Origin of the sequence: Chitinophaga polysaccharea (assembly GCF_007829335.1) — a bacterium.
GTDB lineage: Bacteria > Bacteroidota > Bacteroidia > Chitinophagales > Chitinophagaceae > Chitinophaga > Chitinophaga polysaccharea_B.
In genome coordinates, this window is record NZ_VIWO01000008.1 from 1 (window position 1) to 230,686 (window position 230,686).

Here is a 230,686-nt window from a genome sequence, read left to right on the forward strand (position 1 = left end):
ATCAATATATTTCTCCACCTGAAACGTGGATAAACGCCCGATAAATACCAAAAATAAAAAAAGGGCTGTACCATTTATTTATGATACAGCCTCTTGCTACTTTAACCCGTCACTGTTTATTAAATAATTTTAATTTTCATCTCCTGTATTAACCGGGTACATCCTGCGTATTTATCAATCACAAATAATACATAGCGGATATCCACCATGATATTACGACAGATAGAAGGATCGAAGTTGATATCACTCATGGTGCCTTCCCAGGTACGGTCGAAATTGAGTCCTACCAGTTGTCCATGTGCATCCAGGGCGGGACTGCCGGAGTTGCCGCCGGTGGTATGATTAGATGCAATGAAACACACCGGCATGCGGCCGTTTACGCCATAACGTCCGTAATCTTTTTTCTTATACAGTTCAATAAGGCGTGCTGGCACATCAAATTCATAGTCGCCCGGAATGTACTTTTCCATTACCCCATCGAGATAGGTATAAAAATCGTAGTGCACAGCATCGCGGGGATTATAGCCATCTACCTTGCCATAGGTAACACGCAGGGTACTGTTGGCATCGGGATAAAAATTCTTTTTGCTGCCCATCACGTCCATCTGCGCCTGCATATAAGTACGCTGCAGGTTATTGATGTTGGCCTGGATATCGGCCAGCGGTTTGCTCACATTGTCTACAAAACCTTTACGGGTAGCCATTACCAGGCGGGTAGCCGGGTCGGACCACATTTGGGCGATCACAGTGTTATAGGGCTGCTGTATAAAGGCTTTTAATTTTTCGGGAGAAGTGAGGCTGGTAGCTGCATACAGCTTATCCGCCAGTGCGCGGCCGTCTTTATTATTTTCCTGCCAGATACGGACAAAGTCATTGCCGGCGTATTGTGCCGGAACTCCTTTTGCATACAGGTCGATCAGGCTGGCACAAACATCATGGTCCACGCTGGCGTTGTAATTCTGGTAAAAAGACTGCATCGATTCCAGGAATTGCTGACGCATGCTTTCATACTGCCCTTCTCCTCTTTCGTGTACATCATTCAGGAAATTGATGAGGCGGTCGCCTACCGTAAATATCTCCACATTTTTCACCAGCTCGCTATAATAGTCGCGCGTTTGCGCATATGGCTGAATCTGGCGGTAGTATTCGTTCAGCGAGTCGAGTACGCCGCTGTAGGATTGCTTCCATTTTGGATTCGTTTCCATCATCCGGCGGTAGGTGTCCTCATACTGCAGCTTTTTTGCAATTCCCTTGGTTTGCTTTACGCCCTGCATTTCTCCCATCCATTTCTTCCAGTAGTTGGCGGTACCGGCATATTTGGCAGCATACTGGATTTTGATCTGTTCGTCTTTACGCATATATCCGTCCATGATTTTGAGGGCGGCATCGCGCATTTGCACTTTAGCGGCATCCAGTACTTCCACGGTTTGTTTAACGCCTTCCGAAGGGAGATATTCCGTAGTACGGCCGGGGAATCCCAGCACCATGGTAAAGTCATTTTGTTTTAGGCCTTTCAGGGAAATGGTGAGGGCATATTTCGGCTTTAAAGGCACATTATCCTTTGAATAAGGAGCCGGGCGACCATCTTTACCGGCATAAATGCGAAACATCGAAAAATCGCCTGTATGACGTGGCCATACCCAGTTGTCGGTATCGGAACCAAACTTTCCGATCGCAGAGGGAGGTGCCCCCACCAATCTTACATCGCGGTAGGTTTCGGTTACAAACAGGAAATACTGGTTGCCTTCGTAAAAGGGCTTTATCATTACCTCCTGCCAGCTTTCGCGGCGAGCGGATTGTTTAATTTCGTTTAAGCGTTTATCTATAGCTGACTGGCGGTCTCTTTCGCTCATTCCTGGCTTTACATCCTGGAGGGCAGCTTTGGTAACATCATCGATACGTACAATGAAGGTGGCAAACAAACCGGGATTAGGCAGTTCTTCTACCGCTGACTTAGCCCAGAAACCATTTTCCAGGAAATTATTCTGGAGGGAAGAGTGTTTTTGAATAGCGTCATAACCACAGTGGTGATTGGTGAGCAGGAGTCCCTGTTCTGAAATCACTTCTGCCGTACAAAATCCGCCAAAACTGACAATGGCATCTTTCAGGCTGCCTTTGTTGATATTATAAATATCTGCGGCCGTAATTTTCATTCCCATTCCTTTCATCTCCTTTTCATTGAGGCCAGAGAGCAGCTGCGGCAGCCACATCCCTTCTATAGCATAGGTGTATTTTGCGAGTACGAGGAGTACTAACAACAACACCGGTTTCACGATTCGTTGCAACATATCTGATATTCTTTTTATAAAAGAGGCAATTTACTATAATTCGGGGAGGCGGGAAAAGATAACCCGATGTTTCCCCGTATTCATCGATATAAACCTGCTGTTGACAGAGATACGGTTTCTTATCTCAGCAGATTGCCGCAATTTCATCAGATATCTATCTGTCGTAAATGTTCCGGTTAAAATTCTCGGTAGTAATAGCTCACATCACAGGGTGGCTTATATGTCTGAGTTTACCCCTGCTGTTTATCAGCGGGCAAACGGGCGACCGTAAGGCACTTTCTATCTTATTTTCGGCTGATTACCTGGTATTCCTGGTAACCTATGTAGCATTGTTTTATTTTCATACTACTTTCCTGTTTCCCCGCTTGTATTTCAGGAAGTTATATGTGCTATATTTCCTGGCGGTGGGATTGATGTTGATCATGGTTAATTACATGCAGCCGTTTGATCATCTGTTCCGCCGGTTTCCACATCCCTCCATGGAAGCAGGGTGGTATCCACCGGCTACGGCTCCTGTGGAGCGGGAAGGACATCCTCCTGTGCGGATTGATATGGTCAGCGACTTCCTGTTCCTGCTCACCATTGCCTTGAGCATCGCCATAGAAACCACGCAGCGATGGCGGCAAACAGAACAACGTGCCCTGTATGCGGAAACCCGTAAAACCCAGGCAGAACTATCTTTTCTTAAAGCCCAGATCAATCCCCATTTCCTGTTTAATACCCTCAATAATATTTATTCTCTGGCCATGACACGCAGCGATCATACCGCCACGAGTATCATGAAATTATCCAACATGCTGCGGTATGTAACTGAAGATACCCGGCACGAGTATGTACTGCTGGAAAATGAGATTGATTGTTTGCGGGACTATATCGATCTGCAAAAGCTTCGCCTGACCAGTAAAACAAAAGTCAACTTCGCCGTTACCGGCTCTCCGGGCATTAAGTGTATTGCGCCACTGGTATTGCTTCCATTCCTGGAAAACGCTTTCAAATACGGTGTAAGCAACCACGAAGCTTCAGAAATCAATATCCTGCTGAATACGTCAGAAAAACATATTCATTTTTTCTGCAGCAATAAATTGTTCAGGATAACCGATGATATGCAACGCACCGGTATAGGCATTGCCAATACCCGGCAGCGCCTCGACCACCTCTATCCCGACAGATATGAATTGGAGATCCGGGAAGACAACGGCGCTTACGCCATTTCCTTACAGTTACAGGTATAAAAAACGGATATCAAATTTGTTAGTGATAGATGATGAACCGCCTGCCACAACTGTCATTGAAACTTATGCCGGGGAGCTTCCAGGCATGAAGTTGTTACCTACATTTGAAGATGCTGTTGCTGCCTCGGAACACCTTCGTTACACCGCGGTGGATTTGCAGGCGGCTATCAGTACAGGTACAGATGTAGCGCTGATAAAAAGTTGTTTCAGAAATTTCTTCCGGGTGTTTTCCATCGCATAAGATTTGACCCGGTATAACGATTTTAATTGTGCGCGGGAACAACAAAAATGATAGGTAAACCGGCAGAATGTATCCGGAATATAGATATGCCGGTTCCGGTAAGCGGATATAGAAAGTAATTTCGAGAGATGCGTCCCTTGTTATACTTTCCTTATGCGCCATCGAGGAACCGGCATACCTGTTGACAGGTTAGCTCACGTATCAATGCGGTGCTTAGTGATACAGATAATTTAAGGCAATAACGTCATTGGCGTTGAAGGTACGGTTGCCGCCATTAGAGCAGGCGAGCATCCAGGAATTAGCATCTGGTCCGGTAGGTGTGCCAGGAATATTAATGGCACCTACGCCGCCATCGCCTTCATTTACAGCGCTACCACCACAGCTGTAGGAGCGGTCCATATAGTCGGTATGACGCATACCAATACAGTGGCCGATTTCGTGCTGGATTACAGAACCCACATACAGTACATTAGGATTGGATCCATAAGCGTACTGGTTGGTGTTCATCTTGATAGTGCCATAAGGATTTCCACTGCTGGTAGGGAAACCGGAAGATCCGAGGGTGATGTAACCACCGCTGGGGCCCTGGTTAAATCCTTTGATGGTGATAGTTGGCGTACCGCTGGTAATGCGTTGAAACTTAACGCGGAGGTTCAACCTGTTGTAGCGGGCAATAGCAGTATCTGTTCCGGCAACAAAGGCTGTTCCCAGGTTAACAACTTTTACCGTAATCACGCGGGGCAATGCGGTTACCAGGTAATTGGTGCGATACTGTTCGGTATTAGCTACCCTGAGAACAGGACTAATAACTTTTTCTTTCAGCTGATCGGCAGTGAGCAGGATGTCGCCTTCCACGAGGTAACCATCTTCTGTTTTCTGCACGTTATCAGTGCTGAAGCCATTTGCTTTAATTTGGGCCAACACTTCTGCAGACACGGGGTTTGGCTGCACCTCCTGCTTTGCGCCATTCTTCTGGCAGGACGCAAATACAAATGCTGCCGCCATGCAGCAAAGAGCAGGAATTGATTGTTTTCTCATAGATTCAGATTTTTGGATTTTTGGTTAAGAAAAAAGATATCCGTTTTGCCTGTTTTTGCAAACGGGCAATTACTACTCAACTAAATACCAGCAATCATCTACAGCGAGTTAACATCAGGGGTGCCAACTATTAAGAATAGCATACCCCTTGCTGCAAATGCAATTGCTCCAGCTATATTTATTTCTCCAAAAAAACTTCAGTAAGACTGTGCTCTCTTTTTGGATGCATACAATAGCTTAATGCCTTAAAGGGCATTACCCTAAATTTTAATGATTGGGTTATGATTCATTGTCACCGGGTGTTTCCGGTCATCCAGACTTGCTCAAATTTGCTCTACAGATTGATTAAAATATGAAATGGTTCTTACCAATCGTTGCTCAGATTTTGTTGAATTTATTACTTAGGATTTCCTCTTTCAATATTACAACTTTCGTTCAATTTAAAAAAAATATTTTGCAGGGAACTGTCTAAAAAATTGTGTTGCACAAGTAAAATACAGTAGCTTTAAGCAGCGACAATAAACCAAAATCAAGTACCTGTTGCCATCCTCCGCATGAAGTTAACAACCGTGAAAATATGGCCCTTACTGGCTTTGCTACTGTACGCCTGTTACCCCGTTGCTGCACAGCAAAAAACCAAGATGGATACAATACCCGCAAGATATGCAGCCGACACTGTTATCGTACCACATTCAAACGGCCCCTTTCTCGTAAAATTCAAACAGACGCCCAAAGCGGCTGCCCTGCAACAATATGGCCTAGTGCAATCGATTACGCGTCAACATTACATATTACAGCAGCTGCCGGCCGACAGCCTGATAGTATATAGCTACCGGGCCAGCCAGGCTTATAAGGCCAGTGCTGCGTTACTGGCACAAGTAGAAAAAGCGGGGCCGCAGGATAGTATGATGATGCAGGTACGCTGTACCATTCCAGGCGGTCATTTACCTTATGCCAGCGTGCAGCGGTATACTTCGCAGTACAACACGGCCGTGGTGAAAGTAAAGAAGCAAGATTGGACCGCATTTATCAGTCAACCTGCTATATCTTTTGCAGATATCATCAGGCGTCCTTCCACAGAAATTATCATTAATACCAGTAACCTTACCGCCAACCGCATTAACGTCGCACAACAACAATTTCCATTGATACGTGGAAAACGTGTAGTCGTTTCCGTTAAAGAAGAGCTTTTCGATACAACAGATATTGATTTGCTCGGCAGGTATCTTTCTTCATCCTATGCATCGTCACAAAATAGCTCGCACGCCTTGATTATGGCCACCCTGATAGGCGGCGCCGGCAACAGTGGTGATAAAGGCCTGGGCGTAGCGCCGGAAGTAAAACTCAGCAGCGCAGATTTCAACAGCAGCCTGCTGCCTGATGATAACAACTACTATACACAGGGAAATATCACTGTACAAAATCACTCTTACGGTACTGCCATTGAAAATTATTATGGAACAGAAGCGGTGGCGTATGATCAGCAGATCCACGAAGCAGATACCATTGTACACGTGTACTCTTCTGGCAATATAGGCACTCAGGCGTCTACTTCCGGCCAGTACCAGGGATTGGCGAATTATGCGAATCTGTCCGGTAATTTCAAGCAGGCCAAAAATGTGATCGTAGTGGGTGGCACGGACGACGCATTAAACATAATGTCACTCAGCTCCCGAGGCCCTGCCTACGATGGACGTATTAAGCCCGATATTACCGCCTATGGCCAGGATGGTACCTCCGGTGCTGCAGCCCTTACCTCGGGTGTGGTGGCGTTACTACAGGATGCCTGGCGTCAACAGTACCAAACTCCCCTATCATCGGCCCTGGTGAAAGCAGTGATCATTAATAGCGCCCAACGGGCCGCCGGGCTACTGCCAGCCTATGATCGCGGTTACGGCAACCTGCATGCGCTGGCGGCCTTACAAACGATCCACGATCATCGGGTACTCCAGGGGGAAGCTGGCAACCAAAAAGAAAGTACCTTCCAAATCACTATCCCTGAGGGCACACAGGAGCTGAAAGTAACCCTTTGCTGGAATGATCCACCCGCCGCCGTAAACGCGCCACAAGCGCTTATAAACGACCTGGATCTGACAGCCGTAACCGCCGACCGGCGAACCTGGCAACCATGGGTGCTCAGCAGTTATCCCCTGGCGGACTCACTGGCATTACCGGCGAAACGGGGTCGCGACAGTATTAATAACACTGAACAGATCAGCATTTTACAACCAGCCAGCGGCGTTATGCAGCTTACCGTAAAAGGCACACGGATACCTTCCGGTACACAACCCTTTTACCTGGCGTATGAATTTACGCCCGTAAAAACTTTCCAATGGCAAAACCCTGCTCCGGAGAGCATCTTGGGCGCCGGCCAAACCCTGCCACTGCAATGGCAAACTACGTATAGTGGTAAGAGTGATATTGCCTATAGTACCGACAGCGGCCGCACCTGGCTTCCTATTGTTCAACAGGTACCAGTGCAACAGGGATTATACAACTGGCCGGTACCGGAACTATTCAACAAGGTGTGGCTGAAACTAACGTTAACGGATACATCATTTGTCAGCGCACCCTTTTTTATATCTCCTACCCTCACTATGCATACCGGCTTCAATTGTACCGACAGTGTACTGCTATACTGGAATGCACAACCGAATGCAGCGGGCTACCAGTTATACACATTGGGCAATGAACAATTAATCCCGTATAGCCAAACACGTGATACCTTTGTATTCATCACCAAATCGGCGGTGAAGTCCTTATACTTTGCCGTAAGCCCTATTGCCACCGCCGGATGGACGGGCATGCGCAGCTATGCCCTTAATTATAGCCAGCAAGGTGTAGGCTGCTATATAGAAAACCTGCTGGCAGATAAAACTACCGATAACAAAGTGTTGTTGTCGCTCGCACTGGGTAGTGATTATCATCTCAAAAAAATTTACTGGGAACGGCTATCCGCCAGGGGCTGGCTCTTGCTGGGAGAACAATCCACGGGGACTGCCCTCAACTTCAATTACCTCGACAACAACGTCACGGAAGGATTACAGCGCTACCGCGTAAAGCTGGAAACCACCGATGGCCAATTTATTTACTCGGATCCTGTTGCTGTGGAAATGCTGATCAACAACAGCATTCTCCTGTTTCCCAATCCTGCTGCCGCCCAGCTATATATCCTCGATAAAGAAACCCGTAGTCGAAAAATGGTCATCACAGACATGAGCGGACGCATTGTGTTACAACGCAACTTGGAAGATACCCAGGAGATAGTACCTTTACAACAGTTAGCCAATGGCGTTTATAACTGCAGTATCTACCTGGACAATAAACGGATCTTTTCCAGGCAGTTTGTAAAACAACCCTAACAAACATCTTTAATATTCTTCATCGCCGGTAATGGGCCGTAGCAGCCTTATTTATGCCGTCACGCCTCTTGACGCAGCCCTGAACAGCCTTATCGCCGCGGGGTAAAATCCGTCAATAACAAGTTAAGATCAGAGCGAAAATAATTACACTGAAGTTTTAATTTTAATTGTCAACAAGACAGTTAAAATTATATAAACGTTATCACCAGGAAAGATCCGAAAACCCGATAGTCAAAGAATCGATAGCCCTGTAAATTACCCGCCAAAGACCCGTGTGACCGACACCCTTACTGTGGCAAGTATCCCTTTCTGTATCAACCAATTTTCTGAACTATAATTCCAAACCACACAAATCAATGTTGTATGAAAAAAGTGCTATCCTTTCTTGCCTGTTTATTCATGACCACGATGTTATCCGCTCAAAAAACGGTCTATATTCCACCAGAATTCAGCACTGACCCCTATCTATCCACCTGGTCCTGGTCGCGGAGTTACCAGTCGGCCAACTTTGTTGTATTCTGGGGCAATGTAGTAGGCACTAATCCTGCCACCTACAGTGATCCCACCCTGGCTTTCAATCCTGTAGCCGTTTGCGATACGCTGGAAAAAATTTACACTAAATACATTACGCAGATTGGCTTCTGCTCCGATACCGCTACCAAGAACCTGGGAAAATACAAACTCATCATCGTGATGAATGACACCTGGGGCAACGGAGGGCCTAGTGGCTGGGCATTTGGCGGTGCCTATGGCAATACAATCGGTGCTATGTGGGTGCATCCAAATGCCACCCGCGATGGCGGGGTTACCAGTCACGAACTCACTCACAGTTTGCAGGCTATGATTGCGATCCAGGAAAACCCCAACTGCGGTTTCAATGACTATGAGCCGGCCGGCTTCTTCTGGGAAACCCACGCCAACTTTATGCGCACACAAATGTATCCCCGTTTTGCGAACGATGACCTTCCCCGGTGGATGGCTACCAGCATGTTTCATTACAGCTCTACGCGCCATCATTACGATGCCTTTAAAATGCTGTGGTATATGCAACAGGTAGATGGTATTACCATGGTAAACCGGCTGTGGAAAGAATCTATCCGTACCAGTGCCTCTGCCGGCGAACATCCGCTGATGACTTACCGGCGGCTAAAAAGCTGGACACAGGCGCAGCTCAATGATTTTATGTTTGACTACGCCAAAAGAGAAGTGGCCTGCGACTACACCGTTAATAATTTCGGTGCTATCTATAAAGCGGAACGCGACCGTCTCAAAACCCAGGAACCGCATTATATCTGGCGCTTGTACACCATGCTGCAGCAAATCAGTGCCAGCACCGGGAGATATAAGATCGATAATGCCAGTGCTCCGCAAGACTACGGCTATAATATCATCCCCTTGTATACTACCTGCAGCGGCCGTAACGTAACCGTGAAGTTCAAAGGACATACGGAGGTCAACAGTACGGCAGGCTGGCGATACGGCTTTGTAGCCACCCTGGCCGACGGCACCATTTCCCGGTACGGCGCCACTGCTACGGCCAACGAAAGCGAAATCAGTTTCACGATGAATAGTAACGAGAGTCAGCTGTACCTGGTGGTGATGGGTGCGCCTACTACCCACACCAGTTATGTATGGGAACCCGGATGGCCTAAGATCAGGCGTTATCCTTATGAGCTCCGTATAGCCAATGCCGTACCTGAAGGCTATCAGAGCACTTTCCGTTCTGCCTATAAAACTAACGGCCACACGCATACGAATGGAGGTGGCTGGGTTGCCAACAGCGCCAGCGTGGCATCTACGGCTTATGTGGGTCCAAAAGCCATTGTGCTGGGCAACTCCAACGTCACGGGTACGGCCCAGATTACCGGCAATGCCTGGGTAGAAAATGCTACCGTAGGCAATACCGTTACCATTAGCGGTAATGCCAGCATTTATGGAGGCTCCTATACCGGCAGTGCCATAGTTACCGACAACGCCGTGCTCACCAACTGTACGGTTTCCGGTAATGTTAATGTGAAAGGTGATGCATTGGAATGGGGCGTTACCTTTGGCAATTCCATCATAGTAGGCGGCGACGCAGAAATCGGCAGTTGCGCCACCAACGGTACCTATCTGCAGGTGCCTCATCCGAATAATGGCCGCAACGATTGCGACGGTAAAGGCGCCGGCGATGCTTCCAATGTTGATATCAACAGTGCCTGGACCCAGTTTACCGATGCACAGATGGCCTGGAGCACCACGCCGTCCTGTAATGGCACCCTCAGCAGTATGAGTGCAGATAGCAGCACATTAACGCCGGCATTCACTAAAATAGGCAGCAGCACGGGCAATACCCGCATACGCGTTTCCCCCAACCCGGTGAGCAACCAGTTTACCGTTGCGCTGGAAGGATTTACTGCCAGCAGTAATGTGCAATTGATTATTTACAACAACCAGGGGGCGCCGGTGCATGTAAAAGACCTGCAGCGTAGCAGAACGGCTACCCTACGGGTGAAAGACTGGAGCAAGACCAGTGGCGTATATTATCTGCGGGCCACAGGAGACAATAAAACGGCGATAGAGAAGTTGGTCGTAGCTGAGTAACGGCCACCAGTCAAAGCAAAACAGCCGCTCTGACCAGGTCAGAACGGCTGTTGCTGTATTTACAATGTATTATTACAGGTGAATGGCTTCGCCGTAAGCTACTTCTATAGCGTCTTTTACAGATTCGCTCATAGTTGGATGCGGGTGGATAGAATCCAGCACTTCCTGGTAAGTAGTTTCCAGTTTGCGTGCTACTACTGTTTCAGCGATGATTTCAGTTACGTTAGCACCAATCATGTGGGTACCTAACCATTCGCCGTATTTAGCATCGAAGATAACTTTTACGAAGCCTTCAGTAGCGCCGGCAGCAGAAGCTTTACCGGAAGCGGAGAATGGGAATTTACCTACTTTCACTTCGTAACCAGCTTCTTTAGCCGCTTTTTCAGTGTAACCTACAGAAGCAATTTCAGGCGCGCAATAAGTACAGCCTGGGATGTTCATGTAGTCGATCGTTTCTGGTTTGTGCGCATATTTCTTTTCGTTGTATGCGATGGCTTCCACGCAAACGATACCTTCTTTAGAAGCTACGTGTGCCAGTGCCTGACCAGGAACCATGTCACCGATAGCGTAAACGCCAGGAACATTGGTTTGGTAGTATTTATCTACCAGTACACGGCCCTTATCGGTTTTGATACCCAGTCCTTCCAGACCAATATTTTCGATATTGGCAGCGATACCTACCGCGCTCAGTACCACGTCTGCTTCCAGGGTGATTTCGCCGGTCTGGGTTTTTACTTTTGCTTTTACACCGTTACCAGTGGCTTCCACCGCTTCAACAGAGGCGTTAGTCATGATTTCGATGCCTTTCTTTTTGTATATTTTTTCCAGTTCTTTGGAGATATCTTCATCTTCCACTGGTACAATGCGGGGGAGGAATTCAACGATGGTTACTTTAGTACCGAGGGTAGCATAGAAGTAAGCGAATTCAACGCCGATAGCGCCGGAGCCTACCACGATCATGGATTTAGGCTGCTGAGGCAGTACCATGGCTTCGCGGTAACCAATTACATTTTTACCGTCAATTTTCAGGTTTGGCAGTTCACGTGCACGTGCACCGGTAGCCAGAATAATGTGTTTAGCATCGTATACAGTAGCTTTACCGTCTTTATCGGTAACTTCTACCTGGCCTTTGGCTTTTAATTTACCATTGCCCATTAACACATCAATCTTATTCTTTTTCATCAGGAACTGAACGCCCCTGCTCATTTTATCGGCAACACCGCGACTACGTTTGATTACCGCATCAAATTCTACTTTTGCATCACTTACTGTGATACCATAGTCTTTTGAATGCTGGGTATATTCGAATACCTGTGCAGTTTTTAATAAAGCTTTGGTTGGAATACAGCCCCAGTTTAAACAGATACCACCCAGGTTCTCTCTTTCCACTACTGCAGTTTTAAATCCCAGCTGAGAAGCACGGATAGCAGCCACATATCCGCCGGGCCCACTACCAATTACGATTACGTCGTATGCCATATTGTTTAATTTTAAATTGAACTGGCCAAAGGTAAAGAAATAAGCAGAAAGCGCAAAGCATAAAGCATAAAGCTGTTAGAGCGAATGACCAGCACGGTAGTTACCCGGTTAAATCATTCGCTCTAACAGCTTTATGCTTTATGTCTATACTTTTTCCTATCGGAGATCTACTACTTCCACACCAGGATATTTTTTAGCATCGAAGCTAAACAATGCATCACTCAAATTGGTGTTAGGCGTGAAATTGGTGATTTCATAAGTGTAGTGGTTGCCATTCTTTTCAAAAACCTTCATTTTGGCAATGCTTTGGTTTTTCTTGTCGATAGACACAATCACTTTGAAAACGTTCTTGGATTTGTCGGTGGGCGTCAGCTCAATATTCTGCAACACTTTACCTTTTTCAGTGGTTTCACCGTCCAGTTTGTACAGGTAATCTTTGTCATAAAAGTTGGTAAACAGCTTGGCAGGCGTCATCGCGCTGCTGCTTTGGTCTACGTTGTTGACAGTTACCTCGTTTACATCTTTGGCGTAAGTCCAGGAAGTTTTGTTATCGCTGATAATTTCCTGTCCCGGTAAGGTTACTTTGTATTTAGCTCCTTTCAGGTATACGGTTCCTTTTTTAGAATCGGTTACGCTGTTATTGGCGCCTTCTACTTTTAATATAAAATTGGCTACTACTGTTTTTAATGACTTGAATTTATTACTAACACCATCTAAAACAGTCTTTGCCTTGGGGTCTGAGGCTCCTTTAGATTGTGCCATGCCGCTGAAAATGATACCACTCAACAACATTCCTGTTAATACAAATTTCTTCATCGTAATTTTTTTTAGTTTGTGCTACCCTGGCTAGGCAAATGCCATGCCGGTATAGCCTCGTTGGTTCTTTTACAGGGTGCAAAAGTCTATATATTTCCTGAAAATGGGTAATAAATTCCCAATGCCTTAATATATTATAACAAATTATTAAGGATTTCCTGTAACTCACTTTCGGTTCTTACCAGCACTTCCCTGGCCTTGCTTCCCATGTTGGGCCCTACAATATTGGCGGCTTCCAGCTGGTCCATGAGGCGGCCGGCCCGGTTGTAGCCCAGTTTCATGCGGCGCTGCAACAATGATGTAGATCCCTGCTGGGTGGTTACAATTACCTGGGCGGCCTCTTCAAACAGCGGATCACGGTCGGCGATGCTCAGCTCCTTACCGTCGGGATCTTTGTCATCCACATATTCCGGCAGCAGGAAGGCATCGGGGTAGCCCTTTTGGTTGCCGATAAATTCTGCTACGCTCTCTACCTCCGGCGTATCCACGAATGCACATTGCAGGCGCACCAGCTCTCCATTGAAGGACACCAGCATATCCCCCTGTCCTATCAGTTGCTCGGCGCCGCCGATATCCAGGATGGTACGGGAGTCGATTTTGGACGACACCTTGAACGCCACGCGGGCCGGGAAGTTGGCCTTGATGGTACCGGTAATAATGTTAACAGACGGGCGCTGGGTGGCAATAATCAGGTGAATACCCACCGCACGGGCCAGCTGGGCCAAACGGGCAATCGGCATTTCCACTTCTTTACCGGCCGTCATAATCAAGTCAGCGAACTCATCCACCACCAGTACGATAAAGGGCAGGTAACGATGTCCCTTCAGCGGGTTCAGGCGACGTTGGGTGAATTTACCGTTATACTCCCGGATATTACGGGTACCTGCTTCTTTCAGCAGGTCGTAGCGCAGGTCCATCTCAATACAAAGTGCATTGAGAGTATGGATCACTTTTTTGGTATCGGTAATGATCGCATCGTCCTCACCTGGCAGCTTTGCCAGGAAGTGTTTCTCGATAAGTTTATAAAGCGAAAGTTCTACCTTTTTCGGATCTACCAATACAAACTTCAGCTGGGAAGGATGCTTTTTATAGAGCAATGATACCAGCAATGTATTGATACCTACCGATTTACCCTGACCGGTGGCACCGGCCATCAGCAAGTGTGGCATTTTAGCCAGGTCGGCAATAAAGTTTTCGTTGTCGATTTTCTTACCAATGGCAATAGGCAGGTCCATGGTACTGGACTGGAATTTCTCTGAGGCCAGCATATTCTTCAGTGATACGATCGACTTCTTCACATTGGGCACCTCTATACCGATGGTACCTTTACCCGGGATGGGCGCAATGATACGGATACCCAATGCAGATAAGCTCAGCGCGATATCGTCTTCCAGGTTTTTAATCCGGGAAATACGTACACCGGCCGCTGGTACTATCTCATACAGGGTAACGGTAGGCCCTACGGTAGCACTGATTTTCTGTATGGAGATGTCGTAGTTTTTGAGCGTATCAATGATCTGGTTCTTGTTCTTCTCCAGTTCTGTAGTGTCCTGAACAATCACCTTATCGGCGTTATGGTTTTCCAGCAGGTCCAGCGTCGGGAATTTATAGTCTCTCAGGTCGAGCGAAGGATCAAAAGGATCTACCGGTTCCAGGGGGCGGGAAGGTACTACTTCCTCTACCTCATCTTCCTCATCCTGGTAAGTGGGCTTGATTTCGAAGGCTACTTCACCCGGCTCATTCTTTTTCTTCAACGGCGGAAGCGGCGGTTCTACTTTTTCTTCTATATACAGTAATGGTCCCGGATCTTCTTCCTCTTCTTCTTCCTCTTCGAGAGATAATTCATCGTCAAATGCTTCTTCCGGTTCGGGCATTGCCACAGGAGCCGCCACCGGCGGCATATACGGCGCATGGGAAGGGATAACGGTAATATCTTCTTTTTCTACCAGTTGCATGGGTGGCAGTCCCTCTTCGTCTTCCTCTTCCTCCAGGTGTGGCGGGATCACCATCACTCCATTATCTTTCAGTCCATTTTTCCGCGGATCTTCCTGGGCCGCTACCGGCGCAGCAGCAGTGGCTGCCTGTGGCACGGGGGCAGCAGGAGTAGCTGCTGGCACAGGTTTCGGCGGTTTGACTTTTTTCTCCGGCCATTTGAAACTGAAATTAAACTTCCAGATAAGCCAGGAAAAGCCTACCACAAGGAGTAGCAGGGCTGTACCGGTTTTGCCTACAAAGCCGGAAGTCCATTTATTCAGGGCATCACCCAAGGCGCCTCCCCAGGGGAAGTTGTTACCACCGGCAATAAACGCCATCGACATACTGATAAAGAGCAGGCCGAAGAGAATATACTTTACATTGCGCCAAACGCGGAATACACGCCGGCCTACGATAAAGTTGATGCCAATGATGAAGAAGAAATAGCAAAACAGGTAAGCTGCAATACCTACCCCATAAAAGAAAAAGTTGTGCGATACATAAGCCCCGAGGCGGCCCAGGAGGTTATCGACTTTTACATCTCCGAAAAATAATTCCCGAGTAGAATAATGAAATATTTTATCCTGGTCATCTTCCCAGGTAAACAGGTAAGAAGTGAATGCAATAAAGCAGTAAACAGACAGTAAGAGGAAGAATACCCCCATTACTTTGTGGGTACGTTCATCTTTTACGAGCTCTTTTACTTTTACCTCAGGCTCCTTGTCTTTCTTCAACACATCTGGACTAGGTGCGGCGCCTTTTGGTTTCTTGTTTTCCGGTTTTTCGGTTTTCAGTTTATTCCTGGACATAATTAGCTTTTAGCTGCTACTGCCAGCTGCGAGCCTTCAGTATGATGACTGATGCTAAACGGTGACAGCAGTGTAACTTCGATTTGGGATTACCTGGGTGGTTGATTACAACTGTAAGATCCAGTGTGTAATAAATGCCGGCACCAGGGGATCAATGGTTTGTTCCAGTTCTCCATATTCACTTTCTCTACAGGTTTTACAACGTTGGAACAGATGGTTTAGTCCATCAAATTTACGTATTGTCGTCAGCAGATTGCCATATTCATTTAAAGTGCGGCTGATAGCATTCAGATTAGCCGTGGCATCTACCTGTATGTCTTCCGTACCATTAATAGCCATAACCGGGCATTTGATCTGCCTCAGGTATTCGGCCGGTTTAAAGCGCAATATAGAAACAGCTTCCGGTGTTAGCGTCATGGCGGTAGATTGCACCATTTCGTCTTCCGTGAGCTGTTTTTTCTCTTCTTCACTGGAGCTCTGGTATAATTTCCGGAGCATGGCTTCAGCTTCCGGTTTCAGGGAAGCCAGGTCACGATCGCTGGCCAGCAGGTCCCAGTAGGGCTTCAGCCGTTTCTGACTGGCAATAATGGCACTGTCGCTATCCCCCGCCAGTTTGCTTTTTATGGCCAGCTGCCGGTCTACCAGCTCGCGTCCGGGCAGGCCCGGACCGGCCATAGATATCACAAAAGCCACCAGTGGGTTGTTGGCTGCCGCAATTTCTGCAATCATGGCGCCTTCGCTGTGTCCGAGCAGACCTATATTAGCAACATCCACATCCGTCCTTGTTTTCAGGTACCCCATTGCTGTAATGGCATCGTGAGCGAAGTCGTAGATGGATGAGGAGTCATACACACCGGTGGAATTCCCCACGCCCCTGTCGTCGTACCGCAGTGAAGCTATGCCATTACGGGCAAAATAATCGGCCAATACCAGGAAAAGTTTATGCCCGGCAATTTCTTCGTCCCGGTTTTGCGGTCCTGAGCCACTCAACATCACCACTACCGGGTATTTTCCGGGAGCTGCCGGACGGGTAAAGGTTCCTGATAAAGATACTTTATCCTTGATATTATTAAACCTGACTTCCTGTGTCAGGTAAGGAAACGGTGGTTTAGGCTCCTGTGGCCGGTTATAGAGGCCCGCTTTTGTTACTTCCTTCTTTCCCAGGTCCAGCGCACCTTTATCATTTCCAAAACTGGCGATGCCTTTAAATTGCTGGCTTGCCGCATCCCATACGCCGGAGTAAGCAAATCCCACTTCACTGATACGCAATAGTAGCGTGTCTTTCCGGTATACGACCGTTTCGATTTCCAGCGTTTCTGATTCGGGCAGGTCGGGCAACTGTAAATGCCCGGTATATCCCGCACCCTCGGGCTCGAGGTCTACTATCACCCTTTTCTTTTCACCATAGTACAGTTTAAAGACCCCATACCACTTGCCGGTCATTGCCGGGTTATCCTGCGCCATTGTCGTTGAACCTACCAGGCAACCCAGTATTAACACCCAAAAACCTTTAAACATACTAAGCTCCTGTTTATGCTTTTAATTTCAGAATGCCTGACAGCAGGCAAATCCAACCTGCTATAAAGAATACACCACCAATAGGGGTGAGAATACCAATGCCTTTTAATCCTACATTACCTGTCATTTTCAGTACGGTAAGCAGGTATAATGATCCGGAAAACAGGAGTATGCCGATGATAAAACATCTTCCTGCCCATTCCAGCTGGCCGCCGGGAAGTTGTGCAAAAAGAATTCCTGTTGCCAATAACGCAAAAACGTGATAAAACTGATAAGTAACGCCTGTCTGAAAAGTAGATACAGTTTCCGGGGGCACCAGCTCTTTCAGCTTATGTGCACCGAATGCACCTAAGATAACTGCCAATGCGCCTAATACTGCCGCCCAAACTAAAAAACTCTTATGCATACTAGAAATTTTGCGTAAAGGTATCCAATGAAATATTATCCGATGAAATGATGTGCTGTGATTGCTGGTAGAAGGGCAGCCGCTCTGCCAGTTTCTTTTCTACAAACCCTACCAGGTCTTCTCCTTCCAGGTCGGCAATCAGCGGGCGTTTGGATTTTTTGCGTTCCAGCCGTTCTACCATGGTTTCCAGGGAAGGATTGATCCAGACGGTAGTGCCATGTTCATTCATAAAATCCATATTTTCCTGGAAGCAGGGAGTACCACCTCCGCAGGAGATCAGGAAATTTTCCTGTTCAGACAATTCCCGGAGCAGTGTACTTTCGCGCTCCCGGAAATAATCTTCCCCTTTAGTGGCAAAGATGTCTGCAATGGCCATTTCTTCTGCTTCTACAATTACTTCATCCAAATCATAGTAGGGAAGCTGCCAGTGATCTGCCAGCTGCTTTCCCCAGTAGGATTTGCCGGCGCCCATAAAACCTAGTAAATATATCTTCATAAATAACGCAACAGTGCTTAATAAATCCTTTCCTCACGCAGGATGAGTCCATGCCAGGCATAGGTCATTTTCCATAATATATTGCAAATATAACCGGGTATTTGTATCCTCTTTGTTAAAATCGGCCGTAATAAAACCAGCCTGTTGATAAACAAAGGGATGCAACCGCATATTTTCTTTAAAATCAACACTTCCCAGGCCATACCATTTAAACATGGCTTCTTTGGCGCTCCAGCAGATGGTTTTATGGACCAGCTCATGTGCCGGGTCTATAAACGATCTTTCGGCCGGGCCAAGGAATTTATGTGATACCCTTTCAATTTTGGGCTTCACCTCTTCAATATCTATGCCTACTGCCGCTTTGGTACTCACAACAGCCGCGGCATAGTCGCCACAGTGGGAAATGGAAAAATGATAGCTATTACAGGCCAGTACTGGCTTCCGGCTATTGGTGACCATAATACCGTGCACCGGAAATTCCGGAAAAAGCGTTACCAGCAAGTATCTTCCCGCAAAATGCTGTAACCGTTTGTGCGGATGATGGATAGCGGGGCTGATATTTACCTGTTGCCGGAAAAAGTCTTCTGTTTCTGTGATCTTCCATACTCCCAGCCTGGTTTCCGGTTCAATTTGTATCGTTCGTATTAATGGCATATCTTGCCAAATTAAAGCAAAAAAGCAGAAAAAACAGTTTTTGGCGCTTCGTCTTTAACGAAACCCTAACAGCTGAAAATCAAAAGCTAACACTACAGCTCACTAAAACCAAACGACTAAGATGATTTTGTCAGACAAACGGATCCTGGAGGAAATTGAAAAAGGCACTATCGTTATTGCTCCTTATGACCGGAAATACCTGGGTACCAATTCCTATGATGTACACCTGGGCAAGCACCTGGCTACCTATAAAGACCGGGTACTGGATGCGCGGAAACACAATGAAATAGAGCATTTCGAAATACCTGAAGAAGGCTATGTTTTACACCCAGGTACCCTGTACCTGGGTGTAACCGAAGAATATACCGAAACACATGCCCATGTTCCCTTCCTGGAAGGTAAGTCCAGCACAGGCCGTTTAGGTATCGATATCCACGCTACTGCCGGTAAAGGCGATGTGGGTTTCTGCAATACCTGGACCCTGGAAATTTCCTGTGCCCAACCCGTGCGCATATACGCCGGTATGCCCATTGGTCAGCTGATTTACTTTGTGGTAGAAGGAGAAGTGGAAACACTCTACAACAGGAAAGGCAACGCCAAATATAATGGCCGCACGGTAAAGCCGGTAGAAAGCATGATGTGGCGCAACGAATTTTAGTCTTTTCACGCAGAGGCGCAAAGAAAAAAGCAGCAAAGGATATTGATATTATCCTTTGCTGCTTTTTTTTGTGCCTCTGCGTGGGTCACTCCCCAGCTATGATTTTCACGTTGTGCGCTTCTACAACAGACGGCACTTCCAGCTTACTGATCAAACGTTCCATGGCCGCCAGCGGCACTACTGCCTCCCGCTGTTTATTTTGCTGTAACAGCTTTGCTGCCGGCACCTCCACATATACAATCGTTACTTCCGCCTGATAAGTACTGAACAATCCTATTAACTGTTCCCTCATTTGCCGGGTAATGTTGGTTGCATTCCATACAAAGGGCTGTTTGTTACGGAGATATACCCTGGCTTTTTCCTTCGCTGCCTGGATTACGGTACCATTGCCACTTTTATCGGTGGGCTTTATTTTCATCTCTTGCCGGATATCATCCAGGGAGATGACCGGCAGTTGCGGGAAATGTTGCCGCACATAAGTATCCTTTCCGGCGCCCGGGAGGCCACTCATCATAATCACCGATGTTTGCGGCTGTTCAAACGGCACATAGTCCGGCGAGCTACCTGTTTTATGCAGGTAGTGCATTTTCGCCTGGGTGGTAGTAAAGGCACGGGGGCGGCCCCAGCAATCGTTTTCCCGGCACAGCTCTTCAAAGCAATCCACTTTATACAAGAGTGCCTCCTGATCGGCGCAATAACGTCCGAGGGCATCGGCCCTGGCCAACAAGGCCAGCAGGGCGGTATCTACTTCCAGGCTGGCGCTGATCACCGCTTTCTGCGGATCCGGCTTTTCGAATACCCACAGCGGCAGGCCGTGATAGCGCACCAACTTGGCGATCTGTTCGCGTATAACAAATGGTCCCGGCACTTCCCGGTAAAGGATTTGCCGGGTACGTGCTTCTCCCTTGCGAGCATGCCCTGCCGAGGTGATGCTGCCATCTGGTTCCACTACCGTGGTGCTGTATTTTTCTACATCGTGCAATAGCGCCGCGGCCCACATGATTTCCTGCGTTGCCGGTGGTAATTCCTGGTAACGCGGTAGTTGCGCCAGGGCAGCCAACACCATCTGCGTATGTACGGCCACGTTACCCTCCGCATGATGCCGGGCATCCTGAGGCACCTCCTGCATCACCCTTACCCAGTCGAACTCCTGCTCCAGCCGGGTCCAATCTTTATGTTTACTTAGTTGCCACATAGTCACCTCCTTCCTGATTTAATTTAGCACGGCGCCAATGCCTGGTCCAGTGCTGGTCTGTTTTAACATGTCCTTTCCGGACATATTTAAACACGTTGTTCGCAAAATCGCTCACCGCGTATCCATCGGCATTGCGCGATACAATCCCTTCTATAGTAGTGGGCTGCCCGGTGTGCACGTCACAGGGTTCGAAAGTGCCCCGGCTGTTCACCAGCGCCAGGATATCCTGTTCGAAATCTTTTCGTGCAGCCGGCGGGGTTACCCGCTTTATTTCCGGTACCACCGGTAGGTCCAGCATTGCAGCATAAAACCGGGTTTCTTCCCAGCTCAGCCAGCGCTGGCCCTCGCGGATACCAAATACATAGAAATGATGTTCCAGGTGGCGATATTCGATAGAATGTACCGCGTACAGGTTCTCCAGGAAAATTTCCAGGTCGCCCAGGTCATTCTTAATGCTTTGCCAATAGCGGCGTATGCTTTCTGTCCATGCCGACGTAGTGGGCGCCGCATGTGAGCGCGCAAATACGCCGTAGCGGGAAAGACAATTATTTTCACCGTCCAGTTTTTCCGTGTGAATCAGCACCGGGATTTGCTGTAGCAGTGGCCAGTAGTCATGTTGAATACGGTCATCGCTGGTAGTGCCGGGCGAAAACGGATAATGCCAGGTACGGCCATATTTTTGAGAAATTGCCATGTTATCGGGGTTTAAATTAAACAATCGTATCACAGGCCAGTTCCGGAATGGAACGGCTAAAGGAATAAGTTAATATGCCTGTGACATTACATGGCTCAAGTGTTAATCGTGTTTAATCAATGAGCGGCAAAAATAAAGAAAATAATTAAATAGTATATTACGTCAGCTTTGAAACAACCAGGCACCCACAACAACCAGCTAACACCATGAGAAAACTCCTTCTTTGCGCTACTGCAGCAGCAGCAGCCCTGGCGGCTTGCAACAACGGCAGTGGCGGCGGCCAGAAAAATGGTACAGATAGTACCGCCAACATCGCCTTCAATAGTTATGAACAACGGTTTATTGACACCTTGTGGAAACATAATCCCGATTGGGCTACCAGCGTAGGCTTTCACAAGTATGACTCCGTGTTGATCGTTCCTGACAGCGCCGCTACACAGGTACAACTGGCCTTTGCACAGCAACAACTGGATTCCCTGAAATCCTTCGACCTGGCCACTTTGAACGATGCCAATAAAATCGATTATCAGCTCATTCAAAACTACCTGCAATCTGTTCAATGGTCGGTGAATGAATTGAAGAGCAGCGAATGGGATCCCGCCGGCTACAATGTAAGCAGCACCTTCGCATTTATACTGAACGAAAATTACGCACCACTGGAATCGCGCCTGCGCAGCTTTGCTGCCAGGTTACAACAGGTACCAGCCTATTACGAAGCTGCTAAGAAAAGAGTGAAAGATCCGGTACCTGAACTTACCGCATTGGCCATCGATCAAAACAATGGCGGAGCATCTGTATTTGAGAACGACTTCGCCGATTCTCTGAAGAAAACCAGCATCCCTTCCGCAGAACAGGCTACCATGCTGGCCAGCGCCCAAGCGGCTTCCAAAGCCATTCATGACTATGTTGGCTGGCTGAAAGCGCTGAAACCGGAACATCCCCGGAGCTTCCGGTTGGGCAAGGCTTTATACGAGCAGAAGTTTAAATTCGATATACAATCTTCTTCCAGCGCTACAGCCATCTATGAAGCAGCGCTACAGCGCAAAGCTTTTGTACATGGCGAAATGACAAAGATCAGCCGCCAGTTGTGGCCGAAATATTTTGGCCAGGCGCCCATGCCGGCAGATTCGCTCGAACTGGTAGGTCGAATGATAGATACCCTTTCCGTGCAACACGTGAAGCCGGAAGAATTTCAATCTGCCATTGAAAAGCAGATACCCGTGCTGATAAGCTTTATTAAGGAAAAAAATCTCTTGTACCTGGATTCAACCAAACCGCTGGTGGTACGCAAGGAACCTGCATATATGGCCGGTGTTGCCGGTGCTTCTATCAGTGCCCCCGGCCCTTATGACAAGGGTGGCAATACTTATTACAATGTAGGTAGCCTGGAAGGATGGCCTAAAGAAAAAGCAGAAAGTTACCTGCGCGAGTACAACAAATACATCCTGCAAATATTGGATATCCACGAAGCCATACCCGGGCATTATACCCAACTGGTGTATGCCAACCAATCGCCCAGTCTCATTAAATCATTGATGGGCAATGGCGCTATGATTGAAGGGTGGGCTGTGTACACCGAGCAAATGATGCTGGACAATGGCTATGGCCATGATGAGCCGGAAATGTGGCTGATGTGGTACAAATGGAACCTGCGCACGGTATGTAATACCATACTGGACTACAGCGTTCACGTGAAAGACATGAGTAAAGAAGACGCCATTCACCTGTTGACTAAAGAAGCTTTCCAACAGGCTGCCGAAGCCGAAGGGAAATGGAAAAGGGTGAGTGTTACCAGTGTACAGCTGACCAGCTATTTCACCGGGTACAAGGAAATCATGGACCTGCGGGATGCTTATAAAAAGCAACAGGGCAAGGATTACAACCTGAAAACATTTAATGAAAAATTCCTGGGCTACGGTAGCGCACCGGTTAAATATATTCGCCAGCTGATGCTGGGCAATCAATAATAATCAGTCATAAAAAAAGCCGGAAGCGTGCAGCTTCCGGCTTTTTTTATGACTACTCAGGTATCGCAGCTAACATCGTCCCACGCCTGGTTCCTGTAGGTGATCAACCAGTTCAGCGCATAATGTCTTTCATAAATCACGCCTGGTGGCAGCGGCGACGGCTCTTTTTTCACGCGGGCATTCACGCAGGCCCAGTCGGCGCGGTAATACAGATCATTGGCGTCAAGTATTTCAGTAGCCGAACGTAGCTCCGTAGCTGCATCCAAAAAGGCCGATGGATCAACGTCTGTTCCGCGAAACGGGAATACGTCCTGTGGCACCATATTGAGATCACAGAGTGCATCCATTTCTCCCAATGCCGGTATTTTTTTCAGTGCCCATAACAGCACCCAGATATCTTCACATTTCCAGGTTTCCCTTTTTCTCAATTCCTCCCGCGGATCCGCCAAGAAGGCTTTTTCGCCAGCCGTGGTGTGCTCCCAAAGGTGGTAGCGTTGCAGGTAACTGATAATTTCCGGCGCTTCTATATAACCAAAAGCCACCGTATTGATAGCCGCCAGTACGGCTGCGCGGGTAGCCACTTCGCGGGTACTGCGCAGCTGCACGGTCGATTCGTCTTCAATAGCGGGCAGCCATGCAATGGTCGGCACGTTCATAGCATTAAGTTGCGCGATATTACGTTCCCGCCGCGCCAATGCCTGCTCTGAGGTCGTGTGTTCTCCGTCAAAATATTTTGCATCGATGTTCACTGCGAGCGTTGTTGCAGAGGAGTGGCCATTTACATCGAGCAACAATGCCCCGGTTTTGTCCCAAAAGCCTTGTACCTCTGTTTTGAAAATGGTAGTATCCCCGCTAAAGAAAATGCCATCCAGTTTTTGGGCCAGCTCCAGGATCAGGGCTTTATTTTCTTCAGTGAAAGCCGGGTTAGCCACGATACCTATTTCAGTGTTCAGCGTAGCTACTTTCGCCAACAGTAATTCTTTCAATTTGGGATTATCGGCAGGCAGTCCCTGTATAAATCCGTACATACCGCGCAGGTTAGTGATAACCGGGTCATCGTTGTGTACCAGCTGGTAGCCTGGGATAGCCCGCTGACGATAAGTAAACGTGAGGCTATTGCCTTTACGGAAGAGCGTTTTCCCGGTGGTAACCATTAACTGTTCCCATTGATGGGCAGGACCGGTTATTTTCACTCCTTTTTCTCCGAAATGTGTTTGCAGGTGGGTTAACACTTGCTGCATGTTTGTTTCATGCGTGTAGAGGGTACAATTTTCCATGCTATTCTTTTCGAGGGCACAAAGTTAGTCATAAGCGGGCATAAATGGTACTGGATTTGCCTTTATTTGATGAAGGTAGATAGGAAAACAACGGCAGATTTTATTCTCTTCATCATAAACCAAGGCCATATGAAAAACAAAACCTTGCCAGTCGTGACTGTCTGTTTATTACTCCTGGCAGCAGCATGTGTACCACCCCGGCGTTCCAGACCGCCAAGACCACCAAGGCCTCGTCTTCAAATGGATATCGTTACTTTCCCTGCTTGGTCTTGTTACGGTTTTGCAGCTGGTGAAGTATTTTATTTAGTTTAACAGGATCGTTTACATACGGAGAAAGGTCGAAGAGTTCTACTTTCCTGAAAGCTACCGGGTGGCTTTCACTTTGCAGGGAGATAGATCCTTCTGTTAATAAACGACCTTCCTGCAGTAACTCGGGTTTCGCGTGTGACACAGCGCCACCGCCCACCTGGGGTTTATTATATACGATAACAGTATCTCCCTCCACGATATGTTTAATCACAGAATCGCGCAGCACCAGGGCTTCGATATGTACCCACTGATCACCGTGGTAGGTTTGGGAGGTAGAGCTGATGCAATGGTCTTTAATGAGTTTACCGTTCATTACCACGTTAGTTCCTGGTGTACAAAGGTTACAGGTAGAACGGGGATTGGTGCCATCGCCACCCAGCAGTTGCTCTTCGAGTGAGATGGGGAAGTCCTGGTCCTTCGTCATACTGGCGGCTGTTTGTCCGTGCAACATCACACCACTATTGCGGTAAGCCCATCCTGGCCCACCTTTCACCTGGTCGCCGGTAAATTTGTATTCAACTACCAACAGGTAGGCGGAGAAATTCTTTTTGTAGAAGATATGGCCAAATTGTCCGTTGAAATCATCGTAGTGATCGTAGCTTACTTTCAGCATGCCGCTGTCTACCCGGAAAGTATTGCCAAAGTTATCATTCAGGTCATGCCCCGTTATTTTGACATCCCAGTTTTTCAGGTCTTTGCCATTAAAGAGTTTCAGCCATTTATTGGGCGCTATTTCTTTCTGGGCGGCGCTTTGGAGACCAGCTAACAACAATAACGCGGTCAATGTTTTTTTCATATGTTCTTTTATTTAATGAGTCAAGATAAACGATCAGTTAGAAAAATACAAGGCGAATAAGGAATACCGGTTAAAATACCTGTTGGGAGTGTGTAAGAAAATACGCACCGTACCTGATGTGCCACAGGTCGAAATAGGTTGGCATATATTTATCTCCCTAACAGTCAATTATTTATCAGCAGTTAAACAAATGTGCAGGGTTTTCGCTGGTAGTTCCCCAAACTGTATATATGAATGCCTTAAAACAAGCACACAACATTGCACCACCTCAGGGGGGAACCCTATACGATGGTTCCAACATCATCAACGTAACGCCGGAAGGCAGAATTGTATCCATTTTTACGGGAGCCTGGCTGATAGGAAATGCTATTGCCGGGGTAGATAAAAAACCCGTGCAAAGTTTGCTAAAGCTGCTGGGCGCAGGTTACCTGCTTTACCGGGGCATCAGCGGCAACGACCTGATTAACGGGCTGCTGGGAAAGCGGAAGGCTGACAAACATATTGGCGCGGTGAATATCCGGACTACCATTACGATCGACAACCCTAAGGAAGAAGTATACTACTTCTGGCGACAGCTGAATAATTTGCCGGTATTTATGCGGCATTTGCAGTCGGTAGAAGAAAAAGATCCCTTCCATTCACACTGGATCGTAAAAGGCCCTGGTGGCATTGGTACGCTGGAATGGGATGCAGAAATAGTGAAAGAAGTGCCAGGGCAACTGCTGGGCTGGCGTTCCTTACCCGGGTCATCCATTGCCACAGCCGGCAGGGTTACTTTCCGTGAAACTTATAATGGTGGCACTGAAGTAGACGTGATGATCAGTTACCGGCCTCCTGCCGGATATGTAGGCTCCGGGCTGGCCTGGCTGCTAAATCCTGCGTTCGAAAATATGATTATTGGGGATATCAAACGATTCAAGAATTACATGGAAACCGGAGAAGTACTCTCCTGAGTTGATTCCTAAAAAACGCAGCGGAGATAAAAGGGCTTACCTGTTTATCTCCGCTTCATTTTTAACAGCTGCTGTTTATCGCAAAAATCTTTATGACAATGCTTCTTTCTTAAATCGGTTAAAAGCACCCTGGCTTTTATTAATCAGTTTTAGCACGCGTTGACGTACATCGTCCTGCAGTCCGGTAATTTCATGTTCAAAGACTTCTCTTAACTCAGATAAATCTTCTTTTTCCTGCCCGATTAAACCATTGATTTTATGACGCCAATCGTCTGCGGTAGACTTAATTTTCTTGCGGGTCTTATCGCCGCTATCGGGGGCGGTTAACATACCAATGACGATTCCGGTAGTTAATCCTGCTATAGCACCTGCCAAAAATTTTGTTGTAGACATAGTATTGGATTTTATGGTTAAACAAATGAAACGCGTGCATGGTTCATCCCGAACTGTGAGTCGAAATTTTCCAAATATCAGGCCATTAATGGTACACCTTGCGTGCGTTGTTCTTAAGAAAATGTTATAGTATGAGGAACATAAAGAGAAGAAACCACCTGCCGAAAGAAGTGTGAAATAAGTTTTTAATAACGTAAAACATCAGTGGAAACGCTATCCAGGACAATCTCAGAGTTGACATTGTCCCGGCAGGTGGATAAGATAAGCGTATTAGATAATGGAATTTATAAAAGTCAAACGGAGCAGTAAAATAATTACATTCTGGTATTTTTCAAACCTTTTTGAAAGAAATGAAATAATAAATTTTCTTAAAAAGTAAATCCTCTCCGGAGATCAAATACCAGAGAGGATTTACGCTTTTTGACGACTACATTATATTTTAGTCAAATATTTTCCGTTAGCCACTTTTACAGGGAAAATTGCCGTTATTCCCACTGCTTATTTTGCGTTGAGCATATCAGTAGTGAGCCGGTTGAAGTTGGCCTGAAACTGCTCATAGTGTTCGCCGGTACCCGGGCCGGAGAACCCGGTATGTACTTCCTGCACCTTACCTTTTTTGTTGATGAAGATGGTGGTCGGGAATCCTTTGATACCGGTGAGCTGGGGTAATGTTTTCTCTCCTTTTTCAGGATCTGCCGGCGTAACGCCGGTAACAAGCACCGGGTATTTTACATCGAAGCGTTTGAGGAAACCTTCCAGGCTTTTCTTTGATTTTTCAAAATCCGGGGTACGCTCATAGGCGAGGCCCAACACTTCCACGCCCCGGTCTTTATTTTTCTCATACCATTTGCTCAGGAACCCGGTTTCATCCATACAGTTGGGGCACCAGGAGCCCATGAGGGTAATGATCACCACCTTATCTTTGAAGCGATCGTCTTTCAGACTTATCTTATTGCCATTGAGGTCGGGGAAACTGAAATCCAGCTGTTCATGCCCTGGTTTCATGGTGGCAATCGTTTTTTCATCGGGCAAACGGGCAGTGTCATTCTTTACTGCCGACCAATATTCGAGGCCGTCGCCGATGCCGGCATAGAAGCGGCCACTGGAGATGCTGTCTTTTCCTACCTGTGCCGTGAACAGGTAGGCGTGTGAACCGTCGAAAGTAGAGAGGCGAAGGGTATCGCCGTCCACTACGCCTTCCAGGAAGCGATAGTCGCCGGTAGTTGTCAGGAAAGTACCCTGTACCAGGTTACCCACCTGTTTAAATTCGCCGATAGCGGTAGACGGCGCCTTATCCTTATCTTTTGGAGACACAAACTGCGTTGCCCAACGGCCGGTGACATTCGCTACAGCGGGCTTGTTGACAGGGAACCTGTCGGCGTTGCCTGCCGCCGCGGTAAACGGAATACTCACGTCTTTGTCGGCCAGGTGCCTGACCCATACTCCTTCCAATGCACTGTCGGAGTTGAGTTTTGCCTTAAACTCTGAATCAAAGAAAGGCATTTTAATAAACACAGAATCACCCTGTTGTTTTACATCATCTACCAGCAGTTTATCCGTGGCATTGAGCACGAACAATACCGGTTTACCGATGCTATCTCTTACATCAAAGTTGAATACGATATCTGCGCCGTCTTTACGGTGCAGTTTGGCCTGCCATACGCCATTGGACAGGTGTTTGGTGGTATTTCCATTGCAGGCGGCCAGTCCGATACCCGCCAGGTAGATCCATAATTTCTTCATACGTTTACTTTTGTGAATAGTTCCTTTCTCCAAAGAGCAGGCTGCCAATACGCACCATCGTGCTCCCTTCCTGCAGGGCGATGGGGTAATCGGCGCTCATGCCAATGGACAGTTCTTTAAAATACGTTTCGTGGTTAAAATAAGTGGTTTTAACTGATCCGAATAATTGGTGGAGCTGGTGGAACTCTTTATGGATCTGCGTTTCATTGGTAGTATTGGTGGCCATTCCCATCATACCGGCAATACGTACATGCGAAAAAGCTGCCGGGTTGGCCGCATAGGTTTGAAGCAGTTGCTGTAACTCCTGTTCATCCATACCAAATTTGGTTTCCTCTGCTGCGATATGCACCTGTAACAGGCAATGGATCACCCGCTGGTATTTAGCGGCCTGTTTGTTGATTTCCTGCAGCAGCTTCAAGCTGTCTACCGCATGGATAGTATGCACAAAAGGGGCGATATATTTCACTTTATTGGACTGCAGGTGACCAATGAAGTGCCATTCAATATCTGCCGGTAATACTGCCTGTTTTTCGGTTAATTCCTGTACATAATTTTCTCCGAAGATTCTTTGCCCTGCTGCGTAAAAAGCCTCCACATCACTTACTGGTTTTGTTTTGGATACGGCCACCAGTTTTGCCTGGTATGGTGATAGCTGGGAAAGAACCTCCTGATACGCTTTTAAGTTAATAGCCATTTTGCAAAAATACGCATAAACGGCTGAAAGCTGAAGGCGTAAAGTAAAAAGCTATTGGAGCGAATGACCTATAAGACTTTTTTAAAATCCATAAGATTATTCGCTCCAATAGCTTTTTACTTTACGCCTTCAGCTTTACGCTCTTCTACGCGAGTATACTGCGGCTAATAACAATGCGTTGTACCTCGGAGGTACCCTCATAAATCTGGGTAATTTTGGCGTCGCGCATAAGGCGTTCTACGTGGTATTCCTTCACATAGCCGTACCCACCGTGCACCTGTACTGCTTCTGTGGTTACCCACATCGCTGTTTCGGAAGAGAATACCTTGGCCATAGAGCTGCTCAGGGTATAGTCGAGGTGATGGTCTTTCTCCCAGGCAGCTTTCAGGCATAACAAGCGGGAAGCTTCAATGCGGGTGGCCATATCTGCCAGCTTAAACTGGATGGCCTGGTGTTGGGATATTTCTTTGCCAAATGCTTTTCTTTCCCTGGAGTATTTGAGCGCCAGTTCATAGGCGCCGCTGGCGATGCCCAGGGCCTGGGAAGCGATGCCTATACGGCCGCCGGCAAGGGTTTTCATGGCAAACTTAAATCCAAAGCCATCCTCCCCTATTCTATTCTCTTTAGGTACTTTTACATCCTGGAACATCACGCTGTGGGTATCGCTACCGCGGATACCCAATTTATTTTCCTTGGCGCCGATAGTAACACCGGGCATATTCTTTTCTACAATCAATGTGTTGATACCTTTGCTGCCTTTTTCCGGGTGGGTTTGGGCCATTACCAGGTATACGCTGGCGGAGTTGCCGTTGGTGATCCAGTTTTTGGTACCATTGAGCAGGTAATGATCGCCTCTATCTTCTGCGGTAGTGCGCTGGGAAGTGGCATCAGAACCGGCTTCCGGCTCGCTCAGCATAAAGGCGCCGATAATCTGACCAGTGGCTAGTGGTACCAGGTATTTTTGTTTTTGTTCTTCTGTACCGAAAGTTTCCAGTCCCCAGCAAACAAGCGAGTTATTTACACTCATGACTACAGAGGCCGAAGCATCGATTTTGGAAATTTCTTCCATGGCCAATACATAAGAGATCGCGTCCAGCCCTGCTCCCCCATATTTAGGGCTTACCATCATTCCCAGGAACCCCAGTTCTCCCAGTTTCTTTACCTGTTCGGCCGGGAATTTCTGGTGTTCATCTCTTTCTATTACACCGGGCAACAATTCGTTGATGGCAAAATCGCGAGCAGCCTTCTGTATCATCAGATGCTCTTCCGTCAATTGAAAATCCATGGTTATAATTTTATAGGTAATAGTGTCCAAATTATTTATAAATCAGCATCTAAAAAAATGGCGCGATTAAAATTCAACGTTATCAACCATATTCGCGAAAACATTGAACAAATCGCTACAATTCCTCTACTGTATTGGATTTGATTCAGATATTATATACAACTTTTTCACCATTGCACTGTCCCCTGCTTTGGGCGTTCACATAAAATCCTGTAGCTTGCCTATAATGATCTTTTTATGAAGAATATTAAAATAATAGAAGTAAAATCAGAAATCGGAGCAGGAACCAGGGGCGCCAGTTTAGGTGTAGATGCGATTAAGATTGCGGCGCTGGATTTCATGAGCAACTTTTTTGTGCACTTCCCCACCGAAGCAATTGAAACGGAGAATAAACTGTTATTTGAGCCTATTGAATCGCCTTATGCCAAGCGGATCAAAGGCACTTTCAATATGTATGAGCGTATCAGCAAAAGTGTGTGTGAAACGGTAAAAGCCAACTGGTTCCCGGTTTTGTTATCGGGCGACCATAGTACCGCAGGCGCCACTATTGCCGGTTTGAAGATGGCCCATCCCAAAGCCAAGCTGGGTGTGATCTGGATAGATGCCCATGCCGACCTCCATACGCCATATACCACTCCATCAGGCAATATGCATGGGATGCCCCTGGCCACCGCTATTGCAGAAGATAATATGGACTGTAAAGTACATGATATTGATGAGAATACCGCCAAAATGTGGAATGCGCTTAAAAACATTGGCAAAATAGCTCCCAAGGTACTGCCAGAAGATATTGTGTTCATCTCCCTCCGGGATTTTGAGAAGGAAGAAGACCACCTGATCAAACAATATGGCATGAAAGTGATTACCACCAGCGAAGTACGCCGCAAGGGGCCGGAAAACATTTCGCGATCGGTATTCCGTTACCTGAGCGACTGCGAATATATTTATGTATCGTTTGATGTGGATAGCCTGGATGCTTCCATTTCCAAAGGTACGGGCACGCCGGTAAGTAATGGATTAAGGGAGCGGGAGGCAGAAGACCTGATTGCGAAATTCATGCAGCACCGCAAGATCTGTTGTTTTGAAATTACTGAGGTAAACCCTACGCTGGACCGTGAGAACCTGATGGCGGAGATAGCCTTTAATATCCTGCAACGGAGCGTAAACGTACTGATGATGAACTAGGGTTTTATTTTAAAGTAGGCGATCAACCAACCTGTTACCTCACTATAACTGCGAATACCCTTGTCTTGTTTATTAGCTTTCAGATAGCGGTCATACGCTGCAGTAAAGAATTCATCGGTCTTGCCGGTATACGTTTCATAGAAACGGATGATGGCTTTATGGTCGGCTTTCACGCCAGGTACCGTCCGGCTCCAGATATTTTTAGCCAGGGTGGTATCATGATAGGCTAATTGCCGTACGCTGTACATAAACATATCGAAATGGGCGGCATAACGGAAATGGCTATCCGGAATACTGGTAGCTGCCAGGTATCCTACAAAATTGGCATCTTCTTCCGGTGCATATCCCAGCTGGTGGGCTATTTCATGGCAGGTAATAAAGGGCTGCAGTACGGCGGGCACCGTCGTATTTACCTGGGCCTCCCCTGTGAAAGGGTTCAGGTAACCGGTTACCCCGGTATAGTTCAGCCATTTGCCATACAAGGAAGGTTTAATGCTGGGCGCCTTGTATTGCAGGGCGGGCCAGGTATGGGCAGCTGCGGCATAAGCAGCTATTGCCCGCTGGAAAACCGGGATAGCGGCGATATCCGCCTTCATTACACCGATTGTATCGCCGGTATTGGCTTTTTCGAGGTTGACCAGTTGAAGCAGGGTATCTGAGAGCTGGTAAAGCTGTTGTGTATTGTAACGGGTGGTCACAACGCCGGTGTCGGCAGCGAGTGGGTTCCGTTCGTAGTTGCCGCCCCATAATACGAGGAAAAAAAGGTAGGCCTTTAACAGGAAATGAATGCCTTTCAGCATGAGCATACCGGTATCTTCCCAGGCAAGGCGAACGAGTTTATAACATAGTTTTAACAAATAAAATATTCCTCCAATAATCCAGGCAGTATATATTACATCGCCAATGCTAAAGGGAACTATACCTGTTACATGTCTGAAAGCCAAGCTACTCCACTTATACCACCTATGGAAGTAGAAATCGTTAAAATGATTACTCCAGGCAAATAATATTTTTAACAACAGTATAGCCGTAAGTGTTAGTACAATACGGATGATTTTCTTTTTAATCCGAATTTTTGTTTCCATATAATGTGGCGGAACATGATAGATGAAATTCTACAAATGCAGTTGAGTACGGCGCTTTCCGAGCAATTGAAGGTAAAAATACATATAAATGAAGCAAAAAGCGTTCATGGGGGCGATATTAATAAATCTTTTCGTATAGCCACCAACGAGGGCTATTTTTTTGTGAAGATGAATGATGGCGTGCGTTTCCCGGATATGTTTGCGCAGGAATACGCGGGTTTACTGGAGTTGCAGTCGGCTCAGGCGCTGGATACGCCCAAACCGTTGGGTTACGGGCGGGTAAATGGACAGGCTTACCTGTTGCTGGAGTTTTTAACAAAGGGACAGGCGCTTAGTGGGTTCTGGGATGATTTTGCGGTATCGCTGGCACGGCAGCACAAGGTAACGCAGCCTCATTTTGGTTATAACGGGCCTAATTATATTGGAAGTTTAAAGCAATACAATACGCCTTACAGCAGCTGGGCAGTGTTTTATGCGTTTAACCGGTTGTTGCCGCTGATCCGGATGGCGTATGACCAGCAGATTGTAGATAAGCAGATGGTACAACAGGTGGAGACTTTATGCCGGCAGTTGCCGCATATATTTCCGGCAGAAGTGCCTGCTTTACTGCATGGGGATTTATGGTCAGGCAATTTTATGGTAGGCAGCAAGGGGAAAGTTTGTGTATTTGACCCGGCGGTATATTACGGGCATAGGGAGATGGATTTGGCGATGACCCGGCTTTTCGGCGGATTTGATACCCGTTTTTATTATGCTTACCAGGCAGCCTATCCATTATCGCCGGGCTGGCAGCAACGGATAGGCATTTGCCAGTTATATCCTTTAATGGTGCATTTGTTATTGTTTGGCGGTAATTATTACAACAGTATCCGGGAGATTTTACAATCATATTGATGTTTCCCCGGGGAGTGTGTCGATAAAGTCGCGCATTTTATGATATTCCTCTTCCACCAGCGGGTAGTATTTATCCAGGTCTTCCTTGATTTCGGTAAATAGCTGGGTGATTTCGGTGCTGTATGTTTCCTGGTTGAAGCGAAGTTGATTTTCCAGCTCCTGCATTTTGGCGTTGATCCAGGTGAGGCCCACCATGGCGAAGTTGGGCTTCAGTTTGTGTACCTGGAATTTCATTTGTTCCCAGTCGCGGTGGTCGACTAGTACATCAATTTTTTTGATTTCATCGCGGATAGTTCTGATAAAGATTTCAAACAAGTCGGCGGCATAGGAAATGTTACCCTCATAGAGATCTGTGAGATACTTTACGTCCAAATCGCTGTTAAACTCAAACCCACTTAGGTGCTGCACTTCTTCCATTATAAGTTCTGTTTCGTCTTCGTTGAGATATTTATTAAAAATCTGTAATAGCTGGTCTGGCGTGTACGGTTTTGTGAGAATGTCGGTTATTCCTGCTTCTCTGGCCATTGTAGCGGTGCTTTCCATGGCTACGGCGGTGGTGGCGATAACGGGAGTAGCTACATTAGGTTGTTGTTCGTCCAGTCTGATTTTTTGCGCCAGTTCCAGCCCGTTCATCCCCGGGATACGGATGTCCATGAGGATAAGGTCGTATTGCCTGGAGTCCAGAAAATAGGTAGCGTCGGGCCCGTTGGTAGCGAGCTGATAGTTGATTTTATATTTTTCGAGCAGGCTCATGATATATCGGAGATTCATTTGATTATCCTCTACGACGAGTACCCGGGCGTGTTCGAAGGATCTTTGCAAGAGCTTTCTGCCTAGTTTTCCGGCGTTGTTAGTGAGGGGGCGCCGGCTATCCATAAAGGGGATATTGAAACTGAAGCAGGTATTAAAACCAGGCAGTTCTTCCACTGCGATGGTGCCCCCCTGGAATTCCACCAGTTGTTTGGCGATGGCAAGGCCCAGGCCGGTGCCGCCATATTTTTCGCGGATATCTCCTTCTGCCTGTTTATAGTTTTTAAAGATTAGTTCCAGTTTATCTTTCCGTATACCGATGCCGGTATCTGCCACGCGGAACCGTATCCAGAGTTTGTTATCCAGCCAGCTTTCCTGGGTGGCTTTGATAGCAATTTCACCTTCATTGGTAAACTTCTCTGCATTTCCTAACAAATTGAGTAGTATTTGGTTCAGTAGCACGTTGTCGCCGATGAGCCAGGTATTGAGGCTGGCATCCAGTTCGGCGGTGATTTTCACGGGTCGGCGGCCCAGTTTTAGTTCAAAAGTATGGCGGAGGGATTGAATCAGTTCACGGAGGTTGAATTCGCGTTGGTTGACTTGTATTTCCCCGGCTTCTATCCGTGAAATATCGAGAATATCACTGACAATGCCCAACAGTATGCCGGAAGAGTGTTTGAGTATGTTGACGTATTCTTTCTGTTGTGGATCCAGCTGGGTTTCTTCCAGGAGGTGGGCCATGCCGATGATGGCGTTGAGCGGGGTTCTGATTTCGTGGCTCATGCTGGCGAGGAAGTCTTTCTGTGCATGGCGGGCTTCGTCGGCCTGTTTGCGGGCTTCCTCGAGGTCGGTTTGCAGTTTCTTTTGCCGGGTGATGTCCATGTGGATGCCGGCGCCCCCGGTAATACGGCCATTGTGGTCGTAGATATTCGTGGAGCTGGCCAATATCCAGCGGTGGGAGCCGTCTTTCAGCTTTATTTCCATGTCGTATACCAGGGGAACATTTTCCTCCAGTCGTTTTCTGCGGAGGGCCCTGGCGAAGGCGCGGTTTTGTTCCGGCACGAAGATGTCCGTAATATTTTTTCCGATCAGTTCGTTCTCCTGGTAGCCGGAAAGGCGGCAGAAGCTTTCGTATACGCGGGTAATATTGCCTTTTACGTCGGTTTCGCACATGGCGGCGTTGAGGTTGTTGAGGATGACCCTGAATTTTTCCTCGTTGCGCCGGATGGCTTCCTGGGTATGATGGCGGCGGGTAACGTCGATGGCCTGCCAGATGCTGCCGCTGAAGCCCTTGCCGTTGAATACGGGGAGGTAGGTAATTTCCCATATCTGTCCGTTGCGGAAGGGCACTTCCCAGCCAAACCAGGGCTTTTTTTCCCGGCGGAGGGATTTCATCTTTGCTTCGAGGGTGACGTTTTCGGCGACCATGGGCTTAAAGAACCGGATAAGATCGGTGTAAGTCCGGTTGACGGGGGATTCTTTGCCCATATATTGTGCAAAGATGTCGTTTATCCAGATGCAGCGGAATTTTTCATTGGTTACCAGGATACCGGCATTGGTACTATTGAGCCAGGCGGTAATGGGCAGAGAAAAGACGTCCGGTGCGCCGTTTGTTGGCATGCCGGTGTGCTCAGAAGCAATTGTTTTCTTACTCTTTCTTCCAGTGGCCTTCATCTATTGATGGAATAGGGTACTACGGGTTTTCAATAATTGTTGAATTGCGAAAAACAGGTATAAGATAAAGGTGAATTCCGTACCTTTGCGCCTCACGCCCGATGTCACAACATCAATATGGCTGATATTTTATGATATAAATATATATATAAATAAGATATCGTTAGTGAACAAATTTATGAAATTTTTGCAATTGCAAATATTTAATTACCTTTGCATCCCTCTAAAAGTGAGGATATTGATATGAAACCACTCCGTGAATTTGATATTGCCTTTGTCGGATTAAATCCGGGGGTTCATTCATTTCAGTATGTTATCGGAGATAGTTTCTTTGATAATTTTGAAGAGCCGAAGGATTTTAGCAATTGTGCGGTGACTGTCAACCTCTTATTAGACAAAAAGAGCAATTTCTTTTTGTTGAAATTTGAGATTGGCGGAAAAGTAACTGTTACATGTGACCGTTGTGGCGAGCCCTTTGAAATGCAGCTTTGGGATGATTTTAACCAGGTAGTAAAGCTGGTAGAGCATCCAGAAGAGTTGGCAAACGATGAAGAGGATCCGGAAGTTTCGTATATATTGAAAACAGAAAGCCATTTAAATGTGGCGGAGTATATCTACGAATTCATCCATTTGAGCATTCCAATGCAGCGGATCCATCCCGACAATGCCGATGGCAAGAGTGGGTGTAATCCGAAGGTGATTGAAATGCTGGAGCAAATGAACCAGCAGGCAAAAGAAAACGATAACCCAATCTGGAAAGGGTTGGATAAATTTAAGGACAATTAAAAATTAAATAAAATGCCAAATCCTAAACGCAGACATTCTCAGCAAAGATCAGCAAAGAGAAGAACGCATTATAAGGCGGTAGCGGATACTTTAAGCACAGACAGCGCAACCGGTGAAGTGCACCTGAGACACCGTGCTCATTGGGTGGAAAACAAACTGTACTACAGAGGTAAAGTAGTGTTGGAAAAACAGAGCGCAGCTAAATAATTATTTTACTTATTTTTACCCGAGCTAACAAGAACAAACTTGAGTTACATGAGAATCGGGCTTGATATGATGGGAGGCGACTTCGCCCCCGCAGAAGCAGTAAAAGGAGTAAAAGTATATTTAGACAATGTTGCATCTGATGTGCATCTGGTATTGATAGGAGACGAGCAACAATTGGCTCCTTTATTAACAGCTGCACAGCTGGACCAATCAAAATATTCAGTTGTTCATTCATCCCAGGTAATTGGGATGGATGAACATCCTACTAAGGCGCTGAAAGAGAAGCCACATTCATCTATCTCAATCGGTTTTCATTTATTGAAGGAAGGAAAAGTAGATGCTTTCATCAGTGCCGGTAATACCGGCGCCATGATGGTGGGCACCTATTATTCTATTAAGGCCATAGAAGGAGTGCAACGTCCTACTATATCTACTCTGGTACCCCGTGAAAACGGTTCGTACGGTCTGTTACTCGATGTAGGTATCAATGCCGACTGTAAACCTGAAAACCTGGCGCAATTTGCCCTTCTTGGTTCCCTATACTCCAAGCATATCCTCAAGGTCAACAATCCTAAGGTAGGCTTGCTGAATATCGGTGAAGAAGAAGGCAAAGGCAATTTGCTCGCGCAAGCCACCTATCCCCTGTTAAAAGAAAACAAACAAATCAATTTCGTTGGTAACATTGAAGGTAGAGATATCTTCTCTGAAAAATCAGATGTAATTGTTTGTGAAGGTTTTACTGGTAACGTGGTGCTGAAAATGGCAGAATCATTCCATGAAATCGCGGTAAAACGCAATATTCATGATGAATACATTAACAAACTGGATTTTGAATCATACGGCGGTACTCCTGTTTTAGGCGTTTCCAAACCTGTAATTATCGGTCACGGTATTTCCAAAGGGATGGCCTTCAAAAACATGATACAACTGGCACAACAAATTATCGACAGCAAACTGTTGGAGAAAATTAAAGAGAGCTTTGTAGCAAAAGAAGTACAATAATCCTTGCCGAAGAAGTTATTTAAAAAAACCGTTTCGAACGATCGAAACGGTTTTTTTATGGTATTTATGCAAGATGTTATTCCTGGATGAGTGGCAGTTTTACGTAAAAGGTAGTGCCTTCATTGAGAATGGTTTCAAACCATATTTCGCCGCGGGCCTGTTCCGCGATGTTTTTACACATGGCCAGCCCCAGGCCGGTGCCGGAAGATTTGGTCGTAAAATTAGGCACAAAGATGCGGGACTGCACCTCTGTTGAAATGCCTTGTCCGTTATCCGCTACACTAACGATCACGTACTGGTCGGCAGTTTTCTGTAACCGCACCCTGATCTGCCCTTTCCTGTCGTCGGGAATGGCCTGTATGGCATTGAGCAGCAGGTTGGTAAAGAGCCTGTTCATCTGCGTTTTATCGGCAAATACATAAAAGTCCTGCTCCGGCATGAGGTAAATAACTTCACAATCTTCGTGGCCCTGATACAAGGATGTGAGTGAGTGTACCACTTCATTCAGCAGCACTGTTTCGTTATTCGGTTCGCCGATGCGGGCAAAGGCCGAAAAGTCGGATGCTATATTGGACAGGTGCTCGATCTGCTCTACCAGCGTGCCTGCTACGTTGCGCGACAGCTCCTTTACATTGGGAGAATCGCCCGCAATAGCGCGCTGCAGGTACTGGATACTCAGCTTCATGGGGGTAAGCGGATTCTTGATTTCGTGGGCTACCTGGCGGGCCATTTCTCTCCAGGCCCCCTCCCGTTCGCTCTTGGCCAGCCTTGCCGCACTCACTTCCAGTTTACGCACCATTTTGTTATACTCTTTTACCAGCGCGCCGATTTCATCATCCTTATCCCATTCTATTTCATCGTTACGCTGCCCCAGGTTCACGTGACGCAGCTTTTCCGTTACCAGGGAGAAGGAACGGGTAATAGAGTTGGTGATCAGCAAGGCCAGCATACCGGCAATGAGGAAGATAAAGGCATTGAAATTAATCAGCGCTACGAGGAAGTTGGATATCTGTTGATTCAACTCTGTTTGCGTGGCAAAATACGGTACGTTCAGGTAAGCGATCACCTCGTGGGTATCATGATTGCGCAGGGGCATATAACCCGACAGGAAAGGCATGATGCCAATATATTCCGTATGGATAAACTGGATCTGCTCCTGGCGGAACAGCCGGAAATAGGCCTGCGGATCCATTTTGGAGGAAATCAGCCCTTTGTCGGTCATCAGCGGCTGTGTGGTGAGTTGCAGGTTGCCATCCCGGTCGTAGATGTTGATGTCGAGCGCCCTTTCATCGGCGATATCAGAAAGGGAGGTCGACAATTTCTTCATCAGTTCAGAATCGTATATATCCCCCACCTGGTCGAGATCGCGCTGATTTTCGAATACTTTTTCCACATCCTTTGCTACCTCTCTCATGGTTTTACTCAGGCGCTCGCGGTTTTGCGCTTCCGAGCGGTAGATGAAGAATTTGATGGTAGTGATACCGAGGATGAGGAAGGAAAATATGATAACGAAAATAATGGTACCGTGTACTTTCTTGCGGATGTTTACATTGATAAGACTCCGCAGGTTAGCCAGGCGCATCCTGGCTTTGATGAGCAGGTCGAAAGCCTTATAGATGACAATGATGAGCAGGAACAGGCAGAACATGTAAGCAAAGAGCGTAATGAACTCTATAAACATCCTGTTTTCCTTTACCACCATCACCACTTTTTCGGCCGACGCCCTATAGATCAGCTCTGAATAGCCCTTAACAGCTCTTATCTCTACATCTGCGGTGGGAAGATCGTTCGGATAGAGGCGTATAGGGAAAGGAAAGTCGTTGTTGTTGCTTACGAGTATGCCTTTATCATATACTGCAAAGGAATAGGTGCCGGCGTATTCACGGCCCGGATCAGAGAGGTCGCCTTCCACCAGCAGTTCGGGGTAAAGGCGGTCGCTGCTCACGGGTTTGGGCGATAGCGTATACACCAGCCAACCGGCAATGTCGTTATTGGCTTTACGAAATTCCTTTTTGGCGATATAGCTATAGTCGTTGAAACTACGTTCGTAATAATAAAGATCGTTGCCGGGAACCAATGAAGACGCGGCTTCCGGGTTGGTAAACATCAACCGGTTAAAAGTCATCAGGCTCACAGTATCCGAGGAAAACAGGGAGGCGCCGTTTTCATCGTAGGCATAGATATTTACCTTAAACCGGCTCAGGTATCCCTGGAAATATTTCTGTAGAAGCTCATCGAAAGCCCCCTTGCGATGGTCCCTGGCGCCGTGGTCCTGGAAGAAAAACTGGATGGCTTCATCCTGCTCTATCTTTTTCCCGATATCGTTCAGCAGCATTTCCAGGTAAGGGTCTTTCTGTTTAGACAGATCTTCCGCCAGCTTTTCCCGGGCATATAACTCTTTGTGATTGTTGTAATGCACCAGTGCGCCAGAGGTGGTGATGGTCAACAGGAAAAGCCAGAAAAGGAAAGGAACGGTAGCCAAGCTGCTTTCGAAACGGTCGGCAATAAAGTCGAGCAATACAATATATAGCAACAGCCAGATGACCATGGATATGGAGAACGGCAATTCGGGGTTATGTATGCGGAACAGCAGCCAGATAATACCTACGGCTCCCAGCCAGATGTACTTGGTACGGTACTGGAAATTGGTGAGTTCATTGAGCAGGTAGTTAATAATCTGGGAGAAGAATAAAAAGCTGAACGAGATGAATCCCAGGACCACAAAGCCGATAACACTGTACATAATACTGTATTCCGGCAGGCTGATAAAGTTGGTGACATCAAACGATATCTTGGAATCTATTACCAGGCTTTGGATCAGGTCGGCCATGAATTGCTCTACGATATAGAGAATGAGGCTGGCGACGATGATCACCCCGCTTTGCAGCCAGCGGTTACGGATCACCGGTGGGTTGATGGTTTTTACATGTTCCCGGAAAAAGAGCACCATCCAGAATGCGAGCAGCACGTTGACGAGCAGGTCGCCGAGGGAATAAAACACCTCATCTTTCGCATAGATCCTGGGGTCGAAGATATTGAGCTCTTTCAGGTCGAACGGAAAGGGATACATATAGCTAAGCACCCGGAGTCCGAATACGATGAGAAACAGGAACAGGAAGCCATACAGCGGATTCGTGGTTTTCGCCAGTAAGGTAGCAAAGAGGTTCAGGAATATCAGGACACAGATACAGCCCAGTATCCGCAGCAGTACGCTCAGGTTGTTGGGGGGATGTACGTGCATACCCGCGTTATAGTCGAGATAAAAGAGCGTTTGTCCGCTTCCGTTATTCACCGGCAGGATAATATGTTCCGGCAGCAGCAGGGCCGGCATTTCCCGCAGGATGCTATATTCATCGCCCAGTTCTTCCTTATGATAAAAGTGGCTGACGAGGTAGCTGTTTTTGATGGCATATTCCATGCGCACCGGTATTACGCCTACCAGGAATTGCTGGTGTTCGGCGGTAGATTTCATCCGGCGGGTAAGCACTTCATAATAGCCGTTTTTCAGCTTCATGAACCGGTTGCCCGGTTGCAGGGTCGTTTGCAGCTCATCTGGTTGTACCTGGCTGGTATTCCAGAATGTAAGCCATACGCCGGAGTTGGAAGAGTCGTAGGCGAAGAGATAGTATTCCGGCTGGTTGGTAAGCTGGTCCAGCGTTTTCTGACTATAATTGCGTTGCAGCAGGGCGTTGGTCAGCGAGGTATCTGTTGCCAGGCGTTGAAAATCTTTTTCGCGCTGGTGGATACTTTTCTCCATGCTACGTTTCACGCCTTGCGGCGAGGAGTAGTACGACCAGTAGTTGCTGAACAGGAAGGCAAAAGTAAAGAGCCAGGCAGCCACGATCAACAGGTATCCGTGCCGGAGGAAAAAGAGTCTTATTTCTTTAGCGTCGATCAATGCGTTTATAATTTTTCGGTGGCTTTCACCTGGTTCCAGAGTGTATCCATTTCCGTTAAGTTCATATCATTGAGGGTACGGCCTTGTTGCAGGGCCATGGCTTCCATTGCCTGGAAGCGGCGCTGGAATTTTTTGTTGGTACGTTCCAGGGCGTTTTCTGCATCGATATCGAGGAAGCGGGAGTAGTTGACGAGGGAGAACATCACGTCGCCAAATTCATCTTCTATCTGTTCCTTATTCCCGGTTTGGACCACTTCTTCCAGTTCAGTCACTTCTTCCTTTACTTTGTCCCATACCTGGCTGGTGGTATCCCATTCGAAGCCGGTTTGTTTGGCTTTTTCCTGGAGGCGCATGGCTTTCACCAGGGCGGGCAGTGATTGTGGCACGCCGCTGAGCACTGATTTTTTGCCTTCTTTGAGCTTTAGTTTTTCCCAGTTTTGCTTCACCTGGTCTTCCGTTTCGGCTTTAACATCGCCGTAGATATGTGGGTGGCGGTGGATGAGTTTATCGCATACGCCGTTGATGACATCGTTGATATCAAATTGTTGTTGTTCCGAGCCTATTTTGGCATAAAACACGATATGCAGGAGGATATCGCCCAGTTCTTCCCTGATAGCCTTCCAGTTTTCTTCAGTAATGGCGTCGGCCAGCTCATAAGTTTCCTCGATGGTGAGCTGCCGGAGCGTTTGGATGGTTTGCTTGCGGTCCCAGGGGCATTTTTCCCTTAAATCGTCCATGATCTGCAGGAGGCGATCAAAAGTAGCTGTCTTTTCCATATTTTGTAAAAATAGGGATCATTTCGGGGATTTTGATATTTAGGCTCCGGGCGGGGGGAAACCTGTAAAAATGGGGATTTCTTTTTCTTGGTTAAAAGCCCATTTTACTTACATTTGCGAGCTATAAAATTGTAGTGATTTCATGGTTGGGAGATGGCTGTATTTTGTTGCTGCAAAGGATTTTTTGTCGTAATGGAATTAAAAGATCTGACAATCAAAAATCCCAAAAAAGTATTGAGTTATGAATCCGAAACACATTGCGCTTATTTCATCGGAGTTAGGTATTTCCGGCAAGCAGGCAGAAAATACTATGACCCTGTTATCTGAAGGCTCTACAGTGCCTTTCATCAGTCGTTACCGTAAAGAGGTAACGGGCAGCCTGGATGAAGTACAGATAGGCCGTATAGAGGACCTGCAGAAGCGTTACAAAGAAGTGGATGATCGTCGTGAGTTTATTATCAAAACGATTACGGAACAAGAGAAAATGACCCCTGAGCTGCTGGCCAAACTGGAAGAAACCTGGGTATTGGCGGAGCTGGAAGACATTTATCTGCCTTATAAACCCAAGCGCAAAACGCGTGCAACGGTGGCTATTGAAAAGGGATTGGAGCCGCTGGCCAAGCTGTTGTTTGAGCAGCAGGACACCGATACTGCCGCTGCGGAAACCTTTATCAACGAGCAGGTAGCTACGTCTGAAGAAGCCTTGAAAGGCGCCCGGGATATAATTGCGGAATGGATCAATGAAAATGCCGAGTGCCGCGATAAGCTGCGTAAACTGTTTACCAATACCGCCAAACTTACCTCTAAAGTAGTAGAAGGTAAAGAAGCGGAAGGTGATAAATATAAAGACTATTTCGAGTTTTCAGAGGATTTGCGGGAGATGCCTTCTCACCGGGTACTGGCTATATTACGGGCAGAAAACGAGGGTATCCTGTTTAGCTCTATAGCGCCGGTAGAAGAAGATGCGAATGCGCTGATCAACAAACAATTTGTAACCGGTAAAGGCGCTGCTGCAGAGCAGGTTACCAAAGCTGCTGCCGATGCGTACAAACGCCTGTTGCGTCCTTCCCTGGAAAATGAGTTCAGGGCGGTGGCCAAAGAAAAAGCTGATGCCGAGGCGATAGAAGTATTTGCTGAAAACCTGCGCCAGTTACTGCTCGCAGCACCGCTGGGTCCTAAGGGCGTTATTGCCATCGACCCCGGTTACAGAACCGGTTGTAAGATAGTAGCGCTGGACAACCAGGGTAATATGCAGGCGCACGATGTTATTTTCCCGCTGGAAAAGAATTATAAACGTGATGACGCCGAAGCCCTGTTGAAAAAATGGGCTGATAAATATGATACCGCCGCCATCGCTGTAGGTAATGGCACCGCGGGCCGTGAAACAGAGGAATTTGTGAAGAAGATCGACTTTGGTAAGAAGATCAATGTGTTTATGGTGAACGAGAGCGGCGCTTCTGTGTATTCTGCATCAGAGGTAGCGCGGGAAGAGTTCCCCGACTACGATGTAACGGTGAGAGGAGCTGTTTCCATTGGCCGTCGTTTGATAGATCCGCTGGCCGAGCTGGTGAAGATAGATCCTAAAGCTATTGGCGTAGGGCAATACCAGCATGATGTGAGCCAGTCGTCGCTGAAACAGAGCCTGGATCGCGTGGTAGTGAGCTGTGTAAATAATGTGGGAGTAAACCTGAATACCGCTTCCAAGCATTTGCTGGCGTATATTTCCGGCCTGGGTCCTTCCCTGGCGGAAAACATCGTAAAATACCGTAAAGAAAACGGCGCTTTCAGCAACCGTATGCAGTTGAAGAAAGTACATCGTTTGGGAGATAAAGCATTTGAGCAATGCGCGGGCTTCCTTCGTATTGAAAATGGGGATAATCCGTTGGATAATTCAGCGGTGCATCCTGAGCGTTACGATCTCATTAAGCATATGGCGGAGAAGCAGCATTGCACTGTACCGGACCTGATGGGCAAAGAAGACCTGCGTAAGCAAATTAATCCGAAAGATTATGTGAGCGAAGAAGTAGGCTTGCTGACATTGGAAGATATCCTGAAGGAGCTGGCTAAGCCTAGCCGCGACCCAAGGGATGAGATCTCTATTTTTGAATATGCAGAAGGCATTCATAAGATGGAAGATGTAAAACCCGGTATGGTATTGCCTGGTGTGGTAACGAACATTACCGCGTTTGGGGCCTTCGTGGATATAGGTGTGAAGCAGGATGGGCTGGTGCATATTTCCCATCTCTCCAATAAATTTATCAGCAATCCTAACGAGGCGGTGAAGCTGAATCAGAAGGTGCAGGTAACGGTATTGGAAATAGATGTAGCACGCAAGCGTATTTCTTTGTCGATGAAAGACAGCAATGCCGGCGGAGCGCCAGGGCAGCGTAAAAACCAGGATTCCCGCAATAGCGATACCCGTCGCGAGCCGCGCAGGGATAAACCAGCCGCGAAGGAAGCGCCGTTAAACGATTTCCAGGCTAAGCTGGCAGCGTTAAAGAATAAGTTTGATCACTAATTAGCGTAACAGCATATTAAGAAAGATAAGGGCCCCCTGCTTGTTGCGGGGGGCTTTTTTTTATCAACGTTCAAATTTCTGCATCCATTGCAGGAATTTCTCCGGATAGTCAGTATCTCCTTTTTCACTGAAAAGGAGAAGGCTGCGGTTGACCGTGATACCTACGTAGATGATATCCCGATCGATGTCTATTGCCAATGCAGCCTCATCATAGCCTGATTTTCCCGGCATATATCCTTCGTTGAAGAGGATCTGGCTTTCTACTTCGATGGGAGGTGTTACTTTAAACCGTTCGAAGAAAGTTTTCCGGGCTTTGCTGATCAGGGTTTCGAAGCGGCGTTTCAGCGGTTCTTTTTCGAATACGCCACATTCCATGGCATATTTGCCGTCGTAGAACAGGAAAGAGTTCCAGGAAGCTACCTGGTCGGTCTGGATAGTATCGCCGGCGGCGATCATAGTATCTGTGGCGGGTAAGGTGGTTTCATCGGCCAGTACAACAGCTCTTACCTGTTGACCGGGACCACTACAGGCTACAATACAAAGTGTAAATGATATCAGTGACGCCACCGGAATCCGTTTCGCACTCATGGTTAAATTTTTAATTTTTGACGGGGTTACAAGACACTGACAGGCACCACTTTCCCGCAATGTATATACGATCATTTGTCAGTGGAAGGTTAACAAGTCAAATTATAGAAATGTTTAATGGTTTTCAATAAACTAGTGCTATTTTCCTTTGAATTCGGGTGATCTTTTTTCTACAAATGCCTGCATGCCTTCCTGCTGATCTTCGGATGCAAAGAGAAGATAAAAATTTTTACGTTCAAAATGTAATCCTTCTTCCAGGCTGGTATCAAACGCTTTCAGCACCGCTTCTTTGGCCATTTTAAGCGCTACAGGGCTCATTGTAGCGGTTTCGGCGGCTAGTTTAATGGCTTCCTGTAAAAATAGTTCTACGGGTACTACGCGATTTATCAAGCCCGCTTGCAGGGCTTCTGTTGCCGTAATAAACCGCCCGGTGAGCACCATTTCCATGGCGAGGGCTTTTCCTACGGCCCGGGTGAGCCGTTGGGTACCGCCGGCGCCTGGCATGATGCCCAGTTTTATTTCCGGCTGGCCGAACCGGGCTGTTTCGCTGGCCACGATCATATCGCAGAGCATTGTGAGTTCGCAGCCACCGCCCAGGGCGAAGCCGCTCACCGCCGCTATGATGGGTTTCTTTATTTTTTTAATGGTATCCCAGGTACTGAACTGGTCGATATTATACATATCGATGGCTGATTTGTTGGCCATTTGTTTAATGTCGGCGCCGGCGGCGAAGGCTTTTTCGTTGCCACTGAGTACAATCGCCCTTACCTGGTCGTCGGCGTCCAGCATTTTGAGCGCATCTCTCAATTCACTCATCAGCTGGAGGTTGAGTGCGTTCAGCTCTTTAGGGCGATTCAGTTGGATATGGGCCACAAAGGGCGCTACTTGTTGGTGTATGATGATATATTCTGGTTGCATTTCTAAATTTAAAGAAATATTCCAAATATAAGCACCAGGAAGCCAAGGAATACAATACCGGCGGACAACAGGTAAATGCCCAGCAGGAAAATGCCTTTAAACAAAGACTTTACCAATGACTGGTGATAATTATTCCGGAGGGCCAGCACCAGGTAAATAAAAATAGACCAGTAGCAGACGGTGAGGAATATGCCCTTATGAAAAATGGCCGTGAGTATAGATGCCAGCAGACCGATGATAAAAGCGAAAGTATGCAGGTGGATAGCGAAAATGGCATGATCTGCATAGAGCCACTTCTTCCGGTGGTACATCCATTTCATGAATAGTGCAAAAAGCGGGAGCAGTATAAACATCAGCTTAGGCAGGTTATGCTGGAACATTTCTACGATGACCGCCTGGGTATCCTTTCCGTATTTATGTTGTACCTCTACCATCCTGCGCATTAGTTTTCTGGCCACGCCATTCAGGCGCTGGGAGTCGGGCAATGCCTGTTGCAGGGAGTCGAACTCGCGGGCAGACTTTACCTCATTCATGGAAGTAGCCAGTTCCTCTATTCTACGGCCGGTAGCGGAGCTATCGTTTTCAAATGCTTTTTTGAGTCCGGCAGTGCCAGCAGCCAGCCGGATGGTATCTTTACCGATACCGGTATTGAGTAGTGTTTCCTCTGCAATTTCGTCTTCCCCATTTTCCTCTTTATGGCTGGAATTTAGGGCTAATACGCCAAAGAAGAAGACGAAAGAAACGAATACATATAGTTTAATCGGGTTTACATAGCGTACTCTCCTACCCGCCATATACTCCCTGGTAAGGAATCCCGGTTTGATGATCAGGGCTTTGAGCGTAGTCAGGAACTGGGAATCGTAATGAAAGATATCTGCTACAAAATGGCCTACCAGGTGTCCAAAAGTTTCATGTTGTACCGTATTTTCCTGTCCGCAGTGGGTGCAGTAGCGTTCCGGCACTTCCGTACCGCAGTTAAGACAGTTCTTTTCCTTACGTAGTGGTTGCGTTTTCAAGCGGTTAGATCTGTTATTGGTTGAAAATGCCACAAGATATCAAAAATTACGGGGTGTCCCGTTCCGGTTAAAAAATTTTAATATGAATTTTGCGTTTTACTTTTGTCACAATTAAAAATCAGCGATTTTTACGTTCATGAAGAAAATGATACTACTGGCATTGGGAATGCTGGCCATTGCAGGCAGGGGGTTTAGTCAATATTACTTCCAGGATATTTACAATACAGATCAAACAACAGCCACCATGGCCTTATTGAAGGCCAATAAGGTAAAAGTGCAGAAGGTGCAGACCCTGGATGCCAATATGGAGATGGACAAAGACTTCCGCTGCGAGCGTAGTTTGAGTCCTACCTATCACCAGATGCGGTCCCAGACGCAGTCGATTTCTACCGGTTATTCTGCCACCGTATCTTCGTTTACCGCCAAGGGACAGCTGACGAAAACAGTAGACAGTTCAGCCGCCAGCATCACTATTACGCTGTATCGTTACACCGGCGACGGGCGTTTACAGTATATCAGCAGCACCTCCACTGCCCGGGACAGCAAGATGCGTTTTGATGAAACCCGCAGCTATAGTTACGACAGCCTGGGGCATTTACAGCAGATGATACAGAAAAAGGGCAATGGTGGGGATTCTGCGCTGATATCTTTCAAAACAGACAGCAGCGGTCATGTGATAGAAGAACTGGAGCAGCGCCGTGGTACGCCGGCCAAGCGTACGTTTTATAATTACGATAAAGTGGGGCGGTTAACGGATGTATACCGCTATCAGCCTTCCAAAAAGCGAATGCTTCCAGACTACATTTTCGAGTATAATGACCAGGGACAGTTGTTAAAGATGACTACCGTGAACGCCCAAACGTCGACTTATACGATCTGGCAATACGAATATCAGCCAAATGGATTACCTTTGAAGGAAACGTGCTATGGCAAAGGAAAGGAGCTGCTTGGGATGGTGAAATATGACTATGATCTTAATCCATAAACACAGTTAAAAAAAACGGAATTCATAAAATATTTTAATTCAGCGAGGAAAAAATTTTGCAACTTCGAAAAGATTCCTATCTTTGCAATCCCAACGAAAAAAAGCCACTGCAATAATCGTTGGAAAGTTCTTTAGAAAAGCGGAAGTAGCTCATTTGGTAGAGCACGACCTTGCCAAGGTCGGGGTGGCCGGTTCGAGCCCGGTCTTCCGCTCTGAATTCAATTCAACACGGACCCTGGTGGTGGAATTGGTAGACACGCGGGACTTAAAATCCCGTTCGCAGCAATGCGAGTGTGGGTTCAACTCCCATCTGGGGTACTTTTAGAGCGGACGCTCTTAAGTTTTAAAAAGGCATCGCGAGAGCGGTGCCTTTTTTGTTTGTAGGAGAATCCGTATATTTCTACTTGCACCTTACCATTCATTCTTTGCATCATGAGTACTTATCAGCTTCAAATAGTAAGCAGCGGCCTATTGCAGCAATTCAAAGATAAAGTTGATGCAAAGGTTCTTGCCACCACGTTCTCTGCACTTGAAGATGCCGAGTTGTCCAATGAGCATTTCAGTTTTTATACCTCGGTAGCATCGGTCTATTCCAGTAAAATTGAAGGAGAACCTATTGAACTGGATTCTTACATAAAGCATAAAAGGTTCGGAATTGAATTCCAACCAGACTATACAAAAAAAATTGATGATTTATATCTTGCCTATCAATTTGCTAAGGACCATAGATCAACCAGGAAAAATATTTCAAAAGTACATACCATATTGGCTAAACACATAGTCTCCAAAAACTGGCAAGGCCGTTTTAGAAATCAGCATATGTATGTAACCACAGATGATGGTAGAATTGAGTATGTAGCTGCTTCTCCATTAATTGTAAATACTGAAATGGAAAAGCTGTATAACGATATCGAAATGCTTCTCGAACAACAATTGGACATACCCGAAGTATTTTATTTTGCCAGCATGATCCATCTTGTATTTGTAAAAATTCATCCCTGGAATGATGGCAATGGCAGAAGTGGCAGGTTGCTTGAAAAATGGTTTCTGGCACAACACCTGGGCCCTAAGGTTTGGTTCCTTCAATCTGAGAAGTACTATTATATGCACCATCAAGAGTATTACCGGAATATCAGGCTCCTGGGGCTTGAATATGATGAATTAGACTACAGCAAAGCATTGCCTTTTGTTGAAATGTTGAGCAAAGCAGTAACAGATAAGGATTAATTTATAACCAGCAGGACACTATCACTTTGCAGCAAAGACCGTTCACCGCAAAGTTTGCTGAACCACTTTTTGTAGGTGGAGTTCTCAATAATACCGTTGATTGGTTTTTCTTCCAGATCATTGATCTTTTTATTCACCTCCATCAGCGCCTTATCCTTATTCTTAATAAGGTCTGCTCTATTCTTCAGCTGTTCATCAACTTATTAAATCCTTATGAGTTTGCAACAAATAGGAATAGCCCAATATAGGCTTTGGTAGAGGTTTATCCCCCTCTGCAAACCCTATCGCCGGCAACGGTACTCCTACCGGCTGCTTCCTTTTCGGGCCAAAATAACATCAAAACTGGTTAAATTAACTGTTGATCAATGATTGTAGAATATAGACTTTTGTGAATATCCTGTATATCAAGATATATAAAAAATACCTACTATAAAAATGGTGAAAATAGAAATCCCTGCCCGGAAAACGTTCTTTCACACATTCATTTTCTTTGTTTGTATGTCTGGTACGATGGTGTCGAATGGTCAGATAAATCCTGCATCGCCTGTAGATGAAGTCAACTCAATGATAGGAACAACCGGAACTAACAGCACAGAATATGGAGGGCTAATACCTACTGTGGCTCCACCGTTTGCCATGACGCAATGGTGTGCACAGACCCGGGAAAGTAGTATATCGAGAACGTCCTATCATTACAATGATAAAACAATTATGGGATTTACTGCTACACACCAACCTGCCGTTTGGATGGGTGACTACGGTATGGTAACAATATCTCCCCAATCCGGTACTTTATTTGCCAACAGGGAAAGAGCCATGACGTTTTCCCATCAGGAGGAAAAATCTACGCCCTACGGATATTCAGTAACATTAAATACTGCCAATGGTGGAAAAATAAAGGCCCGTCTTTCGGCTACATCGCGTGCAGGGCTAATGGAATTTACCTTCCCTGCATCTGACAGTTCTTATATCTTTATTGAGGCATCACGACAGGAAAAATTTATCGGGTGGATCAAATATGATGACAAGCGAAACGAACTTATTGGTTACAATCCCGACCGTCAATCAGCGCTTCTGGGACCACCATTAAAAAACTTCAAAGGTTACTTTGTAGTACAGTTTAATAAACGTCCGGCCTCTTTTGGAACAACCTACAGAGATGATATATTCGTTGGGCAGACCGAACAGTCTGGTGACCGTTGTGGTGCGTTTCTGAGATTTATTACGGCCCAGGGAGACAGGATTGCAACCAGGGTTGGCACCTCATTTATCAGTATTGATCAGGCCCGCAATAATCTCAATACTGAGATTCCCGGTTGGGATGTGCAGACAGTGATGGATAAAACCAAAAAAGAGTGGAATAAATATCTGGGACTTATTTCCATTCGTGGAGGAGAAAAGAATGAACGTACCGTCTTTTACACGGCGCTTTACCGTACCATGCAATATCCCAGGGAGTTTTCAGAATATGGACGCTATTATAGTGCCTTTGATGATATTGTTCATGATGGTGTAAGCTACAATGATTTCTCTCTGTGGGATACGTTCAGAGCGGAACATCCTTTATTAAATCTGCTTATGCCGGATCGTTCAGGAGCCATGATACAATCATTGCTACAGATGTATAAGGAAGGCGGCTGGTTACCCAAATGGCCCAATCCAACCTACACCAATATCATGATTGCAACGCACGCAGATGCCGTTATTGCAGATGCTATGGTGAAAGGAATAAAAGGTTTTGACAGGTCACTCGCCTGGGAGGCAGTCAAAAAAGATGCTTTCGTAGCGCCTGCTGGTGACAGCACTAATAAATGGGCCGACCGCGCTCCCTGGACTGCTTATGAAGCCAGAGGCGGTCTTACATGGTATAATCAATACGGATATATTCCTTCCGGATGTACGAATGAAAATGTTTCAGAAACCATTGAATATTCCTATGATGATTGGTGTGTTGCGCAAATTGCCCGGCTAACCGGCCATCTATCCGAGTTTGACTTCCTTATGAAAAGAAGTAAGAACTACCAGCACTTATACGATCGGAGTTCTGGTTTCTTTATTAGCAGATATGCCAATGGCACATTTGTTTCGAAGGAAAAATCTAACGAAGGAATGACCGAAGGATCAAAATGGACCTATCTCTTTGGCGCCATGCATGACATACCTGCGCTTGTTCAGCTGATGGGCGGAGCGACAGCATTTGAAAAATTACTCAATGAAAACTTTGACTCCAGTCATTATCACCATGATAATGAGCCCGGGCACCATTATATTTACCTTTACAATTATATCAATAAACCCGATAGCACCAGGCAGAAGATCTACAAGTATACCCCTGTAAATTACAGGAATACGCCCGATGGTCTTTCTGGTAATGATGACTGTGGTCAAATGTCAGCCTGGCTGGTATTTACCTCCATGGGGTTCTACCCAGTATGTCCGGGCAGCACAGACTATGCCGTTGGAGTCCCTTTATTTGATGAATTAAAAGTAACGATTGCTAGTGCAGATTTGAAATCTCACACGCTCGTGATCAGGAGAAAAAATTTCTCGCCTACACATACAAAAGTTAAAAAGGTACTTATAGACGGCAGCGCTCATCAGGGACTATTCTTCAAACATTCGGAACTATTAAAAGCCAGGAAAATCACTTTCTGGATGATGTGAGTATATATGGCTCTTTAAATGTAAAAAAAATTCAATCCAATTGGACCGATCAGCTTATTGGTAGATTTTAGGCCGCCACTAATGCGAAATGACAGCTGCCTAGTGACGTATGCGGTATTGTTTCAAAAAATTACTGGGCGATAATCCCTCAACTTCTTTAAAGTGCTTGTTAAAATTAGAAAGATTATTATACCCGCTTTCATAGCAGGCGGTAGATATACTATGGGTACCTGCCAGCAATAATTTAGCAGCATGACCAATTCTAAGTTCTTTCAAAATTTCGATAAACGTTTTATTTGTTTTTTGTTTAAAATAACGGCAAAAACCGCTGGTAGACATATGAATGATCGCTGCTGCATCCCCCAGGGTTATATTTTCCTTGAAATTCTTATATACATAGTCAAATACCTGTGTGATCCGCTGCTCCTGAGTTGATGTTCTCAAAATGTTGAAATAAGGGGAAGACAACATCGTGCCGTCTTTTGAATGGGCGAGCAGATCTAACAATTCTATCATCCAGGCGATTTTCCGAAGGCCCTTCGCGCCCAGCATCTGCTCTAAAATAAACCGTGCCTGGATAATCGTATCTCCTGAAAATAAAACGCCTCTGGCTGCTCTTCCAAACAAAATATTCAATTCTTTCGCCTCAGGATTTCCCATGATTACGCTGTCCATAAAATTCGGAAAAAAGTGTACTACGTAAGCCCTGGGAGGCTGCGTATAATCCTGTAAGCCTTGATACTGCCAACAGTGTGGCAGATAGCTACCTAAAAGCACCAGCTCCGGCCCGTCAAAATCAGCGATATGATCGCCGATAAACCTCTTCCCCTGGCAATTATCCAGTAGCGCAATTTCAAAATTAACATGACTTTTAAATGTGTTATACTCCTTCATTTCCAACACCTCTCTTCTGATCGTAAACGATTGATCAGCAGGGAATGTAAAATTCTCATATAAATATTTCATCGTTCAAGTCTTAGAGATTAACGAACATGGATATAGTAGTTACAGGGACATAAACAAGCAGGTCATAAATCGCCTCTGCAGACGGTGTAAGATATGGTCACCGTGTAATCCCCCATTTACATTAAGTATACCTCAGTAGAACAGTTGTTCCGTCCCCAGCGGATATAAATATTGCTCTACCGCCACATTAGTTGTTGCTGTCAAGGCAGCAGTAACACCATTATCCAGCTTTACCGAGTAATATCCGGGTTCAGCTATTTCCGTTGATTTTACCAGGGAGAGTAAAGCATTTTTATTTGCAGGTTTGATACTGAGATTTCCTTCATTCCCTCCGCAACCAATACCAGAAAGACGGTTCACAGAAAATCCGGAGATAGTTTTTTTAGCAAAATCGTACCCACTGTGGCTTCTGTGCACCATATCAGGGCATACCCTTGCCATACCGTAAGGTACACATGCGGCGGGATCTACCTGGCCATTGTCTCCACTGGTGTCTATAAAGAGGATTACTGGTGGCATCTTCTGCTGGCCCGAAGTATCCGGTTGAAGGGTCAGACAAACAGGGATTATCAATAGAATGCTGTATAAAGATTTAATCATATTTTGTAATTCATGTATAAAAGCTTTTGGGTCTATAGCTGCCTTCATCAGCTCTGCCATCATATAAGACTGTTGGTAAACCAAATTGGATACCACTGCCTTACTTTTCATCAAATATGCGCCCAGGAATGCAGGCACATTCCCGGGCGGCTTAGATTGGGTTACTTATATTGATATTTCTACTTAAAGATATTTCTATGATGTGCTGATATGGTTACTTTACATTTATTTGTCCGGTAGTCCATACTTTGCCTTCCATTTGCCATGCCGGATCCGGAATGATATTCAGCCAGGATAATACAAACAAAGGAATGTCTTTGCCGGCTGGTACCAGGGTCTGAATGTTGGCTGAAGATGGGGGAAGCAATACCGTAGAGAACGGATCCCAACTATAATTACCTGAGGATACGCCTTGCAATATGAAAGGATGGCCCTGAGCAGATTTATCCTTAAAAATGCCGCCTGTGCCATCAGTAGCTGGCCAGTATCCCAGCAGGAAATCAACGTAGGGATGATTATCATCTACTCTTATAGCCGCCGCATCCTTGGCTATCGTTGCATCATCTATGGCACATTTGAATATTCTTACCGCCGCCATGTATACATCGGCCGGTTGGTTAACGGAACCAGGCAGATAACCTATCCTCAGCGGCGCCGGGCTATTAATATTGCCCTGACCGGTTATCTCTTTTTCCTCACCAAACTTGCCATCAGTATAGGTTCTGGCATATCGCCTTCCATCCCTGGAAAGTATTACCGCTGCAATGTTATGCCACTTTCCATCCCCGATAACAGCGCCTCTGGCCTGGATATTCCCTTTCCCTGACTGGCCGAAATTTATCTGCCAGTAGTTCTGTTCCAGGAACATAACCCATCCCGGCACACCACGATCGAAAGAAGCACGTTTACCAAGTATGGAAGGCCAGGTGTAATTATAGCTTCCATCCGGACGCTGGTTTACTTTAATATTCAATTCCACCGTAAAGGAAGTGGTATCACCAAAATTATAGGCCTCAATGGCATCAGGTACCGTGGCAAAAACGGCGTTATCCTTGCCAAAGAGGCGAACGGTACTTCCGGAAAACCTGGTACCATTAAACGGGCGGTCAAGGAAAAATGGCTGGAAGGTGGGAGCATAAATAATGGTAAATGTATTTAACCGTGGGTTGCTGAATGCCGTATTATCATCCTCCTGGGGATCAATAGGGTATGGTCCTCCTATACTGGACGTAACCACTACCAGCCATTTTTCACCGGAGAAATTCTTCCGCTGCCGCAGTTTCCCCAACATTTCTCCCATATACTGATCCATGTTCGTGATAGCATCGCGGTATTGTGGAACACTGGCATCATAACCATATGCGGCGCCTGCCGCATCTACATTTCCGAAGTGCGCAATAATTAATCCGGCAGTGTCTTTCCCCAATGCATCCAATACAGCATTCTTAACTGCCTTGTCATCATTTTCAAAATACGCTGTTTTATCAGAACCGGAAGAAAGGTAATCCGCCAGCGATTTTTTCGCGCAGAAAAAATTAACAGGATAGTCAGGCAAACGGGATTTGATCCGTTTTGTAACCGACGGATAAGCAGACAGGTTATTACCTGAAAAGTCATTGGTGCTGACGCTATGCCGTTGCCGGCTAACGCCTGTCAGCATATCGGCCCAGGAAGTTGCCTGCACTGCGGAGGTATCCGTCAGCGAATGCCAGGAATAAATAGCGTTACTTGTCATTGACGTCAGAAATGGAGGGGCCACCTTATTAACAGACGCCCCCCTGGCCCCATCAATGATTACATACAAGACCTTCGGAAGCGGATCATTTGTAATAGTATCATTACCTCCCGGTGTCTGGCGCATTATTTTTGCGTCTTTGTTACATGCCACCATGACGGTGAACAGCACCGGTAAAAACAGCCTGCCTATTTTTTTATATTGACTCATGTATATAGCATATTAGCAATGAAACGATACGGTTATTTTAGCAGCAGGCGGGTAATATTTCCGATAGGTTGTGTGTTAAATGTAGTAATGTTACCCATCAGCGTTAGCTGTATATCACCGTTAGCTGTTTTTGTTTCCAGTATATTTGATATAGTGCCGTCAAATTTACCGGTAGAATTATAGCCTGGAACCAGTTTCCCCTTGTTATCTATTACCATAAAGCCGTTACGCAGTACATTATCATAGCGTCCAAAGTATCCGGCAGCAACGATCAACCCATTATTTAACTGAAAGCCATAATTGATATTACCATCCTCCAGCGCGCCGGTTGAAAAGCCATCGACCGGATTGAAAGATTCGTCGACCAACACTATCCCATTAAATTTCTTATTGTTATAATTGATGAATCCTCCGGTAACAACGTATTGCTTTGTTATAGTATTATAGGTGATGCGGGTAACTGCATTATCAGCTCCCACCGTAAAGGAAGGATCCAGGCTTCCGTCCACGTTAATACGGGCTATATTTAAAACAGGCATGCCATCATATTTGCTGAACCTGCCAAACAGAATGATCTTGCCATCCGGCTGCATTATTGCGCCGGCGATGTAGCCATTGGTGGCTGGTCGCCCCTTATGTGCGACAAGATCATAGTGATACGATGAATCGATAGCGCCATCCTGTTTGAACCGGATCAATTGACTTGCTTCAATGCTGTCAACAACCAGTGAGTCTCTCAGAAGATCTGATGTGGAAACGCCATATCTTTTCCTGAGATAGTACTTAAAATTGCCCACTGCAATGGTTCCTCCCTGCACATCCTGGAACAGCGCCTGAATATAGTCATCCGTGCCTCCGTTAAAAGCAGGCACCGTATCCTTTTTAGTGAACGACTGTACTGTGACGGTATCAGGAGATCCATTGGCGTTAAGGCGGCAAATATTAAACATCCTGTGTATGCCACTTCGTTGCTTGTCGAATGCCGAAAATCCACCGGCAATCATCATTTTACCGTCTGGTTGCATCACGATATCCGATATAGCTCCATTAACGCCCCAGCCAAAACGCATAGAACGATCCAATTCCCCGCTGCGGCTGATGACGATAATCCCGTTCAGGGGATTCACCACTCCTTTATTTTCATAATTAGTGAATGCGCCTACCATTAAAAACCGTCCATCCGGTAGCTCCTCCATTTTGTTTACAGGGCCGTTAGTTCCTGTGGTAACGTGGAAAGTAATATCCGGCTCAATTTTACCTGCTACATTAAAAACAGGCCCGTAAAAAATCTGGTCACCCACCACCACCTGCACATTACCGGTACTTGCCAGATCGGGTACCTTCACACTAATATGCTGGCTGTCGAGCTCCATTATCTGTGCCTGTTGCCCATTGAAGGAAAATACCGCCTGGTTCCTATAAGGCAGCAACCCGCTAACCTTAAAGCTCACAATCGCGCCTGGGGGCGCCGTCGTCACAGGGGGAGGTTCATTCGAAAATTTTATGCCCAAAGGCGCTTTGCCACCCTCATAAGGGTTCTGAAATGTATTCTCCTTCTGGCGGCAACCATATGCCAACAGCAGGAGCAGTATATAACAGAGATGTTTCTTCATATATTGTTGCTTCTAAGGGTCTGCTGATATTGTTATTGTTTGTAGTGCAGGTAATCGTTAAAAAAACTCCCCGGATCAAATGCAAAATACTTGTCATTATCTGCCAGCACATGAACGGCAGCATGATGGGGTTGAATATTACAGGAAGCCACCGGAACCCGCGTAAAATAATTCGCTACGCCTGAAGGATTCGGTGCGTACGACAGATTTAACTGGCGATAACCGACATACTTAACACCGCCGGAGGTAGCATAAGTAACGCCGATGTTCATGACGGTGTTATTAAGAGAAAGGTAATTCTGGCCCCCATACACCTGCAATAAATCAAAATCAATCTGCGGATAATCTTTCAGCAGGTTCACTCCCCTGAAAATATACATAGACATATATTTCTTCCAGACTGCCTGAGGCACGTCTGCAAGTGTTTTAATAGTGTCCTTACCCACCAGATAGAGACTTTTGTTAAAATTTCTAACCAGGTTAGAAACACTTCGGTTGGTTGGTGCAAAAAATGTCAAGGAGTCTTTGTTGAGTATTGAATCAAGTCCTGCAAGTTTGACAATTGTTTCGACGGAGTCAAAATAAAACGGTTTTGCATGCAAGTAGTCCATGACCGTTCCGTTAAACACCGGCGAAGTAATTCCTCCATCTTTATAATAATTATCCTTTTTACAAGATACATTCATCAATGCTATCAGCATTAATCCGCCAAAATATTTCAGGTAATTAGTCTTCTTCATGGAAAATCAGTTTGTCCAATAGTTATTCAGTGTCATCAAAGGGTTGTTGTCCATCACAGATGTGGCAAGTGGCCAGGTCCATCCGCCACGTGCGAACTGATCAACGGTCAGAGGGGTATAACACCATTTCTGGTCCATTACACGGCCTGTTCTAACTAGATCAAAATAGTACAGCCCTTCTCCCATGAGTTCTTTAGCTTGTTCCAGGTATACCGCTTGCCGTAGATCATCTCCGCCAGGGCCGGTATACCTTGGCGCGCCCGCTCTGTCCCGGATCATATTCAGCAGGCCCGTTGCTTCGTCTGCCCGTCCGGTTTCCACCATTGCTTCGGCAGTCATCAAAAGTGCGGTGGCATACCGAAAGATGATAATATTGTTGTCCGGGTTCACGTCTTCTCCATGCGAAAAAACGCTCGAAAATTTGATAAACTGAAATTGTCCGTTATCTGCAAACATCGACTGGTCAAACCAGGTATCACGCCTCCGATCTGCCTGCCCGTCAGGATAAAGCATGTGAAGAAAAGCCGCGCGGAAGTAGCCAAAACTATATTCATGTCCCGATAGCGGGAATTTATAAGGAAAGTGCTGTACCATATCCGAAAAAGGCGCATAGTTTGATAACGTTTCACCATAATTGAAATTCTGTGCAATTTCCACCAGTCCCTCTTCGCTTCTTCCTTTGAAGATAAGCTGGGAATTATCTATCGGCAGCAACTTGTAGGAAGCACTTTGAATGAGCTCTTTACCATATGCAACCGTTTTCCCGAAATGATCCTGTTTATTCACTTTATCAAATCCGGCATTCCACAAATGCATGTACATCAATAACGCTAGCGCTCCTCCTTTTGTAGCCCTGACAGCCTTTTTAGCCGGATCTTTGTAAGTCCATGGAAGGTCGTCTTTCACTTTGTCCAGTTCTGCAATACAATTATTGATGACCGTCACCATATCCGTTCGGGGTAATGGAGTACTTAAATAAGCTTCTGTATAATAGGGCACGTCTCCATATAGCCTTACCAGGAACAGATAGGTGAGGCATCTGATGAACACTGCCTCTGCTTCATACTGACGGAGATCATTGGTTGAAAGTCCCGGGATAGGGTTTCTGCCAAGTTCCTTTTCCAGGATGTTTGCCGATTGAATGACCCGGTAAAAATCTTTCCATTGGGTCATGTTGGCGAATTTGAACCCCGCATTCCACGGAGCATTGGCTGCGATCAGACCCAACAAGTTATTCTGCCCACACATATCTATATAGCCACGATAATTCTTATCTGTTTCGGGCGACATTTTCACCTGGCCTCCTCTCAGCTCCCCGGAAGCGGCGATAAAAGAGGTGCTTTGAAGCTTATCACGGAATTGTCCATAAATATCACTTATAAAAGATTCAATGTCCGAAGTTGACTTCCAATAAGCATTTCCGGATAGTTTATCTATCGGTTGAACAGTAAGGAACTTCTTGCATCCCGAAGAAAAAAGGGTGATGCTCAGGAATATAACAGCGGTTAATTTTAGTTTCATAATTAAAAAAATTGAAGGAACATATGATCAACGCTCTACTTAAAAATCCACGTTCAGGCCCAGGTTATAAGTATGTGGGACGGGATATCCATCTGAACGGTCACGCCCCAGATCCGTTACATTCTCCGGGTTAGGGCCGCGGTATTTCGACCATGAAAACAGGTTATTGACTGACCCATATACTCTAACAGAACTCAAGCCAATATGCTTTGTCAGTCCCCTGTCGAAAGTATAAGACAAAGACGCTGTATTCAGCTTGTAATAACTACCCGTTTCCTGGAAAAGGCTCTGATTAGACCTGTAAGGCTGGGTGAGTGGCGCGCGCTTCCAATCGTAAACATTCGCGAAGCCGGCGTTGTCGCCATTCTTTTGCCAGTAGGTGATATCCGGTGGGAGCACTGTAATAGCTTTTCCGTTAAACGGATCCTGTAAAAACTGCATTCGCTCCACAAGCGCACTATTAATAATGTCTCTGATGAGCGTGAATGAGCCATTTATATTCAATGAAACATTTTTATACTTGAAATAAGAACTAAAACCGCCAGTGATCAGTGGCATACTATTTCCCATAATAACACGGTCATTGTCTGAAATAACATAGTTACCATCCAGGTCGCGGAATTTGGCATCACCTGCGTGGAAGGGAACACCATCGGCGGTATGGAGATAAATACCTGTAGCAGGATCCAAAGGCACATCATCGTTGGTAGCGTAAACGCCCTGATTCTGATACAGGTAATTGCTGAAAGTATTACGTCCTACCCGGAGGTAGATATTATCGGCGGTAAGAAACTGACGCTCATTGCCTGGCAACCGTGTTAATACGTCTTTATTCAATGCTCCATTGATGGAAAAAGTCCACTGGAAAGCACTATTCTTTGGTAAAGGACGGAAGGTAAGACTCAGCTCATATCCATAATTGACCATCCCTACCTCATTAGTGATTACCTGATCGAATCCGGCTATATCCGGCAACGGTTTTCCGCGTGTGAGATAATCCACCTGCTTGTAATAGGTATCAAATATGAGTTCTATCCGGCTGTCGAAAAAACCAACCTCCACGCCTATATCATATTGGCTGGTGGTAGTTGGCTTCAGGGAAGGATTGGGTAAAGTGCCGAAATTGATCCCGATCCTTGGCGTATTATTATAGGTTTGTCTGAGATCATACTGACCCGAAGAGGAAAAAATATCACCATTAGGTACGATGTTCCTTCCCCAGCTAAAGCGAAGCGAACCAAAAGTGAGCCACGACAGGTCTTTTGCAAACTTCTCTTTGTTGAAGTTCCAACGCAATCCCATAGCCGGGTTGGCAGAATACCTGTTAGACACGCCACTGGAGGAAGATCCATCCATACGGTAACTAAAATCAAAAATGTACTTCTTCTTAAAGTCGTAACTGAAAATACCGGCAAAAGACGCCACATGATTTTTATTATACCCCAGCAAACCTCCCCTGGAGGTAAGACCATCAGCACCCAATGGACCCTGGAACTGATCGTTCGGTGTTTTTTTCTGTCGAATCACGGCCTGTTGGGAAGCGGAAGAATATATTTCGTTGGAAAAAGACAGAAAAAAATTATGCGTTGCGTGAACTGATTTGTAGTAAGACAAGGCATTCCTGTTGAAAAGCGTAAATGACCGGTCGTTATATCCATATGCTTCTGAAAAATCGTTGTTCGCAGCCGCGGGTGTAAAGTTATCTTCCGTATTAGTGCCATAATCGTAGCCCAGGCTGGACGAAAGTGATAGTCCTTTGTATAATTCGTAGTTCACATCCAGATTGATGTGATAGTTGCCACTTTTATTATCATTCTTTGTGTTAAGCGACGATAAAGCACTATTGGTACTAAGGAAGTAACTGGGCGGCGGTAGTAAAGACGAAGACTTACCATCTGTTGCCACCCCCTTTTGTAACAACCCCGATCCCGAACCTTTGTTTCTCAGCCCGAGAGAAGAGGATAACGCGGCAAAAACACGGAGCTTCTTTGTTGGTTTATATTCCATGTTCGTATTCAGAGAATATCTGCTAAAGCCGGTATTTCTGATCACCCCGGATTCATTATAATAACCAAGATTAACTTTGTAGTTGAACGTAGGATCCCCACCGCTGATTCCCACATTATGCGTCTGATTAAACGTATTCCGGTAAAAAACCCCTTGCCAGTCGGTACTGTTGTTATAATAGGGATTCAGACTATCTGCCAGGAGCGGCGTGTAGGCAATATTGTAAATATCTCCCAGCGTACCATAATTGAATATTTCAGCCAGGCGAAAATCCCGTTCCGATTTCCCTCCCATGGTTGGCCGCAGCTTAGGTACTGTGTTCAGGAAAAAATTCCCGGTATATCTTACAACAGGTATTGGTGAATTACCACGATGCGTATTAATAATGATCACACCGTATGCCCCGCGCGAACCATATAGTGAGGTGGCCTGTGCGTCTTTGAGCACCTCTATGCTTTCAATGTCCTCCGGGGGAATAAGGGATAGCGGACTTACACCTGGACCGGCTGTTTGAAATCCGTAATCAAAATTGGTATTTGCCTGGATAGGCACGCCGTCTACAATGTAAAGTGGAGAAGTAGGTGTAAGAAATGCATCATCGCCTTTTCCTGTTACATTGATGGTGGACAAGCCACGCAGCATTACAGAGCCACGCGCACCGGGGGCGCCCGTATTATTCTGGACATTAAGCCCCGCTACTTTACCCTGCAGTAGTTGTTCAACATTCGACACCGGTATATCCTGCAGGTCTTTACCACTTACTATAACTGCGGCGCCGGTTACAGATTCACGCGTCTTCTTCTGATAACCTACAATTACTGCTTCATTCAATTTATTTTCATTCACGCTCATTTGCACGGCTATCTCTCTCCGGGAACCAGGCTTTATTTTAAAATCGGAGTATCCTAAAAAGCGAAATACCAATGGCATACCGGGATCTACCAATACGGAGAATTCTCCACTGCTGCCGGTAACACCTACCGGCTTGAGAGGGGTGCCGCCCAAAATGCTAACCCCCACCATCCTCTCATTTGTAGTGGCTTCCCTGACTACTCCCTTGATGGCCACCTTATTCTGCGCGGCAAGCGTCTGCCAGAACATCAAAAGGCAACAAGCCACTATTAACCGGGTATAGATAAATTTCATCTGAGGAAATCATTTAAGTTTTAGAAAATATGATTTGATGCGGCCCGATGCTACTCATCCCTAAACCTGGGGGTATCGTTGTAAAAGTGAAAGGCTATTTCCCAATCCCCTTTTTCATAAATGTTAAAATTGAGCAACAAAGAAGACACAGACCTGATGCCGGCTATACCAAGCCGATCGTAGGTGAATGCTACTGCGGCCTGGGAACCGTCGTTATTCGTAAAACTTGTTTTCAATTTAACCAGCGGAATAGGATACGCCACATCGTACGTTACTCCCGTTGCCGTTTTCCTGGGATTAAAACCATGAACAAGGGAGTCCCACACCGTGCGGTTAAACTTCGCGGGATCTATCGCCAGAGAATCTTTGTCGAAAAACCGGAAAGTCAGGCTGCTACCCGCACCTTTCTTCGTAAAATAAACCCGCACCTGCGAGGAAGACAATGACTTTCCGCTAACATCCCCGGTAATATTAGTGACGGTAGGGTTTACATATAGTAAGTTACCGTTACCATCCTTTTTTACCTCGCCCGTAACAGGGTCCAACTGGTTAGGTTCGTATGCCCGTTGCCGGTAGGGGATCAGTCGCAGATCTTTATAAGTACGGTGGCCACCGGAATTGTTCACTTCTACATCGAAAATGTATCCTGAGTCAGGCAAATGTGCCAACAACTGGTCTGTTGCAGCCGCCCACAGTACAAATTCTCCTGAGTGCGGCCTCACTTCCCATAACCGATGCTTCTCCAGTCCTCTCTTCTGTTGAATCTCATCCAATGTCTTTTCCGATCCTGTATATCCTCTCTTCCATGCTAATACATCTACACTATCCTTAAATACATCGGTCAACTTTCCAGTGCTGGTGCGCACATTTGTAACGCTGAAATTCAACGGAAGAGATGATTGTCCCGGGTTAAAGATGTTCGCATAAAATGTGGTTCTACCCAGCACCGGGTTAAATGTGGTAGAAGTATAGATCGCTTTGTCGCTCAGATAATCAAGATCTTCCGGCAAATTTTTTTTACAGGACACCATCAACAGAAAAAGCGCTGCTGTCCTAAAAATGTATAAGTATTTATTTACTCCCATTTTATTATTTATTTAAGCGTAGAATGAATTCGTCAAATCCAAAAGCGTGATCCTCTCTGAGCACATGCACTATGCCGGTGGTAGTGACAAGGTTAACAGATTGAGTAGTAGTGGTTACCCAATCACGGTTATATTTTGAGTTCCTGGTATCACTATACTCAAGATAAGAAGGGCCTCCGCCTATCAGCCCTTCCGCGTTTGTGGTTCTCCGGCGCCCATTCATGGGATAGTTATACTTTACTGTATACATACTAATTCCGTCCGCATAGTTCATATCGTTTGTGTTGAAGACCTGCCGGAGGATATACTTTGTCATCATGGTATCCAGTTGTGCAACATCGGCCTGTAATAAGTAAACCGGCGGAAGTTGTCTGGATTTCCGGATAGCGTTGAGGTTCTCCAATACAAATCTGAAACTTGTATTAGTAGGTGCAAACAGTGTATACTTCCCTGTTTTCAGCGTATCTGACAAATGAAGCCTGTCCAGCACCAGCAGTAAAGAGTCAAACCGACCGGTATTGCTTTTCAGATATTCATAGGTGTTTCCCGGGAATGAGCGCTGGGTATTACTGTAGCTATAATCGCCACCGTCCTTTCTACAGGCAGTAGTCAGCAACACGATTGTCAATATCAGCACACATAGGTTTTTAACTGTCATCATAGATCCAAATAATTATTTCCAATATGGGTTTTGCTTAATGAGTGGATTCTGACGAAGGATATCAGCAGAAACCGGCCAATAAATCCCGCCTTCGCTGATCAGTTTCATAAAAGCAGAATTATTACGTTTAATCTTGTTATATCTTACCAGGTCAAACCATCGGTGTGCTTCCCCCATCATTTCCTTTCGTCTTTCCTGGAAAATTGCATCTATCAGATCCTCGTTGCCACCCGCTTTGAAACTATTTACATTTCGAATTCTTCTTATATTATTCAGGGCATCTATGGCCCCATCAGTATTGCCTGTTACAGCGAGTGATTCTGCATATAACAAGTCTATTTCTTCCAACCTGGTGTAAATAAGGCAACTGGAATACAAGCGAAAAGAAGGATCTGTTCCGCCTTTCTGTATCACTTTGATTTTACAGAAGATGGGAATGTCGCTATTGAAATTGGAAAACCACCTGTCTGTATAGTTAGGCTTGCCGGTAAGGGTATCAAGTGAAAAACGAAGATCTGAAGGCGCGGAAAAAACAGATAAAATAGAATCCCGTGGAACAAATATATCCGGCAACGCTTTTCTGACGAAAGGTTCTGCCAGCGTAAAATCTTCTATATGCCCTTCAAAGGTGGCGTCCTGGTTATCAAATTCAAAATTAAGACCAAAAAGCTGGTTGGTTTTGTGCCCCTGGAACATCCCATTGGCAGCGGAAATCCAATAGGTATCAGGCTCAAAATACATTCCACTTTTGTTGTAGTTGTCCAGCACAAATTTACTGTAAGTAACCGCCGATCTGTAATCTCCTCTCCAGGCAGCCACATGGGCCAATACGCCGTATACAGATAGTTTCCTGGCCAACACGCTCACCCATCTGGAACCTGGTTCATTATAGTAGTCGCCTAATTGCTGCGGATCGTCAGCGCTGTAATTGTATGGCAAATCTGCTGCGGCTGCCAACATTTCACTCTCTACGAAAGCAAGTATTTTCTCTTTATCTTCCCTGGGCCTGTTTTCAAACGACCCGTCATGCGACTGCCGAACAAAAGGAACATCGCCCCATACCGTAACGAGATAAAAATAGGCAAAGGCCCGTAAAAACCTTATCTGACCTATGTCTACACGCATATTTTGATCTGAGTATTTGGGATCGTTCTTTTTAACATCTCCTACTCTTTCCAGGAATATATTGGATGCATTAATGACAGCATAAAATCGTCTCCAATTGGTTAATGCATTGAAAAGAGGATAAGCAGCATTTAGTTTGCCCTGGATGATAGCATCGAGATCCGGTCGTTGTACAGAAACGAAATCTCCATTCCGCAGCTCTCCATACATCCAGAAACAGCCATTGTCAGACAACGCAGCTCTTAATAAGCCATAGGTCCCCATCAATGCGGCACGTGTATCTCTATAGGAAGTCCAAAAATTCTTGTCTCCAACAGCTTTAGTGGAGTCAATATTCAGTTCCTTTGTACAAGCACATTGCAGGGATATTATTAATAGTCCGGCAAACAGCGTCTTGTTACATATTTTCATCCGAATAATCATTTATCTGTATTAATCAGTTTTAATAAGACCGGCGTACGCTTTACAATTCGACTTTAAGCCCTAAAGTGTAAGTCCTGGGAATAGGCAGGCCATAGCCCGTATCATACCCGTTGAAGTTGATCAGTTCGGGATCCCGTCCGGAATAGCGGGTAATTGTAAGCAGATTTGCAACGTTACCATACACGTACAATTTTCTGACTCCAGTCAGCCATTTACGTCGTTTCCACCATCCGGTACCAGTGAGATCATATCCCAGCATCACATTTCGGAGCTTTACGAAGGAACCGTTTTCAAGAAACAGATCCTGATCTGTTCTGTAGGGCACCACACTGCTCCAGGGATTATAAAGCGGGTACTTCGAATAATTACCGGTTCTGGACCAGGAAGTAATTTCCTTCACGGCATTCATGTCGAGCGTACTTTCCCTATTAATAAAATCAAATCTGTCGGCCATACTCTTGTTCAGGATAGTCCTTCCGAATACCGCATACAGGGAGAAGCCGATGCTAAAGTTGCCGTAAGTAAAGTCGTTACTCCATCCACCGGTGAAGACTGGCAGGTAGTGGCCAGTAAGGGTTTTGTCTTTATCATCGATAGTAAAATCGTTGTTCCTGTCTTTCCATTTCGGATCCCCTTTGGTCAGTGGAATCCCCAGGTAATTCAACGGTTGATTTGTCTGGGGATCTACAGGTACTTCATTTTTGTCGTTATAAATACCCTCATTTTTCAGCACCCAGAACTGGTCAATCGCTTTTCCTATCTCCAGATGGCGCTCACCAATGGTTATTTGCCGCAATCCACCCGGCAGGGCCAGCAATTTATTGCGATTAAAGCCGGCGTTAAATGAACTATTCCATTGCAGCCTGCTGCCGGGTTTCAATGGCCGGTAAGTTACGGTGATGTCAGCGCCTGCATTTCTTACCACCATTCCATTTGTAAACTCACCGGTATATCCATAATCAGAAAAGGCCGGTACACTAATCAGCATATTTTTGTCGGTTCTGCTATATCCGCTGATATTAAGGGAGATTTTTCCGCCAGCAACGACAGCATCCAACCCGGCATTGAACTGGTCACTATAAGGCCAGGAAATGCTGTTACCGATATAACCATACGTATACGGACGCATCAACGCGGAAATGCCGCCGTAAGAACTAATAACGGGTTCATTTGTCCAGCCCATATCAACAGTATACTGTGCCCCCTGGGCGAATCTGTCGTAAGTAAGCAACCGGCCTATCCGGCCCCATCCTGCAGAAAGGGTAGCATGGTTTATCAACGGACAGCTACCAAACAATGCCGGTTTCATTTCCCATTTTACGCCGGCGGTAGGCGACATAAACCACCGGGAGGCTCCCTGCATATTGGACGATGCGTCTGAACGCAATAACAGCGACACTTCCAACTGTTCCATAAAGCTATAGCTCAGGCGGCCATACAATGACGCCAGTCTTTGTCGTTCCTTATCAAGGTATTTATAGACCAACTGATACAGGAATGATTTGGGCGTCAGGGACCCATCATCATTCTGAGTAAGCTGATTAATCTTAATCAGGTCATTAGGGCCTTTATAAGCATAGATATAGTTATACTTGTTTTGATCAAACTGCAGGGAATACCCGGCATCGAACTTTAGTGAGTGTTGCTTTTCGCTCGGAGCTACAAAATGAATCGCGTTGTCGAAGATAACGCGTTGTCCATAACCCGCGAAGTTGGATGCAAAGTTGTTGGTCTCCAGCAATGTTCCCGGATAGAAGACATCTCTCATATCTTCATTGTAGTCAAAGGATACCTGTGAAGTAATATTAAAGGTCTTGGTAACATCCGCTTTCAGCCTGAAGAATCCGGCAAATGCGTTTGCCTTGTTATTGTCATACGACTTGTTTACTTCTGCCAGATAGGTGCTATAATTCTCTTTATTAGGGGGTAATGGGTTTGTCAGATCGGGGAGGTACCTCATTTCTGTGAACCTGTCGCGCAGGTAAGTGTTCCTTTTGCGCTCCAGCATGGCGCCGTTCAGCATGGTTGACATCGTTAGCCACTTCAGCGGCATCATGTTAATAGAAAAATTAGCGGTATACCTGTCCATCCTGGTATTATCTGCCGGATTTGCGTTACGTACGTTGCCAATACTAAACCGGAAATTGGCACGGGGATAACCTCCGCTTATATTGGCATTAATACCACGGACTGCCGCATTATGATAATACAGGTCTGTCCAGTTTGCAGGACCATAATATGCAGGATTGGTAGAATCACGCAGGTAAGATGGATACTTCTTAAAATCTGCGGCGCTACCATATTTGTCATAAAACCTGCCACGGAAAATATTTTCTGTTGCTGCATTCATCGTGTTAATATGCGGCTTCTGTGCAAATCCGAACCAACTATTAACAGAAATGCTACTACGCTTTAAAGATGCCTGCCTGGTATTAATTTCTATTACACCGTTCACTGCTCTTGGCCCATATATGGATAGATCGGCGGCATCTTTAATAACCCTGACAGATGCTATATCGTTTACGTCTATACGATTAAGGATGTCTGTTGCTGTACCCAATCTTACGTAATTGTATTTCTGAATATCATAAACAAAAGGATGAGGCGATACTAATGGTATGCCATCCAATACCACCAGGGGCTGAGATTCATAAACATCCTTCGGGTTGGTAAAGGGTACAGCACTTCCCCGTATCAGCATATCAATAGCAGTTCCGGGCTCTCCGGAAGGCTCCCGTACATACAAGCCAGCAACATTCCCCTTCAGCAATTGTTGTATAGCCGGAAAAGGAAGAAAATTTAACCTGGAATTGGTGCTATCTAGCCGGATGACTATTGACGAAGATGTTTTTATAGCCGGGGACTCCGTTACCGTTGGTACATCTGCAGTATCTATTGAAGCAGATACAGCATCCCTGATGCCTGGTATCGTACGCGAACCGCCACTCCATCCATATAAGGTACTTTGCAGACATAGCGATAGCAGGCACGTAAAAGAAATACGTACAGGTAAAAGCATAAACAATATTTAATTAAAGTAATACAGGCATCGTAGCAATAGACGACAACCTGCATAAAACTATCTTCTTAAAAAAGGTTCCTGGAATTATAATAATGCTATAGCTAATGGCGCCACCAGGGAAGCCAACATCGGGAATCATTATTTATCAAAAAAACTGGTTGTTCATCGCGAAGATGAAAGTGGGTACGGTTTGTTTTCATAAGTTATTTTTCATTAATTCACACAAAACGGGCAACTGCCAGCACATCTAACAATGCGTGGTCTGCTATTCGCAATAAAATTTTCGCTTCAGTCACTTCACTTCACGTAAAAATGGATTTTACGGGGCTGCAATTGATTATATATGTAACTTTCTTTCTGACATTGGTTGACTGACCCAACACTCCAGGAGTGTCTATATCCGACAAAGCGTGCTATTTAAATATCCATCTTCTCATACACTAATAAGCATACCAAACGATAATAAGCATTGGTTTATCATAGTTAATAAATAAGGCAAAAACCATCACTTCCAGCAATAGTCAAACTGGAATTGACAAAACAAATCCCTTCGCATCAACGTCAGGCCCAATATACCTTTTCCAATCTTAAAAACTACTACAGTCGATACTACATGTATATAACGGGAATTACAACGACATAAAATTATGTTATTAAAACAATCTCTGCTCACAACATCTTAACATAAACACGTGCTTTTTTTGCATTAAAATGAAATTCTTTTCTTGATAAAATAATCTGTTACTTAACCATCTATTGTATGTTGATGATATCACGGAAACGTATGGCACATAAAAAACCGGAGCTAAAATCAGCTCCGGCATTTTGATCTAAATACATTCACGGCTGCTCCTTTAATTCGTCAATCCCAAACTGTTCCCTGGCTTTCACCGGGTTTAGCAATTCCTGCAGCTGGAAAATAAAATTTTCAACTGCCCATCAGGCCCCCTGAGATCAAGCAATTTTCCCTGACTTTGAGAAAACGACAAAGTAGAGAGCAGGCTAAACACCATACTTTTATTTATTTGCTGTATAAGAGCGAATTTCCATGGCTTTCAGGAACGCGCCACTTTGTGTTTGCCGCAGTCCCATCACCAATACATTTTTGCGGGCGGGCCCAAAATTCAGCCAGCAGCCAGGTAGATAGAATTCACGCTGCGGACCTGCTTCCCAATGTCTGCCAATATTATGACCATTAAGCCACATATACCCATTGCCGGAAGCGCTGATACGAGCCAGCCACGAACTTTCCACTGCAGCTATATCTGCTGGTAAAGCGAATTCAATTCTGTACCAGGTAAAGAGCCCATGCATTGGTTCCTTTGGTTGAATATAATTGCCTTTACGCGGGATCTCCGTAACGGTGTCCAGTGATACTGTTTCCCAACCGGCAGGGATGTAAGACGGCAACAGGTATCCCTGTGAAATACCTGCTACATCCGCTGCATATTCCCATTTTAACGGATGGGTGAGCGTGGTATCAGTGGAGGATAACCCGGCTTTACGGATGCCTGCCAGCTCCTCCATGGGCACATAACCATGCGCATGCCCAAGATCTTCATACACCACATTTATTTCATTGCTTCCTGGTTTCAGGAGAGCTGTTACATCAAATCGGTTGTCATACTCATCGGGCTTTATCCTGTCATAGCAGCCACGGGTGAGCCAGGTTTGCGCATCTGCTTTTTCAGGGAACAAACGCTTCGCTGGTTTGCCATTTACCGAAACGGTAACAATATCGCGGGTGAACATATTGAAGAGCAGGTATCGTTCATTTTTTACCTGCTGATCATCCAGCTTCACTTTACATCTGTAGAGACTATATCTGAAATCGTTGATGCCCAATTGTGTCAATGATACGCCTTCCTGCAATGCTTTCCACCTGGCCCTGTTAAGCGGATCATCCAATTTTTTCACAGTGGAAATTCTTACCGGCTCGGGGGAAGGCAGTTGGGAACCGTTGGCGGATAAAGTCTCGGGATACCATTTACCATTCTGAGGTGCAGCGCCGGGAGGAATTACTAATACCTTCGCGCCAAGCGGTTCCAGGTGGCAGGCGATGGATATGTTGTCGAGCCTCAGGCTGTCTGCTGCGGTATTGCCATCCGCTGTTTTCATACGGATATGTTGTCCATTCTGATCAATGTTATAAATAGGTTCGGTTGCTTTTGCAATGCTACCCGGCACAATGTCTGCCTGTCCGTTGTAGCCGGATTTGGCATCGCTGTTATTCAGGAAGATGAACTTTGTACCATCTGGTGCAATACGGATACCACCCGTAATATTTTTGGGAACCCCTTGTATGTTACAAGGGCCTCCTTTGGATCTGAGCAGTGGTTGTTCATACTGGCGAATGAAATTTCCGATGGATGTAGCTGCATAATATTTTGGACTGCAGATGCCGCTCTCCCCAATGGCAGCGTTATAATCATAGGTGGTGGTCATTCCTCTCGCTCCCCAGCCGGCAAAATGGGTACCGCCAACAAACATATAATAGTTGATACCCGTACCGCCACCTAATAATGTCATTAAGGAAATAGCATTAAAATGTCTTACATCGGAGAAGTGTTCTTCACTGAGTCTACCGGTAACCGTTGAAAACCATCCACCCTGCATCTCCGTTACAAAACCAGGAGCATCTGGTTGCCTGTTCCGGAGAGATACCATTCTATGTGCACACCCCATAGCGCCGTTCTGATCAGTATAATAATTATCACAATCAAATACCTGCGAAAGCTCAGGATCTTTACTGCCACGGCATTGGTGAGTAAGACAAGTAAATACCGGCACATCTATGCTATTACGTTTTGCAGAACGATACAAGGCCTTCAGAAAAACCTCCTTATCTTTGCTACCATCCGCATCATATTCATTCTCAATCTGTAGCATAATGATTCCCTTACTCCCTTTTGGCTTTCGGGTCAATTGCTCTTTGGCCAAAAATTTGCAGACTGCATCAAACCAATGAATGCACCATTTAATGTGCTCAGGGCTTGCACTTCTTAACCAAAAACCACCTTTACCGGGGCCATACATGGCCAGCCAGCGCGGATATGCACCGCCTGACCACTCCGCACAAATAAATGGCCCGGGCCTAACGATGGTATAAAATCCGAACTCTTCCTGTGCCATCTTCAACCAGGCGCTGAGATCTGAGAAATCAAACTTTGACTGATCGGCAGTAGAAGCCGGCGCTACCCGCTCATGCCAGTTCCAGGGAATATAGGTTTCTACGGTATTGAAGCCTGCCGCCTTAATTTTGCGGAACCGGTCACGCCATAATTCCTTGGGGGTTCTGAAATAATGGAAAGCGGCACTATAGATAAATACATCCTTATTCTCAATCGTCATACAATCCCCGTCATAACGGATTCTCTCCGGATGAGGGAAATACTTTACAGGAGGCAGGCTCTGAGTATTGCCTTGCAAAGGGGCCAATACATAGCCGCCCAAAAATAAGATTGCCACAAGAAGCGATGTATTAGTAATACGTAGCAGCAACGCGCTGCTATAAATAAAAATTGACATAAACATTATTTGAAACGATTTCAGGATCAAAAAAAAGCTTACCCAGTTATAATAACGTGGGTAAGCTGCCATCAAAAATTAACCGATCTAACAAAACTCTTATATTAACTTGTCCTGGTACGCCCTATAATTCTCTTCTGACCTAAAGAGCCATCTGTATTAACAACATACATCCACCAGATATTTTTATTTTTTTGCTCCAGGCAGTAGTTGTTTTACTGTAATTTCATTTCTTCTTTGAACCGTTCCGTGTTCTATACTATTAAGATTGCATCCCGGGCAACTGACTTGGCTTGTACATTCTTTACAATTGCGGATCAAAAGTACCGCCCCAGTTATTATTCTGTTGCAGTTTTGCATTTCTATCCAAACGGGATTTAGGAATGCCGTAGATATAGTATTGATCTTTAATAACAATATCCATTTTATCAGTGGCTATGGCGGTGATGATAAATTTCTTATATACCTTATTGATATCATCCATAGGCTGTACATCTTTTTCACCTGGTTTTAGCAGATACGCCAGTCCATGGCGTTGACGGAGATTGCGTAGATATCCGAACATTTTCCAGCGTCTGAGATCGTCCCATCTTCTGCCTTCAAAACAGAATTCAATGAACCTTTCATTTTGATACGCTGTTCTGATATCATTCTGCCCAACAGCTGTGATGCCATACCGGCTGCCGGCTCCCGCCAGGATGCCTGCCCGGGCGCGGATTTTGTATAATACGTCTAATGCTTCATTTGATTTATTCAGTTCATTGGCACATTCACCGTAGTTCATCAGCACCTCTGCAAATCTTATCTCCGGCCAGTCTACAGCTGCATTTTGAACATTATCCTTGTCAACTGTTTTGTCAATCGCCTTTACTCTGTAAAAACTGGAATTTGACCAAAGTGGATCCTGGGTTACCTGATTATGTGATCCTTCCAGGCCGGTATTGCCGGAGTAATTGCTGATACTTAAAAAATACATCCACAGATAGGTATTATGGTCCTTCATTCCCTTCGCATATTGATTAGGAGAACCATTATAGTAGATACTGGCATAAAATCTGTCGTCCCGGTTGCGAAATAAGGTATCGTATGACATGGTCGCCGGATTCCAGGCACTACCATCTTTCATAGGAAAGGCGTTTACCAGTTCCAGAGAAGGACGGTCCTGGCCAACATTTCCACCGGAAAAATCGAGCGGGATAAGGCCACCCTGATAATATACTGCTTCAGGATAGTGGAATCGTCTCACCATGATCGCTTCTTTGTTGAGTTCATCATCCCAGATCTTACTATAGTCGCTGTATAATCCCTTACCCTGCCCTTCCAGGTATTCTTTGGCTGCTTTAGTAGCGTCGTAGGCTTTTTGCCACTTTGCGGGATCATTGGAGGGATTAAACAGCGGGCTGGCGAAGAACAGCAGCACACGTCCTTTAAACGCCATTGCGGCCCCCTTATCGATCCTGCCAATATCTCCACTGGTCCATGCATCTGGCAGGAGCGTAATGGCATCGTCCAGGTCTTTAATAATCTGCGTAACACACTCAGATGTTTTACTTCTTGGCATGGCCAGCGCTGTGAGATCCTGCGTAGGCGCCTGCGCCGTCAGGATCAACGGTACTCCTCCGTAATTTTTCACCAGGCCATAATAAGCCCATGCTCTCCAAAAAAGCGACTGTGCTTTAATCTGGTTGCGGGAAGTCTGATCAAAAGTAGCCTTGTCAATATTATCCAGCAGCATATTGATGGTGCGGATCTTGTCGTACACGCCAAAGCCGTCGTTGGAATCAAAGGTAGCCATCCCGGTCAACCAATCATCTGTTTGCTTTCGATAAGGCACCCCTTCATCAGTTCCGTTAGCGCTGCCGCCAGGATTACCCGGCATTAAATTGGCGTAGATATCATCCAGGTATGCGCGGGCAATACTGGCGTTGGTCCATACATCGGAGGGAGAAACAGCGGTAAGGTTCTGTTTATCCAGAATTTTTGTACATCCGCTAAAGCAACCTGTAGCCGCTATTATGATAGGTAGTATGAATAATCTCTTCATCTTTGACTATTGTTAGAACTGAACATTAAATCCTAAAACAAAATTCTTCATGATAGGGTAGCTGGTAAAGCCTCCTATTTCAGGATCATAGAATTTAAATTTGGACAGATAGAAAAGGTTGGTACCAGAAGCATACACCTGGATATTACTGATACCCGTAATCCTCAATACCGATTTAGGAATATTATAACCCAGGTTCAGGTATTTCATTCGTACAAAATCAGCCCGGTAGGTATTATAGGTGGATACTTCCTTGTAACCATTGGCTCTCGCATCTCCCCCTGTATACAATTTCGGTGTACTACCTCCAGGGTTGGTGGATGACCAGGCATCTTCATGATAAATTGGAATTTTTCCGCCGCCTCCTAGGCTTCTGCCCCATGCATCGTTGTAAGTCAAATTAAATCCTGCCGTGCCAGCAAAAAGCATATCCAGCGTAAATCCTTTATAGTTGAAGTTCAGCAGGAGTCCAAAAGATACGGGCGCCTTATCGGGTCCCATGTAATTTCCGATCACCTTTTTATCATAGGAATCTATTTTCCCGTCAGGTTTTCCATCGGGCCCACTGATATCTTCAAAATTCATCATACCCAGCTCAGGTTTGGCGCCTAATATGGTGTAGTTTGCAGGCAGTTTATCAATATCTGCCTGAGACCGGAGAATGCCAGTGGCCTGGTAACCGGTACCGTAGGAAGAAGTTTTGCCTTCCGGATTATCATAAGGCTGCACATTGGTGGCATGGTCTTTAAGAATGGTTTTAGTGGTGGCTAAACCAAATGTTCCTTTGATGTTATAAGTAAATGCTTTTGATGGGTTACTAGTAAATCCCAATTCAAAGTCAATCCCTTTAGCATCCCCTATTCCATAATTGCTCGCAGGTAGTTTGCCGCCAAATTCTGAAGGCAGTACCAATGCCCGCTCCCCCAGAATTTCATAAGTATGCTTTTTCCATAGTTCAGTAGTGAAACTCAATTGATCCAGTATCCTCAGATCAACGCCAATATTCACCGATTTTGATTTTTCCCAGGTAAGGGAAGAGGTGGGAATACCGCCATAACTGAGCCGCGGCATAGCATTAGCAGGGTTACCTACGTAAAAAGTACTTGTCTGGATATTATATTGGTCCACCCATTTCCAGCCACCAATACCATCATCGCCCGTAATACCATAGGAACCACGGAGTTTGATCATATTAACGGTTTTGAAAAGGTTGGAAGACTTATACCAGCTTTCCTCTGAAGCCAGCCAACCGCCAGAAACGGATGGAAACCAACCCCAACGCTGGTCAGGAGCAAACTTAATAGAGCCATCTCTTCTAACTGAGCTGGAGAAAAAATATTTACCACCATACTCATAGATCAATCTTCCTATATAAGATAAACGGGCATCCTGTCCTTCTTTACCGGTTGTGCCCCAATCACTGTTATTCTTGCTGGCAGCAAAAAACTGATCAACAGGAAAAAGCGGGAAGTTATTTCTGGATGCACCAAAATAGTAGCTCTGATATTCATATTGCTCATAAACGGCTGTAGCCCCTATATAGTGCTTGCCAAAATGCCTGTCATAGTTGATCTGCGTATTAAACTGGTAAGCATCTGATTTCGTATATTCATTACTGATATACTCCAATACCGGGTTACCGCTTTTCACGGTGCCGATTATCTCATCCGTCACAATCCGACTGTTAGGCCCGGTACGTTTGAAATTATAAAGGGTCTGTTTTTGTCCAAATTCCTTCACAAAATTATTATCGATATTCCTGCTGTAGGAAGTGTGTAAGGAGAGTCCTTGTACAAAAGGTACGTTATAGTCCACCTTGATTAACGCATCCACATGCTGGTCATTATTTCTCATATAACCACTGTTCTTCATCATTTCAGGCAGATTCCCTACCCATCCCGGGTTAACGGGCTTTCCATCCACATAAGGAATAGAAAATACATCCCAATACAACAGTTTTCCCCATAGCCCGCTTAAATCAGCGCTATTGTCATCCAGGAAATTAAACCGGTTACTCGTTCCATAAGTATTGGCCAGATTCAGACTCACTGTAAGGTCTTTTGTTATTTTGGAGGAAATATTGGAACGGAGATTATATTTTTTATACCAGACATTAGGCAGGAATCCATTTTCATTGAAGAAAGACCCTCCGAAATAATAGGTAAACTTATCATTTCCGCCGGATAAGCTTACGGAGTGCTTCTGGCTATTGGGATTCTTGTATACGGCATTAAAATTGGCCATCCCACCGGGATTAGCCTTCAGTACCCAATCAATTTCTTCATCAGAAATACCTCCCTCAACTGACTGCGTAGTTTTCAACGCCGTTTTCATATCCATATACTTTGGATAACTAGATACTCTTTCCGTGCTGAAAATAGCATTGTACTCAACTCGCATTTTGCCCGACACACCTTTTTTGGTAGTTACGAGTATAACACCGTTTGCGGCTCTCGAGCCATATACGGCCGCGGAAGCAGCGTCTTTCAGTACACTGATCTGGTCTACCTCATTTGGATCTAATGCATCAAAACTGGTTTTATCTCTGACAATACCGTCGATAACATACAAGGGGTCACTGGCATTCCAGGAGGCAGAGGCGCGTACCCTGACACTAGATCCCGTACCAGGTGCGCCGGTGGAAGACCTCACATACATACCAGCAAGCCGTCCTGCCAATACGTTAGATAAGTTAGACGCAGGTATTTTGTCCATGTCCTTCGCCTGAATAGTGGATATAGCACCTGTCATTGAAATCTTCTTCTGCGTACCATATCCCACTGCTACTATTTCATTCATCCCTACCACATTTTCTTCCATGATAATATCCAGTGCCCGTTTACCCTCCAACTTCGCTTCCACCGTTTTCATACCAATGAAAGTAAAAGTGATCACGCTTTCAGGTGGTACACCTGATAAGGCATATTCGCCGTTTCCATTGGTCACCGTACCTTTGGAAGACCCTTTGACCTTTACCGTAACACCCGGTATTGGCGCACCTTTTCCACCGGTAACAACACCCCGCAACACCGGTAATGAATCTTTCGGAGTTGCTACTGACGGAGCTTCCTTCTTTTTGATCAGAATTGTTTTTTCCACCACCGAATAAGTGTAATTATTTGATGGAAAACAAAGGCTAAGCACTTTATCAATACTGCCTTTTTCTACATGAATCGATACAAGATCATCTTTGGATAGCAAATCCAGATCGCACAGAAAATAATAGCCGGTTTGTTGCTGCAATTGCAGGAATACTTTTTTGAGAGGTACCTTCTCAACAGACAAGGTTATTTCTTGCGAAAAGCCCTTTGCGCTTACCTGTAAACAGGCTGCCAACATAAAAACAGCTGTCCATTTCATTACTGAAAAGATTTTGGCTTGGCAAGGGCGCATACGGCTTACTTTACTTATTCCTCTCCAATTTTTCTTCATTCCCGTGGTCTTCTTAATCGTGGAACTTTCTCTTGTAAATTGATCGCCTGTATTACCTGTAAGAGTGAAGCATAGGGGACCCGTTCGCGTGCCCTTGCGAAAATCAATAAATAACATAAATTTGCATTGTTAGGTAATTGAAAACAATTGTTTAGAGCGATTGTAGAATATTACAAAACCAACCGGGAGCATTAGGCCGCTTCCCGGTTTTTTTGTTATTTGTACTCAGGTGCTTTTTACTTCATTATAAATTTTGATGTTGTTTAAAAGTGAGAACTGTGGTGGTTTTAAATTGGCGGAATACTATAATTTAATGAGATTTGGATGTCACAATCAGTTTTTTACCCTCCTGACGGAAATGAACGTCTGTTCCTTCCAATATTTTTAGTACGGTTGACAAAGCCTCCTGACGACTCAGCACTCCAATAAACTTCCGGGTGGGCATTTTGCCCTCAAATTGCACTTCCACATCATACCATCTGGCAATTTTCCTGGTAATGGTGACGATATCATCATTCTCAAACCGGAACAGTCCTTTTGTCCATGCGATAGCGATATCTGCATCAACTTCTTTTTTCGTGAACTCAGTTGCCCCCTCTTCATAGTTAGCTTCCTGACCCGGTTTGAGCATCACCGCTGCCTGATTGGATTGCAGTTTAACAGCACCGTCCACCAATGTAGTCAGGATCTGTTTTTCTTCCTTATAAGCACAAATGTTGAAACTGGTACCCAGAACATTTACTACGATCCCCCCTACCTTTACCTTGAAAGGATGAGCGGCCTGTTGTACCACCTCAAAATAAGCTTCTCCTGTCAGGACTACCTCTCTTTCTGCGCCAGTAAATGCCGTCGGATAATATAAAGAGGAAGCTGCATTCAGCCACACTTTGGTTCCGTCAGGCAGAATAACCTTATATTGTCCACCTTTGGGAGTAATCAGGGTATGATACGCCACTGTTGGCGGCGCCGACTGACCAGCTATATATTCTATCGTTCCACTGTCCTTGCCGATGATAGCGTTTTCTGTTTGTTTGCCAAACACATGACCTGTACTCTCATCTAAGGGGACCACCCTTCCATTGGAAAGTTTCAGTATTGCTTTATTGGAACCAGGCTGATTATCGGCTTTAGCAATCATCACAGTTTCTTGCTGTTTATTTGTCTTCCCTGCAAAATAATACCCCACCGCGAGCAGCAATAGAATAGCCGCTGCTGCTGAAGTCCAGCGTTTCCACCCGTGTAACCTTAAAAGCGGACGATCTGTTTCATCCAGCCTGCGTTCCATTCTTGCAGAAAATGCCTCGAGATCAGGAGCAGGTTCCATTTCTTCTACCCCACTTTCGTCCAATACCTTATGAAAGGTATCAGCATCTACTTCTTCCAGCCATCCCCTTAACAGGCCATTTTCTTCCGGAGTCAAAACACCGGCCGCATATTTTCTTAAAAGCGTTATTATTTTCCTTTGCTCCATCATAGTAAAGTAGAGAGTTGAAAAAAGGGGAAACGATACCTCCCAATGATGCTTTCAAAACGTTCTTACATTAGTAAGACTGTTCTCAGTTAAATCCGGATACCATTTCCTGAAAAAAATTTAAAAAAAGAGAGAAATTATAAGGAATATCAGCGGCCAGTCGGCATAAGACCGCAGGTAAGATTTAATAAAATGAACGGAAGAATAGAGGTTCTTCTTTACGGCAGCCCTTGACAAATCAGTTATTGCCGCTATTTCATCCAACGAGAGCCCCTTCTGTGTACTCAAAAGAAAAATTTCCCTTTTCCTGGGAGACAGTTGCTCAATGGCCTTTTGGCTTAATTGGTGGTACTGGTTAAAAATAACCTCCTTCTCTACCACATCATCTTCATTATGTATATTTAAAGACGCATGCTTAATTACTTTAAGGCGTCTCTCTTTCTGTTTGGCGATATCAAATAACCTGTTTTGGGCCATGCGGAACAGGTAGTTTTCAAAAGACCGGATATTCACTAAAGTCTCTCTCCTTTCCCATATTTTTAAAAAGCAATCCTGTATTATCTCCTCTGTATCTTCCTGGTTCTGGCAAAAAAACTGTACAAACCGGTTTAACCGGAAGAAATAATGTCGATACAAACTTGAGTACGCGGCCCTATTACCAGCTGCGACTTCTTTCAATATCAACTCCTCATTTTCAAGTACCTGCTCCATCTTAAAATTTTGAGTTCACTGATATCATAAAAATAGTTGAATGGGACTAAACACCGAATGTCCTATTTAAATAAAAAGGTTCCTTTAGGACTTTATAATACTATTTCTAAAATAAGCAGGATTAAAAAATAAGCTATATAAATAACCGGTAAGGATTAAGTGTGTAAATATCGAGCTGTTGGAAATGAAAAACTAAGTCAAATTTATCATCAAATGGTAGTATATTATCCAATGGCGCTCCCTATTGATATCGGGCGTGATATTTTTTAAAAACGGTCCCTTAGCCAAATGAGGTCCAATACCTATAAATGTCATTTCAATTTTTAAAGTTCATAATAAACAAAATTACCAAGATTAATTCTGGACTTATTCTGAATAACCCCTACTTCTTAGCTGATTATTAATTTGTTACGAATTTTTCGTTCAGATTTAAGATAGACGACATTTTTTATCACAATTCGGAAAAACTAATAAGCCATGGTAACATCCGGTGCTACCCGTTAATTTAGTGGATAGCACTTCGAAAGGAATTGGGCGATAGGCCAGTTTGTTTTTTAAAGAACTTGCAGAAATAAGAATTGTCTTCAAAGTTCAGGCTATAGGCAATTTCTGTAACAGTAACGTTCAGGTTAATTAACTTTCTCTTGGCCTCCAACACGATCCTGTTTCGGATAATGTCGCCGGCTGATGTTCCTAGTACATCATTACATACCGCATTTAAATAATTGGGGGTGACACATAAGATATCTGCATATTGCTTGGGTCGGCGCAATTCCAGGTAGTTATGTTCAATTAGTTTTTCAAAGCGCTTTAATAAGGTGCTTTTGGATGATTCTAAAGTCTGATATTTCTCCGAAGTGTTTATTTCCCCGATCAGCAAAAATAGTTGCAATAACATTACACGAATCGTGTCTACACGAAACCGCCGCTTGTTTTCTGATTCCAGCACTGCCCGATTCAACAGGTCGATTAGTACTGGCCTACTGTCAACAGGAATTTCGATAACAGAATGGTCTACTTGGGTACCTAAAAAGGGAAACTGATCCAAATAATCGGGATTCAACAAAAAGGATTTAAAAAAATCCGCTCTAAAATTAATAACAAACCCATCTATTTCCCCCTCGAAGCTCCAGCTGTGCACCTGGCCCGGCGCCATAAAATAAAACTGGAATGGTTGAACAAGAAAATTCTGAAAATCGATTGAATGGCTTCCACCACCTGCTGTAAACAGCACCAGGTGGTAGAAATCATGGCGATGTGGAAAATGGAGCTTTTGCAGTGCCGCTAAATACGGACCTAACTGGCTGATAATGACGTCTTGTTGCTGACTGACGGAGAATTTACAAATATCGTATACCGGGAATCCACTTTTCATATCATGATATAAATCTATAGCCTTACCGTAAGATAGCAATGATTAATTAATATGCAGCATGTTTCTGGTTTAATTCATATACATAACCCAGATTTTCGGCGCCACTGTTGGTTACTTTCATATCTTTGACCAGACCAGTGGCCAGGTCTATAACCCAGCCATGCACCTGTAAATCACTGCGCTCCTTCCACGCGTTTTGAAGGATAGTTGTTTTACAAACATTGTAAACCTGTTCTATTACGTTCAGCTCCACCAAACGATTTACTTTGGCCGTTTCATCGGTTATACGATCCAGCTCATGACTGTGCAGACGGTAAACATCCTTAATATTGCGCAACCAGTTATCGATCATGCCAAACTGATGCTTGCTGAGGGCGGCGGTTACCCCACCACAACCATAGTGGCCGGCTACAATAACATGCCTTACCTTAAGCACATTTACCGCGTAATCCAATACACTTAACATGTTCATGTCGGAATGAACGCAAACATTAGCAATATTGCGGTGGACAAAGACTTCACCGGCCCTTGTTCCGGTAACTTCATTGGCCGGCACACGGCTATCTGAGCAGCCTATCCACAGCACCTGCGGATGCTGGCCTTTGGCCAGTTCAATAAAAAACTCAGGATCTTCTTTCAGCCTTCCTGCAACCCAATCCTTATTGCCTTTCAATAAAGCATTATAACTATCTTCATCTAACATGTTTTTTGTTTCCATCTGCTAATATTTTTTAAATGGCAGGAATTTCCCTTCCATCGTGATTTTAACCCGATCGCCATTCTGATGTTCTACTCTGTCAATATCCATGGTAAAATCAATGGCACTCATAATACCATCACCAAACTTCTCATTAATAACCGCTTTTAGCGTTGATCCGTAAACGATTAGTAATTCATAGAACCGGTATTGGGTGGGGTCTGTGGGTGGGATCTGTTCCAGGGAGCCTCTTAACGGAATCTCTTTTAATAAATTTATGGCCTCCTGATCGAGCGATAGTATCTCACCTATTTTTGCTGCTTCAGCGTCATCCATAGTAGCCTGCCCATGCAGCGCCAGCGTAGTCCAGACCAAACTTTTGCCAATGGCATCCGCCAATGCCTGGTAAGTCACTTTTTTAGCTTTGATCGTTTGGATAATCAAAGCTGTACTTTGTTTTCTGTTCATAATGTCAAATAATACAGGTGATAGAATCCTAATGATACTAACGGAGATCATTAGGATTCAAAATTATTGGTTATATACCCGCGGGCCGGGTGCTAACCAGCTCAATTGCGGTACTTTTTACTGGCCTGCCATACGGTATTACCTGAGGCGGCGGTCAGTTTCATTGATCGCCACGTCGTTTATGCTGGCAAACCTTCGCTGCATAAGGCCATGCTCGTTAAAATCCCAGTTCTCATTACCGTAGGCGCGGAACCACTGACCGTCTACATTCTGGTATTCATATTCAAACCTAACCGCTATGCGGTTATCGGTAAATGCCCAAAGCTCTTTTTTAAGCTTATAGTTTAATTCTCTTTCCCATTTACCGGTTAGGAATTTTACGATTTCTGCCCGGCCGTTGACGAAAGTAGAGCGGTTGCGCCATTCGCTGTCAACTGTATAACCTAATGATACTCTTACCGGGTCCTGGCTATTCCAGGCATCTTCTGCCAATTGAACTTTCTGAAGGGCAGTTTCAAGCGTGAACGGGGGTAAAGGAAGTTTCTGTTCCATGATTAATTTTTTATTAGTATTGAATGAATAAAACGTTTTGCTGTATCTATCGGCCAATCGGTTCTAAAAAGCTGACTTTCCAGGATTGCACTTTCAAAAAGCTGGTAAACAACATCCGGATCAATAGGCTTTCCGGTAAGCATCTCGCCAAAAAAGGTTCGTAGTACTTCTTTGTGTTCCTTAATTATTTTCATAATCACCTCATTATCTGCTGGAATTTCAGCCAACATCTTTAAAAAGGCACAGCCTCTATAATTTTCTTCAGCATTGATGTAGCTGATAAAATCAAATGCCGCATTTAATTTTTCAGACAGCGTTTTTGCTGAACCGATGAAATCTTTCAGGCGATCAAACCAGTAAACATGTCGGCTTTTAAGATATTCTGCTCCCAATTCCTCCTTAGAACGGAAGTGCTGATAAATACTTGATTTTACGACGCCCGATTCTGCCGAGATCTGGTTGATTCCAGTAGATTGATACCCCTGACGATGGAATAGGGTGCTTGCTGTTTCCAATACCTTTTGACGTGCTTTATATGATTTCTCTCTCATTTGATTTATAAAACAGAATATTCTGTTTTTCTACGTCAAAGGTACCGGCAACCCCGACATTAAGATGGAGCTTTTCAGGGCGAATGCGGTACAATTTATATCCAGGGGTTAAAATCGTGCTGCTTTTGTTTATTATTGCTATAATAATCAATTAGTATGCATGAACAGCTGACTAAATTTATTACAGACAGGATTCAATTAAGTGAAGCTGATTTGCAGCAAGTACTTTCTTGTTTTCATCTCCTGATTACAAAAAAAAATGAGATCATTGGCAGAACAGGAGAACTATCAAGACGAATGTTTTTCGTCAACAAAGGATGTTTACGGGTATATTACATAAAACCAGACGGACGAGAAGCTACACGCCGGTTTGCTTTCGAAAATTCCTTTTCTACCTCCCTGGCATCTTTTATTGGTGGCACATTACTTAAAGAAGATACACAAGCCGTGGAACAATCGGAATTACTATATATTCATCGCGAGGATTTTTATTCCCTATTAAACACTGTTCCCAACTGGGAAAAATTCTATCGTGGCTTTCTTGAACATGCCTATATTATCAACACCAGCAGACTGGAAGATTTTATTACACTAAATCCACGAGAGCGCTATCAACTGTTGCTGAAAGAAAACCCTCAGATGGTGCTCCGTTTACCTAATAAGTTAGTGGCCAATTATCTCAATATTACCCAGGAAGCACTTAGCAGAATAAAATCCGGATCCTGATTATTTGATCCGGATCAATAATATAGCTATTGGATAGCTGGACTTTTGCAGCTCATCCAATTCAATCAGCTATGCGTATTATAACATTAGAAGAACACATTGCCTTACCCGAGTTTGCCAATGAGATACAGCAATGGCCTTTGCCTCCGCAAGCAGTGGAGAAACTGGCTGACATCAATGACGTCCGCCTAAAATCAATGGACGATAATGGTATTGATATGCAGGTATTGTCTGTAGTAGGAAGGGGCGCAGAAAGTTTACCACCCCGGAAAGCGCTGCAATTTGCCATGAGGTACAATGATATCCTTGCCGCAAGAATTGCCGCACATCCTACCCGGTTTAAGGCCTTCGCACATTTACCTATGTCATCTCCAACCGCAGCGGCAAACGAGCTGGAAAGGGCAAAAGAAGAACATCATTTCTGTGGCGCCCTGATTAATGGGCTCACCAATGGTAAATTCCTGGATCTTCCCGGATTCAGGCCATTACTGCAAAAAGCAGAACAATTACAAATGCCCCTTTACCTGCATCCCGGCCTGCCGCCTGAAGCTGTGGCCGAAGCCTATTACAACGATCTGCCTGGATCAATGGGCGTAATGCTGGCTTGTGGCGGCTGGGGATGGCATGCAGAAACAGCCCTGCACGTACTCCGTTTAATCATCACCGGAACATTAGACCGGTATCCCGGGTTAAAGATCATCATTGGGCATATGGGAGAAATGATACCTATGATGATGTCGCGGCTGGATGAAAAATTCCAGGTTTCCGGGACAGGGTATCATCGGCGGGAAGTTAGCCAAACCCTGCGCGATCAGGTTCACATTACCACCAGCGGGATTTTCACTTTACCTCCACTAATGGCTGCATTAGGAACTTTTGGTATCAATAATGTTATGTTTTCGGTAGATTATCCTTTCAGCACAAACGAAGCAGGGAAGCAACTGTTGGAAAGTATTCCGCTCTCTCCTGAAGACGTAGCGAAGATAGCTGGTGGGAATGCGGCGAGCTTATTGGGCCTGTAAAAGTATGATGAAGAGGCTGTGCTGGCACAGCCTCTTCATCATACTTTTTAAAATTTCTCTCAAAAACGCCGGGCATTCAAAGAGGCATACGAACCGGCATCCAACGGGCAACCAGTATATACCAAACGCTCAATTAATTTCCAGCAGGATACGTATAACTCAGCATCCACTTAATCCCAAACCGATCTTCGCACATGCCGAAATAAGCTCCCCAGAAAGTCTTATTCACCGGCATTTCAATCTTCCCACCAGCTGAAAGTGCTTTAAACAGGGTATCCACTTCCTCTTCTGAATCGGCATGGATTACCAGGTGTATGTTATTCCCCAACATCACTTTCTGTTCCATAGACTCAAGAAAGTCGGTCGCCATAAGAATCGCGCCGCTTTTTGTGGTCAGTATGATATTCATAATTTTATCCCGCTCGTGAGGGGGCATATTTTCGCTGCCGGGAGCGTCTTTAAAACGGGTAAACGAGGTAAACTCTCCTCCAAAAACAGATTTGTAGAAATTCATGGCCTCTTCGGTATTACCCAGGAAATTGAAATAGGTGGTGATTGCTTGCATGATGATGTGTTTAATGGGAACAAAGGTAAAGACAGAAAGCAGTTGGTATAAATGGTAAATACGGCAACTTATGGTGGGTATTTGCGTCACGCATTTGATCTATATTTGGTGATTATGATACAAATATTCATCCTCACCGTAAGAAATGCCGCGGTGGCTTCCATTGCCGACTGTCAGCATGTTTTTACCATGGTAAACACCTTTCTGACCGATCGTGGGAAAAAGCCGCTGTTTGACGTACGGCTGGCCGGTATTACCGAGGAGGTAAAGTACAATGGCGGTCTTTTTAAAGTAACCCCTGATATGCGGCTGGAAGACATACAAGCCGCCGACCTCATTATTATTCCCGCCCTGACGGGCGACATGAGCACTGCTGTAATGCTTAATACGCCCTACTCGCTGTGGGCAGCCGAACAATATAAAGAGGGTGTGGAAATCGCCTGTTTAAGTTCCGGTGTTTTTCTACTTGCCTTCTCCGGTCTCCTGAAAGGCAGGCAATGTACTACCCATTGGAGTTATGCCAATGAGCTGAAGTACTACTACCCTTCTATCGATGTGGCAGATGAACGCATGATCACCGATCAGCACGGCCTGTATTCCAGCGGAGGCGGAAATGCCTACTGGAATTTACTGCTACACCTGGTGGAAAAATATGCGGGCCGGGAAATCGCCATCTATGCGGCCAAATATTTCGTCATTGATCTCGATAAAAGTATACAGTCCCCTTTCATCGTGTTCCATGGCTTGAAAGATCATCACGACGAGAACATCAAAGAGGTACAGTTGTATATTGAAAAGCATTATAAAAACAAACTCACGGTTGATGAGCTAGCGAAACATTTCAACATGAGCCGGCGGTCTTTTGAACGTCGCTTTAAAAAAGCTACCCGGAATACCGTTGCCGAATATATACAGCGGGTTAAAATTGAGGGAGCTAAAAAACAACTGGAAATCGGCAGAAAGTCTATCCAGGAAGTAATGTTGAATGTTGGCTATACCGACACGCAGACTTTCCGGGATGTTTTCAGGCGTAACACAGGTATGACCCCGGTGGAATACAAAAACAAGTACTCGAGGAAGATGCTGGACTAAACCAATTATTTTACTACTCCCAGTTGCTTCATCATTGTCAGCTCATCGGTAACCCGCCAGTGCGCTGCTATTTTACCATCCACTATTTCTTCGACATTGATCTGGTTAACGCTCACCTGTTTACCAGTAGGCGGTATACCAAATAAAGTATCCGTTTGCGTACCAGTCATTGTCACCCGGGCCACCACCCTGTTGTTGGTAGCAATAACATCTTTGATAGTATAATGCAAATCCGGAAAAGCTTTCCGGATTGCATTTACAATGGGTTTCAAACCACCTGGCCCCTTTGGCGGATTGGGCACAGATGGCGTATGATTGATGTAATCCTGGCTCAATAATTCATCCAGTACTTCCACATGCCCCTTATTCCAAACTTCATTAAAATAGCGTTCCACCAACTGCTTATTTTTTTGCGCTACTGCCGGACCTGCCTGATCACAGGCCGTAAATAACAGGAGCAACGCGCCCGACACTGCCAGGGCGGATAGTGGTACTTTCACCGGCTTAATTATAATATTATCGACCGCATATTTGCCGCTGCCGTTTACCAGCAAGGCGAGCGACAGGCCTATTATCAGTAAATGATACTCATACCCCTCTCCTTTCTGTGTGCCGAACCAGTTCATAAAAAAGCCGTTGTCTACGTGCGCGGTGAAAATGATACCGATAAACAGGATGATCATAGCTACTGACCATATCTTCGAGGCAAAACCGATGATCAGGGAAATTGCGCCGAAGAACTCAATGGCGATCACAAGGAACGCAATCAGCCAGGGTAAATGCAGGGTATCTGTAAAAAAGGCCATTTCACTACTGAACCCCGGGCCGCCAAACCACCCGAGTACTTTCTGCGCGCCATGGGGAAATAATATCAGGCCGATTGTGAGACGCAAGATCAGGCCTGTCCAGTCATTGCGTGTGCCAAAAATTTGCTGTTTCATCTATTTGTGTGTATTTAGAATCCCAAATAAACGACGCAGGAAAATCTAAAAAATTAAACTGGTTGAAGAAATTATTGCCGGCTTAGCTTTTTCCGGAGCATACTGAGAAATACAGGTGTAAAGCCTAAATAAGCTGCCACCTGCTTTTGAGGGATACGCTGTTCCAGCTGGGGATATTTTTTTATGAAATCCAGGTAACGCTGTTCGGCTGTAAAGGAAAGGTTTTGATTAATACGGCGTTGCTGTGCTACAAAGGCGTTCTGCAACAGTATCCTGAAAAAGCGTTCAAACTTAGGCACCTGCTCATACAATCGTTCAAGATCCGGTTTCGAAATCTGTAACAGCTCGGTGTCTTCCAGCGCGTCTATATAATATTCTGAGGTGGTCTCGGTAAAGAAGCTAAAAAGATCACTTACCCACCAGCCTTCCACGCCAAACATAACGATGTGCTCAAAACCACCTTCATCGATGGAGTACATTCTCAGGCAACCTTTGGTAATAAAGTTCTCCGTTTTACAGATTTCGCCCTGCCGGAGCAGGAATGCTTTCTTTTTGAGAGAACGGGGTGTTAACAGGGAATATAACAGGTTGGCTTCTTCTTTTTCAAGATGAATATAACGTTCGATGTTTTCCAGGAGAAGTTCATCTTTCATATAGCCGTCAGCTTTAGTGCTATTATGTAACAATGTAGTGTTTTATGAAGAAATGATATCAGCTTTTTCAAAAACTTAGAATAAAATAAGGACAATGATATCATATGATGAGCTTGCTAAAATAAGCTCTTTTGCCGTCAATTACGACAAAAATGTCGTAATGTGCTGCGAAATGTATTTTTGCCGTAAAATGGCGAAATATTCACCCTGGGAAAGCTACTATCAAGCTTGCTATAAACGAAACAATATCGCTATATCAAGCGCTCTTATTTAATAAGCAAGGATGATTAAAACAACGACAGCGAAGAGATATCCCTTCGCTGTCGTTATTCATCACTCTAAAACTTACCTACTGCTGATTCGCTAACGTAATCATCGCAGAAACTTCTGCCACGGCGGCATCATCACCACCGCTGAAACCGGTGAAACGGAAACGAATATTACCCTTTCCATCGATCACAAACTTAGTAGGAATGCCCTGCACCTTATAGCTATCTACTACCTTGTTAACACCGGTAGCCGGATCTTTCAGGTCCATCAGCACTTCGAACGGATAGTTATTGCTGGTAACAAATTTCTTAGCGCTGGCAGGGGCGTCGGCTTCTTTTTCCCAGGTATGTACGAAGAGAAATTTTACATTTGGATCGTTCTTATACTTTTCCATGGCTTTTTTCATGGCTGGGAAAGAGGCCTTGCAAGGGCCGCACCAGGTAGCCCAGAAGTCGAGCACAATGGTTTTGCCTTTGTAGTCGGAAAGAGATACGGTGTTGCCGTCTACATCCTTTAAAGTAAAGCCGGGCGCCGGTTCCTGGATGATTTGTTTGGCAAATTCCTCCTGCATTTTCTTGTCCAGTCCACTTTTCAGGGAGTCGATGTAGCTTTCCAGCTTGTTGTCGTTACGCACTTTGGCGTAAGCGGCTGCCAATAGAGGCTTGTTGTTGCTGTTCAGTTTACCCTGGGCGGCGATGTCGCTCATGCGGGCAAACACTTCGGGATAGTCGCCTTTGGCCAGGAGTACTTTTGCATACATCTCGTTTACCTGTGGTCTGACAGGTGTTTCGGCCTGTTCTGCGCGTTTCAGGTATACCAGGGCGGAATCGTATTCTTTATCGTTGTATAATAGCTGGGCATAGCTGCTCAGGTAACCGGGATAGCCCAGGGCTGCGAATCTGGCGCCTTCTTCATTTTTACGGGTAGTTTTAAACTCCCATGCATCTTCGATCGCTTTTTTCAACAGCACTTTTGCTTCCGCGGTGTGTCCCTTTTTGGCAATGTGCTCCGCTGTACCCGCCCATCCCTGGCCTTTCCAGAAGGGCGATACGATGCTGTTGGCATACTCCAGCGCTTTAGGCAGGTTGTCGGCTATGGCATAAGCGGTGCCTACGGCGTTGCGGGCGTAGTCGTAAACGATCCGGTCATTGTCCAGCTTTCCTTCAGGAAATTTTTTCTCCCAGGCTTTATACAATGCTTCTTTCTTTGCGGGGTCGTTTTCGTTATAGATGGTTTCAACCGATTTATTCCTGACAACAATACCGACGGGAAATTTCTTTTCTGCCGCAGTGCGGATAGAGTCGCCTAAATTACCTTTCTTCAGCTGGTAAAAGTATTGGGCGGCGGTGAGCCAGTCCGTTTCTTTTTTGCTTTTGGTCAATGCATACATTTTATCCGACAGCAGGTCTTTCTCTGCGTCGCTGCCTTTGGCGAGGCGATTATAATACCGCATCAGCGAGTCCTGGCTGATTTTGGCCTGCCCGTTGGAGTTGGCGGCCACCGCCAGTAAGCTGCCGCTGAGCAGGATGGGGAGTACTTTTTTCATATCACAGATGGTGGTTTAAGATTAATTAGTATCCTTGATTTTGTGTTAAAACCGGGTTAGCTATACGCTGTGCATCCGGAATCGGGTACAGGATGTCGGTGCTGGCCCAGGTGGTGGGACGCATGCCTCCTATTACATCATCTGCACGTGTTTTACCACCGCCGCTGATGCTGGGTGTACGTTTCAGGTCGAACCAACGGTTGCCCCACTCGCCAAACAATTCTGCCTTCCTTTCCTGTTCTACCGCCAGCAACAGGTTAGGCTGCGTAAGACTGTTATCGAGCATTGGCAATCCTGCTCTTGAGCGGATGCTGTCTACATCGGCAATGGCGCCGGCGAGGTTACCTTGTTGCGCCCTCGCCTCTGCTCTTACGAGGTATTGCTCCGCGAGACGCAGCATTACGTTAAACTCGTTACCAGTAGAAGCTCCCGCGGGTAGCGAAGTAATTTTATACTTGGTGATTACCTTGTAATTTTTACCGCCGATATCGGTAGCCGCCACCCAGTTGGCTTTACGTAGATCGCCCGGTTCCAGTGAGTTGTACAGTGTATCCGTTAACGTTACTGCCGGCACAGAGCCAGGCGTAGCAGTATAACTTCCTCCGTTGGCATCCCGATTGTTCATGTAGATGGATATGCCGTTGAGCGTAGCCAGCTGCCATATCACTTCATTGCTGGAATTGCTGAAGGTGGTATTCAGGTTTTTATTTAAGCTATAGAGACCTGAATTTATTACCGCATTAGCCGCTGCTTCTGCGTTGGCCCATTGCTTTTGATAGAGGTAAACTCTCGCCAGCAAGGCATTAGCTGTTTGCCGGTTAATCCGTGTTCTCAGCGCTGCCGGGTAAGCATCTGTTAATACCCCTTGCGCTTCTGTGAGGTCTTTGAGGATCTGCGCCCACACTTCGGTGGCAGGCGTCCGCGCCAGGGTAGCGTTCTTTATCGGATCGTCAGTAACAGGCAATGGCACATCCCCGAACATGTTTACCAGGTAAAAAAGCGTAAAAGCTCTCCACACTTTTATTTCTCCCGTTAACTGATTTTTTACAGAAGATGACAGAGTAGTACTGCGGGAGATCCCATCCAGCATGGCATTGGCCTGGCTGAGTGTGGAATAGGGATAGGCCCAGAGCACGTATTGAATCACGCTGTTGGTAATGCTAATGCTATTAGTTTTAAACTCATCAAACGCGGGGCTGGAAACGTTGTTCTGCAGCTCATTGGCGGAAAGTCCCGGCATTTCACTGAGTGGAAACAAAGCATCGCGTGTAAATGATGCATTGTAAATCCCCAATACCGCGCTGGTAGCGGTGGCGTCGGAAGCAAAGGCCTGGTCGAGCCCCACCTGGGTGGTAGGCGGTCCTATTTCAACCAGTTTCCTGCAGGAAGAAAAGGTAGTACCAGCCAACAATACCAAGGCGATTACTTTTTTATTTATCGTGAAAGGAAACATGAATTCAGATTTTAGAATGAACAATTAACACCCAATACGATGGTTCTCAGCGGAGGCATGGCGATCATGCCGGTACCCAATCCCGGAGGGCCTCCTGGCACGCTGGTTTCAGGATCATAAATGTATTTGTTCTTTGTCCAGGTAAACAGGTTTTGTCCTTCTGCATATACTTTCAGGCCACTGATTTTAGCTTTCATCAGCCACCGCTGCGGGAAAGAATAGGATATCGCTGCCGATCTCAGTTTCAGGTAACTTGCATCTCCCCATAGGGCGGAGGAGCTGCTGTACTGTGTATAGCCGAGATAGATAGGTGTGCCTGAAGTAGAGGTCGCGGCCGGATAAGTAGCGTTATCTCCTGGTTGTCTCCACCTGTCGAGCACGGAGGTATTCTGGTTACTTCTGCTGCTACCGATAGGGGTGCTGAAATTATTCGTAGTACCTTTACGGTGATTAAATTGCAGGAAGAAGCTGAGATCCCAGTTCCTGTAACTAACGGTGTTATTCAATCCTCCAAAGAAAGGAAGTCCTGGTTTAATAATTTGGCGGTCGTTGTTAAAATCAATCGCACCATCTTTATTCACATCCTCGTACTGCGGAATACCGGTGTTAGGATCGTATCCGGTGTAGATAAACTTCCGCACCAGGTCGATCGGCTGCCCCACCAGGTAGCTGCTGGCATAAAAAGATTTTTCTATCCCAGGGAAGCTTACCAGTTTATTCCGGTAGAAAGTTACATTCAGTGATGATGTCCAGCCGAAATCATATCTTTTCACATTCAGACTTGTCAGTTCCAGTTCCACGCCGCTGTTTTGTACCAGTGCCGGCATGTTAACGGTATAACTGTTGTATCCCGACTGTAAAGCCAATGCCGCAGAAAGCAGCTGATCGGCAGAACGATTACGGTAGTAATTACCGGTAAATGAAATCCTGTCGTTCAGGAAACCCAGCTCCAGGCCAAATTCCAGCTTGCGGGTAGTTTCCCATTTGATACCTGGGTTGGGTAATGTTGACCGGATAAGGGAAGAAGCTCCCTGGTAACTTCCGGCAGAAGATAATAGTGGCAGGTAAATATAATTGCCGATCTGGTCATTACCTGTGGATCCATAGCTGGCTCTCAGCTTACCCAGGCTAAGCCAGGGCATAGTTTCCTGTGCAAAGTCTTCCTGGGAAAACAACCAGGCTGCACCTACAGCGCCAAAGTCGCCATAGATATTATCCGGGCCAAACCTGGAAGAGGCGTCGCGACGGAACGTGAGATTGAGCAGGTATTTTTGTTTGTAGTCATAATTCACCCGGCCAAACAAAGAGGCAAAGCGGTAATCGAAGTAGGAAGCCGAACCGGTAACAGTACCAGCCCCTACAATGGAGCTCATCAGCGCCTCGCTGCTGTAGTTCTGCGCATTTAAATTCTGGCCGGTAGAGAGGCTGCGCTGATAAGTACCCCCCACCATGAGACCCAGCCTATCCTGTTTTCTCTCTATGGTATAATTAAGGGTAGGTTCTACAATGTAGTTCTGTGATTTAGTATTGGCAAAAGTTGCATATGACTGAGGATTGTTAATCGGGTTCTGGGTAGACGCCGGCACCGGATTCGCCTGGTCCAGCGTGGTATTGGTAAAACCCATATTTATTTTAAAGTCCAGGTTTTTGATGATGGTATAGCGCAGGTTGGCGTTAGTCATCAGGTTGCCGGTGGAATTGGTATTACGGCGTTGCAACAGCGCCAACGGGTTGGTGAATCCGCTTACCCAGGCCAATTTCCCGGTACTGTCGTACAAGGGCATATTAGGCGGCAGGTTATACATCGAGATCACATCTGATCCTGGCAAAATGGTTTTATCGTTGGAATAGTTAGCTGTGAAGGCAGCGTAAAACTTGTTGTCGGAAGAAGTATGATCGGCAGAGAGACGGCCGGTGAAGCGCTGGCTGTTGAAATTACCGGGATATACGGTCGTTTCCTTATGATAGCCGCCGCTAAACATAAAATGTGTTTTAGTATCTCCACCGGAAATAGATGCCTGCGCATCTGTGGTCCTTGCTGTTCCGCCTACGAGCAGCTTTTGCCAGTTGGTATAGGCATTCTGGTCCCAAACGGTTAGCTCGGGCGCATTAGCGGTATTAGGGGTGAGCCCGTCATTCTTAAATGCTTCCCTTCTCAGGTCGAGATATTCCTTTGTATTCATCATCGGAATAAAGTGTCCTACCTTTCCTGATCCCGTATAGGCGTTTACGTTAACCCTTGTTTTACCAGACTTCCCTTTTTTTGTGGTGATGAGGATGACGCCGTTGGCGCCCCTGGCGCCGTAGATGGCGGTGGCATCGGCATCTTTCAGGATGTCCATCCGTTCAATATCATCGGGGTTAATCATGCTAAAAGGGCTGATACCGCCATTGGTAGCAGAGGTACCTAGTGCATTGAGGTTATCTGTGGGTGGATAAGAACCGTTGAAGTTGGTGAAGGGCACACCATCAACCACATACAGCGGTATATTGCCCGAGTTCATAGACCCTTGTCCTCGGATCTGTACAATAGCAGCGCTACCAGGCAAACCATTCTGCTGGGTGATTTGCACCCCGGGAACACGGCCGGGCAAAGCGGCCAGTGGGTTGGAAATAGGTTGCTTGCTGATTTCCTTTGCCGTAATGCTACTGACAGAACCGGTATTCATTCTTTTAGTGGTAGTACCATAACCGATGATCACCGATTCCTCCAATGCCCTCGTTTGTTGTTCCAGTACTACATTAATGGTAGTACGGCCATTGGCCATTATCCGCTGTGTTCCATAGGAGAGATAAGAGACGATCAGTACAGCATCGGAAGGCACATCCTTCAATACATAATCTCCATTATCGTTGGTCATAGCGCCAAAGGGTGTACCAGGGATCACCACCGACACTGCGGGAATAGGAGATCCCTGCGCATCGGTGATTCGTCCCTGGATAGTAATTGATACCCGTGTGGGGGCCAGGTTATTCCCCCCTGTGATTTTCAGCCGGATGGCAATAAACTTGCCCGACAGGTGGTAAGTAAATGGTTGGTTATTGAAAAGCAATTTTAACACGGCGTCGAGTTGTTCATTTTCTACGGAAATGTTGACCGGCACGGCCTGGCTCATTTGATTCTTCCCATAGATAAAGCTGTACCCTGTTTGTTTTTCTATTTCCTTGAATGCTTTTTCCAGCGAACCGGATTTAATATTCATAGATACTTTCTGTGCAAAGGTCTGACCGGCTATTAACAGGCAGCTCAGCAACAGTAAAGTCCCGAAGTAATTAGCGCCCCATTTTCTATTTTTCCTTTCCGGTAGGCATAGTGCACTCGTTAGCTTTCTTACAAGCATAGCTTCTGGTTGATTTTTGATGAATAAATACGTCAATCGGCATGGTGACAATCCTTCTCACGTCTGTAAAGTGGCCTTCCTTACAGATTTGGAAAACTGGCTGGTGTATGTTCTATTTTATCACGGTAATTTTCCGCCCTTCAATTTTGAAATGCACGAGATTGGTCATCTCCAACAGATTCAGTAATTGAGATACGGGGACGTCCCTCGGAATTTTAGCGACAAAAAAGTCTTTAACATCGGTTTGATACACGACGTCTATATTATAATATCGTTGTAACGTTGACATGATGGTGGTAATATCGGCGCCGTCGAAGTAGAGCAGTCCTTCTTTCCAGGCCGTTGCCTGTTGTATATCCACATTTTTCATCAGCTGCAATGAGCCGCCTGAAGTAGCCGCCGCTGCTTCGCCCGGGTGCAGCACCTGTGAGGCTCCGGGCGTATTCACTTTCACTGCGCCATTGACCAGGGTCACCTCCATTTTTCTTTCATCGCCGAAAGCCCGGAAATTGAAAGCGGTCCCCAGTACTTCGATGGTCGCCTTATGGCTGGCGGATGTAACCAGGAATGGCTGGTGAGCGTTTTGCTTTACCTCAAAATAGGCCTGGCCCGTAGCTGCCACTTCTCTTTGCTTGCCGTGGAAGGAGGCAGGATATGTGAGCGTAGAACCTGCATCTATCCATACTTTGGTGCCATCGCCCAACAGAATGGCCAATGGTTTACTGCCATTGGGTACCTGGATGGTATTCAGGCTGTTGGCAGTATCGGCGCCGGCATAAGTGATTTGCCCGTCGGCATTTTTCGATACGCTGACTTGTCCCTGTACCACGAGCGTACCGTTGCCGGCACTATCAAGCAGGATACGTTGGCCATTACCCAATGTAAGCACGGCATGATTGCCGGCTGGTGCAGGAATATCATTGCGGAAACGCACGGCTTGTGGCGCCAGCGGCGCCGGCTGGTGTTGGTAGAGATAATAACCGGTACCAAGTACCAGGGCTACCGCGGCAGCAGCCGCCCAACGGTTCCAATGGATGATCTTTCCGGAACGGCGACGCAATACTGGCTCCAGGCGCTCCCGGATAGCGGCTTCCAACTGCTGCTGATCACCCAGCAGCTGCCCGTTCCAATCGCCCTGCTGCTGAAAAGCATTGAACAATTGGTTGTACTGCAACAGCTCTGCATCAGTAGCTGTACCAGATACTACTTTTTCCGCCAATAGTATTACTTCCTCTTTTGTCATACGTAGCCGTTCTTATACATAGGCAGTTGTAAAAGGACATACCCTTAAAAGCATCTCAATTTTTTTTTGAGATGGCTGTTTTATTTGTATTGGGTTAGCACAGGCAGGAGTAACATAGCGAGCAGATAAGGATCTACCGCGGCCCGAATGCGTTTTAGCGCGATCGTTTTCTGCGCTTCAACAGTTTTGATAGATATATTCAATAAGTCTGCTATCTGTTGATTGGTCAGCTGACCATCCCTGCTCAGGAGAAATATTTCCCGGCATTTTTCAGGAAGATGATTAATCACCTGCTGGATAATCGCTTTCAGGTCGTTTAATTCCAGGTAGTCCTGGGGGCCAGGGGTTTGGGGGAAAGATAAGCCGGCCAGCTCTGTATAGAAATCTGCCCGCACTTTGCCGGAACGGATATAGTTGGCCACTTTAAACCGCACCGCGCTGCGCAGATAGGCCGGAACCGCCTGGATGTCGAGCTGCTCGCGCTTTTCCCATAGCCAGGCAAAAATGTCCTGGACAATGTCCATACATACATCCTGGTCCCGGAGCAAATGGAAGGCAGCCTGGTACATGCGTGACCAGTGGCGGGAATATAGCATATCAAATGCTACCACATCACCTCTCTTCAGCATGCTTATCAACTCCAGGTCACTATGGGAACTTTCCGGCATCAAATTATCTACATTTCTACCGCTAAAATAAAGAAAGACACCAAAATTCCCCATACATATAGCATAATCTACATGTAATTGCGCTGCGAATATTCCCCTGCCCTCCCCGGACATCTGTTTATTCCCGGCAGTTATTGATCTATGTAAGCGGATATTGGTTGTACCCCTAATTTTGAAAAGCAGTCATTCTATTTACCTGTAAGGGGATTTAAACAGAAATAATATATATTGAAACAATTTTTCGTTATCTAAAGCGCAATTAACTTACTGTGAGCACGATCTTCCGTCAGACCATCAAAGCCTTTGGGCTGTTTTACCTGTTTTGTTTTGTTACCTCCTGCCAGGTAAACGATCAGCAAAAAACGGCGCCCATTAGTCCGCAATACGGTAATGATTCGCTCTATATTGCCACAGTGCTATCTTTCGACACCTCCTCCCAGCAAAGGCGGGCGGAGAAAATAAACGAAATGCTGGCCAGTATCCCGCAAACGCCGCAGCGGGACAGCAATCCCTGGTATAACTACTTCAAAGCCTACCAGTACGACCTCCGTAAAAGTGCGGACAGCAGTGCGCAGTTCTATCATCTCATGAACCCCTCCCCCGGGCAAACAGATCTATCGGCACTGAAAGACTATGTACTGTTTAACAACGCCATCAGTAACTTCAATATCGCCAAAGCAGAGCTGGTAAGCCAAACGATAACTGCAGTAGAAAGGGCAGAGAAAAACAACAGCGTATTCGTATACCGGCTATACGACCTGCTGGCCAAAGCTTATTATAACAATGCCAATATCAACAAGTCGATCGAGTATACCCAAAAGTACTATGCGCATCACCCCTTCAAAGATCATCCGGCCATCCGGCAACGTTACTTTGATATCTGCTTTATGCTGGCAGCCCGGCAAGCGAATCCAGGGAAAATGCAGGCCTACCTCGACAGCGCCCGCGCCTTTGCCCGCCTGATCAACGACAGCCTGGCCCTGGCCCGCACGTATGACTACGAATCGCAGGTGTATTCCATAGAACAGGAGTCCGCTAAAGCCGTGGAAAGCCAGCGAAAATATTTTAATTACCTGGCGCAGCATGGGCAATTGAATAAAATAGCTTTTAATAACCTCGCTACTGCCTTTACCCGCAATAACCAACCCGATTCAGCGATTCACTACTACCAGCTGTGCATCGAATGGGCCAATCAACAAACGTCTAACGTAAACTTGCAACCTGTCTACGAAGGATTACATGAATCATACAAGAAAAAGGGAAACTATAAAGAGGCGCTGGCAGCCTTGCACCACGCTTTTAATATCTACGGCGCCAATAAAGAAAACATTGAAGCCGCCAAAATAGAAGAGCTGCATACACAATATCAGACCGAGAAAAAAGACCAGGCCATTGCCTCTCTCCAAACTACCAACAATCTCAATAGAAAAATTATTAACCAGCAACGCTGGATATTTGTAACTATCTGTTGCTTACTGATAGCAGTAGCCTCCTACGGCTATGTTGCCTATCGTCAGAAGTTGCTCAAAGAAAAGAACGAAAGACTGGCCACAGAAAACAAACGCCTGATCCTGGAACAAAAAACCAGGCAAATGCAGTTAAACCCACATTTTATTTACAATGCCATCGCCAACTTGCAGGGCCTGATCAGCGATGATAAAAAATATGAAGCCAATGCCTACCTGGTGGCATTCTCCAAACTTATGCGCGACATCCTGGAATTGAACCGGAATGACCTCGTTACCCTGGAAGACGAAGCACGTTCCCTCAAAAACTATATTGAACTCCAGCAAATGCGCTATGAAAATGCATTCGATTATGAAATTGAAGACGGCGACCTGGATAGCTCAGAGCTACTGATACCTCCCATGCTGATTCAACCTTTCGTGGAAAACTCCATTGAACACGGATTTAAAGCTATTGACTACAAAGGTAGGCTGGTAATCCGCTTCAAGGAAGAGCCTACCCGTTTGGTGATCACCATCGAAGATAATGGCAGCGGGGCAAACGCAGTGGTACAAAACCCTACCGGCAAAAAATCGCTTTCCCGTATCATTACACAGGAGCGACTGAACGTACTCTTTAACCAGCAGAGCCGCCAGGCATGGTTTGAATCGGCCCCCAAAACGGGAGGAACCGGCTTTTTCACCGTCATTTACCTTCCCATACAAATAGCATAAACGATATCAGATGACTATATATATCCTCGAAGACGAAAAGAATATTCTCAAACATATCATGGCTTTGGTAAGTGATATCCCTTACCTCCAGGTAGTGGGATATTCGGCCGATGTAGCGAAGGCGGTCACAGAAATTCCCCAGCTGCAACCCGAGCTGATATTGGCCGACATACAACTCAAAGATGGGAACAGCTTTAGTCTTTTCAACAAAATCAACGTGGAGTCGAGCCAGATTATTTTCATCACCGCATACGACCAATACGCCATACAGGCACTGAACCTGGGTGCATTTGCCTACCTGCTCAAACCTATTGAAACCAATATTTTCAACGAAACGGTCGACCGCTGCTTTAAAAAAACAGAAGAGCATAAATTTAACCGGCAACAGCTGGAACTTTCTTCCAACTATTACAAAGGAGACACCAGGCCCCGTAAAATTGCGCTGAAGAACTTCAAGTTCACCCAGATAGTGCCCATAGAAGATATCCTCTATTGCAAGAGTGACAAGGGTTACACCACCTTCCTGTTAAAGGACGGCTCTTCTGTATTAGTGTCTAAAATCCTGAAAGATTACGAGCCTTTATTGCCCACCGATACTTTTATCCGTTGCCATCAATCTTACCTGGTGAATGGCAATTACATCAGCAAGTACTTTAAAGACGGCTACCTGGAAATGCTGACCGGCGATAAAGTACCAGTGTCTGATCGTAAAAGGGATATTGTACAGGAGTTTATAGAGAGATTGTAGTCATGCAAAGCAACTAAACAACAAAGGCGCGAAGGTATGCACACCTGTTATGCCATTGCTATGCTGCATAAAAAATAACCTTTCGCCTTGCAAATCCCCGCTCTGCTGCTTATCTTACCGGTTGCCCTGATCATATTCAATGGGCGAGACATTGTATGGAAACAGGAACATTGACTAAAATCAGGATCCAACCTGATTTATTAAAAACCAGGCAGCACTACGAAGTGCTGGACGGACTGCGGGGAGTAGCCGCTTTGGTAGTAGTGATATTTCATTTCCTGGAATGGGTGTATAGCGACTACAGTAAAAACTTTGCGGGACATGGGTTCCTGGCAGTCGACTTCTTCTTTTGCCTGTCGGGCTTCGTGATCGCCTACGCTTATGACAGGCGCATTGACAAGATGGGGTTAAAGGAGTTTTTTAAATCCAGGCTTATCCGGCTGCATCCTCTTGTGATATTGGGGAGCGTCATGGGGCTACTCGCTTTTTTATTTGATCCGTTTGCCACACTTCCAAACACCTATAGTTTTGCGCACCTGGCTATTTTATTCCTCTGCTCTATCTTGTTGATTCCTTATCCCGTAATGACGGAGCGCAGCTTCAATTTATTTGGATTCAATGCTCCTGCCTGGTCTTTATTCTGGGAATATGTAGCCAATATCTGCTATGCCCTGGTACTGCGAAAAGCCAACCGCAGTTTACTGGTAGCGCTCATGATAGCAGCTGCCCTGGCACTGGGCTATGTAGGCCACAGCGCCGGCAACCTGATGGGCGGATGGGGAAAAGATAATTTCTGGCATGGTGGAGCACGTGTAACTTATTCCTTCCTTGCCGGGATGCTGGTGTTTCGTTTTAATCTTATTATTAAAAATAAACTGGGATTTGCGGGACTCACTGTACTGTTATTGTTTGCCTTACTGATGCCTTATTTCGCTCACAACTGGCTGGTGGAACTGGCCGTAGTATTGGTTTATTTCCCGCTACTGATCGCGTTGGGAGCAGGTGCGGTGGCTAACAATGGCTGGAAAAAAATCTGTGTATTTTCCGGCAATATTTCCTACCCGTTGTATATGACACATTACGCGGCGATCTGGATGTTTGCCAATTACTATACCGCGCATAAGCCGGATACGCTCACGCTTACGCTTATTGTAATGGGGGCTACTATGGTATTGACTGGAATTGCTTATGCCATCATGAAGTTATATGATATCCCGGTAAGAAAGTATTTGAGCAGTAAGAGAAAAATGAGTTAAATAAACTATTGAAAAAAGCAGCCGCCCTTATACCACATGGCGTAAGGGCGGCTGTTTTTTATCCTGCTTATTAGAACGAATACTTCATACCAAACTGCACCTGGAAATAGGACGCAGTTTTCTGACGGGTACCTGCATTGGTATTTACCTTATAGGTAAATGAATTGGTTGCCTGGTCGAAGCCTGTTACGGTATACAGGTTGGTGTTAATAATCTGCGTATAGCCGCCCCATTTATAGTTCAACAGGTTCAGCACATTGAAGATATCTCCGCGGAAAGATAATTTATGTGTTTTATACAGCTTTACATCTTTCATCACGCTTAGGTTCCATTGTGCGCGCCAGGGCTGTGCACCACCGTTATACGGCGCAAACTTACCAAAGTTGCTGGTCAGGAATTTACGATACTCAGGACTGGTTTTATCCAGTAAGGTTTGCATATCTGTGCGTATGTTGGCAGGTGTTTTAGCATCATTCGGATCAAAAATATATGCCAGGTCGGTGCCATCATTGCTTTCTCCGATCACATCTTTATTCACATACACAGAGTAGCGGGCGTTCTGATAAGCCTGGAAGGAAGAGCTCACGCTAAAGCCCCAGAAACTTGGACTGAGCAACAGCGCTACTATTTTGTGCGGCTGGTCGCCATCGCTGTACCAGTTCTTACCATAGCTGCTATAATCCCAATAGTTAGGACCTACTGCGAAGTTGGCGTTACGAGGATCACCATTATCATATGGAGGTGTACCTGTGGCTTTACCCCTTGCATAGGATAAGCTGAAATAGCCGTCTTTACGCAATTGTACCGCTGCTTCGATCATAGCGCCCAGGTATTTGGAGGCCCAGTTGGTATTGGTAAAATACCTTACCTGGTTAAAGTTGGACGATATCCTGGAATTGGCCAGTACCGGCAGATAGCTGGTAGAAGTGCTGTTGTTCAGCGTGCTGGCAGGTACGTATACCGCCCTTCCTTCGTTGGTGGTAAATTCAGGGTTACGTTTCAGGTTCAGGTCGTACAGGTAAAAGTTATTCCAGGTAGTATTGTAATAGAGGTTGGCGCCCATGCGGAACCAACTGTTGAAGTAGTGATAGTAGCTCAGGTTTGTTTTAAACGTAAGCGGTATTTTCAGGTGTTTGTCCAATACCAGTACGGTAGCAGGTTGTGTGGTGGGTAAAGAATGGTAATAATCTACTCCCGGCACTTTGCTGAAATCTTTCTGGTAAGCCTGCCAGTCGGGCACTGGTACATTGCTGCGGATATCTACCTGGCGGAAGTCTACCCCGTTATCGATGTGTGCGAAAGTTAACGGTTGGGTGGTGAGCTCAGAGGCAAACAATCCGGCGCCCCATTTCACCACATCCTGGCCGTTGTTGTTTACGTCCCAGATGAGGTTTACACGTGGTTGTATGTTTTTGGCGTCAAAGGGTACTACGTCTGTTCTTACGCCCAGGTCTTTGTACAACAGTTCATTGAAGGTAGGTTTACCAGCAATGATGTTACCATCCCAACGGAGACCAACCGTTAAATTAAGGTTGGGTCGCAGGTTGGTTTCCATTTGTGCAAATACGCCCAGCTGAATCAAGGGTACATTCACCGCGGGGTTGTTACCATTCAGTGGTATTTTCCGGTTAAAGCGATAAGGGCTGTTATTATCCATATCGTCGATGCTGGCGTAATAGAATTGTCCCTGCTGATCGTGGGAAAGGCGGTCGCCGATGAAGTTGATGTTATTATCGGTACCGAACAGGAAGTTCAGGTTACCTTTCTTATAATGGAAATAATCTAACAGTTGTACCACGTTGGAGGCATCTGTTTCCGGTACCCAGTTCTGGTTACCAAAGGCCACGGTGGTGGTACCGGTGGTGCCGTCACTGAAAGTAGAAGTAACGTTTACAAAGCCTTCCGGCACGCGGTTGTACAGGAAGTGGAGGAATTTCCGGTAGGTGCTGTAGTTTACTTTCAGTTCATTGTATGATTTTTCAGAGAACTCAGTGCGGAGGCCCAACATTACGCCATGATCTTCTTCCACGCCGGTATATTCTGTAGACAGTAGCCCATTTGACTTCAGTTTATTAGGGTCGGTGAAATGGAGATAGTTATACTTGAGGGTAAGCAGGTTGCGGCGATTGATGTTCCAGTCGATCTTTGCGAAGGCATTTTTGGTAGACTGGGTGATATTAATCGCTCCATACTCAGGTCCTACCGGGAATCCGAATTTCTTTTCCATGATAGACACGATCCTGTCGAGGTTGGCTTTGGTGATACCCAGATTCTTTTCAGCCTGGGCCTGGTTGGGAGCAGAAAAGCCAAAGTCGTAAGCCCGGAATGGGATCGTATTCTGGAATTGATCGTAAGATACGAGGAAGTGCAATTTATCTTTAATAATGGGGCCACTGAACAGGGCGCCCCCCTGGAAGATCTCATATTTGGTGGTGAGACGGTTGCCATTCACATCTTTTTTAGCGGCCAGGTCATTGGCGCCATAGTAGCTCCATACGGAACCTGAAAATTGGTTCGTTCCTGACTTGGTGATGGCTTTCACCACACCGCCGGAACCGCGGCCATTGGCCACATCATAGGAGTTAGTAGATACTTCAAACTCGCGGATGGTTTCAGAGGAGATAGAAAACGCAGCATCCGTAACGCCACCGAAAGTAGCGCGACGATTGCTTACTCCATCGAGCATATAGCCTGTACCACCTGCTTTGGCGCCTGCCAGGGAGGTACCGTTAGACAAAGGAGATAAGGTCATCAGATCCGTATAGTTACGGGAGGCCAGCGGAATTTTTTGTATCACTTTGCCGGTGATAGCGGTTCCGGTACCGAGGCGGTCCACACTATTATTAAAGCTGTTGGATTTCACAGACACTTCCTGCAGGGTTTTAGCGTTGCGGCTGAGCACTATGCTGTGTAATACCAGGCGGTCGCCCAGGTTAAGCACATTGCTTTTCAGCAGCGTGGTTTGCAATCCCAGGAAGGAAACAGTGATATCATAAGTACCCACGGGCAAGTCTCTAAATGAAAAATATCCTTTCCGGTCGGATGCCGTAGCGGTCATGAAACCGGTGCCGGTGTTTCTCACTTGTATGTTGGCCCCTTCAATAGGCGCTTTAGCATCATCATATACAAATCCGGTAATACCGGATCCGGTTGATTGGCCCATGGCCTGCATGGCGGATAAAAAAATGGATAGCAGGAGTAGTGTTGTGTAATTGAATAAGTGTGCATACTTCTTCATAAAGAATGGTAGTTTTACGGGTGCAAAAATAGATGGATAGATAAAGGTTGTTCCTGGCTCATGAAAAGTTCACAAATTGATAAAACTGGACTAAGTGAGTCCTGATGGCTGATAAGGGTGTTTTTAGGATATCTTTCCTTCACGGGGGGAAAATTATCCATAATAGGGTGTTTTAAGGGTGACCTAAAGACTGATTCATATATTTTTCTTACTTTTCCGGTAAACGGGGAATATCAACCATTAGTCGTCATGCAGCCAAAACAAATACAAGAGCGCAACTTTTGCTGAAATTACCTCAAATTTGCAACCTTTACCAGCACAACAACATTGGAACCAACAACCGAGAAAAAAACAGAACAGGGGCTTAAAAGAGGCCTGGAAAACAGACATATTCAGCTGATTGCCCTGGGCGGCGCCATAGGTACCGGTTTATTCCTGGGGATAGGCCCGGCAGCCGTACTGGCAGGCCCCTCCGTTATCCTGGGCTATGCCCTGGCAGGGATCATCGCTTTCTTTATTATGCGCCAGCTGGGCGAGATGGTCGTAGAAGAACCAGTTTCCGGAAGTTTTAGTCATTTTGCTTATAAATATTGGGGCACCTTCGCTGGCTTTGCCTCCGGGTGGAATTACTGGATGCTCTATATCCTGGTAAGCATGTCGGAGTTAACCGCCATTGGTGTATATGTACATTTCTGGTGGCCGGAAATTCCTTTGTGGACTTCCAGCCTGTTCTTTTTTGTGGCCATCAATGCCCTCAATCTCAGTTCTGTAAAGGTATACGGAGAAGCAGAGTTTTGGTTTTCCATTGTAAAGGTAGTAGCAATCATCGCTATGATCGGTTTCGGTACTTACCTGCTGATCAGCGGTAGCGGCGGCACCCAGGCCAGTATCAATAACCTCTGGAACGATGGCGGCTTCTTCCCGAAAGGGTTGTTGGAGCCTGACGGGAAAGGCGGTTTCCAGGGATTGTTTGCAGCCATTACGCTGATCATGTTCTCTTTCGGGGGATTGGAACTAATTGGTATTACCGCTGCTGAAGCCGACAAACCTGAAAAAACTATTCCCAAAGCTACCAACCAGGTTATTTACCGTATCCTGATTTTTTATGTAGGTGCCCTGATTATTTTATTTGCGTTATCGCCCTGGAAAAATATTACCACTAAAAGCAGTCCGTTTGTGATGGTATTTGAAAGCCTGAAAGGCTTCCAGTTCCAGCTTTTCGGGCATACTATCTACTTCACCAGCCTGATTGCCAATGTACTGAATCTGATTGTATTGACAGCGGCATTGTCGGTGTACAACAGTTGTGTATATAGTAACAGCAGGATGTTATATGGACTGGCAAAGCAAGGCAATGCGCCGGCTTTTCTCTCTAAACTCAATAAGAACCATGTACCTGTGGTGGCGATCATTGTATCGGGACTTTTTGCCGCCATCTGTATTGTGGTCAATAAACTGATTCCCGACCAGGCGCTGGAAGTGCTGATGTCGCTGGTAGTATCATCGCTGATGATCAACTGGCTGATGATTAGTGTGGTACACCTGAAATTCAAACAGCGGAAGAAAGCGGAGCAGGTTCGTACGAAATTCCCCTCTTTTATCTACCCCTTATCTAACTATATCTGCCTGTTGTTCCTCGTGGGTATTTTATGCCTCATGTGGCTTACCGGCATGAAACTGCCGGTAGAGCTGATTCCTGGCTGGCTGCTGTTTTTATACGGCTGCTACTGGCTGGTAAAAAAGCAGGCACAAAAAAAGGCAATGGCCAATTAACTATAGCGCCGGTGAGTGACGACCGGTGAAAATTTTCACCGCCAAAAACATTTCACTCACCGGCGATCCCTGTTACCTTACCTAACGGTTGTTGATCCGGGAATGCGGTACGGCTAGTTTTGCTGTACAAAATTCCATTACAATGACCAGCAATCATCCTCCTCACGTACTTATCATTGGCGGCGGTATCGGCGGACTTAGCCTTGCGCTGTTCCTTCACAAAGCCGGTATTGGCAGCACCGTTTATGAAGCTTATCCACCCCGGGAAGCGGCGGGCGGCGGTTTAAACATAGCGCCCAACGGCATGAATGTACTCGCAGCGCTGGGTCTTGCCCAGGACATTATTTCCCGCGGCGCTGTTACTATGCAGCACTGTTTTCGCGATGAACATGGAAAAGTATTAGCCTCTATTCCTTATGGCAATATCACTAAATATGGGCAGCCTGGCGTAAGCATGTCCAGGGCCGATCTGCACGAAGTGCTGGCACAGGCCGCCAAAGTCGCGGGCATTTCCATACAATACAATAAGCGACTTACCGGCATAGATCAGCACCCTACCGGTGTAAACGCGTGCTTTGAAGATGGCAGCAGCGACAGTGGTGATATATTGATTGGCGCAGATGGTATCCGGTCCCGTACCCGTAGTATTATTTTACCCGATGGCCCACAACCGGCATTTGTAAACGTAGTAGGCGTAGGCGGTTTTGCGAAGATCAGCGACCTGCCCGAAATCACCAGCCGGGAACTACGCAGCCTGAATTTTACCTTTGGCGCCAAAGGTTTTTTTGGCTATTGCGCAGCCGGCAACGAATATGCCATGTGGTGGTCTAACCTTTATGCTACCGAACCAATGAGCGAACAGGCTTTGAGGCAGTTGTCGCTGGATAGTATAAAAGCCGAAATGCTGGCCATCTACAAAGATTTTCATGCGCCCATCGCCACGCTTATTGAACACACAGAAAGACCTATCAAACAAAATATCAGCGATATACAATCATTGCCTACCTGGCATAAAAACAGGGTGTTGCTCATTGGCGACGCAGCACATGCGGTAAGTCCCAACTCTGGACAGGGTGCGTCTATGGCCCTGGAAGACAGCATGTACCTGGCTAAATTACTACGCGATGGCAACGGCGATTATGAGCAGGTATTTACCCAATTTGAACAAGATCGCAAACCCCGCGTAGAAAAAATTGTGGCAGAAGGAAGAAGGCGCGGCGCCGGCAAACAAGCAGTAAGCCCATTCCAGGCGAAAGTCCGCAACTTCATGATGAGCATTTTCCTTCGCTTGTTTGGCATAAAAGGCCAGGACTGGGTATACCAGTATCGCGTCGACTGGGAAACCCGGCAGCGCGCCTAGTACAGCGTAAGAAGGCAGGTACTTTTCCCCCAGGCATTTACTTTCCGGCCGACAGAATATCCAGGTAATGCGGATTAGACATCACACCGAGTATATTCCCAAACGGGTCTACCACTGAAGCCGTCACAAAGCCGTGGGAGCGGTCGGTGATCGGTTCATATTCCCTGGCGCCCATCGACAACAGGCGGTCAAAAGTACCTTTTACATCATCAACATGCCAGTAAACAATGGCTCTGCCGGGCGTTGTGGCGGCTCCTTCCGGCATATACCGGCTATCAATGATGCCGAGTTCGTGCTCATAATCTCCGATACGAAATTCAATATAACCAGGTACTTCAAAATAAGGGGCTATCCCCAGTAAATCAGTATACCATTGCTTTGCAGCGGTATGATCTGCTGCATAAAAACTGATGGTAGCCACGCCGCGTAATGTGTTGGAAAAAGCCATATAAATTTGTTTTTAGAAGATGATGATGTAAAAGTAGCAGCACGTTGTGACAGCCTTATGTCAGCAGTAAAAAACAAAAATCAAAATGTTATAAAAAAGAGAAGAGAATGCCTTTCAGGCATTCTCTTCTCTTTTTTATAACGCAAATTATTTCTCTGGTTCAGGGTCAATATGCACCCGGATAATATCGGGTACTTTTAGTTTCAGCGCCCGTTCCAGGTCATACATAATCGTATGGGTACTGGCGAGGGAGGTGTCTCCCGGCAGGGTCATAATCAGTGTCACTACCAGGCCCTCGTCTGTAAGCAGCACTTCGTCAATATCCACGTGCTGATATTCGGTAAGATCGGCCAGGGCCTGTCTTACCTTTTCCATGGACGGAATATGACGGATGGAAGAGCGGGGCGTTTCATTCCTGGGTTCAATATGCACCGCTACTTTTACCGGCAGGGCAAACTCCTGCTGCAACGCTGTTTCCAGGAGTTCGGATTTGGTATGAGCCTCCCGTAGCGTAAGGTTATCTGGCACTTCGAGGTCCAGTTCTATCCGCATTTCATTGGCCACGAGATAGAGGTTCAGGTTGTGAATACGTAGGTCGAGCCGGGCCGCTACCGAGCGAACGGTAATACTATAGGGCTCATCGGTGGTATGAATGGGTTCTGCGTGTACAATAATTTCTGCGGCACCATCCAGTTCTTCGCGTATAGCCTGTTCGATGGTTTCCGTAAGTTCGTGCGCTTTTTCGAAGGTGAGGCTCCTCAAGGTGCCTACGGTGGCTTCTACATACGCCTTGTTGCCCACAAAGCGGGTTTTGACGGTGACTGCTCCCGGCACTACACCTGGTATTTTTTCCACCGCTTCCTGCAGGCGGGGCAGCAGGTCTTCCGGTACGTCATCCATCAGTGATTTGATAGCTTCTGCGCCTATATGCCATACCGATTTAAACGCAATAGCTACCACGCCCAATGCTGCAAACGCATCGGCACGTTCTACCAGCCAAACGGGTAATGGCAGGTATTTCGCCAGATAGATAAACAATAAGCCCAGCAATACAGCCGCAGATCCCAGCATGTCGTTACTAAAGTGCTCTGCATCCGAAGCCAGGGCCTGACTCTGATAATGTTTAGCCGCACGCTTCAAAGTTTGTACCCGCATGAAGTCGACCACGATACTGATAACGATGATGGAAAACGACCAGATCGTTACTTTCGGTGCCCCCGGCTCCCATATAATTTTCACGATGGCATGATAGCCGATAATGATAGCCGTAGCGCCCAGCAGCGTCATACCGGCCAGGGCGCCCAGCGATTCTGCCCTTTCATGCCCGTAGGGATGGTTGGCATCCGGAGGTTTGGCCGCCACCCGAACGGCCACAAAGGTGACTAAGGTAGATAACAAGTCCAGCAACGAGTGCACCCCTTCCGCTATCAATCCCAAACTACCGGTAAGCAGGCCCACCACAAACTTGAGTGCTGCTAAACCGCCGCTGGCTATGATAGAAATAGTAGTGATTTTACTTTTGCTTTGAACAGGATTCTCTCGTGATACTACCTCATTAACCATACGGGTGATTTAAATGACAAATGTCTATATTTTATCCTCATTAACAAAAATGCGCAATTTCCTATTCTTCTTCATTATTCTTCATCTTCATCAACAGCGTGTACGCGTTACGGGTAACAATCTTCTTATCTGCCAGCGCTGTCTTAATCTCCGTATATCCGTCATTGCTGGTGCCGGTTTCCACAGGTGTCATCGTAAACTTGTCGGCCCCGGTGGCCACAAAAACATAGGTTTTGTTTTTCCACTTCACCACCGCATCGTTAGGCAAAGCGTTTACAGATGCGTTATTCAGCGCTATTTCTGCATTCATAAACATGCCCGGCAGTAAACGCTTATCAAATTTCTCAAAGTGACAATGTACTTCCCCTGCCCTGTTTTCATCAATATTGTGGGTGATCAGATGGATGGTGGCCGCATATTTCTCCCCGTTATTGTTGGCATAGCAAACCACTTTCTGTCCGGGCGCCAGGTTGGCCATGTCCTTCTCAAATACGGTGAGGTTGAGGTGCAGGTCGGCCGGGTTAATCAGTTCAAATAATACGTCGGTAGGGCCTACATATTTCCCCGGGTTGGCATTCACCTTAGATACATACCCGCTGATAGGCGCGTAAATGGCCACACTCCGGGTGATATTACCATCTGTTAACTTATCCGGATGAATATTGATCAGCTGTAACTTTTCTCTCAGGGCGCTCAGCAACACTTTCTGCGCTTCGTATTCGCTTCTTACCTGTTGAAACACCTTATCGCTATTGGCTTTGGACTCATTCAATTCTTTCTGCCGGATGAAGTCAGCCTCCAGGTAACGCAATTTACTTTTAGCGACGAGGTAGTCCTGTTGCAGCTGTATATATTGCGGATCTTCCAATACAGCCATCACCTGTCCTTTGTTTACCTGCATTCCCGGGAGCAGCTGCATGCTTTTCAGGTAACCTCCCATTGGCATACTTACAGATACAATATTTTGCGGAGGTACGTCTACCACACCATTTACCTTCAGCACGGTGTACATGTCGCGGGTAGTAACGGGTTGGATTTCCAGGCCGGCTGCTTTCAGCTGCTCTGGTGTGAGTTGCACCTCGTTACTTTCGGCTACCGCCGTGTTGGTGGGCTTATTGTTGACCGCTTGTTCCGGTGCTTTATTTTCCTTGCAGGACAACAATATGACTCCAAAACTATATGCTAATAACGTTATTTTTTTCATGACTCCGGATTAAAAAATTTTAATTAATACCGCTCAATTTTTCTACGGTGAATGCGGCGTTGTTCAACTGTTCTATCACAGCGAAATAGTTGCTGCGCATTTCGAGGGCCTGGTTAATGAGCATCACCCATTCGAGGTAGCCAATTTCCCCGCTGACCATGCGTTTCCCGGCGTTAACAATTACCAGGTTGGCATTATTCAATAAGGTGGTACGATACACGTCCAACAGTTGCAGGTTGCGCGTATATACTTGTATTGCGTTTTGTAGCTCCGTTCCCAGCTGCTGGCGGGTGGCCTGCAACTCCTGTTGCTGCTGCTGCATAAATACCCGGGAGGCCTTAACGCGGGAGCGCTGTCCGATGTTGAATATCGGGATACCCACGCCGGCACTTACCGATGAAAACCGGTCGCCGCCGCCGAAATATTTCTCCTCATTTCCTACCCGCTGGTAACCAATAATGCTCATGTTGTTATAGCCCAGATTAAGTGTAGGCAATAAACGGCTTTTCTCCAGTTTGTTTTCCTGGATGCTGCGCTCCAGCAGTTGCCGGCGCAGGGCGAGTGCGGGCGTATTGGCAATCACGCCGGTATCCGGCAATGCCGCCAGGTGATATATTAAGCTATCGCTAACGGGAATCACGGCATCGGGGGTGTTTAACAGCCACCGGAATTGGTTCATTGCCACGGCTTCATCTGTTTTCAGCGACAGTAGCTGGTTGGCAATCTGTATCCGCTGATTTTCTGCGGTCGATTTCTCCAGGATGTCCACATCGCCGGTTTTAAAACGCAGCGCTGTTTTTTGTAAAAAAACCTGGTAAATACTGTCTGCTTCCCGCAATAGCAGCTCTTTCTCATGCAGTAGCAAGAGGGCGTAAAAAGATTGTTTCACCTGGGCGGCGAGTTCATTTTCCTGTTGACGGGTATGTGTCTGGCTCAGGGCGATATTGGTATTGTTGATACTGCGCTGATGTTTATATACCGTAGGAAATTGTATGCCCTGTGACACCGTGAACCTGTTATCGTTGGCCACGCTGTTTATTTTGCCATACTCTATCCCCAGGTTGGTTTTGTCGAAGTCGAGGTTGCTTTTCTTCAGCGAGCGATAGTATTGCTCTCCTAACCTCGACGCCTGTACGTTCAGGTTATTTTTAGTGGCCAGCTGAATGGCTTCCGGCAGGGTTACTTTCTGCTGTGCCTGCACCAGGGCCGGCGAAGCCAGCAAACAAAGCAGGATAAGCGTTGCTGCCACTTTACCTGGTTTGAAATATTTAAATCCTTTCTCAAAAAGGATATAAAATACGGGCAACACAAATAATGTTAACATCGTAGATATTATTAATCCGCCAATTACCACGGTGGCCAATGGTTTCTGTACTTCGGCGCCTGCGCCTTTGCTCAATGCCATAGGAATAAAGCCCAGCGAAGGCACCAGCGCGGTCATCAACACAGCACGCAGTTTTGACTTAGTGCCGTGTATCACTATTTTCCGTACGTCTTCTTCTCCTTCTTTTCTCAGCCGGTTAAATTCCGATACCAGTAAGATACCATTCAACACGGCTACTCCGAAGAGTGCGATAAAACCTACCCCTGCAGAAATGCTAAAGGGCATGCCTCTCATCCACAGGGCCAGGATGCCTCCAATGGCCGACAGCGGGATGGCCGTGTAAATCAGTAATCCCTGTTTCACCGAGTTAAACGCAAAATATAAGAGCATAAATATCATTAGCAGCGCAATGGGTACTACCACGGACAAACGTTGCTTGGCTGCTGTGAGATTCTCAAAAGCGCCACCATACACAATATGATAGGCTGGTGGTAATTTCAGCTTTGCGGCCACTTTTTGCTGTAACTCCGTTACAATAGTTTGTACATCCCTGCCGGTGACGTTGAAGCCTACGATAATTCTCCGGCGGGTATTTTCGCGCTGTATCTGGTTGGGGCCTTCTATTTCTTCTACGGTGGCTACCTGTTCCAGCGGGATTTGTATCCCGTTCCGGGCGGGGATCAACAGCTGTTGAACATCCGATAAATGCTGACGTTCTTCATCTGCCAATCGCACCACCATATCAAAGCGTTTCTCGCCTTCATATACCAGTCCTGCGCTCTGGCCGGCGAAGGCGGTATTGACTACGCGGTTTACATCACTCACATTCAATCCATAGCGGGCCATAGCATCCCGGTTGTAGTGGATAACTACCTGCGGCATACCAGTTACCGTTTCTACGTATAGGTTGATGGCGCCATCTACCGTCCGTATCACGTCTCCCAGTTTGTTGGCATAAAGTGCCAGCGTATCCAGGTCTTCTCCGAAAATTTTACATACCACATCCTGGCGGGCGCCGGTCATGAGTTCATTGAAGCGCATTTGTACGGGGAACTGGAAACCTACGCTGAGACCGGGCAGTACGGCAAGTTCCTTGCTCATCTTTTCCGACAGCTCATCGAAGGAATGGGCAGAGGTCCATTTCTTCTTATCTTTCAATATCACCATCATATCGGCAGCTTCCAGCGGCATAGGATCGGTAGGGATTTCCGCGCTACCTATTTTGGTAACTACCTTCTCCACTTCCGGAAATTTGTTGAGTAAGATACTGGCTGCTTTCTGCGTTTCCTTCACCGTGGTATGCAGGTTACTACCTGTTAACAGGCGGGTGTCTACCGCGAAATCGCCTTCTTCCAGTTGTGGGATAAACTCCCCACCCATTCCTCCCAGGATCAGTACGGCAATGGCAAACAGCGCCAGGGTGCCGGCTATCAGTGTTTTGGGAAAGTTCATCACGCGGGTCAGCAAGGGCTGGTATCTTTTCTGGAGCCAGGTCATCATGCGATCTGCCAGCGTTTCTTTATGATTGATTTTTTTGTTGAGAAATAAAGCACTCATCATCGGCACATAGGTAACCGACAACAGGAAAGCGCCGAGGATGGCGAAAGCCACGGTAAAGGCCATGGGCTTAAACATCTTTCCTTCTATACCCTGCAAGGATAAAATAGGAATATATACGATGAGAATAATGATCTGGCTGAACACAGCTGATGTGATCATAGTACCGGTAGCTGCGTTTACTTCTGTATCCATCGTATCCTGGTTTACCACACCAATATCTTTAAATTGTTTGGAGTGGGTAAAACGGTGCAGGATAGCTTCTACCACGATTACCGTACCATCCACGATCAGCCCGAAGTCGATGGCTCCAAGGCTCATCAGGTTACCGCCCACACCAAATTTATTCATAAGGATAATGGCAAAAAGCATAGACAGCGGGATCACCGAAGATACTATCAAGCCAGCCCGGAGGTTGCCCAGGAAAAACACCAATACAAACACTACAATCAGCGCACCTTCCACCAGGTTAGTTTCCACGGTGCTGATGGCATGATTTACCATTTTGGTACGATCCAGGAAAGGTTCAATAACTACGCCTTCTGGCAGGGAATGTTGAATTTCGGATATCTTTTCCTTTACCCTTTTGATAACGGCAGAAGAGTTTTCTCCTTTCAGCATCATTACTACGGCGCCGGCAACTTCTCCTTTATCGTTGTAACACATGGCCCCATAGCGGGTGGCGGCGCCCAGTTGTACCGTGGCTACATCGCGTATCAGCACCGGAATGCCGTTGTCCAGCGTTTTCACCACAATTTTTTCAATATCTTCTATGCTTTGTGTAAGTCCTTCGCTTCGTATATACAATACGGTAGGACCTTTTTCGATATAGGCGCCACCAGTATTCTGGTTATTCTTTTCCAGGGCATCGAAAACATCTCCCACCGTAATGTTATTGGCTTTCAGCTGCCCGGGCTTTACGGCAATTTCATATTGCTTGAGTTGTCCACCGAAACTGCTTACATCTGCCACACCGGGGGTACCCAGCAGCTGCCGGCGCACTACCCAGTCCTGCAGGGTACGCAGTTCCATAGGTCCGTATTTGTCTTCGTAGCCCGGTTTTGGACGCACGACATATTGATATATTTCGCCCAGCCCGGTCGTTACCGGCGCCATTGCCGGAGCGCCTACACCGGCCGGGATCTCCTGCTGCACCTGTTGCAAACGCTCGCTGATCTGCTGCCGCGCCCAGTACACATCTGTTTCATCGTTGAATACAATTGTTACCAGCGATAGCCCAAAGCGGGAAAAACTCCGGATTTGTTTCAGTCCCGGAATATTACTACAAGCCTGTTCTATGGGAAACGTGATCAAACGCTCCACATCGGGCGCACCCAACGCAGGCGACACGGTTATTACCTGTACCTGGTTGTCTGTAATATCCGGTACGGCATCAATCGGTAAACGGGTCACCTCGTAGGTACCCCAACCAATTAAAGCCAATACAAATAGTCCTACAATCAGCTTATTCTTTACAGAAAAGCTAATGATTTTATTTAGCATGTCTTCTTCGTTAATTCAAAAGGAAATAAAAGCGTATATCCCTGTCTGTTATACAGTCAGAAAAATTATCTGCGAATCGGATAAAGCTTGTGCCCGTGGAGGCCTGAAAAGCGAAGATAGCGCTGGTTCCGGGAGGTGATAGTCCCTGAGTATGGGATAATTAATCGCAATAGGAGCCGGCTGTGGTTGCCTGTTTACAGTAGCCGACTTAGCCAGGGGAACAAAGGCATGCTGCAGCAGGTTGATGTCTATTGTTTTATAGGGTAGCTGCATATCCCTGTCGTCGTCGTTATCTCCATCATCTGGCAGCAGGTAATGAATACAGAGGAAGTCGGTGATGCTGAGCTGGTGATTACGCTGCTGGTGCTCCTTATAATGTACTACCAGCATAGGTATCTTCAACAACTGATCGAAACCGGTGTTGTGTAAAAAGAAGATAAATAATAATATGTATGCAGCTATTCTTTTCACAGGGCACAAAGATAAAGATTCTCGCCGGACTGATTGATTATTTTTGATAACTGTGTTTAAGGAGAGATATACCCGTTAAAAAACTATCGTTTTCCCATGCTGTGTGAAGCGGGTATCTTTAATGGCGCCGGTGCCGTTAAAGCGGTATTGGAGCCCTACAATACCGGTAGGCGCATGCGCCATGGTAAGGCTGGCAGCAGCCTTACCATTTACCCACACCTGCATTTTCCCATCCACAGCGCTTACTTTCAGCGTTGTCCACTCTTCGGGGGTGCAGCCTAATCCGGATAAGTCGGCCGATTGGCTGTTTAGCGTGGTACCTGCGGCGTAGAGCGACAACTCCCCTACGCAACCTTTGGCGCAGAGCGGGATAAAGATCAGGTCATTTTTACAGAGAATGAGCACCTGTATCCGTTGACAGGCGGCAGTCCCTTCTTTAAAATCGCTCTTCAGCGTGGTCTCAAACGTGAAGTTGTAGTTGTCGAGGTCGCCCATGTCCCGTACATTAAAAAAGCGCAGGGCCGGCGGCGTGGGCAGCGTCTGTATACCGGAGGCAGCCAACAGCGCTTTGTTCACCGCTACGCCACTATCCTTTTCGATGTCTGTTTTCTTAAAATAGTAAGGAGTTCCCGGCCCGGCTTCCAACAGGGCCAGCCAGCCATTGGAGGCGATCATGAGGTCGTGCTCTTTTACAATCTGTTTGTTCACCATCAGCTTGGCCCGGTAATAACCAGGTGCATAATAAATGGAAGACCGGGTATTTTCTTCGCGTGGCACGGCCACTTTGCGCGAGGTATCCCATGACTGGGAAATAAAAACCGAGTCGGCAGCGCCTGCCGCCAGGGCGTTATAATGAAAAATCACTGAATTGGGCACGCCGGTAGACATGATTTTATTGCTGCTGAACTCAAAGGCTGCCGGGTTAAGCGGTTTTCCAGGCTTCTTGTTGGACGACAGTAAAAGGTATCCAATGAGAAGCAGGGGTAAGATACCCATTACGCCCAGCATCCAGCGGCGCGACAACACTTTGCGGACTGGTGGTAATACAGTTACCTGCTCACTTTCCAGCGGTATATCCGCCACCGAGTGCAGCGGCACTTGTTGCTTAAACTCGCGCCAGCTGTTGTAACCGGCAAATTGGGCCAGGGTATTCAGCGTGGTTACTGCGGGGATATTGTTGTACTTAAGCTTTCCCCAAAGACGTTTCAGGGTGGTAATGCTAAGGGTTACCCCGGTAGTTTCCGCAATAATACCACTCAGCTTTTCGAAATCATAGGTCGTCCATTCACTGCTGGGTCCCCAGTTTAAGCGGACTTCCACCAGCTCCAGGCACTTTAATATGTATTTTATTTCAAAACTGTTGTTCATTTAATAATAGCTAATTATACACTTGCACAAACTTGCACCAACCTGCCAGGTGTTTGAACCGGGTTTAAATAACGGATTATTCAACTTGCCGGCCTAACCATTCAACACAAAAACGCAGGTCATGACAAAGACAAGTATTTCATTTTTATTGCTGTTACTGCCATTAGGTATGTTTGCGCAGCGTAACGGGAAAACAACTCATCCTACCACCATCCAGGTAGCGTTACAACCGGATCACTGGAATTTCCTGCCTGGCACCGTCGATTTTTCTACGTACAAATCGGTACCGGCTATGAAGATATTAAACAGTCCGGATACCGCCGTATTAAAAAACCTGGATTTCCGGGACGGGACCATCTCCTACGATATCGAACCGGTGGATCCAAACTTTACGTCCTTTTATTTCCGGCGGAGCAGCCAACAGGAAAACGAATGTTTTTATTTCCGCACCGCCTTATCAGGCAATGGCGAAGCGGTGCAATATGCACCGTTTATAGATGGGATAAACCTCTGGGATATGCTGCCCCAGTACCAAACTGCCGCCTGGTTCCAGCGGGATCAATGGAATCATGTAAAGCTGGTGATATCGGGTAAGCGTATGCAGGTATTTGTAAACGATACCACCCGGCCGGTGCTCGATATTCCCAAACTGGAAGGCAATGTATGGCATGGCGCGTTAGCTTTCAGTGGCAAGGCCATTATTTCCAACCTGGTAGTACAGCCCGGTCAAACAGGAGGGCTTTCCCCGGAGCCGCTGGCTGATATTACCGACAATGATCCCCGCTATATCCGCCGCTGGCTGGTAACTGCACCGGAGGTGGTAACTACGGCAACAGATTATAATTACACCAATGCACCTGGAAAAGATGCGGCCTGGAAACCAATATGGGCGGAGAGAAACGGGCTGATTAACCTGACCCGGCAGCTGGGTGGACAGCGGGACCGCAACCGCCGCATTACCTGGCTGAAAACCAATATTCATTCAGCCGTAGCACAAACCCGCAAGCTGAAACTGGGTTTCAGCGATAATGTATGGGTATTCCTGAATGGCAAATATGTGTATGTAGGCAAGAATACCTATGGTTCTCCTATCATGAAAGAGCCGGCTGGGCGTTGCTCGGTAGACAATACCTCATTTGACCTCCCACTCGCTGAAGGAGATAACGAAGTGATGATAGCCGTGTTCAATGATTTTTATGGTTGGGGAATTATAGCGCAGGTAGACCGGCTTGAGCGCCTGTTATTTGAGAAATAAGCTTCGTACAACAGCTCCATCAATGATGGAGCTGTTGTGGGATATATCTGCCGGAGGCCCGATAAAATGCTTATTTTAGAATAAAATAAGCCCATCATGCTATCCAACCGACACCTGGTATTTATGGAAGTAGCCCATCAGAAAAGCTTTTCGAAAGCCAGTCAGGCATTGTTTATTTCCCAACCTGCGGTGAGCACGCATATCAAAGGATTGGAGGAACAGTATAAAACCAAATTGTTTGAACGGAAAGGATTGCAGATAGAATTGACAGAAGCAGGGCAGCTGTTGTACAGCCGCTTACTGACTGTAAAACATATACAACAGGAAACAGAGTTTGATATTTCGGTGATACATGATCAGCAGCAGGCCACCGGTATGCTGAACCTGGGCGCCAGTACTACAGCCGCGCTATATATCCTGCCCAAGGTTATGTCGGCGTTTCACCGGGAATACCCGCTGGTAGATATTTCATTGCTGAACCGCAATAGTGAAATTGTTTTGCAGGCGTTACTGGATAAGGAAATTAATATCGGGGTTACCGAAGAAAAGGGGCAGTTGAGTAATATCACTTACCAGCCATTCCTTAAAGACCAGATCGTAGCCGTTTGCAGTCGCCAAAACCCGCTGGCAAAGAAAAAGACCTATGCGCTGAAAGATATATTGCAAATGCCGGTGGCCATACGTGAACGTGGCAGCGGCACGCTGGAAGCTATCAAAACAGGGCTGTGGAAAAGTCGTATCCGGCTTACTGACTTAAAAATCAAAGTGCGGCTGGGTGGCACCGAAGCGTTGAAAAATTTCCTGCTCGAGTCTGGTTGCGTAGGATTTCTATCTACCCGCTCCATTGCCAAGGAATTGCAGCATGGGGAACTGACCATTCTTTCATTTGAAGGCCTGCGGATAGAGCGCAGCTTTTACTTTATACAACGCAAAGGTGAAACCAGTGATCTGAACCGGCGTTTCATCAAACTCGCCAAATCCATTTATAATTATTAATTATAGGTCATAATATTTTCATATAGCTAAGATTATAACCATAACCCTACATTTGAGGAGTACAAAATATTCCTTTATATGAATATGCTTTTTTATTACGACGAGTTATACAAAGCGGCAGTCGAAAGGATTAATCAGCTGGTAGATATTTCTGTACAGCAAAAGAATACGCTGTTGCAGCGGCTGAAAAGCCAGGCTCCCTTTTTAGCCACCACCACAGAAGATATCGACCTGGTAGCGCAGCGTATGATGGCATCCCTGGGTTCTATTTTATGCCCGGATGCTGCGGCCGATTTTGCCGGTGGCAGCAAATTACTGGAAATGGAAATGTTAGCTAACGGTGAATAAAAGAAAGGAAGCCGTTAGCGGCTTCTTTCTTCCCTATCCTTTTCCTCCAAACATCCCCCGTAACCCCAATCAACAGTATATTACTGTAACGGCGGAAACGGCGTAGCCATGTCTCTTTCAAAATCAGTCAATGCCAACCCTTCCCGCACACGCGCAGGCCAATCAGGATTAGCCAGTGCTGCATGTCCCAGGGAAATAAAATCGGCATGCCCTTCTTCCAGTACCCTCCTTGCCACCTCCAGGTTGTGCAACCCTCCGTTGGCCACCACCGGGCGGTCCACCATTCGTTTAGCGATAGTGGTGAGTGACAACTGCTCATCGTACACCAGCTTTTCCCAGGTGCTTCCTTCCCCGGAAATATGCACATAGTCGACCGCCGCCTGTTTCACTTCTGCCAGCAAGCTGGCAGCCATTTCTACACCGCCGGGCCAGCGATAACTGCCGTTATTCACTTTGCCTTCCGACAACCGCAACCCGATAATAAAGCCGGCCGGCACTTTTGCCCGTATACCCGCAATAATGGCCGCAATGATCCGGAAACGATGCCGGATACTTCCACCATATTCATCCCCCCGGAGATTGGTATAATCTGTTAAAAACTGATCCAGCAGGTAGCCGTTGGCTGCATGTATTTCCACCCCGTGAAACCCCGCCGCCAGGGCATTTTCGGCCGATTGCACATAGCCTGTTATCGCTTCCCGGATATCGGCCGTGGTCATAGCGGCCGGCAGCGGGAACGGACCATCCCCCCCACCATAGGAGGCTAACTTTTTCCCCATAGGCTGTACTGCCGAAGGAGCCAGCGTATGCATCAAATGCTGGGACAATGCGCCGGCATGCATCAGTTGCGCAATAAATATACTGCCCTGTGCCTTTACCACCCCGGCAATAGCCCGCCAGCCGGCTATCTGCGCCGGTGTTACAATTCCTGGCTGGTGCGGATACGCCTGGCTGGCCAGTGTATCGGTATATAATCCTTCTGTGATAATGATCCCGAAACCGCCGACGGCAAATTTTTCGTAATAGGCTTGCATCGCACCAGTAGGCACTCCCTGTAAGGTAGCGCTGGCGCGACTCATAGGCGCTACCACCGCTCTGTTCTTTGCCTGTAACAAAGCATGATCGAATGCTGCTAAAATAGGATGTGTGGTCATATTTGCTTTTTTAAGCAAAATTGAGCGATGCCCGCTCCCTCCACAATGACAAATGATAATAAATTGGTGCTACCTGGAAGTTTTAGCTATTTTATTCCGTAAGCGGCTCAGCGATTCGCGGGTAATCCCCAGGTAGGCGGCCACCTGGTGCTGAGGCAGCCGGGTTTCAAAGAAAGGGTAAGCTGCTACAAATGCCTGGTACCTTTCCAGGGCGGGTTTCTGTAACCATAATATTCTCCGTTGCAGGGCCGCATAAGCCCGCTGGGAAATGATGCGGTAATAACGCTCTACCGCCGGTATCTCATTAAATAATAATTCCAGCTGCAACTTACTGATCTGCCACACCACGCCCGGCTCCAACATAGCTATATTAAACCGGGAAGGTGTTTCGGTCAACAGGCTATCCAGGTCTGTTATCCACCACCCTTCTACGCTGAATTGCAGTACATTTTCCTTACCCGTACTATCTGTTTCATATTGGCGGCAGCAGCCTTTCTCTATGAAAAATTCATACCGGCATATCTCTCCTTCCCGCAACAGGAACTGGTGGCGGCGAACGGGCAACGATTCAAAAAAGGCAGGAATACGTTGTTGTTCTTCCGCAGTTAATGATACATGTTGTGTAATAGTGCTGATCAGCAACTGGCTCATCAAAAATGATTAAATATTACTTTACCCGGAATTTTTTAGGATAACCTGCCGGTGACGTTACTTCAAAAAATTCATCTTCATTATCAGAAGGCGCTGCGGCATAATACTGGTTCAGCGCGGTGATCAGCGACACCAGGTCGGGCGCTATCACAGGGCGGTCGTTGTCGGCGTGCCAGAATTCCAGTAGCTGTCCGGCCTGCCCGGTAAATAATCCATACGCATCGTAGCAGATATAATCGCCGCCGCCATTGTGAAACAATGGCCACCAGTCGGCGTGCCACCAGTTCTCTATTTCAAAGTCGGATCCTATCATTCCCGTTAGTTCCGCCATGGTATCCAGGGCAGCTTCCAGCGGAACAAAAGTGGAATTATTTACAAATGCGTCGAAGCTTTTAAATGACTGCCCGTTTCTCCACTGGTATAAAGCGGCCACCGGCGCGGGTACTACGCGGCTGTATTTTTGTTCAAGCGCCTTGATATCTTCCGGTGTCAGGGCTGGGTTCAGATCAGCCAGCAGATCAGGACGTTGCGTGGCCAGGTGTTGCTCCAGTAATGCCAGTTGTTCCTGCATAAATGAAAATGGGTTTAATAGCGTCAAATATACACCGGAAAATGATTTTGAAAGATCACCCCACATACTATCCAGTTTTTTTTTGCAGCCTCCCCTTATTTACCAAACATTACCTTTCAAAGTAGATATAGCGCTGCTGCTATCAACCCTCCTGATAGCGTATTCAAAAAATTGACTGTATTATTTCCTATTACCTGTTTACGCTCCAACGTAGCGCCCAGCAAGGAATCCACTACATTACCCAGTATTCCGCCTATCAGCACCAGCAAAGCGCGACTATATCCTCCGAAAAAAAACCAGTATAACACGGCCAATAACAATGCGCCTGCAGCGCCCAACAGCGTGCCTTCCAGGCTAATCACCCCATCTAATCCCTTTGCCTCTTTTTTGAAGGTGAGTATATTACGAAAGTTGCGGCCATATACCGTTCCCAGTTCAGATGATACGGTATCCGCGGCGGCTGCAGCCAAACTTCCTGCTGCCATCAGTATAAATAAGCGTTCGTGGTCGGGGTATAAAAGTGCCAGCAGGGCTGCTATGCCAGCTACGCCTCCATTGGCAAATACTTGCCCGGCGGTTCGCTTTTCCGCATGTTGCTCTCCGGGCGCGGCCTTCAGCCCTTTCTTATGTCCGGTGGCGGCTACACCGGTGATAAAGAAAGCGCCTAACAGTAACAACCCTCCGTAGCCGATGCCGACGGCAACGCACATCCCCAGTATGGCAGCGGTAACGGCGGCGGAGCCGGTCAGTTTTCCTTTTTTCACACAAAGAAATGCGACGATAATAATGATTATCGCCGCAATAGCCAATTCTGGTAAAGAAGTGAGTTGCATCATGGGATGCAAAACTATACAAATGTTTCTTTTAAATATAGGGCGTTGCTTTTTCCTTTACCCAGTTGTGGTAAGGCGCCCAGCTATCCCATACCGCCCGGGCCCATTTTTGCATGGCAGCATATAGCTCCTCTGCACCCGGCGCTTTCAGTACATCCTGTACCGTTATACCTGCCGGCGTAGCGGGGGGCGTAGGCTGTTCCCAGGTTTGCTTCACAATAATGCTGTGTACATGTTGTACCTGTCGCCCGGTGAAACCGTGCTCCAATGCCAGGTACAGTCCTATCAGCGCGTAGGCGGTGGTAATCGGTTTACCCACGCCGCCTGCATGTTGCGCGCCATAGGCATCTACAGCCAGCTGGTGACGGAAATCCGGGTGCTTCATCGCAAAGGTGCGAATAGACAGTTCATTGAAAAGATCTTCGCATTCGCCGGAAGCATTGTACCTGTCGGATGGCGCCAGCTGGGCGTCTACGAGCTGCAGCCGGCAGCCGGGGCAAATGATTTTACTCATGCTAGATGGATTAGTGGTTTATTTCGCGTACCAGTCGCGCAACCGCACCTCGATATGCTTGTTGCCAGCATCAACGAGTTTTTTAAACTGGTTCACATCACTTAAACCATTCTTGCCGCGGTAGTGATACGGATATACGACTTTAGGTTTAAATGCCAATACCGCATCTGCGGCCTCGGGTACATCCATGGTATAGGGCAGGTTCATGCATACAAAGGCTACGTCGATATTTTTCAGGCTACGCATTTCAGGGATGCCTTGTGTATCTCCGGAGATATATACCTGTTTTTTACCAATGGTGAGAACGTACCCATTTCCCCTGCCTTTGGTATGCATGGCGGTGGCACTCTCAGGCAGGTTATACATGGGCAGCGCGGTAATAGCAAAACCGGCTTCGGTTTGCTGATCGCCATTTTTCATGATCACCACGCCCTTTTTATCGGCTTCCGGTAGTTTCTCTGCCACTACTGCCGGCACTACCAGGATGGTATTGGGAGTACGGATGGCGGTGAGGGTAGCCGGATCAAAATGGTCGCCATGTATATCTGTTACCAGGATCAGATCTGGAGCTGCCAGGCCCTGGTATTTTCCGGCGCCGCCTACCGGGTCTATATAAATCGTTTTGCCGTTAGCCTGTAATACCAGGCTGGCGTGTTCAATAGGCTGAATAGTTAACGATCCGGTTGCGGTGTTGACTACGTCCGGTTTAATGCGCTGGGCATATACGATTGCAGCAGCCAGTAAGAAACATAAAGAGAGGATAGTACGCTTCATAAAAAAAGATTGTGTCTATAAATTTAAGTAAAAAGCCGAAAGCTTTCAGCTTTCGGCTTTTTACTAATGCCTTCCTCCTACGCGGCTACCGCCGCCTACCCTATTCACGGGCAGTTGCTGCACATTCATCCGTTGTTCGGGTGGACGGGCGGTGGGCCAATTATCGTCGACCCGTACCGGCCTCGCAGCATTCTGTTGCACCTGTCTGAATTCCCGCGGCCGTGGCGCCGATACCCTGCCGGTACCTCCATCGCCCGGACGCTGTACCTGTGGACGGTACACATGTATTTCATTCCCCTCGTGTTTTACCAGGCTGGCGGCATTGACCGGCCTGATAGGCACGGGCGTTACTGTGCGATGGGTATATTGCGCCACTTCGTTGGCTGCGGGCCCCCTGGAATAATATTGATTATGCATGCTGGTGCTACCAAAGTTGTTGATGATAGTAACCCGGCCGGACACATTCGTTACCGATCCCGGCCGCCGGAGAACGCTGCCCAGGTTGTGATCGTAAATGTGTTCCCGTGGACAAACATTCCAGTAGAAGTCGTGCGGACGCCAGGCGCCAAATTGTGCCCCGGCATTTACATCGGGCATGAGGGGCGCCCAGCAATAACTGCCATCCAGCGATCCCCAGGTAACCCATGCGGGCGACCAAACATAACCGGGCACCCATAACCAGCCATAGGCATTGTCGTACAACCAGCGGCCATAGTGAAACGGCGCCCAGCCCCAGCTATAATCAGACATCCACGCCCAGCCTTCTTCGCTATAGTCCCAATACCCATTAGTAGCATAAGGCCTGAAATCATCATCTACATTCGGGCACCATACATTCCCGTAGGAAGGATAGTCCATCCAGGTACCATAAGGCGATAAATCGTCGTAAAAGGTCTGGTAAGTAATATTGCCGTTGGCCGGCCCCTGGAGCTGGTCCATACTATGCGTAGTAGCACAGCTATTTGCCAGGAAAGCAACTAACAGCAATATCCATATTGTTTTGTTGAACATGGTATAACCTTTCAAAATTTGATGTCATTCATATCTGCGAAAAAGTCTACATTCCCCTGCATATCTACCCTCAATACAACCGGTTGATTCTTTTTATCCTTTAGTTCTATGAAATAATTATCAGCGTCTTCAAACTGCATCCCATAAAGGATCATATCTGTTTCATTGGCTTCGTTATCATCAAAAAAGACGACCGGCGCCTGCTCGTAATTCGAATAATGCTTTGCGATATCTTTCTGCGCCGCTACCGGTAAATCAGTAAACTTTGCCGGGGCAGTGGTACCTACCAGCTTGGCATCGTAGTCGTAGTAAGCCGACATGGGCACGCCTTTCTCATTAAGAAAAGATACCTTATCGAAATACACGTCGTGGGTCCAAACCATATTGGTAGTATTGCTAAAGTCCCTGTCGAACGCTTGTTTCGACTGAAAACTGACCTCAGAGCCCTTCAGCTCTCTCAGGGTTATTTTGCGTTCGTGGCGTTCTTTACGGGCTTCCTTACGGGACCCTGACATGGCAAAGGTGTTAGACTGTGCACAAACGGAGCAGGTGACTGCTGTGAAGGCAAGGAGCATGATTACTTTTTTCATACCAGGATAATTTAAACATTCACAATAGGCAGTGCAGTCGCGGGTAAATGGTCTATATGGAGTAACAACAGCCAACGGCGTAGGTTCGAAATTATATGTTAAAAATAGGGGCGCTATTCTACAAAATGGCCGGGGTTGGCAGCCGCCATTTGGCAATTCCTCCCGGCTGCTTTAACTTCCCACAAAATTTTTAAGTACTGTATGAAAAAAGTAATCGCCATCCTTGTCCTGGTAACCTTGTACCAACATAGCTTTGCCCAGGAAGACTCCAATGACGCCTATGAAAAATACCGCCGGAAAATTACCCGGCCTCCTTACGGCCTGGAAAAAGTGCTGGCCCTTGTCAAAAATGTCACCTCAGACGAAAATGAAAACCTGCCTATTGCCCAAAAAGACTACCTGGCCTTGTCGCTGCGGGAAAAGTTTACCTACCACATGATCCATGCAGAAACCTATAGCCAGAACTGCGATGCGATCCCCCCCGATCCGGACATCCAGAAAAAGATTTTCGGACAGCTGCCGGATGCTTTCGACGATTTCAGCTGGAGCGAACGCCAAGGCAATTTCTTACAGGCCAACCGCGACTCTGTGATAGCCTTGATGACTGAATCGATCGGCAGGACCAACCGCATAGGTATTAACTATAAAAAAGCCATTGTAGATATCAATGCTCGTGAGATGATTCCTTTGCTGATCAGTGTTTACAACCGCGATCATAAAGATCATGATATACTGACCGTATTGATGTTACTGATGAAAAACAGTGAATACGGACCGTTTATGACCTCCCCCTCCTTTAAAAAATTATATGCCAGCACCGACTACGAAAGCAGCTACCGGGCGGCGCTCACTTTAAATACCGCCAACGAAGAGCTGATTATCCAGCGGGCAAAAAGCTTTTATGATACGCTTCCTAAGAAACATTAGCATAGCGCTGCTGTTGGTTAGCGGATATACCTGCGCCGCACAGTGGCGTTGCGGGTATATTCTGGTGCCCAAAGGCCGGTACTGGGTGGGGAAGCTACAACATGCCCTCAATCCACGGCGGCTGGCAAACGTTGATTCCTTTTACATTGCCGGCTGTGAAACCACCAATGAGGAGTTTACGGCCTTTGTGAAGGCTACCGGGTATGTTACCGATGCGGAGCAACGTCATGATGCGCTGGTGTTTGCACCGGGGCTGGCAGAATTTAAATGGCATAACGATAGCAGTGCCTGCTGGCGTTATCCGAATGGGGTAAGTGCCGGAGGTATCGACCACAAAATGAACCACCCGGTTACCTGCATCAGTTACCACGATGCACAGGCGTATTGTAAATGGGCTGGCGTGCGGCTTCCTACTTTGGAAGAGTGGGAAATAGCTTCCCGCGCGGGTGCGGCCACCGATTATTTTTTCGGGAGACAACAAACGGATATTGGCCGTTATGCCAATATCTGGCATGGCAAGGATCACCTACAGGCCGACAGCTCCGACGGATTCATGTATACCTCGCCGGTGGGCAGTTTCGAACCCAATGCCTGGGGGTTGTATGATGTATATGGAAATGTATTTGAGTTTTGCAGCGGGAAAGTACGCTCCGATGAAAAACCGTCGCTGGCGCATGCCCGTGGCGGCTCCTGGTGGTGCAGCGCGGCTTCCTGTTCTTTCTTTAACTCGGTAGATATAGGCCGTGTAAATAAACGGGCATCTTTCAGTAACCAGGGCTTCCGGGTGGCGAAAGATGCCCGCTAACTACGTAGTTACTTTACCGTTAGATCGGTATGCAATTCCTTACGCGACATTTGTTCCAGTTGTACTTCCGGCTTAAAAGGCAGGCTGGATTCATTGTTGCTGATCGTCACTTTTTCACAGGCGGTGAGCTTAAACGCGGCCCGCTCCGCTCCTGCCGGCAGGTAATCTTTCATCCAGGTAAGGCGGTTATTGCGGAAGATAAGATTAGCGGTACTCCTGGCGGTTAACACCGGGTAATCGTATAATTTAAAGGTATTGTCAGTGATGCGAATATTGCGGTGTACCATATATCCCCGTACCAGTTCATGATTTTCCGGCGCAATAGCAATTACGTAATTGTCCGGCGCCTGGTTATACCCCACCCCTTCAAAAGTATTCCCGGTAATGGTTACATCCTGTACTGGTCCCGATTCGTACCAGCTGCTGGCATCATCGGCGATAAGGATCGCGTGCATCCCCGTACGGTAAAATGTATTATCGGCGATTACTACTTTCTTGCGGGTAGTTACCAGCAAACCACGGGCATTGGTACCTTCAAAAATGCTATTGCTTATCGTCACCGAAGGCGCCCAGGTGATATTCTCAAGACAGTCGCCGGTACGGGCGGCAGCAGGAACATCACGATCGAGGGTGACTTCCATTTCCCGGGGCGATAACATTTTGGCGTTTACTACTTTTGCCATGCCATACCCCTGCAGGGCGGCGCTATGTACCAGCATTACGCTGTCGCCGGCAAAGTAGGCGGCGAAACCATAGGTTTGGTGGTGCATAAAACGCAGCTTCAATACCCGGGGCGATATTTTTTCGGTGATTTGCAGATGTGTCCCGTGTACGTTTACCGGATCATCATGCAGGCCCTTAAAATGGGCCGCAGTAATGGTGATATGCCCTTTACAACCGGAAAAGTGCATGCCGTCTGCCGATGATGCCATAGTCCTGCCACTACCAGGCTGGGGGATTATCTGAATACGCTGATAGCTGAGGTTTTCACAAAATTGCGCTACAATACCCAAGCCATGCATATAACGCATATTAATATTTTCCAGCTGTACATTGCGGCAGTGTTGCATAAACGCCCCTACCTGGTCGCGGATAACATCTCTCACCGTTAGTATATTTCCAGGAGCACCTTTAAACGTTGCAAAGTTACCGGTAAACCGTACCAAGCCGGGAGCTATTAATGCCGCTTTGCTTTTATAAAAAGGATCCCAGGAAGAATAAGTGTATATTCCTTTCACAGTATCGGCTATCACCACATGAAATCTCGCCGACTTCCACTTTTCACCATACCATTCCACATGATCATTTACAATGGCAAACCTGGAATCGGGATGAATGGCTGCTACCACTTCCTGGGGAGTAATTGTTTTCAAGGTCATTTCAGACATGGTTGGACGCTCCATATCTACGCTGATATTACGTAACGTAATATCTTCGCAATGATCGAACAACCAGCTGATCATCTTCCCGTGAAATACCAATGAGGCGCCATGCCCTTCGATGGTAAGCCCTTTAAAGTTCTCAAAAAACAGTCCGATGGTTTTTATTTTGTCGGGCACTTCCTCTTCATCGGAAGTATTGGAAATAAAGTACTCCTTCTTTACGGCACTGTCGGGATAAAAATCATAGCGGCCAGGTTGGAATTCCAGTACGGCGCCCGGGATATTTCTACAGGCGGCAATGGCCTCCTGTACTTTCACCGTAGCATCTTTAAAAGTATTGGGTGGCATATCCACGGATATGCGCTGCTGGCTGGCCACCGTAAGCGATAACAGCAAGGTTGGGACGATGATCAAAGCGGAAAAGCGATTCATGTATTTATCTTCATTGAACTGTTCTGCAATACTTTACTATATGGAGATACAATAAACAGCATAAAGTGAATCACTCCTAATCCTTTTCTCCCCAATACAAATACTATTTTCAACCATGCAGGCCAGTCATCCTCCTAAAAGAGAGAATAAATCAAAGCCGCGGCGGCAGCCGTCATCAGGATGAGTGTGAGCGCCCCCAGCAGGTTGGAAAACCAGGAGTTGGTATATTCCTTCATGATCTTTTTATTGTTGCCAATATGCATAATCATCGCAATCATCACAGGCGCCGTTAGGCCATATACAATGGCTGTATAGAGCAAAGCTTTTATAGGATTAACGCCCAGGAAATCGAGCGATAATCCCACCAGCAGGGAGATAATGATAGAGATATAAAATGATTTGGCCTCGGCGAATGTTTTATCCAGGCCTTCTTCCCAACCCAGGGTTTCGGCCAGCATATAAGATTGCGAACCGGTAAGTACGGGTATCGCCAATAACCCGGTACCCAGTACCCCCAGGGTAAACATCAGGGAAGCCAGTTTGCCAACCAGCGGTTCCAACGCTTTGGCCGCCTGGTCTACCGTTTCCACCTGGTTGATTCCTGCTGAAAATAATACACTGCCCGTAGTAAGGATAATGAAGAACATCACGATGTTGGAAAACAACATACCCGCATTTACATCTGTTCTCATATCCTTCAGCATCCGTTTATCGACCCAGATACCCTGTGCTCTTTTCTTCCCATTGCCGCTATGTTCCTGCTCTTCGGCTTCCATGGTAGTTTGCCAGAAAAACAGGTAAGGGGAAATGGTGGTGCCTAAAATGGCCACAATAATGGAGAGATAATCATTATTCCAATGTATATCGGGGATAAAGGTATGTTTTAAAATGTCCATCCAGTTGAGGTGCAGGAGAAAAGGCACTATCAGGTACAGGAACAGCGACACGCACAGCCATTTCAGGATCATGGCAATCTTCTGATAAGAATACCGGATGATTGTAAACATCATCAAGGCGGTAATAGCCACGCAAAACATCCATACCGGCACCGCAGGCACCATCATATGGCATACAGCGCCCATACCCTGTATATCAGCGCCTACATTGAGCGTAATAGCGGGAAAGCTCACTAAGAGCATCAGGTATAATACCGGGCGGGGATAATATTGTTTTAAGGTGACCGTCAGTCCCTGAGAAGTAACCAAGCCAATACGGGCGCACATGCCCTGTATCGCGGCCATGAGTGGAAAGCTAAGCAGCGCCGTCCACAGGGTAGCCAATCCAAATTGCGCACCTGCCTGCGAATAAGTGGCTATGCCGGAAGGGTCGTCATCACTGGCCCCGGTAATCACTCCGGGACCTAGTTTTTTAAGGAATCTGCCTATGCCTGTGTCAGCAAATTTTTTGCGCATGTACCAGTCAAATAAGGATTTCAAAAGTTGCCCAAATTTAAACATAAAACAGCGCATTCACGCAGCGTATAAAAAAACAAAGGCCGATCCATGTGGATCAGCCCCGTTTTAACAACCGTTCCCCTCAGAACGTGTGCATATATTCCTTGTACCGGTTGTACAAGTGTCCCGCCTGCAGGTAAGCCGACTGGGGACTCATAAAGTGTGAGAATTCAAAAGTGATCGCTTTATCATAACCGGCTTTCCTGGCAGCTTCCAGCTTAAGCCGCAGTTTTTCAAATTTGATGGGAAAAAATTTGATAGGCATATCCCGGTCAAAACTTTCAGCATTGGTCCAGCATTGCAACCCATAACGATCGGCCATCATTTTATTCACCCGGAAAAAGTCTTCCAGTTCATGGTAATCGATATGCCCGTCCTGGAAAGCAACTGCATCAACCGCACCACGGATACCATCGAAGATTTCGCTCCATTCTTTTTCGTGTTCCTGCAACGATACCGCATCTGCTTTGGTGAGACCGGCAGACGCCGCCATTACCGCTTTTTTCCCATCTATCCAGGGTGATATCAGTGTAGGCAGCCCGTTGCTCACTTCCTTACATTGCAGACCCAGCGTGCGGAAGGCGGTAGCCGCGCCTTTGGTCTTTCGGCTGATCTCCATACTGAGATACCAGCCTTTAAAACTTTTATGATGCCCATACGTTTTCCACACCTCATCTATCACAAAGCGGTTGCTGTCTATTTCATGATACATGTCGCCGGTGTCCCAATATTTACCACTATCGTACAGCCCGAAATAAAACTGCATTTCCATTTCATCAGCCAGTTCCAGGTACATCTTTACCAGGTCGACCGGTGGCTCATAGGCGCCGAATTCCTTTACCAGGTAGCGGGAGGGATAGGTCAGAAATTTACGATAACCGCTACGAATCAGGATAACAGTGTCGATTCCGATGGCTTTCATGTGCTCAAAATCTTTTCGCCATTCTGCCCTGCCCCAGTTCTGATGCGGGATATCGTGGCTGATCTCATCTAAGAAAGTGCCGGTAATTTTCATCTATAAATATTTTTTTTGTTGCAGTATACTTTTCCAGACAAGGTATCCGGCGCCTTTTAAATGCAGTCCATCGTTGGTATAATCGGTACTCAGCTTTCCTTCACTATCGCATAGGGCATCGTGCAAATTTACGTAGGTGTATCCCCGTTGTACCGCCATGCGCTCCAGCTGCTGGTTAATAGCGGCAATTCGCGCCTCCTTGTGCTGGTGCCGGGCAAATTCCGTAAACTGATCATTGGTAGGCAGGATGCTTTGCACATATAGTTTGGTTGCAGGCGACTCCCGGCGGATACGATCTACGATCTTCGCATAATTGCTGATAATCACACTGTCCGGCACGCCATTAGCCAGGTCGTTGATACCGATCATGAGGAAGATCCGGGAAGGCTTACGGCGGGTGACTTCCGACAGCCGGTTTAAAATACCTGCGGTCATGTCGCCACTGATACCCCGGTTTTTGATCTTACAGTTTTTAAACAGATCTGCCCATTCTGCGATATCTGTAATACTATCTCCCAGGAAAATAATTTCGCCAGACTCCGTATCAGGGATCCCGTTAAACTGCGTTACCTTTTGCCGGTAATAGGTGCTGCCATAGGTACTATCGTACTGGGCGGCAGCGCTCAGCGGCGCCAGCAGCACTGCTGCCAATATCATGCGTTTCATCATATTATTCCGTTTCAATAGCTATGGTGGCGGCTACCCGATGTTCCATATTCGTATTTTCTGCGGCGGTGATATGCAGGCGGTCGTACCAGGTAAACTTAAGTACCACCATACAAACCAACCATACACCCATGGCCAGGAAGCCTTTCTCAAAATAACCAAAAACAAAACAGATCGGCATAATCACCATACTCATTTGCCAGCAAATACCTACCAGTATATTGAGAAGATCCCATTTGAATTGCCGGTTAGGTACAAAGCTGGGATCTGCGGCCCTGGCCCAGCGGGCTACCGGCGTCCACCAGCCCCAGGGACGGGTGTTGGCGTAAAAACTGGTGAGCACCTGTTGACTGGGGGCAGGTGTGAGTAAACAACCCAGCACACTACCCGTCATAGAAAATGCCAGGATAATGAAGAAGGAAATCAAGGTGCCGATACCGCTGCCAAATAAATCGGCGTACTGCGGGAAATAGGCCGTGGCCAATAATCCCATGAGCTTAGGCACGAACGTGGCGGAGATAAGTCCGGTGAGCATGCCCGAAAAATAGCCATAGCCATTGAATCGCCACCATATCCATTTCAGCACATTGGCTGCGGCATAGCCGCCATAAAGAGCCGAAGAAATCCACAAGGTGAGAGAGCTGAGGGAATCGGCAAACAGGCCAAAAATGCAGCCCGTAAGGATTACCGCGATAGAAGTAACATAGCTCCACTTCACGTAATGGGAAGGCGCCTCGTTGGGTTTAAAGTATTTTTTATAGAAATCATTGACTAAATAAGCAGGGGCCGCATTCACGAAAGCGGAAAATGTACTCATAAAAGAAGCCAGCAAGCCAGCCAGCACAACGCCTCTTACACCGGCGGGCAGGTAACCGCCCACCACTTTACTCAGTATCACTTCAAAGTCGGGCTTTTGCTGCGCCTGCAATACGGGCATGAAATAGTTAATACCAATCAGCGTTAATGCGCTCACCATCATAAACAAGGGGATATACAATACCAGGTTGGTAAAACCGGTGAGCATAGCTGCTTCTTTGGGTTTCTTGGCACTGAGAATACGCTGCATATCAAAGCCGGGCACGGGGCCGGCGAGACTCGAAAATACGCCTTTGGCAATCATCATCATTACCAATGCACCAAACCAGGTAAATCCATCTTCCGCCACTTTTTGGTTGGCCTGTGGAAAAGAATTACTCCAGTTAACATCCAGCTTCCAGGATGGCCAGAAATTACTCCACCCTTCCGGCAAGCGATGATGCAACTCGGTGTAGTTCACATCATGTACGGCGTAAGTCACTACCAGCACGCAGCTCACCAACAAAATGCCATATTGCAGCACTTCAGTGGCCACTACGCTGTACATCCCTCCTTTTACAGTGTACAAAGTGGTCAGCGCCACAATGATCACGGCATAGGTTTGCTGACTGCTCAGCAAAGGATTCGACAGGTCCCAGGGTAAAATGGTAGCACTGAATTTACCGATGCCCACAAATACATATCCTATAAAACCGATGACACTTACGATAGCGAAAAGCACCACGATAATATGTGCCAGCCGGCCTCCCCGGTCATCGCCAAATCGTTTGATGATCCAATCGGCGCCAGTCATGGCATTACTTCGCCTGATCCAGATGGCCAAAAACACCATTACAAAAATCTGGTTCCAGATAGGCCATAGCCATGGCAGCCACGCCGCTTTGAAACCATACACAAAGAGCAGCGCCACATAAAAGGCGGTGCCGCTTACATCAAACATCCCGCTGCTATTGCTGAATCCCAGCCAGTACCATTTGATATTATTATCTCCCAAAAAATAAGATTGAATATTTTTGGAAGCTTTCTTTGATATCCAGAATCCAAGCCCCACAATGACGGCCAGATAAAGAAAGATGATCACAATGTCTATTGACGAGAGATTCATGTTCTGCTATTGATAAATGAATTAAATTAATCGTTGTTGTTTCAGCACCTGTACCCATTTCAGGTAGCCTTCCCCGGAAAGGTGCAGCCCATCGTACGTATAGCGGGCATCCATTTGCCCGGTATTATCGAGCAGTGCATCATACACATTTACAAAGGCTACCTGTAAACCAGCCGCCATCTCTTTGAGCCCGGCATTGAGCGCAATAATCTGTTCGTTGGTGCCGGTATAGTACTGGCGTCCTATCAGCTGATTATTGATAGGTAATACACTCTGTACAAAAATGCGGGTACCGGGAGAAGCCGTCTGCACGGCGCTGACAATGCGGCGATAAGTAGCCACGATGGCTGCTGCCGGCATATGCTTGTTGAGATCGTTGGTACCCACGAGAATAAACAACTTCGCTGGACAATGCCGGGTCACTTCATCTACCCGGGCCAGCAAGCCATTGGTATTATCGCCGGCAATCCCCCTGTTCAGGATGTTGGCCTTTCCCAGAAACTCGCACCAGTCGCCCCACTGCGTAATACTATCTCCAAAAAATATTACCGGTTTTTTAGCTACCGGCAATTGCCGGAAGTAAGCCGTACGGCTGTCGTACAAATAATTATGATAGCTGGAATCCTGCGCCAGCAGTGGCATTGAACCACCTATACATGCCAGTAGCAACAAAGGAATACTTTTTAATGTCATATCGTTTTATGTTTTCCAATACCATTGCCGGCGGGTAAACCAGGCGGCAAGGGCGGTAACCAAACCAGTAAACAAAAATCCCCTTAACACACCGGTAGCTGCCTGCTGCCCCATGGCGTCAAAAAAACGGATAACACCGGTGAGCTGCAACAGCGGTAATAGCAACAGGTTGCCCGCAACATAGGCCACCATTGGATTACGACCGGTAACAGACAGGTAATGGATGATGATTTGCCCTACCTTACTGTATTGCAAGGCGTACAGGATAATTAATACCAGGAAGGCAAGGCCGGTAGTAACAAAGTAATAGCTAAACGTGGCGGGATCTTTCTTTATGCCGCCCTCAAATGATTCAAAGCACAGTCCCAGTACAACAAGATAAGCACCCGTTTGCAAAAAAAGATATAATAACTGAAAATGTTCCCGGCGGAGACTTGCTACCGCCAGATAGCAGAGCAGCAATCCTCCCAGTGTAGCCACCATGTTAGTGGTAGTATACCGGCCAAACAACAGGCATACATTACATAGCAGTACTGCCGCTGCAAAATTACCTGCCAGCCGTATCCGGACTATCTCGCCAGCATCAGGCACTTTGGTGGCTGCACCGTATTGCAGCATCCAGTCACCAGCCAGTGTGCCGGGCAATAGGATAAACAGGTATTTCAGAAAGCCTGCCTGGTACATCCAGGGCAGCGGCGACGAGTGCAGCCAGGTATAACACCAGTTGCCCGGTTGCGCTCCACCCAGGTAAATACCCGCCAGCAAAGGCAATAATGCCAGTCGCCACAGCGGATGATTCCTCGTAATATACCACCAGCAAATACCCGCAAAAGATACATTGGCCAGTATCAGGATAATGATATCACTGTTGTATAGGGAAAATCCCTTGTTGTCTTCAAAAGGCAACACATATAACAACACCGCTGTTACCACGATGGCTGTCCCCTTGAGGATACGCCATAAACGGCTGCCAGCCGGCGGCTGAAAAAATAAAACAAACAGCAGCCCGAAAGCCAGGATGGCAACCGCATACCCCGTGGTACCCGGCGCTGCATGGGCCATTTGCCGGGAAAAGAGGGCAAAGAATACCAACAGCAGGTAACGTTTTACTGCAAGCCCCACTATAGCCGGAAAGCCTGCTTTTTCCTGTATTCTTTTTTTGAGAGATAAGGGAATGGCAGCACCCATGCTGAACAGGAAGAATGGAAATACGAGGTCTACCCAACTGATACCGGGCAACTGCGGATTGAACTGATGTGCAGGAGGTGGCTCCTGCGCATGATACATCCAGGCAGGCAGTATCCCGAAGGCAATACTACCTGCCAGTACCATTCCGAAAATGGCCAACCCTCTTAAAGCGTCCAGGCTCTGATTACGTTGCTTCATAGATCTATGGCTGTAATCCGGCCTTTACTTCATCCCACAATGGCACGCCCATATGATTGTACTGCGGCGCATATAAGTGTACCAGGTCAAAGATCATGACACCGGAAGTTTTAGACAGGATCAGTTTAATTGCTTTACGGATATCAGATTTATTGTTCCACACGGTATTACCGGCGTCGATACTACCTACCAGCGGCACTTTGTTCTTGGTCACATAACGGCCCCCATTCAGGGAACCTTCCAGGCTCCACCAGTTGTAGGTCAACCCCGCTGTAGCAGGGTTGTCTGCCAGCATGATCTGTGCATAATAGTTACCTGTCATCAGCAGCCCCAGCTCATCGGCATAACCGTAATCTTTGGTTTGCGGATAGGCCCAGTCCATACGAAGTACGGGGTCGTTAAACGGATCATATTTCTGACTGGCCCAGTTAACACCTACCGGGTAATAATCGCCGTACCAGCCGCCCACATAGGCGCCAAACAGGGCATCTGCACGGGTAGCCTTGATAGCGGCATGTGCTTTCTTCACAAAGTTGTAGATCACGCTCATACGATAGGCCAGCCAGCGTTTGTAATATTTGCCGGTAGCAGCGGGTATGGTTTGCCCGTTTTCCTGCTTCCAGGAAGAAACGATGTCGGTTGGAAAGCTCATGAAATTGGCGTTCTGGTCGTTGAACACGTCTTTCAGGTATTGCACAAACTGTGTTTTGCTATAGTCAGAAAAATCTGCATCGATATTGGCGTAACGGGCATAGTCGAGGATAACCCCATCTACCGGGTATTTAGTCACTATCTCTTTCAGGATATTGATAATGCGGTCCTGCACTTCCGGATAGGCAGGGTTCACAAAGCCTGGGCGGCCCGTTTCCGTGATGGGTACCCGTTTACCACTGGCGTCGCATACGATGGCCTGGTATTTATTTTTGAACACATCATCTTCGAAAACGGCGCCGGTTTTGGTATCGTTATCTCCTTCTACGAAAGTCATCACGGAGGCATATACTTTCATCTTCCTTTCTTTGGCAGTTTTCACCATAAAGTCGAGGTAATCTACACCAGCGGGTAGCGATTTTCCGTTGTGACTGGCCACTTTGCTGGTATAGGCGCTGGGGAAAACGGTATGCCCGGATGATTCTTTTACATCTACCACCAATGCGGTGATACCAATTTGTTGTAATGTATCCAGTGTTTTACGGATAGCCGGCGTATCATTAAACCGGCCATAGGTGCCAAATACGTTGGCGTTTAAATCTATCCACACAATCGCTTCCTTTTTACCCCCGGGCGTTACCAGGGTATCGGTGCCCTCATCGGGCTCTACGACTGGCGTGGTGTTATTATTTTTCTTACATCCGGCTATGGCCAGCAACAGCAGCAACAGCGCAGGAATGATATGTATTTTTTTCATGAGGCAGTGCTTTTTAAAAACCGGGGCATAGGATGCGCTATGCTCCGGAAAGGGTGATTAATAGGTGGTCAGTTCATATCCGATGATTCCCACGTTGGTCAGCAACATATAAATGTAGGCGCTGGACCTGTCGGGCGCAAAAGACACGCACACATCACCGGTACCGTTGCCATTGTCGGCCGCGCCGCCAATAGACTCGGAGTTGAATACGTTGAATGCACCATAGGCCGGGTTGGCGGGCGACATGCTCACCGCCGCCGGATCGGTGACATCAAACAGGGCGATATTGCCATTGTTGAGACTCCAGGAGTTGTACTTCAAAAAGGCCAGGTAGTTGGCGCCGTTGAAGTTGAAATATACAGATGGCGCATGGAAAATATAGCCGGCAGCGTCGGTATTGAAAGCGGCGATACGGGCGTTGCTGCCTCCATTTACCATCGCTATTTCACTGCCGTAGTTCATGAAATAAGTACTGGAGAAAGAAGCCGCTGTAGGTAACGCATCGGCCAGGTAACCCACATTATCGGTGCCTTTGTAGGTAGCCACCACCGGCGCTGCATTTACATCCGGCGTGTTAGCGGCATTCACAATTTTACCATTGTGGATACGCCATTTGTAGATGTCGGCGGTTTGAGAGGCGGTAGCATAGATGACCGCATCTTTATACAGATCTCCGTAGATACGTACCCGTCGGCCTACACCTGCCCAGGCGGTGTTATTGCTCCACTCCAGGATTTTTTCCGGCGCCGGGTCAGTAGCGCTTTTCCAGCGGTACAGCGTAAATTTATCATTCAGTGCTGCAAAGCTGGCGCCTACCAATGCTCCCATGGAATCGTTCTGCATCTGGAAGGAATAGAAATTGCTGACCGGCAACGGCATATCCTGTACGTAGTTACCGGTAGTGCGGTTAAACAGGCGCAATTTCGACGGGTTGGTATTGCTCACCACCACCAGGTAGTCGCCGCTCACCGCCATACTGGTTTCGGTGTAGTTGGTGCTGATACCGCCACCACCGGAGGCAGCCCCCAGCTTCACAAACAGCTTGCGGGTAATACCAATACCATAAGGTTTCTTCACCGGCGGCATTACTTTCAGCGTGTATTGTTTTACGATGCCATCTATACTTTTTACCGTAAAGGGTACGGGGTTGGAAAGATTCACCGTAGCGCCATCGGCAATAGAGGCGGTAGAGTGACTGTTGACCGTTACGCTCACCTGTGCCTTCGATACATCTACACCAGGCAGCACGTAAAAGATCACGTCATTATCTTTTATCACGGCTTCCACTTCTGTGTCGGCGCCATCGAGCAGGTAGTGCATGGTAGCTTTTTTCACACTCACATCCCCTACTTTTTTCGCTACTACCACCAGCTTGCTTTTCTGGCCGGTGCCACCGGTAATTTCCAGGTTAATGGGTTTAGACATATCCATCAGTGTACCGATCGCAGGGCGCATTACGGCGTCAAGCGGCAGGTTGGCACGTAATATCAATTTGTGGATATCCGTTTCGTTATCTGATTCTACCGGGTAGAAATAAGGCACTTCAATAAATGCGCTGTCTTTGGCTGTATTGTATACCGGTTCAAAGGTAGCGTCTTTTACACCGGGCAATTCCAGCCAGATCGACTGCGGCTTGCTGTCTTCTTTCGGAAAGATGGGTTCCGGCTTGTGGCAGGCGGCGAGCGCCATGCCTAACCCCATGATGATTGCAGGTACTTGATATATATTTCGCATGTACAAATCATTTATTGTTACACATAGCTGTTACCAGCCCTGAATTTGTTTCATTGCCGGGTTGTTCACAATTTCGGTTTGTGTGATCGGCATGTAGTAGAAAGAGGTTGGGAAATAACGGTTTTCCTTGTCGCAGTCTACTTCCGTATAATCGAAACCGCTACCATTGGCTGTTACTTTATGCCCGTGGAAACGCACATTGTTTAATACGATATGCGCTTTACGCCAGCGGCGCAGGTCCCAGTAACGGTGGCCTTCAAAGGCCAGTTCCACTTTACGTTCATGCTCAATGGCAGCCATCATGGCTTCCGGCGTAGCGGCAGGCGTACCGGGCAGGCCTACCCTGGATCTTACCTTATTCAGGGAGGTTTTGGCTTCTGTTATTTTGCCCAGTTTGGTCAGTGCCTCTGCATGTATCAGTAGTATTTCTGCATAGCGCATTTCTACCCAGGGCTGGTTGCTGTTGAGCACCAGGATATCGGTGTTGGTTTCGTCCAGCATTTTACGCTGGTAATAGCCGGTCACCGTTTTACGTGGATCGCTGTTTACTTTAAAATCGATGTAGCCTTCCTTATCATCATCGGGCGTAGTGTTAACATGTCTGCCTTTCCAGGAAGCGCCGTTATAAATAACGGAGGCATAGAACCGCGGCTCTCTGCCGGCATATGGATCTGCTTTCATATCGGCTTCTGACCAGGAAAACCTGCGGCCATCGGCCATTTCATATTCATTCACCAGCTCGGCAGTTGGTACGCCGGTAGCGCCGCCACCAGCTACATCTGCCGGGGGTGAGAAGAAGAAGTCCAGCTGATGCGTAACGCCCGGGCGTTGATAATACACGGCAAAGATGGATTCTTTACTGTTGTTGTTCAGAAATGCTTTGGCATAATCTGTTTCCAGGTCGTAGATACCCAGTCCGATTACCGCTGCAGCAGCATCTGCCGCGTGTTGATAGTACTCCGTTTTCTTAGAAGAAGGAACACCGGTGAGCGGATCTTTATTAAATTGTTTGTTGTCGTACTCCGCTACCGACGCAGCGTATAACCATGCCCGTGAGAGCAGTCCATAGGCAGCGCCCTGGGTAACTCTTCCCTTCTGTGCCGCAGGCCATTCTTTCGGTAAATGCTGGGCAGCGAAACTGAGGTCTGCGGCGATGAAGTTCCATACCTCCTCTTCGCTGGAGCGGGCGCGATTTTTATCGGCAGGGAGTTTATCCATGATGATCACGCTTCCGTTGATACGCGCCAGCCAGAAGTAGTTGTAGGCACGCAGGTAGCGGGCTTCTGCTTCGAACTGTACTTTTTGCTGATCGGTGAGTTTGCTATACAGCTGCATACCATTCAGAAACTCGTTGATACGACGAATATTGCCGTAGGCGTCGTCCCAGACAGAGATGCTGGGGGAAGCCGCATTCACCTGTCCGGGATTATAAGCCAGCCTGTTCACTGTTCCATTTCCCATGGAATTGGATGTATATTTTTCGATATCAGTAAATGCATCGGTAGCGTTGCTGTAGCCAATGGGAAACTGACCGAAAGCATAAGTTTTAAACTGATCGTACAAACCGTACATGTACAGGTCTACGTTGGCGGCATCTTTCCAGATAGCCGCGTCGGAGTAACGGTCGCCGGGCATACCATCCAGCTTGCAGGACTGTACACTGCCTGCCAGCGCCAGCAGCAGTAAGGCCGTTTTTATATGAGTGCGTAGTGTAGTCATAAGTAATAGCTTTTCCGTTTATAAAGTAAGGTTAGCACCGAAAGACATCATCTGTTGCTGAGGATAGAAGCCGTTGTTGGCATTAGGCATTTCAGGATCCATGTACTTCAGGTGATCGAAGGTGAGGAGGTTGAAGCCTGCCAGGTAAAAGCGGCATTTTTCCACGTTCAGGGCCCTCAACACAGCAGCGGGTAAGGTTACACCCAACTGGGCTGATTTGAGCCGCACATAAGCGCCATTTCTTACCCACTGTGAGTTAGCCCAGCCGTTGTGGTTCGGGAAACCTGCCCTATCGGCCGTTAAGCGGGGATAACGGGCATTCGGATTATCGGGGGTCCATGCCTGTTCTACCAGGTAGTAAGGACTGTTGCCTCCGCCATAAAACGGACGGGTAAATGGTGTGTTATCATTCACGCCCCAGGTGCCGGATGAACCTTCATATTCACCACCCAGTGATACATCTCTCAAACCAGCACCCTGGATGAGGGCAGAGAAATCAAAGATGCCATAACGCAGTTCCAGGTTTAAACCATACATGAGTTGCGGTATATTACTGCGGCCCATATACGTAATATCATCGGTGGTAATTTTACCATCGCCATTGATATCGCGGTATTTGATGAATCCCGGCGCAGCGCCACCACTGGGAGAAGAGGCCCAGTTGTTTACTTCATCCCAGCTCTGGAACAGCCCTTCGGAAATAAAGCCTTTCTTTTCACCGATGCTTCTGCCCGGACTTCTCTGCCAGGCGGGCAATCCATCGGGGTCGTTCTTCACCAGTATTTTATTGCGCGACCAGTTGAGGCTACCGGTAATGGCGTAATCAAACTTGTTATTTACTTTATGACGATGCGTCAATTGCAGGTCGAATCCTCTTACATCGGCCATACCGCGGTTTACCACGGTCGGATAATAACCTCCCATGGACGGCGGGAATAAGTTGCCTTGTAAATCGAGAATGTCTTTGGTGAGTTTGTAAAAATAATCGGCCGACACGCTCAATCCGCCGTGGAAGAGCGTAGCATCTACACCTACGTTGGTGTTGTAGGCTTTTTCCCAGGTAAGGCTGGTGCTGGGGATAGCGCCGGAGTAGATAGCGGAAACAGATTTATCACCTATAACGGATACCGGGTTGGCAGACAAGGAAAATGTCTGGAGATATTGATAATCGCTGTATCCCTGGTCATTTCCCAGTTTACCATAAGAGGCTCTCAGTTTCAGGAAGTCTACTTTATCTTTCAGCTGGCTGAAGAAATTTTCTTCACTGAGTACCCAGGCGGCAGACGCAGCGGGGAAGAAACCCCAACGGTTATACGTGGGGAAATAAAGTGATCCGTCGTAGCGGGACACCAGTTCCAGCAGGTATTTATTTTTATAGGCGTAGTTGATTCTTGTTACCAGGCCGGCGCGGGCATTGGTGCCGCTGTTGCCCGTAGGTTGTACAATGTATTTATTATCCTTGTCGCGGAAATCAATTTCTTTCAGCTCCGTGAGTGGCAGGTTGGCGCCACCGGCGGAGAAGCCATTTCTATCTGTCTGCGAATATTCGTATAGCGCCAGCGCTTTGATGCTATGGCTGCCTATTTCTGTGCTGTAGTTAATACTTGGCTGGAAAGTTTGCCGGGAGTTGTTGGCCTGCGATTGACGAATGGTGTTGATATTGATACCCGGAGGCGTAGATGGATTCCAGTACCAGCCGGAGCTGCCTTGTTCCCTTACCATGAGGTTATAGGGTTCTGTCCACCCCCGGAATTCCTGGAAGGATTTATCGTAGGCGGTCATCAGCTTCAGGTCCAGTCCTTTTACATAAGGTATGTGCGCAGTAAAGGTCATAGCGCCCTGGAAGGTGCTGGTGATATACCGTTGCCAGCCGGAGTTGTCGATGGCGGCGATGGGATTCACAATACCGGAGTTGGAGCGGGTGGCGGTGGGCACACCGTTGTACGTAGCTGGTATGTTGGGCAGCGTTCTTACCGCCTGGTAAAAGGGGTTCATGTATTCGCCATCATCGGCTGGGATACCGGTGCTGTTGCGGGTTTCCTGGCGGGCGCCCAGATCCAGCGCTATGGAAAACACCTTGCTGATATTTGCATCGAGGTTGGTGCGTACGTTGTATCGTTTGTAGTCAGATCCTTTTACCACCCCTTCCTGGTTCAGGTAACTGGCGTTGGAAAAATATCTCACCTTATCGGTACCGCCTCTCACGCTAACGCTATGGTGTTGTGCCATTGTTTTACGTCCGGTGAGCATGCCGGTCCAGTCGGTGTTGCCGAGGAAAGGATCTTTATTGGTACCATTGCGCAGCGCGGCTATCTGTGCATCGGAATAAGTATAGGGAATAGGATCGCCGCCGGTAGCGGTGAGGTAATCGTTATCCATTTGCTCTCCTTTTTTGAACCAGTACATATAATCTGGTCCGTCGAGGAATTTGGGGAAGCGGGTGAAGGCAGTGCGGGTCACTTCTCCATCGTAAGATACAATGGGCTTGCCGGAGTTACCTCTTTTGGTGGTGACCAGTATTACGCCGTTGGCGCCTTGTACCCCGTAGGTAGCTGCTGCCGCTGCATCTTTAAGGATGGAAATACTTTCCACCTCAGACGGGTCCAGGTTGGCGAAAGAGCGCTGTACCCCATCTACAATTACTACCGGGCTGTTGTTGTTGTAGGTACCTTGTCCGCGGATAAGGAGGGAAGCATCATCAAATCCCGGGCGGCCGGAAGTTTGGGTAGCTACCAATCCGGGCAGGCGGCCTGCCAGCATGTTGGTGAGGTTCATGGCGGGTGTTTTTTTCAGCTCGGCAGAAGAAATCTGCGCCACACTACCGGTGAGGGATGATTTCTTCTGAGTGCCGTAACCTACCACCATTACTTCATTCAGTTCTTTTGCGTTCTCTTTCAACACCGCATTAAAGGCAATTCCTGGTGTAGCCGTTACCGTGAGCGGGGAAAAGCCGGTCATTGAAATTACTACCGCCACCGGGGTATCGCCGGCGTTGAGACTAAAAGTACCATCGATGCCGGACACGATCCCTTTCTTGGTGCCTTTTACCAGGATGGTAGCGCCCGGGAGGGCGTTGCCTTTTTCGTCTCTGACGGTGCCTGTTACATTTTTGTTTTGTGCTATCGCCAGTGTATGCTGCATGATAAAGGCTATCATCAGCATTAATGTGCGCCACATAAGCACATTTAGATTTGGTTTACTCATAACTTTTAATTTACAGGAAGGATAAAAGCATTATTGTCTGTTATTGTTTTTCGAAGGTGGAATACACCTGGTAGAGGGCGCGTGGAACGTGGAAAGCGCCTTTCCATTTGCCGCCTTTCAGCGGAAGTAATACTTGTCCCTGGCGATCCAGGTAACCGAACCATTCACCATATGCCGCGTCGCGGAAATGTTGCCAGGTATAATCGTGTACTTTAAGGAACCATTCGGCGCAGCGTTTGTCGCCGGTAAATACATATCCTTTGGCCAGCGCGATGAGTGCTTCTACATGTACCCACCACAGTTTCTGGTCCCATTCCAGTTGCTGGGGCGGGTGGCCGAGGATGTCCTTAAAATAGAGGATGCCACCATATTGCTGATCCCATCCATATTCCAGGGTATCGAGCATGATATCACATGCTTTGCGCAGGAGTGTAGGGTCCTGCAGGCGGCGGGCCAGGTCCATGATAAACCACATGGCTTCAATACCGTGACCGGGATTGACGAGGCGGCCATCGAAGCTATCGGAGAAGTGGCCGTTGGCGAATACATTTTCTACGATGAGTTTTTTATCCGGTTGATAAAATACGTCCATTACTTCGTGGAGTACGGTAGGGATAAAAGCGGATACTTTGTCGGCGCCGAGGAGGTGCTCCATTTCGAGCGACAGGTTACACAGGATCATGGGTAAGCTGAAGCTCTTGAGGGGCCTGGTTCCGGGGTAGGCCTTATTATAGCTGCCTTTGGAATTTTCCTGGCGGAGGAGGATGTTGTTAAAAGTAGTGAGGGCTATTTCCTTGAAGCGGTCGCTGGGCGCAGCTTTGTCGAGCGAGGCAAATCCCATGGCAGCGAAGCAGTCGCTGAAGATATTATAAGCCTGTACCAGGGGTTTGCCTTGTTGGTTGAGGGAGAAGTACCAGTTGCCATTTTCATCGCGGCCATATTTTTCCATAAACGTGGCGCCGTGGAGGGCCATGTCGAGCCATTCCTGGCGGGGTGCTATTTTATTGAACATATGGCTGAAGCACCATACTTCGCGGCCCTGCAGCCACATAAATTTATCGGTGTCGAATACGCTGCCATCGCGATTCAGACAGGTGAAGTAGCCGCCATATTTTTCATCTTTGCTATGCTGCACCCAAAACGGTAAAATATTGTCGAGTAATTCATCTTTATACAGTGCGGCATAATAGGCTTTATCTAACGCGGCTGGTGTTTGTTCTCCTGGTTGTGGCTGATCGGCTACTTTTGGTTGCATTCTTTTTAAATTATTTTATTTACAGAGGACAATTTATAATTAATTTAATTACCAAACAATCAATACTAAATATTTTTATTAATTAATGACGTTTCAAGACAACTTTGTTAACTTTATTAATTAAATAGTACTTTTAAAGAAAAATATCACACTTATTGCATGACAACCCAGGAAAGCATATTTGAAATTTTTTCAGAAGAAACCCTGGCCGGAGTGGCCTACAAGAACAAATCCCTTAAGAGAGCCATCATCGACCATCTGGACCAGGCAGGCAACAGCACCATTACTGACTTAACCCTTGCCTTAAACATCAGTGTACCCAAAACCACCAGTCTCATTAATGAACTGATCAGCGATGGCATTGTAAAAGATTACGGGAAAGACGATTCCAAAGGTGGGCGCAGGGCCAGCATGTATGGCCTGGTAGCGGAATCCGGTTTTTTTATCGGCGTAGATATTAAGAACTTCTACGTAAACATCGGGTTGCTCGACTTTAAAAAGGAGCTGATAACGTCGGAAATGCGGGTACCATTTACCCTGGCCAATACCCCCGAATCGTTTCATGACCTGATCCAGATTATCCTGCAGTTCATTAATAATGTAACCGTAGATAAGAAGAAGATCTTTGCGGCCTGCCTCAATCTTTCCGGGCGTATCAACAGTGAAAAAGGTTATAGCTACAGCTATTTCCACTTCAATGAAGAGCCCCTGAGCCAGATCGTAGAAAACGCCATCGGCATCAAAACCTTTGTGGAAAACGATTCCAGGGCCATGGCCTATGGAGAGTTTTACAATGGTACCGTACACGACGAAAAGAATGTATTGTTTCTCAACCTGGACTATGGCATCGGGCTGGGTATTATGATAGACGGGAAGATATACCGGGGTAAATCCGGCTTCAGCGGCGAGTTTGGCCATATCCCCATTTTCTCCAACGAACTGATTTGCCATTGTGGTAAAAAGGGTTGCCTGGAAACGGAAGCCTCCGGGCAGGCGCTGATCCGGATGTTCAAGGAAAGGATAGAACAAGGTCATACCTCCAGCTTGTTGCAGCAAAAGAAAATGCCGGAAAACCTGCGCGTATCCGACATCATACAGGCTACCATGAGCGAAGATGTACTCTGTATAGAGCTGATTGCCGAACTGGGAGAAAAAATAGGTCGCGGTATTTCCGTGCTGATCAATCTCTTTAACCCGGAACTGGTGATCATTGGGGGTACCCTGGCCGAAACGGGCGACTATATCCGCCTGCCCATCCGCAGCGCCCTCAATAAATATTCGCTTAGCCTGGTGAATAACGATACCCAACTGCGTATGTCTAAACTGCACGAAAAAGCCGGTATTATTGGTGGTTGCCTGATTGCACGACACAATCTCCTGTCTTTTAATAAATAATTACATCAACGGTCGTTATTTTTTAAATTATTTTATTAAGTTTGTTTCGATTAATAATAATATTAACTATTCATCGCAACAAATTCCCGCATGTTAAAGACGAGTATATCAACCACCGGAAAAAAAGCTTTATTATTTAGTTGTGCCCTGGCAACCAGCTACCTGGCACACGCACAGCAGATGACTGCCGCATTGAACAATGTGATTAAAAATACGCCGCAGGGGCATACCATGCAGGTACCCGGCTTACTCAGTGAACAGATACCGGCGCTCCCCTACCAAAAAATTGTATTACCTGGTCCCCAGTTCCTCATTTCAGATGACCCGGAATATATCCGTGTACCCGAAGGCGTGGCCCTGAGAGAGCCCGTGCAACCCGGATCGGTAAGACTATACCTGTACAACGTAAATGGCGTGCAGGAACCGGAAAAAATGGACCGTAAAATAGCTGCCGTGATTAAGAATACCGGCAGCCAGCCTATGCATATCCGCATGCTGAAATACTCTTCCCAGCAACCTACCACGAATTACTTCTTTGCAGGCAAACAGGGACTGGCCGACTTCTTTCAATCGCAGCCGGAAACCACAGCCCGTGAAGTAAAGCCCGGCGCCTCCATCTGCCTGGACCCTAAACAGGATAAGGCAGTGGTAAAGTATGATGAACTGGTGCACGGCTTCTATGAATTTGTGATTGACCAACCCGGCGAAATCAGCATCGTACAAACCGACCTGAAAACCCCGGCTACCGTAGCTGCTGCACGTGTAAAAAACGCCCTGGCCACCAAACAATATGCAGGCGCCGGCCGCGGTACCTATGGCATCAGCAACTACCGCATCATCGTAAAAGATACGCTCGATACCCAAAATGGTTTGACACAGGTACTGGTAGCCGATGGCGAAAAAGATCCCTGGGTAATCGGAAAAGAGGCGACTACCGGCGAACTGAAAAGCCTGGACGGTAACTATGGGATCTTATATAATATAGAGCTGTCGTGGAAAAGCACCGACGGTAAAGCACTGGCGCTCATGACCTGGAACCCGCGGGGCGACAACGGCCAATGGTGCGGCGGTATGGCCAACACCATGGTGGTAAGTGGCGGCAAATTCAGAGAAGGCGTGATACAACTACCCAGCAACCAGCTGGTAACCACCAAAGCCCCGGAAGCTATCCTCATCCAGGTATTTACGCCTCCTGCCGGCGGCGGCGTTCAGAAAGTACATTTCACCTACTCTCCTCCGGGAGCTTCCTGTTTACCGACACCGCTGGTATTGGTGCCGGTAGATCTACGGTAAAGAGTGGAAAGCAAAAAGCTATTATGGAGAATGATCTTAGCGAATATTTAAAAACTGCATTGGTCATCCTCCATAATAGCTTTTTGCTTTACAATTTCTGTTTTCCGCTCAACAATACATCCGGGTAAGGCACCGGCTTGCCGGTAGCCTTATACAGTGGCATTTGCGCCTGGCGCTGTTTCAGCTGTTGGGTTAGCAGCACAGCCAGTTCCCGGGTTTTCTGAGGATATGCTGCAGCTACATTATGCGCTTCACGGATATCTTCTTCCAGGTTATATAACTCCAAACGCTGTTGTTTTTCACAATACACCAGTTTCCATTTACCCTGCCGGATGGCAGTTAACCAGGCATTATCATCGCCCAGCGAACCGCCTGTCCAGTCGTTGGGGAAGTTCCATACCATTGCACGGGTGGTATCACGCAGCGCAGGATTTTTGAGGAATGGCACCATACTGCGCCCATCGACAGTTTGCACCGTTTTGTACGATTTAATGCCGGCCCATTCCAGGATAGTGGGATAGAAATCTTCCATGATCATGTACTGGCTATTTACAGAACCGGGTACAGTAACGCCATTCCAGCGCACGATCATCGGTTCCCTTACACCGCCTTCGTACAGGGAGCCTTTACCGCCCCGCAGCGGGTAGTTCTGCGTATTAGGAGCGCCCTGGCGGGGTGGATGGGAAAAGCCCCCGTTGTCTGACATGAATACGATAATGGTATTATTGGTAAGATGATGTTGTTCCAGGTAATCCATCAGCTCTCCCAAACTCTGGTCCATGCCCTCTACCAGGGCTGCATAGGCGGCTTCTGGTTTGGGCAATCCCATGTCGAGGTAGCGTTGGATAAAGCGATCATCCACGTTGTAGGGTAGGTGTACGGCGTAATGCGCCATATACAGGAAGAAAGGTTGCTGCTTCATCTGCGCCGTATCCATGGCCAGCATGGCTTCCTGGGTCAGGTCTTCCGTGAGGAAGGAATGATGCTTACGGTATTTGTCGAGCCCCGGCATCTCGGCCTGGAGAATGAATTTACCCGGCACCCGGCCAAAGTCATCTTCTGCCAGATAAGAAGCAGGATGCCCGGCGGCGCTGCCGCCTACGTTTTTCACAAATCCCAGATTGAGCGGATCGGCACCCACCGTCTGGTATGCGCCAAAGTGCGCTTTGCCGCATTGAATGGTATAGTATCCGTGTTGCTTCAGCAGCTCGGGTAACGGGGTGGCATATACGCTTCTTTCCTGCCCCGGTATGGGTGATATACCATTTACATTCCAATTGGGAATAGTGAGCAGGCTATCGGCCCCATCTACTGCTTTATTTTTTAAGGAGGTCCAGTTACTGACCTTATGCCGCGCCACATTCATGCCGGTCATCAGGCTTACCCGGGAAGGCGTGCAAACCGAGTGCGCGTAGGCATTGGTAAACTTAGTGCCCTCCCGGCACAGCCGTTCCATATTAGGCGTATGAAATTTACGATTGGCGGGGGTAATACTGTCCCAGAAAGGGACGGAAGTGTCTTGCCACCCCATATCATCTACGAGGAAAAAGATGATGTTAGGTGTTTTTTTCAGCTGGGCCCGGGCTTTAAGGAAATAGCCGCCCAATAGCCATGCTGTTAGTAGATAAACTTTCTTCATAACGTCTTTTTTGAATTAGTTCACTGTTGGCGTGATAAACGCTGATTTTCTTGATCGGCCTCCTCCTCTTGTTATTGAATATGGGTGGTGTACCCGAAAAGCAATTTATATTTGCATGAAGAGACTACTCCAAAGATAATATCCACTTTTCAAATTTACGCACATGATAATTACGCACCTGGATCACCTGGTCATCACGGTAAAGAATTTATCGGTTACCTGTGATTTCTATGCAAAAATACTAGGCATGGAAATAATCACTTTTGGCAACGACCGTAAAGCGTTACGCTTTGGACAGCAAAAAATAAATCTTCATGAGAAGGGCCGGGAGATTGCGCCCATGGCCAACTTCCCTACTATGGGCTCCGCCGACCTTTGTTTCATCTCGGCTACACCAGTGGAAAATGTATTACAGGAGCTACAAGATAATAATATACCGGTGCTCGAAGGAGGAATTGTAGAACGTACGGGCGCTACCGGAAAAATCCGTTCTGTTTATTTCCGCGATCCAGATGGAAACCTGTTGGAAGTGAGTAATTATATACTGTAATAAAACAAACGTCAGAAAATTTTTTTTATTAAAAAAACAACATATTTTTAACGCGCTAATGAGATCAATCCTTGCATTGTTATTGAATGGAAACCTTTAACAAAGTTGGGAGAACCTATAATGTACTGTTAATTAGTTTTTGCTTAGAGAATAAATATCCGAAATCTGAATTCTGAAATCTTAAAAAAGGAAATGGCATAACAACATCTATTACTACCAGCTGTAGTGTGTTTTTACTATTGTTTACAACCGGCCCAGCCCGCAACAGGAAAGCCTATGCATATAATGTAATGTAGCAGCATTATTATTCATATTTGTCACCCTGGTGACTGCGTCTTTCTCCTACGTTTTCGCGCCGGCATTCACATTAAATATTTGCTTTATAATTATGACTTTATCATATTGTAAGGATTCCTATTCTTACAATTGATAATCTGGAAATATTTTTACTCAATCATATAAACCCAATCTAAACCGTATGAAAAAAGGTTTACTACTATGGCTCTTACTGGCCATTGGTATGGTGCATGCTTTTGCCCAGACCCGAACGATTACAGGCAGGATAACCGATGCCGCAGATGGACAGGTGCTTCCCGGCGTATCTGTATTAATCAAAGGATCTAAAACGGGTGTAGTATCTGGCTCTGATGGCAAGTTTTCTATCCAGGCAGATGGCGCCGGCAGCCTGGTATTCTCCTTTGTAGGCTATGAAACAAAGGAGGAAAAAATTGGCAGCCGCTCCACGGTGAATGTAACGTTGGCCGGCAGCAACAAAATATTGAATGAAGTACTGGTAACCGGTTACGGTGAACAAAAAAGAAAAGATGTTACTTCTTCTGTAACTGCCGTATCGGGCGCGCTCATTAACGAACGTCCTGCCACCAGCTTCGACCAGGCTTTAACCGGCCGTGCTGCGGGAGTTAGCATCAGCACCGGTTCCGGCGTACTGGGCGATGTAGTTAACATCCGCATCCGCGGCGTGAGTTCCATCAGCAACAGCAGCCAGCCATTGATCGTAGTGGATGGTATCCCCATGAACATCAATACTAACTTAAACACCTTCAACAGTGGTAATGGTACCCGTTACAACCCGCTGGCCGACATCAACCCGAACGACATTGCATCGGTAGATGTACTGAAAGACGCCGCCGCTACCGCTTTATATGGTTCCAGGGCAGCTGCCGGTGTGATCATCATCACCACCAAAAGAGGAAAAGCAGGCGTTGTTTCTGTGAACTACAACGGTTATGTAGGCTGGAGCAAAGCAGGTAAGCTACCTAAATTGCTGAATGGCGACGACTTCAACATAATACAAAATGAGAAAGCGGCCAACGCCACACCTGCCGGACAAACCGCCCCTATCATTGCCAAAGATATTGATGTAAATGGCGATGGTAAGCCAGATCGCACTGACTGGTTGAAAGAAGTATTTCGCACTGGTATTATACACAGCCACCAGTTATCCCTGAGCGGTGGTACAGAGAAAGCGAAATTTTACGCCTCCGGTGAATATGCTGATCAGCAGGGTATCATCGTTAGCAACCGCCTCCGCAGGGGTGGTATGCGTGTAAACCTCGACGTTACACCTAAAACATGGCTGAAATCAGGCGTATCCCTCTATGCTTCCAAAGCACTGAATAACGGGGTGCTGTCCGATACTTACCTGGCAGGAGCTACGGTTTCTGCTTATGGCGCTATGCCTAACGTACCGGTGTATGATAAAAACGGTGACCTGTATATCAAAACGGCTGTTAACGGCGACCTTGGCGATGGTAATAACGTGATCAGCGCCGCTACCCGCGCCAGCCGCTTCTTCCACCCACTCGCCGGATTAACGATGGGTAGAAATGACAATACTTCTACCCGTGTTTTATCTTCCGCGTATGTAGAAGTTGAACCCATTGCCGGCTTAAAAATAACTTCCCGCTTTGGTGTTGACTTCATCCAGAACTTTGAAGATCAATACAGCGGCCCATTGCTTTCCGGCAACGGTTTTAACCTGAATGGACTGGTACAGGAAAACCTGCTCCGGCAAAACCAGTGGAGCTGGACTAACTACGCCACCTACACGAAGAGCTTTAATAACGTGCACTTCATCAATGCTACCGTAGGTATAGAATCACAATATGCACAAACCCGGCAATTATATACGGGGCAGGCTAACCTGGCAGATTCTTACTTCAAAGAAATATATGATGGCTTGTATGCCGGTACAGATAACAGCTACACCGGTGGTGACAATAAATCAAATGCATTCGATTCTTACTTCGGTAAAATCGGCTACAACTACGGTTCCAAATACTACGTTGATGCAACCCTGAGAGCAGATGCTTATTCAGATTTCGGTATCAACAACCGCCGGGGTTATTTCCCGGGCGTATCGGCCGGATGGAGAATATCTGAAGAAAACTTCTTCAAGGGCAATATCAGCTTTATAAACGACCTGAAGATCCGCGCCAGCTATGGCATGGTAGGTAACTCCAACATCAAGGCTTATGCTTACAGAACCCTGTATGGCGGCGGTAACTACGCCGATGCCAACGGTTTCTCCCTGTACCAGGTAGGCGACCCCAACCTGAAATGGGAAACTTCTAAAAACCTGGACTTGGGATTGGATGCCAGCTTCCTGAAAAACAGGATCACCGTTACTTTTGATTACTTCCGGAATAATATTGATAACCTGATCCTGGATGCGCCTATCCTGGCTACCGTTGGTACACCATGGGATCACATTAACAATACACCAGGATCTATCCTGACCACCAACATTGGTTCGATGCGGAACACAGGTCAGGAGTTAACTATCAACACCAGTAACATCCACACCAAAGATTTCAGCTGGAATAGCAGCTTCAACATTACGTTTATCAAGAACGTTGTTACGCACACCGCAGATGGAACTGACATTACCCGGGGTAATAACAGGGCCAGCGTGGGCAAACCATTAGGCGTATTCCGCCTGATTAAATGGGGTGGTGTAAATCCTGAAAACGGATTCCCGATGTACTACAATGCCAACAACGAACTGGTGATGTACAATCCTGGTCCTGGCGTAGCTAACAGGTGGACTACCCCTGATGGCAGCAAACCAATGAACCCCATCACGTCCAATGATGCCCAGTACATGGACAAATCCGGTTATCCTACTTTCTACGGAGGTTTGAACAATACCTTTACCTATAAAGGTATAGACCTGAGCATCTTCCTGCAATACAGCGGTGGCAACTACCTGTACAACGCTGCCAGAGCGAGTGGTATGAGCAACCTCTTTACCAACAACATGGAAGAGATCAAAAACAGGTGGACGCCCGACAACAAAAACACAGATGTACCTAAACTGTTCCTGGGCAACACCGTTATCACACAGGCATCTACCCGGTGGCTGGAAAAAGGCGACTTCCTGAGAGCCCGCGAAATCAGCCTGGGATATACTTTCCCTGGTATCAAGCAAAAACTGGGCGTCAACAGTCTCCGTGTATATGGACTGGTACAGAATGCGTTCGTGATCACAAAATATAAAGGAACCGATCCGGAAGTAAATACCAACCGCGACAGCAATATCAACTATGGCGTGGATGCAAGAGCGGTACCATTGCCCAGGATATTTACCCTTGGTTTAAATGTTGGCTTCTAATTGTTAGTGATTAAAAAAAATGTTATGACTCATAAGAATAAATCAAACTTTACCAAAAAGCTGTCTATCGGAGCCGTAGCACTGGCTTCTACAATAGCTTTTTCCTGTTCCAAAGTAAATGACCAGTCGCCTTATGCCAAACTGGATCCGAATGCAGCTTTCAGCACGCCGGAAAGAATTGGCAAATCGGCTGTTGGGATGTATGATGCCCTGCAAAACCTGGAGTTTTTCGGGGGACGTGTATTGATCTATGTAGATCAACGCGGGCTGGATGCTAACAAGGCTGCCTATTTCCCTAATGTGGCTACCTTCGACATGCTGTCTAATAGCACCACTGCTTTCAACTGCTGGTCCGGTGGTTACAGAACCATCAACGAAACCAATTTCTTCTCACAGAAATTAAAAGAAAATGAAAGCAAAGTAAGCCCGGAAAGCGCAGCACAATACTATGCAGAATCCAAGTTTATCCGTTCACTGGCTTACTTCTACCTGGTAAATATCTATGCACAAACCTACACCTTCTCCAGCGATGCTTCTCAACCGGGTGTACCGTTGATACTCACTGCTCCGAAGGATGGTGCAGAAGCATTGGATCCTAAAAACAAGGTGCCACGTAATTCCGTGAAGGAAATATATGATAACATGATCAAGGAGCTGACAGAAGCCGCTAATGTACTTCCTGTCAAAACCGGCGATGGATTCTATGATCATGCCAGGGCCACCAAAGGTGCTGCACAAGCCCTGCTGGCCCGTATCTATTTATACCAGGGTAACTGGACCAAAGCGAGAGACCTGGCAGACAGCGTACTGCTATCATCTGCCGGTTACGCATTGGAAAACCCGGTAACTGTATTTGCTTCCGCCAACTACCAGACTTCCAAAGAAAGGATCTTCTCTGTGGCGATGAACAGCGCCGACAATCCTAACACCAACAACGCCCTGGGACAACACTACGGCGCCAAGGGAAGAGCGGATATTTCTATCAGCAGAGACTATCTCAGCCTGCCTAATTTCGATGTAAAGACCGACCTGAGAGGTAAATCGCTTTACAATATCGTGCTGAGCTCAGATAAAAAGGATACTACCTTCTATACAGCAAAGTTCTTCGGCACCTCCGCGTTCGATGCATGGGTACCGGTACTACGCCTGGCGGAAGTGATGCTGATCAAAGCAGAAGCATTAGCGCGTTTGAACACTGCAGCGGCCGATCCGGAAGCGATCAAGCTGCTGAACCAGGTGAGAGTAAGAGCGTCTGCCGCCCCCCTGGCGCCAGCTACCGCTGCTGACCTGATCACCAACATCCTCACAGAACGCCGTATCGAACTGGCTTTTGAAGGACAGGGAGTATTCGACTTCCAGAGAACGCACCGCGACATTCCTGCACACGCAGGTTTAGCTGCCCAGGCCTGGAATGGTAAGTATACCATCTTCCCGCTGCCTTTTGCGGAAGTAGATCGTAATCCTAATATGAAACAAAACGAAGGATACTAGTAGTTTTCCTTAACATCCTCATAAAAAGACAATGGCAGACGTTTCTACGTCTGCCATTCTTCATTTTTACAGTGCGTTGAGGTGTTGAACAAATACGCGGCAAACAATCTATTTAACTTAATATTATTTTTTTTGCTGACCACGTCCATACGATTGCCGCCAGCGCTAATAATGCCATGCTGGCCCATATTACATTACGCACCGATGCCCCCGCAATAACGGCGCCTCCCATCGTTGCACCTATCGTTACCGCCAGGTTGCCCGCCGATGTAAAAATAGCATTGGCCAGCTCCGGCGACTCCTTCGCCACAGACGTAACGTTGATATTACTGATCAGGAACCCTCCCGTGTGAATAAATCCCCAGATGATAATCACGACTATCATGAGCCCATAGCTGGCGCCAGCCAGGTAAATACCTATATGTACCAACGCTAACATTACAATAAAGCTAATAGTAGTAAGATGAATACTTTTACTCAGCAGCTTACCTGCCAGCCAATTCCCCCCTACTCCCGCCACACCAAACAACAACAGCATGATGCTAATATCACGTCCATCCATACCCGTCACCTTATCCAGGTATGCCGCCAGATAGCCATAGCTGGCATACATGGCCGCAATCATCAACACCGCCAGTGATAGTTGTCGCCATAACGCCGGCTTCCTTATAATATCCCAACTATAGCTAACCCCTTCCCGCGCCGGGATCTCCGGCAGCCATAACCACAGTCCCAGCAGCGATACCGCGTTCACTCCCCCCGACAATATAAACGCCGCCTGCCAGCCATACCTGTCCGCCACCCATGTACACAATGGCACCCCCAGCACACTCGCTATCGTAAATCCCCCGAATACAATCCCCACCGCCTTAGGTGCCTCTTCCTGCCTCACCGACGTAGCGGCCACCGACAACGCCACCGACCAAAACACCGGATGTCCCAACGCCGGCAGCACACGTGCCACCAACAACATTGGAAAATTAACCGCCACCGCAGACAAACCATTCCCCACCATAAACAACGCCAGCACCGCCATCAACGCCTGCCGCCTACTCCGCCCCGCAAATGCTACCGTAATAAACGGCGCTCCCACTGCAATCACCCCGGCAAAAGCGCTTAACAACCACCCCGCCTGGTTGATCGTAACCCCAAATTGCACCGCTATCTGCGGCAAAATCCCTACCACCCCAAACTCTGTAGTACCTATACCAAACACCCCCAACGCCAATAAATACAATGTTCTTTTCATCCTGCTGATTTTTTACGCAAATTTGCAGGAGCAATATTTTTTTTGAGATAGTTTACCTTTTAGTGAGCTACTCACCTTTTTGAAAGTAATACCTCCTTAGTCATGCCTGAATTTTTTCACGACAGCAAATTATACTACACCCCCATTGAGTTTGCCCTCAAACATATTGGTGGCACCTGGAAGATGCCCATCCTCTGGCGCCTCCACCTACGCGTAATGCGCTATGGCGAACTAAAAAAAGATATCCCCCACATCACCGATAAAATGCTCTCCTCCCAACTACGGGAACTGGAAGAAATCGGCCTGATCACCCGCATCGTATACGCCGCCGTTCCCCCCAAAGTAGAATACCAACTTACCGAAAAAGGCTCCCAAGCCATCCCCGTCATAGAAATAATCATGAAATATGGCGTAGCAATGATGCAGGAAGCAGGCATTCCATACCCGCCGCATTCCTGATGCAGCCCCCTGGCTTAACTTCAGCCTATGAGAAAAGCCTGTGTTTTACTTGCAATAACCGGCCTGGCGGCGATAGCAGCAGCCGCCTTCCGGCCGGTATACTTCTACAAGCCGGCGTATGAGGGAGGGGCCTGTACGGTGGCTACGATTCTCTACTATAGTGTGGTTCCGGATACGGGGTGTTTACCGGGAGAAAAGGTGAAGTTGGCGAAAGAGCCAGGGGAGTGCGAAGACTATATCATATTAGGGCGATAAAATTTGTTTTTATGAAACAGGCAAGGATAGCGTTGGGGGGTATTTTGGTGGCGGGGATATTAGCGGTGTTGTTGAGTTGACCGGAGATAATACCAAATGGAAATATAGCAAAGATGATTCGGCCCTACAGAAGGCTCTGGAATCTTTAACGGAGAAACGTGCTGGTATTGGCTTTGGCAATCTATATAAACCTACTATATTTACTATTTCCAATTTACTTCTTTGTATCTATTCAAGAGAGTCTAGTTTCTTTCTTGCCCTAGATATCCCATCCACGCGGGAGCAGGTAATCCTTTTAAATAGTGATCAAAAAACTGTCTTAATCGAATACTAAAATCTACTGCTGATTTCCCATCTATATGATGGCTCCCATCTGTATACTCCAACAACCAAACTCTCTTGCCCAGCCTTCGTAATGCCATGAATAATTCTAGTGCTTGTGAGAAGGAACATATTTCATCATTTGTCGTATGCATCAACAATAATGGTGTGATTGCTTTGTCAGCGTTGAAAATCGCAGAGTTTCTAATATACATGTCTGGCGCCTGCCACAAAGTTCCTCCCATCCGTCCTTGTCCTCCAGGTTCAAAATATGCCTGCAGACTTTTCCCTCCTCGTGTTATACTTCCATATGCACTCACAAAATCAGACATACTACTTGATGAGTATGCCGCTGAAAAAATACCTGTATGAGTAACCAAATAATTGGTTTGAATTCCTCCAAAACTACACCCTCCAATACCCATTCTACTTTTATTAACATAAGGAAGTCTTTCGACATATTTGGCAGCGGAAGTAAGTGCACTCAATGTACTTGTCATTGGATCTCCGACAACATAATTAATATCAGGTAAAAAAACCAAATATCCATTACTGACATATGTAGGAATGTCTATATTACAGCCGTTACTAAGATTGGATGGAATAAGGTAATCGTTTAATTCAAATGATTTCTTCTCATAATAATGAAATATAACTGGATACTTTTTCTTGGGATCAAAATCATCAGGTTTATATAACACCCCCTGCAAATCTTCCCCCTTTTCTGTCTTCCATGAATGAAGCTCAGTCGTATACCAGTTAAACGACTTTTCTGGTTGAAGAGTACTAATCGGATAAAAATTTATGAAATCCCTGGTATAGAAAAAATTTGGGTATTCCGTTGCATTCATCCTTACCACAATAAAAGCATCCTTATCTCTCGCTTTTAATGGGTATATTCCATTTCGCATGACATATGGATTATCGATCAACTGATATATATAATTTCCCATTGTTAATTTCCTCGGCACTACATCCTTTCCTAATGTCTTTTCATAATAACCGTTTTCCTTAGTGTCTATGCTCACTGCATTCAATAAAAGCGGCTGACTCCTCAATATTTCTCGATTCGAATACTCAGCTAATCCAAGATAAAATATGATATTATTCTGTTTACCGAATCCACTAGTAATGTTCACTGGATTCTCTATTCCCTTGGGATCGATCATCCAAATATCAAAACGATCATATATTAACACACTCTCATCATCTTTAGTCCATGTAGCTATTCCTCTAGGCTTATCCCCAATATCTTTGAAATAATATCCATACCAAGAAGTCTTTATTCCCTCAGTAATATTCCGGTATTTACCTGAAGCAATCTCATAGCTCACATACTCCGCGTTTTCGTTATCAAAATAAACAATATATTTCCCATTAGGAGAAATAGCTGCAATATGTGGCCCTTTAAATTTCAACAACACGTTAATTCGGCCGTCAGCGGATCGAGTATAAAACCTTGAAAAAAACCTTTCGTTCCTAATACTCTCCTCCAAATCCGCCTCCTCAGGTATACTCTCCACTAGATGCATAGCGTCATCTGCACTACTCCCTAATATAAATTCATTATCTTTCCTAAGGCAAGTAACTCGCCGGCTATCAACATCCACAACCATAGTACCAAATCGATCCTTATGCAAATCGGACACCTGCTGCGTTAATTGTAATTTTGGATCTTGATAGCTCCAGATTTTCACTATTGATGATTCACTCTTCCCTTCATCAACCATTCCCTCCTTTGTCACCGTAAAGAATACATACTTTCCATTTGCACTTATCTTCAAAATATTATCGAGCACAAACTCTCGGTTACTGCTAAAAATATTCTGATCAACAAGCAAAACTGGCATATTAGACCTCTCTTTATAAAGCCAAATTTTCTTACTGCCACTTTCTTCATCAGTAGTTATAAATACAGCTGCTGATGGAAAGCTATTAATAAGTATACTTTCTACTCTCCGACCACACCACATTATTATCTCCTTTCTTTTTTCAAGGTTATGCCATACTATTTTTTGTTCACCAAGGCAATTAGGGTCACCTATAACATATAGCAAAATTCTCCCATCATCACTAAAACAAAAATTACTCACCAAAGAGTAAATCACTTCTCTCCTCGTAATAAAGTTCACTAACACCATATCTTCCTTTCCTACGTGCTTAAATGCCAACCACTCTCCATTTCCATTAGTTGGAATTTTAAAATAATGGACACCGAGTGTCCTATCAAAATACGCACTGCCTAATAAGATAGTATACAACGTATTTGCAGTATCAATTAAAACCGCCCTCCGGCTATCTGACGTAAATTGTGAATAATATATATTAGCAAATTTCACTTCCCAGCTTCCTTTTCTCTTTTTTAGCACAACTGTATCCGACTTCTTTGATGCATTATAAAAAGCATAAGTTATGTACTTCCCATCAGGCGCTATAGCGGGATCTTTCAAATACGGCCATCTATCGTAAGCGGTATCATTGATAGCCGGCTTTGCGGTCTTCTGAGAATAGCAATCTATAAAAAAAATTGCAAAAAAAATCGTAAAAATTATAGTCTTTACTAGAGTCATTGGCACGATAATTTATATCCAATTTAAATTTTCCTATTGCAACTGAATGTCAGTAGAAATCCTGACTTAAGAAGATGTGTGTCAAATAAGTACTTAGAAATAAAATAAACACTGCGAGCTATCAATAGCATTCGTATTGCAGTAGATAAACATACATTTGGCTCAGCAAACGATAGTACATAAGGAAAACTCCAAGGGATATTCTCAACTGACCAATCTACCATCAAGAGATAATACTCGATAGCTATATTACATATTCCAGGGTCTCTTCGCTACTCACAAACATTTAACATTAAAAATTAGGCATTCTTCAAAAACTATGCAAAGGATTTTACTAAATTTAACCGACTAAATCTACTTAAAAAACATATTACCAAATATACTAGCTATCCAAACTACAGTCCTCTTTAACTAAAAAACTACAACTATGAAAAAAGCAAAATTCGCACTAGCAACTGTGATTTCTGTAGCCATCGCTGGGTCAGCGATAGCATTCAAGGCACACAAAACAATATCCACCTTCTATACCCCTGGAACAACCAATACAACTATTTTAATCGTATGCAACTCTCCAGTATCCTTATCGTATACTATAGATCCATTCGGTCCATTCACAATACAAGCTTCAACATCGGTGGATAACACCCACCCATGCGGCGTAGTACGGGTAAGGATGATTGCTGAATAGAAGCAAAGTCTCTTGTCAAGGTCTGAAGCATATAGGAAACTGTCCTTTTGGGGAAAGACAGTTTCCCTATTCTAACTAGCCCCAAAATAGGTATTATCAATTCAAAGAATTTGAGATGAAGGTTGCCAATTTATTACCTACCTCTTCCCTAAAAAGTAAGAAAACCTCAACATAAAGAACTGCTCTAGTATACTAGACCTTGCATCTTCAATATAGTTAACACCTATATTTCTACTTACACTTGTATTCTGTCGTAGAAGATCATGTCCTTCCGCTTTCAAAAGAAACTGCCTACGCAAACCCCAAAACCTAGAAAGTGAAACATTGAGCATAAAAACGCTAATATTCTGATCCGTCATTCCCCCTGTTACAAAACGATAGTTAAAATCGCTACCAAATGCAATACCTAGCGGAAGATTTAGCTCACCATTAAAAGATAATCCCGCAACAAAGTATCTACTATTTATCCCTAATTGACCTTGATATTTCACATTGTCATAGTTTAAAACAGCTGAGGCCATACAATCAAAAAATTTCCCATACGTATAGCTATACCTGGTTGTCTGAGTAAACGAAATGCTACGAGTATTTCGTTCTATTCCATCAACATATCCCGGAGTATTTCGGAGCCTATAAACCAAACCAAAATTCAACATATTCTTCTTGTTATTTACCGGAATTCCTTTGTCAATAATAATACTAAAACTGTATGCTTTGTCAACATTCTCCGGTTGTATTATCTGCCGTCCAACTGAATCAGTTAAAACATTATTCACGAACTGATTCTTCGTAATAATTCCAGTGAAATTAACCGAAAGAGAATGCATCGAAACAGGGTCAAACATTTTGTAATTTAAAAATAAATTATTCGTCTCTGCGGGTTGCAGTTGAACATTACCTCGTCTAACATACAATGGATTACTATTGTCAATAACAGGCTGTAACTGATCCAAACCAGGCAATTGGATTCCCTTTTGATAATACAATCGAATCTCTTCTTTACCGCTAAACATATAACCCATCTTCGCCTCTGGCAACAGCACGTTCTTTTTCAACAGTGTATTACTCCCAAATGTATTATTTGCGTTATCTAATTTAAATAGAAAAGTGGCGACGGAAACTTCGTAGTCAAACCTATTCCTTTTCACCCCCCATCCAATTTTTCCCAAGTAATGCTGATTTATACTTCGAAAGCTATTACTCAGGCTGTCATTAAAATGATCATACTTCCCTGTGTAGAAATCATAGTCAAACATCATACGATTCGACCTACCTTCCGTTTTATCCTCTGCCAATGTGAATAAAAAAAATCCGTTCTTCGCTATTGGTTCCCTATAACTAGCCATAAAAAAAATTTGTCTATTGCCCCCCTCATAATCACCTGTCTGATTGATAGAGTCAACCGAAATATGGCCGTTCCCCCGTCGATACACACTATTTGAAACGTTATAAGGCCCTTGGCCATCCTTCCCATAACTATAGCTTACCGAAACATCGAGTGAGCGTCCTTCTTTCCTAAATTTTCTGCTATAACTAATCATATTAGCCGCAGCGAACAGATTTCTTCTATTTAAATTCATAAGATACCCGCTATTAAGCTCTCGTTGTAATGAACCTTCCGACCTAAAATCACTTCTTATATCTTGGAAGCTTTTTGAGAAGCTTATCTGGTTAACAAATGATATCTTTTGCAAAGAATCAATTCTAAATTCCAATTGTCCACTAATCCCATGGTCAATGTTATTGTTCAGAGAACGCGATTGTTCAGTATAAAAAAAAGAGGAATCTCCCACAAAATTCTTCTTGACAATACTTTTTCGATCATTATTTTTACTGCTATTCATTAAATAGCTAATATTCATACTTATTCTTCCACTAAAATCATTGTTATAGTTAACTCCAGACATCCATCTTCGCTCAATACCATCGGAGCTAACGTGCCCGTCATTTATATTATCACCATTTCCCAACAACATAAACTGCTGCCGACTATCAAATCGGCTTAAGTTATTCTTTATAAAGAAGCGACCTTCTGTTCCATACCCACCAGTAAACTCTCCATTCAAAGTTCTCTTTTTTCTTTCTTTTATGGTAAGATTAATTACTTTCTCTCTACCTCCTGCCGACACACCATCCGTTACTGAGTGCTCCTTATCCCTATCAATCACCTGTATCTTCTCAATCAAATCTGCTTGCAAATTCTTTCCAATTACTCCAGATCCGTTAATACCAAACAACGACCTTCCATTAACAGTAACAGCCTTCACAACCTCCCCATTGACCTTTATATCACCGTTTTCGTCTACCTGCACACCCGGCAATCGTTTGAGCAAGTCTTCAAGAGAAGCATTCTCACGGGTAGAAAAAGATCCCGCATTAAACTCCAATGTATCTCTAGATAGACGAAAAGATTCCTTTTTCTTAACAATTTCAATCTGAGAAAGCGTCACACCAGTCTTTGCTAGTACTATATTTCCTACGTCCACGACTTCGCCACCCACTATTTCCCTCACCGAACTCAATGAACTTTGGTAACCAACAAATGTTACCAGTAAACTGTACTTTCCTGCGGGTAAACTATCAAAAAAGAAAGCACCATTATTATCTGTAAAACAAATCGCAGCTTTTGATGAGTCTTTTGAACGCAAACAGTTTACCGTGGCGGAAGGAAGCCACTCTTTCAGTTCATTATCATAAACCCGCCCTTTAATCTTTATGTTTTTAAAAGACTGAGACCAAGCATGATTAATAAACAAAAAAATAAACAAGGTCAGCACAACTAATTTTCTCATAGATAATATTACCGTTCTCTAAGTTGAACATTATAAATGAAACCAGATAGCAGTACATATGAGACGACTCAGAAATGAATAAAAAAATAGAACTGTGTGCATAATGCAGTGACAGCATATACTTTTGTAGTAATAGACGAACAGCTATACTAAAGAGATAGGAAGAGTAAAATTAGCCAGAATTTCCTACCCATTACATAAAGTCATTCTGTTATTTACCCCGAATAGATCTTTAACAAAACCCTCAAATACCAAAAACCATGTCAATTGGCAATATTAACCGCAAAGAACATCACCTTAATGGTAAGTGGTGCATCTCCAAAGCAATTCATATAACAATAAATCATATAATGAATGGCTATCCAAAATTTCCAAATCACGAGAGCTAGAAAACTATCAACTATTATACATTCCAAGCTATTATAATAGCGCCATTGGGATAGTAAACAAGATATCAACGACAATTCCTAGGCAATGAAGCATTTCTTCTATAGATCTAGCTAAAACCTAAATACCTTAGAGTATATTGGTCCATTGAAAATAAACCAGATGCAGTTAGTAAAAATACCGCGTTCCGATCATCCAACAAGTAACACCATGGCTTCAACAGACAATATGCATACAGAAGTATCAAACAGAGAAGAGATACGTTCTACTAACATACATCAAGGTCACACGGACAAAGAAGAATCAGGAAATGACCTAAAAAAAAATATTAAAGCAGTCGCTTTTGACTCATTAAATTTTAAAGAATATCTATTCAATTCTACATTTAATAAATGGTTAGTTGGAATAGGAATATTCGCTATAATAGTTCAATTCTCAATCTTCAAATTCTTTTATCCATATGCAGGCTTCATAAATGGAGATTCATATGTATATATCGAAACTGCCTACCATAACTTCCCGGTAAATACGTATCCCATTGGATACTCAAAATTCCTCAGATTAATAAGTGTTTTCACTCGCTCGGATACAGCTGTCGTAGCAATACAGTATTTACTATTGCAGCTTAGCACGCTATCTTTAGTGTTTACAACATTTTATTTCTATGCTCCTCTCAAAACGACTAAAATAGTCTTATACGGATTCATGTTACTCAATCCAGCATACCTGTATCTATCGAATTACATTTCCAGCGATGCTTTCTTTCTTTCACTCAGTTTGATATGGTTTACACTCTTACTTTGGATTATCAACAAACCAAGCGCGCTTCTGATTTACTCAAGTGCCTTAATTCTGTTCATGGCATTTACCGTACGATACAATGCTCTATTCTATCCAATTATTGGGATAGTTGCTTTATTACTTGGGAAGCGAAAAATACTAGCAAACATAATAGGATTTGGAATGAGTATTTTGTTAATCGGCTTATTTATGCAAGCGACAAGCATTAAATATAAAGATATTACTGGCTATAAACAATTCACGCCGTTCTCAGGCTGGCAAATGGCAAACAACGCATTATATGCCTATAGATATGTAGATAGTGTACATGTAAAACCAGTTACACCCAAGCTCAAACAATTAGATAAAATGGTCCGAAACTATTTCGATAGTAGTAGAAATATCGCACTACATCCACAGGAAGCTTTGGTAGCGAATACGTTTTATATGTGGGCACCAAACTCACCTCTATCCTTATACATGGAAGAACAATTCAAAAATGACTCCACAGCATCAGCACTAAAAAAATGGGCCACAGTTGGTCCAATAATGAGTGACTACGGATCTTTTCTAATTAAAACATATCCAACGGAATTTATAAAATTTTATCTAATCCCCAACGCAATAAAATATTATGTTCCGCCAGTAGAATTTCTTGACCATTACAGCACAGGTATTGACAGTGTAACTGAAATTGCAAAAGTATGGTTTGATTATAAAAGCCTGAAGCTAAAAACCCGTGTAAAGGATTACAATGTAAGTGTATTAAACTATTACCCAATCCTAACCGGAAGCATGAATGTTCTGTTTATCTTGAGCCTATTAAGCTTTATATTCTTAAAGGGTTACAAAAAATACAAATTATTAAAAAGAGGATTGATGCTAGTTGTAGCATTATGGACAGTTAACTTTGCATTCAGTGTTTTTGCTTCACCTATCGCATTAAGATTTCAACTATTTCCAATTATAATTTCATTAACGTTTACATCTCTATTGATGGAGTACCTCATAATTACTGCATTCAACAAAGAAATTGACGGATCGAGCGCAATTTAACAGACTTACTCCTTTCAAATAACATACAAAAATAGAATATTTAATATCAAAACATCATGTCCAGAAAAGATATCTTGCCAACTACTATTATCATTCTTACTGGTATTCTCCTATATATTGGAGCTTGCAAAATATTGGGATATTCAATCTTATCTGGTGACGCTCAAAAACTAATCCCCTATAACAAACCAATACATACAGGGCATGAGGGGGAAATAATGCCAGCCATTGACATTCAATTATCTGATAGCATAACTTACTTGAATACTTCAAGCATATTGAAGGGCAGACCAATCGTACTATTCTACTTTAGTCCATACTGCCCATTTTGTCAATCACAAATGCATGAAATAACGGAAAATATAAGGCAATTAAAAACCATTGATTTCTTCCTAATAACGCCTTATTCATACCCTGAAATGAAAACGTTCTATGAGACAAATGAGTTAAAAAAGTTCTCAAACATTACTGTAGGAATAGATTATAGACAAAAATTCTCAGAATATTTCAAGGCGCAGGGTATTCCCTACTTGGCGATATACAATTCAGAAAAAAGGCTTAACAACGCGTTTCTGGGAGAAGTTAAACATCAACAATTAAAAATTGAATGTAAAAAATAAAAATATTGCGCAATAAGAGTTGGTGGAATACTTGCAAGTGAACCAACTCAAGATGGGGAAGCCGAAAACCATTATAATCGAGTAGGCAATTTTACCAAACAAAGTTTAGCTTTTTGAATCAAAAAAGCATCTATCATTATGAAACAAGCAAAATTCGCATTAACAGCTGTTGCTGTTCTGGCAGTTATCGGTGGTGCTCTGGCTTTTAAAGCAAATAGATCTCTGCACGACTTCTTCACCCCAGGACAAACTGCAACTACAACCAAATTAGTTTGTAACTCTCCAGCTCAGCTGTCTTATATTACAAACGCTCTGGGAGCAACAGTTATTACTGCTTCTGTTGCAGTTGACAACGTTAACGCTTGTCCTACTATCAGGGTACAGAAGGTTGACTAATTCATCCAAATATCCAATTCATAAGAACTATTTATTATAAATTTGTTCTTAGAATATGACAACGGGGAAGCTACCTCTTAGGGGTAGTTTCCCTTCCCATTAATTAATATGAAATCTATCTCGCTCTAGCGTTTTATATGTTAATTCCCGAGCATCTTACATCATTCTATTCTTAATTTGCAAATACATTCTATTCTCACCCCACAAAATTACTATATGCTTGCGATAGGCAAAATCTATGGGCAATGCGATAAAACTTTATCTTCCACTACTAATATTTGCCCACTATCTGTCAACTTTCGACAGCTATTCTGTCTCTATAACCACTGGAGTTTTAATGCGATTATCTAACTCTAAACCATTATCAATACCCTTCATCTCCGCCGGTACACCACGCGTCATCCACCTAGGCGCAGGCAAATCTCTTAAATAATGATCAAAAAACTGTTTTAAACGAATATTGAAATCTCTAGCAGACCTGCCCCTTATGCCATGATTTCCATCCGTATATTCCAATAACCATACTCTTTTACCCAATCTTCTCAGCGCCGTGAAAAACTCTGTCGCCTGTAAAAATGAACTCATAGCATCCTTCGTCGTGTGCATCAGCAAAAGTGGCGTAACTACCTTATCCGCATTGAAAATCGCGGAATTTCTAATATACTGCTCTGGTGCCTGCCATAATGTCCCCCCCATTCTACCTTGTCCTCCATATTCAAAAAAAGACTGATTACTCCTTCCGCCAACGATTATGCCGTAAGCGCTAACCAAATCTGACATTCCACTCGATGAATAAGCTGCCGTAAAGATATTCGTATGGGTGATCAAATAGTTTGTTTGTATTCCGCCAAAGCTACACCCTCCTATCCCTAGTTTCCTTTTGTTTACATAAGGCAAATACTTTACGTACCTTGCAGCCGAGGTAAGAGCACTAAGTGTACCAGCCATCGGGTCACCAATAACGTATGCAATATCTGGTGAAAAAACAATATATCCATTGCTGACATATGTTGGTATGTTTAAATCGCAGCCACCAGCCAAATCGGATGGAGTCAGATACTCATTCAACCCAAATGATTTCCTTTCATAATACTGAAAAATAACCGGATAAACTTTATTAGAATCAAAATCTTCGGGTTTATATAATATCCCTTGCAATATTCTACCATCATCTGTTTTCCACGAGTGCAACTCCGTGGTATACCAATTGTATGACTTTTCTGGATTCAAAGAACTGATTGGTCTAAAATCAATAAAATTAGTAGTATAAAAATAATTGGGATATTCCGTTGCACTCATTCTACTGACTATATATGCATCCCGGTGAGCCGCTTTAACCGGATATATACCTGATTGATCGATATATGGATTACCAACCAACTTATAAATATAACTCCCCATAGTGAGTTTCTCAGGCATGCCTGGTCTGCCTATTACTGTCTTATAGTATCCATTTTTCTTAGTAGTTATATCTAAAGCGTTTAACAAAATTGTCTTACCTCTTGATACACCCTTGCTATCCTCCAACATTGCGAGAAAGAAAATAATATTATGTTGCTTACCATATCCCTCAGTAATATTAATAGGCTTCCTATTCCCGGTTGGATCAATCATCCAAATATCAAATCTATCATACAATAGAACTGCATAGTCATTATCGACCCATGCTGCAATTCCTCTAGGCACCTCTCCTGCATCATCTCTATAGCAGTCAATCCAAGATGTATTTATATCGCCTGTAATCTTACGGTAAATGCCAGAGGGAACTTCAAAACTATAGTAATTCTTATTAATATTATTAAAATATATAACATATTTTCCATCTGGAGAAATACTAATAACGTGTACACCTTCTAATTTGAGTGGAATATCTATCTTTCCATCAGATGATTTAACAGCATAGGTTATAAGCGCCTTCTTATTCCAGCTACTCTCAGTTCTGTCTCCATCTCCTAAGACAGACTCCACCAAATGTACCTGATCAGCCGCACTACTTGCAATAACAAACTCGTTACTCTTAGATAAGTAGGTTATATGGTGGCTCGCTACGTCTACCGCTACCGAAGAAAAATGCTCAGGATCTCCATCTTGCAACTGTGCACTTTGTAATTTATTATCAAGATAACTCCATACATTTACAGTTGAATTTTCCTTTGCTTTAAAATCAGTCTTATGCAGTTTCACCAAAGTAAGAAACAAATATTTTCCATCAGCACTCATTTTGGATATTCTATCTAAAACAAAACCCTCCTGTCCGCTGAATGACTCATCACTAACTAATAATTCGGCTCGCCCTTTCTTCTTTTGGTAATACCAAATCTCTTTACAAGCATTCTTTCCCTCAACCATGACAGCGACGCGCGATGCATCGTGATTCAATATCATATCTTCGATACCTCTTCCTGACCAAAGTATTTCCTCAATACCGCTTGATAAATGCAGCCGTTTCAGTTGTTGGTTTGGTTGACGGTTCACACTGTCGATCACATATAATAACACCTTTCCATCTTTACTAAAGGAAAAACTACTAACAGAAGATAAAGATCGCTTTCTTTTTGTGCGTATATTCATTACTGTAATATCCTTACTCTTACTACATTTATACCCTATCCACTCTCCATCTCCGTTGGAGGGTAGATTAAAATAGCTGACATCGTCAATTTTATCAATAGTTCTCTCTCCCAGCTTAACAATACATAACCTGTTAGTAGTATCTATCAAAATTGCATCTTTGCTGTCAGCCGAAAAAACCACATATCGCACACCTATAAAACGTTCTTCCCAATCACCACTATTCTCTTTCAGCACTAGCGTAAAATTTCCTATGGGCTCATTCTGAATCTCGTAAGCAGTGTATTTCCCATCGTTAGAAATTATAGGACTCCCCAATGATGGCCATCTATCATACGCCGTAGAATCAATGAGGTGTTTTTTCTCCCTTTGGGCAAAACAACAAATAGCAAAAAATACAAAATAAAACGTCCAAAAAACTCTTTTCATTTGTTACGGCATTTAATCAAATAAATACATATTCGAAGTATCAATATTCTCATGATGGGTTCTTCTATCAATATACAATAAGCCACCGTTGTCATATAGCAGTAAGAACTAACGACACGAATAGACAATATTCACTATATTCTGCTACGACGCTTAGACAAAATATAAGTCAAAAATGGGCGGCGTGTATAACGCGATAGCCATATTACCCAAATAATGGGCATTGAGTACTAGCCGATACTAATAAACCTAGACAGCGGAAACTTTAACAAAAAAATAGTACTATCTCAAACATGAAGTGTAATATAAAGGGATAGCACCACTAGCTGAGTCTAGGAACGCTTCAATTAAATTATAATCAAATGACAAAAACAATATCACACCCCATACTGTTACGAATATTATATCTATCAATATTCTGCTTTTCTAACCCATATAGTCTAATAGCATCCTCCGCCAGGCAAGTTCCCAAAGTGACTATATCTGGTACAAATATACCCATCCGGGAGGTGTTCAAGAAAATATATCAACAAACCGGTTTAGAAGTAATAAACAACCTCTCAGACACTCAGCTGGATGAGGAGAATAAGATCACGGTGAATTTCATTAAAACAGGGATAAGTGAAGTAATGGTGTACCTACTAAATGATAAAAAGGAACTATCCTTCTTTCTAAATGAACACACAATTGATATATTCAAGAAGCCGGAATTAAAAAAATATAACGCTAGCCATATCCTAAAAAAGGATACAGCGGAAAACAGAGTGCGGATTTCGGGTAAAATTGTGGACAATTCAGGAAATCCAATTCCCGGAGCCACTATATTAGAGAAAAAAGACAAACGTGGTACAATTTCAGATGCCGCAGGCACTTTCTCACTTTCAAATATAAGCAAAGGGAGTACAATAGTTGTAAGCTCAATTGGCTTTGAATCTAAGGAAATAATTGCCGATGAAAAAAATTCAATCATCCAATTAAATACGCATACCAATGCACTAGACGAAAAACTAGTGATAGCATATGGCATCACCACTAAACGACTTAGTACGGGAAACATAAGCAGCGTAAAAGCAATTGATATAGAAAAACAACCCGTTGGCAATCCCCTACTGGCTGTCGAAGGTCGTGTACCTGGCATTTATATACAACAAGCCACTGGTTTACCCGGAACTGGTGTAATAGTTCGCATTCAAGGGATAAACAGTCTGCATAGCGGCAATGACCCCTTCTATGTTGTTGACGGTGTTCCATACATTTCTCAATTACTTCCAACAACAAATATGATAACCGGAAACTCAGGTGTTACAACTTCTTTCGGAAATCCGTTAAACTATCTCAACACCTCCGATATTGAAAGCATTGAAGTTCTGAAAGATGCAGATGCCACAGCTATCTATGGCTCAAGAGCTGCAAACGGCGCCGTGCTAATAACTACCAAAAAAGGGAAATCAGGGGAAATTAGAACAAATGTAAAATTTCAAAATGGTTGGGGAACAGTTGGGCACAAAGTAAATGTACTAAACACGAAAGAATATCTAGAAATGCGTCACGAAGCATTAAAAAATGATGGTATATCCACACCATCAGCGTTTGACTGGGACCTTAATGGCACCTGGGATACTACCAGAAACGTAGACTGGCAAAAGGAGCTTATTGGTCGCGCGTCAAAATTTACAGATATAGAAGCAAATATTTCTGGGGGTAGCAATACTATGCAGTTTTTACTCGGCGCAGCATATCGAAAAGAGGGAACGGTATTTCCAGGAGACTTCTCTGACACCAAGGGCTCTCTTCATTTTAATATGAATGGTAGTTCTAAAAACCAAAAATTCAGAGTGCAATTCTCAGGTTCATACCTTATAGATAATAACAAACTGCCAATGACCGACTTAACGTCTCTTGCACTTCAATTGGCCCCAGTTTCTCCACTCCCTTATAACAAAGATGGAAGCATCAACTGGATGCCAAGTAGCTCAGGATCAACAACTTTCTTGAATAACCCAATGGCACCATTAATACAAAAAAGTGTCAACAAAACGACAAACCTTCTTGCCAGTTCGATATTAAGTTACGAGATTTACCCAGGTCTATTTCTAAAAACATCTTTTGGATATACCAGCCTTAATGTAAATGAAATTGTAAAATCCCCTCTCTCCATGTATACTCCTGAAGATCGGGTATATTCGATAAGGATATCTCAATTTACAATGAACCGCAGCAACTCGTGGATCGTTGAGCCACAAGTTGAATTCAACCATAACATCTCAAAAGGTACATTAAATGCCGTAGTAGGCGGTACAATAACACAACAAAATAGCGACCAAACGACCATTGCTGCAGGTGGGTTCACCAACGATCTAGTCATGGAGGACCTGGCGGCCGCAACGCTAATGATCGGATCCACTATTAACTCCGTTTATAAATACAATGCGTTATTTGGGAGAATTACCTATAATTGGCAGAACAAATATATCCTCAACCTCAACACTAGAAGAGATGGCAGCTCCCGCTTCGGTCCACAAAAGCAGTTTCATAATTTCGGGTCTATTGCTGGTGCATGGGTTTTCTCAGAGGAACCCGGATGTCAACATGTCTTCTCTTTTTTAAATTTCGGGAAACTGCGCGCAAGCTATGGTACCACGGGCAACGATCAGATTGGCGATTATCAATTTATTGACTTATATCAAGCGGTTACCGTAACAGGAACTCCATATCAAAATACATTGGGCTTAGCCCCGCAAAGATTAACCAATCCGTACCTAGAATGGGAGGAAACCAAGAAATTACAATTCGGTCTGGATTTAGGATTTATAGACAACAGAATTTTGTTTGGTATTAACTACAATAAAAACACATCAGGAAACCAATTATCAACGTTCAGGTTGCCATTCATTACTGGGTTTAGTGAAATCACAAAAAATTTTCCAGCGATTATACGTAATACTGGATGGGAGTTCACATTACAAACCACGAATGTTAAAACAGCACATTTCAGCTGGACCAGCAATATTAACTTGACTATTCCGAAAAATCAATTATACTCATACTTTGGCATTGAAAAAAGCCTTGCATTCTTAATAGGAAAACCTCTCACGCTATCCACATTCTTTAGTTATGGAGACATTAATGATACCACAGGTAAATATCAATATAGAGATCTAAAAGGAAATATTACGCTAAACCCATCTGATCCGACTGACAGATACATTGCGGTTAGTCCAGACCCAAAGTTCTATGGCGGCTTTCAAAATAGCTTCAGCTACAAAGGTATTTCAATAGATATTTTCTTTCAGTTTACAAAAAAATATGGCGTTGATAACCTGACGTACGGTATCTCGAATACCTATCCCGGCCTATTTAACTTTGGGCGAGGTAATCAGACTACCGCTGTTTTGAAACGTTGGCAAAATCCCGGTGATAATGCGACCCGTCAACCTTTCAGTTCTGATGGTAGTAAAGATTTATCAACACTCTCTAATAGTAACGCTGTTTGGACCGACCAATCATTCATAAAGTTGCGAAATGTTTCCATTTCGTGGGAATTACCTTCTAATTGGAAAAAAACAATCCATCTTCAAAACGCGAAAATATTTGCAAATGCGCAAAATGTATTAACATTTACAAAATATAAAGGATTTGATCCTGAAAGCCCTGGCTTGTCACTACCTCCCTTAAGACTAATAACAATCGGAGCTCAAATTTCACTTTAATTCAAATTCCTAAGTCTAACATGTGAGTTATGATATCAGCTATCAAAATAAAAAGAAATATTTTCTACCTTATCATGGGCATGATCTTCATTACCATTCCGCTGTCTAGCTGCAAAAAATTAGTTGAAGTAAACAGCCCTACAACTAGTATCAATGGGAAAAATGTATATACAAACGATGAGACTGCGGTAGCTGTTCTAACGGGAATTTATAGCCAAATTAGCGCCGCCAGTATGACCGGATTAGATCTTATTTCTATTGGTCTTGTTGCAGGTCTTAGTGCCGATGAACTTGTCTTATACAGTGGATCCAACAATGCAACGTTGAAAACATACTACTTAAACAACCTTGCTGCACCCAATCCTTTCAACATTTGGAGTAATATTTACTCCAAAATCTACATAGTTAATTTAGCCATCGAAGGAATCACGAATTCTATACTTCTTAATCCTAGCGTGAAACAACAACTGCTGGGAGAGGCCAAATTTCTCAGAGCATTCTTTTTCTTTTACCTTGTTAATTTATACGGAGACGTACCGTTAGCTATAACCAGCGATTATAAAGTTAATAGTGTACTTGCTCGCTCATCTCAGGAAAAAGTATGGACACAAATAATTGCAGATTTAACAGAAGCGAAGACACTTTTATCTCCTGATTATCTTGATGCTTCCCTCTTAAAAAAGACGCCTGAACGAATAAGACCGACTAAATGGGCAGCTATCGCACTTTTGTCCAAAAGCTATTTATACATCGGTGATTGGAAAAACGCTGAAATCGAGTCCAGTGAATTAATTGACAACACATCTCTGTACCACCTCGAAGATTCTTTAAATAGCGTTTTCCTTATGAACAATGAAGAAGCCATTTGGCAGCTGCAACCAGTAACCTATGGCATGAATACATTAGATGCAAAAATATACATCATTCCGTCTACCGGCCCCTCTGCATATACCCCTGTATACCTAAACGATCACCTCTTGCAAAGCTTTGAATCAGGAGATCTCCGTAGGACTAAATGGGTAAATAGTGTAGCCGTTGATGATACTACCTACTACTACTTTCCTTTTAAATATCAATCAGCGACATATGGAGCCCCGGTAACAGAATACCATACAATATTTCGCCTTGCAGAACAATATCTTATCCGCGCCGAGTCGAGAGCACATCTCAACGATGTCGCCAACGCAACAAACGATTTAAATATCATTCGTAAAAGGGCAGGACTAGAAGAACACAAATACAGTACAAATTCGGCTTTACTCACTGCTATAGTTCATGAACGGCAAGTAGAACTCTTCACAGAATGGGGCAACAGATGGCTTGATCTGAAACGGACTAAAACTATCGATACTATAATGGGCGCAGTGACTCCACAAAAAGGAGGCATATGGAGCTCAAACTGGCAACTATATCCAATTCCTTCAACCGAGGTTATTGGCGATGGAAACATAAGACAAAATCCAGGTTATTAATCAACATCTTATTCTCTTCTTTATAGCTATATGTTATAGTGGGAAAGACTCTTGGAGACAATTCCGATAAACCATTACTAATGAATACACCATTTAAATTAAGTACATTATTTATTCTAATTACAGCAAACTGCTTTGCTCAGAATAATCCGGCGCCATCAACCACTAATAATTCTTCCTACAAAATACAAACAGTCCATATACAATCTCGATGGGCAGAAAATGTAGACACTACAAATGCATTAAATGAATACCCGCGCCCTCAACTACAGCGAGATAGCTGGCAAAACCTAAATGGCCTATGGGAATATGCAATTACTGATTCAACCGCGGCAATACCAAATTCATTCCAGGGCAAGATACTAGTACCATATCCTATTGAATCAGTGCTGTCAGGTGTAAAAAAAGCGCTCATGCCAGATCAGAGACTATGGTACAGAAAGATTATCCAGCGCCCGGCCTTACTCCAAAACGACCATATAATTCTTAATTTCGGTGCAGTTGACTGGCAGACTACTGTCTTTATTAATAAAAAGCAAGTGGGGCAACATACTGGTGGATATCAAAATTTTTCTTTTGATGTAACTAATTTCCTACAGCCAGGCAATAACGAAATTATTGTAAAAGTATATGATCCTACCGATCAAGGCCCTAATCCACATGGTAAACAGGTATTGTATCCAGAAACTATTTATTATACAGCTTCAAGTGGTATTTGGCAAACTGTATGGCTTGAAAAAGTTGAGTCAACACATATTAGCAGTCTTAAGACCACACCGGATATAGATAAAGGTACATTAGCTATAGTCATCGACATAGCTGGACATCCGGAGAATAACAGTAGCCTTGATATAATTGTGTCAACCAATGGTAAAGTAATTAACACTCTTCAAATACCTGCTTCCCAGCAACAGGTAAACTCTACTATCTATATCCCAAACGTTCAATTGTGGTCTCCAGATTCTCCTTTTTTGTATGATCTCTCTATCCGGTTGAAAAAAGGAAAAAAAATCACCGATGAGGTAAAAAGTTATTTCGGAATGCGGAAAATTGATATCCAAAAAGATCAGAAAGGTGCGGATCGCATCTTTCTTAATAACAAATATATGTTCAACTTAGGCACCTTGGACCAAGGTTTCTGGCCGGAGGGATTATACACAGCGCCCACGGATGAAGCTCTATCCTTTGATATAAAGGCCATTAAGTCTTTGGGATTCAATACTATTAGAAAACATATAAAAATTGAACCTGAAAGGTGGTATTACCATGCTGATAAAATCGGAATACTGGTCTGGCAAGATTTTGTCAATCCGCCCCAGGACCTTCCTCCAGGCTCAAGGGTAATATTTGAAAAGGAAGTACAGGAAACTATGGAACAACTCCATAATCATCCCAGTATTACTACTTGGGTATTATTTAATGAACGTTGGGGGGCCTATGACCAAGAACGACTTACTAAATGGATAAAAAAGAACGATCCTAGCAGACTGGTTAATGGACATTCGGGTGAATTGCTATATGTAAACGATGAATTACGGGCACCTGCAGACGATCCATGGATCAGCAGTGACTTAACAGATGTTCACTCATATCCAGAGCCAAGAAACGCGCCGCCACAACGTAATAAGGCAAGGGTTGTAGGCGAATTTGGAGGCATTGGAGTATCTGTTCCGGGCCATGAATGGGACGATATGCGAGGCTGGGGATATGTACAGGTAACCCCAGCTGAACTAAAGGCCCAATACATTAAAATGACGGAGCAACTCAAGCAGCTAGAAAAGGAAGGCCTTACCGCCTCTATTTATACTCAACCTTTTGATGTTGAAGGAGAAGAAAATGGCCTATTGACATATGATCGGAAAATAATTAAGATCCCAGTAGATGAAATCAGGTCACTTAATAAGGAGCTGGTTCCTCTGACGGACGGGTTTACGTTGGATCCTAATTTCATAATAGCAGCCAACATTGATACTGGGGACAATGACAACAGATATCAGGAATTACTGGTTGAATATAAAAATACCCTACATAACGACTCTACCTTCCTGAGAAGGCTTACATTGATGGCCATTCGAAAAAAAGATCAGGAAAATGCCACATTGGTTGGCAATAGTTATATAGACATTTTAAAACAACCTTTTTCAAAAGAAAACTTAGATTTTATCATAGCAATCACAAGAACCAGCAAGGACATCGGGTTTAATTTCTGTCTTAAAAAACCGGAAAAAGTAGATTCAGTTCTTGGAGAATTTTCAGCAATGCGCAAAGTCAAGAAAATAATTTACAATGAAGAGATCGCTCCATACTATAAAAATCATCCAAATTGGGAAACCATTCAGCAAAAAGTTACTACCCTATTTGGAAGTCTGGGCGAAGAATGCGTGCTAGGCTGGAGAATGATATACTACGGTTTTGAAGTGAAAGATTGGGAAAACTATGGAAAGTATTATGTGCTTTACTTTAAAAAATCTATGAATCACTATCCTGAATATCATATAAATAACCTTACTTGGATTCTTTTTGAACACTCCAAAAATATTGGCGAGCTGACGTTTGCTACTAATGTGATGAAACATATAATAGACAAAAATATTGATCGTTCCGCTGAAGGATATGACACTTATGCCAATCTACTACATAGAACGAACAATTCCAATGAAGCTATTCAATGGGAAGAAAAGGCACTAGCACTAAAGAAAGGTGCTCCTGACGAAAAACTCTTCGCCGAAACCCTTCAAAAAATGAAAGCCGGTCTTCCAACCTGGCCTCAAAATAATTGAGCTTTGGGTAAACAACGCGGTACAAGTGGGTGGTTGGTTTACACCCCTTGTCTTCTTATGAATCGTCACTAATATTCCTATTGGTGACCCATTTTTTCAAAAATCTCAAAAAAAATAAAATTTATGGTACGTTATGAATTTGACCGGTGTATTTATTATGTGAGTTTATTCAGAATGAGGATAGAAGCAGAAAAAAAGAGAGAAGAACTAGTACAACTCATTCTTAAGCAGTGTATAATATATATGTCCGATGCACCTCGAAAAAAGTTTCAAAGCAATAATACGCTCATTGGGTTTTAGGTGTACCATTAAAAGACACACTTTTTTGAAATTAAATAAATCATAAAATTCAAAAAAATGATGCTTACAGTTTGTTATTATCCTATGGCCCTTTCGTTAACTGTGGCTTCAAACACATTCGACCAATCATCTAATTACAAAATTTCAAACTTATGAAAATTCCTAACCACCTTAGATGGCCCGGAAAAGTACTCCGGATTGAGACAGATGATACCGACTATACCCCGATTGAAACAATTCCCGAAGAATATAGAAACTTAGTTATTCCCGCAGCCAGCGTGTTTTATACACATGATTACGACTTCGACATGCTCTGTCAGTCCATACGACTGGGACCTTTTTCCCTGTGGACACACGAAGTATTCGCCATGGAAAACATCACCCTCTTACCCGTTACCACCAAGCCGATCATCGCCCTCCACTTTATGGCCGGCAGCGATGTGATGGCGGAAATAACGGATAATGGCCCCTATAAATTAAGCGGCAAGGAAGTCAACCTCTTTAAACTGGATGCCGCCTTTCACGAAGCGCCCATGAAAAGAGGCGATACCCTGTTCAGCTTTCATATCAACGTGCTGCCGCATGTGTTTTCCAAGCTGTCCACTAAACACCCGGAACTGGCGCAGCTAACACAAAAAAAACTCAGGAAAGGTAGTGGACCACTACACGATCGCCCCTATAAAATCAACAAGGTTTGCTTTGAAATTATTCAGCAAATCTGTGGATGCCGGTATATTGAAATGCTGGCAGATAAATTCCTGTATCGCAACTGCCTCGATCTGTTCATTAACTTCGCCAACCAGGACAAGGTATCTCACTTACCCAGTCCAAAGTTTGACCCCGAAATAATGGACGCAGTGCCCCATGCGGTTCAATTCCTGAAGGAAAACGTAGGAGAAGAATTTAACAGCGCTAAAATGGCGTATATCCTGGATGTTAACGCCAGGGAGCTGAAAGCCGCCTTTGAAGCCACCTGTTTCATCTCCGCGGAACAATTCCACTTTCAATGTAAAATGTACCAGGCGTTCAAACTGATTGTCAACACCAAAGCTGAACCTAACATCATCGCTAAGGCCATCGGGATGAGAGATACCGGTGAATTCATAAAGAAATTCGAAACATATTTCGATTGCTCCTACATTGCGGTGCGTAATGCCCAATGAAGGACACCGACATAAGCTTCAGTACAGATATGGTTGTTTTGTGCGAAGCTAATCTTGGCTTCGCGGTTTTCGATCCCTCAAAATAACCCTTCGTCTGCGACCCGGAAAAGATCCCACCAGACCCCTTTTCCATCGCGGAATGTAAGGGTTATTTTTCCCCTTCTGTGTGTACCGTTTCCAAAAATCTTAATTATCCCCTACCCATAAGATAGTCCGATCCACTTGTATAGGAGGAAGCACCTCCATAGCTACAGTCTAAAAGGATCAAAGCGGAGCCATTCCTGGCTACGCAATTTTTAAACTAAACCCTTCTTTTGCGAACCGGAAGAGATTTCGTAAATTCCTTTTCTTTCCACCGCAAAATGTAAGGGTTATTTTATGTCTTTTCAACAACGTACTATCTTCATCACAGGCGCCAGCCGGGGCATCGGCAAAGCCATTGCATTACAACTGGCCAGCAAAGGAGCCAATATTGTCATCGCCGCCAAAAGCGTAGAAGAAGACCCGCGGCTCGGAGGTACCATCTACTCCGCCGCTGAAGAAGTGGAAGCCGCCGGCGGTAAAGCTCTCGCCGTACAGGTAGATATCCGCGAAGAAGCACAGATCGCCCAGGCCGTGGAAAAAGCCGTCGCCACCTTCGGAGGTATCGACGTGCTGATCAACAACGCCTCCGCTATCCAGCTCACCAACACCGAACAAACCCCCGCCAAAAGATTCGACCTGATGTATGATATCAATGTGCGAGGAACCTTCCTGGTAACGCAGCATTGTATCCCCCACCTGAAAAAAGGCAAACAACCACATATACTCACCCTCTCCCCTCCCATCAACCTCGACCCAAAATGGTTTGGCCCCCATGTTGCTTATACCATCAGCAAATACAACATGAGCATGCTGGCCATGGGCTGGGCTGCAGAACTAGCCCCCTACCAGATAGCCTCCAACGCCCTCTGGCCCGCCACCACCATCGCCACCGCCGCGGTAAAAAACCTGCTCGGCGGAGAAGCGCTGATCAACAGAAGCCGTACCCCCGACATCCTCGCCGACGCCGTGGAATACATCCTGCAACAACCCGCTACCTACAGCGGTCAAACGCTGATCGATGAAGCAGTACTGCAACAGGCAGGTATTACCAATTTTGATAAATATGCGGTAGTACCCGGAGGTAAACTGCAAAAAGACTTATTCCTGTAAACGACATTAATGAATGATCCCGGCATACGTTCCCGCCGATGAATTCGCCGGGGGCGTATCCACTACCTGGAACGTGTACTTACCGGAACCCGTTTCCATCACATAACGCCCGTCTTTATACCCACTAGCCACATTCACCACATTGCCATTTACGATAATATCGGAAGTAGAACTGGCAGGCAGGTAAATAGTCGCCCGCGTATTGGCCGGAATCTCCACTTCCAGCGAAAAACGATCGCTTTCTTTTGTCCAACTGCTGCCAATGGTACCATAGGGAGATGAATAACTGGCCTTTGCCATCGTAACATCGCCCACGGGTTCAGGACGGATCACGATATCATGAAACGCCACACTGCCCGGCGCCGGCCGTATTCCCGCCAGCCCGCTGTAAAACCACTCCATCAGGTGCCCCAGCATAAAATGATTATTGGACGCATCACGGTAGCCCTGCCACGACTCCGTTAATGCGGTAGCTCCCTTGGCCAGCTGCAAGCCATAACCCGGCACGTCCGACCGGCTGTTCATATCGTAAATAACATCCGAACGCCCCTCATCATCCAACACCCGCAACAAATACCGGTAACCGATATCGCCCGCAGTAATGCCGTTGTTATGCTGACGTACATCTGCCACTATATTTTCCACCACAGCCGCTTTATGCTCCGGCGGTACCAACTGCATGTATACCGACATGGCATTGGCGGTCTGGCTCCCGCTGGCATATTGATGCGTGCTATCGTTAAAAAACGCCTTGTTGTATGCCTGCTTCACCGCCTCTCCCAATGCCAGGTAATGCTGCCGGTCGTCCTGCTTACTCAAAATGCCCGCTACCCTGGCCAGGATACTCAGGTCGTAATAGTACATAGCCGTTGCCGTTACCCCCTTCGGCGTTAGCTGCGCCTCCCCCGGAAACTTCGGGCCGATATCGTACCAATCACCCAAACCGTGACTCAACAAATGATGATCCGACTTTTTCTCCAGGTAGGCAACGTAACGGGTCATCATCTCATAACTCTCCGTTAGCACCGACTGATCGCCGTACCACTGATAGATATAATAAGGCAAAATTACCGCGTTACTCCCCCATTCCGGCGAGTCGCGGAATCCCTCATCGAAATGCACGTACTCTGGCGCAATATCTGGTACCAGGCCCTCCGGCGTTTGCGCATGTATCATGTCCCGCACTACTTTGCGGCAAAGTGCGGCGATATCATAGTTGTAACGGATAGAACTGCCTACCAGGTGCGCCTCTTCCAGCCAACCCAGCTTCTCCCGGTGCGGACAATCGGTAAAAACGCTGGCCGTATTACTGCGAATGGCCCAGTCGATCAGCTTAAATGTTTTGTTGAACAAATCGTTAGAACAGGTGAACTGCCCGATCGTGGGCGCTGCATTACGGGTATGCAAGCCATGTACGGCGGTGAGTACAGGCAGGTCGGCGGCATTGGCTTTGCCCTCCGGCACTGCGCCTTCTATTTGCAGGTAGCGGAAGCCATAGTACATAAATTGCGGCTGCCACGACTCTGTGCCTTCTCCCTTCAACGTATAATTAAAGTACACCGGTCCACCTACCGCCCGTTGATCCACTAACCCTACCTCGCTAATCAGTTCTGCGGGGATAATCTTTATCACCGCCCCTTTTTTCCCTTTTACAGAGATAGCAGGAATGCCGGAAGCATTTTGGCCCAGGTCGTACAGCCAGGTCCCCGATGCCAGCCGGGTAACTTTCACTGGCTCAAAGCGATCGAATATCTTTAACGGAAACGCGCCCTGGGCATTCAATACCGGCGGACCATCCACTACTACTGCACGCCGCCACAACGCATCGCTGAATCCAGGTTGATCCCAGCCTGTTTGTTCGAGGGTAGCATTGTAATCTTCTCCTCCATAAATACTGGAAAAAGTAACCGGCCCCGGAGCCGTTTTCCACGAAGCGTCACTTACGATATCGTCTGTACTCCCATCCCTGTATTGCAATAACATCCGGCACCGCAGCTGGGGATAACCAAACGCACCGGTCAATTTGCGGTACCTTTCACCCGGCACATAAAAGAATCCATTCCCCAGCATTACGCCCAGTGCATTGGCGCCTGACTGTAGCTGCGAAGTAACATCGAAGGTAACATAGAGCGCATGCTGATCATATTTTGTCCAACCCGGATCCAAAAAATGATCCCCTACTTTTTTACCATTAATATGGAGATCAAACTGGCCCAGGCCACAAATAAATACTGTGGCTTTTTCCAGGGGCTTACGAAGGGTAAATTCCTTTCTGAGCAGGGGCAGTATATCTTTCCGATGGCGGTATTTAGGATCTCCGTCGTTGGTAATGGCCGGCACAATGCGCTCCTTCTCCGGCAGCTGTTCATAGCCTATCCATTGCGCATTTTTCCAGTCGCCCGCCTGCAACAGCCCGGTGTACCATTGCGCAGGCTCACTCCAGTTACACGCTTTTGCATGCTCATCCCATACCATTACTTTCCAGTAATAGGTGGTGGCGGCACGCAACGCTTTCCCTTCATACCGGATCTGCAGTGATTCATGGCTGCTTACCTTTTTCGAATCCCAGATATTCCCTTTATTCCTGCAGAGCAATTCTGGCTTATCCGCCACCAGCACACGGTAGGCGGTTTGACTGATATTGCTGCCATTACCCGCCAGCTGCCAGCTCAACGCCGGATGCAGGGCATCCACGCCGATAGGGTTATCCCGGTACTGGCATTGCAGGTGCTGTACCGTTACCTCCTGGGCCATAACAAGGGTGGTGATAAAAAACAAACACAGTGTGAAGCCGAATTTTAGCATCATAATAGGGTGATATTTGATAAAGGTTTAAGGTTCCATGTCCACTATAGCCTCGGTTACTTTATTAAAAGGTCTGCTCGGTTACCTTCTCCGTTAGATTAATTTATAAAAATTCCGGGGATATTTTACATGTGGCTGCCATACACAGGAAAAAACAGTCCTCAATGGGGATCCAACGGCACCAATGCAGTAATACGGCACCCGGATAACAAATGTGCTGTTAAAATATGCCTGTATCTCTATAAATTATAAATATAGTATCTACAATATCCTGTAAACATCAACATTATGTCCTAAAGACACTTAATTTATTCACTTGCATTTACCCATAATTTGGGTATTTTTACTTTCATGCACGATGAGATCTCCGAATGGCAACATGGAATACATACCGGTGATACACCTGCATTGAAAAAATTGTATGACCACTTTAGCCCATCCCTGTTCCACCTGGCCCTGGCTATCATACATACAAGAGAAATGGCTGAAGAAATCGTGGCAGATGTGTTCATCCAGGTATGGCAAAAACGGAAACACCTTGACCAGGTACAAAACCTGAAATGGTATCTCTATGCAACAACCCGTAATATTGCCCTCAATTATCTCCGCAAATATGCACCGCATAAAACATCGCAGCTGGATGATACAGTATTGCCAGCACCACCGGCAGGCAATACCCCGGAAGACCTGCTGATTGGCCATGAAGCTATGCAGCAGATATACCTGGCCATCAATGAGCTACCCCCACAGTGCCGCCTGATATTTAAACTGGTAAAAGAAGATGGTTTAAAATACCGCGAAGTGGCCGCCCTTTTGGATATATCCGTAAAAACAGTAGAAAACCAGGTAGGTATCGCCCTGAAAAAACTACTTAAGATAAAGGCACAACATATCAGCAATCCTCTCTAAAAAAAATCCCAGGTGCTTTTGGGGGTATACTGCTTTTTCTGTTGTCTTATACTCCGGCGCCAAATGCTGATAACAAGTTTTTAAAATGAGTGACGACATCATATGGATTTTACTGGGCAAACAGGCCAGCGGTGAAATCACCGCCGAAGAACTGACCGCGCTGGATGTCCTGCTCGCCGGGCATCCGGATGCAGCGGCACTGCAAAAACTCGTAACATCCATATGGGAATCGCCCACTAACGTAATGCCTGTTGATCAGGCAGCGCATCAACGTATATGGAATCGTGTCAACAACCAGGCACGTCATTCTTCCGCCTGGCGTATACCACGCAGGCTGGCTGCTGCTGCTGCCATCGTCGTGGTTATAGGCTGGACCGCCTGGAAAATCACGATGCCGCATGTATACTCCTCACGGCAACAAATCAGTGAAGCCGGCGCGGGTAAACTCAGCCTGACATTACCCGATGGCAGCAAGGTATGTCTTAACCATCACAGCCGGTTAGAATATGATGACCAACAGTTCGGGAAAAAAAACAGGGAAGTAATGCTCACCGGAGAGGCATTCTTTGAGGTGGCGGGACATGCGGCCCACCCATTTATCATTCATACCAGTCGTATGAATATTACAGTACTGGGTACATCCTTTAATGTAAAGGCCTATGCAACTGACAGCATTATTTCGACGACCCTTATCAGCGGGAAAATAGCAGTGTCTTTTCCACATCAGCCCGGGAAAGCGCTGGAATTACAACCAAATGAAAAAATCATTGTGCCCGCCACTACTACTGCCAGTATCAATGTAGTGCGTTCCCTCGCGCAAAAAGACAGCAGTGGAAAGGCAACCGACTTATTGTGGCTCAACAACAAGCTCGTATTTGACAACGAATCATTTGCAACCCTTGCAAAGCAGATGGAACAATGGTATGGCGTATCTATACATTTCGCCCATCCATCGCTTATGCAACTAAAGTTCTCTGGCATTATAGATACAGAACCAATAGAAGAAACATTGAAAGCCTTACAGTTATCCCGATCCTTTACCTTCCAGGTACATAACAGGGAAGTATGGATAGACCGATGACCAGTTTAAATAAACCTACAATGACCTAACATATTACAACGCCCTTTTATTACGTCAACCACTTATTAATTCCATGTTATGAAAACAACGCTATTACTAAAAATAGCCATCACCTTTCTTGTGCTGGCTTGTACCCAGGGCTATGCCACGGCATGGTCGCAGGAAAAAATAACGATCTCCCTGGAAAAAGCCAGCATCAAGACGGTATTGAAAACCATCCAGGAAAAAAGCCGCTGCCGCCTTATTTATAATGATGATCTGCTTCCGGATCAAACTTCGGTATCCTTACATGTCGAAAATGCTACAGTGCCTCAACTACTGTCAACAGCCCTCCAGGGTACCGACCTGGGTTATACCATGCTGAACAATAATGCCATCGTAATAAGGACGAACACAGTAAATGCCGACAAAATAACAGGTACGGTAAAGAATGAAAAAGGCGATCCACTGATCGGCGTATCCGTAAAAATAAAAGGAACCACCATCGGCACAGTCACCAACGAAAGCGGCCATTTTGAATTACCAGCCACTCCCGGTGCAGTCCTTATCTTCAGCTATGTTGGTTACGAGCAGCAGGAAGTGGGCAGCAGCCGTAGCGGGCCTCTCACCATTACCCTCAAAGAAAGCGCCAGCGGCCTGAATGAAGTGGTAGTGGTGGGTTACGGTACACAGAAAAAAACTTCTTCTACTGCCGCGGTAGCCGCTGTGCAAGGCAAAGAACTGGCTAAATCCCCGGTGGCCAATATATCCAATTCCCTGGCAGGAAACATTTCGGGCGTAAGCATGCGGCCCAATGGCGGACAGCCAGGCAGAGACAATCCGGATATCCATATCCGGGGCATAGCTACTACAGGAAATAACGCTCCTTTAATTGTGGTAGATGGCATTATTCGCAACAACATCAATGAAGTAGCTCCTACCTCCATTGCTTCTGTCACCGTGTTAAAAGATGCCGCAGCGGTAGCGCCTTATGGCCTCGGCGGCGCCAATGGCGTTATACTGATCACCACCAAAAGAGGACAAACCGGCGTACCCACGCTTTCCCTCAACAGCTATTATGGCTGGCAAACGCCTACCTATTACCCTAAAATGCTAAATGCACAAGACTATATGCGTCTGCGTAATGAGGCATACCTGAACGAAAACCCAAATGGCACCCAACAACCGTTCGCCCAGGATCTTATCAACAACTATGCAGACCTCCATGCAAAAGATCCCGATAAATATCCTGTCAGCAATACTAAAGACCTTGTTCATATGCAGGCGCCCGTACAAAACTATAACCTGCAGCTCAGCGGAGGCAGCAAGGTAATGCGATATTTTGCCAGCATGGGCTACCTGCAACAGGATGGTATGTTCGACCCGGTAAAATATAAACGCTATGACTATAACGTTAATATGGAAATCAACGCCACCGCTACCACCAATGTTACCCTGTCGCTCATAGGCGCCGTACAAAATACCAACAGCGTAGATGCCGCTACTACGCCAGGTCAGCTATTCCGCAGTGCTTACAAACTGATACCGATTACCAATCTTTACTATAGCAATGGCCTATGGGGTGAGTTTGCCGGCAATTCACCGGTTGGCATCCTAAAGGCTGGGTACTCCCATCGGAATGCTAATTCCCTGTTAACAACCATCGCAGTAGAGCAACAACTGCCTTTTATAAAAGGGCTTAGTATCAAAGGTACTTTCAGTTACGATCCCAATGAGTTCACTATTAAGGGATGGCATACGCCTTTTTACTTTTACGCCCAAAATACGGCTACTACCCCGTACACCTATACGAAACAGATTTCTACCTCTGAAGGAAATGCAGCCCCCTATACGTGGCTGAACCAGGAATATGCTAAAAATCAATACTTCACTTACCAGGGATACCTGAACTATCGTAATACTTTCGGCAAACATGAATTCAGCGGATTACTGGTAGCAGAAGCCCGCAGAAACGATTCTACCGGCTTCTCTGCCCGGCGTAACAATTTCGCCATCAACATCGATGAACTCAGCATGGGCAGTTCCAACAAAAATGATTTCGATAATAATGGCTCTTCTGTGAGCGGAAGCCAACTGGGTTTTGTTTACCGCGTTGGATATATCTACGATCATAAATATCTCTTTGAAGCATCCGGACGTTATGACGGCCATTACTTCTTTGCACCTGGCAAGCGATGGGGGTATTTTCCCGCTTTCTCTGCCGGATGGATCCTCTCGGAAGAAAATTTTCTTCGTGACCGTAGCACCATACTCAATTACCTGAAGTTACGCGGATCATGGGGTAAATCAGGTAACCTCGCCGGCGCCGCCTTTCAGTATTTAAATGGTTATAACTTATATGGCAACGCCTATGCCTTCGGCAACGGTACAATGGTGCAGGGCTCCCGGATTACCACCGAGGCTAATCCCAATATTACCTGGGAAATATCCACCAAAACAGATGTGGGATTAGATGCCAGCTTCTGGAAAGGATTGCTCACACTGGAGCTCGACTATTTTCACGAAAAAAGAACAGGCATGCTTTTGCCGCCTGCCGTTACGGTGCCCGTGGAATATGGATTGGGGCTCTCTGATGAAAACCAGGGCATCATGGAAAACCGCGGAATAGAAATATCTGCAGGTACCCAGCATCGCTTCGCCAATGGCCTGCAACTCAATCTGAACGGCAATTTCAGTTATGCCAAAAACAAGATGATCCAGGTGTTTGAAACAGCAGCTACCTTTAATAACCCCAACCGCAGAAGAACCGGCCGGCCCATGGGCACACAGTATGGCTACCATGCACTCGGATTGTTTACCACCTCCGATGATAAAAATAACGATGGTATCATCGACAGCCAGGACGGATACCATGTTACCCAATTTGGCGTACTGCATCCCGGCGATATCCGCTACGCTGATATCAGCGGCCCCGACGGCAAGCCGGATGGTAAAATAGATGCGTATGATGAAGTGGTAACCGGCAACCCGGTATATCCTTTTATCACGTACGGATTTACCGCCGGCGCCTCCTGGAAAGGATTTGACCTTAGCTTGTTCTTCCAGGGCTCGGCATTAGCCGGTTTAAATATCCGCGGCTTCCAAACGGTTCCGTTCAATAATAACAACAGCAATTCGTCCTACGAATACCTAAATAACCACTGGACACCGGCTACACAGGACGCCCGTTACCCGCGTGCCAATCAATCGCCCTATGCCAACAATACCCAGAATTCCAATTTCTGGATGATGAAAACAGGATACCTCCGTCTGAAGACAGCAGTACTCGGATACACACTACCCGCACGCATCGCGAATGCTGCAAAAATGCAGAGCGTTCGTTGCTATGTATCCGGGCAAAACCTGCTCACCTTCAGCAAACTGAAGTTCATGGACCCGGAAGTAGGGTATACCGACCTGGAAACCGCCTATCCCAATCAGAAGGTGTTTGTCTTTGGCCTGAACATTACATTCTAGTTTCATTCTCTTAAAAACAAAAATATTATGACCCGTATACTCCGGCTCCTGATCATTGGCATATTACTGCTCTCCTGTAATAAACAATTCCTGGAAAATACCGATAAAACCAAATTAACAGATGCCACCCAGTGGAGCACAGAAGGTAATGCCGACCTGTTTCTGAATGATATCTATAATACGCTGCCCAACTATTGGAATCAACCCGAAAACCTGGATAATTTTACCGACGACAATGATGCGGGATTTTATTATACTTCCTATAACTGGAAACAAGGAATAATATCTCCCGCGTCCAACGATTATACAGTATGGGGAGGTATCACCGGTTCTGGCGATCTTACCAACTGGCCGGCTATATTCATTAGCATCCGTAAGTGCAACACTTTTCTGGCCAACGTAAAAGCCAATGCCTCCAACTTCTCCCCTGCCTGGTTCAATAAAAGAATAGATGAAGCACGCTTTCTGCGCGCCTTTTTCTACAGTGAGCTGTGGATGCATATCGGCGGTCTGCCAATTATTACGGCGCCCGCCGACAGGCGAACCATGGATAGCGCAGGCTTATATACTCCGCGTAACACCTTTGCAGAAACGGTGACCTTTATCACTACGCAACTCGACTCCGTTGTAAAGGGAGGCTACCTGGCAGTAAAATATAACCACGGAGATGCCGATGCCGGCCGCGCCACACTGGGCGCCGCGCTCGCACTAAAAGGATGGGTAGAACTATATGCTGCCAGCCCCGCATTTAATGCTGGGCAACCTGCTGCCGGCGCGGATCCCCAACAGGTGGCCGGCTACAATAATTACGATGCCAAACGATGGGCCACCGCCGCTGCTACTTTTAAGCAATTTATTGACCAATACGGTAGTAACAAATCCTACGAATTATTCCCCAACACAGCTGCCATCTGGTATGAAGCCAATGAATACAATTCAGAAGTTGTGTGGGACCGGCAGGTAGTAGCCAATACAATGGGATCTTCATTTGAGCAGTATGGCGGCCCGGTATGGATTAATGGCAGTTATTATACCTGGGGGAACTATTGCCCTACCCAGGAATTGGTTGACCAGTTCTTTATGGCCAATGGAAAACCCATAACCGATCCTGCATCCGGCTACAACCCCCAACAGCCATATGTGGGTCGCGAAAAAAGATTCTATGACTGGATTGTTTATGATGGCGCTCCCTATAAAATGGATTGGATGGACAAAGCCGACACCATCTATACCCGGATCGATAAAGTTCATCCTTCCAAAAACCAAATAGATTTCGGTACCGATGACGTAGGCAATACCGCTTATTATTTCAAAAAACGGCTCAATCCCCTGGTACGACCGGGCGGCGGCGCCGTTAGCGGTGCTAATTTTATTTACTATCGTTATGCCGAAGTACTATTAGGCTATGCCGAAGCGCAAAACGAATCAGCAGGCCCTGACGCATCGGTATATAATGCCATAAACCAGGTACGCAAACGCTCAGGACTGCCAGACCTGGCGCCCGGCTTGTCAAAATCCGAAATGCAGGCGGCCATTTACCAGGAAAGAAGAGTAGAGCTTTGCTTTGAAAAAAAGCGCTTTTATGATATCATCCGCTTGAAAACAGCGAATACAGTCATGAATGCGGATAAACACGCCATGAAAATTACCAATACGTCGCCGGTCGATAATGCCGGGGTATGGAAATACGAAATAGTGCCGCTTAATCACCCTCACGTATTTACACAAAAAATGTATCTCAACCCGGTACCCCAGGATGTAATTGACCGGAATCCGAAAATAGTACAAAACCCGGGGTATTAGTAGCATGCTGACAGTAAAAGCTATTGTGGCGAATGAACGGCAAGGGCTTCATAAACCGGCCAGGTAGTTTCGCTGCAATAGCTTATCAGCTTATCACCACCCCCTATCCTGATCCAACGATGCATTTTGTATAAGTTTGATAAGTTCGTTTGCAGGTCCTTACGTCTTTCCCGGGTTGTGGCCCACCTGGGCTTTCAGGGGAAACATAACTGCTATGAGTAACAACAGGAGATAGCATTGCAGGAGGATAAACATATACACCAATTTACAAAGAAATATCCGGCGTTATGCAGGTCGCTATTACTTGATTAATTCACAAACCGCTTCAGCCCGGGCGTCATATACACCGCCAGCTTCCCGTTGGCATCGCGGTAAATCAGGCAGGCATCCAGGTCCTTCCGCCGGGCCAGGAACTGTTGTGTAGCCGCCAGGCCCATCACCATAAACGCAGTATCATAAGCATCGGCGGTAATAGCGTCATCGGCAAATACAGTGACACTCAATAAATCAGTAGGGGTAGAAAAACCGGTTTTAGGGTTCACAATATGCGCAAATGTTTTGCCCTGTTGCTGGTAGTAGTCGCGATAGTTGCCGGCAGTGGTGGCCGATTTGTTATACATGCTTACCCTGACAGGCCGGTCGTTGGTAGCGAGTGGGTAATCAATAGCAATGGTCCATGGAGCGCCGTTTTTCAGCCCTTTACAGCGCACTTCTCCCCCTATCTCCACCATATAATCAGTAACTCCCTGCTGCTCCAGCAGACGGGCTATTACATCTACGCTGTAGCCCTGTGCTATACCATCGAAATCCAGGCGTACCTGTGTTTTTAACTGGTGCACCTGTACTTCATCGAAAGCGATGTTGGTAAAGCCTACATATTGCAATAGCGAATCTGCTTTTTGCCACCAGGGTGCATGGGTGCGTTTTCCCTGGCGATAGGCTTCTGTGAGGGGCATCACCGTAGGGTCAAAAGCCCCGTTGGTAGCGGCATATACTTCGGCCGACTTTTGCAGCACGGGGTAAAAATAGGGCAGCTGGTACTGCCAGGACCCGGTTTTATTGAAGAGCGACAATTCGGAATCCGGGCGGTAATGCGATAAACACTGATCAATATCTTCCAGCGTATGCACAATTACCGCCTGGAAATTCCGCTGCCGGGCATCGGTATACATCACATGCCAGGTAGTACCCTGGGCGCTGCCTTCCAGCGTGATCACCTGCGATGGAATGCCGGCCATCCATATCCATAACAACCAACCGATGCCGGGCATAATTATTCGGTTAAAATGGTCATCAATTCTTTCAGGTGCTCCTGGTATACTCCCCGGGGACTGCTATGATATTTCTTCGCTATCGAAGCCGCGAAGCCTACCACTTCTCCCATCATACCACAGGTGCGCATTACACGGGTACTGCCAAAGGCTACGTGGGTAGTGCTGATATTACGCCCTGCCATAAACAGGTTGCTGATATTATGCGAATACAGGCAGCGGTAAGGAATGGTGTAAGGCGCTACTCTGATGTGTTTGGTACCGGCAAAAAATTCCTGTCCTTCAAAATATTTGCTGTTCTTGGGATCCGGGAAATGCAGGTCTATCGTCCAGGTGGCAGTCACCGCGCCATCGGGATACATTTTGCCTTCCTGTATATCCATCTGGTTTAAGATGTGATCGCCCAGGAGCCGCCTCGATTCCCGCTTTCCGCCTATATACGCCACCCAGGCCAGTTGCTGCTTCGCATATTTTTCCGGTTTGCTGTTTTTGAGATAAGACCAGTTACCATACACGGCGCGTAGGTTATGGTCACGTATTTTCTCTGCATCCCGGATGGTATTAAAATTACCGAAGCCGGTTTCCCATTCCCAGTCGGCCCGATAACTGTCGATATGATATTCATCGGAAAATTGCAATGCCCACGGCGTAGCAGGGAAGGTAGTAACACTGTCTACTGCCACAGAAGCCCAGAGGTTGGAGGTGCCCAGCGTGAAGCTGTCGGGCTTTTCTGCTGCCAGCGATTCTCCTGTCTCCGCCTTGCTTTCGCGCCCCATGCGGAACTCCGCTCCTGCCAGGTAGCCGATGGTGCCATCGCCGGTACAATCAGAAAAATAAGTACCGGTATAACGGCTTTCCTGGTTGGTGCTTATATCCCGCCCGATAACAGCGGTAATATGATCGCCTTCTTTTTCTACTTTATACACATAGGTATTCAGGAAAAGAGCGAGATTTTTTTCCGCTTTAACGATGGCTATTTTCCGGTCATCGCCATATTCGCTTCCGTCCGGGTTACCGTTACCCGGATCCCCGTTATCCATCTCTCTTACAATTCTCCCCAGTTTGGGGTAATAGTTCTTATCAATTTCTCCCCGCAGGTGTACCCTCACCTCAGAACTGTTGTTACCACCCAATACCGGCCGGTCTTGTATCAACGCTACTTTCAATCCCATGCGGGAAGCAGAAATAGCGGCGCAGGTACCGGCAATACCGCCACCTACCACCACCAGGTCGTAGTTACCCGCCTCTTTTGGCTTTTCAGTCAGGTGTAACAGCTGACGCCGGAACGCCGCCAGCGCGGCAGATTCATTGGGAGGAGTAAATTTAGCAGCGGTGGTAAACAACAGGGCATCGCAGCGCCCATTAAACCCGGTCAGGTCTTTCAGGGATATTTTCACCTGCTCGTTATTAACGGTTACTTCTCCCCCGTCATACCATTTCCAGGTATCATCGCCGCTTTCTCCAAATACAGGTTTCAGGGCTACATCATTGATCAGCACCTGGAACTTACCGGGTCCTTTGGGAAACGGCGCCCAGTCTTTAGTGCGTACCCATAAACGATACTTGCCTTTTGCCGGGAAGGTAACCGTGGTGGAGGCGTCCTTTACCGGGCGGCCCATACCGTGCGCCATCAGGTAGGAAGAGCCCATCACCGCAAAAGATTGCTGGTCCACGACCCAACCGCCCCTGTCGGTAAATGATTCGGTTTCTACAAACACCTGCTGCTGCGCCTTCAGAGATAAAACACAACAACAGAGCAACCATACGTGGAATATTCTTTTCATCTTATCTGTTATTTGATTGAGGTAAATAATCTTTCAGTATTGTTTTAATTTGCGGTGTTCCGGGTTGTTGCTGTAGCAAGGTAACAATGGCGGCAGCCTTATCGCCATCTGCCTTTCCAAGCGCATTGCCCAGCTGTTGTATAGCCGGTGCCGGTAAGGGAGATGTGCTCTGCAACAGGGACAATAGCAACCCGGTTTGCGCAGCGTTGGCATCGGCCAGGGTGCCGGCTATCCGGGTGGAAAGTGTTGGCCGGATTTTTACTGTTTTCAATTTACGCAGGATATCTAACTGAAATGGGTATACGCTATTGGTATACATACCCCATAGCCAGTCCTGCCGTTGTTGACTATTGAAAAACGCCGGGGCTATCTTCTGCAAGATATACCGGGAAATGAAAATATTTTTGCCGCCCATCACATCTTGTAAATCCTCCTCAAACCCCGGTGTGATCCCACCGTTTTTATCCATCACCTTATCGAGTGCCCAATATTGATATGCATAATTGCCAGACAATAAAAAGCGGTGCTGCAGGTCCTTGCTGTTGTAGCCTTCCGTAATGCGCTGCATTTCCGCTACCACGGGGCCATGCACAATATGCCACAGGGTGTAGCAGGTATATACGGCGCCGGGGATTACTTCCTGCTGAATCGTTTTCAACGTGGCGCCGGTGTGGGCATCCACCGAATCGGTCAGCTTTTCAGTACCGGGTACAATCAGGTCGGTGATCTGCAAATCGGCCAGCAGCGAATTGTCTTTTTCCAGGATTGCCTGCAACTTTTCATAGTCCGGCAAGCTAAATTCGCGGTGGTCCAGCTTGGTAAGTATTTGCGTAGCGGGCAAATCATATCGGATATAATTTCCCAGCAGGTCCCAGTAAAAATTGATATACACCGGCTTACATTCTCCAGTATAGCAAACCGGTGTAAATATGTTCCTCGAATAGTAAAGCGGCCTGCCGGCTCTATCCATCGCTAATTGCAGGGTATACGTCAGTGTGTCATTTTCGCGGATGGTAAACGATGCCCATTTCGCGGCTACGGGTAACAAGGCACGATTCTTCAGTATGTCCACATTGCCCGTATCAACAGAAACATCCGTGGCATACCCGGTATAACCCATTATTAGTAAAAGAAAAACAAACAGGTACTTCATATCTGGTAATTATTGATAGTCGAGCCAAGCGGTGGCTTTACACGCCTGGTTACTGCTGAAACGGATCCACCTGGCCTGGAATCCTTCCGGGAAATTGTACCGGGAGGTAGCACCGGGCGCTACGGTCAACGTTTTATAATTCATCCAGGTACCATTACCCACCGGGTCTATCTCGATGGTGAAAGTAACAGCGCTGCTGGCATCGTGCGATAATTGCAATTGGCGGTTGCGGTAAAATCCAATCAGGTAAGGATCTGAGGGTGCCCCGGCAGTAACCGCCGTCTGTTTCCACGGACCACCATGCCCGGTAGGGCGTCCCAGCTTCCACAGGTCATCGATAGCGCCAGCCCATACGGCCGCCTGCTGATCGTTTGATACAATGAGGTGTTCGCCTGCTTTTGCATGAGGATCTATACCTGTCATGATCAGCATGCCCCGATAGGCGGCATAGTCATGAATCCGGAAATGATGCGATGCCACGGGTCTTATTTTCGCATAGCCGTCAGCGTTCTCCGCCGGCAGTTCATAAAAGGTACCATGACAATTAAAGAGGTCCCTTTCGGTAGACACTTCCCGGCAAATACGCAACGTAGCCTGACGGGTCAGATCAGTATACGCTGCATCGCCCAGTGGCAACCGCCAGCGGCGGCCTTTATCATCTACCACCAACACGGAAGCGTCATCAATGATAACAGGTTTTTCGGGGATCACAAAGCGTTGCCGGATAAAATGTTCCATTTCTGCATCTTCTTTCTTCACCAGCTGCATGTTAGCATTGAGCTCGTAGTAGCCTGCCTGCGTCGCTTTTCCCTGCTGCCAGTTGACCGCAGCCACACCCAGTCCCCGGCGATCATCGCCCAGTCCATATAACAGGCCGCCGCGGGTATTAGCGGTATTCACGGTACTCAGCCCGTTGAACATTGGCGCCGCCATCGTATTCCTGTTATCATTTCCGGTGAAGAAAAAATGTGCCGTTGCCTGCACCGCTGCGGTAGCCGTTACACGTATCCATTCTCCCCGCAATTGCTCCGGGAACATCACTTCCGTGGCTTTCCCCGGAGCAGCGGTAATGGTTTGGGTCTTGCTCCATTTACCATCGCCCTTAACATCAGTTTCCAGTATAAACGTTACCGGCTGCGAACTATTATGTTGGAGATGCAAACTACGTTGTTTCCAGCCGGCAAACAGGAAAGGTTCCGACGGAACGCCCGCCTGCACAGCTTCCTGTTGCCATACCGCTCCTTCCGCGGTATTAGGGCCGAGCAAGTCGGGCTGCTGCAGGGAGGTAAACCACAGGTTAGAGTTCGATTGTCCGGGGCCTTCTATGTTTCCTTTGGCCGGCCGTTTATTCAGGAACTCGTTATGTGCAGCATCATCGCAACCAAATACCAGCTGGTTGTTCCAGCGGGCATAGTCGCCAATCACTTTCAGGTAGGCGCTACGGGGACGGATACCTGCGGTATGCCCGGAGGAAAACGCTCCCGGGAAATGCCAGAACATGCCATGCATGGTCATCAGATAATCCGGTTTTGCCGCCGTACCTATATCGCGGATGCGGGGCCATTCTGTATTCCAGCCATGCGCACCGTCGTAAGCGTGACTGGCTTTGGGCAGGCGAAAGAACTGCCATTTGCCCTGATCTCTTAATGCCAGCAACACGGATTTGTGATCCCAGCCGATGCTCCAGATAGGATCGGTATTGGGATGCGCATTGCCTTCAATACCGCCAGGACCGGTAATTTCGGTGAACTGGTTACGACGTACCACCGTCCATGTTTTGCCATTCCACTCAGCGAGCGAGCCGGCAGGAATATCAAATTGTACCAGTGCCTGTGGACCTGGTTCGCCGTTGTTGGCGTATACCAGCACGCCCTGGCCGGAATACATACCTTTTCCATGCGCTCCCGGCAGCAAGGCCATGGGTGCATTCGCTACGGTATCTGCTCCTTTTTTGTTTTTCACATTGCCATCTTCAAACAACATGGTAGGTTGCAGGGTATGTACATCCACCTCGTAAAAGCCTTCTTCCATGGTACCGTAATATATTTTACCGGCAGGATCAGTCAAATGGCGGGCGTTGGCCGTATGCCTGCCTGGCATTACGGTGTAGGGAATAACCCTTACCTGGCCCTGATCACCGATCGCATAGGGACCTATAAACAACTGTTTACTTTCCCGGTGTATCATGCGATTGGCAGGGGTACCGCCAATGCTTTCGCTGCGCACAATTTGTTGCAGGGCCGGCGTAACTTCATAGAGCTTATCTGAAGATCCAAACGGCATATGCGGTCCATAGGTGATCACCCATAGCTTGCCGGCCCAGGGCACTACCGCGCCGGTACCACACTCCCCTTCCTGGTTATACATGGCTAGCTGCGGATAAATACCACTGAATGAACGGGGCTTCACCGACTGTGCATGAGCCATTCCTATCCACATGCTGACGCCTGCACACAACGCCCAATATTTTCTTTTTCTCATAGCTGGAGATGATAACTTTAATAGTTAGGATTCTGTACCAAGTGACTGGTCAACACTTCGGTAGACGGAATAGGCCACAGGTATTGCCGGGTAGCATCAAACTTGCGTACAGCAATCCGTTTCACCAAACCGGCATTGTACATGGGGGTAAAGTCAGCCACACCATCGTCATCAATAGCAGGCGTTTGCGGGAAAAACCACAACCCGGGTTTCACCACTTTCTCGCGCAGGTCAGCCGGTTCCAGCAGGCCATAGTTGCCCTTGTTCAGCACCTTTTCCGCCAGGCGCCAACGAATAATATCCATGTAACGGATGCCTTCCAGTGCAAATTCCATCCTCCTTTCAATGCGAATTGTTTTGCGGAGCGCCGCCTGGTCTGTAGCCGTTACGGCCGGATACGCCGCCGTATTCGTATAGTCGGTCCCGTAAGCACGGGCTCTCACTTTATTGATGGCATCGCGCACCGACTGATCTGTTTCGCCCAGTTCTGTTTTAGCTTCTGCATACATCAGCAATACATCTGCAAAACGAACAATGATATTATCCGGTTCTACGTTAAAGGAATTCAGCAGCCAGTCGCCATCTACTCCCTTTTTCCAGATCAGCCCGTTGAAGGAAGCGTATTGTGCAATGGACCGGGTGTCTTTATTCTCTACATATTTATTCTCTGATACTTTCAATACGGTGACCGAATCGGGATGCGGCTGGAAAATATAGCCCAGGTGCGCCGTCTGGAAAGGCACGATGGTAGCGGCGCAACGGGGATCACGATTATCGAAAGGCTTGCGTGGATTAAATAAAGGCGATTGACTGATCGGTAGCCCATCGGTGCAAAGGAAAGCGCAAAACAAGTCCCACGAAGGATCTTTGGCTGCCCAACCTCCTGAATTACGGCTTACATAGTTCTGGCAATCACCCTGCGTCACCTTCAGCGTTACCGACCGGGGCATTCCAAATACCATCTCCGGCGAGTTCTTTGTTTTGGAAAGAAAAAGGTCGCCGAAATTAGCATGCAGCTGGTAGATGTTCAGATCCATACAGGCTTTGGCTGCATCACGGGCAATAGCCCAATCGCCCATGTACAGGGCAATGCGTGCTTTCATGGCCAGGGCTGCTCCTTTGGTAGCGCGTTTGAGGTCGTTGCTGCTATAATTGGTTTTCAGGTTATCGATAGCAAAGTCAAAGTCAGCATAAATCTTCTTCAATACTTCCGCTTTAGGCATTTGCTTCTGTTGCAAAGCCTGGTCAATATTCAGGCTGGAATCGGTATATACAATATTGCCATAATGTGCCAGCAATATGGAGAACTGTGCGGCTCTTACAAACTTAGCTTCCGCCGTATAGGCATTGATCTGGTCGGCCGACAATACCTTATTAGCGCGGGAAATACGCTGCAAAATATTATTGGCTCTGGCAATGGCCTTATAGCTATTGACCCACAGATCTTTTACAAAGCCGGATTCCCCATTGATGGTAGCCCCGGTAACATCGTTGGTAACATCGCGGTATATCCAGTCGTCGGTATTTTCATCGGCATCTTTTGTCCAAAAGACTATTTTATACAAACCGTTAAGCGACATTTCAATTTCTTCTGCATTGGAGTTCCAGGTTTCACTGGAGCCATCTGACAGCGGGTGCAGGTCCAGACTGCCACAAGACATGATCAGCAGGCAGGCGATAGCGAAAAAAATAAGTGACTTCATGATCGTGGCAATTTAAAATTTAACGGATGCACCAAATACATAACTGGTAGTAATAGGATAGGCAAACTGGCTCTGCTCCGGATCCCATCCACGTGGAAAATGATGAATAGCAAACAGGTCGCTTACGCTGGCGTATATACGAATGCCCTGTATATGTACCTTCTTCGCCCAGCTGCCTGGCATGGTATACCCTGCACTGATGTTCTTAAGGCGGAAATAAGCGCCATTGATCAGCCAGAAGTCAGACATGGTGTAGTTATTGCCTGCAGAAGTATTGCTGTAACGCGGATATTTAGCAATGCTATTTTGTTCAGGCGTATTGTACCTGCTCCAGGTATTTCCATCGAGGATGGCGGGAAAGTTGCCATAATTTTCAGGCAGCGGCCGTACAATATCCGGGTAAAGCCGGGCATTTTGTTTGCCTACGCCCTGCATCACAAGGCCCAGGTCCCAGTTCTTATATCCCACCTGTATAGAAGCGCCATACTGGTACCGGGGTAGAGAGCCCCCCAACAGCACGCGGTCGTACTCCGGTGATATCTTTCCATCAGGCACGCCATCCGGGCCACTGATATCTTTATAACGCACATCGCCAGGCTTTACGTTGGCATTCAGCTTGGGTGATTTATCCACGTCGTCCTGTGTCTGGTAAATACCATCGGATACATAACCGTACCATTCATCAAACTCACTCCCCTGTTTTTTGATCCGGTCGCCGAGGAACTGCGTTCCGCCCAGGTCGCCCATGCGGGTAACGAAGTCAGATACGTTAACTGATATGCCATAATTAAAATCACCGATCCGGTCGTTCCAGCTCAGCTGCGTTTCCCAACCTTTTGTATACATCTTACCGGTATTCTGGTAAGGATTGTCGTAGCCGATGTAGTTAGGGATCTGTAATTTCAGAAGTATGTCGCTCGTAGTTTTTTGATAATAATCGCCCGTAAAACGGAGTCGGTTTTGTAAGAAGTTGATGTCTGCGCCCAGGTCCCAGGAGCGGGTGGTTTCCCAGGAGATGTCGCGGATCACGTACTGCCATTGTGCGGCAGATTGTGCCGACGTAACGGTATTGCCTTTATAAAACAGGGAGTTGTTTTCGAAACTCAGCAACGCCTGGTAGGGGTAGTTACCAATTCTTTCGTTGCCCAGCGAGCCCCAGGAAGCGCGTACTTTCAGAAATGCCAGCCAAGGGGCCGCCTTTTTCAGAAAGGCTTCTTCCGATACTACCCAACCGGCAGAGAAGGAAGGGAAAGCTCCCCAGCGATATCCCGGCGCAAAGCGGGAAGAAGCATCGTAGCGAATATTTGCCTGGAGCAGGTATTTATCTTTATAACTATAAGTGGCCCTGCCAAACCAGGAACGGTAAGCATTTTCAAAAGCGCTGCCGCTGTTATCGCGGAAATCCAGCGGTCCCAGGTTCAGATAAGGATAGTTACTCAGCACATATTGTCCGCGGGAAGCACCGAGGTTTTCATTGAAAGCCTTATAAAATTCATATCCGCCCATTATACCAATGCTATGTGCTTTCAACTGCTTGTTATAGTTAACCAGGAACTGCGTAGTGTAGCGGTAGTTATCGTTGCGGGCCTCTTCCAGCTTGGTTTCCGTAGCCCCTTCGATATAACCGGAAATAGAACCGGGGTTATTCCAGGCAGTGTACGGAATCTTTTTGGTAAACTTTTTCTCTTTATCAAAATTCAGGAAAGGAGAAACGATACCGGATATTTTCAATCCTTCAACAGGCGTAAAATCCACGGCTACCTTTCCTCCCAGCTGGTTATACCAGATGTCGTCGAAGCCTCCGTATTTAGTGAGTGCGTAGATGTTGCTGCCATCCTTGCCGGCGCCGATACGGCCATCCGACCACATGGCTGCATAGATAGGCGGCATGATACCCATTTTATACATGTAGCCTGAATCGGGGGTGGGCGACTGCTGCACTGAAGACCGCCGGAAGTTAATATCTACGCTGGCAGCCAGGTATTTGTTGATGGTGATATCGTTGTTTATGCGTGCAGTGATGCGGTTATAGGAACGGTTGTCGTATAAACCGGTATTCTTATCATACCCCAATGAAACCCTGGAACGCAGGGCTTTTCCGGCGCCGGCAATACTGAGCAGGTGGCTTTCCCGGGGAGCGCTCCTATGCAGGATCAAAGACCGCCAGTCGGTGTTGGGATATTGGTCGGGGTTCTGGGCATGTAACTGGGCGTAGTTGTCTACAATATCTTTAGTATAGGTAGGATATTCGTTGGCGTTATTACCGTTATCATTCCACCGGAGTTCGTTGGTCAGCTGCATATAGCGCACGGCATCCACATATCCCGGAAGCTGGGTAGGTTTTTCCATGCCGTATTCATAGGAGTAGTTGAGGTCCAGCTGCCCGTTCCTGGCGCGCTTGGTCGTTACCAGGATCACACCGGCTGCGGCGCGGGAACCATAAATAGAAGCCGATGCGGCATCTTTCAACACCGAAATATTATCCACATCATTGGGGTTGATGGAGTTAATGTCATCTACCGGTACGCCATCCAGGATGATCAGCGGGGTAGCGCCTTCATTGGAAAAAGAGGTGATGCCGCGTACCCTGATCTGGGCAGAAGCTCCTGGCGCGCTGTTGCTACGGGTCACCATTACGCCGGGCATCGATCCCTGCAAAGCGGTGGATACCTGGGTGGTTTTGCGGGCGGCAATGGCATCGCCTTTTACGGTAGCTACTGCGCCGGTAAGATCGCTTTTCTTCACGGTGCCATAGCCGATCACCACCAGCTCATCCAGCGCGGTGTTGGCGGCTTTCACCAGGCGGATATCCAGTTTAGACAGGCCTCTTACCGTAACTTCCTGTTTCTCGAAACCAATATAGGAAAATATGATGACGCCTCCCTGGTTTACGCCGGAGAGTTTAAACTCCCCCACCTCGTTGGTAACGGTAGCATTGCTGGTACCTTTTTCCAGTACCGTAACACCAGGCAAAGGCGTGCCGGCATCATCGGTCACGCGACCGGTAACATTCACCTGAAAAGTGATTAATCTTAGTATAGGCGGCAACGTTAGGTCCGGTTGCTTCCGGATGGAAATTGTTTTGTCCAGGATGGTGAAAGTAAGCCCCTGCCCTTTCAGTGCGGCGCCCAGCAATACTTCCAGCGGTACTTTTTCCATAGAGATGGAAACAGGATGACTGTTTTGCAACAGGTAGTTGTCGTAAAATACCACGTACCCGGTTTGTTTCCGGATGGCAGTAAAGATAGATTTGAGTGATGCTTCTTTTCCGGAGAAACTGACAGTCTGGGAAAAGCCCGCTGCACTTACATTCAGTAAGGCAACGGTGAGCAACAGGAACGTTAACTTCATAGCTAACAGCATTTTGGTTGAGCATAACGTGCTGGTCCGACGGGGCACGCGTACAGGGCCCCGGCTGCAAAGAGCGTTACAATTAATTTGCATACATTTGCATTGTTTGGTTGAGTGAATAAGGAGTCTTCGCCGACTGTTTTGTTCTTCGTTATCCAAATACCGCCGGAAAATGTTACCAGCATTTCCGGCTTTTTTTTGCATAACAAGCTAATATGCACCACGCTGGTGGTGCAGTGGAATTTATCTCTTCAAATACGTGGTTTTTATTTCAGCACTGTGATGTTCTTACCTTCTATTTTAAATTTAACGTTGTTCTCTTCCAGGATGGTCAATACTTCCGATAGTGGCAACGACCGCTGTATGGCGCCACCAAAGCTGCGCTCAGGGATATCTCCTTCATAAATCACTTTTACATCATACCATTGTTCTATTTGTCGCATGACCGTGGGCATATCCGCATCGGTAAACTGGAAGAAACCATTTTTCCAGGCAATGATTTCATCGGTATCTACATGATTGATCAGTGATAGCTGGTCGTTGCCATGTACCTGTGCCTGCTGGCCGGGCTTGAGCACCATCCGGGTATTGCCGGCGCTCACACTTACCGCTCCTTCCACCAGGGTGGTGCGGGTACTGCTTTCGCCGGAGTAGGCATTTACATTAAATCGTGTACCCATTACCGTTATATCCGTAGCGCCGGCCTTCACTTTAAAAGGCTTATCGGGATTGGCAGCTACTTCAAAATATACTTCCCCCGTAATAGATACGCTGCGGTCTTCACCGGTAAAAGCAGCCGGGAAAGCAATAGACGAAGCTGCATTGAGCCACACGCCGGTGCCATCGGGCAGCAGGAGGTGGTATTGTCCGCCCCGGGGCGTGGTCATGGTATTATACAAAGGCTTACCGTTGCCATTTCCTTCATAGGTCAGTTCGCCGTTTGCCCGCTTGGTAATGATTACATTGCCCTGCTGGGCCAATACGCCGTTGGCGGCGCTGTCGAGCACAATCACGGCGCCATTTGCCAGCGTGAGCAATGCATGGTTGCCGCCCGGCGCCACCTCGTTTTTATAACGTTGCTCCTTTCCTGCCACCGGTGCAGGAGAAGCCACAGGCGGCCGTTGCTGCTGCCACCACCATCCTGCGGCCGCTACCAGCAACAGGCTGGCCGCAGCCCACCAGGCGTAACGGAACACCCGGTACCGGGGCCTGGCTTCGGTGGCAAATAACGACGATACAATGCGGTCTGACATATCATCCGGCATCTGCGTTAACGGCACATGCATTTCCCAGGACTCTCCCAGCGCAGTTTGCAGCGATTCGTCGTCGGCCCCGTCAATCCATTGGGCCAGCTCCACCCGCTCTGCCGGGGTAGCCGTATGATCGAAATATCGTTTTAACAGGTATTGTATTCTTGCCGGTAACATGTGATGTATTTATAGGATACCCTCCCTTTTTCCACCTTCCGCCTATAATAGACAAACGGGCGGAAAAAGATAACTAGTGGAAATGAAAATATTTTTTACGATGAGAAAGTATCGAGGATCAGCAACAGGCAGGACGCGCCGGTAACGGTATGCAGATGGGTGCCCAGCTGTTGACGGATAGTGCGCAGGGCGGCTATCATATGGTTATTAACAGTAGCGGGAGAGATATTCAGGCGCCGGGCTATTTCTTCATGCTTGAGGCCTTGTTCCCGGCTTAGGGTATATACCAGTTTTTGTTTGGGCGGCAGGGTGTCTACGGCCGTCTGTAATTTCTTCCTCACCTCACGCATGCTCAGTTGGTCTTCCACGTCCGACTGTACCTGGTCACCCGCCTTATTCAGCTCCGCCAGTATCAGCGTTTCTTTGGCCATCCGCCGGAACGCATTCAGGGCATGATGCTGGGCCATCCGGTAAATATACCCGCCAAACTGGTCAATATGCACCAGGTTGGTCCGGTCTTTCCATAGCTTCAGGAAAACGTCCTGGATCACATCCTCTGTCATCTCCGGCGAATCGGTGAGCCGCAGCAGGTAACTGTACAACTTATGTTTATACAGGAAAAAAAGCTGCGTAAAGGACTCCTCATGTCCCTGCGCCGCCTTGTACAGCAAATGTTTTTCAGCGTTTACATGCTCCATGAAACCGGATAAAGTGGAATAGTATTACATAACGTAGCCAGACTAAAAGTAAAGATTCAATTTGAATATTGGAATACTATCCTGTCAAATTTTCCCACTAATTTACCTATCTTGGTATACACATATTCCACGTTTTTCTGAACCCATATACGTAACTATCATGTCTTTACGTCATACCAGTTTTTTATTGCTGCTGTTTCCATTTCTTGCTGCCGGCGCCCAGGACTTCCGTCAGTCTAATACCGACGAATCGAAAGTGCCGCCCTATACCCTGCCTGATGTACTCAAAATACCCGATGGCAAAGAGGTACGTACCGCCGCACAGTGGCAGCATACGCAACGCCCCTACGTTTTCCGTCTTTTCGAAGAAAATGTATACGGTAAATTTCCCCGTGGCCCTGTGAATATGCGCTCAAAAGTGGTATCCACCGATGAGCATGCCTTGAATGGCACGGCTATCCGTAAACTGGTGGACATCTATTTTAATAATGATACTTCGGCAGTGATTCACCTGTTGATGTACCTGCCCCGTACACACCGTCCCGCGCCGGTATTCCTGGGCATGAACTTCTTTGGTAACCAATGTGTTTCCAATGATCCTGTGATACCAATTACGGAGAAGTATACCATCAACGGTCCCGGCGTAGTCAATAATCATGTTACCGAAGCCTCCCGCGGAAGCCAGGCAGAACGATGGCAGGCAGACACCCTGCTGGCGCATGGTTTTGGCCTGGTCACCTTCTTCTATGGCGATGTGGAAGAAGATTACCCGGAAGGATGGAAACAGGGATTCCGCGCTAAATTGCGCACCGCGCTGAAAACAGCACCGGAAGAATGGAGCGCTATCGGCGCCTGGGCCTGGGCACTATCCAGGGTGATGGACTATCTCCAAACAGATCCCCGTGTAAATGCCAAACAGGTGTGTTTGAATGGTCACTCCCGCCTCGGCAAAACCGCCCTCTGGGCCGGTGCAGCCGATCCCCGGTTTGCCATCGTGATCTCCAACGAATCGGGCGAAGGCGGAGCCGCACTGGCCCGGCGCTGGTACGGCGAAACCATGCCGATTATCAACGACCACTTTCCTCACTGGTTTAATAACCAATACAAACAATACAACACCCACATCAATGATATGCCGGTAGATCAGCATATGCTGCTGGCATTGATAGCGCCACGACCTTTATACGTGGCCAGCGCGGAAGACGACCAATGGTCTGATCCAAAAGGCGAATTCTTAAGCGCCTGGCATGCCGGTGTAGTGTACAAATTATTCGGAGAAAAGGCAATCGGCAGCGATCAGTATCCCGCAGTGCATCAACCAGTAGGAGACTGGGTAAGGTATCACGTGCGGGCAGGGAAACACGATGTGACAATATACGACTGGCAACAATATATTGCCTTTGCAGAGCGGTTCTTCCGGAAAGGCTAATCACTTATACTAATAAAACAGGTGGACGGATCACATCCGCCCACCTGTTCTCTATACTGAAATCTTATTATTATAATTCTCTTACCCAGATATTACGGAAGCTCAGCGGCTCGCTCTTATCACCATGTGCCTGCAGCTTAATCGGGCAGGCGCCATGTGCCTGGCGGTAAGCCGGAGCGCCAATGTATTGGGTAGGTCCTTTTACTTCTACATTGTTCTGTACCAGTACACCGTTGAATAAAACGGTTACCCGGGCAGGACTGGTCAGCGAACCATCTGCTGCAAAAACCGGGGCGGTCCAGATCACGTCATACACATTCCACTCTCCTGGCGCCAGGGTAGGATTAGCCAGGGGAACAAATTGTTTGTAGATACTACCGGCCTGACCATTCGTATAGGTTTTATTCTTATAAGAGTCGAGCACCTGCAATTCATAACCCGCATCGCCCTTACCCAGGGAAGCCAGGAATACGCCGCTGTTGCCGCGGGCCTGCCCGGATCCGGTAATATCAGAAGGTACTCTCCACTCAATATGTAACTGGTAGTTGGTAAAGCTCTTTTTGGTTTCGATATTCCCTACATGTTTATTAACCGTCAGGATACCGGAACCTACGGTCCATTCGGCCGGTTTGCTCCGGTCGTCGGCCATTACCCACTGTTCCAGGTTTTTACCGTCAAATAAAATTACCGCATCGGAAGGCGCGGCACCGCATTTACCGGGTTTTACTTCTGGTGGAACAGGTGTATATACTTCGGTATCTTCTGGCTTTGCTTTTTCCTGAGCCTGAGCCGCGCAAAAACCACCTGCCAGCAACATCGTAAATAAGAATTTTCTTTTCATAATCAATTTTTAACTGGAATGAATATCTGGGTCAAAATAATAACCGGTGTCACAATAATATATAAAATAGTATACTGACGCAAGCACTTTTATACCGGCGGCCATCGATTTGGTAACATACAGTTAACACAAAAAAACATTCTTTGCGGATTGTTGATGCTTATTTACCGTTAAAATGAAAAGGTGCCTTCCTTTCCTGATACTGTACTTACTCCTGCTTCCACTATTCACCCGTGCTACCGGCGAGCCTGGCGAGGGGCCCGTCACGCTGACCGCCAAACCGGCCCGGCAATCACCCGACTCGGCCTTTCTTGCACTGCGGAAAATGCAGGAAACAGCCATGGCCAACGGCGATGAACTCACCGCCGGCAAATGCCTGCAACAAATGGGAAAAATCTGCTTCACCCTTGGCCACTATGCCAAATCGCTCGAATACTATCAGCAAGCCGCTATCATCTTCGGTACACATCAGCACAAAAGCCAGGAAGCCGCCGTACTAAACAATATGGGGGAACTGTACTACCGGAATATCAATAAAAAAGCAGCCAAAGCCCACTACGACAAAGCCCTGCAGCTATACCGCCAAACCAATGATAAATCCGGCATGGCAGCTACCTATGGCTATATTGGTCACTACTACGAAAAGCAATCACAATACGACAGCGCCTGGTATTTCCAGCAACTGGCGCTTACCCAATATCAAAACGCCAAAGATACTCTCGGTATGGCAGGCATATACGAAAACCTGGGCACCATTCATGAAGATCTGGCTAAATATGATACCGCGCTCGCCTGCTTTCGTACGGCCCTGCAACTATATGATCTGCACCACGAACATTTGGCCGGCATAGCAGTGATCAACAATATCGGCGATATATTAAGAAAAACGGGGGCCTATAAACAAAGCATGCCCTACTCAAAAGAAGCCATGACCATTGCCCGGCATACCAACAACAAATACCAGGAAGCCGCCGCCTGTAAAGACATTGCCAAAGCGTTTAACCTGATAGGCCAGCACGACAGCGCCTATTATTATATGGAGTGGAGCCGGAAATGCCTGCTGGAAATTTATTCTGCCGAAAACAACCAACAAATGAACTTCCTCCAGATCATTTACGATACCAATAAAAAGAATGATGAAATTATGCAGCTGGAAAACAGCCATCATATCAACCGTATCATTTATATCTCCGTAGGCATCGTAGTCGTACTGCTCATTCTCCTTTGCCTGCTCACCATCTCGCGCCAAAAGCTGAAGATCAGCCAGGCCCAGGCCATGTCGGAAAGAAATGCGGAGCTGAACCGCATCCAGAAAGACCAGCTCGAACTAAAAAGTAAACAACTGGCCACCCACACCCTCGATGTCATTCAACGCAACCAGTTCCTCGATGAGTTACGCAACACCCTGTCGGGAATGGTGCAGGAAGATAAACGCGACCAGAAAAAACAACTGCAGCAGCTGGTGCTCAAAATCAACCAGAACGTGAACCACGAAAAACAATGGAAAGATTTTACCGGCATCTTCGAACAGGTACACCAGGTGTTCTTCGATAAACTCAATGCACTGTACAGCGACCTTACCAACAACGATATTAAATTACTCGCCCTCCATAAAATGAATATGGACTCTAAAGATATGGCAACTATTCTCGGTATTTCTCCTGATAGTTTGCGCGTGGCCAGGTATCGTCTCCGGAAAAAATTAAACATACCCGAAGGAGATACCCTCAGCACTTTTGTACAAACACTCTAAGGCTTAACCTTCCGGTAATATTCACGTAACATATTGGTAATGGCGGTTCTTGTTACAAATAAACAATTAACTATCAACTACTTACAATCCATTTGTATACGCTGGTTACACTTTGTTTACGGGCCTGTTAACGCTGTTTACGTTTTGCTTACGCTGCTTTCTTGCATTTTTTTCTGCAGCCCGGCACATTTGCGATACCATTCGTCACTAACTCGAATCGTATCAAATTCATCAAAAATGAAAACAATTTTACAAACGTTACTATGCCTGTTGCTGAGCATCACCGCTGCCAACGCAGCCAGTATCAAAGGACATGTATACGATCAGAAAACAGGAGAACCGCTGGTAGGCGTTACCGTTGTACTGGAGCAAACCACCCTTGCTACCGTAACCGGTCTTGACGGCTCTTTCGAATTTAAGAAAGTAAATCCCGGCCAGTTTGTCCTTGTCATTTCCCACCTTACCTACAAAACATTAAAACAATCAGTAACGGTAGCGGATAAAGATAATCCACACATCACCGTGTACCTCAGTGAACGCAATAGTAAAAGCCTGAGCGAAGTAGTAGTAGCCGCCAACAGCAAAGCTTCTTCCGAAAAAACCGCCCGCAAACGGGAACAGAAATCCATGCAGGTGATGAACGTGGTGTCTGGCGCGGCGATAGAAGTGTCGCCCGATCTCACCGTGGCCAACGTGATCCAACGGGTATCCGGCGTATCACTGGAACGCAGTAGCAACGGCGACGGGCAATATGCCATTCTCCGGGGTATGGATAAACGTTATAACTATACCCTGATCAATGGTATCAAGATCCCCAGCCCTGATAATAAATACCGCTACGTACCACTGGACCTTTTCCCTTCCGAACTGCTGGATCGCCTTGAAGTATACAAATCACTCACGCCCAATATGGAAGGTGATGCCGTAGGCGGCGTAGTAAATATGGTCATGAAAGATGCCCCCGGCAGGTTTTCGGTAAATGCCAACGTGGCTACCGGTTATAGCCAGATGGTATTGGATAAGGGCTTTACCAGCTTCGATGCCGGCGGCATGCGCAGCAAATCGCCTTATGAAGCACATGGCAAAAATTATAATGCCACCCCGGCCGATTTTGCTACCGGCACGCTCCACTACAAAAACAAAAACTTTGCGCCTAACCTGGTAGCCGGCTTATCTATTGGTCAGCGTTTCCTGAATAATAAACTGGGCGTTATCCTCGCAGGTAGCTACCAGAATACTTTCCGCGGCAGCACCAGCACTTTTTACCCAACCAGCCAGGTGGATACCCAGAAAGTAGCCGTGATCACCAGCATGCAGCAACGCCAATACAGCGAACAGCAGCAACGCAGCGGCTTCCATGGAAAGGTAGATTATGTATTCAATGAGCATCACAAAATATCGCTGTACAATGCCTATATGCACCTGCTCAACTTCCAGACCCGCGAAGGCATCAGCACTAATTTTTCTTCCGACTATAAACCAGCTACTGGCGACGCGCAGCTCAGCTACCAAAGCCGCTCCCGGAAGATCAACCAGCAAATCTATAACGCCACGCTGCATGGCGATCATAAATTCGGTAAATTAAAATTGCAATGGTCAGCTGTTTTTTCTTCTGCTAAAAATGAAGTGCCCGACAATACTACCATCAGCCTGAATGGTATCCGCAACAACAACCGCGATACCATGACTACCGCCACTGAAAGTAATCGCCGGTGGGAACGTAATACCGACAACGATATCGCCGGTTACCTGGATCTCACCTATACCACTAAAATTGCCGGCACCAAAGTAGATTTCTCTGCAGGTGGATTGTATCGCGATAAACAAAGAAGCAGTTTCTTTAACAACTACGTATTTTATCCCTCTACCCCCACTGCCCTATACAATAAAGACTTCTTCAGTTATACCGGCATTTCCTGGGATGTACAAAATCCCAAAGGCGCCGTGGCAAATGCGCTCACCTACGATGCATCTGAAAAAACCAGTGCCGGATACGGTATGTTCAAATTCAAAGCTGCTGACCTGGAAGTAACCGGTGGCGTACGCGTAGAACACACTGACCAGGGATATCGTATGCTGTTTCCATTGGGCGAAAAACGCCCGGCAGGTAACCAGGTATACACCGATGTGTTGCCCAGCCTGAACCTGAAATATGAATTAACCGAACATCAGCACCTCCGTGGGTCCTATTTCCGTTCCCTGAACCGTCCCGGCTTCTTTGAAATTGTGCCCGGCAGCGTTGTACAGGAAGATTACACAGAACGCGGTAATCCAGACCTGAAGCGTGCCACAGCCAATAACTTCGATCTGCGTTACGAATTATTCCCCAACCATTCCGACCAGCTGCTCGTAGGCATCTTCTATAAACAGATAAAAGATCCCATCGAAAATACTATTGTAGCAGATAGCACCCGGCCACAAGACCAGTACTACACTGCCGGTAACTTTGGTACCGCCCGTAACTACGGACTGGAAGTAGACTATATCAAATTCTTCAGTAACATAGGCATCAAGGCCAATTATACCTATACCCATTCCAGTATTACCACCAGCAAAAGCGCCCGGATCAGGGATGAAAAAGGCGACCTGAAAACAATTGCGGTAGATCAAACCAGGCCATTATACGGTCAGTCGGAGCACATCGCCAACCTCTCCCTGCTGTACAAAGACACGCAACATGGCTGGGATGCGCAGCTGGCCGGAGGATACACCGGTCCCCGCATCGTGACGGTTTCCCAGTTCGTAGACAATGACCTCTGGCAAAAAGGATTCATACAGATGGATATTTCTGTGGAAAAGAGATTCCGTAACCACTTCAGCATTTTCGCTAAAGCCGGCAACCTGCTGAATACACCAGCCGAAATATTTATCAAAGGCGTGAACCCGGAAAATGCCGAATTACCTGGCCAGGGAAAAGCCAACGAAACACTGATCAGGAAAGAGTATTACAAACAAACCTACCTGTTGGGCGTACGCTACAAATTATAACTCATTTAAAATATTCATCGTCATGAACTATAAACAAATCATTGGCAGCGCATTACTGATCGCCACACTTGGCGGCGCCTGCAAAAAAGCGAATAGCGATGTGGATCTTACCAAAGAAGTAGCCGGCGCGGGTACAGTGGCCGGGGAAGTATATGGCATCTGGGAAAAAGGCAGTACCAAACGTATTTCCGGCGATATTATTATCCCGGAAGGTAAGTCGCTGGTAATAGAAGAAGGCGTGCTCATCATCATGGATACCCTCGCCAAGCCTGAAATTATCGTAAAAGGCAACCTCTACGCAATGGGTACCAAAGAATTCCCCGTGAGGTTTACCATCGAAGAAAATTTACGTAGCGACAGCCGTAAATTCGGTAAGCAATGGGGCGGTATCCTGGCTGCCCAGAGCTGCAAAGAGCTCCTGCTCGACAATACCGTTGTAGAATATGGCGGCGCCACTACTACAGAATCCTCTACTTCTGTAAAACAAGGCCTGTATAAGGCGAAAAGCGGGGAAAACCTGCCTGCCCTCTGGTTCAGCAATGTAAACGGTAAACTGGTAGTCACCAATAGTACTTTCCGTCACTTCCAGGACGACTGTACCTATATCGAAGGTGGTAAGATCATCTTCGCTAGTAATAAATTTTACAGCACCGGCCTCGTAGGCGGAGAAGGTATCAATATCAAATCCGGCTGCCTGGCCGATGTAGGGTTCAACTTCTTTTATGCTACCAATACCAACGCCCTGAAACTGTCTAACTCCGGCAATCGCAGCCCGCAAGCACATGTGATCGCGTATAATAATACCATTCTTAATACCGGCTGGAGAAGACCTACTGTAAAAGGTGGTTCAGTATGGCTGGAAGCCACCGTGTATGCAGAGTTATACAATAACCTGTTTGCCAACGCACGTTTTGGTATAAAGAGAGATACCAAAGGCCCGGAAGATCAACGCTCCGCTTTCAGTAACAACCTTTACTATGGCTTTGATCAAACGGCTGTTACGCAGTTCCAGCCCAGCAAAGATGTAGTAGGCGGAAAAAATGACCTGATCAGCACTACCGTGGGCGACCATGATCCTAAGTTCGTGAACTACCCGCTCAACACAGCCATGAACAACCCGGATCTGAACGAAAGCTGGGACTTCCATGTACAACCCGGATCCCCTGCTATTGGCGCCGGCACTACCGCTTTTACCCGCAATTTCCCCGACGGACTCGTATTAAACGGTAAGCTGTATTTATCGCCCGCTCCGTCCTCTACTATCGGTGCCCTCGGTACCAAAAACTAACGATTCACCTTTTCAACATGCGTAAACATTTTATATTATTCAACACAGCAGTCTATGGACTGCTGTGTTTTTCTACCTGCGCTACTCCCGGCAGCACTCACGTAAACGAATACACGGACACCACCACTCTTCAACCGGCGATAATCACCGAACCCGTACAATTCGACTCCGACGACCCTGCCATCTGGGTAAATCCGGCCAATCCCGCGCAGAGCCTGGTGATAGGCACCGATAAATCAGCTGAAGGAGCCCTCTACGTATTTGATTTACAGGGAAAAATTAAAAAAATAGTACCGCATCTCCAGCGGCCCAACAACGTAGACATTGGCTATGGGTTACTCCTCAACGGGAAACGTATAGACTATGCCGTTACCACGGAAAGAATCACCCATAAACTCCGCTTCTTCTCACTCCCTGACATGGAACCCATCGACGATGGAGGCATTCCTATCTTTGAAGGCGAAACAGGTCATCAATACCGCGACGGTATGGGTATTGCCATTTACACGAGCAAAACCGGCGAGCAATACGCCATTGCGGGCCGTAAAACCGGTCCGCTGGACGGAGGCTATTTATGGCAATACCGCTTATCAGACAATGGTAACGGAAAATTAACGGCCACCCTGGTACGTAAGTTTGGCCGTTACAGCGGCAAGAAAGAAATTGAGGCCATTGCCGTAGATAATGAAGCCGGGTATGTTTACTATTCCGATGAACAGTACGGTGTAAGGCAATATTATGCCGACCCTGAAAAGGGAAATGAAGAGTTGTCGGTATTTGGCACCACCGGTTTTACGGAAGATCATGAAGGTATTGCTATCTACAAAACTTCCCCTACCAAAGGATATATCCTGGTATCGGACCAGGGAGCCAATAAATTCCATATCTTCAACCGCGAAGGGACCTCCCACCGGCTGTTGAAAGTAATAAAAGTGAGTGCCAGTCACAGCGACGGGTCGGATATAGTAAGCATTCCGCTGAATGAAACATTCCAACACGGAATGTTTGTCGTGATGAGCGATGACAGAACCTTTCATTACTACCGCTGGGAAGATATTGCCGGGAAACAACTGGAAGTAGTGCCAACAAAAAAATAGTCTCCTATTATATGAAGTCCATGATCATCACCAGCCTGTTGCTGGCTACCGGTTTTACCAGTATACAGGCACAGGAAACTCCTGTACAAAAAGTAAAAACCGTCATTGCGCCGGCATTGCTGCGCGGTCCCTATCTGCAAGCCGCTACCAGCAACAGTATCGTTATCCGCTGGCGTACCGATGCTTCCGCCCGCAGCCGGGTAAAGTATGGTACGTCTCCCGATAAACTGGATCGGCAGACAGACGACCTGGCTCTCACCACCGAACATAAAGTAAAGCTTACCAACCTGCAACCTGGCACCCGCTATTACTATAGCATTGGCAGCCTGAAAGAGGTGTTACAAGGCAATACCGACAATTCTTTTGTGACGCTGCCGGAACCCGGTAAAGCAGGGCTATACCGTATTGCCGCATTGGGCGACTGTGGCGATAATTCCATTAACCAACGCCAGGTAAAAGAACAGCTGGTGAAATACCTGGGCAACAACCACCTCGATGCCTGGATATTACTTGGCGACAACGCCTATCCCGATGGTACCGACGCAGAATACCAGACCAAATTCTTCAATGTGTATAAAGACGACCTGCTGAAGAAATACCCGCTATTTCCCGCTCCCGGCAATCATGATTATCATGATACGGACCTGAGTGCCAAATACGCGCAGGAAACCCACCAGACTACTTATTACCAAAACTTCACCATGCCTTCCGAAGGAGAATCCGGTGGCATACCTTCCCATAGCTCCTCGTTCTACTCCTTCGATATCGGCAATATCCACTTTCTGTCGCTCGACAGCTACGGTAAAGAAGATAGCGCCTACCGCCTGTATGATACCCTGGGACCACAGGTACGCTGGATAAAAGAAGACCTGGCCGCCAATAAAAACAAAGCCTGGGTGGTAGCCTACTGGCATCATCCACCGTATACCATGGGCTCACACAACTCCGATGAAGAAGATGAACTGATCCACATCCGTCAGAACTTCATCCAGGTGCTGGAACGCAATGGTGTAGACCTGGTACTGAATGGGCATAGCCACGACTATGAAAGATCCCGGCTCATACAAGGACACTACGGTATGGCCAACACCTTTGACCCTGCCAAACACAATATCAGCAACTCTTCCGGACGTTACGACGGCGGCAGCAATGCGGCGCCTTATGTGAAAGACAGCGCCCGTAATAACGGTACCGTATACGTGGTAAGTGGTTCTGCCGGGAAACTGGGAGGTAAACAAACTACCTTCCCGCATAAGGCCATGTATTTTTCAGACGCTGACCACGGCGGCGCCACCATGCTGGAAGTACAGGACAACCGCCTGGACCTGAAATGGATCTGCGCCGACGGCACGGTCCGCGACCAATTTACCATCATGAAAAATGTGAATAAACACAGCGATATCACCATTAAGAAAGGACAGTCGGCCGTACTCACCGCTTCGTTTATTGGCAACTATAAATGGAATAGTAGCAGCGAAACCGGCAGAAGTATTACCGTAACGCCTACCGCCGCTACCACCAAATACACGGTGACCGATGCGTTCAACGTAGTAAAAGATACGTTTACCGTTCATGTGTCTAAATAAAATGAAATGGATCATATGGCCGGTATTTACCTTACTGGCCATCTTTTCGGCATGGGGATTTAAGCAAACGCCTGCCGATACGGGCGTAGACAATACCATTACAATTTTCAGGGAGGACGCTGCCAGGTTTGCAGCTGCCTCCCGGGAAATGGAAACAGCCATGCAGGCAATCACTCCCGGCAAACCCGCCAGCATTGAACACGCCAAAGCTGCCCTGAAAAAATGCCGGCTGGCCTATAAACACATTGAATACTTCCTCGACTATTTCTTCTTCAGCTCTTCTATGGTGTATAACCGTCCCGCAAAAACGGAAATAGATGAGCCCTACATGGAATACCAATCTCCCGCCGGACTACAGCAAATGGCGGTATTACTGTTCGATAAAAATCCCTACGCCCACAAACAGGCATTACTGGATCAGGCCAACCTGGTCAGCTCTTCAGCCACAGATCTCCCTGCATTGTTGTACCAGTTTAAGGCTACCGATAAAGACATTATGGAAAGCCTGCGGATAGAACTGGTACGCCTATACGCCAGTGGCATTACCGGTTATGATGCTCCCGAACTCAAAAGCGGTATCGCCGAAACTGCACAATCGATGCGTACGATCCAGGCAGTGCTGCAGCCCTGGCTCAGTACCAGCTCTCCCGAAACACAAGCCGTAACCCGCTACCTCGGGCAGTGCATCAGTTACCTGGAGCTGCATACAGATTTCGACCACTTTAACCGCATGGAATTTCTTACTACCTGCGCTTTACCGCTACAGGAAAGTGTAGGTAACCTCATACACCACCTGCAACTGGATCAGCATACCCGGAGCGCGTTAAACTACGATGCAAAAAACTTATTCAGTAAAGATGCCCTGCGTGCATCGGCGTTTCCCGGTGGTACAGATACCGGCGCGTTGCTGGTAAAGTTAGGATGGCAACTCTTTTACGACAAAGCGCTTTCTGGCAACGGGCTACGCAACTGCGCTACCTGTCACCAACCCGATAAATATTTCAGCGATGGGCTGCGGACCAGTCTCGCCACCGACGAAAAAAATCACGTCCGCCGAAATGCGCCCAGCCTCTATTATGCAGCATTTCAATATGCCCAGTTCTGGGATGGCCGCGCCAATACATTATCCAAACAAATACAAACGGTCATTACCAACCCCGAAGAAATGAACGGGTATCCTGACGCCATCATCGTGCGACTGAACGACGACAGCGCTTACCGGCAGTCTTTTGCGGATGCCTTCCCCGGCGACAGTATTCCTGCGATCAGCATGACACACCTGTCGTCCGCCATTGCCGCTTATATCTTTACCTTATCGCCCCAAACCAGCGCATTCGATGCCTACCTGGCCGGTGATAAAAAAGCGATGACACCTGCCCAGGTAAACGGGTTTAACCTGTTTATGGGAAAGGGCCAGTGCGCTACCTGCCACTTTGCGCCTTTATTCAATGGCCTCACGCCGCCACTTTACCAGATGACAGAATTCGAAAACCTGGGCATGCCGGGCAATGGCAGTCTCCGTCGCCCGCAGCCCGACAAAGATGCCGGCCGGTTTGAATATTTCCCCATAGCATTTTATCAACGGGCGTTTAAAACGCCCACCGTCCGGAATGCTGCCATGACCACACCTTACATGCACAATGGCGCCTTTGGTTCCCTGGAAGAAGTGATGGACTTTTACAACGCCGGCGGCGGCAATGGGCTGGGAATGAAAGATCCTTATCAAACGTTAACCGCGACTAAACTGGGACTCAGTACCAGCGAAATGAAAGATATCATCGCCTTCCTGAAGGCTTTGTCCGATCAACCGGCGACTACGTACAACTACTGAATTTTACGAGCCCCGATTAATACTGATACCTGCACTCATTTATAGCGATAATTTTGCTCAACAGTTTTATCGGAAGAAAAACATGTTTTCCCCAAGCAAAATTATCGCGACATGAGAAAAATAATATTTGCGCTGTGCTGCTGCTGCCTCACCGCTCCGGCACTGCTGGCGCAATCTGCCCTGAAAATAAAATTACATCCTGTTATTGCGCCCCAGCTGGTAGAGCCGCCTGCCTCGCTGGAGGCAGCCTGGAAACTGGCGCACCGTGAGGGCGATCCGGTTACCACCGTTATCCCACTGCAGGACCTGTATGCCAAAGGGCACAACCAGTTGTCGGCCTTGGTAGCGAAGATAGATGCCACCGCTCCAAAAGGGGATGAGCCCAGGGATGTGGCGAAAGAAGCCGACATGGCCGTGGCGCTGATGAAGAATGGAAATGACGAAGTAAACAATAATCCCGATATGCAGGCGGCCATGAAAGAATTTTACATCAAACTAGAGGGTGATGAAAAATTTGCCGCTGAATTTGAAGCCAAAAGTGAAGCAGAACAAGCCGCATATATACAAAACCTGCTGAAAAGCCATAACGTTAAGGCCAGCGGTAAACCGGCCAATAACAACAAGGCTGCGCAAATGGGTAAAGAAATAGAAGATATCAACAACCTCGCCTCAGAAGTGGCTGCCTGGCAGCAAAGCCTGGAAACAAGGTATTACAAGCCTTTACACAACCAGGATGTAAGTGTGCACAAAGCCATCGATGTACGGGAAGATGCCGCCCTGAAGGCGCTTCCGGTGATTACCCGCGGAGAATATACCGGTCCCGATCCCTTGAAGGAGAAAGCGGCAAGCAACCAATACTTTAACGAACATATGAAAGCGGCCACCGCTATGCTGGAAAAGGACCGGCAACTATGGTTGCAGTTTAAAAAAGAATATCTCAGCGGCCTTGCCCGCTATGATGCCCGGCTGGAAGCTCTCGGATGGGGCGACAACATTAACAACCCACTACTGAAGCCGGGAGTGGCTAAGCTGCAGAAAGGATTACTGGAACTGGCCGATAAGCTACTGGAATGCGATCAGAAAATTACGCATACGGCAGCCTCCTGGTATGGTATCTATCTCGACCGGCCAGCCACCAAACAACAACAAAAAGAGATTACCATGGCGTATTTAAATGTTTCCTTTTAATAACTCAGATTTTCATCGTAAAAACACATGAAGTTGGCATAAGGCGGGTGTCTACCCGCCTTTCTTTAGTTGCCATATTTAAGCTGGCGCGCCTTCGCCATGTCTACCCATCTGTCAATGGCCGGGAGTTTTTCGCGGTTATGCCACAGGTCCATAAAAACATCCTGGGTTACTTCTTCTGCCGTATGCTGGGATTTGGCATACGCCAGGGCATGACCATATACCCTGGGCCAGTAACGGTCTACCAGTATACTAAAAGAAGCTTCTTCTCCTGCCGCTATCTGTAGCAGCAATTTTGCCTCATTATACAAATCGCTATGCTCCAACAAAATTTTTCAATGAGTTGTAAACATAAAATAAAATAACGAGATCGCGGAGCGCCAGTCTTAAATGCATAAAAGCTTTTACCGTAGATGATTTTTGGCGCCTGCAAAAATCATCTGCGGTAAAAGCCTTTTTTTATTCAATTACTATAAGCTAAAAGCCTTCGCCACGTAGCTTTTCATCGACTCCGGTTCCCGCCCCAATATATCCGCTAATGTATTGTCCGGTAAATCAAATTCTCCTGCTCCAATGGCCTCTGCAAAGGCAGTTACTAAGTGCACATATTCCACCGGCATACCTGCCTGCACTAATTGCGCCGTAAACGCTTCCGCTGTGGGCGATACATACTTCACTTCTTTCCCGGATAACTCCGTGAATATTGCCGCCAGTTCGTTAAACGAAGTAGCATTATTAGCCGCCAGCGTATAGGATTTATTTTCATGTCCGTTGCCAAGCAATAAACGCGCGCCTGCTATACCCAAATCCTCCCGCGTGGCGTAGGCCGCTTTTCCGGCGCCTGCCGGTAATGATATCATCCCATACTCCAGCACTTTATCACCCAGGAACATAGGTAATACATCCGCATACAGCGCATGCAGCAAAAGCGTATAGGTAATGCCGGCATCTTTGAGCAGCTTTTCCGTTTGCAGGTGGTCATTGCCGATAGCAGCTACCGGTGAACTACCATCCTCTGTTTTCCGATGATAACTGGTATAAAAAACATGGCCCACTTTCGCCTCCACGGCCGCATTCACTACCTGGGCATGTTGGGCTATCCTCCCAGTCATGCTATTGCTGGAAATAAAATATAGTTTATCCATGCCTTTAAAAGCCGCTACCAGGGAAGGATAGTTGTTGTAATCGCCCTGAAACACGGTAACGCCCTGCGCCTGCCAATGGGCGGCTTTAGCTGGATCTCTTACCAATACTGCAATGTCCGATGTGTTGCCGTTGCTGATTAGTTCATCTACCACTACTTTACCCAGCTGCCCAGTGGCGCCGGTCACGAGTATCTTTGCCATTTTTTTATCTTGTTTTAGTAAACCAAAACTACTTACCTTTGGTAACTAAATATTCAACCTAACCTGTAGGTTACTACTAACCTGCAGGTTAGCAAAACAGTATCAAGTGGATCAAAATAATTGTCCCAGCCCGGAACATTGCAAAGGCCAACTGAATGCCATAGGCGACGCGCTGTATGCCATCGGGGGTAAATGGAAGCTGCAGGTGATCGGCGCGCTCATGGACGGTAAAAAACGCTTCAACGAGCTGCAACGCCTGGTGATTGGCATTTCCGCCAAAGTATTATCGAACGAGCTGAAAGAAATGGAGCTGAATGGCTTTATTCGCCGGGTAGCACATGCCGATATCAAACACGTGGTAGAATATGAGTTAACGACCTATAGTTTTACCCTGGGAAACGTACTCAACGCCTTGTCGGAATGGGGTACGATGCACCGTAAAAAAATTACGGGACGACTGGTGGAAACCGCCGCCCCGTAAACAAATATCAGGGAAGTAAGGTAGCTTTTACGGGGCTTTGTAATTCATACCCCTTGCTGCCTTTATATACATACCGCTCTTCTGCGGTAAAGCGGATCTTCTTTTTTCCTTTCAGCAATGCCTTAACTTCTGCCGGCAACCGGTCTGTATCATCGGCCGTAGCGCTGCCTTTCAGCGTAATCACGATATCGCGGAAATACTTTTTATCACTGGCCGGTACTGTGTAGGTACTTGTCCAGGCAGACATATTTTCTTCAGCGCTTACCTCGGTACGTTCTACGCCATATGCAGCCATGATCTGCTGATAACCACCATTGATACCGCCGATGAGATAATAGTCGCCATCAAAAGGACCTCCTGCACCACCATTCAGATTTTTAAGGAGAAATGCATACTGATCATTGCCTATCAACAATGGCTTAGGTGTAGGACACTGGGAAAACGCGCCATAGGCGCCTATCACCGGCTGGTACATCCGCAGCTTCCAACCTCCGTCCGTTAATACAAATTTGGCCAGTCCCAATATGCCGCCGGTAAACCGGGATACCTGGAACCCTTCGGGATCAAACTCAGAGTGATTAAAGCTCATAACTTTATACTGCATCCCGGAAGAATCCTTAAAATCCATCACATTCATCAGCCGGGTAGCCACCCCGTCAGGAAAGGGAAATACATCGCTGCCTTCATCATAGATATTCAGGTAAGGCTTGCCCTTGCAGGTTTTACATTCCCAGTTGATCAGTTCTTCAGCCCTGCCACTGCTGGTAGTCCACTTGTAATGCATTCCGGGAAACAGCTGCAGTAAAGCTTTCTGGCCATCAAAGGCGCCTGGCAACACGAGGTTGCGGTTTTGTAAGATGGTATCACTTACATTTTTCTTTTTGAGGTCTTCATTGACCGATTGCCCCAGGCTGACACTCAGCATGCCCAGCTGGAGAAATACAATAACAAACAAACGTTTCATCATCAATAGAGATTATTTTCGGCGCCATTATTATTACGGCGGAGGCAAAGGTACTACTCCCACTGCCATACCAGCACCCTATCCGGAAAAAATTTTCCCGCAGGGCGCAGACCAACTGACATACGGTTGTCACCCCTGGCGGATAATTTCGGTATATGAACAGTCAGCAGATAGCATTACTCCGGTTGCAGCAGCAACAATTAATCCAGCCCACCTTTACCCAGGCTGCCGACCTGGTATGGTGGATGGGCTGTATGCAGGCCCAGGATTACGCCGGCGCCAAATGGGCCATTGGCATGCGCGTAAAAGGAAGCACCGACGCCTCCATAGAAGCAGCCCTACAGGAAGGTAAGATCCTGCGCACCCATATCCTGCGGCCCACCTGGCATTTTGTATCTCCGGAAGATATCCGCTGGATATTATCTCTGACAGCCCCGCGTATCAAAGCGTTCAACAAAAACCTGCATGCCCGCCTGGGCATCACGGATAAAGACCTGCATCGCAGCAGCCAGATACTGGGTAAAGCGCTGGCTGGTCGATCCCTGACCCGTACCGCACTGGTACCATTACTGCATAAAGCCCGCATCGATACGGATGATATCCGCCTGGGATTTCACCTCATGCATGCAGAGCTGGAAGGCATTATTTGCAGTGGTCCCCGCCAGGGCAAACAATTTACCTACGCCCTGCTCAACGACAGGGCCGCTCCTGTTGCTCCCATCTCCCGCGGGGAAGCCATTACCCGGCTCACCCTGCGGTACTTCCGTAGCCGGGGCCCCGCTACGGTCAACGACTTTCAATGGTGGAGCGGATTGCGCATGCCCGATATCAAAATGGGATTGCAGGAGAACAAAGACCTGCTCACCGCGTTCATCGCCAACGGGCAGGCTTACTGGTATGATGCCGCCATGCCCATGAAAACAATGGCCACCAGTCCTTTGCTGTTGCCGGCTTATGACGAGTATACCGTGGCGTATAAAGACCGCAGCGATGTATTGCCGGCCGCTCTTATTACTGCTACCGGTTATGGCATCTATAAACCTACCGTAGTGAACAAAGGGCAGATCGCCGGTACCTGGAGCCGTAAAATATCCCATCACCACCTGGAAATCGACACCCAGGTACCTGCCGGACCATTGCGGGCATTGCCCCGCGCCATTGCCGCTTACCGGTCGTTTATGGGCAAAGCGGACAAATTTGGTTAATTTGTCCGCGAATACGCTGATTTAAGTAACGACAACCCACATTAGATGATAGAAGATATACAACTTCAGCTAAGGACCGTTAATGTCACCCGCTATGTAACGCCCCTGCGTGAAGGTGGTTCCCTTCCGGCCATTGCCGAAGCGGATGACGGTTTCCTGTATGCGCTGAAATTCAGAGGCGCCGGCCAAGGCGTGAAAGCATTAATCGCAGAACTGATAGGTGGTGAAATAGCCCGGACCCTGGGACTGAAAGTACCTGAAATCGTATTTGCCAACCTCGATGCCGCTTTCGGGCGCACCGAACCGGATGAGGAAATCCAGGACCTGCTCAAAAAAAGCGTAGGCCTCAACCTGGCCCTGCACTACCTTTCCGGCGCTACTACCTACGATCCTACGGTGAACACCGTACCTGCCATGCTTGCTTCACAAATTGTGTGGCTCGACTGCCTGCTCACCAACGTAGACCGTACCCCACGCAACACTAATATGCTCATGTGGCGCAACGAACTATGGCTGATAGATCACGGCGCCTCCCTTTACTTTCACCACTCCTGGCAAAACTGGCAGGAACAGGCCCTACGGCCTTTTGTGCAGGTAAAGGACCATGTATTGCTACCGCAAGCCAACGAACTGGAAACTGTAGATGCTGCCTTCCGGCTGCTACTAACGCCCGAGCGTATACGTAGTATTGTCAACATCATCCCGGATGAATGGCTCATCAGCGATCAACATACGGAATCTCCCGAAGAACGCCGGGACGTATACTTTGAATTTTTAACGGCACGCATCCGCTACTCCGAAATTTTTGTAAAAGAAGCACAACATGCAAGAACAACACTTATATGAATATGCCGTGATACGCATTGTACCAAGCGTAGAGCGGGAAGAATTTTTGAATGTTGGCGTCATCCTTTATTCCAGGCCACAAAAATTTCTGGGGGCAATGTTCACCCTGAACGAAGAAAAATTGCGGGCACTTGCTCCTCACACAGACATCAACACCATTCGCCCGTACCTGGAGGCTTTTGTGGAAATCAGCAAGGGCAGCGAAGCCGGAGGCCCTATCGGCAAACTGGATATGCCCAGCCGCTTCCGCTGGCTCACTGCCATGCGCAGCAGCGTGGTACAAACATCCCGGGTACATCCCGGCTTTTGCAGCGGCAGCGCCGCCGATACGCTGCAACGCTTACATGAACAACTGGTATTGTAAAGCTATTTAACAAAACGGGGCTGACCAACAATGTTGATCAGCCCCGTTTTCAATATATAACAGCAAACTACGGTCTGGTAAAAGTATACGTTTTCCCTGCTTCCGTCATCAAATCATACTGCATCGTAGCGGGCAGTGCAGCGGTCGCTGTGGTATCCACTTTCCCATGAACAAGCGGCGGCGCAATGGCGTCCACCTGGTAGAAAGGATTCGTTTGTGTTCCGGTAGCGGGCTGCAACATCCCTTTTGTAGCCAACGCATTGGGTACGCGTAAACGGCAGTTTCCTCCCAGGGTCGAAAAGATAGTGACCTTTGTCAGCTTTCCATCTTCCCATACCATTTCCTTGATTTCAAAACCACCCCTTGCCCGTAAACCGGCTACACGTCCGCTTTTCCACTCATCGGGCAAAGCAGGTAACAAATGTACACAGCCATCCTGGCTTTGCAGCAGCATTTCGCAAATGCCGGCAGTACATCCAAAATTGCCATCGATCTGGAAAGGTGGATGGGCGTCAAATAGATTCGGATAAGTACCTCCTCCCCTGTTTTCGCCGGGAGGTGTGAGCTGGTCTTTAATCAGCTTCCAGGCATGGTTGCCATCCCGCAAACGCGCCCAGAGATTTACTTTCCAACCCATCGACCAACCGGTAGATATATCTCCACGTTGTATCAACGACGTGCGGGCCGCATTGAATAATGCCGGCGCACTTTCCGGGTCTACCTGGTTGGCAGGATACAATCCAAACAAATGAGATACATGCCGATGCTTATCTTCGGGATTGTCCAGGTCTTGCAGCCACTCCTGCAACTGGCCGTACTGCCCTACCTGCATAGGGGGCAGCCTTTTACGTACTGCTTTCATTTTTTCCACCAACGCTGCATCGGTATGCAAAGCCTCTGCTGCATGAATAGTGTTAGACAGGAGGTCAAATACCAGCTGATTATCCATTGTAGCCCCTGCCGTCATAGACACGCCCGGATAGGCTTTCGGGTTATTCTCCGGCGATATGGATGGTGCTACCACCAGCCAATGATGCGTGGGTTCTTCTACCAGGAAATCCAGGTAAAAAGCCGCCGCTCCTTTTAAGGCAGGATATACTGATTGCAGGTACTGCTTATCGCCGCTGAACATATATTTTTCCCACAGGTGGCGGCTTAACCAGGCGCCTCCCATAGGCCACATGCCAAAATAAATTGGATCTACCGGCCCCGTAATACGCCACAGGTCTGTATTGTGATGGGTTACCCATCCACTGGCGCCGTACATCACCTTAGCGGTTTCCCGGCCGGTAACAGACAGGTCTTTTACCATCTGCACCAGCGGTTCATGCATTTCAGTGAGGTTGGTGATTTCGGCAGGCCAATAGTTCATTTCCGTATTTATGTTGATGGTATACTTGCTGCCCCAGGGTGGATTCATCAACGGGTTCCAGATTCCCTGCAGGTTGGCGGGCTGCCCGCCAGGCTGCGAGGAGGCAATCAGCAAATACCTGCCAAACTGGAAATAGAGTGCCACCAGCTGCGGATCATAGCCCGCGGCAAAGTTCTTTAACCGTACATCTGTAGGATACCGCTCCGCATCGCTGTTGCCCAGGTATAATTGCACCCGGTTGAAATAATGCTGGTAAGCAGCAATGTGGTCTTTCAGCACTTCCTCATAGTCTTTCTTTCTCACTTTATCCAGGTAGGCCACTGCCCGCTTGCCTTCATCAGCGCTCAGATCAGCATAGTTGACGAAGTTGGTAGCAATGGAAATATAGATGGTAACATCATCGGCCCGGCTGATCTGTATAGAATCGCCCGCCGTGGACACCCTACCACCATTTACTTTGAATTTAACGAGCGACTGAAACTTCACTTTACCTCGTACACCATCCTTATCGCCGCTCACGCCCGACAACACCAGTTCGTCGCTACCGTTAACGGCTACACGCGATTGCTGTGAACTATGCAGCGCAGCCGAGAAGGAGATACTGCGGGGCTCTTCTGCGGTAAGCCGCACTACCATTACCTGGTCGGGGATAGACGCAAACACCCGCCGGGTATACCTCACGCCATTAAACGTATACGCAGTAGTAGCCACCGCCTTTTCCAGGTTCAGCTCCCGGTAATAACCCTGGTATTGTTCATGTCCCGGGAAATGCAGTTGCAGATCGCCTACCGGCTGGTAGCACATCCCATTGATCTGCTCCGATTGCATCGTCTTGGCCGCCAGTTCGGCGGCGGCTTTCATCTTCCCGGCAAATATCAGCTTCCTGACTTCCGGCAAAGCTGCCAGCGCATGATGATTTTCGTTGCGGTTAGGACTACCGCTCCATACGGTGTTTTCGTTCAGCCGTATCAGTTCTTCCGCCGGATTGCCATACACCATGGCTGCCAAACGACCATTGCCTACCGGTAAGGCCGCTTCCCATATGGTGCCGGCCGGCTGGCTGTACCATAACTTCAACGACTGCTCCTGCGCCCACGCAGGGGCAGCGGTCATCAACAGAATTACATAAATGGATATACTTTTCTTTACTTTTCTTAACATAGATATCATAGTTAAACAGTAACCTCCCGGGTTCCCGGTGGATAAGATACAATAAACAACAACTTATTTACAACTGCAAATAAAGGCATAGTAGTATAGTAAAGGGTTAATAAACCATTAATAAGTACAAAAGCCGGGAATAAATTTCCCGGCTTTTGTAGTATTGATAATATCTTGAGAAAGTTACTCTGCCCGCATACTCTTCACGGGGTCTGCCAGCGCTGCCTTGATGGCCTGGTAGCTGATGGTGGCAATGGCAATCACGAATGCAATGACACCGGATACCAAAAATACCCACCAGGCAATACTAATCCGGTAAGCAAATATCTCCAGCCATTTATGCATGCTATACCAGGCGAGCGGCGTGGCTATTAAAAACGATAAGAACACCAGTTTCAGAAAATCTTTCGACAACAGGTTTACGATATCCGTTACCGAGGCGCCCATTACTTTACGGATACCAATTTCACGGGTGCGTTGTAAAGCACTGTAGGAAGCCAGTCCCAATAATCCCAGGCAGGAAATGAGGATGGCCAGCAAGGCGAAATTGAAGAACAACTTGCCAAACCTTTCTTCGGTACGATATTGCCGGTCAAAAAATTTGTCCAGGAAATAGTAGCTGAAAGGCCGGTTGGGTATCAATGTCTTCCAATTACTTTCAATACCTGCCAACGTACCTTGCAGATTGCCGGGTGCTACTACGATAGAAAGCACTTCGCAGCCGCCTGGCTCGATACGCATAGTCAGTGGTTTGATGTTTTCCTGTAAAGAGCGGAAATGAAAATCCTTTACCACTCCTATAATGGTGCCTTCCCGGCCCCATTGCCGGAAAGACCGGCCTACTGCTTCCGCTGGTTTGGAGTAGCCCAGTAGCTTAACGGCCGTTTCATTCACCACCATCGCATGGGTAGTATCTGTTCCAAAATCCCTGGAGAATCCCCTGCCCGCTACCAGCTTAATCTTATACTGGGGAATGAAGTCATAATCTACAAAATATAAGTCCAGGTTAGCCACCTGCATTTCGCCCTGCTTATTTTGTATTTCTGTATAAGCACCTTCCGTATTGCCACCGGGAATTCCAGACGACATGGTTGTATGCGTTACCCCTGGCAGACCACTGATTGCATTCTTAAAAGCATCTCTTGCCGGGTCGCCATGGGTATCAATTACCAACACCTGCTCTTTACTGAAGCCCAGGTCTTTGTTATGCATATAATGCATTTGCAGGTACACAATGATAGTACCGATAATGAGGGTAATAGAAATCGCAAACTGTGTTACCACCAGCCCTTTGCGCAGTAAGGTGCCTTTAGAACTGGTAGAGAAACGACCTTTCAACACCATAATCGGCTTAAAGGAGGATAATACCAATGCGGGGTAAATACCGGCTAGCAGCCCAATCACGATAGCCGCCAGTAAAAGGATGACAATATAAACAGGTTCCGCGATGAGCCCATGGCTGATCGTTTTGCCAGCCAGCAAATTGAAGGCGGGCAGCAAGGCAGAAAACAGTACCAGTGTCAGCACAAACGCCATCAGGCATAACAGCAGGCATTCTCCGATAAATTGTCGTAGCAGCTCCTGTCGCGTAGCCCCTACTACTTTACGGATACCAATTTCTTTGGCCCGTTCTACCGACCTGGCAGTAGTAAGGTTAACGAAATTAATAGCAGCGATAAAGAGAATGAACAAAGCGATTACGGTAAAGATGTACACATTGTTCCTGCTGCCATTTACATAGGCGCCGTAGGTGGTATTCAGGTATACATCTGCCAATGGCTGCAGGGCCACCGTGTAAAACATCTTGCTTTTCCTTCGTTCGTTACCGTTATGTCGCTCTATAAAATCCGGGAACTTGGCAGTGAGCGCATCAGCGCTCACATTGGGTTGCAGCAGCAGGAAAGTAGTGGCGCCGAAATTTCCCCAGGATTTATCTAACCCGGGATTAAGTTTCGTTAGGGTCGACATCGACACCAGCATATTTGCCTTTAGCTGGGTATTTTCCGGCATATCGGCCATTACACCAGTCACGGTAGAGGGTATCAGGTCGCCGGTGAGTAATACGGTTTCCCCCATGGGATTGGCATTTCCAAAATATTTTTTGGCAGCGGTTTCACTTAAAACAATGCTGTTTACATCGCGGAGCGCGGTGGCGGGATCTCCCTTCAACAGCTTAAAATCAAATACGCGGAACAACGAAGAATCTGCAAACAATGTCTGATCTTCCTGGAAACTGACATTCCCTTTTTTCACCAACAGGTCAGCGGTACTAACCCTGGTAAATGCAGCTATCTCGGGGAAGTCGCGCTGCATATTGGGCGCGAATGGCCAGGGGGTAATACCTCCTTTGATGGTTTCGCTGGGCGTTTTCACATCACAGATCACCCGGTAAATACGATCTTTTTTTGCATGAAATTGATCGTAACTCAATTCAAAATGTACATACAGGAAAATAAAGAAGCAGGCGGTAAGTCCCACCGTTAAGCCCAGTACATTGATCAGGGAAAAGATTTTATTTCTCCAGAGATTGCGCCAGGCAATTTTCAGGTAGTTTTTCAGCATTGACAACAGAATAATTTAACAGTGAACCTTCACGCAAAACCCGTTATGCTGCACTAACGCAATGCCAGCACACAGGTATCTCAAGATCAACCACTATAAAATTACCCCAATTTACAATATGTCCGGTTTCGATACTATTCCTGTTCAGTTCCGGACAGCTTACTGCGCTACTTTTATATATCCCCAACCCTGCCTTTGCCGGGTAAGAATTTCATAAATGGCATCCGGCACCATCTCCACACCTGGTATCAGTTGAGATGCATCTTTATTATTTCTTTTCATGGTCATGCCACAAACTTTCACTGCTACTTTTTTATTGATCAGGTCTGTAATACCGGGTG

161 protein-coding genes and 2 tRNA genes (1 of these 163 cut by a window edge) are annotated in these 230,686 nt (G+C 46.4%); 62 read left to right on the forward strand and 101 right to left on the reverse strand.

The features are described 5' to 3' along the window. Positions 1–119 precede the first annotated feature (119 nt). The gene (locus tag FHW36_RS23650) at positions 120–2,288 is read right to left on the reverse strand and encodes a S46 family peptidase (protein WP_145672764.1); all 2,169 of its coding nucleotides are present in this window, start codon (positions 2,286–2,288) and stop codon (positions 120–122) included. Positions 2,289–2,455: 167 nt separating this feature from the next. Here FHW36_RS23650 and FHW36_RS23655 point away from each other — a divergent pair, with 167 nt between their 5' ends. Further along, positions 2,456–3,520, forward strand: coding sequence for a sensor histidine kinase (locus tag FHW36_RS23655; protein ID WP_145672766.1), 1,065 nt, complete (start codon positions 2,456–2,458; stop codon positions 3,518–3,520). Positions 3,521–3,536: 16 nt separating this feature from the next. Beyond that, entirely contained in the window at positions 3,537–3,761 is a 225-nt protein-coding gene (locus FHW36_RS23660; RefSeq protein WP_145672767.1) for a hypothetical protein, read from the forward strand. A gap of 213 nt (positions 3,762–3,974) precedes the next feature. Here the strand turns inward: FHW36_RS23660 and FHW36_RS23665 are convergent, their stop codons facing one another. Continuing rightward, a complete protein-coding gene (locus FHW36_RS23665) occupies positions 3,975–4,799 on the reverse strand; it encodes a M57 family metalloprotease (protein WP_145672769.1) in 825 nt (274 codons plus the stop codon). 641 nt (positions 4,800–5,440) lie between these two features. On the opposite strand from FHW36_RS23665, the gene FHW36_RS23670 reads away from it, so the two are divergent. Both FHW36_RS23670 and FHW36_RS23675 read left to right on the forward strand, forming a co-directional pair. Then, complete coding sequence (locus FHW36_RS23670) at positions 5,441–8,161, forward strand: S8 family serine peptidase (protein WP_186452575.1); 2,721 nt, start codon at positions 5,441–5,443, stop codon at positions 8,159–8,161. A gap of 363 nt (positions 8,162–8,524) precedes the next feature. Further along, positions 8,525–10,744, forward strand: a complete 2,220-nt coding sequence (locus FHW36_RS23675; RefSeq protein WP_145672773.1) for a DUF6055 domain-containing protein — start codon at positions 8,525–8,527, stop codon at positions 10,742–10,744. A gap of 72 nt (positions 10,745–10,816) precedes the next feature. On the opposite strand, the gene lpdA is transcribed toward FHW36_RS23675, so the two are convergent. The 7 genes from lpdA to FHW36_RS23710 form a co-directional block, all read right to left on the reverse strand. Beyond that, positions 10,817–12,223, reverse strand: coding sequence for a dihydrolipoyl dehydrogenase (gene lpdA / locus FHW36_RS23680; protein WP_145672775.1), 1,407 nt, complete (start codon positions 12,221–12,223; stop codon positions 10,817–10,819). A gap of 156 nt (positions 12,224–12,379) precedes the next feature. Continuing rightward, positions 12,380–13,039 carry a LolA family protein gene (locus tag FHW36_RS23685; protein ID WP_145672778.1) on the reverse strand — a complete coding sequence of 220 codons (660 nt, stop codon included), beginning with the start codon at positions 13,037–13,039 and terminating at the stop codon, positions 12,380–12,382. Between the two features lie 134 nt (positions 13,040–13,173). After that, positions 13,174–15,822, reverse strand: coding sequence for an FtsK/SpoIIIE family DNA translocase (locus FHW36_RS23690; protein ID WP_145672779.1), 2,649 nt, complete (start codon positions 15,820–15,822; stop codon positions 13,174–13,176). 105 nt (positions 15,823–15,927) lie between these two features. Then, positions 15,928–17,340: an alpha/beta hydrolase family protein gene (locus FHW36_RS23695; RefSeq protein WP_145672783.1), complete on the reverse strand. Its 1,413-nt coding sequence runs from the start codon at positions 17,338–17,340 to the stop codon at positions 15,928–15,930. A 13-nt stretch (positions 17,341–17,353) separates the two neighbouring features. After that, complete coding sequence (locus FHW36_RS23700) at positions 17,354–17,746, reverse strand: DUF423 domain-containing protein (RefSeq protein ID WP_145672785.1); 393 nt, start codon at positions 17,744–17,746, stop codon at positions 17,354–17,356. Position 17,747: 1 nt separating this feature from the next. Next, a complete protein-coding gene (locus FHW36_RS23705; protein WP_145672787.1) occupies positions 17,748–18,242 on the reverse strand; it encodes a shikimate kinase in 495 nt (164 codons plus the stop codon). Positions 18,243–18,275: 33 nt separating this feature from the next. Beyond that, on the reverse strand, positions 18,276–18,896 hold the full coding sequence (locus FHW36_RS23710; protein WP_145672789.1) for a 4'-phosphopantetheinyl transferase family protein: 621 nt from the start codon (positions 18,894–18,896) through the stop codon (positions 18,276–18,278). A gap of 121 nt (positions 18,897–19,017) precedes the next feature. Here FHW36_RS23710 and dcd point away from each other — a divergent pair, with 121 nt between their 5' ends. Continuing rightward, complete coding sequence (dcd, locus tag FHW36_RS23715; protein WP_145672791.1) at positions 19,018–19,554, forward strand: dCTP deaminase; 537 nt, start codon at positions 19,018–19,020, stop codon at positions 19,552–19,554. An 85-nt stretch (positions 19,555–19,639) separates the two neighbouring features. Here dcd and FHW36_RS23720 read toward each other — a convergent pair whose 3' ends face one another. After that, a complete protein-coding gene (locus tag FHW36_RS23720; protein ID WP_145672793.1) occupies positions 19,640–20,749 on the reverse strand; it encodes an ATP-binding protein in 1,110 nt (369 codons plus the stop codon). Beyond that, entirely contained in the window at positions 20,733–21,443 is a 711-nt protein-coding gene (locus FHW36_RS23725) for an RNA ligase family protein (protein ID WP_145672795.1), read from the reverse strand. The genes FHW36_RS23720 and FHW36_RS23725 overlap by 17 nt, the downstream gene beginning before the upstream one ends. A gap of 206 nt (positions 21,444–21,649) precedes the next feature. On the opposite strand from FHW36_RS23725, the gene FHW36_RS23730 reads away from it, so the two are divergent. Further along, on the forward strand, positions 21,650–23,410 hold the full coding sequence (locus tag FHW36_RS23730; protein WP_145672796.1) for a DUF885 domain-containing protein: 1,761 nt from the start codon (positions 21,650–21,652) through the stop codon (positions 23,408–23,410). Between the two features lie 56 nt (positions 23,411–23,466). On the opposite strand, the gene FHW36_RS23735 is transcribed toward FHW36_RS23730, so the two are convergent. Continuing rightward, positions 23,467–24,687 (reverse strand): DUF4272 domain-containing protein, encoded by a 1,221-nt coding sequence (locus FHW36_RS23735; protein ID WP_145672798.1) that lies wholly within the window; start codon positions 24,685–24,687, stop codon positions 23,467–23,469. A gap of 250 nt (positions 24,688–24,937) precedes the next feature. Further along, on the reverse strand, positions 24,938–25,792 hold the full coding sequence (locus FHW36_RS23740; RefSeq protein WP_145672800.1) for a 3-keto-disaccharide hydrolase: 855 nt from the start codon (positions 25,790–25,792) through the stop codon (positions 24,938–24,940). 230 nt (positions 25,793–26,022) lie between these two features. On the opposite strand from FHW36_RS23740, the gene FHW36_RS23745 reads away from it, so the two are divergent. After that, complete coding sequence (locus tag FHW36_RS23745; RefSeq protein WP_145672801.1) at positions 26,023–26,745, forward strand: SRPBCC family protein; 723 nt, start codon at positions 26,023–26,025, stop codon at positions 26,743–26,745. Between the two features lie 90 nt (positions 26,746–26,835). Here the strand turns inward: FHW36_RS23745 and FHW36_RS23750 are convergent, their stop codons facing one another. The 4 genes from FHW36_RS23750 to FHW36_RS23765 form a co-directional block, all read right to left on the reverse strand. After that, complete coding sequence (locus tag FHW36_RS23750) at positions 26,836–27,138, reverse strand: YtxH domain-containing protein (protein WP_145672803.1); 303 nt, start codon at positions 27,136–27,138, stop codon at positions 26,836–26,838. A gap of 498 nt (positions 27,139–27,636) precedes the next feature. Then, positions 27,637–28,881 carry a peroxiredoxin family protein gene (locus FHW36_RS23755; RefSeq protein ID WP_145672805.1) on the reverse strand — a complete coding sequence of 415 codons (1,245 nt, stop codon included), beginning with the start codon at positions 28,879–28,881 and terminating at the stop codon, positions 27,637–27,639. A 4-nt stretch (positions 28,882–28,885) separates the two neighbouring features. Next, complete coding sequence (locus FHW36_RS23760; RefSeq protein WP_145672807.1) at positions 28,886–29,575, reverse strand: YggS family pyridoxal phosphate-dependent enzyme; 690 nt, start codon at positions 29,573–29,575, stop codon at positions 28,886–28,888. 145 nt (positions 29,576–29,720) lie between these two features. Further along, positions 29,721–30,860, reverse strand: coding sequence for an acyl-CoA dehydrogenase (locus FHW36_RS23765; RefSeq protein WP_145672809.1), 1,140 nt, complete (start codon positions 30,858–30,860; stop codon positions 29,721–29,723). 237 nt (positions 30,861–31,097) lie between these two features. Between FHW36_RS23765 and FHW36_RS23770 the strand changes: the two genes are divergently transcribed. Next, positions 31,098–32,045, forward strand: a complete 948-nt coding sequence (locus tag FHW36_RS23770) for an arginase (protein ID WP_145672811.1) — start codon at positions 31,098–31,100, stop codon at positions 32,043–32,045. Here FHW36_RS23770 and FHW36_RS23775 read toward each other — a convergent pair. Beyond that, positions 32,042–33,130 (reverse strand): DUF3810 domain-containing protein, encoded by a 1,089-nt coding sequence (locus tag FHW36_RS23775; RefSeq protein WP_145672813.1) that lies wholly within the window; start codon positions 33,128–33,130, stop codon positions 32,042–32,044. The two genes, FHW36_RS23770 and FHW36_RS23775, sit on opposite strands and share 4 nt — an antisense overlap. Positions 33,131–33,145: 15 nt before the next feature. On the opposite strand from FHW36_RS23775, the gene FHW36_RS23780 reads away from it, so the two are divergent. Next, the gene (locus tag FHW36_RS23780; protein ID WP_186452576.1) at positions 33,146–34,024 is read left to right on the forward strand and encodes a fructosamine kinase family protein; all 879 of its coding nucleotides are present in this window, start codon (positions 33,146–33,148) and stop codon (positions 34,022–34,024) included. Here the strand turns inward: FHW36_RS23780 and FHW36_RS23785 are convergent. Continuing rightward, the gene (locus FHW36_RS23785; RefSeq protein WP_145672817.1) at positions 34,016–36,448 is read right to left on the reverse strand and encodes a PAS domain S-box protein; all 2,433 of its coding nucleotides are present in this window, start codon (positions 36,446–36,448) and stop codon (positions 34,016–34,018) included. The genes FHW36_RS23780 and FHW36_RS23785 overlap by 9 nt on opposite strands. A 243-nt stretch (positions 36,449–36,691) precedes the next feature. Here FHW36_RS23785 and FHW36_RS23790 point away from each other — a divergent pair, with 243 nt between their 5' ends. From FHW36_RS23790 to plsX, 3 genes are read left to right on the forward strand one after another with little or no spacing between them, the layout of a single operon-like run. Continuing rightward, positions 36,692–37,234, forward strand: a complete 543-nt coding sequence (locus tag FHW36_RS23790) for a YceD family protein (protein WP_145672819.1) — start codon at positions 36,692–36,694, stop codon at positions 37,232–37,234. A 12-nt stretch (positions 37,235–37,246) separates the two neighbouring features. Continuing rightward, positions 37,247–37,441: a 50S ribosomal protein L32 gene (rpmF, locus tag FHW36_RS23795; protein WP_079473289.1), complete on the forward strand. Its 195-nt coding sequence runs from the start codon at positions 37,247–37,249 to the stop codon at positions 37,439–37,441. A gap of 48 nt (positions 37,442–37,489) precedes the next feature. After that, positions 37,490–38,443, forward strand: coding sequence for a phosphate acyltransferase PlsX (gene plsX, locus FHW36_RS23800; RefSeq protein ID WP_145672821.1), 954 nt, complete (start codon positions 37,490–37,492; stop codon positions 38,441–38,443). Positions 38,444–38,519: 76 nt separating this feature from the next. Here plsX and FHW36_RS23805 read toward each other — a convergent pair whose 3' ends face one another. Then, positions 38,520–42,341: a sensor histidine kinase gene (locus FHW36_RS23805; protein ID WP_145672823.1), complete on the reverse strand. Its 3,822-nt coding sequence runs from the start codon at positions 42,339–42,341 to the stop codon at positions 38,520–38,522. A 5-nt stretch (positions 42,342–42,346) separates the two neighbouring features. Then, complete coding sequence (gene mazG / locus FHW36_RS23810) at positions 42,347–43,117, reverse strand: nucleoside triphosphate pyrophosphohydrolase (RefSeq protein WP_145672825.1); 771 nt, start codon at positions 43,115–43,117, stop codon at positions 42,347–42,349. Positions 43,118–43,358: 241 nt separating this feature from the next. Here mazG and FHW36_RS23815 point away from each other — a divergent pair, with 241 nt between their 5' ends. Continuing rightward, the gene (locus FHW36_RS23815) at positions 43,359–45,635 is read left to right on the forward strand and encodes a Tex family protein (RefSeq protein WP_145672826.1); all 2,277 of its coding nucleotides are present in this window, start codon (positions 43,359–43,361) and stop codon (positions 45,633–45,635) included. Between the two features lie 63 nt (positions 45,636–45,698). Here FHW36_RS23815 and FHW36_RS23820 read toward each other — a convergent pair whose 3' ends face one another. From FHW36_RS23820 to FHW36_RS23830, 3 genes are all read right to left on the reverse strand, one after another. Then, on the reverse strand, positions 45,699–46,223 hold the full coding sequence (locus FHW36_RS23820) for a hypothetical protein (RefSeq protein WP_145672828.1): 525 nt from the start codon (positions 46,221–46,223) through the stop codon (positions 45,699–45,701). Between the two features lie 138 nt (positions 46,224–46,361). Further along, on the reverse strand, positions 46,362–47,141 hold the full coding sequence (locus FHW36_RS23825; RefSeq protein ID WP_145672830.1) for an enoyl-CoA hydratase-related protein: 780 nt from the start codon (positions 47,139–47,141) through the stop codon (positions 46,362–46,364). 8 nt (positions 47,142–47,149) lie between these two features. Further along, positions 47,150–48,157: a DUF3667 domain-containing protein gene (locus FHW36_RS23830; protein ID WP_186452577.1), complete on the reverse strand. Its 1,008-nt coding sequence runs from the start codon at positions 48,155–48,157 to the stop codon at positions 47,150–47,152. A 136-nt stretch (positions 48,158–48,293) separates the two neighbouring features. On the opposite strand from FHW36_RS23830, the gene FHW36_RS23835 reads away from it, so the two are divergent. From FHW36_RS23835 to FHW36_RS23855, 5 genes are all read left to right on the forward strand, one after another. Then, positions 48,294–49,142, forward strand: coding sequence for a hypothetical protein (locus FHW36_RS23835; protein ID WP_145672833.1), 849 nt, complete (start codon positions 48,294–48,296; stop codon positions 49,140–49,142). A 139-nt stretch (positions 49,143–49,281) separates the two neighbouring features. Further along, positions 49,282–49,354: transfer RNA gene (locus FHW36_RS23840), tRNA-Gly, on the forward strand. Positions 49,355–49,374: 20 nt separating this feature from the next. Then, positions 49,375–49,460 (forward strand) — tRNA-Leu (locus tag FHW36_RS23845). Between the two features lie 114 nt (positions 49,461–49,574). Then, positions 49,575–50,369, forward strand: a complete 795-nt coding sequence (locus FHW36_RS23850) for a Fic family protein (protein ID WP_145672835.1) — start codon at positions 49,575–49,577, stop codon at positions 50,367–50,369. A 435-nt stretch (positions 50,370–50,804) separates the two neighbouring features. After that, positions 50,805–53,033 carry a GH92 family glycosyl hydrolase gene (locus FHW36_RS23855; RefSeq protein WP_145672836.1) on the forward strand — a complete coding sequence of 743 codons (2,229 nt, stop codon included), beginning with the start codon at positions 50,805–50,807 and terminating at the stop codon, positions 53,031–53,033. Between the two features lie 99 nt (positions 53,034–53,132). On the opposite strand, the gene FHW36_RS23860 is transcribed toward FHW36_RS23855, so the two are convergent. The 21 genes from FHW36_RS23860 to FHW36_RS23960 all read right to left on the reverse strand — a co-directional run bounded on the left by FHW36_RS23860 (position 53,133) and on the right by FHW36_RS23960 (position 84,716). Next, positions 53,133–53,999, reverse strand: a complete 867-nt coding sequence (locus FHW36_RS23860; RefSeq protein ID WP_145672838.1) for an AraC family transcriptional regulator — start codon at positions 53,997–53,999, stop codon at positions 53,133–53,135. A 132-nt stretch (positions 54,000–54,131) separates the two neighbouring features. Further along, the gene (locus tag FHW36_RS23865; protein WP_145672840.1) at positions 54,132–54,599 is read right to left on the reverse strand and encodes a hypothetical protein; all 468 of its coding nucleotides are present in this window, start codon (positions 54,597–54,599) and stop codon (positions 54,132–54,134) included. A gap of 214 nt (positions 54,600–54,813) precedes the next feature. Then, a complete protein-coding gene (locus tag FHW36_RS23870; protein WP_145672842.1) occupies positions 54,814–56,544 on the reverse strand; it encodes an alkaline phosphatase family protein in 1,731 nt (576 codons plus the stop codon). A 32-nt stretch (positions 56,545–56,576) separates the two neighbouring features. After that, on the reverse strand, positions 56,577–58,157 hold the full coding sequence (locus tag FHW36_RS23875) for a DUF5008 domain-containing protein (protein WP_145672844.1): 1,581 nt from the start codon (positions 58,155–58,157) through the stop codon (positions 56,577–56,579). Positions 58,158–58,189: 32 nt separating this feature from the next. Beyond that, a complete protein-coding gene (locus FHW36_RS23880) occupies positions 58,190–58,897 on the reverse strand; it encodes a fasciclin domain-containing protein (RefSeq protein ID WP_145672846.1) in 708 nt (235 codons plus the stop codon). Between the two features lie 6 nt (positions 58,898–58,903). Beyond that, positions 58,904–60,418 carry a RagB/SusD family nutrient uptake outer membrane protein gene (locus FHW36_RS23885; protein WP_145672848.1) on the reverse strand — a complete coding sequence of 505 codons (1,515 nt, stop codon included), beginning with the start codon at positions 60,416–60,418 and terminating at the stop codon, positions 58,904–58,906. Between the two features lie 39 nt (positions 60,419–60,457). After that, positions 60,458–63,571: a SusC/RagA family TonB-linked outer membrane protein gene (locus FHW36_RS23890; RefSeq protein WP_222429163.1), complete on the reverse strand. Its 3,114-nt coding sequence runs from the start codon at positions 63,569–63,571 to the stop codon at positions 60,458–60,460. A gap of 50 nt (positions 63,572–63,621) precedes the next feature. Beyond that, positions 63,622–64,581, reverse strand: coding sequence for a DUF5007 domain-containing protein (locus FHW36_RS23895; RefSeq protein ID WP_186452578.1), 960 nt, complete (start codon positions 64,579–64,581; stop codon positions 63,622–63,624). A gap of 79 nt (positions 64,582–64,660) precedes the next feature. Further along, entirely contained in the window at positions 64,661–65,317 is a 657-nt protein-coding gene (locus FHW36_RS23900; RefSeq protein WP_145672855.1) for a fasciclin domain-containing protein, read from the reverse strand. Positions 65,318–65,329: 12 nt separating this feature from the next. Further along, entirely contained in the window at positions 65,330–66,853 is a 1,524-nt protein-coding gene (locus FHW36_RS23905) for a RagB/SusD family nutrient uptake outer membrane protein (protein ID WP_145672857.1), read from the reverse strand. Between the two features lie 52 nt (positions 66,854–66,905). Beyond that, positions 66,906–69,884 (reverse strand): SusC/RagA family TonB-linked outer membrane protein, encoded by a 2,979-nt coding sequence (locus FHW36_RS23910; protein WP_145672859.1) that lies wholly within the window; start codon positions 69,882–69,884, stop codon positions 66,906–66,908. 1,020 nt (positions 69,885–70,904) lie between these two features. After that, entirely contained in the window at positions 70,905–73,355 is a 2,451-nt protein-coding gene (locus FHW36_RS23915) for a beta-galactosidase (protein WP_222429164.1), read from the reverse strand. Between the two features lie 364 nt (positions 73,356–73,719). Continuing rightward, positions 73,720–75,459 (reverse strand): RagB/SusD family nutrient uptake outer membrane protein, encoded by a 1,740-nt coding sequence (locus tag FHW36_RS23920; RefSeq protein WP_145672871.1) that lies wholly within the window; start codon positions 75,457–75,459, stop codon positions 73,720–73,722. A gap of 12 nt (positions 75,460–75,471) precedes the next feature. Continuing rightward, entirely contained in the window at positions 75,472–78,819 is a 3,348-nt protein-coding gene (locus FHW36_RS23925) for a SusC/RagA family TonB-linked outer membrane protein (RefSeq protein ID WP_186452579.1), read from the reverse strand. A 382-nt stretch (positions 78,820–79,201) separates the two neighbouring features. Continuing rightward, the gene (locus FHW36_RS23930) at positions 79,202–80,365 is read right to left on the reverse strand and encodes a FecR family protein (protein WP_145672875.1); all 1,164 of its coding nucleotides are present in this window, start codon (positions 80,363–80,365) and stop codon (positions 79,202–79,204) included. A 117-nt stretch (positions 80,366–80,482) separates the two neighbouring features. Then, positions 80,483–81,073, reverse strand: coding sequence for an RNA polymerase sigma factor (locus FHW36_RS23935; RefSeq protein ID WP_145672876.1), 591 nt, complete (start codon positions 81,071–81,073; stop codon positions 80,483–80,485). 505 nt (positions 81,074–81,578) lie between these two features. After that, positions 81,579–82,448, reverse strand: a complete 870-nt coding sequence (locus FHW36_RS23940) for a helix-turn-helix domain-containing protein (RefSeq protein ID WP_145672878.1) — start codon at positions 82,446–82,448, stop codon at positions 81,579–81,581. Between the two features lie 46 nt (positions 82,449–82,494). Then, complete coding sequence (locus FHW36_RS23945; RefSeq protein ID WP_145672880.1) at positions 82,495–83,166, reverse strand: carbonic anhydrase; 672 nt, start codon at positions 83,164–83,166, stop codon at positions 82,495–82,497. Positions 83,167–83,169: 3 nt separating this feature from the next. Continuing rightward, entirely contained in the window at positions 83,170–83,613 is a 444-nt protein-coding gene (gene cynS, locus FHW36_RS23950; RefSeq protein WP_145672882.1) for a cyanase, read from the reverse strand. Between the two features lie 138 nt (positions 83,614–83,751). After that, a complete protein-coding gene (locus FHW36_RS23955) occupies positions 83,752–84,165 on the reverse strand; it encodes a nuclear transport factor 2 family protein (RefSeq protein ID WP_145672884.1) in 414 nt (137 codons plus the stop codon). Positions 84,166–84,167: 2 nt separating this feature from the next. Further along, positions 84,168–84,716, reverse strand: a complete 549-nt coding sequence (locus tag FHW36_RS23960; protein WP_145672886.1) for a TetR/AcrR family transcriptional regulator — start codon at positions 84,714–84,716, stop codon at positions 84,168–84,170. A 156-nt stretch (positions 84,717–84,872) separates the two neighbouring features. On the opposite strand from FHW36_RS23960, the gene FHW36_RS23965 reads away from it, so the two are divergent. After that, positions 84,873–85,442: a Crp/Fnr family transcriptional regulator gene (locus tag FHW36_RS23965; RefSeq protein WP_145672888.1), complete on the forward strand. Its 570-nt coding sequence runs from the start codon at positions 84,873–84,875 to the stop codon at positions 85,440–85,442. A 71-nt stretch (positions 85,443–85,513) separates the two neighbouring features. Next, entirely contained in the window at positions 85,514–86,464 is a 951-nt protein-coding gene (locus tag FHW36_RS23970; RefSeq protein ID WP_145672890.1) for an amidohydrolase family protein, read from the forward strand. 133 nt (positions 86,465–86,597) lie between these two features. Here FHW36_RS23970 and FHW36_RS23975 read toward each other — a convergent pair whose 3' ends face one another. Then, a complete protein-coding gene (locus tag FHW36_RS23975; RefSeq protein ID WP_145672892.1) occupies positions 86,598–87,029 on the reverse strand; it encodes a VOC family protein in 432 nt (143 codons plus the stop codon). Between the two features lie 114 nt (positions 87,030–87,143). Between FHW36_RS23975 and FHW36_RS23980 the strand changes: the two genes are divergently transcribed. Further along, positions 87,144–88,121 carry a GlxA family transcriptional regulator gene (locus FHW36_RS23980; RefSeq protein WP_145672894.1) on the forward strand — a complete coding sequence of 326 codons (978 nt, stop codon included), beginning with the start codon at positions 87,144–87,146 and terminating at the stop codon, positions 88,119–88,121. Between the two features lie 5 nt (positions 88,122–88,126). On the opposite strand, the gene FHW36_RS23985 is transcribed toward FHW36_RS23980, so the two are convergent. The 7 genes from FHW36_RS23985 to FHW36_RS24015 all read right to left on the reverse strand — a co-directional run bounded on the left by FHW36_RS23985 (position 88,127) and on the right by FHW36_RS24015 (position 98,197). Further along, positions 88,127–89,062 (reverse strand): ester cyclase, encoded by a 936-nt coding sequence (locus FHW36_RS23985; protein WP_145672896.1) that lies wholly within the window; start codon positions 89,060–89,062, stop codon positions 88,127–88,129. A 71-nt stretch (positions 89,063–89,133) separates the two neighbouring features. Continuing rightward, positions 89,134–89,715, reverse strand: coding sequence for a Crp/Fnr family transcriptional regulator (locus FHW36_RS23990; protein WP_145672898.1), 582 nt, complete (start codon positions 89,713–89,715; stop codon positions 89,134–89,136). A gap of 349 nt (positions 89,716–90,064) precedes the next feature. Beyond that, on the reverse strand, positions 90,065–91,531 hold the full coding sequence (locus FHW36_RS23995) for a TlpA disulfide reductase family protein (protein ID WP_145672900.1): 1,467 nt from the start codon (positions 91,529–91,531) through the stop codon (positions 90,065–90,067). A gap of 25 nt (positions 91,532–91,556) precedes the next feature. Continuing rightward, the gene (locus FHW36_RS24000) at positions 91,557–92,984 is read right to left on the reverse strand and encodes a RagB/SusD family nutrient uptake outer membrane protein (protein WP_145672902.1); all 1,428 of its coding nucleotides are present in this window, start codon (positions 92,982–92,984) and stop codon (positions 91,557–91,559) included. Between the two features lie 11 nt (positions 92,985–92,995). Further along, positions 92,996–96,325, reverse strand: a complete 3,330-nt coding sequence (locus FHW36_RS24005; protein ID WP_145672904.1) for a SusC/RagA family TonB-linked outer membrane protein — start codon at positions 96,323–96,325, stop codon at positions 92,996–92,998. Positions 96,326–96,437: 112 nt separating this feature from the next. Beyond that, on the reverse strand, positions 96,438–97,568 hold the full coding sequence (locus tag FHW36_RS24010) for a FecR family protein (protein ID WP_145672907.1): 1,131 nt from the start codon (positions 97,566–97,568) through the stop codon (positions 96,438–96,440). An 80-nt stretch (positions 97,569–97,648) separates the two neighbouring features. Then, positions 97,649–98,197, reverse strand: coding sequence for an RNA polymerase sigma-70 factor (locus tag FHW36_RS24015; protein WP_186452580.1), 549 nt, complete (start codon positions 98,195–98,197; stop codon positions 97,649–97,651). A 308-nt stretch (positions 98,198–98,505) separates the two neighbouring features. On the opposite strand from FHW36_RS24015, the gene FHW36_RS24020 reads away from it, so the two are divergent. The 3 genes from FHW36_RS24020 to FHW36_RS24030 all read left to right on the forward strand — a co-directional run bounded on the left by FHW36_RS24020 (position 98,506) and on the right by FHW36_RS24030 (position 102,420). Further along, a complete protein-coding gene (locus FHW36_RS24020) occupies positions 98,506–100,416 on the forward strand; it encodes a tetratricopeptide repeat-containing sensor histidine kinase (protein WP_145672911.1) in 1,911 nt (636 codons plus the stop codon). 10 nt (positions 100,417–100,426) lie between these two features. Continuing rightward, complete coding sequence (locus tag FHW36_RS24025; protein ID WP_145672913.1) at positions 100,427–101,164, forward strand: LytR/AlgR family response regulator transcription factor; 738 nt, start codon at positions 100,427–100,429, stop codon at positions 101,162–101,164. A 155-nt stretch (positions 101,165–101,319) separates the two neighbouring features. Then, on the forward strand, positions 101,320–102,420 hold the full coding sequence (locus FHW36_RS24030; RefSeq protein WP_145672915.1) for an acyltransferase family protein: 1,101 nt from the start codon (positions 101,320–101,322) through the stop codon (positions 102,418–102,420). Between the two features lie 70 nt (positions 102,421–102,490). Here the strand turns inward: FHW36_RS24030 and FHW36_RS24035 are convergent, their stop codons facing one another. Beyond that, positions 102,491–105,658: a TonB-dependent receptor gene (locus FHW36_RS24035; RefSeq protein WP_145672920.1), complete on the reverse strand. Its 3,168-nt coding sequence runs from the start codon at positions 105,656–105,658 to the stop codon at positions 102,491–102,493. Between the two features lie 327 nt (positions 105,659–105,985). Here FHW36_RS24035 and FHW36_RS24040 point away from each other — a divergent pair, with 327 nt between their 5' ends. Next, a complete protein-coding gene (locus FHW36_RS24040) occupies positions 105,986–107,431 on the forward strand; it encodes an amino acid permease (protein WP_145672926.1) in 1,446 nt (481 codons plus the stop codon). A gap of 142 nt (positions 107,432–107,573) precedes the next feature. Beyond that, a complete protein-coding gene (locus tag FHW36_RS24045; RefSeq protein ID WP_145672930.1) occupies positions 107,574–108,791 on the forward strand; it encodes an FAD-dependent oxidoreductase in 1,218 nt (405 codons plus the stop codon). 37 nt (positions 108,792–108,828) lie between these two features. Here the strand turns inward: FHW36_RS24045 and FHW36_RS24050 are convergent, their stop codons facing one another. The 6 genes from FHW36_RS24050 to FHW36_RS24075 form a co-directional block, all read right to left on the reverse strand. After that, on the reverse strand, positions 108,829–109,239 hold the full coding sequence (locus FHW36_RS24050) for a VOC family protein (protein ID WP_145672935.1): 411 nt from the start codon (positions 109,237–109,239) through the stop codon (positions 108,829–108,831). Positions 109,240–109,386: 147 nt separating this feature from the next. Beyond that, complete coding sequence (locus FHW36_RS24055; protein WP_145672939.1) at positions 109,387–110,802, reverse strand: cation diffusion facilitator family transporter; 1,416 nt, start codon at positions 110,800–110,802, stop codon at positions 109,387–109,389. 61 nt (positions 110,803–110,863) lie between these two features. Next, positions 110,864–112,006, reverse strand: a complete 1,143-nt coding sequence (locus FHW36_RS24060; RefSeq protein ID WP_145672943.1) for an efflux RND transporter periplasmic adaptor subunit — start codon at positions 112,004–112,006, stop codon at positions 110,864–110,866. 19 nt (positions 112,007–112,025) lie between these two features. After that, positions 112,026–116,390 carry a CusA/CzcA family heavy metal efflux RND transporter gene (locus FHW36_RS24065; RefSeq protein ID WP_145672946.1) on the reverse strand — a complete coding sequence of 1,455 codons (4,365 nt, stop codon included), beginning with the start codon at positions 116,388–116,390 and terminating at the stop codon, positions 112,026–112,028. A gap of 48 nt (positions 116,391–116,438) precedes the next feature. After that, positions 116,439–116,861, reverse strand: coding sequence for a hypothetical protein (locus FHW36_RS24070; protein ID WP_145672950.1), 423 nt, complete (start codon positions 116,859–116,861; stop codon positions 116,439–116,441). Between the two features lie 75 nt (positions 116,862–116,936). Next, positions 116,937–118,229, reverse strand: coding sequence for a LamG domain-containing protein (locus FHW36_RS24075; RefSeq protein ID WP_145672954.1), 1,293 nt, complete (start codon positions 118,227–118,229; stop codon positions 116,937–116,939). A 121-nt stretch (positions 118,230–118,350) separates the two neighbouring features. On the opposite strand from FHW36_RS24075, the gene FHW36_RS24080 reads away from it, so the two are divergent. From FHW36_RS24080 to FHW36_RS24090, 3 genes are all read left to right on the forward strand, one after another. Further along, positions 118,351–119,484, forward strand: a complete 1,134-nt coding sequence (locus tag FHW36_RS24080) for a hypothetical protein (protein ID WP_145672958.1) — start codon at positions 118,351–118,353, stop codon at positions 119,482–119,484. A gap of 96 nt (positions 119,485–119,580) precedes the next feature. Then, on the forward strand, positions 119,581–120,480 hold the full coding sequence (locus FHW36_RS24085) for a LysR family transcriptional regulator (protein WP_145672960.1): 900 nt from the start codon (positions 119,581–119,583) through the stop codon (positions 120,478–120,480). Between the two features lie 78 nt (positions 120,481–120,558). After that, a complete protein-coding gene (locus FHW36_RS24090; RefSeq protein WP_145672962.1) occupies positions 120,559–120,828 on the forward strand; it encodes a hypothetical protein in 270 nt (89 codons plus the stop codon). Between the two features lie 80 nt (positions 120,829–120,908). On the opposite strand, the gene FHW36_RS24095 is transcribed toward FHW36_RS24090, so the two are convergent. The 8 genes from FHW36_RS24095 to FHW36_RS24130 form a co-directional block, all read right to left on the reverse strand. Further along, positions 120,909–121,982 carry an oxidoreductase gene (locus FHW36_RS24095; RefSeq protein ID WP_145672964.1) on the reverse strand — a complete coding sequence of 358 codons (1,074 nt, stop codon included), beginning with the start codon at positions 121,980–121,982 and terminating at the stop codon, positions 120,909–120,911. A gap of 69 nt (positions 121,983–122,051) precedes the next feature. Next, positions 122,052–122,633, reverse strand: a complete 582-nt coding sequence (locus FHW36_RS24100; protein WP_145672966.1) for a Crp/Fnr family transcriptional regulator — start codon at positions 122,631–122,633, stop codon at positions 122,052–122,054. Positions 122,634–122,649: 16 nt separating this feature from the next. Beyond that, positions 122,650–123,204: an SMI1/KNR4 family protein gene (locus FHW36_RS24105; RefSeq protein ID WP_145672970.1), complete on the reverse strand. Its 555-nt coding sequence runs from the start codon at positions 123,202–123,204 to the stop codon at positions 122,650–122,652. Between the two features lie 116 nt (positions 123,205–123,320). Beyond that, positions 123,321–124,040, reverse strand: a complete 720-nt coding sequence (locus FHW36_RS24110) for a DUF92 domain-containing protein (RefSeq protein WP_145672974.1) — start codon at positions 124,038–124,040, stop codon at positions 123,321–123,323. A gap of 28 nt (positions 124,041–124,068) precedes the next feature. Beyond that, positions 124,069–124,551 (reverse strand): DUF5946 family protein, encoded by a 483-nt coding sequence (locus FHW36_RS24115; RefSeq protein WP_145672975.1) that lies wholly within the window; start codon positions 124,549–124,551, stop codon positions 124,069–124,071. Positions 124,552–124,569: 18 nt separating this feature from the next. Beyond that, positions 124,570–125,325 carry an MBL fold metallo-hydrolase gene (locus FHW36_RS24120; protein WP_145672976.1) on the reverse strand — a complete coding sequence of 252 codons (756 nt, stop codon included), beginning with the start codon at positions 125,323–125,325 and terminating at the stop codon, positions 124,570–124,572. Positions 125,326–125,388: 63 nt separating this feature from the next. Next, a complete protein-coding gene (locus FHW36_RS24125) occupies positions 125,389–126,336 on the reverse strand; it encodes a DUF6600 domain-containing protein (protein WP_145672978.1) in 948 nt (315 codons plus the stop codon). 11 nt (positions 126,337–126,347) lie between these two features. Then, entirely contained in the window at positions 126,348–126,926 is a 579-nt protein-coding gene (locus FHW36_RS24130; protein ID WP_145672980.1) for a hypothetical protein, read from the reverse strand. 201 nt (positions 126,927–127,127) lie between these two features. Here FHW36_RS24130 and FHW36_RS24135 point away from each other — a divergent pair, with 201 nt between their 5' ends. Together FHW36_RS24135 and FHW36_RS24140 are read left to right on the forward strand one after the other, a co-directional pair. After that, positions 127,128–127,853 (forward strand): hypothetical protein, encoded by a 726-nt coding sequence (locus FHW36_RS24135; RefSeq protein WP_145672981.1) that lies wholly within the window; start codon positions 127,128–127,130, stop codon positions 127,851–127,853. Beyond that, positions 127,828–128,658: an SUMF1/EgtB/PvdO family nonheme iron enzyme gene (locus tag FHW36_RS24140; RefSeq protein WP_145672982.1), complete on the forward strand. Its 831-nt coding sequence runs from the start codon at positions 127,828–127,830 to the stop codon at positions 128,656–128,658. Before FHW36_RS24135 ends, FHW36_RS24140 begins: the two co-directional genes overlap by 26 nt. 8 nt (positions 128,659–128,666) lie before the next feature. Here FHW36_RS24140 and FHW36_RS24145 read toward each other — a convergent pair whose 3' ends face one another. The 12 genes from FHW36_RS24145 to FHW36_RS24200 form a co-directional block, all read right to left on the reverse strand. Beyond that, a complete protein-coding gene (locus tag FHW36_RS24145; protein WP_145672983.1) occupies positions 128,667–130,472 on the reverse strand; it encodes a right-handed parallel beta-helix repeat-containing protein in 1,806 nt (601 codons plus the stop codon). Positions 130,473–130,606: 134 nt separating this feature from the next. Further along, complete coding sequence (locus tag FHW36_RS24150; RefSeq protein WP_246121221.1) at positions 130,607–131,908, reverse strand: NRAMP family divalent metal transporter; 1,302 nt, start codon at positions 131,906–131,908, stop codon at positions 130,607–130,609. 100 nt (positions 131,909–132,008) lie between these two features. After that, on the reverse strand, positions 132,009–132,941 hold the full coding sequence (locus FHW36_RS24155) for a DUF4434 domain-containing protein (RefSeq protein ID WP_145672984.1): 933 nt from the start codon (positions 132,939–132,941) through the stop codon (positions 132,009–132,011). Next, positions 132,942–133,610, reverse strand: coding sequence for a GDSL-type esterase/lipase family protein (locus FHW36_RS24160; RefSeq protein WP_145672985.1), 669 nt, complete (start codon positions 133,608–133,610; stop codon positions 132,942–132,944). 1 nt (position 133,611) lies between these two features. Then, the gene (locus tag FHW36_RS24165; RefSeq protein WP_145672986.1) at positions 133,612–135,528 is read right to left on the reverse strand and encodes a sodium:solute symporter family protein; all 1,917 of its coding nucleotides are present in this window, start codon (positions 135,526–135,528) and stop codon (positions 133,612–133,614) included. Between the two features lie 21 nt (positions 135,529–135,549). Then, positions 135,550–136,221 (reverse strand): GDSL-type esterase/lipase family protein, encoded by a 672-nt coding sequence (locus FHW36_RS24170; protein WP_145672987.1) that lies wholly within the window; start codon positions 136,219–136,221, stop codon positions 135,550–135,552. 6 nt (positions 136,222–136,227) lie between these two features. Beyond that, positions 136,228–137,607 carry a DUF5009 domain-containing protein gene (locus FHW36_RS24175; RefSeq protein ID WP_145672988.1) on the reverse strand — a complete coding sequence of 460 codons (1,380 nt, stop codon included), beginning with the start codon at positions 137,605–137,607 and terminating at the stop codon, positions 136,228–136,230. A gap of 4 nt (positions 137,608–137,611) precedes the next feature. Continuing rightward, positions 137,612–139,015 (reverse strand): family 10 glycosylhydrolase, encoded by a 1,404-nt coding sequence (locus FHW36_RS24180; RefSeq protein WP_145672989.1) that lies wholly within the window; start codon positions 139,013–139,015, stop codon positions 137,612–137,614. Positions 139,016–139,072: 57 nt separating this feature from the next. Then, a complete protein-coding gene (locus FHW36_RS24185; RefSeq protein WP_145672990.1) occupies positions 139,073–140,749 on the reverse strand; it encodes a DUF5018 domain-containing protein in 1,677 nt (558 codons plus the stop codon). A 30-nt stretch (positions 140,750–140,779) separates the two neighbouring features. After that, a complete protein-coding gene (locus FHW36_RS24190; protein ID WP_145672991.1) occupies positions 140,780–142,468 on the reverse strand; it encodes a RagB/SusD family nutrient uptake outer membrane protein in 1,689 nt (562 codons plus the stop codon). An 18-nt stretch (positions 142,469–142,486) separates the two neighbouring features. Further along, positions 142,487–145,672 carry a SusC/RagA family TonB-linked outer membrane protein gene (locus FHW36_RS24195; protein WP_145672992.1) on the reverse strand — a complete coding sequence of 1,062 codons (3,186 nt, stop codon included), beginning with the start codon at positions 145,670–145,672 and terminating at the stop codon, positions 142,487–142,489. 40 nt (positions 145,673–145,712) lie between these two features. Beyond that, the gene (locus tag FHW36_RS24200; protein WP_145672993.1) at positions 145,713–146,927 is read right to left on the reverse strand and encodes an AGE family epimerase/isomerase; all 1,215 of its coding nucleotides are present in this window, start codon (positions 146,925–146,927) and stop codon (positions 145,713–145,715) included. A 159-nt stretch (positions 146,928–147,086) separates the two neighbouring features. Here FHW36_RS24200 and FHW36_RS24205 point away from each other — a divergent pair, with 159 nt between their 5' ends. Both FHW36_RS24205 and FHW36_RS24210 read left to right on the forward strand, forming a co-directional pair. Next, on the forward strand, positions 147,087–148,322 hold the full coding sequence (locus FHW36_RS24205) for an ROK family transcriptional regulator (RefSeq protein ID WP_145672994.1): 1,236 nt from the start codon (positions 147,087–147,089) through the stop codon (positions 148,320–148,322). Positions 148,323–148,412: 90 nt separating this feature from the next. Then, the gene (locus FHW36_RS24210; RefSeq protein ID WP_145672996.1) at positions 148,413–149,615 is read left to right on the forward strand and encodes a copper amine oxidase; all 1,203 of its coding nucleotides are present in this window, start codon (positions 148,413–148,415) and stop codon (positions 149,613–149,615) included. An 88-nt stretch (positions 149,616–149,703) separates the two neighbouring features. On the opposite strand, the gene FHW36_RS24215 is transcribed toward FHW36_RS24210, so the two are convergent. Further along, positions 149,704–151,254 carry a sulfatase gene (locus tag FHW36_RS24215; RefSeq protein WP_145672997.1) on the reverse strand — a complete coding sequence of 517 codons (1,551 nt, stop codon included), beginning with the start codon at positions 151,252–151,254 and terminating at the stop codon, positions 149,704–149,706. 163 nt (positions 151,255–151,417) lie between these two features. On the opposite strand from FHW36_RS24215, the gene FHW36_RS24220 reads away from it, so the two are divergent. The 3 genes from FHW36_RS24220 to FHW36_RS24230 all read left to right on the forward strand — a co-directional run bounded on the left by FHW36_RS24220 (position 151,418) and on the right by FHW36_RS24230 (position 156,929). Further along, positions 151,418–151,804 carry a VOC family protein gene (locus FHW36_RS24220; protein ID WP_145672998.1) on the forward strand — a complete coding sequence of 129 codons (387 nt, stop codon included), beginning with the start codon at positions 151,418–151,420 and terminating at the stop codon, positions 151,802–151,804. Positions 151,805–152,282: 478 nt separating this feature from the next. Next, on the forward strand, positions 152,283–155,438 hold the full coding sequence (locus tag FHW36_RS24225) for a SusC/RagA family TonB-linked outer membrane protein (RefSeq protein ID WP_145672999.1): 3,156 nt from the start codon (positions 152,283–152,285) through the stop codon (positions 155,436–155,438). Between the two features lie 24 nt (positions 155,439–155,462). Continuing rightward, positions 155,463–156,929: a RagB/SusD family nutrient uptake outer membrane protein gene (locus FHW36_RS24230; protein WP_145673000.1), complete on the forward strand. Its 1,467-nt coding sequence runs from the start codon at positions 155,463–155,465 to the stop codon at positions 156,927–156,929. Between the two features lie 112 nt (positions 156,930–157,041). Here the strand turns inward: FHW36_RS24230 and FHW36_RS24235 are convergent, their stop codons facing one another. Beyond that, a complete protein-coding gene (locus FHW36_RS24235; protein ID WP_145673001.1) occupies positions 157,042–158,178 on the reverse strand; it encodes an MFS transporter in 1,137 nt (378 codons plus the stop codon). A 102-nt stretch (positions 158,179–158,280) separates the two neighbouring features. Here FHW36_RS24235 and FHW36_RS24240 point away from each other — a divergent pair, with 102 nt between their 5' ends. After that, positions 158,281–158,637, forward strand: a complete 357-nt coding sequence (locus tag FHW36_RS24240; RefSeq protein ID WP_145673002.1) for a winged helix-turn-helix transcriptional regulator — start codon at positions 158,281–158,283, stop codon at positions 158,635–158,637. A 27-nt stretch (positions 158,638–158,664) separates the two neighbouring features. After that, entirely contained in the window at positions 158,665–158,892 is a 228-nt protein-coding gene (locus FHW36_RS24245; protein WP_145673003.1) for a hypothetical protein, read from the forward strand. A gap of 242 nt (positions 158,893–159,134) precedes the next feature. Here the strand turns inward: FHW36_RS24245 and FHW36_RS24250 are convergent, their stop codons facing one another. Continuing rightward, positions 159,135–161,783 (reverse strand): alpha/beta hydrolase family protein, encoded by a 2,649-nt coding sequence (locus FHW36_RS24250; protein WP_145673005.1) that lies wholly within the window; start codon positions 161,781–161,783, stop codon positions 159,135–159,137. An 825-nt stretch (positions 161,784–162,608) separates the two neighbouring features. Then, positions 162,609–165,263, reverse strand: a complete 2,655-nt coding sequence (locus FHW36_RS24255; RefSeq protein WP_145673006.1) for an outer membrane beta-barrel protein — start codon at positions 165,261–165,263, stop codon at positions 162,609–162,611. Positions 165,264–165,812: 549 nt separating this feature from the next. Here FHW36_RS24255 and FHW36_RS24260 point away from each other — a divergent pair. From FHW36_RS24260 to FHW36_RS24270, 3 genes are all read left to right on the forward strand, one after another. Beyond that, the gene (locus FHW36_RS24260) at positions 165,813–167,486 is read left to right on the forward strand and encodes a hypothetical protein (RefSeq protein ID WP_145673007.1); all 1,674 of its coding nucleotides are present in this window, start codon (positions 165,813–165,815) and stop codon (positions 167,484–167,486) included. A 56-nt stretch (positions 167,487–167,542) separates the two neighbouring features. Continuing rightward, positions 167,543–168,106 carry a TlpA family protein disulfide reductase gene (locus tag FHW36_RS24265; protein WP_145673008.1) on the forward strand — a complete coding sequence of 188 codons (564 nt, stop codon included), beginning with the start codon at positions 167,543–167,545 and terminating at the stop codon, positions 168,104–168,106. 138 nt (positions 168,107–168,244) lie between these two features. Continuing rightward, a complete protein-coding gene (locus FHW36_RS24270) occupies positions 168,245–168,502 on the forward strand; it encodes a hypothetical protein (protein WP_145673009.1) in 258 nt (85 codons plus the stop codon). Between the two features lie 306 nt (positions 168,503–168,808). On the opposite strand, the gene FHW36_RS24275 is transcribed toward FHW36_RS24270, so the two are convergent. Then, complete coding sequence (locus FHW36_RS24275) at positions 168,809–171,502, reverse strand: alpha/beta hydrolase family protein (RefSeq protein ID WP_145673010.1); 2,694 nt, start codon at positions 171,500–171,502, stop codon at positions 168,809–168,811. A 509-nt stretch (positions 171,503–172,011) separates the two neighbouring features. On the opposite strand from FHW36_RS24275, the gene FHW36_RS24280 reads away from it, so the two are divergent. The 5 genes from FHW36_RS24280 to FHW36_RS24300 all read left to right on the forward strand — a co-directional run bounded on the left by FHW36_RS24280 (position 172,012) and on the right by FHW36_RS24300 (position 182,121). Then, the gene (locus tag FHW36_RS24280) at positions 172,012–175,212 is read left to right on the forward strand and encodes a SusC/RagA family TonB-linked outer membrane protein (protein WP_186452581.1); all 3,201 of its coding nucleotides are present in this window, start codon (positions 172,012–172,014) and stop codon (positions 175,210–175,212) included. A gap of 29 nt (positions 175,213–175,241) precedes the next feature. After that, positions 175,242–176,684: a RagB/SusD family nutrient uptake outer membrane protein gene (locus FHW36_RS24285; RefSeq protein WP_145673013.1), complete on the forward strand. Its 1,443-nt coding sequence runs from the start codon at positions 175,242–175,244 to the stop codon at positions 176,682–176,684. A gap of 80 nt (positions 176,685–176,764) precedes the next feature. After that, positions 176,765–179,464, forward strand: a complete 2,700-nt coding sequence (locus FHW36_RS24290) for a glycoside hydrolase family 2 protein (RefSeq protein ID WP_145673014.1) — start codon at positions 176,765–176,767, stop codon at positions 179,462–179,464. A gap of 452 nt (positions 179,465–179,916) precedes the next feature. Continuing rightward, a complete protein-coding gene (locus tag FHW36_RS24295) occupies positions 179,917–180,927 on the forward strand; it encodes a hypothetical protein (RefSeq protein WP_145673015.1) in 1,011 nt (336 codons plus the stop codon). Between the two features lie 378 nt (positions 180,928–181,305). Next, entirely contained in the window at positions 181,306–182,121 is an 816-nt protein-coding gene (locus FHW36_RS24300; RefSeq protein ID WP_145673016.1) for an SDR family oxidoreductase, read from the forward strand. Between the two features lie 6 nt (positions 182,122–182,127). On the opposite strand, the gene FHW36_RS24305 is transcribed toward FHW36_RS24300, so the two are convergent. Next, positions 182,128–184,929, reverse strand: a complete 2,802-nt coding sequence (locus tag FHW36_RS24305; RefSeq protein WP_246121222.1) for a family 78 glycoside hydrolase catalytic domain — start codon at positions 184,927–184,929, stop codon at positions 182,128–182,130. A gap of 348 nt (positions 184,930–185,277) precedes the next feature. Between FHW36_RS24305 and FHW36_RS24310 the strand changes: the two genes are divergently transcribed. From FHW36_RS24310 to FHW36_RS24325, 4 genes are all read left to right on the forward strand, one after another. Then, complete coding sequence (locus FHW36_RS24310) at positions 185,278–185,835, forward strand: RNA polymerase sigma factor (protein ID WP_145673017.1); 558 nt, start codon at positions 185,278–185,280, stop codon at positions 185,833–185,835. Between the two features lie 85 nt (positions 185,836–185,920). Next, complete coding sequence (locus tag FHW36_RS24315; protein ID WP_145673018.1) at positions 185,921–186,916, forward strand: FecR family protein; 996 nt, start codon at positions 185,921–185,923, stop codon at positions 186,914–186,916. Positions 186,917–186,994: 78 nt separating this feature from the next. Further along, on the forward strand, positions 186,995–190,372 hold the full coding sequence (locus tag FHW36_RS24320; RefSeq protein ID WP_145673020.1) for a SusC/RagA family TonB-linked outer membrane protein: 3,378 nt from the start codon (positions 186,995–186,997) through the stop codon (positions 190,370–190,372). A gap of 27 nt (positions 190,373–190,399) precedes the next feature. After that, on the forward strand, positions 190,400–192,175 hold the full coding sequence (locus FHW36_RS24325; RefSeq protein WP_145673021.1) for a RagB/SusD family nutrient uptake outer membrane protein: 1,776 nt from the start codon (positions 190,400–190,402) through the stop codon (positions 192,173–192,175). Positions 192,176–192,483: 308 nt separating this feature from the next. Here FHW36_RS24325 and FHW36_RS24330 read toward each other — a convergent pair whose 3' ends face one another. The 8 genes from FHW36_RS24330 to FHW36_RS24365 all read right to left on the reverse strand — a co-directional run bounded on the left by FHW36_RS24330 (position 192,484) and on the right by FHW36_RS24365 (position 206,043). After that, positions 192,484–193,446 (reverse strand): FAD:protein FMN transferase, encoded by a 963-nt coding sequence (locus FHW36_RS24330; RefSeq protein WP_145673022.1) that lies wholly within the window; start codon positions 193,444–193,446, stop codon positions 192,484–192,486. 2 nt (positions 193,447–193,448) lie between these two features. Next, positions 193,449–195,230, reverse strand: coding sequence for an FAD-dependent oxidoreductase (locus tag FHW36_RS24335; protein ID WP_145673023.1), 1,782 nt, complete (start codon positions 195,228–195,230; stop codon positions 193,449–193,451). 1 nt (position 195,231) lies between these two features. Then, positions 195,232–196,383: a hypothetical protein gene (locus FHW36_RS24340; protein WP_145673025.1), complete on the reverse strand. Its 1,152-nt coding sequence runs from the start codon at positions 196,381–196,383 to the stop codon at positions 195,232–195,234. Positions 196,384–196,392: 9 nt separating this feature from the next. Further along, positions 196,393–198,864, reverse strand: coding sequence for a hypothetical protein (locus FHW36_RS24345; protein ID WP_145673026.1), 2,472 nt, complete (start codon positions 198,862–198,864; stop codon positions 196,393–196,395). A gap of 17 nt (positions 198,865–198,881) precedes the next feature. After that, on the reverse strand, positions 198,882–200,567 hold the full coding sequence (locus FHW36_RS24350; RefSeq protein WP_145673027.1) for a RagB/SusD family nutrient uptake outer membrane protein: 1,686 nt from the start codon (positions 200,565–200,567) through the stop codon (positions 198,882–198,884). A gap of 12 nt (positions 200,568–200,579) precedes the next feature. After that, on the reverse strand, positions 200,580–203,918 hold the full coding sequence (locus FHW36_RS24355) for a TonB-dependent receptor (RefSeq protein ID WP_145673028.1): 3,339 nt from the start codon (positions 203,916–203,918) through the stop codon (positions 200,580–200,582). A 266-nt stretch (positions 203,919–204,184) separates the two neighbouring features. Further along, positions 204,185–205,345, reverse strand: a complete 1,161-nt coding sequence (locus FHW36_RS24360; protein WP_145673029.1) for a FecR family protein — start codon at positions 205,343–205,345, stop codon at positions 204,185–204,187. Positions 205,346–205,440: 95 nt separating this feature from the next. Next, positions 205,441–206,043, reverse strand: a complete 603-nt coding sequence (locus FHW36_RS24365) for an RNA polymerase sigma factor (RefSeq protein WP_145673030.1) — start codon at positions 206,041–206,043, stop codon at positions 205,441–205,443. Positions 206,044–206,203: 160 nt separating this feature from the next. Here FHW36_RS24365 and FHW36_RS24370 point away from each other — a divergent pair, with 160 nt between their 5' ends. Beyond that, positions 206,204–207,472 carry a glucuronyl esterase domain-containing protein gene (locus FHW36_RS24370; protein WP_145673032.1) on the forward strand — a complete coding sequence of 423 codons (1,269 nt, stop codon included), beginning with the start codon at positions 206,204–206,206 and terminating at the stop codon, positions 207,470–207,472. Positions 207,473–207,542: 70 nt separating this feature from the next. On the opposite strand, the gene FHW36_RS24375 is transcribed toward FHW36_RS24370, so the two are convergent. Continuing rightward, positions 207,543–208,313: a 3-keto-disaccharide hydrolase gene (locus FHW36_RS24375; protein ID WP_145673033.1), complete on the reverse strand. Its 771-nt coding sequence runs from the start codon at positions 208,311–208,313 to the stop codon at positions 207,543–207,545. A gap of 175 nt (positions 208,314–208,488) precedes the next feature. Between FHW36_RS24375 and FHW36_RS24380 the strand changes: the two genes are divergently transcribed. From FHW36_RS24380 to FHW36_RS24410, 7 genes are all read left to right on the forward strand, one after another. Further along, a complete protein-coding gene (locus FHW36_RS24380) occupies positions 208,489–210,066 on the forward strand; it encodes a tetratricopeptide repeat protein (protein ID WP_145673034.1) in 1,578 nt (525 codons plus the stop codon). Positions 210,067–210,303: 237 nt separating this feature from the next. After that, entirely contained in the window at positions 210,304–213,054 is a 2,751-nt protein-coding gene (locus FHW36_RS24385; RefSeq protein WP_145673035.1) for a TonB-dependent receptor, read from the forward strand. Positions 213,055–213,076: 22 nt separating this feature from the next. After that, complete coding sequence (locus tag FHW36_RS24390) at positions 213,077–214,342, forward strand: right-handed parallel beta-helix repeat-containing protein (protein ID WP_145673036.1); 1,266 nt, start codon at positions 213,077–213,079, stop codon at positions 214,340–214,342. 17 nt (positions 214,343–214,359) lie between these two features. Continuing rightward, positions 214,360–215,439, forward strand: a complete 1,080-nt coding sequence (locus tag FHW36_RS24395) for a phytase (protein WP_145673037.1) — start codon at positions 214,360–214,362, stop codon at positions 215,437–215,439. A gap of 11 nt (positions 215,440–215,450) precedes the next feature. Beyond that, positions 215,451–217,025, forward strand: coding sequence for a purple acid phosphatase family protein (locus FHW36_RS24400; protein WP_145673038.1), 1,575 nt, complete (start codon positions 215,451–215,453; stop codon positions 217,023–217,025). Position 217,026: 1 nt separating this feature from the next. Then, positions 217,027–218,856 (forward strand): cytochrome-c peroxidase, encoded by a 1,830-nt coding sequence (locus tag FHW36_RS24405; RefSeq protein ID WP_222429165.1) that lies wholly within the window; start codon positions 217,027–217,029, stop codon positions 218,854–218,856. 111 nt (positions 218,857–218,967) lie between these two features. After that, positions 218,968–220,044: a hypothetical protein gene (locus tag FHW36_RS24410; protein ID WP_145673039.1), complete on the forward strand. Its 1,077-nt coding sequence runs from the start codon at positions 218,968–218,970 to the stop codon at positions 220,042–220,044. A 65-nt stretch (positions 220,045–220,109) separates the two neighbouring features. Here the strand turns inward: FHW36_RS24410 and FHW36_RS24415 are convergent, their stop codons facing one another. Together FHW36_RS24415 and FHW36_RS24420 are read right to left on the reverse strand one after the other, a co-directional pair. Further along, positions 220,110–220,337: an RNA polymerase sigma factor gene (locus tag FHW36_RS24415; protein ID WP_186452582.1), complete on the reverse strand. Its 228-nt coding sequence runs from the start codon at positions 220,335–220,337 to the stop codon at positions 220,110–220,112. Positions 220,338–220,514: 177 nt separating this feature from the next. Beyond that, positions 220,515–221,390: an SDR family oxidoreductase gene (locus FHW36_RS24420; RefSeq protein ID WP_145673042.1), complete on the reverse strand. Its 876-nt coding sequence runs from the start codon at positions 221,388–221,390 to the stop codon at positions 220,515–220,517. Between the two features lie 106 nt (positions 221,391–221,496). Between FHW36_RS24420 and FHW36_RS24425 the strand changes: the two genes are divergently transcribed. Continuing rightward, positions 221,497–221,871 carry a winged helix-turn-helix transcriptional regulator gene (locus tag FHW36_RS24425; RefSeq protein ID WP_145673043.1) on the forward strand — a complete coding sequence of 125 codons (375 nt, stop codon included), beginning with the start codon at positions 221,497–221,499 and terminating at the stop codon, positions 221,869–221,871. 7 nt (positions 221,872–221,878) lie between these two features. Here FHW36_RS24425 and FHW36_RS24430 read toward each other — a convergent pair whose 3' ends face one another. Next, positions 221,879–222,838, reverse strand: a complete 960-nt coding sequence (locus FHW36_RS24430; protein WP_145673044.1) for a hypothetical protein — start codon at positions 222,836–222,838, stop codon at positions 221,879–221,881. Between the two features lie 152 nt (positions 222,839–222,990). Here FHW36_RS24430 and FHW36_RS24435 point away from each other — a divergent pair, with 152 nt between their 5' ends. The 3 genes from FHW36_RS24435 to FHW36_RS24445 are packed head-to-tail and all read left to right on the forward strand — an operon-like array spanning position 222,991 to position 225,250. Further along, entirely contained in the window at positions 222,991–224,040 is a 1,050-nt protein-coding gene (locus FHW36_RS24435; protein ID WP_145673045.1) for a winged helix DNA-binding domain-containing protein, read from the forward strand. A gap of 45 nt (positions 224,041–224,085) precedes the next feature. Continuing rightward, positions 224,086–224,886 (forward strand): HipA family kinase, encoded by an 801-nt coding sequence (locus FHW36_RS24440; RefSeq protein ID WP_145673049.1) that lies wholly within the window; start codon positions 224,086–224,088, stop codon positions 224,884–224,886. Continuing rightward, positions 224,864–225,250 carry a DUF3037 domain-containing protein gene (locus FHW36_RS24445; RefSeq protein WP_145673050.1) on the forward strand — a complete coding sequence of 129 codons (387 nt, stop codon included), beginning with the start codon at positions 224,864–224,866 and terminating at the stop codon, positions 225,248–225,250. Before FHW36_RS24440 ends, FHW36_RS24445 begins: the two co-directional genes overlap by 23 nt. Before the next feature lie 67 nt (positions 225,251–225,317). Here the strand turns inward: FHW36_RS24445 and FHW36_RS24450 are convergent, their stop codons facing one another. The 3 genes from FHW36_RS24450 to FHW36_RS24460 all read right to left on the reverse strand — a co-directional run. Next, the gene (locus FHW36_RS24450) at positions 225,318–227,783 is read right to left on the reverse strand and encodes a glycoside hydrolase family 95 protein (protein ID WP_145673051.1); all 2,466 of its coding nucleotides are present in this window, start codon (positions 227,781–227,783) and stop codon (positions 225,318–225,320) included. Positions 227,784–227,966: 183 nt separating this feature from the next. After that, complete coding sequence (locus tag FHW36_RS24455; protein WP_145673053.1) at positions 227,967–230,345, reverse strand: ABC transporter permease; 2,379 nt, start codon at positions 230,343–230,345, stop codon at positions 227,967–227,969. Between the two features lie 159 nt (positions 230,346–230,504). Beyond that, positions 230,505–230,686, reverse strand: the end of a protein-coding gene (locus FHW36_RS24460) for a DsrE family protein (RefSeq protein ID WP_145673054.1). The gene runs 226 nt beyond the window's last position; only the last 182 of its 408 coding nucleotides appear in the window; its start codon lies off the right edge, out of view; the stop codon is at positions 230,505–230,507.

Bases quoted from the DNA above. Each gene is read 5' to 3' on its own strand.
- FHW36_RS24055 (WP_145672939.1), bottom strand. From the start codon at position 110,802: ATGGTTAATGAGGTAGTATCACGAGAGAATCCTGTTCAAAGCAAAAGT.
- FHW36_RS23790 (WP_145672819.1), top strand. From the start codon at position 36,692: ATGAAACCACTCCGTGAATTTGATATTGCCTTTGTCGGATTAAATCCG.
- FHW36_RS24295 (WP_145673015.1), top strand. From the start codon at position 179,917: ATGAAAATTCCTAACCACCTTAGATGGCCCGGAAAAGTACTCCGGATT.
- FHW36_RS23900 (WP_145672855.1), bottom strand. From the start codon at position 65,317: ATGATGACAGTTAAAAACCTATGTGTGCTGATATTGACAATCGTGTTG.
- FHW36_RS24265 (WP_145673008.1), top strand. From the start codon at position 167,543: ATGTCCAGAAAAGATATCTTGCCAACTACTATTATCATTCTTACTGGT.
- FHW36_RS23760 (WP_145672807.1), bottom strand. From the start codon at position 29,575: ATGGCTATTAACTTAAAAGCGTATCAGGAGGTTCTTTCCCAGCTATCA.
- FHW36_RS23980 (WP_145672894.1), top strand. From the start codon at position 87,144: ATGATACAAATATTCATCCTCACCGTAAGAAATGCCGCGGTGGCTTCC.
- rpmF (WP_079473289.1), top strand. From the start codon at position 37,247: ATGCCAAATCCTAAACGCAGACATTCTCAGCAAAGATCAGCAAAGAGA.
- FHW36_RS23925 (WP_186452579.1), bottom strand. From the start codon at position 78,819: ATGAAATGGACAGCTGTTTTTATGTTGGCAGCCTGTTTACAGGTAAGC.
- FHW36_RS23750 (WP_145672803.1), bottom strand. From the start codon at position 27,138: ATGTCTACAACAAAATTTTTGGCAGGTGCTATAGCAGGATTAACTACC.
- FHW36_RS24025 (WP_145672913.1), top strand. From the start codon at position 100,427: ATGACTATATATATCCTCGAAGACGAAAAGAATATTCTCAAACATATC.
- FHW36_RS24440 (WP_145673049.1), top strand. From the start codon at position 224,086: ATGATAGAAGATATACAACTTCAGCTAAGGACCGTTAATGTCACCCGC.
- FHW36_RS23690 (WP_145672779.1), bottom strand. From the start codon at position 15,822: ATGTCCAGGAATAAACTGAAAACCGAAAAACCGGAAAACAAGAAACCA.
- FHW36_RS23880 (WP_145672846.1), bottom strand. From the start codon at position 58,897: ATGAAGAAGACTAATTACCTGAAATATTTTGGCGGATTAATGCTGATA.
- FHW36_RS23920 (WP_145672871.1), bottom strand. From the start codon at position 75,459: ATGAAGAGATTATTCATACTACCTATCATAATAGCGGCTACAGGTTGC.
- FHW36_RS23765 (WP_145672809.1), bottom strand. From the start codon at position 30,860: ATGGATTTTCAATTGACGGAAGAGCATCTGATGATACAGAAGGCTGCT.
- FHW36_RS24125 (WP_145672978.1), bottom strand. From the start codon at position 126,336: ATGTTCAACAAAACAATATGGATATTGCTGTTAGTTGCTTTCCTGGCA.
- FHW36_RS23775 (WP_145672813.1), bottom strand. From the start codon at position 33,130: ATGGAAACAAAAATTCGGATTAAAAAGAAAATCATCCGTATTGTACTA.
- FHW36_RS23685 (WP_145672778.1), bottom strand. From the start codon at position 13,039: ATGAAGAAATTTGTATTAACAGGAATGTTGTTGAGTGGTATCATTTTC.
- FHW36_RS24200 (WP_145672993.1), bottom strand. From the start codon at position 146,927: ATGCAACCAAAAGTAGCCGATCAGCCACAACCAGGAGAACAAACACCA.
- FHW36_RS24035 (WP_145672920.1), bottom strand. From the start codon at position 105,658: ATGAAGAAGTATGCACACTTATTCAATTACACAACACTACTCCTGCTA.
- FHW36_RS24375 (WP_145673033.1), bottom strand. From the start codon at position 208,313: ATGAAAAGAAAATTCTTATTTACGATGTTGCTGGCAGGTGGTTTTTGC.
- FHW36_RS23945 (WP_145672880.1), bottom strand. From the start codon at position 83,166: ATGGAAACAAAAAACATGTTAGATGAAGATAGTTATAATGCTTTATTG.
- FHW36_RS23710 (WP_145672789.1), bottom strand. From the start codon at position 18,896: ATGCCATTAATACGAACGATACAAATTGAACCGGAAACCAGGCTGGGA.
- FHW36_RS23955 (WP_145672884.1), bottom strand. From the start codon at position 84,165: ATGGAACAGAAACTTCCTTTACCCCCGTTCACGCTTGAAACTGCCCTT.
- FHW36_RS24105 (WP_145672970.1), bottom strand. From the start codon at position 123,204: ATGCAGGAACAACTGGCATTACTGGAGCAACACCTGGCCACGCAACGT.
- FHW36_RS24285 (WP_145673013.1), top strand. From the start codon at position 175,242: ATGATATCAGCTATCAAAATAAAAAGAAATATTTTCTACCTTATCATG.
- FHW36_RS24260 (WP_145673007.1), top strand. From the start codon at position 165,813: ATGCAGTTAGTAAAAATACCGCGTTCCGATCATCCAACAAGTAACACC.
- FHW36_RS23975 (WP_145672892.1), bottom strand. From the start codon at position 87,029: ATGCAAGCAATCACCACCTATTTCAATTTCCTGGGTAATACCGAAGAG.
- FHW36_RS23850 (WP_145672835.1), top strand. From the start codon at position 49,575: ATGAGTACTTATCAGCTTCAAATAGTAAGCAGCGGCCTATTGCAGCAA.
- FHW36_RS24365 (WP_145673030.1), bottom strand. From the start codon at position 206,043: ATGGAGCATGTAAACGCTGAAAAACATTTGCTGTACAAGGCGGCGCAG.
- FHW36_RS23730 (WP_145672796.1), top strand. From the start codon at position 21,650: ATGAGAAAACTCCTTCTTTGCGCTACTGCAGCAGCAGCAGCCCTGGCG.
- FHW36_RS24090 (WP_145672962.1), top strand. From the start codon at position 120,559: ATGAATATGCTTTTTTATTACGACGAGTTATACAAAGCGGCAGTCGAA.
- FHW36_RS23990 (WP_145672898.1), bottom strand. From the start codon at position 89,715: ATGAAAGATGAACTTCTCCTGGAAAACATCGAACGTTATATTCATCTT.
- FHW36_RS23815 (WP_145672826.1), top strand. From the start codon at position 43,359: ATGAATCCGAAACACATTGCGCTTATTTCATCGGAGTTAGGTATTTCC.
- FHW36_RS23720 (WP_145672793.1), bottom strand. From the start codon at position 20,749: ATGTGGCAACTAAGTAAACATAAAGATTGGACCCGGCTGGAGCAGGAG.
- FHW36_RS23820 (WP_145672828.1), bottom strand. From the start codon at position 46,223: ATGAGTGCGAAACGGATTCCGGTGGCGTCACTGATATCATTTACACTT.
- FHW36_RS23890 (WP_222429163.1), bottom strand. From the start codon at position 63,571: ATGAAATTTATCTATACCCGGTTAATAGTGGCTTGTTGCCTTTTGATG.
- FHW36_RS23855 (WP_145672836.1), top strand. From the start codon at position 50,805: ATGGTGAAAATAGAAATCCCTGCCCGGAAAACGTTCTTTCACACATTC.
- FHW36_RS23930 (WP_145672875.1), bottom strand. From the start codon at position 80,365: ATGATGGAGCAAAGGAAAATAATAACGCTTTTAAGAAAATATGCGGCC.
- FHW36_RS24015 (WP_186452580.1), bottom strand. From the start codon at position 98,197: ATGCTGAAGAGAGGTGATGTGGTAGCATTTGATATGCTATATTCCCGC.
- FHW36_RS23700 (WP_145672785.1), bottom strand. From the start codon at position 17,746: ATGCATAAGAGTTTTTTAGTTTGGGCGGCAGTATTAGGCGCATTGGCA.
- FHW36_RS24360 (WP_145673029.1), bottom strand. From the start codon at position 205,345: ATGTTACCGGCAAGAATACAATACCTGTTAAAACGATATTTCGATCAT.
- FHW36_RS24320 (WP_145673020.1), top strand. From the start codon at position 186,995: ATGAAAACAACGCTATTACTAAAAATAGCCATCACCTTTCTTGTGCTG.
- FHW36_RS24140 (WP_145672982.1), top strand. From the start codon at position 127,828: ATGATACGCTTCCTAAGAAACATTAGCATAGCGCTGCTGTTGGTTAGC.
- FHW36_RS24275 (WP_145673010.1), bottom strand. From the start codon at position 171,502: ATGAAAAGAGTTTTTTGGACGTTTTATTTTGTATTTTTTGCTATTTGT.
- FHW36_RS23655 (WP_145672766.1), top strand. From the start codon at position 2,456: ATGTTCCGGTTAAAATTCTCGGTAGTAATAGCTCACATCACAGGGTGG.
- FHW36_RS24330 (WP_145673022.1), bottom strand. From the start codon at position 193,446: ATGCCCGGCATCGGTTGGTTGTTATGGATATGGATGGCCGGCATTCCA.
- FHW36_RS24455 (WP_145673053.1), bottom strand. From the start codon at position 230,345: ATGCTGAAAAACTACCTGAAAATTGCCTGGCGCAATCTCTGGAGAAAT.
- FHW36_RS24060 (WP_145672943.1), bottom strand. From the start codon at position 112,006: ATGAAAAAAATAACGTTATTAGCATATAGTTTTGGAGTCATATTGTTG.
- FHW36_RS24165 (WP_145672986.1), bottom strand. From the start codon at position 135,528: ATGAATCTCTCGTCAATAGACATTGTGATCATCTTTCTTTATCTGGCC.
- FHW36_RS24190 (WP_145672991.1), bottom strand. From the start codon at position 142,468: ATGACTACACTACGCACTCATATAAAAACGGCCTTACTGCTGCTGGCG.
- dcd (WP_145672791.1), top strand. From the start codon at position 19,018: ATGATTTTGTCAGACAAACGGATCCTGGAGGAAATTGAAAAAGGCACT.
- FHW36_RS24400 (WP_145673038.1), top strand. From the start codon at position 215,451: ATGAAGTCCATGATCATCACCAGCCTGTTGCTGGCTACCGGTTTTACC.
- FHW36_RS24010 (WP_145672907.1), bottom strand. From the start codon at position 97,568: ATGACAAAAGAGGAAGTAATACTATTGGCGGAAAAAGTAGTATCTGGT.
- lpdA (WP_145672775.1), bottom strand. From the start codon at position 12,223: ATGGCATACGACGTAATCGTAATTGGTAGTGGGCCCGGCGGATATGTG.
- FHW36_RS23995 (WP_145672900.1), bottom strand. From the start codon at position 91,531: ATGAAAAAAGTACTCCCCATCCTGCTCAGCGGCAGCTTACTGGCGGTG.
- FHW36_RS24435 (WP_145673045.1), top strand. From the start codon at position 222,991: ATGAACAGTCAGCAGATAGCATTACTCCGGTTGCAGCAGCAACAATTA.
- FHW36_RS24080 (WP_145672958.1), top strand. From the start codon at position 118,351: ATGACAAAGACAAGTATTTCATTTTTATTGCTGTTACTGCCATTAGGT.
- FHW36_RS23865 (WP_145672840.1), bottom strand. From the start codon at position 54,599: ATGATTAAATCTTTATACAGCATTCTATTGATAATCCCTGTTTGTCTG.
- FHW36_RS24270 (WP_145673009.1), top strand. From the start codon at position 168,245: ATGAAACAAGCAAAATTCGCATTAACAGCTGTTGCTGTTCTGGCAGTT.
- FHW36_RS24120 (WP_145672976.1), bottom strand. From the start codon at position 125,325: ATGAAGCGTACTATCCTCTCTTTATGTTTCTTACTGGCTGCTGCAATC.
- FHW36_RS24310 (WP_145673017.1), top strand. From the start codon at position 185,278: ATGCACGATGAGATCTCCGAATGGCAACATGGAATACATACCGGTGAT.
- FHW36_RS24185 (WP_145672990.1), bottom strand. From the start codon at position 140,749: ATGCGAAATATATATCAAGTACCTGCAATCATCATGGGGTTAGGCATG.
- FHW36_RS23740 (WP_145672800.1), bottom strand. From the start codon at position 25,792: ATGAAAAAAACATTGACCGCGTTATTGTTGTTAGCTGGTCTCCAAAGC.
- FHW36_RS24000 (WP_145672902.1), bottom strand. From the start codon at position 92,984: ATGTTTCCTTTCACGATAAATAAAAAAGTAATCGCCTTGGTATTGTTG.
- FHW36_RS24395 (WP_145673037.1), top strand. From the start codon at position 214,360: ATGCGTAAACATTTTATATTATTCAACACAGCAGTCTATGGACTGCTG.
- FHW36_RS24160 (WP_145672985.1), bottom strand. From the start codon at position 133,610: ATGATGAAACGCATGATATTGGCAGCAGTGCTGCTGGCGCCGCTGAGC.
- FHW36_RS24240 (WP_145673002.1), top strand. From the start codon at position 158,281: ATGCCTGAATTTTTTCACGACAGCAAATTATACTACACCCCCATTGAG.
- FHW36_RS24075 (WP_145672954.1), bottom strand. From the start codon at position 118,229: ATGAACAACAGTTTTGAAATAAAATACATATTAAAGTGCCTGGAGCTG.
- FHW36_RS24390 (WP_145673036.1), top strand. From the start codon at position 213,077: ATGAACTATAAACAAATCATTGGCAGCGCATTACTGATCGCCACACTT.
- plsX (WP_145672821.1), top strand. From the start codon at position 37,490: ATGAGAATCGGGCTTGATATGATGGGAGGCGACTTCGCCCCCGCAGAA.
- FHW36_RS23860 (WP_145672838.1), bottom strand. From the start codon at position 53,999: ATGAAATATTTATATGAGAATTTTACATTCCCTGCTGATCAATCGTTT.
- FHW36_RS24250 (WP_145673005.1), bottom strand. From the start codon at position 161,783: ATGACTCTAGTAAAGACTATAATTTTTACGATTTTTTTTGCAATTTTT.
- FHW36_RS24170 (WP_145672987.1), bottom strand. From the start codon at position 136,221: ATGACATTAAAAAGTATTCCTTTGTTGCTACTGGCATGTATAGGTGGT.
- cynS (WP_145672882.1), bottom strand. From the start codon at position 83,613: ATGAACAGAAAACAAAGTACAGCTTTGATTATCCAAACGATCAAAGCT.
- FHW36_RS24115 (WP_145672975.1), bottom strand. From the start codon at position 124,551: ATGAGTAAAATCATTTGCCCCGGCTGCCGGCTGCAGCTCGTAGACGCC.
- FHW36_RS24220 (WP_145672998.1), top strand. From the start codon at position 151,418: ATGATAATTACGCACCTGGATCACCTGGTCATCACGGTAAAGAATTTA.
- mazG (WP_145672825.1), bottom strand. From the start codon at position 43,117: ATGGAAAAGACAGCTACTTTTGATCGCCTCCTGCAGATCATGGACGAT.
- FHW36_RS24245 (WP_145673003.1), top strand. From the start codon at position 158,665: ATGAGAAAAGCCTGTGTTTTACTTGCAATAACCGGCCTGGCGGCGATA.
- FHW36_RS24110 (WP_145672974.1), bottom strand. From the start codon at position 124,040: ATGATGCAACTCACTTCTTTACCAGAATTGGCTATTGCGGCGATAATC.
- FHW36_RS24325 (WP_145673021.1), top strand. From the start codon at position 190,400: ATGACCCGTATACTCCGGCTCCTGATCATTGGCATATTACTGCTCTCC.
- FHW36_RS24210 (WP_145672996.1), top strand. From the start codon at position 148,413: ATGTTAAAGACGAGTATATCAACCACCGGAAAAAAAGCTTTATTATTT.
- FHW36_RS23780 (WP_186452576.1), top strand. From the start codon at position 33,146: ATGATAGATGAAATTCTACAAATGCAGTTGAGTACGGCGCTTTCCGAG.
- FHW36_RS24380 (WP_145673034.1), top strand. From the start codon at position 208,489: ATGAAAAGGTGCCTTCCTTTCCTGATACTGTACTTACTCCTGCTTCCA.
- FHW36_RS24335 (WP_145673023.1), bottom strand. From the start codon at position 195,230: ATGAAAAGAATATTCCACGTATGGTTGCTCTGTTGTTGTGTTTTATCT.
- FHW36_RS23675 (WP_145672773.1), top strand. From the start codon at position 8,525: ATGAAAAAAGTGCTATCCTTTCTTGCCTGTTTATTCATGACCACGATG.
- FHW36_RS24095 (WP_145672964.1), bottom strand. From the start codon at position 121,982: ATGACCACACATCCTATTTTAGCAGCATTCGATCATGCTTTGTTACAG.
- FHW36_RS24130 (WP_145672980.1), bottom strand. From the start codon at position 126,926: ATGAAAAAAGTAATCATGCTCCTTGCCTTCACAGCAGTCACCTGCTCC.
- FHW36_RS24045 (WP_145672930.1), top strand. From the start codon at position 107,574: ATGACCAGCAATCATCCTCCTCACGTACTTATCATTGGCGGCGGTATC.
- FHW36_RS23785 (WP_145672817.1), bottom strand. From the start codon at position 36,448: ATGAAGGCCACTGGAAGAAAGAGTAAGAAAACAATTGCTTCTGAGCAC.
- FHW36_RS24345 (WP_145673026.1), bottom strand. From the start codon at position 198,864: ATGAGAAAAAGAAAATATTGGGCGTTGTGTGCAGGCGTCAGCATGTGG.
- FHW36_RS23885 (WP_145672848.1), bottom strand. From the start codon at position 60,418: ATGAAACTAAAATTAACCGCTGTTATATTCCTGAGCATCACCCTTTTT.
- FHW36_RS24235 (WP_145673001.1), bottom strand. From the start codon at position 158,178: ATGAAAAGAACATTGTATTTATTGGCGTTGGGGGTGTTTGGTATAGGT.
- FHW36_RS24305 (WP_246121222.1), bottom strand. From the start codon at position 184,929: ATGATGCTAAAATTCGGCTTCACACTGTGTTTGTTTTTTATCACCACC.
- FHW36_RS24370 (WP_145673032.1), top strand. From the start codon at position 206,204: ATGTCTTTACGTCATACCAGTTTTTTATTGCTGCTGTTTCCATTTCTT.
- FHW36_RS23910 (WP_145672859.1), bottom strand. From the start codon at position 69,884: ATGCTTTTACCTGTACGTATTTCTTTTACGTGCCTGCTATCGCTATGT.
- FHW36_RS23870 (WP_145672842.1), bottom strand. From the start codon at position 56,544: ATGAGTCAATATAAAAAAATAGGCAGGCTGTTTTTACCGGTGCTGTTC.
- FHW36_RS23965 (WP_145672888.1), top strand. From the start codon at position 84,873: ATGCATGAACAGCTGACTAAATTTATTACAGACAGGATTCAATTAAGT.
- FHW36_RS24065 (WP_145672946.1), bottom strand. From the start codon at position 116,390: ATGCTAAATAAAATCATTAGCTTTTCTGTAAAGAATAAGCTGATTGTA.
- FHW36_RS24450 (WP_145673051.1), bottom strand. From the start codon at position 227,783: ATGTTAAGAAAAGTAAAGAAAAGTATATCCATTTATGTAATTCTGTTG.
- FHW36_RS24445 (WP_145673050.1), top strand. From the start codon at position 224,864: ATGCAAGAACAACACTTATATGAATATGCCGTGATACGCATTGTACCA.
- FHW36_RS24145 (WP_145672983.1), bottom strand. From the start codon at position 130,472: ATGAATCGCTTTTCCGCTTTGATCATCGTCCCAACCTTGCTGTTATCG.
- FHW36_RS24205 (WP_145672994.1), top strand. From the start codon at position 147,087: ATGACAACCCAGGAAAGCATATTTGAAATTTTTTCAGAAGAAACCCTG.
- FHW36_RS24215 (WP_145672997.1), bottom strand. From the start codon at position 151,254: ATGAAGAAAGTTTATCTACTAACAGCATGGCTATTGGGCGGCTATTTC.
- FHW36_RS24085 (WP_145672960.1), top strand. From the start codon at position 119,581: ATGCTATCCAACCGACACCTGGTATTTATGGAAGTAGCCCATCAGAAA.
- FHW36_RS24100 (WP_145672966.1), bottom strand. From the start codon at position 122,633: ATGAGCCAGTTGCTGATCAGCACTATTACACAACATGTATCATTAACT.
- FHW36_RS23875 (WP_145672844.1), bottom strand. From the start codon at position 58,157: ATGAAGAAACATCTCTGTTATATACTGCTCCTGCTGTTGGCATATGGT.
- FHW36_RS24255 (WP_145673006.1), bottom strand. From the start codon at position 165,263: ATGAGAAAATTAGTTGTGCTGACCTTGTTTATTTTTTTGTTTATTAAT.
- FHW36_RS24050 (WP_145672935.1), bottom strand. From the start codon at position 109,239: ATGGCTTTTTCCAACACATTACGCGGCGTGGCTACCATCAGTTTTTAT.
- FHW36_RS23705 (WP_145672787.1), bottom strand. From the start codon at position 18,242: ATGAAGATATATTTACTAGGTTTTATGGGCGCCGGCAAATCCTACTGG.
- FHW36_RS24430 (WP_145673044.1), bottom strand. From the start codon at position 222,838: ATGATGAAACGTTTGTTTGTTATTGTATTTCTCCAGCTGGGCATGCTG.
- FHW36_RS24180 (WP_145672989.1), bottom strand. From the start codon at position 139,015: ATGAAAAAAATACATATCATTCCTGCGCTGTTGCTGCTGTTGCTGGCC.
- FHW36_RS23960 (WP_145672886.1), bottom strand. From the start codon at position 84,716: ATGAGAGAGAAATCATATAAAGCACGTCAAAAGGTATTGGAAACAGCA.
- FHW36_RS24340 (WP_145673025.1), bottom strand. From the start codon at position 196,383: ATGAAGTACCTGTTTGTTTTTCTTTTACTAATAATGGGTTATACCGGG.
- FHW36_RS23940 (WP_145672878.1), bottom strand. From the start codon at position 82,448: ATGAAAAGTGGATTCCCGGTATACGATATTTGTAAATTCTCCGTCAGT.
- FHW36_RS24005 (WP_145672904.1), bottom strand. From the start codon at position 96,325: ATGCTTGTAAGAAAGCTAACGAGTGCACTATGCCTACCGGAAAGGAAA.
- FHW36_RS24350 (WP_145673027.1), bottom strand. From the start codon at position 200,567: ATGAAGTCACTTATTTTTTTCGCTATCGCCTGCCTGCTGATCATGTCT.
- FHW36_RS23835 (WP_145672833.1), top strand. From the start codon at position 48,294: ATGAAGAAAATGATACTACTGGCATTGGGAATGCTGGCCATTGCAGGC.
- FHW36_RS23985 (WP_145672896.1), bottom strand. From the start codon at position 89,062: ATGAAACAGCAAATTTTTGGCACACGCAATGACTGGACAGGCCTGATC.
- FHW36_RS23735 (WP_145672798.1), bottom strand. From the start codon at position 24,687: ATGGAAAATTGTACCCTCTACACGCATGAAACAAACATGCAGCAAGTG.
- FHW36_RS23650 (WP_145672764.1), bottom strand. From the start codon at position 2,288: ATGTTGCAACGAATCGTGAAACCGGTGTTGTTGTTAGTACTCCTCGTA.
- FHW36_RS24175 (WP_145672988.1), bottom strand. From the start codon at position 137,607: ATGAAGCAACGTAATCAGAGCCTGGACGCTTTAAGAGGGTTGGCCATT.
- FHW36_RS24385 (WP_145673035.1), top strand. From the start codon at position 210,304: ATGAAAACAATTTTACAAACGTTACTATGCCTGTTGCTGAGCATCACC.
- FHW36_RS24290 (WP_145673014.1), top strand. From the start codon at position 176,765: ATGAATACACCATTTAAATTAAGTACATTATTTATTCTAATTACAGCA.
- FHW36_RS23755 (WP_145672805.1), bottom strand. From the start codon at position 28,881: ATGAAGAAATTATGGATCTACCTGGCGGGTATCGGACTGGCCGCCTGC.
- FHW36_RS23770 (WP_145672811.1), top strand. From the start codon at position 31,098: ATGAAGAATATTAAAATAATAGAAGTAAAATCAGAAATCGGAGCAGGA.
- FHW36_RS23695 (WP_145672783.1), bottom strand. From the start codon at position 17,340: ATGTTTAAAGGTTTTTGGGTGTTAATACTGGGTTGCCTGGTAGGTTCA.
- FHW36_RS24230 (WP_145673000.1), top strand. From the start codon at position 155,463: ATGACTCATAAGAATAAATCAAACTTTACCAAAAAGCTGTCTATCGGA.
- FHW36_RS24420 (WP_145673042.1), bottom strand. From the start codon at position 221,390: ATGGCAAAGATACTCGTGACCGGCGCCACTGGGCAGCTGGGTAAAGTA.
- FHW36_RS23905 (WP_145672857.1), bottom strand. From the start codon at position 66,853: ATGAAAATATGTAACAAGACGCTGTTTGCCGGACTATTAATAATATCC.
- FHW36_RS24135 (WP_145672981.1), top strand. From the start codon at position 127,128: ATGAAAAAAGTAATCGCCATCCTTGTCCTGGTAACCTTGTACCAACAT.
- FHW36_RS23935 (WP_145672876.1), bottom strand. From the start codon at position 81,073: ATGGAGCAGGTACTTGAAAATGAGGAGTTGATATTGAAAGAAGTCGCA.
- FHW36_RS24155 (WP_145672984.1), bottom strand. From the start codon at position 132,941: ATGAAAATTACCGGCACTTTCTTAGATGAGATCAGCCACGATATCCCG.
- FHW36_RS24030 (WP_145672915.1), top strand. From the start codon at position 101,320: ATGGAAACAGGAACATTGACTAAAATCAGGATCCAACCTGATTTATTA.
- FHW36_RS24300 (WP_145673016.1), top strand. From the start codon at position 181,306: ATGTCTTTTCAACAACGTACTATCTTCATCACAGGCGCCAGCCGGGGC.
- FHW36_RS24355 (WP_145673028.1), bottom strand. From the start codon at position 203,918: ATGAAGTTAACGTTCCTGTTGCTCACCGTTGCCTTACTGAATGTAAGT.
- FHW36_RS23745 (WP_145672801.1), top strand. From the start codon at position 26,023: ATGAATGCCTTAAAACAAGCACACAACATTGCACCACCTCAGGGGGGA.
- FHW36_RS23665 (WP_145672769.1), bottom strand. From the start codon at position 4,799: ATGAGAAAACAATCAATTCCTGCTCTTTGCTGCATGGCGGCAGCATTT.
- FHW36_RS24315 (WP_145673018.1), top strand. From the start codon at position 185,921: ATGAGTGACGACATCATATGGATTTTACTGGGCAAACAGGCCAGCGGT.
- FHW36_RS24405 (WP_222429165.1), top strand. From the start codon at position 217,027: ATGAAATGGATCATATGGCCGGTATTTACCTTACTGGCCATCTTTTCG.
- FHW36_RS23970 (WP_145672890.1), top strand. From the start codon at position 85,514: ATGCGTATTATAACATTAGAAGAACACATTGCCTTACCCGAGTTTGCC.
- FHW36_RS23670 (WP_186452575.1), top strand. From the start codon at position 5,441: ATGGATACAATACCCGCAAGATATGCAGCCGACACTGTTATCGTACCA.
- FHW36_RS23825 (WP_145672830.1), bottom strand. From the start codon at position 47,141: ATGCAACCAGAATATATCATCATACACCAACAAGTAGCGCCCTTTGTG.
- FHW36_RS24195 (WP_145672992.1), bottom strand. From the start codon at position 145,672: ATGAGTAAACCAAATCTAAATGTGCTTATGTGGCGCACATTAATGCTG.
- FHW36_RS23725 (WP_145672795.1), bottom strand. From the start codon at position 21,443: ATGGCAATTTCTCAAAAATATGGCCGTACCTGGCATTATCCGTTTTCG.
- FHW36_RS24410 (WP_145673039.1), top strand. From the start codon at position 218,968: ATGAGAAAAATAATATTTGCGCTGTGCTGCTGCTGCCTCACCGCTCCG.
- FHW36_RS24225 (WP_145672999.1), top strand. From the start codon at position 152,283: ATGAAAAAAGGTTTACTACTATGGCTCTTACTGGCCATTGGTATGGTG.